The 219,231-nt window shown below is 57.6% G+C and carries 186 protein-coding genes, 1 other RNA gene and 1 pseudogene; 101 read left to right on the forward strand and 87 right to left on the reverse strand.

Annotated elements, in window-relative coordinates; genetic code table 11:
- Nucleotides 1-416 precede the first annotated feature (416 nt).
- On the reverse strand, nt 417-1,010 hold the full coding sequence (locus EQV90_RS08975) for a nitroreductase family protein (protein ID WP_003446766.1): 594 nt from the start codon (nt 1,008-1,010) through the stop codon (nt 417-419).
- A gap of 155 nt (nt 1,011-1,165) precedes the next feature.
- Here EQV90_RS08975 and EQV90_RS08980 point away from each other — a divergent pair, with 155 nt between their 5' ends.
- The 8 genes from EQV90_RS08980 to EQV90_RS09015 all read left to right on the forward strand — a co-directional run bounded on the left by EQV90_RS08980 (nt 1,166) and on the right by EQV90_RS09015 (nt 10,988).
- Nucleotides 1,166-1,615, forward strand: coding sequence for a YcgN family cysteine cluster protein (locus EQV90_RS08980; protein ID WP_003446767.1), 450 nt, complete (start codon nt 1,166-1,168; stop codon nt 1,613-1,615).
- 27 nt (nt 1,616-1,642) lie between these two features.
- Nucleotides 1,643-2,872 (forward strand): hypothetical protein, encoded by a 1,230-nt coding sequence (locus tag EQV90_RS08985; RefSeq protein WP_240878008.1) that lies wholly within the window; start codon nt 1,643-1,645, stop codon nt 2,870-2,872.
- A 196-nt stretch (nt 2,873-3,068) separates the two neighbouring features.
- Complete coding sequence (gene kdpF / locus EQV90_RS08990) at nt 3,069-3,158, forward strand: K(+)-transporting ATPase subunit F (RefSeq protein WP_003446770.1); 90 nt, start codon at nt 3,069-3,071, stop codon at nt 3,156-3,158.
- Nucleotides 3,159-3,166: 8 nt separating this feature from the next.
- A complete protein-coding gene (gene kdpA, locus EQV90_RS08995) occupies nt 3,167-4,861 on the forward strand; it encodes a potassium-transporting ATPase subunit KdpA (protein ID WP_003446772.1) in 1,695 nt (564 codons plus the stop codon).
- Between the two features lie 10 nt (nt 4,862-4,871).
- Nucleotides 4,872-6,944 carry a potassium-transporting ATPase subunit KdpB gene (gene kdpB / locus EQV90_RS09000; protein WP_037001931.1) on the forward strand — a complete coding sequence of 691 codons (2,073 nt, stop codon included), beginning with the start codon at nt 4,872-4,874 and terminating at the stop codon, nt 6,942-6,944.
- 21 nt (nt 6,945-6,965) lie between these two features.
- On the forward strand, nt 6,966-7,517 hold the full coding sequence (gene kdpC, locus EQV90_RS09005; protein WP_003446776.1) for a potassium-transporting ATPase subunit KdpC: 552 nt from the start codon (nt 6,966-6,968) through the stop codon (nt 7,515-7,517).
- 75 nt (nt 7,518-7,592) lie between these two features.
- Complete coding sequence (locus EQV90_RS09010) at nt 7,593-10,259, forward strand: sensor histidine kinase KdpD (RefSeq protein WP_240878009.1); 2,667 nt, start codon at nt 7,593-7,595, stop codon at nt 10,257-10,259.
- A 36-nt stretch (nt 10,260-10,295) separates the two neighbouring features.
- Nucleotides 10,296-10,988: a response regulator gene (locus EQV90_RS09015; protein ID WP_003446780.1), complete on the forward strand. Its 693-nt coding sequence runs from the start codon at nt 10,296-10,298 to the stop codon at nt 10,986-10,988.
- Here the strand turns inward: EQV90_RS09015 and EQV90_RS09020 are convergent, their stop codons facing one another.
- On the reverse strand, nt 10,989-12,017 hold the full coding sequence (locus EQV90_RS09020; protein ID WP_160627072.1) for a patatin-like phospholipase family protein: 1,029 nt from the start codon (nt 12,015-12,017) through the stop codon (nt 10,989-10,991). It abuts the gene before it with no gap.
- A 248-nt stretch (nt 12,018-12,265) separates the two neighbouring features.
- Here EQV90_RS09020 and EQV90_RS09025 point away from each other — a divergent pair, with 248 nt between their 5' ends.
- The 3 genes from EQV90_RS09025 (at nt 12,266) to EQV90_RS09035 (ending at nt 14,230) form a co-directional block, all read left to right on the forward strand.
- Nucleotides 12,266-12,547 carry a hypothetical protein gene (locus EQV90_RS09025; RefSeq protein ID WP_003446784.1) on the forward strand — a complete coding sequence of 94 codons (282 nt, stop codon included), beginning with the start codon at nt 12,266-12,268 and terminating at the stop codon, nt 12,545-12,547.
- 28 nt (nt 12,548-12,575) lie between these two features.
- Nucleotides 12,576-13,340, forward strand: coding sequence for a CHAD domain-containing protein (locus EQV90_RS09030; protein WP_240878010.1), 765 nt, complete (start codon nt 12,576-12,578; stop codon nt 13,338-13,340).
- A gap of 92 nt (nt 13,341-13,432) precedes the next feature.
- The gene (locus tag EQV90_RS09035) at nt 13,433-14,230 is read left to right on the forward strand and encodes a thioesterase family protein (protein WP_240878011.1); all 798 of its coding nucleotides are present in this window, start codon (nt 13,433-13,435) and stop codon (nt 14,228-14,230) included.
- Here the strand turns inward: EQV90_RS09035 and EQV90_RS09040 are convergent, their stop codons facing one another.
- The 3 genes from EQV90_RS09040 to EQV90_RS09050 all read right to left on the reverse strand — a co-directional run bounded on the left by EQV90_RS09040 (nt 14,231) and on the right by EQV90_RS09050 (nt 17,059).
- Nucleotides 14,231-14,497 carry a hypothetical protein gene (locus EQV90_RS09040; protein WP_003446787.1) on the reverse strand — a complete coding sequence of 89 codons (267 nt, stop codon included), beginning with the start codon at nt 14,495-14,497 and terminating at the stop codon, nt 14,231-14,233.
- 118 nt (nt 14,498-14,615) lie between these two features.
- Nucleotides 14,616-16,097: a methyl-accepting chemotaxis protein gene (locus tag EQV90_RS09045; protein ID WP_240878012.1), complete on the reverse strand. Its 1,482-nt coding sequence runs from the start codon at nt 16,095-16,097 to the stop codon at nt 14,616-14,618.
- Nucleotides 16,098-16,258: 161 nt separating this feature from the next.
- Nucleotides 16,259-17,059 (reverse strand): TatD family hydrolase, encoded by an 801-nt coding sequence (locus EQV90_RS09050; RefSeq protein WP_003446789.1) that lies wholly within the window; start codon nt 17,057-17,059, stop codon nt 16,259-16,261.
- Nucleotides 17,060-17,295: 236 nt separating this feature from the next.
- Between EQV90_RS09050 and EQV90_RS09055 the strand changes: the two genes are divergently transcribed.
- The 3 genes from EQV90_RS09055 to EQV90_RS09065 all read left to right on the forward strand — a co-directional run bounded on the left by EQV90_RS09055 (nt 17,296) and on the right by EQV90_RS09065 (nt 19,941).
- Complete coding sequence (locus EQV90_RS09055) at nt 17,296-18,714, forward strand: transglycosylase SLT domain-containing protein (RefSeq protein ID WP_240878013.1); 1,419 nt, start codon at nt 17,296-17,298, stop codon at nt 18,712-18,714.
- 103 nt (nt 18,715-18,817) lie between these two features.
- Nucleotides 18,818-19,252: a DoxX family protein gene (locus tag EQV90_RS09060; RefSeq protein WP_010656997.1), complete on the forward strand. Its 435-nt coding sequence runs from the start codon at nt 18,818-18,820 to the stop codon at nt 19,250-19,252.
- Between the two features lie 380 nt (nt 19,253-19,632).
- Nucleotides 19,633-19,941, forward strand: a complete 309-nt coding sequence (locus tag EQV90_RS09065) for a hypothetical protein (RefSeq protein WP_003446797.1) — start codon at nt 19,633-19,635, stop codon at nt 19,939-19,941.
- Between the two features lie 2 nt (nt 19,942-19,943).
- Here the strand turns inward: EQV90_RS09065 and greB are convergent, their stop codons facing one another.
- From greB to EQV90_RS09080, 3 genes are read right to left on the reverse strand one after another with little or no spacing between them, the layout of a single operon-like run.
- Entirely contained in the window at nt 19,944-20,441 is a 498-nt protein-coding gene (greB, locus tag EQV90_RS09070; RefSeq protein WP_010656996.1) for a transcription elongation factor GreB, read from the reverse strand.
- A gap of 34 nt (nt 20,442-20,475) precedes the next feature.
- The gene (locus EQV90_RS09075) at nt 20,476-22,980 is read right to left on the reverse strand and encodes an ABC transporter permease (RefSeq protein WP_160627078.1); all 2,505 of its coding nucleotides are present in this window, start codon (nt 22,978-22,980) and stop codon (nt 20,476-20,478) included.
- Nucleotides 22,980-23,663, reverse strand: coding sequence for an ABC transporter ATP-binding protein (locus EQV90_RS09080; protein WP_003446806.1), 684 nt, complete (start codon nt 23,661-23,663; stop codon nt 22,980-22,982). The genes EQV90_RS09075 and EQV90_RS09080 overlap by 1 nt, the downstream gene beginning before the upstream one ends.
- Before the next feature lie 10 nt (nt 23,664-23,673).
- Between EQV90_RS09080 and EQV90_RS09085 the strand changes: the two genes are divergently transcribed.
- The 3 genes from EQV90_RS09085 (at nt 23,674) to EQV90_RS09095 (ending at nt 25,756) form a co-directional block, all read left to right on the forward strand.
- Entirely contained in the window at nt 23,674-24,279 is a 606-nt protein-coding gene (locus EQV90_RS09085; protein WP_003446808.1) for an arylesterase, read from the forward strand.
- Between the two features lie 58 nt (nt 24,280-24,337).
- The gene (locus EQV90_RS09090) at nt 24,338-24,631 is read left to right on the forward strand and encodes a hypothetical protein (protein WP_003446817.1); all 294 of its coding nucleotides are present in this window, start codon (nt 24,338-24,340) and stop codon (nt 24,629-24,631) included.
- 96 nt (nt 24,632-24,727) lie between these two features.
- The gene (locus EQV90_RS09095) at nt 24,728-25,756 is read left to right on the forward strand and encodes a L,D-transpeptidase family protein (protein ID WP_127195885.1); all 1,029 of its coding nucleotides are present in this window, start codon (nt 24,728-24,730) and stop codon (nt 25,754-25,756) included.
- 122 nt (nt 25,757-25,878) lie between these two features.
- On the opposite strand, the gene oprI is transcribed toward EQV90_RS09095, so the two are convergent.
- A complete protein-coding gene (gene oprI / locus EQV90_RS09100; protein WP_003172710.1) occupies nt 25,879-26,130 on the reverse strand; it encodes an outer membrane lipoprotei OprI in 252 nt (83 codons plus the stop codon).
- A 406-nt stretch (nt 26,131-26,536) separates the two neighbouring features.
- Between oprI and EQV90_RS09105 the strand changes: the two genes are divergently transcribed.
- Entirely contained in the window at nt 26,537-26,818 is a 282-nt protein-coding gene (locus EQV90_RS09105) for a GNAT family N-acetyltransferase (protein WP_003446831.1), read from the forward strand.
- A gap of 83 nt (nt 26,819-26,901) precedes the next feature.
- Here the strand turns inward: EQV90_RS09105 and EQV90_RS09110 are convergent, their stop codons facing one another.
- The 3 genes from EQV90_RS09110 to EQV90_RS09120 form a co-directional block, all read right to left on the reverse strand.
- On the reverse strand, nt 26,902-28,011 hold the full coding sequence (locus EQV90_RS09110; protein ID WP_003446832.1) for a DUF2817 domain-containing protein: 1,110 nt from the start codon (nt 28,009-28,011) through the stop codon (nt 26,902-26,904).
- A 176-nt stretch (nt 28,012-28,187) separates the two neighbouring features.
- Complete coding sequence (locus tag EQV90_RS09115) at nt 28,188-29,264, reverse strand: 3-deoxy-7-phosphoheptulonate synthase (RefSeq protein ID WP_003446834.1); 1,077 nt, start codon at nt 29,262-29,264, stop codon at nt 28,188-28,190.
- Between the two features lie 131 nt (nt 29,265-29,395).
- Complete coding sequence (locus EQV90_RS09120) at nt 29,396-29,842, reverse strand: PilZ domain-containing protein (RefSeq protein ID WP_029612824.1); 447 nt, start codon at nt 29,840-29,842, stop codon at nt 29,396-29,398.
- Between EQV90_RS09120 and EQV90_RS09125 the strand changes: the two genes are divergently transcribed.
- The 4 genes from EQV90_RS09125 (at nt 29,841) to cysB (ending at nt 32,865) form a co-directional block, all read left to right on the forward strand.
- Nucleotides 29,841-30,227 (forward strand): thioredoxin family protein, encoded by a 387-nt coding sequence (locus EQV90_RS09125; RefSeq protein WP_003446838.1) that lies wholly within the window; start codon nt 29,841-29,843, stop codon nt 30,225-30,227. The two genes, EQV90_RS09120 and EQV90_RS09125, sit on opposite strands and share 2 nt — an antisense overlap.
- A gap of 38 nt (nt 30,228-30,265) precedes the next feature.
- Nucleotides 30,266-31,183 (forward strand): 5'-nucleotidase, encoded by a 918-nt coding sequence (locus EQV90_RS09130; RefSeq protein WP_003446840.1) that lies wholly within the window; start codon nt 30,266-30,268, stop codon nt 31,181-31,183.
- A gap of 95 nt (nt 31,184-31,278) precedes the next feature.
- A complete protein-coding gene (locus EQV90_RS09135) occupies nt 31,279-31,779 on the forward strand; it encodes a universal stress protein (protein ID WP_003446842.1) in 501 nt (166 codons plus the stop codon).
- Between the two features lie 111 nt (nt 31,780-31,890).
- Nucleotides 31,891-32,865 (forward strand): HTH-type transcriptional regulator CysB, encoded by a 975-nt coding sequence (cysB, locus tag EQV90_RS09140; protein ID WP_003446844.1) that lies wholly within the window; start codon nt 31,891-31,893, stop codon nt 32,863-32,865.
- Between the two features lie 51 nt (nt 32,866-32,916).
- Here the strand turns inward: cysB and EQV90_RS09145 are convergent, their stop codons facing one another.
- Together EQV90_RS09145 and EQV90_RS09150 are read right to left on the reverse strand one after the other, a co-directional pair.
- Nucleotides 32,917-34,053 (reverse strand): catalase family protein, encoded by a 1,137-nt coding sequence (locus EQV90_RS09145; protein ID WP_240878014.1) that lies wholly within the window; start codon nt 34,051-34,053, stop codon nt 32,917-32,919.
- A 43-nt stretch (nt 34,054-34,096) separates the two neighbouring features.
- The gene (locus EQV90_RS09150; RefSeq protein WP_240878015.1) at nt 34,097-35,911 is read right to left on the reverse strand and encodes a di-heme-cytochrome C peroxidase; all 1,815 of its coding nucleotides are present in this window, start codon (nt 35,909-35,911) and stop codon (nt 34,097-34,099) included.
- Nucleotides 35,912-36,189: 278 nt separating this feature from the next.
- Here EQV90_RS09150 and EQV90_RS09155 point away from each other — a divergent pair, with 278 nt between their 5' ends.
- The 4 genes and pseudogenes from EQV90_RS09155 to EQV90_RS09170 all read left to right on the forward strand — a co-directional run bounded on the left by EQV90_RS09155 (nt 36,190) and on the right by EQV90_RS09170 (nt 38,497).
- Nucleotides 36,190-36,909, forward strand: coding sequence for an FKBP-type peptidyl-prolyl cis-trans isomerase (locus EQV90_RS09155; RefSeq protein WP_010656991.1), 720 nt, complete (start codon nt 36,190-36,192; stop codon nt 36,907-36,909).
- Nucleotides 36,910-37,324: 415 nt separating this feature from the next.
- A pseudogene (locus EQV90_RS09160) lies at nt 37,325-37,685 on the forward strand (helix-turn-helix domain-containing protein).
- Nucleotides 37,682-38,050 (forward strand): hypothetical protein, encoded by a 369-nt coding sequence (locus tag EQV90_RS09165; RefSeq protein WP_003446852.1) that lies wholly within the window; start codon nt 37,682-37,684, stop codon nt 38,048-38,050. The pseudogene EQV90_RS09160 and the gene EQV90_RS09165 overlap by 4 nt, the downstream one beginning before the upstream one ends.
- Entirely contained in the window at nt 38,051-38,497 is a 447-nt protein-coding gene (locus tag EQV90_RS09170; RefSeq protein ID WP_161718341.1) for an SEL1-like repeat protein, read from the forward strand.
- Between the two features lie 107 nt (nt 38,498-38,604).
- On the opposite strand, the gene EQV90_RS09175 is transcribed toward EQV90_RS09170, so the two are convergent.
- On the reverse strand, nt 38,605-40,686 hold the full coding sequence (locus EQV90_RS09175) for a carboxy terminal-processing peptidase (protein ID WP_177412934.1): 2,082 nt from the start codon (nt 40,684-40,686) through the stop codon (nt 38,605-38,607).
- Between the two features lie 139 nt (nt 40,687-40,825).
- Here EQV90_RS09175 and EQV90_RS09180 point away from each other — a divergent pair, with 139 nt between their 5' ends.
- Nucleotides 40,826-41,788: an NAD(P)H-quinone oxidoreductase gene (locus tag EQV90_RS09180; protein ID WP_161718345.1), complete on the forward strand. Its 963-nt coding sequence runs from the start codon at nt 40,826-40,828 to the stop codon at nt 41,786-41,788.
- A gap of 85 nt (nt 41,789-41,873) precedes the next feature.
- On the opposite strand, the gene EQV90_RS09185 is transcribed toward EQV90_RS09180, so the two are convergent.
- From EQV90_RS09185 to EQV90_RS09210, 6 genes are all read right to left on the reverse strand, one after another.
- Nucleotides 41,874-42,527 (reverse strand): HAD family hydrolase, encoded by a 654-nt coding sequence (locus tag EQV90_RS09185; protein ID WP_003446860.1) that lies wholly within the window; start codon nt 42,525-42,527, stop codon nt 41,874-41,876.
- 34 nt (nt 42,528-42,561) lie between these two features.
- Nucleotides 42,562-43,551 carry an ABC transporter ATP-binding protein gene (locus EQV90_RS09190; protein WP_003446861.1) on the reverse strand — a complete coding sequence of 330 codons (990 nt, stop codon included), beginning with the start codon at nt 43,549-43,551 and terminating at the stop codon, nt 42,562-42,564.
- On the reverse strand, nt 43,548-44,348 hold the full coding sequence (locus EQV90_RS09195) for an ABC transporter permease (RefSeq protein WP_003446863.1): 801 nt from the start codon (nt 44,346-44,348) through the stop codon (nt 43,548-43,550). The genes EQV90_RS09190 and EQV90_RS09195 overlap by 4 nt, the downstream gene beginning before the upstream one ends.
- Nucleotides 44,335-45,171 carry an ABC transporter permease subunit gene (locus EQV90_RS09200; RefSeq protein ID WP_003446872.1) on the reverse strand — a complete coding sequence of 279 codons (837 nt, stop codon included), beginning with the start codon at nt 45,169-45,171 and terminating at the stop codon, nt 44,335-44,337. The genes EQV90_RS09195 and EQV90_RS09200 overlap by 14 nt, the downstream gene beginning before the upstream one ends.
- A complete protein-coding gene (locus EQV90_RS09205; protein WP_010656988.1) occupies nt 45,168-45,983 on the reverse strand; it encodes an alkaline phosphatase family protein in 816 nt (271 codons plus the stop codon). The genes EQV90_RS09200 and EQV90_RS09205 overlap by 4 nt, the downstream gene beginning before the upstream one ends.
- Before the next feature lie 111 nt (nt 45,984-46,094).
- On the reverse strand, nt 46,095-47,162 hold the full coding sequence (locus tag EQV90_RS09210; protein ID WP_003446874.1) for an ABC transporter substrate-binding protein: 1,068 nt from the start codon (nt 47,160-47,162) through the stop codon (nt 46,095-46,097).
- Nucleotides 47,163-47,497: 335 nt separating this feature from the next.
- Between EQV90_RS09210 and EQV90_RS09215 the strand changes: the two genes are divergently transcribed.
- A complete protein-coding gene (locus EQV90_RS09215) occupies nt 47,498-48,217 on the forward strand; it encodes a UTRA domain-containing protein (protein ID WP_240878016.1) in 720 nt (239 codons plus the stop codon).
- A gap of 756 nt (nt 48,218-48,973) precedes the next feature.
- On the opposite strand, the gene EQV90_RS09220 is transcribed toward EQV90_RS09215, so the two are convergent.
- From EQV90_RS09220 to minC, 7 genes are all read right to left on the reverse strand, one after another.
- Complete coding sequence (locus EQV90_RS09220) at nt 48,974-51,133, reverse strand: mechanosensitive ion channel domain-containing protein (RefSeq protein ID WP_003446876.1); 2,160 nt, start codon at nt 51,131-51,133, stop codon at nt 48,974-48,976.
- A gap of 99 nt (nt 51,134-51,232) precedes the next feature.
- The gene (locus EQV90_RS09225) at nt 51,233-51,424 is read right to left on the reverse strand and encodes a hypothetical protein (RefSeq protein WP_003446877.1); all 192 of its coding nucleotides are present in this window, start codon (nt 51,422-51,424) and stop codon (nt 51,233-51,235) included.
- Between the two features lie 237 nt (nt 51,425-51,661).
- Nucleotides 51,662-52,951 (reverse strand): M18 family aminopeptidase, encoded by a 1,290-nt coding sequence (locus EQV90_RS09230; RefSeq protein ID WP_240878017.1) that lies wholly within the window; start codon nt 52,949-52,951, stop codon nt 51,662-51,664.
- Nucleotides 52,952-53,182: 231 nt separating this feature from the next.
- Nucleotides 53,183-53,818, reverse strand: a complete 636-nt coding sequence (locus EQV90_RS09235; RefSeq protein WP_240878018.1) for a pseudouridine synthase — start codon at nt 53,816-53,818, stop codon at nt 53,183-53,185.
- A gap of 90 nt (nt 53,819-53,908) precedes the next feature.
- Complete coding sequence (gene minE, locus EQV90_RS09240; RefSeq protein WP_003446880.1) at nt 53,909-54,163, reverse strand: cell division topological specificity factor MinE; 255 nt, start codon at nt 54,161-54,163, stop codon at nt 53,909-53,911.
- 3 nt (nt 54,164-54,166) lie between these two features.
- Nucleotides 54,167-54,979 carry a septum site-determining protein MinD gene (gene minD, locus EQV90_RS09245; protein WP_003446882.1) on the reverse strand — a complete coding sequence of 271 codons (813 nt, stop codon included), beginning with the start codon at nt 54,977-54,979 and terminating at the stop codon, nt 54,167-54,169.
- Nucleotides 54,980-55,179: 200 nt separating this feature from the next.
- On the reverse strand, nt 55,180-55,917 hold the full coding sequence (gene minC / locus EQV90_RS09250; protein ID WP_003446883.1) for a septum site-determining protein MinC: 738 nt from the start codon (nt 55,915-55,917) through the stop codon (nt 55,180-55,182).
- Between the two features lie 119 nt (nt 55,918-56,036).
- Here minC and EQV90_RS09255 point away from each other — a divergent pair, with 119 nt between their 5' ends.
- Together EQV90_RS09255 and EQV90_RS09260 are read left to right on the forward strand one after the other, a co-directional pair.
- A complete protein-coding gene (locus tag EQV90_RS09255) occupies nt 56,037-56,969 on the forward strand; it encodes a lipid A biosynthesis lauroyl acyltransferase (RefSeq protein ID WP_003446885.1) in 933 nt (310 codons plus the stop codon).
- 27 nt (nt 56,970-56,996) lie between these two features.
- A complete protein-coding gene (locus tag EQV90_RS09260; RefSeq protein WP_010656986.1) occupies nt 56,997-58,142 on the forward strand; it encodes a patatin-like phospholipase family protein in 1,146 nt (381 codons plus the stop codon).
- Between the two features lie 43 nt (nt 58,143-58,185).
- On the opposite strand, the gene EQV90_RS09265 is transcribed toward EQV90_RS09260, so the two are convergent.
- Nucleotides 58,186-58,974, reverse strand: coding sequence for a VacJ family lipoprotein (locus EQV90_RS09265; protein WP_003446888.1), 789 nt, complete (start codon nt 58,972-58,974; stop codon nt 58,186-58,188).
- Nucleotides 58,967-60,265, reverse strand: a complete 1,299-nt coding sequence (locus EQV90_RS09270) for a serine/threonine protein kinase (RefSeq protein ID WP_240878019.1) — start codon at nt 60,263-60,265, stop codon at nt 58,967-58,969. The genes EQV90_RS09265 and EQV90_RS09270 overlap by 8 nt, the downstream gene beginning before the upstream one ends.
- A gap of 230 nt (nt 60,266-60,495) precedes the next feature.
- Here EQV90_RS09270 and EQV90_RS09275 point away from each other — a divergent pair, with 230 nt between their 5' ends.
- Nucleotides 60,496-60,855, forward strand: coding sequence for a hypothetical protein (locus tag EQV90_RS09275; protein WP_003446892.1), 360 nt, complete (start codon nt 60,496-60,498; stop codon nt 60,853-60,855).
- Nucleotides 60,856-60,922: 67 nt separating this feature from the next.
- Here EQV90_RS09275 and EQV90_RS09280 read toward each other — a convergent pair whose 3' ends face one another.
- Nucleotides 60,923-62,470 carry a beta (1-6) glucans synthase gene (locus EQV90_RS09280; RefSeq protein ID WP_240878020.1) on the reverse strand — a complete coding sequence of 516 codons (1,548 nt, stop codon included), beginning with the start codon at nt 62,468-62,470 and terminating at the stop codon, nt 60,923-60,925.
- Nucleotides 62,471-62,763: 293 nt separating this feature from the next.
- On the opposite strand from EQV90_RS09280, the gene EQV90_RS09285 reads away from it, so the two are divergent.
- The 3 genes from EQV90_RS09285 to EQV90_RS09295 all read left to right on the forward strand — a co-directional run bounded on the left by EQV90_RS09285 (nt 62,764) and on the right by EQV90_RS09295 (nt 65,808).
- Entirely contained in the window at nt 62,764-63,618 is an 855-nt protein-coding gene (locus tag EQV90_RS09285) for a glycine betaine ABC transporter substrate-binding protein (RefSeq protein WP_010656983.1), read from the forward strand.
- A 223-nt stretch (nt 63,619-63,841) separates the two neighbouring features.
- Nucleotides 63,842-64,153, forward strand: a complete 312-nt coding sequence (locus EQV90_RS09290; protein WP_003446897.1) for a DUF485 domain-containing protein — start codon at nt 63,842-63,844, stop codon at nt 64,151-64,153.
- Nucleotides 64,150-65,808: a cation acetate symporter gene (locus tag EQV90_RS09295; RefSeq protein WP_003446898.1), complete on the forward strand. Its 1,659-nt coding sequence runs from the start codon at nt 64,150-64,152 to the stop codon at nt 65,806-65,808. The genes EQV90_RS09290 and EQV90_RS09295 overlap by 4 nt, the downstream gene beginning before the upstream one ends.
- A 237-nt stretch (nt 65,809-66,045) precedes the next feature.
- Here the strand turns inward: EQV90_RS09295 and gltA are convergent, their stop codons facing one another.
- Nucleotides 66,046-67,335, reverse strand: coding sequence for a citrate synthase (gene gltA, locus EQV90_RS09300; protein ID WP_003446901.1), 1,290 nt, complete (start codon nt 67,333-67,335; stop codon nt 66,046-66,048).
- A gap of 350 nt (nt 67,336-67,685) precedes the next feature.
- Between gltA and sdhC the strand changes: the two genes are divergently transcribed.
- The 10 genes from sdhC to brnQ all read left to right on the forward strand — a co-directional run bounded on the left by sdhC (nt 67,686) and on the right by brnQ (nt 80,833).
- A complete protein-coding gene (gene sdhC, locus EQV90_RS09305; protein WP_240878021.1) occupies nt 67,686-68,072 on the forward strand; it encodes a succinate dehydrogenase, cytochrome b556 subunit in 387 nt (128 codons plus the stop codon).
- Nucleotides 68,066-68,434 (forward strand): succinate dehydrogenase, hydrophobic membrane anchor protein, encoded by a 369-nt coding sequence (gene sdhD / locus EQV90_RS09310; RefSeq protein WP_003446906.1) that lies wholly within the window; start codon nt 68,066-68,068, stop codon nt 68,432-68,434. The genes sdhC and sdhD overlap by 7 nt, the downstream gene beginning before the upstream one ends.
- A 3-nt stretch (nt 68,435-68,437) precedes the next feature.
- Nucleotides 68,438-70,213: a succinate dehydrogenase flavoprotein subunit gene (gene sdhA, locus EQV90_RS09315; RefSeq protein WP_003446909.1), complete on the forward strand. Its 1,776-nt coding sequence runs from the start codon at nt 68,438-68,440 to the stop codon at nt 70,211-70,213.
- Between the two features lie 11 nt (nt 70,214-70,224).
- Nucleotides 70,225-70,929, forward strand: coding sequence for a succinate dehydrogenase iron-sulfur subunit (locus EQV90_RS09320; RefSeq protein ID WP_003446911.1), 705 nt, complete (start codon nt 70,225-70,227; stop codon nt 70,927-70,929).
- A gap of 260 nt (nt 70,930-71,189) precedes the next feature.
- A complete protein-coding gene (locus EQV90_RS09325; protein ID WP_003446913.1) occupies nt 71,190-74,021 on the forward strand; it encodes a 2-oxoglutarate dehydrogenase E1 component in 2,832 nt (943 codons plus the stop codon).
- Nucleotides 74,022-74,061: 40 nt separating this feature from the next.
- On the forward strand, nt 74,062-75,279 hold the full coding sequence (gene odhB, locus EQV90_RS09330; RefSeq protein WP_003446915.1) for a 2-oxoglutarate dehydrogenase complex dihydrolipoyllysine-residue succinyltransferase: 1,218 nt from the start codon (nt 74,062-74,064) through the stop codon (nt 75,277-75,279).
- 103 nt (nt 75,280-75,382) lie between these two features.
- A complete protein-coding gene (gene lpdA / locus EQV90_RS09335) occupies nt 75,383-76,819 on the forward strand; it encodes a dihydrolipoyl dehydrogenase (protein WP_003446917.1) in 1,437 nt (478 codons plus the stop codon).
- 226 nt (nt 76,820-77,045) lie between these two features.
- Complete coding sequence (sucC, locus tag EQV90_RS09340) at nt 77,046-78,212, forward strand: ADP-forming succinate--CoA ligase subunit beta (RefSeq protein ID WP_003446919.1); 1,167 nt, start codon at nt 77,046-77,048, stop codon at nt 78,210-78,212.
- Complete coding sequence (gene sucD, locus EQV90_RS09345; protein ID WP_003446921.1) at nt 78,212-79,093, forward strand: succinate--CoA ligase subunit alpha; 882 nt, start codon at nt 78,212-78,214, stop codon at nt 79,091-79,093. Before sucC ends, sucD begins: the two co-directional genes overlap by 1 nt.
- A gap of 426 nt (nt 79,094-79,519) precedes the next feature.
- On the forward strand, nt 79,520-80,833 hold the full coding sequence (gene brnQ / locus EQV90_RS09350) for a branched-chain amino acid transport system II carrier protein (RefSeq protein WP_003446924.1): 1,314 nt from the start codon (nt 79,520-79,522) through the stop codon (nt 80,831-80,833).
- A gap of 184 nt (nt 80,834-81,017) precedes the next feature.
- Here the strand turns inward: brnQ and EQV90_RS09355 are convergent, their stop codons facing one another.
- Nucleotides 81,018-81,278, reverse strand: a complete 261-nt coding sequence (locus EQV90_RS09355; protein ID WP_003446926.1) for a hypothetical protein — start codon at nt 81,276-81,278, stop codon at nt 81,018-81,020.
- Between the two features lie 234 nt (nt 81,279-81,512).
- On the opposite strand from EQV90_RS09355, the gene htpG reads away from it, so the two are divergent.
- Both htpG and EQV90_RS09365 read left to right on the forward strand, forming a co-directional pair.
- A complete protein-coding gene (htpG, locus tag EQV90_RS09360) occupies nt 81,513-83,417 on the forward strand; it encodes a molecular chaperone HtpG (protein ID WP_003446928.1) in 1,905 nt (634 codons plus the stop codon).
- A gap of 59 nt (nt 83,418-83,476) precedes the next feature.
- On the forward strand, nt 83,477-84,205 hold the full coding sequence (locus EQV90_RS09365; protein WP_003446930.1) for a dienelactone hydrolase family protein: 729 nt from the start codon (nt 83,477-83,479) through the stop codon (nt 84,203-84,205).
- Between the two features lie 217 nt (nt 84,206-84,422).
- Here EQV90_RS09365 and yegQ read toward each other — a convergent pair whose 3' ends face one another.
- The 9 genes from yegQ to EQV90_RS09410 all read right to left on the reverse strand — a co-directional run bounded on the left by yegQ (nt 84,423) and on the right by EQV90_RS09410 (nt 94,265).
- On the reverse strand, nt 84,423-85,763 hold the full coding sequence (gene yegQ, locus EQV90_RS09370; RefSeq protein ID WP_003446937.1) for a tRNA 5-hydroxyuridine modification protein YegQ: 1,341 nt from the start codon (nt 85,761-85,763) through the stop codon (nt 84,423-84,425).
- A 65-nt stretch (nt 85,764-85,828) separates the two neighbouring features.
- Nucleotides 85,829-86,710 (reverse strand): aldose 1-epimerase, encoded by an 882-nt coding sequence (locus EQV90_RS09375; RefSeq protein ID WP_240878022.1) that lies wholly within the window; start codon nt 86,708-86,710, stop codon nt 85,829-85,831.
- Between the two features lie 22 nt (nt 86,711-86,732).
- Nucleotides 86,733-87,644: a DMT family transporter gene (locus EQV90_RS09380; RefSeq protein WP_003446941.1), complete on the reverse strand. Its 912-nt coding sequence runs from the start codon at nt 87,642-87,644 to the stop codon at nt 86,733-86,735.
- 96 nt (nt 87,645-87,740) lie between these two features.
- Nucleotides 87,741-89,021, reverse strand: coding sequence for a TRAP transporter large permease (locus tag EQV90_RS09385; protein ID WP_240878023.1), 1,281 nt, complete (start codon nt 89,019-89,021; stop codon nt 87,741-87,743).
- The gene (locus EQV90_RS09390; RefSeq protein ID WP_003446944.1) at nt 89,022-89,549 is read right to left on the reverse strand and encodes a TRAP transporter small permease; all 528 of its coding nucleotides are present in this window, start codon (nt 89,547-89,549) and stop codon (nt 89,022-89,024) included. It abuts the gene before it with no gap.
- 61 nt (nt 89,550-89,610) lie between these two features.
- Nucleotides 89,611-90,594 (reverse strand): TRAP transporter substrate-binding protein, encoded by a 984-nt coding sequence (locus EQV90_RS09395; RefSeq protein ID WP_003446953.1) that lies wholly within the window; start codon nt 90,592-90,594, stop codon nt 89,611-89,613.
- A gap of 62 nt (nt 90,595-90,656) precedes the next feature.
- Nucleotides 90,657-91,544, reverse strand: a complete 888-nt coding sequence (locus tag EQV90_RS09400) for an SMP-30/gluconolactonase/LRE family protein (protein WP_003446954.1) — start codon at nt 91,542-91,544, stop codon at nt 90,657-90,659.
- A gap of 41 nt (nt 91,545-91,585) precedes the next feature.
- Nucleotides 91,586-92,413, reverse strand: a complete 828-nt coding sequence (locus EQV90_RS09405; RefSeq protein ID WP_003446957.1) for an NAD(P)-dependent oxidoreductase — start codon at nt 92,411-92,413, stop codon at nt 91,586-91,588.
- A gap of 598 nt (nt 92,414-93,011) precedes the next feature.
- Nucleotides 93,012-94,265: an OprD family porin gene (locus tag EQV90_RS09410; RefSeq protein ID WP_240878024.1), complete on the reverse strand. Its 1,254-nt coding sequence runs from the start codon at nt 94,263-94,265 to the stop codon at nt 93,012-93,014.
- 774 nt (nt 94,266-95,039) lie between these two features.
- Here EQV90_RS09410 and EQV90_RS09415 point away from each other — a divergent pair.
- Nucleotides 95,040-96,122, forward strand: a complete 1,083-nt coding sequence (locus tag EQV90_RS09415) for an AI-2E family transporter (RefSeq protein WP_003446960.1) — start codon at nt 95,040-95,042, stop codon at nt 96,120-96,122.
- Here EQV90_RS09415 and EQV90_RS09420 read toward each other — a convergent pair.
- From EQV90_RS09420 to EQV90_RS09535, 24 genes are all read right to left on the reverse strand, one after another.
- Entirely contained in the window at nt 96,119-98,236 is a 2,118-nt protein-coding gene (locus EQV90_RS09420; RefSeq protein ID WP_240878025.1) for a TonB-dependent receptor, read from the reverse strand. The two genes, EQV90_RS09415 and EQV90_RS09420, sit on opposite strands and share 4 nt — an antisense overlap.
- Nucleotides 98,237-98,840: 604 nt before the next feature.
- On the reverse strand, nt 98,841-100,310 hold the full coding sequence (gene nuoN, locus EQV90_RS09425) for an NADH-quinone oxidoreductase subunit NuoN (protein ID WP_003446964.1): 1,470 nt from the start codon (nt 100,308-100,310) through the stop codon (nt 98,841-98,843).
- Nucleotides 100,311-100,317: 7 nt separating this feature from the next.
- Nucleotides 100,318-101,850 (reverse strand): NADH-quinone oxidoreductase subunit M, encoded by a 1,533-nt coding sequence (gene nuoM / locus EQV90_RS09430; protein WP_003446966.1) that lies wholly within the window; start codon nt 101,848-101,850, stop codon nt 100,318-100,320.
- A 38-nt stretch (nt 101,851-101,888) separates the two neighbouring features.
- Complete coding sequence (nuoL, locus tag EQV90_RS09435) at nt 101,889-103,742, reverse strand: NADH-quinone oxidoreductase subunit L (protein WP_003446968.1); 1,854 nt, start codon at nt 103,740-103,742, stop codon at nt 101,889-101,891.
- The gene (nuoK, locus tag EQV90_RS09440) at nt 103,739-104,047 is read right to left on the reverse strand and encodes an NADH-quinone oxidoreductase subunit NuoK (RefSeq protein ID WP_003446970.1); all 309 of its coding nucleotides are present in this window, start codon (nt 104,045-104,047) and stop codon (nt 103,739-103,741) included. The genes nuoL and nuoK overlap by 4 nt, the downstream gene beginning before the upstream one ends.
- 1 nt (nt 104,048) lies before the next feature.
- Nucleotides 104,049-104,552 (reverse strand): NADH-quinone oxidoreductase subunit J, encoded by a 504-nt coding sequence (nuoJ, locus tag EQV90_RS09445; RefSeq protein WP_003446971.1) that lies wholly within the window; start codon nt 104,550-104,552, stop codon nt 104,049-104,051.
- 9 nt (nt 104,553-104,561) lie between these two features.
- Nucleotides 104,562-105,110, reverse strand: coding sequence for an NADH-quinone oxidoreductase subunit NuoI (gene nuoI, locus EQV90_RS09450; protein WP_003446975.1), 549 nt, complete (start codon nt 105,108-105,110; stop codon nt 104,562-104,564).
- A 12-nt stretch (nt 105,111-105,122) separates the two neighbouring features.
- Nucleotides 105,123-106,130: an NADH-quinone oxidoreductase subunit NuoH gene (gene nuoH, locus EQV90_RS09455; protein ID WP_003446978.1), complete on the reverse strand. Its 1,008-nt coding sequence runs from the start codon at nt 106,128-106,130 to the stop codon at nt 105,123-105,125.
- Nucleotides 106,127-108,841 carry an NADH-quinone oxidoreductase subunit NuoG gene (nuoG, locus tag EQV90_RS09460; RefSeq protein ID WP_240878026.1) on the reverse strand — a complete coding sequence of 905 codons (2,715 nt, stop codon included), beginning with the start codon at nt 108,839-108,841 and terminating at the stop codon, nt 106,127-106,129. Before nuoG ends, nuoH begins: the two co-directional genes overlap by 4 nt.
- A 132-nt stretch (nt 108,842-108,973) precedes the next feature.
- A complete protein-coding gene (gene nuoF, locus EQV90_RS09465; protein WP_003446981.1) occupies nt 108,974-110,329 on the reverse strand; it encodes an NADH-quinone oxidoreductase subunit NuoF in 1,356 nt (451 codons plus the stop codon).
- Nucleotides 110,326-110,823 carry an NADH-quinone oxidoreductase subunit NuoE gene (nuoE, locus tag EQV90_RS09470; protein WP_010656198.1) on the reverse strand — a complete coding sequence of 166 codons (498 nt, stop codon included), beginning with the start codon at nt 110,821-110,823 and terminating at the stop codon, nt 110,326-110,328. Before nuoE ends, nuoF begins: the two co-directional genes overlap by 4 nt.
- A 2-nt stretch (nt 110,824-110,825) precedes the next feature.
- Nucleotides 110,826-112,610 carry an NADH-quinone oxidoreductase subunit C/D gene (gene nuoC / locus EQV90_RS09475; RefSeq protein WP_003446985.1) on the reverse strand — a complete coding sequence of 595 codons (1,785 nt, stop codon included), beginning with the start codon at nt 112,608-112,610 and terminating at the stop codon, nt 110,826-110,828.
- A gap of 73 nt (nt 112,611-112,683) precedes the next feature.
- Nucleotides 112,684-113,358 carry an NADH-quinone oxidoreductase subunit B gene (locus EQV90_RS09480; protein ID WP_003446989.1) on the reverse strand — a complete coding sequence of 225 codons (675 nt, stop codon included), beginning with the start codon at nt 113,356-113,358 and terminating at the stop codon, nt 112,684-112,686.
- Nucleotides 113,359-113,368: 10 nt separating this feature from the next.
- Entirely contained in the window at nt 113,369-113,782 is a 414-nt protein-coding gene (locus tag EQV90_RS09485) for an NADH-quinone oxidoreductase subunit A (RefSeq protein ID WP_003446990.1), read from the reverse strand.
- Between the two features lie 629 nt (nt 113,783-114,411).
- Entirely contained in the window at nt 114,412-115,737 is a 1,326-nt protein-coding gene (gene aceA / locus EQV90_RS09490; protein WP_003446991.1) for an isocitrate lyase, read from the reverse strand.
- A 240-nt stretch (nt 115,738-115,977) separates the two neighbouring features.
- Nucleotides 115,978-116,706 (reverse strand): secretin N-terminal domain-containing protein, encoded by a 729-nt coding sequence (locus EQV90_RS09495; protein ID WP_240878027.1) that lies wholly within the window; start codon nt 116,704-116,706, stop codon nt 115,978-115,980.
- A 195-nt stretch (nt 116,707-116,901) separates the two neighbouring features.
- A complete protein-coding gene (locus EQV90_RS09500; protein WP_003447004.1) occupies nt 116,902-117,324 on the reverse strand; it encodes a GNAT family N-acetyltransferase in 423 nt (140 codons plus the stop codon).
- Entirely contained in the window at nt 117,317-118,483 is a 1,167-nt protein-coding gene (locus EQV90_RS09505) for a cupin domain-containing protein (RefSeq protein ID WP_003447014.1), read from the reverse strand. The genes EQV90_RS09500 and EQV90_RS09505 overlap by 8 nt, the downstream gene beginning before the upstream one ends.
- Before the next feature lie 83 nt (nt 118,484-118,566).
- Nucleotides 118,567-119,937, reverse strand: a complete 1,371-nt coding sequence (gene purB, locus EQV90_RS09510; protein ID WP_003447016.1) for an adenylosuccinate lyase — start codon at nt 119,935-119,937, stop codon at nt 118,567-118,569.
- A gap of 128 nt (nt 119,938-120,065) precedes the next feature.
- Entirely contained in the window at nt 120,066-120,689 is a 624-nt protein-coding gene (gene hflD / locus EQV90_RS09515; protein WP_003447017.1) for a high frequency lysogenization protein HflD, read from the reverse strand.
- Complete coding sequence (gene mnmA, locus EQV90_RS09520) at nt 120,686-121,819, reverse strand: tRNA 2-thiouridine(34) synthase MnmA (RefSeq protein ID WP_003447019.1); 1,134 nt, start codon at nt 121,817-121,819, stop codon at nt 120,686-120,688. Before mnmA ends, hflD begins: the two co-directional genes overlap by 4 nt.
- A gap of 59 nt (nt 121,820-121,878) precedes the next feature.
- A complete protein-coding gene (locus tag EQV90_RS09525) occupies nt 121,879-122,325 on the reverse strand; it encodes an NUDIX hydrolase (protein WP_003447021.1) in 447 nt (148 codons plus the stop codon).
- 195 nt (nt 122,326-122,520) lie between these two features.
- Nucleotides 122,521-124,743 (reverse strand): NADP-dependent isocitrate dehydrogenase, encoded by a 2,223-nt coding sequence (locus EQV90_RS09530; RefSeq protein ID WP_003447023.1) that lies wholly within the window; start codon nt 124,741-124,743, stop codon nt 122,521-122,523.
- Between the two features lie 496 nt (nt 124,744-125,239).
- Complete coding sequence (locus tag EQV90_RS09535; protein WP_003447025.1) at nt 125,240-125,518, reverse strand: cold shock domain-containing protein; 279 nt, start codon at nt 125,516-125,518, stop codon at nt 125,240-125,242.
- A gap of 225 nt (nt 125,519-125,743) precedes the next feature.
- Between EQV90_RS09535 and clpS the strand changes: the two genes are divergently transcribed.
- Together clpS and clpA are read left to right on the forward strand one after the other, a co-directional pair.
- Nucleotides 125,744-126,106 carry an ATP-dependent Clp protease adapter ClpS gene (gene clpS, locus EQV90_RS09540; RefSeq protein WP_003447027.1) on the forward strand — a complete coding sequence of 121 codons (363 nt, stop codon included), beginning with the start codon at nt 125,744-125,746 and terminating at the stop codon, nt 126,104-126,106.
- 29 nt (nt 126,107-126,135) lie between these two features.
- Complete coding sequence (gene clpA, locus EQV90_RS09545) at nt 126,136-128,406, forward strand: ATP-dependent Clp protease ATP-binding subunit ClpA (RefSeq protein WP_240878028.1); 2,271 nt, start codon at nt 126,136-126,138, stop codon at nt 128,404-128,406.
- A 160-nt stretch (nt 128,407-128,566) separates the two neighbouring features.
- On the opposite strand, the gene infA is transcribed toward clpA, so the two are convergent.
- The 3 genes from infA to aat all read right to left on the reverse strand — a co-directional run bounded on the left by infA (nt 128,567) and on the right by aat (nt 130,374).
- Nucleotides 128,567-128,785, reverse strand: a complete 219-nt coding sequence (gene infA / locus EQV90_RS09550) for a translation initiation factor IF-1 (protein ID WP_002553999.1) — start codon at nt 128,783-128,785, stop codon at nt 128,567-128,569.
- Nucleotides 128,786-128,883: 98 nt separating this feature from the next.
- A complete protein-coding gene (locus EQV90_RS09555) occupies nt 128,884-129,591 on the reverse strand; it encodes an arginyltransferase (protein ID WP_003447032.1) in 708 nt (235 codons plus the stop codon).
- Between the two features lie 96 nt (nt 129,592-129,687).
- Nucleotides 129,688-130,374, reverse strand: coding sequence for a leucyl/phenylalanyl-tRNA--protein transferase (gene aat, locus EQV90_RS09560; RefSeq protein WP_003447034.1), 687 nt, complete (start codon nt 130,372-130,374; stop codon nt 129,688-129,690).
- Between the two features lie 372 nt (nt 130,375-130,746).
- On the opposite strand from aat, the gene EQV90_RS09565 reads away from it, so the two are divergent.
- From EQV90_RS09565 to cysG, 6 genes are read left to right on the forward strand one after another with little or no spacing between them, the layout of a single operon-like run.
- Nucleotides 130,747-133,194, forward strand: a complete 2,448-nt coding sequence (locus tag EQV90_RS09565; RefSeq protein ID WP_177412945.1) for a DNA translocase FtsK — start codon at nt 130,747-130,749, stop codon at nt 133,192-133,194.
- Between the two features lie 51 nt (nt 133,195-133,245).
- Nucleotides 133,246-133,869, forward strand: coding sequence for an outer membrane lipoprotein chaperone LolA (gene lolA / locus EQV90_RS09570; protein WP_003447038.1), 624 nt, complete (start codon nt 133,246-133,248; stop codon nt 133,867-133,869).
- Between the two features lie 30 nt (nt 133,870-133,899).
- Nucleotides 133,900-135,225, forward strand: coding sequence for a replication-associated recombination protein A (locus EQV90_RS09575; protein ID WP_010656192.1), 1,326 nt, complete (start codon nt 133,900-133,902; stop codon nt 135,223-135,225).
- On the forward strand, nt 135,222-135,596 hold the full coding sequence (gene crcB, locus EQV90_RS09580) for a fluoride efflux transporter CrcB (RefSeq protein WP_003447042.1): 375 nt from the start codon (nt 135,222-135,224) through the stop codon (nt 135,594-135,596). The genes EQV90_RS09575 and crcB overlap by 4 nt, the downstream gene beginning before the upstream one ends.
- A gap of 16 nt (nt 135,597-135,612) precedes the next feature.
- Nucleotides 135,613-136,893, forward strand: coding sequence for a serine--tRNA ligase (gene serS / locus EQV90_RS09585; RefSeq protein ID WP_003447044.1), 1,281 nt, complete (start codon nt 135,613-135,615; stop codon nt 136,891-136,893).
- Entirely contained in the window at nt 136,894-138,288 is a 1,395-nt protein-coding gene (gene cysG, locus EQV90_RS09590) for a siroheme synthase CysG (RefSeq protein ID WP_003447046.1), read from the forward strand.
- Nucleotides 138,289-138,495: 207 nt separating this feature from the next.
- On the opposite strand, the gene EQV90_RS09595 is transcribed toward cysG, so the two are convergent.
- The 5 genes from EQV90_RS09595 to mnmC form a co-directional block, all read right to left on the reverse strand.
- Nucleotides 138,496-139,683 (reverse strand): osmoprotectant NAGGN system M42 family peptidase, encoded by a 1,188-nt coding sequence (locus EQV90_RS09595; RefSeq protein ID WP_003447048.1) that lies wholly within the window; start codon nt 139,681-139,683, stop codon nt 138,496-138,498.
- Nucleotides 139,684-139,756: 73 nt separating this feature from the next.
- Nucleotides 139,757-141,502, reverse strand: a complete 1,746-nt coding sequence (ngg, locus tag EQV90_RS09600) for an N-acetylglutaminylglutamine synthetase (RefSeq protein ID WP_003447050.1) — start codon at nt 141,500-141,502, stop codon at nt 139,757-139,759.
- Between the two features lie 3 nt (nt 141,503-141,505).
- On the reverse strand, nt 141,506-143,278 hold the full coding sequence (locus EQV90_RS09605) for an N-acetylglutaminylglutamine amidotransferase (protein WP_240878029.1): 1,773 nt from the start codon (nt 143,276-143,278) through the stop codon (nt 141,506-141,508).
- Between the two features lie 736 nt (nt 143,279-144,014).
- Complete coding sequence (locus EQV90_RS09610) at nt 144,015-144,797, reverse strand: response regulator transcription factor (RefSeq protein ID WP_240878030.1); 783 nt, start codon at nt 144,795-144,797, stop codon at nt 144,015-144,017.
- A gap of 279 nt (nt 144,798-145,076) precedes the next feature.
- Nucleotides 145,077-147,053 (reverse strand): bifunctional tRNA (5-methylaminomethyl-2-thiouridine)(34)-methyltransferase MnmD/FAD-dependent 5-carboxymethylaminomethyl-2-thiouridine(34) oxidoreductase MnmC, encoded by a 1,977-nt coding sequence (mnmC, locus tag EQV90_RS09615; protein ID WP_160627111.1) that lies wholly within the window; start codon nt 147,051-147,053, stop codon nt 145,077-145,079.
- A gap of 139 nt (nt 147,054-147,192) precedes the next feature.
- Here mnmC and pap point away from each other — a divergent pair, with 139 nt between their 5' ends.
- A complete protein-coding gene (pap, locus tag EQV90_RS09620; RefSeq protein WP_240878031.1) occupies nt 147,193-148,707 on the forward strand; it encodes a polyphosphate:AMP phosphotransferase in 1,515 nt (504 codons plus the stop codon).
- Between the two features lie 96 nt (nt 148,708-148,803).
- Here pap and EQV90_RS09625 read toward each other — a convergent pair whose 3' ends face one another.
- Nucleotides 148,804-150,195 carry a class II fumarate hydratase gene (locus tag EQV90_RS09625; RefSeq protein ID WP_003447061.1) on the reverse strand — a complete coding sequence of 464 codons (1,392 nt, stop codon included), beginning with the start codon at nt 150,193-150,195 and terminating at the stop codon, nt 148,804-148,806.
- Between the two features lie 194 nt (nt 150,196-150,389).
- Between EQV90_RS09625 and EQV90_RS09630 the strand changes: the two genes are divergently transcribed.
- The 7 genes from EQV90_RS09630 (at nt 150,390) to EQV90_RS09660 (ending at nt 158,135) form a co-directional block, all read left to right on the forward strand.
- On the forward strand, nt 150,390-150,905 hold the full coding sequence (locus EQV90_RS09630) for a DUF2059 domain-containing protein (RefSeq protein WP_003447063.1): 516 nt from the start codon (nt 150,390-150,392) through the stop codon (nt 150,903-150,905).
- 11 nt (nt 150,906-150,916) lie between these two features.
- The gene (locus tag EQV90_RS09635; RefSeq protein ID WP_003447065.1) at nt 150,917-151,213 is read left to right on the forward strand and encodes a BolA family protein; all 297 of its coding nucleotides are present in this window, start codon (nt 150,917-150,919) and stop codon (nt 151,211-151,213) included.
- Between the two features lie 112 nt (nt 151,214-151,325).
- A complete protein-coding gene (locus EQV90_RS09640; protein WP_003447067.1) occupies nt 151,326-152,264 on the forward strand; it encodes a rhodanese-related sulfurtransferase in 939 nt (312 codons plus the stop codon).
- 1 nt (nt 152,265) lies between these two features.
- Nucleotides 152,266-152,901 (forward strand): DsbA family protein, encoded by a 636-nt coding sequence (locus EQV90_RS09645; protein WP_003447069.1) that lies wholly within the window; start codon nt 152,266-152,268, stop codon nt 152,899-152,901.
- Nucleotides 152,894-154,711, forward strand: a complete 1,818-nt coding sequence (locus tag EQV90_RS09650; protein ID WP_240878032.1) for an ABC transporter ATP-binding protein — start codon at nt 152,894-152,896, stop codon at nt 154,709-154,711. The genes EQV90_RS09645 and EQV90_RS09650 overlap by 8 nt, the downstream gene beginning before the upstream one ends.
- Nucleotides 154,712-154,844: 133 nt before the next feature.
- Nucleotides 154,845-157,304, forward strand: coding sequence for an EAL domain-containing protein (locus tag EQV90_RS09655; RefSeq protein ID WP_240878033.1), 2,460 nt, complete (start codon nt 154,845-154,847; stop codon nt 157,302-157,304).
- Nucleotides 157,305-157,349: 45 nt separating this feature from the next.
- Nucleotides 157,350-158,135, forward strand: coding sequence for an iron-containing redox enzyme family protein (locus EQV90_RS09660; RefSeq protein WP_003447075.1), 786 nt, complete (start codon nt 157,350-157,352; stop codon nt 158,133-158,135).
- Between the two features lie 86 nt (nt 158,136-158,221).
- On the opposite strand, the gene EQV90_RS09665 is transcribed toward EQV90_RS09660, so the two are convergent.
- The 4 genes from EQV90_RS09665 to EQV90_RS09680 form a co-directional block, all read right to left on the reverse strand.
- Nucleotides 158,222-158,962: a YciK family oxidoreductase gene (locus EQV90_RS09665; RefSeq protein WP_003447076.1), complete on the reverse strand. Its 741-nt coding sequence runs from the start codon at nt 158,960-158,962 to the stop codon at nt 158,222-158,224.
- A gap of 42 nt (nt 158,963-159,004) precedes the next feature.
- Nucleotides 159,005-159,676: an N-acetylmuramic acid 6-phosphate phosphatase MupP gene (gene mupP, locus EQV90_RS09670; protein ID WP_003447078.1), complete on the reverse strand. Its 672-nt coding sequence runs from the start codon at nt 159,674-159,676 to the stop codon at nt 159,005-159,007.
- A gap of 3 nt (nt 159,677-159,679) precedes the next feature.
- Complete coding sequence (ubiG, locus tag EQV90_RS09675) at nt 159,680-160,378, reverse strand: bifunctional 2-polyprenyl-6-hydroxyphenol methylase/3-demethylubiquinol 3-O-methyltransferase UbiG (RefSeq protein ID WP_003447081.1); 699 nt, start codon at nt 160,376-160,378, stop codon at nt 159,680-159,682.
- Between the two features lie 64 nt (nt 160,379-160,442).
- Nucleotides 160,443-161,774, reverse strand: coding sequence for a TRZ/ATZ family hydrolase (locus EQV90_RS09680; RefSeq protein WP_240878034.1), 1,332 nt, complete (start codon nt 161,772-161,774; stop codon nt 160,443-160,445).
- Nucleotides 161,775-161,882: 108 nt separating this feature from the next.
- On the opposite strand from EQV90_RS09680, the gene mtnA reads away from it, so the two are divergent.
- The 30 genes from mtnA (at nt 161,883) to EQV90_RS09830 (ending at nt 198,289) form a co-directional block, all read left to right on the forward strand.
- A complete protein-coding gene (mtnA, locus tag EQV90_RS09685) occupies nt 161,883-162,959 on the forward strand; it encodes an S-methyl-5-thioribose-1-phosphate isomerase (RefSeq protein ID WP_240878035.1) in 1,077 nt (358 codons plus the stop codon).
- A 402-nt stretch (nt 162,960-163,361) separates the two neighbouring features.
- On the forward strand, nt 163,362-166,025 hold the full coding sequence (gene gyrA, locus EQV90_RS09690) for a DNA gyrase subunit A (protein ID WP_003447086.1): 2,664 nt from the start codon (nt 163,362-163,364) through the stop codon (nt 166,023-166,025).
- Nucleotides 166,026-166,194: 169 nt separating this feature from the next.
- Nucleotides 166,195-167,280 carry a 3-phosphoserine/phosphohydroxythreonine transaminase gene (gene serC / locus EQV90_RS09695; protein ID WP_003447088.1) on the forward strand — a complete coding sequence of 362 codons (1,086 nt, stop codon included), beginning with the start codon at nt 166,195-166,197 and terminating at the stop codon, nt 167,278-167,280.
- The gene (gene pheA, locus EQV90_RS09700) at nt 167,280-168,374 is read left to right on the forward strand and encodes a prephenate dehydratase (RefSeq protein ID WP_003447098.1); all 1,095 of its coding nucleotides are present in this window, start codon (nt 167,280-167,282) and stop codon (nt 168,372-168,374) included. The genes serC and pheA overlap by 1 nt, the downstream gene beginning before the upstream one ends.
- Nucleotides 168,375-168,385: 11 nt before the next feature.
- Nucleotides 168,386-169,498: a histidinol-phosphate transaminase gene (gene hisC, locus EQV90_RS09705; RefSeq protein ID WP_240878036.1), complete on the forward strand. Its 1,113-nt coding sequence runs from the start codon at nt 168,386-168,388 to the stop codon at nt 169,496-169,498.
- A 4-nt stretch (nt 169,499-169,502) separates the two neighbouring features.
- On the forward strand, nt 169,503-171,734 hold the full coding sequence (locus EQV90_RS09710) for a bifunctional prephenate dehydrogenase/3-phosphoshikimate 1-carboxyvinyltransferase (protein ID WP_202210443.1): 2,232 nt from the start codon (nt 169,503-169,505) through the stop codon (nt 171,732-171,734).
- The gene (gene cmk / locus EQV90_RS09715; protein ID WP_003447104.1) at nt 171,734-172,417 is read left to right on the forward strand and encodes a (d)CMP kinase; all 684 of its coding nucleotides are present in this window, start codon (nt 171,734-171,736) and stop codon (nt 172,415-172,417) included. The genes EQV90_RS09710 and cmk overlap by 1 nt, the downstream gene beginning before the upstream one ends.
- Nucleotides 172,418-172,539: 122 nt before the next feature.
- Nucleotides 172,540-174,234, forward strand: coding sequence for a 30S ribosomal protein S1 (gene rpsA, locus EQV90_RS09720; protein WP_003447106.1), 1,695 nt, complete (start codon nt 172,540-172,542; stop codon nt 174,232-174,234).
- A gap of 409 nt (nt 174,235-174,643) precedes the next feature.
- Nucleotides 174,644-174,940 (forward strand): integration host factor subunit beta, encoded by a 297-nt coding sequence (ihfB, locus tag EQV90_RS09725; RefSeq protein WP_003447108.1) that lies wholly within the window; start codon nt 174,644-174,646, stop codon nt 174,938-174,940.
- A gap of 24 nt (nt 174,941-174,964) precedes the next feature.
- Nucleotides 174,965-175,216: a lipopolysaccharide assembly protein LapA domain-containing protein gene (locus tag EQV90_RS09730; protein ID WP_240878037.1), complete on the forward strand. Its 252-nt coding sequence runs from the start codon at nt 174,965-174,967 to the stop codon at nt 175,214-175,216.
- A 311-nt stretch (nt 175,217-175,527) separates the two neighbouring features.
- Nucleotides 175,528-176,805 (forward strand): Wzz/FepE/Etk N-terminal domain-containing protein, encoded by a 1,278-nt coding sequence (locus tag EQV90_RS09735; protein WP_083912808.1) that lies wholly within the window; start codon nt 175,528-175,530, stop codon nt 176,803-176,805.
- A 388-nt stretch (nt 176,806-177,193) separates the two neighbouring features.
- Entirely contained in the window at nt 177,194-178,303 is a 1,110-nt protein-coding gene (locus EQV90_RS09740) for a DegT/DnrJ/EryC1/StrS family aminotransferase (protein WP_003447115.1), read from the forward strand.
- Nucleotides 178,304-178,637: 334 nt separating this feature from the next.
- A complete protein-coding gene (locus EQV90_RS09745) occupies nt 178,638-179,348 on the forward strand; it encodes a transposase (protein WP_240878038.1) in 711 nt (236 codons plus the stop codon).
- 81 nt (nt 179,349-179,429) lie between these two features.
- Nucleotides 179,430-180,932: an oligosaccharide flippase family protein gene (locus EQV90_RS09750; protein WP_029612483.1), complete on the forward strand. Its 1,503-nt coding sequence runs from the start codon at nt 179,430-179,432 to the stop codon at nt 180,930-180,932.
- A 36-nt stretch (nt 180,933-180,968) separates the two neighbouring features.
- Nucleotides 180,969-182,210, forward strand: a complete 1,242-nt coding sequence (locus tag EQV90_RS09755; protein WP_178105453.1) for a hypothetical protein — start codon at nt 180,969-180,971, stop codon at nt 182,208-182,210.
- Nucleotides 182,207-183,175, forward strand: coding sequence for a glycosyltransferase (locus EQV90_RS09760; RefSeq protein ID WP_161718400.1), 969 nt, complete (start codon nt 182,207-182,209; stop codon nt 183,173-183,175). Before EQV90_RS09755 ends, EQV90_RS09760 begins: the two co-directional genes overlap by 4 nt.
- Before the next feature lie 70 nt (nt 183,176-183,245).
- On the forward strand, nt 183,246-183,950 hold the full coding sequence (locus tag EQV90_RS09765; protein ID WP_240878039.1) for an NAD-dependent epimerase/dehydratase family protein: 705 nt from the start codon (nt 183,246-183,248) through the stop codon (nt 183,948-183,950).
- Nucleotides 183,951-183,963: 13 nt separating this feature from the next.
- Nucleotides 183,964-185,100 carry a glycosyltransferase gene (locus tag EQV90_RS09770; RefSeq protein WP_003447121.1) on the forward strand — a complete coding sequence of 379 codons (1,137 nt, stop codon included), beginning with the start codon at nt 183,964-183,966 and terminating at the stop codon, nt 185,098-185,100.
- 48 nt (nt 185,101-185,148) lie between these two features.
- Nucleotides 185,149-186,183 carry a polysaccharide biosynthesis protein gene (locus EQV90_RS09775; protein ID WP_003447122.1) on the forward strand — a complete coding sequence of 345 codons (1,035 nt, stop codon included), beginning with the start codon at nt 185,149-185,151 and terminating at the stop codon, nt 186,181-186,183.
- A gap of 2 nt (nt 186,184-186,185) precedes the next feature.
- Nucleotides 186,186-187,304, forward strand: a complete 1,119-nt coding sequence (locus tag EQV90_RS09780; protein ID WP_240878040.1) for a capsular polysaccharide biosynthesis protein CapF — start codon at nt 186,186-186,188, stop codon at nt 187,302-187,304.
- A 22-nt stretch (nt 187,305-187,326) separates the two neighbouring features.
- Nucleotides 187,327-188,457: a UDP-N-acetylglucosamine 2-epimerase (non-hydrolyzing) gene (gene wecB, locus EQV90_RS09785; protein ID WP_003447124.1), complete on the forward strand. Its 1,131-nt coding sequence runs from the start codon at nt 187,327-187,329 to the stop codon at nt 188,455-188,457.
- A 4-nt stretch (nt 188,458-188,461) separates the two neighbouring features.
- On the forward strand, nt 188,462-189,694 hold the full coding sequence (locus EQV90_RS09790) for a glycosyltransferase family 4 protein (protein ID WP_003447125.1): 1,233 nt from the start codon (nt 188,462-188,464) through the stop codon (nt 189,692-189,694).
- 51 nt (nt 189,695-189,745) lie between these two features.
- Nucleotides 189,746-190,339, forward strand: a complete 594-nt coding sequence (locus tag EQV90_RS09795; RefSeq protein WP_010656174.1) for a sugar transferase — start codon at nt 189,746-189,748, stop codon at nt 190,337-190,339.
- Nucleotides 190,339-190,956 (forward strand): acetyltransferase, encoded by a 618-nt coding sequence (locus EQV90_RS09800; RefSeq protein ID WP_003447127.1) that lies wholly within the window; start codon nt 190,339-190,341, stop codon nt 190,954-190,956. The genes EQV90_RS09795 and EQV90_RS09800 overlap by 1 nt, the downstream gene beginning before the upstream one ends.
- A gap of 990 nt (nt 190,957-191,946) precedes the next feature.
- Nucleotides 191,947-192,474, forward strand: a complete 528-nt coding sequence (gene rfaH, locus EQV90_RS09805; protein WP_165439653.1) for a transcription/translation regulatory transformer protein RfaH — start codon at nt 191,947-191,949, stop codon at nt 192,472-192,474.
- 158 nt (nt 192,475-192,632) lie between these two features.
- Complete coding sequence (gene rfbA, locus EQV90_RS09810; RefSeq protein WP_003447135.1) at nt 192,633-193,526, forward strand: glucose-1-phosphate thymidylyltransferase RfbA; 894 nt, start codon at nt 192,633-192,635, stop codon at nt 193,524-193,526.
- Nucleotides 193,523-194,077 (forward strand): dTDP-4-dehydrorhamnose 3,5-epimerase, encoded by a 555-nt coding sequence (gene rfbC, locus EQV90_RS09815; RefSeq protein ID WP_003447137.1) that lies wholly within the window; start codon nt 193,523-193,525, stop codon nt 194,075-194,077. The genes rfbA and rfbC overlap by 4 nt, the downstream gene beginning before the upstream one ends.
- Before the next feature lie 510 nt (nt 194,078-194,587).
- Entirely contained in the window at nt 194,588-195,766 is a 1,179-nt protein-coding gene (locus tag EQV90_RS09820; protein ID WP_003447140.1) for a DegT/DnrJ/EryC1/StrS aminotransferase family protein, read from the forward strand.
- A gap of 86 nt (nt 195,767-195,852) precedes the next feature.
- Nucleotides 195,853-197,850: a nucleoside-diphosphate sugar epimerase/dehydratase gene (locus EQV90_RS09825; protein WP_010656171.1), complete on the forward strand. Its 1,998-nt coding sequence runs from the start codon at nt 195,853-195,855 to the stop codon at nt 197,848-197,850.
- Between the two features lie 109 nt (nt 197,851-197,959).
- Nucleotides 197,960-198,289, forward strand: coding sequence for a helix-hairpin-helix domain-containing protein (locus EQV90_RS09830; protein WP_003447144.1), 330 nt, complete (start codon nt 197,960-197,962; stop codon nt 198,287-198,289).
- Between the two features lie 57 nt (nt 198,290-198,346).
- Here the strand turns inward: EQV90_RS09830 and EQV90_RS09835 are convergent, their stop codons facing one another.
- Together EQV90_RS09835 and EQV90_RS09840 are read right to left on the reverse strand one after the other, a co-directional pair.
- The gene (locus tag EQV90_RS09835; protein WP_003447146.1) at nt 198,347-198,910 is read right to left on the reverse strand and encodes a TetR/AcrR family transcriptional regulator; all 564 of its coding nucleotides are present in this window, start codon (nt 198,908-198,910) and stop codon (nt 198,347-198,349) included.
- A 135-nt stretch (nt 198,911-199,045) separates the two neighbouring features.
- Entirely contained in the window at nt 199,046-199,213 is a 168-nt protein-coding gene (locus EQV90_RS09840; protein ID WP_003447148.1) for a DUF2897 family protein, read from the reverse strand.
- Nucleotides 199,214-199,432: 219 nt separating this feature from the next.
- Between EQV90_RS09840 and pyrF the strand changes: the two genes are divergently transcribed.
- Complete coding sequence (pyrF, locus tag EQV90_RS09845) at nt 199,433-200,131, forward strand: orotidine-5'-phosphate decarboxylase (RefSeq protein ID WP_003447150.1); 699 nt, start codon at nt 199,433-199,435, stop codon at nt 200,129-200,131.
- Between the two features lie 103 nt (nt 200,132-200,234).
- Here pyrF and EQV90_RS09850 read toward each other — a convergent pair whose 3' ends face one another.
- Nucleotides 200,235-201,239 (reverse strand): NADP-dependent oxidoreductase, encoded by a 1,005-nt coding sequence (locus tag EQV90_RS09850; RefSeq protein WP_240878041.1) that lies wholly within the window; start codon nt 201,237-201,239, stop codon nt 200,235-200,237.
- A gap of 198 nt (nt 201,240-201,437) precedes the next feature.
- On the opposite strand from EQV90_RS09850, the gene EQV90_RS09855 reads away from it, so the two are divergent.
- A complete protein-coding gene (locus EQV90_RS09855; RefSeq protein WP_003447153.1) occupies nt 201,438-202,199 on the forward strand; it encodes an SDR family oxidoreductase in 762 nt (253 codons plus the stop codon).
- 97 nt (nt 202,200-202,296) lie between these two features.
- Here EQV90_RS09855 and EQV90_RS09860 read toward each other — a convergent pair whose 3' ends face one another.
- Nucleotides 202,297-203,487 carry a benzoate/H(+) symporter BenE family transporter gene (locus tag EQV90_RS09860; protein ID WP_003447155.1) on the reverse strand — a complete coding sequence of 397 codons (1,191 nt, stop codon included), beginning with the start codon at nt 203,485-203,487 and terminating at the stop codon, nt 202,297-202,299.
- 229 nt (nt 203,488-203,716) lie between these two features.
- Here EQV90_RS09860 and EQV90_RS09865 point away from each other — a divergent pair, with 229 nt between their 5' ends.
- Nucleotides 203,717-204,484, forward strand: coding sequence for a GntR family transcriptional regulator (locus EQV90_RS09865; RefSeq protein WP_003447157.1), 768 nt, complete (start codon nt 203,717-203,719; stop codon nt 204,482-204,484).
- Nucleotides 204,485-204,571: 87 nt separating this feature from the next.
- Here EQV90_RS09865 and guaD read toward each other — a convergent pair whose 3' ends face one another.
- Genes guaD through xdhA form a run of 4 tightly spaced genes read right to left on the reverse strand, consistent with a single transcriptional unit; the run spans nt 204,572 to nt 210,554 of the window.
- Nucleotides 204,572-205,870: a guanine deaminase gene (guaD, locus tag EQV90_RS09870; RefSeq protein ID WP_010656169.1), complete on the reverse strand. Its 1,299-nt coding sequence runs from the start codon at nt 205,868-205,870 to the stop codon at nt 204,572-204,574.
- Entirely contained in the window at nt 205,867-206,736 is an 870-nt protein-coding gene (gene xdhC / locus EQV90_RS09875) for a xanthine dehydrogenase accessory protein XdhC (RefSeq protein ID WP_003447161.1), read from the reverse strand. Before xdhC ends, guaD begins: the two co-directional genes overlap by 4 nt.
- A complete protein-coding gene (gene xdhB, locus EQV90_RS09880) occupies nt 206,729-209,104 on the reverse strand; it encodes a xanthine dehydrogenase molybdopterin binding subunit (RefSeq protein ID WP_240878042.1) in 2,376 nt (791 codons plus the stop codon). Before xdhB ends, xdhC begins: the two co-directional genes overlap by 8 nt.
- Nucleotides 209,097-210,554: a xanthine dehydrogenase small subunit gene (gene xdhA / locus EQV90_RS09885; RefSeq protein WP_240878043.1), complete on the reverse strand. Its 1,458-nt coding sequence runs from the start codon at nt 210,552-210,554 to the stop codon at nt 209,097-209,099. The genes xdhB and xdhA overlap by 8 nt, the downstream gene beginning before the upstream one ends.
- Nucleotides 210,555-210,778: 224 nt before the next feature.
- On the opposite strand from xdhA, the gene EQV90_RS09890 reads away from it, so the two are divergent.
- The 5 genes from EQV90_RS09890 to ffs all read left to right on the forward strand — a co-directional run bounded on the left by EQV90_RS09890 (nt 210,779) and on the right by ffs (nt 218,835).
- A complete protein-coding gene (locus tag EQV90_RS09890) occupies nt 210,779-211,438 on the forward strand; it encodes a GntR family transcriptional regulator (protein ID WP_003447165.1) in 660 nt (219 codons plus the stop codon).
- Nucleotides 211,439-211,440: 2 nt separating this feature from the next.
- Nucleotides 211,441-214,929 carry a chromosome segregation protein SMC gene (gene smc, locus EQV90_RS09895; protein WP_240878044.1) on the forward strand — a complete coding sequence of 1,163 codons (3,489 nt, stop codon included), beginning with the start codon at nt 211,441-211,443 and terminating at the stop codon, nt 214,927-214,929.
- Nucleotides 214,930-215,185: 256 nt separating this feature from the next.
- Nucleotides 215,186-216,064: a cell division protein ZipA gene (zipA, locus tag EQV90_RS09900; RefSeq protein ID WP_003447169.1), complete on the forward strand. Its 879-nt coding sequence runs from the start codon at nt 215,186-215,188 to the stop codon at nt 216,062-216,064.
- Nucleotides 216,065-216,160: 96 nt separating this feature from the next.
- Nucleotides 216,161-218,518: an NAD-dependent DNA ligase LigA gene (gene ligA, locus EQV90_RS09905; protein ID WP_010656165.1), complete on the forward strand. Its 2,358-nt coding sequence runs from the start codon at nt 216,161-216,163 to the stop codon at nt 218,516-218,518.
- 220 nt (nt 218,519-218,738) lie between these two features.
- An RNA gene (gene ffs, locus EQV90_RS09910) (signal recognition particle sRNA small type) lies at nt 218,739-218,835 on the forward strand.
- The last annotated feature ends 396 nt before the right edge of the window (nt 218,836-219,231 follow it).

Raw genomic sequence — 219,231 nt, forward strand, 5'->3', positions numbered from 1 at the left:
GCCGTTGGCTTGCCAGCGATGCCGGCGACGGAGCTCGGCTGATACAGCGCACCGCTACCATCGCCAGCAAGCTGGCTCCCACAGGGCCCATACACCATTGTGGGAGCTGGCTTGCCAGCGATGCCGGCGACGGGGCTCGTCTGATACAGCGCACCGCTACCATCGCCAGCAAGCTGGCTCCCACAGGGCCCATACACCATTGTGGGAGCTGGGTTGCCAGCGATGCCGGTGACAGGGCTCGCCTGATACAGCGCACCGCGACTATCGCCAGCAAGCTGGCTCCCACAGGGTTGGGGTGTTCCAGGCGGGTGAGGCACTTGTGGGAGCTGGCTTGCCAGCGATGCCGGCGACGGGGCTCGCCTGATACAGCGCACCGCAACCATCGCCAGCAAGCTGGCTCCCGCAGGGTTGGGGCGTTAAAGGCTGAAGTCACCCTCGGCTACCAGCTTGCTCAGCGGCTCACGCTGGCTAGGGACTTCCTTGGCCTGCAGGTAATCCACCAGGCTGGCCTTGTCGCCCAGTTTGCCGATGGCCACCATCGCCTGAATGGCATAGCCCTCAGGGATTTTCAGTTCCTGACGTGCGCGTTCGTAATCCAGGCCGCTCATGCCGTGGGTGTGCCAGCCGCTCAAGTGCGCTTGCAGCGCCAGATGGCCCCAGGCAGCGCCGGTATCGAAGGCGTTGGTCGGAGCCGGCTTTTCTTCTGTAGTACCCGGCGCGGCGAATGTGGTTTTCGACACAATCACCACCAGCGCCGCAGCGTGTTTGGCCCAGCCCTGGTTGAACTCCACCAGCAGGCTCAGGTAACGCTCGAAATCCGGGGTGCCACGCAGGGCGAACAGAAAGCGCCAGGGCTGCGAGTTGTAGGCCGAAGGTGCCCAGCGGGCGGCTTCGAAAAAGCTCAGCAGGGTGGCCTTGTCGATGCTTTCGTCAGTGAAGGCTCGGGGCGACCAGCGTTGGGTGAACTGCTCATGGATCTGGTGTTCGGCAATGCGATTGGAAGCAGGCATTCGATTTTCCTGAGTTGATTTGGCGGGTACAAAGCTACTGTTACGCCTTGAACGTGACAAGTCCAGTGACACCGTCAGTCACCAGCGCTTGGCCCGGGGAGCGCGGGGCACTAGACTGGCGGCCTTTTCCACTCCCTGATGTTGATGTTTGAGCCATGGCCGCAATAGTTGAACCGTTCTGGATCCGCAAAACCCTCGATCAACTCGATCAAGAGGAATGGGAGTCGCTGTGCGACGGATGCGGCCTGTGCTGCTTGCAGAAGCTCGAGGATGAAGACGATAACAGCGTCTACTACACGCGCATTGCCTGCAAATTGCTCGACCTGAAAACCTGTCAATGCACCGATTACGCCAAGCGTCGCGACAGTGTTCCGGACTGCATTCAGTTGTCGCCGGGCAAGGCCGAAGAGTTCAAGTGGTTGCCGCCGACCTGTGGCTACCGCCTTGTCAGTGAACGCAAGGACCTGCCGCTCTGGCACCATCTGGTGTGTGGCGACCCTGACGCGGTGCACCACGAACGCATTTCGCAATCCGGACGCATGCTCGCCGAGGGCAGCGTGCCGGAAGACGACTGGGAAGATCATCTGATTTTTCGCGCCGGTTAAGTGCCGGAGCGGTGCCATGGAGTGTGTATGCCGCTGCGATACCAATGGCCTCTGGGGCTGCTGCTACTGATAGTCAGCAGCCCGCTGTGGGCCGCCAAGAAAGTCGACTTTGACTACCATGTCCGCCTGTTGCCGCAAAGCGATCAGGCTGAGGTGCGCTTGACCCTGGCCGAAGGAACGGCAGTGCGCAGCCTGGATTTCGACCTTGGGCCACCGGGCAGTTACAGCGATTTCAAGGCTGACGGCCAGTGGCAGCTGACCCCCGATGCACATCACAGCCGTGGCCTGTGGCACCCGGCGCCGGGCAAGGCCAACCTGAGCTACCGCGTGCACTTGAACCATCAGCGCAAGAACGGCAGCTTCGACACGCGGATCACCCCGCAGTGGGCGTTGTTTCGCGGCGAAGACCTGGTCCCTGCGGCCAGTCTCGATCAGCAGGACGGCAGCGAACTGGTGTCGCGTCTGGCGTTCGAGTTGCCACCGGGCTGGAAAAGCATCGAAACCCCATGGCCGCGGATCGGCAAAAACCGTTTTCGCATCGACGATGTCTCCCGTGTGTTTGACCGGCCGACCGGCTGGATGCTCGCCGGTACGCTGGGCAGTCGCCGCACCATGCTGGGGGAAACCGAAGTGACTGTCTCCGCGCCCAAGGGGCAGGGCATGCGGCGTATGGATGTGCTGACCCTGCTGACGTTCGTTTGGCCCCAGGTGCAAGCCGTATTCCCGCGTAACCCGGCCAAACTGCTGATCGTCGGTGCGGGCAGTCCGATGTGGAAAGGCAGTGCCGCGGCGCGCAACTCGATTTACCTCTCCAGTACCCTGCCTCTGGTCAATGAAGCAGGGAGCAGTCCGTTGTTGCGCGAACTGGTGCAGCTGTTCAGCGCGATCAATGTCGAGCCGGAGCATGCCTGGATTGGCGAAGGGCTGAGTGAGTATTACGCCATTGAGTTGATGCGCCGTGCCGGTGGCATGAGTGACGAGCGTTACCAGGCTCTGCAGCACCGACTCAATGCTGCCGGCAAAGGCGTGACCCGCCTGCGTGGCCCGGCCAGCCCGGCGATGGTGGCGCGGGCTGTAACGCTGCTGCAGGCGCTGGACCGCGATATCCGTTTGCAAACCCGCAACAAGCGTTCACTGGATGACGTCAGCCAGGCCTTGATGCGTCTGGACAAGGTCAATACCCAGGTGTTTGTCCAGCTGAGCGAAAGCGTGCTGGGCGGGCAGTCCGAGGTGCTGGACACACCGCTGCTGCACTAAAACCCTTACGGGGGCATGCCTCGCTGGCTCTTGAATCTGGCTGCGAAGAGCTCGCGAGGCAAGCTCGCTCCTACAGGTAAGCTCGGTTTTTTACGCCTTCTTTACGCCCCCGCATCCCCCTCGATCTCGATCCTTTACGCCCATGTTGCGCACACTCTTCCTACACGCGGCAATTGCCGTTACGGGGAGATTTGTCATGGGCGTTCTGGATGGGGTGTCGCTGCTGTTGGCAGTGGGGCTGTTCGTTTATCTGCTGGTTGCGCTGTTGCGCGCAGATCGGAACTAGGAGCGGGTATGCACAGTTATGACTATGCGCTGATTCTTGCTTTCTTCGCGTTGGTGCTGCTGCCGGCGCCCTTTCTCGGGCGTTTTTATTATCGGGTGATGGAAGGCCAGCGCACCTGGCTGACTCCGGTATTGGGGCCGGTGGAGAAGGTCTGCTACCGCGTCGCCGGGGTTGACCCGGGCACCGAGCAAAGCTGGCAGAAATACACCCTGGCCCTGCTGGCATTCAACCTGGCGGGTTTTGTGCTGTTGTTCGCCATTTTGTTGCTGCAACAGTATTTACCCCTTAACCCGCAGCAGTTGCCGGGGCAAGAGTGGACCCAGGCATTCAATACCGCTGTGAGTTTTGTCACCAACACCAACTGGCAGAGCTACAGCGGTGAAGCGACCCTCAGTTACTTCAGCCAGATGGCCGGTCTGACCGTGCAGAACTTCGTCAGCGCGGCCACCGGTCTGGCGGTGCTGGTTGCGCTGTGCCGAGGTATCAGCCGCCGCTCGGCGCAAACCCTGGGCAACTTCTGGGTCGACATGACCCGCGCTACGCTCTACGGCCTGTTGCCGCTGTGTCTGGTGCTGGCGCTGTTTCTGGTCTGGCAGGGGGTGCCACAAACCTTCGCCCACTACGTCAATGCGCTGACCCTGCAAGGCGCGGATCAGGTCATTCCTCTGGGCCCGGCGGCCAGCCAGATTGCGATCAAGCAACTGGGTACCAACGGCGGCGGCTTTTTCGGCGTCAACTCGGCGCACCCGTTCGAGAACCCGAGCGCCTGGAGCAACCTGTTCGAGATGGCTTCGATCATCCTGATTCCGGTGGCGCTGGTGTTCACCTTTGGCCATTACGTCAAGGATCTGCGTCAGAGCCGGGCCATCATCGCCTGCATGCTGGCATTGTTCCTGATCGGCGGCGGTACGGCGCTGTACGCCGAATACCAGCCCAACCCGACCTTGAACAGCCCGCTGGTGGAGCAAACCGCGCCGCTGGAAGGCAAGGAAGTGCGCTTCGGCACCACGGGCACCGTGCTCTGGACCGAAACCACCACCGCCGCCTCCAACGGTTCGGTGAACGGTATGCACGACAGCCTCAACCCGCTTGGCGGAATGGTGGCGCTGGTCAACATGATGGTCGGCGAAGTGATCTTCGGCGGCGTCGGTGCCGGGCTCTACGGCATGTTGCTCAACGTGTTGATCGCCGTGTTCCTGGCCGGCCTGATGATTGGCCGCACCCCGGAATACCTCGGTAAAAAACTGCAGGCCAAAGAGGTCCAGTTGCTGGTGGTGACCTTGCTGGTGATGCCGGTGGGGGTGCTGGTGCTGGGGGCTATCGCTGCCGTATTGCCAAGTGCCGTGGCTTCGGTGAGCAACCCCGGGCCCCATGGTTTCAGCCAGATCCTCTATGCCTTCACCTCGGCCAGTGCCAACAACGGTTCGGCATTTGCCGGGCTCAGCGCCAACACGCCGTTCTACAACCTGATGCTGGGCCTGGGCATGTTGATCGGGCGCTTCGGTTACATCCTCCCGGTACTGGCCCTGGCCGGCAGCCTGGCGATGAAGAAAACCGCGCCCATTGGCCAGGACAGTTTCCCCACCCACGGCCCGCTGTTTGTGGCGCTGTTGACTGTGACCATTTTACTGGTGGGCGGCCTGACATTCTTGCCGACCCTGGCCCTTGGCCCAATCGCTGAACAACTGACCCTGGGCTTTTAAGGAGACGATGATGACTATGCCTGCTCCTGTTTCCAAGTTGACTCCTGCGCCTGAAACCAGGGCGCTCGAATCACCCAAAACATCCTTTGCCGATATCTGGCGTCCGGCCTTGCTGCAAGCCTTCGTCAAACTCGATCCGCGTCAGCTCAAGCGCTCACCGGTGATGCTGGTGGTGGAACTGACTGCCATTTTCACCACCGTGCTGTGCTTTATGCCCGAGCCTGCGGTGCCCACCGGGGTGGCGGTGCAGATCGCCCTGTGGCTGTGGTTTACCGTGCTGTTTGCCAACTTTGCCGAAGCCCTGGCCGAGGGTCGCGGTAAAGCCCGCGCCGATAGCCTCAAGGCCGGCAGCGTCGGTTTGAGCGCGCGGCGGCGTACGGCCACGGGCGGTTTTGAAGTGGTACCTGCGACCCGCCTGCGCAAGGGCGATGTGGTGCGCGTCGAAGCCGGGGAGATGATCCCCGGTGACGGTGAGGTGATTGAAGGGATTGCCGCAGTCAACGAAGCGGCCATCACCGGCGAATCGGCACCGGTGATTCGTGAGTCTGGTGGTGACCGCTCGGCGGTGACCGGCAACACCCGGCTGGTGTCGGACTGGCTGCTGGTGCAAATCAGCGCCAACCCCGGCGAGTCGACCCTGGACCGCATGATCGCACTGGTGGAAGGCGCCAAACGCCAGAAAACCCCTAACGAAGTGGCGCTGGATATCCTGCTGATCGGGTTGACCCTGATCTTCCTGATTGTCGTCGTGACCTTGCAGCCGTTCGCCTATTACGCCGGTGGCAGCTTGCCGCTGGTGTTTCTGGTGGCATTGCTGGTGACTCTGATTCCCACCACCATTGGCGGCTTGCTGTCGGCCATCGGGATTGCCGGCATGGACCGGCTGGTGCGGCTCAATGTCATCGCCAAATCCGGGCGTGCGGTGGAAGCTGCGGGCGACGTGCATGTGTTGATGCTGGATAAAACCGGCACCATCACTTTCGGTAACCGTCGCTGCACGGCGTTGTATGCATCCCCCGGCGTGACTGCCAAAGAGCTGGCTGAAGGTGCATTGCTGGCCTCCCTGGCGGACGAAACGGCGGAGGGCAAGTCCATCGTCGAGTTCATTCGCGGCCTGCATAGCTTGCCAGAGCCTGCGGCCTCTGATTTCACCGCCGTGCCCTTTACCGCTGAAACTCGCTTGTCGGGTATCGACTGCAACGGGCGGATTTATCGCAAGGGTGCAGTGGATTCGGTACTGGCCTTTGTCGGCCTCAAACGCAGCGAAGTACTGCCGGCGTTGTCGCGGGAGATCGACAAGATCGCCCAGAGCGGCGGCACCCCGTTGCTGGTGTGCGCCCAGGGCCGGTTGCTGGGTGCAATTCACCTCAAGGACGTGGTCAAGCCCGGGATCCGCGAACGCTTTGCCGAATTGCGCAAGCTGGGGATTCGCACCGTGATGGTCACCGGTGACAACCCGCTGACCGCTGCGGCGATAGCGGCCGAAGCCGGTGTGGATGACGTGCTGGCCGAAGCCACGCCGGAGAAGAAGCTGGCGCGCATTCGCCACGAGCAAAATGACGGGCGGCTGGTGGCCATGTGTGGCGACGGGGCCAACGATGCACCGGCGCTGGCCCAGGCTGACGTCGGCATGGCGATGAACGATGGCACTCAGGCTGCGCGGGAAGCAGCGAACATGGTCGATCTGGACAGCGACCCGACCAAGTTGCTGGATGTGGTGCAAATCGGCAAGGAACTGCTGGTGACCCGTGGCGCCCTGACGACGTTCTCGATTGCCAACGATGTGGCCAAGTACTTCGCGATCCTGCCGGCGCTGTTTGCCACCATCTACCCGCAGCTGGGCGTGCTCAACATCATGGGTCTGAGCAGCCCGCAGAGCGCCATTCTTTCGGCCATCGTGTTTAACGCACTGATCATCGTGGTGCTGATCCCGCTGGCCTTGCGTGGCGTGCGGGTCCAGGCGGCAAGTGCCGCGCATTTGCTGCGCCGCAACTTGCTGATCTATGGCGTGGGCGGGCTGGTGGTGCCCTTTGCAGGCATCAAACTGATCGACATGCTGCTCACGGCGCTGCACCTGGTTTAAGAACTTTTAGAGGACTCAATCATGGCGACTCTTTTACGTCCGGCCCTGAGCCTGATGGTGTTGATGACGGCGATCACCGGGGTGATCTACCCGCTGACCGTTACCGGGATCGCGCAGCTGGCGTTCCCACAACAGGCCAATGGCAGCCTGGTGCGCGACAGTGCGGGCCAGGTCCTGGGTTCGGCGCTGATCGCGCAGGACTTCACAGGGGCTGGCTGGTTCCACCCGCGCCCGTCAGCGGGGGCGTTTGCCACGGTGTCCAGTGCCGCGAGCAACCTGGCGCCGAGCAACCCGGCGCTGGCCACGCGGGTCAAGGACAGTGCTGCGCAGCTGGTGGTAGCCGATCAGGGCCCGGTGCCCCTGGCGCTGCTGACCACCTCGGGCAGTGGCCTGGACCCGCACTTGCCTCCTGAGGCAATACGCTATCAACTGGTGCGTGTGGCTGCGGCGCGTAATTTGCCGGTGCAGACGGTAGAGCAGCTGCTGCAACAACATATCGAGCAGCCGCTGGTGGGGCCGCCGGTGGTGAACGTATTGCTGCTGAACCAGGCGTTGGCTCAGCTTAAAAACTGACTGCACCCCGCAGGAGCGAGTTTGCTCGCGAGCAAGCTCGCTCCTGCGGGGTTTATGTATTCAATAGGTAATTCCATGACAGATTCCGGTCGCGCCGATGCGCTGTTAGCTGATTTGCCACGGGCAGGCCGTGGCCGGCTCAAGGTGTTCCTTGGCGCAGCCCCCGGCGTGGGCAAGACCTACGCCATGCTGCAAGCGGCTCATACCCAGGTCCGTCAGGGCGTAACGGTGCTGGCGGGGGTGGTCGAGACCCATGGCCGGGCCGAAACCCAGGCATTGCTCAACGGGCTGCCTCAGCAACCGATGCTGCGTTCGGAGTATCGCGGCGTGCAGCTCGAAGAAATGGACCTCGACGGTTTGCTGTCGGCCAGACCCGGGCTGGTGCTGGTGGACGAACTGGCCCACAGCAACGCCCCGGGCAGCCGTCATGCCAAGCGCTGGCAGGATGTCCAGGAGCTGCTGGCAGCGGGCATCGATGTGTATACCACGGTCAACGTCCAGCATTTGGAAAGCCTCAATGATCGGGTGCGCGGCATTACCGGGGTACAGGTGCGTGAAACCCTGCCCGACTGGATCATCCAGGAAGCCTACGAACTGCTGTTGATCGACCTGCCGCCGCGGGAGCTGCTGGAGCGTCTGCGCGAGGGCAAGGTGTACGTGCCCGAGCAGGCACGGGCAGCGATCGACGCCTTTTTCTCCCAGACCAACCTCAACGCCCTGCGTGAACTGGCGATGCAGACGGCAGCGGTCTACGTCGACGATGAGCTGGACAAAGGTTATCGCCAGCAGGGGCAATCGGCTCCGGCGCTGCGTGGACGCCTGCTGGTGGGAATTGATGGCGACGTGCATGCCGAACGCCTGGTACGTCACGCCAGCCGCGTCGCAGAGCGCAGGCATCTGCCCTGGAGTCTGGTGCATGTGGACAACGGCACGGTGCGTGACGAGCAGTCACGGCTGCGTCTGCAAAACGCGCAACAGCTGGCTGAGCGCCTGGGGGGCGAAGTGGTGCTGCTGCGCGCCGGTGAAGTGGCCAGGACACTGATCCAGCACGCCAGCGAGCGGCGTGCCAGCCTGTTGCTGGTGGGCCAGTCGCGCCTGACCTGGCGCCGCCGGGTCTTTGGCGGCGGGCTGCCTTCGCGACTGCTGCGCGATGCCCACGGTCTGGAAATCAACGTGCTCGACAATGAGCAGTCGCCCACTGCGGCTTCAAGCCGGGGAGTGCCCACCCTGGTGTGGTTCGATTATGGCCTGGCGCTGGTGGCGACCATCCTGGCCAGTGCCCTGGCCTGGGGCGTTTCCAGTGTGCTGGCGCTGCCCAATATTTCGCTGGTGTTTCTGGCGGCGGTGTTGCTGGTGGCCGTGCGCAGCAGTCTGGGGCCCTCGCTGGCCTGCGCTGCGCTGTCGTTTCTGGCCTATGACTTTCTGTTCATCCCGCCCAACTTCTCGTTCAGCATCCAGCGCGAAGAAGACGTGCTGACCTTGTTGTTCTTTTTGCTCATGGCAGCCCTCACCGGCAATCTGGCGGCCCGGCAACGACGGCAGTTGCAGGCGCTGCGTGAGACTCAGGAGGAAACCACGCAATTGCTCGACCTGTCGCGCAAGCTGACTGCGGCTACCGATCGCCAGGCGGTGATCAATGCCGCGGCCCAGCATTTGAGCAGCTGGAAGGAGCTCGATGTGTGTTTGCTCAAGCGGGACCCCGACGCTGGCTGGCAGGTCGAGACTGGCGGCCCCCTGCAGCTCAGCGAGGCCGAGCGCGCGGCTGCGGATTGGGCCTGGGCCCACGACCAGCCCTCCGGTAAGGGCACCGGCACACTGCCCATGGGGCGTTGGTGGTGGTGGCCATTAAGCGCTGAAGAAGGGCCGCTGGCCTTGCTTGGGGTGTGCCCCAAGGGAAATCTGGCGCTCAGCGGTCAACATCGTCGCCTGTTGATGGCGCTGAGCCAGCCTCTGGCCCAGGCACTGGCCCGGGCCCGTTTGGCCCAGGATCTGGAAGCGGCGCGTTTGCACGGCGAGACCGAGCAGCTGCGCAGTGCCTTGCTGGCCTCCGTGTCCCATGATCTGCGCACGCCCCTGACCACGATGCAGGGCAGTATCGATACCTTGCTGGCACTGGGCGAATCGATACCGGTACAGGATCGACGCGAACTGCTGGAAGCCACCCGCGATGAAGCCGAGCGTCTGGACCGCTACATTCAGAACCTGCTGGACATGACCCGGCTGGGGCACGGCGCGTTGAAGCTGGCCCGTGACTGGGTGTCACCGGCCGATATTGTGGGCAGTGCCCTGAATCGGCTGCGGGCGGTGCTGGCACCGTTGCAGGTAAAGGTAGAGGTGCCGGCGCAACTGCCGTTGCTGCACATCCACGCGGCGTTGATCGAGCAGGCACTGATCAATGTGCTGGAGAACGCTGCACGCTTCTCACCGCCTGCCGGGCAATTGGTGCTGCAAGCGGGTGCCGATGAGCAGGAGCTGTGGTTTGCGGTCAGCGATCAGGGCCCGGGCATCCCGGAGGACGAGCGGGCGAAGATTTTCGACATGTTCTACACCGCCGCCCGTGGCGATCGGGGCGGGCAGGGGACCGGGCTCGGGCTGGCTATCTGTCAGGGCATGGTCGGTGCCCACGGTGGGCGAATTACTGTCGGTGACGGTATTGATGGCAGCGGTACCTGTATCACGCTGTACCTGCCCTTGCCCGAGCAGCCCGCCTTCGATCAGGAAGAGTCCGGCCTTGAACACTGATATTCTTCGGCCATTCCTTTACTGCGATGTGATGCCATGAGCCAGGGCGCGACTATTTTGGTCATCGACGATGAACCGCAGATTCGCAAGTTTTTGCGCATCAGTCTGGTCTCCCAGGGCTACAACGTGCTGGAAGCTGCCACTGGGGCTGATGGCTTGAGCCAGGCGGCGTTAAAGCAGCCGGACATGCTGGTACTGGATCTGGGCCTGCCCGACATGGACGGCCAGCAGGTGCTGCGTGAATTTCGCGAATGGTCGAACGTGCCGGTGCTGGTGCTTTCGGTGCGCGCCAGTGAAGTGCAAAAGGTCCAGGCGCTGGACGCCGGGGCCAATGACTATGTGACCAAGCCTTTCGGTATCCAGGAATTTCTGGCCCGGGTCCGGGCTCTGTTGCGCCAGGCCCCCGCAGGCGAGACGCAAGAAGCGGCGATTGAGCTTGGCCCTCTGGTGGTTGACCTGGCCTATCGCCGGGTGTTGCTTGATGGGGTCGAAGTGGCCCTGACCCGCAAGGAGTACGCGGTGCTGGCGCAGCTGGCACGGCATCCGGGACGGGTGATCACCCAGCAGCAATTGCTCAAGGACATTTGGGGCCCGACCCATATCGAAAACAGTCATTACCTGCGCATCGTGATCGGCCATCTGCGGCAAAAGCTTGCGGATGATCCGACGCATCCGCGATTTATTGCCACTGAAGCGGGCGTCGGTTATCGGCTGCTGACCCGGGTTTGACTAGTGCTCTTCACTTTCGTAGCGGTCCAGCGTGTCTTTGGCGATTTGCCGGCCCAGAGCGATGAGTTCCGGGGCTTTGTAGAACTCAAAGAAGCGGCACACGCGTTTGGGCACATTGATCAGGATATCTGGCGGGTAACCGGCAATCTTGTATTGGGCCAGGGATGTCTGCATCACCTCGAAGCTCTGGTTGATCAAGTCCAGCAGCGAAGCGGGGCCGACGTTGTCGATGATGAACGAGCCGGTGGCTGACTTGGGGGCGCCCTGGTCGCCAGTATGCCGGGCTTTTGGTGCGGCCGATTCGAGCCAGGGATCGGGCACCTGTTCGGTCAGGGGGTTGAGCATTTCCTGTTCCAGGTTCAACAGGTGCTCGGCCTGTCTGGTGCGAAACGGAATGTGCGACCCCAGTGAGCTCATCAAACTGTCGAAGCGGCCCTTGAATGCTGCAGGGCGCTCGATGACGGGCAGTTGATAGTTATTGTGGTGGGTGGAGTTCAGGTTGACGGCGATGATCAGGTCGCAATGGCTGGAGACCACCGGCACTATGGGTAAAGGGTTGAGCAGGCCACCGTCGACCAGCATGCGGTTGCCCTGCATCACCGGGGTGAACAGGCTGGGAATTGCCGCCGAAGCCCGCATGGCCTGGTGCAGGCAGCCCTCCTGAAACCAGATTTCCTGCTGGTGGGTGAGGTCGGTAGCGACTGCGGTGTAAGGGATGCGCAAGTCTTCGATGTTGATCTCGCCAACGATATTGCGGATCTGGCCGAAGACTTTTTCGCCGCGGATCGCTCCCAGCCGGAAGCTGACATCGACCAGGCGCAATACATCCAGGTAGTCCAGGCTTTGAATCCAGTCGCGATACTGGTCAAGTTTACCGGCGGCGTAGATGCCGCCCACGACCGCGCCCATCGAGCAGCCTGCAACGCAGGCAATGTCGTAACCGCGACGCTCAAGTTCTTCAATGACGCCGATATGGGCATAACCCCGGGCACCCCCGGAGCCTAATACCAGTGCAATACGTTTTTTCATGAACCGAACCTTCATCTGACAGGTGTCCACAATGCCTTTTTGTGCCCTGTAGTGACAGCTGTGGCATAAATCGGCGCCGGCCAGCTAGGATGTAAGGGCAATCGCTCGCCGTTACACGGACGCGCTTTTCAGTCGGCGTGGGCCGATTGAAAAGCCTGTCGCAGCAACAGTCACACACCGGTCAAGGCACTTTTACGGCGCTTGCCCGTCTGAGTTTGCACTGAACATTAATTTTTGAGGGAAACATTATGAAAGCTTGGCTTTGTGTACCGTTGATTGCATTGGCTCTGGCGGGTTGTGCGGGCAATAAAGCGGCTTATCGAGACAGTTGCGCTACCCAGCTGGACGCTGCCTGGCATGAGCTGGATCTGGCCAAGGCGGAAGGTTTTGCAGGGACTGTCAGTTATTCCAAAGCCTTGTCGTTACTGACCGGGGCGAAAACCCAGCAACAATTCGAAGCCTTTGAAGGCTGCACCACAAAAGCCGAAAAAGCGCGTTTCTATATTCGTGAATCCCGCGCAGGACGTTGAGCCGTTGCGGTGAAGGGGGAGGGTAAGGATGTCTCAATTGGTAGACCGGATAATCGGCAAAATTGTGCGCCTGGAGGTCAGGTTGCTGGCCTGCCAGGCGCGTTTGCAGGCTGACACCGATCCCGAGGCACTGCACGATTTGCGTACTACGGTACGTCGTTTGCGCAGCCTGTTGCGCCCGTTGCGCGGTTTGCCGGGCGTGGTGCAACTGGAAATGTCCGCCTCCCAGGTAGGTCTCCTGACGACGCCGCTGCGCGATCTTGAAGTGCTGGCTGCACACTTGCAGCAGCAAGGCTATCGGGCGCAGGCAGAGCGGCGTCTGGAGCAGCTGTCAGGCAGTTATGCGGCGGTGGCCGACAGTGCCCAACTGGCACAGTTGCTGATGATCCTCGATGTCTTCCCGCGCTTTATCCGCGCGGCTCAGCGTGAAGGGTTGCTGCAAGGCCTGCGCAAGCGGATCGGGACGGTTCTGGATAAACAGTGGCGGACTCTGGAAAAGGCCCTGAATGATCCGGGGCATGACCGGCATCGGGTGCGGCTGCTGATCAAGCGCGTGCGTTACGCCGCCGAAGCCTATCCACAGCTGGATCGCTTGCCGGTGCTGGTACTGGCCCGGTTGAAGGAGGCGCAAAAGGCCCTGGGGGAATGGCATGACGCCTGGCAGTGGCTGGTTCAGGCCGAGCAGCAGCCCGACCTGCAGCCTTGTGTGGAGCAATGGCAGGCCGCGCTGGCTCGCGGCGAGAAGCGCGCAGACCGGGCACTGGTCAAATTGAGCGCAGCCAGTTTTCGCTAGGCCCTTTCGGCTGGCTATTTGGCGGATACAACGCTGTGCAGTGGCGGATGGATGAGTAGTATCGCTGCATATTTTTCTGTATCGAGGTGCTCATGCAGTTTTGTGAATTGGTCGAAGCGGTTCGCTGCAATCCACTGGACGTCACCATTACCCCGGACTGGGGTCAGGGGCGTGCCAGCTTCGGCGGCCTGATGGTTGCCTTGCAGTACGAAGCCATGCGCGCGCAGGTCCCCGCCGGGCGTGCCTTGCGTTCGCTGGCGGTGACCTTTGTGGGCCCTGCCGAGCCGGATGTGTCGATCAGTTTTGAAGTCGAAGTACTGCGTCAAGGCAAGGCGGTCAGCCAGGTCCTGGGGCGGGCGGTGCAGAATGGTCAGGTCGTGACCCTGGTGCAAGGCAGTTTTGGTGCCCCGCGCGAGTCGGTCATCAACCTCGAAGGAGTGCCCGCGCCGCAGATCAAGGCGCCTGAAGACAGCCCGTTACTGCCCTATATCAAGGGCGTGACCCCGGAGTTCATGCGGCACATGTCCATGGCCTGGGCCGTGGGTGCGCTGCCTTTCACCGGGCGTGGCACACGGGAGATGGGTGGTTGGGTGCGTTTTGCCGGTGATATCAAGGACGAGCTGCTGACTGAAACCCATTTGCTGGCCCTGGTCGATACCTGGCCACCTGCATTGCTGCCGTTATTGAACAAACCTACAGCGGGCAGCACGCTGACCTGGACCATCGAGTTTGTGCAGCCCCTGCCGCAAGTCAGCACGCTTGAATGGTGTCAGTACCTGGCAGTGATTGAGCATGCCCGTGACGGCTACGGTCATGTGGCGGCCAATCTGTGGGCGCCCAATGGCGAACTGGTTGCGATCAGCCGCCAGACGGTAGCGGTGTTCGGTTAGTCAAAATGTCTGGCTGCGTTGCGCATTCCCGGCCCTGGCTTCGAGCTTGCGCCCCTGGTGTTGCAACGCCATGCCTGCGAACAAGGCCAGCAACCCGATGCTGGCACTCACGGCGTTTTCACTGAATACGCCGGATACCAGCAACAGAAAAGCCAGCACCATCATGGGTATTGCGATCAGGTTGAGTGCCTGATGCGCGGTGCTTTGATGGCTCTGCGGGTTGGAGCGCCATTGCCAGGCCGGCAGGTTGGGGTGACGTTTGCCCATGATTGCTCTCCTTGTTTTATTCAGAGGTTCAGCCTTGGCTGAACCCTATGAACAAAGCATAAGCCCGGGTTACGGGCGGGGCGAATCAACTGTGGCTATTGGCCCGATAGGGTCTTTTCTATAGTTTCAACTGCCCGATGGCCCGGTTCAGCTCACCTGCCAGAGTCGCCAGCTGATTGCTGGTGGTGGCGGAATCTACGGTTTGCTGCACGGTGTTTTCGGTAACGTCGCGGATGCTGACCACGGCCCGATTCATTTCTTCTGCGACCTGGCTCTGTTGCTCCGCGGCAACGGCGATCTGGGTGTTGCTTTCGCGCATTTGCGCCACTGCGCGGGTGATCTCGGCCAGGGCTGCCCCGGCTTCCTGGGCTTGCTGTACACAGTCATCGGCCTTGAATGAGCTTTCCTGCATAAAGTCCACCGCGTCCCGGGTGCCTGCCTGCAGGGCCGATACCATTGCGGTGATTTCGTCAGTGGAGGTCTGGACGCGCTTGGCCAGATGTCGCACTTCATCGGCGACCACTGCAAACCCCCGGCCCATTTCTCCGGCGCGGGCAGCTTCAATTGCGGCGTTTAGCGCCAACAGGTTGGTTTGTTCGGCAATGCTGTGAATCACCCCGACCACACTGTTGATTTTCTGGCTGTCCTGGGCGAGTTGCTGAATCATCTCGGCGGTTGTTTGCACCCCGGTGGACAGGCTGGCGATGGATTGCTGCACGCGACTGACCACCTGCTGCCCGCTACCGGCCAGGTCATCGGCGGTTTGAGACAGGTCGCGGGTAGCGCCGGCGTGCTGCGCGATGTGGAAAACGGTGGCTGACATCTGGTTGATTGCAGTGGCCGCCTGATCGGTTTCGCTCTGCTGGCCGAGCATGCCCTGGCGTACCTCATCCATGCTGCTGGCCAGGCGCTCGGCGCCGGCGTCCAGTTGCGCGGCAGTGTCGGCGACGGTATGCACCACGCGCTGGTAGCCGGCCTGCATGGCATTAAAGGCGCTGGCCATTTGCCCGACTTCATCGGTACAGGCCAGGGGTACGCGGGCAGACAAGTCGCCCGTTTGCTCGACATGCAGCATCACATCCTTGAGGGTATTGAGCTGGCTGAGCAAAAAGCGGATCAGCAATTGCGAGGCGCCGAGCATCGCCAGCATCAGAATCAGCACAGCCCCTGCATAGTTGGGCAGGCGCTCCATGAATACCTGCGCCAGGCTGGGGGCATAGGCCAGCACCGCGATTTTCTGGTTGTCGCCGCGGGTCACCACCTCGGCGCCCAGCAACGGATTTTGCCCGAACAGTGGCATGGCATTGATAGAAACCCAGCCATTGCCATTGTTCAGTTGCCCGAGTGAGCGCGGATCAAGATTGGGGGCCTTATCGGTTGGTAACAGCAAGACATGACTGGCTACAGGCAGCGCCTGACCGGCGGGCCATGCAGCCAGCAGATGGGCCTGGGCCCGGGCGCTGGCCTGAGCAGCTTCACCGCGCGATTGCTGCTCAAGCTGTACGGCGTATAGCACCAGCAGCAACGTAGTGATGAAAGCCACCGCATTGACGGCCCAGAATTTGTATTTGAGCGAGATGTTGCTAAGCCAGGTACCCATGGAAGGTCTTCTCTGATTTTGCGGAAACAATATTGGCAAGGTGCCATCATTGTGCCGCTACCCGAGGAAGACCTGCTGATATGGGTCAAGGATACTGTTGTTTTGTTGTTGATCCAACTGCCCGTATGGGAGGCTGCAAGCTACAGGTTTGAGGCTTGCTGCTAACCCGGCAATCCAAAAAACGCCCGCGCGCATGCCGTCGTATGTTCGGCCAGGTCCTGTTCGCTCTCTTCCCGATGCACCGCCACTTCCCGCAGAACTTCTGTTAAATAAGCCGGTTCATTACGACCATTTTTCGGTTTTGGTCGCAAGGTCCGCGGCAACAAGTACGGCGCATCGCTTTCAAGCATCAGGCGACCCCGGGGAATATCCCGCACCAATGGGTGTAAATGGGTACCGCGGCGCTCGTCGCAAATCCAGCCCGTGATACCGATGTGCAAGTCCAGGTCCAGGTAGCTGAACAGCGCCTTCTTTTCTCCGGTAAAGCAGTGCACCACGGCAGCGGGCAAGTGGTCGCGATAGTTGCGCAGGATTTCCAGCAGACGCTGACTGGCATCACGTTCGTGCAGGAACACCGGTAACTGCAGCTCTACCGCCAGCGCCAGATGTTCTTCCAGCACTTTCTCCTGTTGCGGGCGCGGTGAGAAATCGCGGTTGAAGTCCAGCCCGCACTCACCCACGGCACGCACGTTGGGGTCTTTGAGCAGGGCCAGTAAACGCTGGGCACTGTCGCTGTTCCAGTCACTGGCCGAGTGCGGGTGAATCCCCGCCGTGGCGAACAGTCGCTGACCGCTCTGGTCAAGCTCGCGGCACAGTTGCAAGGCCAGTTCACTGCCTTCAATGCTGGTGCCCGTGAGGATCAGTTGCGCCACGCCAGCCGCGTAGGCACGGTCTAAAACCGCCTGGTGTTTGCCGTCGAAGCTAGGGTTGGTCAGGTTGACGCCGATATCGATGAGTTGCATGGTGCTACCTCAGGCCACAGGCCGAGAAGCATATCAGAGCTGTAGATTTATAAGAAAAACCAAGAACTACAGACAGTTATGGTTGTCTTTGAATGCCGCAACAACGCAATGCCCGGTTTTCTACAGGACGCATTGACTGTATTGCGCGCTGTTCCCAGCGCTTAAATCCCCCAAGAGGGGCACCGGTTGTCGGGTAATCCGACACGGCGCCGGGCTGTATTCTTTCCGGAGAACGGATGACAAGACCAACACTATTGATTGCGCTGTGCCTGATGCTGCTGCCACTACCGGTACTGGCGCGCCTGGCCGGACCTTTACAGGTCGGGCAGCCCAGTCAGGTCCGCGATCTGGCGCAAATCCGCAGCAGTCAGGTGTTACGGGTGCTGGTCAACCAAAGCCGCAATAGCTCGGGAGAGGTGCAAGGCCAGGCGATCGGTGTTGAATATCATCGGTTGCACGCATTCGAGCGCTACCTCAATGGCCACGCCCGCGATGGCCAGGAAATCACCCTCAAAATCATCCCCAAAGCCAAGGATCAACTGCTGGGCGCCTTGTCCCGTGGTGAAGGTGATCTGGTAGCCCCGGGCGAGTTGCTCGACTTTAAAGCCAACCATGCCATCAGCCCCAGCGACCCGATCGTCGATGACGTGCCTTTGCTGCTGGTGGGGGTCAAGGGTGAGCGCAGGTTCAGCCGTTTCGAACAGCTGTCAGGCCGGACTGTGACATTGACCACCGGCAGCGCAGCCGGAGCGGCGGTCAACATGATCAATCAGAAGCTGGCCCTGCGAAAACTGCCGGCGGTAAAAATCGAATGGGTGGACCCCAGCCTGGCCGTCGAAGATGTGCTGGAGATGGTTCAGGCCGGTATTTTTCATCTGACCATTGTTGAGCGACCTATTGCCGAACGCTGGGCGACCTTGATGCCCAAGCTGCGTTTTGACCGCAAGGTACTGGTCAGCGAGCCTGCTGCCATGCGCTGGTATGTGCGCCGTGATGCATCGATGTTGCGTGCCAGCATTGACCGCTTTGTGCTGAGCTACAAGGCCCCGTCCGATCAGGACGTAGCCTTCGAGCGGGTGTACCGACGCTTGTATCGGGTGCATTACCCGTTGGCCCGGGCCGATCGCCAGAAGCTTGAAAAGCTGCGGCCGATTCTGCAAAAGCATGCGCGCCAGCAGGGGATGGACTGGTTGAACCTGGCGGCGCTGGCGTTCAAGGAGTCAACCCTTGACCCTGATGCCCGGGGCTCTGGCGGGGCTACGGGGTTGCTGCAAATTACCCCTTCGGCTGCCCAGAGAGTGGGGGTCAGCAACATTCAGAATGTAGATAACAATGTGCAAGCAGGGGCCAAGTACCTGGCGATGATCCGCCGCAAGTTCTTTGCCAGCCCCAAGCTCAATGAGCGTGAGCGCATGGCTTTTGTGCTGGCGGCCTACAACATAGGCCCGGAACGGGTGCAGGGTATGCGGGCCGAGGCCAGGCGGCGTGGTTTGAACCCTGATCAATGGTTCTTCCAGGTCGAGCGGATTGCCATGGAGCAGGTTGGAATGGGTGCGGTCAGCTATGTTAATAGTGTGAATAAATACTATTTGGCCTTCGACCGGGAGCGTGACTCGCTGGAGCCAGTAAAGCCTGAGCTGGTCTCCCGGAAATGATCGGATAATTTGATTGTTATGTCGGGTTTATTCGACTTTTAACATGATGAAAACTGATTAGTATGGCGAGCATTCCCCACCTGATGATCTAAAGGACTACAGCATGAGCAAATTGATCCAAACCGTTTTGGGTACCCGTGCAGGCTATGGCCTGACAGTGTTGCGGGTTTTCGTGGGCATTATTTTTGCTGCCCATGGCTCACAAAAACTCTTCGGCTGGTTCGGTGGTGGTGGACTTGCCGGTACTGCGCAATGGATGGAAAGTATTGGCCTGACGCCGGGCACCTTGATGGCACTGCTGTCTGGCGGCACCGAGTTTTTTGGCGGCCTGGCCCTGATTGTCGGTTTGCTGGCCCGTCCGGCTGCCCTGGGCCTGTCATTCACCTTGCTGGTGGCGATTTTCTCGGTGCATATCCATAACGGTTTGTTCATGGCCAACAATGGTTATGAGTTTGCCCTGGCGCTGTTGGGCGGTACGGTGGCCGTGCTGCTGGAAGGCGCGGGCAAGTTGTCCATCGATGGTGCTATCGCCAAATAAAGTGCAACGTTCACTAAAAGGCCCGCCGCAAGCGCAATGCTGTTCACTTGAACCACTGCTGTCTCAACTGTAGGAGCGAGCTTGTCTCGCGATGTTCTCGAGAACATCGCGAGACAAGGTTGCTCCGGCAAGGCAGGGTTTACTTGTGTGAACAGCATTGCGCCGCAAGCGGGCCTTTTTCGTTGTACAGGATTGTTGACAGCTACAAGCCGGTTTATCTAGGATGTTTTCTTGCGCCGATTTAAACAGCTACTTGCGGGGCGCCAGAGGGTTGCAAGACCTTCTAAGAGGCTTGAAGCAGGCCTCGAAATACCGCTAAAGCGCTGGTTCGGTGTTGCCTCTCACCTGCCACGCAGAACCTTGAGGCGGAGAACCGAAACATGAGTCAGACGCGTCCCCTTGTACGTCTTGAGCCGATCACGGCCAATCTGAACCTGCGCAATCCAAAAATCCTTCTGAGCGGTAAACATCAGCCTACGCTGCTGCGTTATCTGGACGGCTGGCCGCGTCGCAAAGGCCGGGCTTCGGCGTTTCTGATTCAGTTTGTCGAAGAAGGTGACAGCCTGGCACGCTTTGCCAGCAACAGCTTCGATCTGGCAGTGATTCAATCCCCCAGTGCCGAGAACGCCGAGCTGGTGATTGGCAACCTTACCCGTGTGTCGCGTCAGGGCCTGATCACTCTGCGCTGAACTCAGGGATATTCAATCGCCACGATGTACACCCACTGTTCACCGGTGGGTGTTTGCACCTGTACTTCAGCATCCAGCGATTTTCCGATCAGCGCCCGGGCCAGGGGCGAGTCGATACTGATCAGGCCCTGTTTGAGGTCCAGCTCGTCGGGGCCGACGATGCGGTAGCGCGACTGCTTTGCGTCTTCATCTTCAATCGTGACCCATGCCCCGAAGTAAACCTTGTTCGGGTCACTGGGCTTTTCGCTGACGACCTTGAGGCTTTCCAGACGCTTGGTCAGAAAGCGCACGCGACTGTCGATTTCGCGCAGCATTTTTTTGCCGTAAGTGTATTCGGCGTTTTCCGAACGATCGCCCTGGGCCGCAGCCTCGCTGACCGACTGTGTGACTTGCGGTCTGCGCACGTGCCACAACTCGTGCAGCTCGGCACGCATTCGCGCTTCACCTTCGGGGGTGATCAGCGCGGTGCCGGCAGGGCGGGGAGGGCGATAGCGGCTCATGGGCATCCGTTGGCATATGAAAAACGCGAGTCTATCAGCCCTCGCGCAACACGGTTAGCGGGCTGGCATTAAGTGCCCGGCGGGTGCCAAACACCCCGGCACCACCGACCATCAATGCCCCTAGTACAGGCAGCAGCAGCAACCACGGGTGTGGATGCCAGGGCAGGTCGAAGGCGAAGCGATACAGCACCAGGCTCACCAGCTCGGTGCCCAGGGCGGCCAGTAAACCGCTGGTAGCACCCAGCAGGCCGAACTCTATGCGCCGGGTTTTGATCAACAGTTGCCGTTCTGCCCCCAGGGCCCGCAGCAAGGCGCCTTGGCGGATACGCTCGTCCAGGGTGGACTGCAAACCGGAGAACAGCACTGCCATACCGGCAGCCAGGACAAACAGCAGCACGTATTCCACGGCGATGGTGACTTGCGCAAGGATGCTGCGCAGCTGCGCCAGCAGGGCTTCGATAGGCAGAATGGTCACGGCCGGAAAGCTGCGCGACAGATCGATGATTTCCCGGTCATGGCCCGGGGCCAGATAAAAGCTGGTGAGATAGGTGGCGGGCAAGTCCTGCAAGGTGCCCGGCTGGAAGATCATGAAGAAGTTCGGCTGGAAATTGTCCCAGTTGATGCTGCGCAAACTGCTGACCTGGGCCTCGCGATTGACCCCGGCAACGGTAAAGACCAGGTGATCGCCCAGTTTGAGTTTCAGGCTTTCGGCTACTTTTGCCTCCACTGACACACCGGGTACATCGCCCCCCGGCTGAGCTGTCCACCATGTGCCCGCAGTCAGCTGGTTGCCGGCAGGCAGGTCGGCGGCCCAGGTCAGGCTCAGGTCGCGCTGGATCGCTTTGTCGCCAGGGGAGTCTTTGCTGACGAGTTCCTGCACGGGCTCGCCATTGATACTGATCAAGCGTCCGGGCACCACCGGGTACAGTGGCGCCGCCTGCGCTTGCAGTTCGTGCAGGCGCTTGCTGAACGCGTCTTTATCCGCTGGCAGGATGTTCAGGGCGAAGTAGTTGGGGGCATCTTTGGGCAACTGGTTTTGCCAGGTGTCGAGCAGCTCGCCACGCAGCAGGGCAATCAACGCCATCGACAGCAGAATCAGGCCAAAGGCCAGGGCCTGGCCGGCAGCGGCCAGTGGATGGCGCAGTAACTGGCCCAGCCCCAGACGCCACGGCAACGAGGCCCCGGCCAGCAGGCGGCGAAGGCTTTGCAGGCCCAGCAGCAATAGACCGCCGAGCACCAGCGCGGCAATTATGCCACCGCCGAGCAGGGCAAACGTCAGCACCAGATCGAGGCTCATGCGCCACATGATCAGCCCGAGTGCCAGCAAGGCGGCGCCGTAAACCGTCCAGGTACTGGCCGGGATCGGCAATATGTCACGGCGCAATACCCGTAACGGCGGGACGCGTCCCAGCGCAGCCAGTGGCGGCAAGGCGAAACCGGCCAGTGCTACCAGCCCGGTACCCATCCCGGCAATAGCCGGCATCAGGCCGCCGGCCGGCACATCGGCAGGCAATAAATCATGCAACAGTGCAAACAAACCAAGCTGCGCCACCCAGCCGAGCAGAGCCCCCGCAAGGCTGGCCAGCAAGCCGAGTACCGTTAGTTGCAGGGTAAACAGCCAGAGGGTTTCGCGCCGGGACAGGCCCAGACAGCGCAGCAGGGCGCTGGCATCAAAACGGCGATTGGCAAAGCGGGTTGCAGACAACGCCACTGCGACGCCAGAGAGCAGCACCGCCACCAGACTGGCCATATTCAGATAGCGTTCGGCCTTGCCGAGCGCGCCGCCAATCTGCTGGTTGCCATCACGCCCGTCCAGCAGGCGCTGGTTGGCGTCGAGGCCGGGTTTGATGACCTGGCGATAGGATTCAAGAGCCGGGGCGTCACCGCGCCACAGTTCGCGAAAGCTGACCCGGCTGCCGGGCTGTACGATACCGGTGGCGGCGAGGTCGTCCAGGTTGATCAGTACCCGTGGGGTGAGGCTGTAGAAGTTGCCGGCGCGGTCTGGCTCGTAGGTCAGGACGCGGGTGATACGCACAGTTTTGGAGCCGACATCGATGGGGTCGCCGACTTTCAGGTCCAGGGCCGTCAGCAGTCTGGCTTCTGCCCAGGCTTCCCCGGGCGCGGGGCCACCGCCGGGTTGTTCCTCGGCGTAGGGTTGCGCTGCGCTTTTCAGCTCGCCCCGCAAGGGGTAAGCACTGTCAGCCGCCTTGATGCTGGACAGCTGAATGCCGTTGTCAGTGGCGATGACACTGGAAAACTCCACGACCCGGGCGTGTTGCAGGCCCAACTCCCTGCCCACCCTGATTTGCTCTTCACGTGCCGGTGAGCTGCCATCGAGCACCAGGTCGGCGCCCAGAAACTCGGTGGCACGCAGTAACATCGCGCCATTGAGGCGGGCACCGAAATAGCCGATGGCCGTGCTGGCGGCGACGGCGACCAGCAGCGCAAAAAACAGCACGCGTAACTCCCCGGCGCGGGCATCGCGCAGGAGCTGGCGCACAGCGAGGCTGAACAGGCGCAACAGCGGCAAGCGTGCCATCAAGGCTCCAGGGGGCCGACCAAATGGCCGGCTTCAAGACGGATCAGGCGCCGGCAACGATGGGCCAGGCGTTCATCGTGGGTCACCAGCACCAGGGTGGTGCCACGCTCCTTGTTCAATTCGAAGAGCAGCTCGGTAATGCGCTCACCGGTGTGACTGTCCAGATTGCCGGTGGGCTCGTCGGCAAACAGTACGTCCGGGTTGGCGGCAAATGCCCGGGCTATGGCTACCCGTTGCTGTTCGCCACCGGAAAGCTGGCGCGGCGAATGGCTCAGGCGTTGCCCCAGGCCGACCCGTTCCAGCAGGTGGCGGGCGTGCTCGCGAGCATCTCTACGGCCCTCGAGCTCCAGCGGCAACATGACGTTCTCCAGCGCATTGAGGCTGTCGAGCAACTGGAATGACTGGAACACAAACCCGACGTGTTCGGCTCTGACGCGTGCGCGCTGATCTTCGTCCAGACTGCTGAGGGCACGTCCGGCCAGAATCACTTCGCCCTGGCTTGGCAGGTCGAGGCCGGCCAGCAGGCCCAGGAGGGTGGATTTTCCGGAGCCCGATGCGCCCACGATCGCCAGACTGTCGCCCTTGTTCAGCTCAAGGCTCAAAGGGTGCAGGATGGTTAGTTCGCCTTCCGCGCTGGGGACCACTTTGCTAAGGTTCTGCGCGGTGAGAATACTTTCGCCCATGGAGAATCCAATGCGTGTGTGGTTTTTAAGTGCTGCCCTGGCCCTGATGTGTATGGCACAGAATGCAGCGGCAGGAACAATCTTGATTGTTGGCGATAGTATCAGCGCGGCTTTCGGCCTGGATACCCGTCTGGGGTGGGTGTCGTTGCTGGAGCAGCGGCTCAGGCAGCAAGGCTACGATGACCAGGTGATCAATGCCTCGGTCAGCGGTGACACCAGTGCAGGAGGGCTCGCGCGGCTGCCGGCACTGCTTGCAGAGCATAAACCCGATGTGGTGATTGTCGAATTGGGCGGTAATGATGGCCTGCGCGGCCAGTTACCGGCGCAATTGAAACAAAATCTTGCCGGCATGATTGATCAGTCCCTGGAGGCGGGGGCCAAAGTGCTGCTGTTGGGCATGCAGCTGCCGCCTAATTATGGTGCGCGTTATACAACGGCGTTTGCCCGGGTCTACAGCGAGTTGGGGGAGGAGAAAAAGGTCGAGCTGTTGCCTTTTTTCCTCGAGGGTATCGGTGGTCATCCTGAGCTGATGCAGGCCGATGGCATACATCCTGCGGTCGGAGCGCAGGGCCGTTTGCTGGATAATGTGTGGCCGGTGCTAAAACCGCTGCTTTGATGCTTTTCTAGTTGCAGTGTTTCGGCTAAGGTGGCGCCCCCCCGATTTGGAGCCCCTGATGTCGCGTCCTGCCTGGTCTTTATATGCCTATCAACTGATCGAGCCCGATGAGCAGCTCGATTTGTTCGCCTGCCAGGAGGTACGGGTGCATCTGGTGACGCGCCAACTGGAGCTGGGAGGCACCATTGACCGCACGTTATGCGGCTCGTTGCTGCCTGCGCAGCCACGTTGGTCAGATGTCACGCGCAAGGTCTTCCAGGACCACCGGCTGTGCCCGTTGTGCCGGGCAATCATCGAGTCGCAACGCCGCGGCACCGAGCCGATCTGGCCTGAATTGCGCTTTGAACTATGATCTAACTTGTCTGGCACCTGAACCGGCCCACGATCACCGTGGGCGCGGTGTACACTCCCTTTTTTATCCCCGTTGATTATGCGAAGGATGTTCCGGATGTTGTCGCGCCTACCTGCAGTCACCCGCTACCTGTCAGTTGCCGCATTGTGTGTTGCGGGTCCCGTTTCTGCGCTTGAATTCCCGCTGCCACCGCCGGGTGAAGATGTGGTGGGTGAGGTGCAGGTGATCAAGGGCAAGTACGAGGACTCCTTTGCCGATCTGGGCAACCAGTACGAACTTGGGTACTCGGAAATGATCGCGGCCAACCCGGGGGTGGACGCCTGGTTGCCGGTCAAAAAGAATCCGGATGGCACGCTTGTCGATACCAATATCGTGTTGCCGACCCAGTTCATCCTGCCGCCGGGCAAGCGTGAAGGGATTGTGATCAACCTGGCAGAGTACCGGCTGTACTACTTCCCCAAGGACCAGAACAAGGTTTACACCTTTCCGCTGGGGATCGGTCGCGAAGGTTGGGGTTCGCCTCTGGGGTTCACCAAGGTCACTGCCAAGACGCCTAACCCGACCTGGACGCCGCCGGCTTCGATCAAGGCCGAACACGCCAGGAACGGCGACCCGCTGCCCAACGTGGTGCCTGCAGGGCCGGATAACCCGCTGGGGCCCTTCAAGTTCACGCTCGGCATGCCGGGTTACCTGATCCACGGCTCGAACGCAAAGTTTGGCATTGGCACGGGTACCAGCCATGGCTGTTTCCGCATGCTTAACAAGAACGTGCTGGAAATGGCGCAAATGGTGCCGGTGGGAACCCCGGTCAGAATCATCAACGAACCCTACAAGCTGGGTTTGAGCGGTGGCAAGGTCTACCTTGAGGTTCATGAGCCGCTGAATGTCAAAGATGGCTCTCTGGTGGCCGTCAGCGACAAGTCGCATTTGACCCCTGAAGACTTGCAGAACAAGTACGCGGGGTTTATCAACTTTTTGCTCAAGCACAAAGACCTGGAGAACAGCATTCAGATCGACAAGGACAAAGCCTTCCCTGTTGTGGGTGCCGAGACCGGTATCCCGGAAGAAATAGGCGTTGCTAATTCAGCTGAGCCAGTTGGCCAGTCGCTGGATTACGTGCAGTAAATTCACGTTAAAAAAAACCGCCACGGTTAATGCCCTGGCGGTTTTTTATTGCCCGCTTAGTTGCGGGCAATAAAAAAGCCGACCCATAAATGGGTCGGCTTGATAATAACCCCGAAGGATTATTACTTGCGGCTTGCTTTTTCAAGCATGCGCAGAGCACGTTCGTTAGCTTCATCAGCAGTCTGCTGTGCTTTTTGAGCAGCAGCCAGAGCTTCGTCAGCTTTACGGTATGCTTCGTCAGCACGAGCCTGGGAGCGAGCTGCTGCGTCTTCAGTTGCAGTCAGGCGGGCTTCAGTTTCTTTAGATACGCTGCTGCAACCGGTAGCCAGAACTGCGGCCAATGCCAGAGCAGAGAATTTCAGAACGTTGTTCATCGTGTTCCCCTTCAAGGACTTTCTATTTGAAGCTGCTCCTTCAAAGCGAGGAAACAGCCGGCGTACATACTACCCATTACTTGTAGTAAGTAAACTGACCTAGCGCAAGAACCAAAAAAAATATTTGGCAATCAATGCGGATGGACTAGCTTTAACAGATTGTGCTTGAAAAACAGCCAGTTTAAAGCCCTGGCCGCGGATCGAGCCCGCCGCTTGATGGCGTGACTTTAAGTTCGGTTGTGCGTCATAGGCTTAACTTTCAGAAAAATGTTAAGGGTGCTGGCAAGTTATCGGGCTGGCCACAGGTTTGGTGTCCATAGCGTACCCCTGATGGCGAAGTGGTTCCCTCGGCACAAAAACAACAGTAATGTAGAGGTCACGGTTCAAGACCCGCTAAGGAGCAATGATGAGCGAGGCGTTGTCTATCCACCATGACCAGGCAGGTCACCAGTTTGAGACCACTGTCGACGGTCATCGTGCTTACCTGACCTACATGGATCTGGGCAAGCAGACTCTGGATATCTATCGCACCTTTGTACCCAATGCCTTGCGTGGCCGGGGTATTGCGGCAGCATTGACGGAGCAGGCGCTCGATTACGCCGAAAAGATGGGATACGAAGTGATTCCCTCTTGCTCTTATGTAGAGCGTTATATGGAACGTCACAAGCGTGCCCAGGCGAAAACCTGAAACCAGACTCACAAAAACGCCGGGCCAACAGCCCGGCGTTTTTTTGTGGGCCGCAAAACCCTGATCGAACCCCGGCGGCCTCCTCAGTCCGCCATCTTGATCAATGCCCCCAGCGCCCGCTCCCAGATCTGGCGCGTGCGTACCCACACCAGTTCTTGCCAGTCGCTGTCGGCCGGACAGAACTGTTCAAGCAATTGCAGCTTGATCTGACGCGCCTGCGGGCTGTCCAGGTCGCCGTGCAGATGCAGCCACTGGTCATCGCGCAGAACACTGTGAACCTGCTCGCCAGGATAGGTGCCGCATTCAATTACAAAGGGCATCAGGCGCACTCGGGGCAGGGCGTCGATGATTGCTTGCGAGGCATATCCGGTGGCCGTCGCGGCAACCCCGGTAGCGCTTTGGCTGTCGGCGCCGGTGATCAGGGTGAATAACCATGGACCAAACAGCTGCCGGGCATCGGCAAGCGCCGGATAGGCAGCCTGGGCGATGGTCAGCAGCATTGGATGACCATAATCACCCGCGCCGGTATGCAGGTCGAAGCACATGGCGACGCTGGCGCTGGCAAGGTGCTCGCGCAAAATTTCGTGCAGCGTCCGGTTAGACCAACTGGCATTGTTGCCGCCATAAAACAGTCCGTCGGGATGGCGGTACTGGCCAGCCTCGACAATCGACATCACGGCCGGCCAGCCCTCACCCTGCACCCGCTCATTGAGCCGGGCGTCGGCCTGTTCCCGGTGCGGGCCGCGTAATTGATCGCAGGTGTAGATGGCATGCAGCGCCTCATACGCCTGGTTGTCCGGCGGTGCCTGGCTGAAATCCAGAAAATTGCGGTTCAGGTCGATATTGTCTTCATTGACCCGGCGTATCCACGCGGTGCCCCACGGGTTGATCAGGTGAATCATCAACACCGCCACGTCGTCAGGCAGGGTTTGCGGGTTGAATGTCTGCAGCCACCGGCTTTGGCAATCCGAGCCATAAAAGCCTTCGACCCCATGGGTGCCGCTCAGGGCGATCAACAGGTGTTTTGCCTGGGGGTTGCCGATCAGTGCGACATCGGTGCCCAGGGCTTCGCCAAACGGACCGCACAGGGGGTGAGGATAGTGGTACAGGCGTGCGCCTGCCGCAGTGGCGGCGGCCAAAAACTGTTCACGTTGGCGGGTAAAGCTGCGGTGTGACGGGAAACCTGTGCTCATGCTGCTCTCCTGTCTATGAACGCGCCGTGGCATTCAGGCGTCCGCAAAGAAATGGGGGCAGGCGGTGGCCGGGGTGAAGCAAGCAGATGGCTGGTGCCGGCGAGTGCCGGCTCCGGTGTTACGCGTCCATCCCTTGGCGGGGTGAGCAGGCCCGCCCCGCCAAGAGATGTTATCGATCAGCCGCGAGTACGCTTGGGCAGTACATCCTTGAGCTTGGCGTGCATGCTGCGCAAGGTAGTTTCAGTGCTGGCCCAGTCGATGCAGGCATCGGTAATGGATACACCGTACTGCAAGTCTTCGAGGTTTTTAGGAATGGCCTGGCAGCCCCAGTTCAGATTGCTTTCGACCATCAGGCCGATAATCGACTGGTTGCCTTCGACGATCTGGTTGGCCACGTTGTCCATCACCAGCGGTTGCAGGGCCGGGTCCTTGTTGGAGTTGGCGTGGCTGCAGTCGACCATGATGTTCGGGGTGATTTTTGCCTTGTTCAGTGCTTGTTCGCACAAGGCCACGCTGACCGAATCATAGTTCGGCTTGCCGTTGCCGCCGCGCAAGACGACGTGCCCGTAAGCGTTGCCCTTGGTGGTAACGATCGACACGCCACCTTCCTGGTTGATACCCAGGAAGCGGTGGGGGCTGGAAACCGACTGCAGTGCGTTGATTGCAACTGTCAGGCCGCCATCGGTGCCGTTCTTGAAGCCCACGGCCGAGGACAGGCCGGAAGCCATTTCGCGGTGAGTCTGCGACTCGGTGGTACGCGCGCCGATGGCTGACCAGCTGATGAGGTCCTGCAGGTACTGCGGTGAAATCGGATCAAGGGCTTCGGTTGCGGTTGGCAGGCCCATTTCGGCCAGGTCCAGCAGCAATTTGCGACCGATATGCAGGCCGTCTTCGATCTTGAACGAGTCATCCAGATACGGGTCGTTGATCAGGCCTTTCCAGCCGACCGTTGTCCGTGGTTTTTCGAAATAGACGCGCATCACCAGATACAGGGTGTCGCTGACTTCTGCGGCCAGCACCTTGAGGCGCTCGGCATACTCGTGGGCAGCCTTGATATCGTGAATCGAGCAAGGCCCGATGACAACAAACAGTCGATGGTCTGTGCCATCCAGGATGTTGCGAATTACCTCACGCCCTTTGGTCACAGTCTGCAGCGCCGTTGCACGCAAAGGCATCTCGCGCTTGAGCTGTTCAGGTGTGATCAGGGTTTCGTTGGAGGCAACGTTTAGGTCGTCAATCGGTAAATCAGCCATCGTGTTACTCGTCAGGTCACGGGTGCCGGCCGCCAGCGATCCCCGAGCGGCGGAGCACAGCATGATTGAGCGCACCGGGGAGCCGAACCTTAACGCGTTATCCGCTTATTCGACAATGGGCATCCGCAGCTTTAATCCTGTGCTGTGCGGGCAAGCGCGCGATCGAGTGTGGCCTGGGAGAACTCCACGGCGTGCCGGCTGACCCACTCCAGGGCCAGGGTCTCGATATTTTCAAGGGGCAGGCTCTGTGGATGCTGGAGGCGGTAATAGTGCTCGATCTGGCACACCTGTTCGCCCATGCGCGCACCAAACAGTGTCTGCTCATCGGTAAAAACGACGCCGACCCGATAACCTGCAGGCTGTTTCTCGCACCAGGCTATATAGCCCGGGTAGCGTGCGGTTTCACCGAGGGTAGGCATGCACATGTCTACGGCCGTGCCCCGGCGCCAGCCTCTGTCGCTATTGCATGACACGCCGCCGAGGCTGATAGAGTGCAGCTTCTGGCGTGAAAGAGAAGGTTGTTCGCGGGGTGTTATCTCAACAGGAACATCATCCGGGTGAGGTAAGAAACGACCCATGTATGCACACTCCCAGTGCCAGCACTTTGATATTGTTTTCGTGAGTATAGTGATTGAAATGGAACTGACTGACTTTGATGCGGATCAGCGTCTACTGGCGCTGCCCGGGACCTCGCTGGTGGTGTTTACCGGCGCCGGATGCTCGGCGTGTCGCACGGCGCGCAAAATGTTGCCCGAGATGCAGTTACCCATCGATCGACTGTGCTGGATTGACGCAGGTGACAATGGCGGTCTGGTCCAGCGGTACGGGATTTTTCATCTGCCGAGCCTGTTCGTTGTGTGTGACGGGGCGTTTTATGGTGAATTGAAATCGCGTTTGAGCGAGGGTGAGCTGGCGCACCACATTCGCCTGGCTTTGCTGCTTGAGCCTGACGAGCTACCTTGAATCGGTGTTTCAAGCCGGACTGAACCTGTGGAGGCGACATGAGCAAAGGCTTAAAGGGCAAGCTGGTGCTGGCCATATCTTCCAGGGCGCTGTTCGATCTGAGCGTTAGCCACCAGGTGTATCTGGCGCAAGGCATCGAGGCTTACCGTCAGTATCAGATCGAGCATGAAGATGAGGTGCTGGAGCCGGGCGATGCATTCGCGCTGGTCAAAAAACTCCTCAGTTTTAACGCCAGCCTCGGCCATGAGCGGGTCGAGGTGGTACTGGTGTCGCGCAACAGTGCAGACACCGGGCTGCGGGTATTCAATTCTATCCAGCACTATGGCCTGGGTATCTCCCGGGCGGCATTTTCCGGTGGCCGCAACCCCCATGCGTATCTCAGTGCGTTTGGTTGTGACCTGTTTCTGTCGACCCATGCCCAGGATGTGCGCAGCGCGCTGGACGCCGGCTTTGCGGCGGCAACGATCCTTTCCGGAGGCGCGCGACGTGCCGAGAGCAACGAATTGCGTATCGCCTTCGACGGTGATGCAGTTTTGTTTTCCGATGAATCCGAACGGGTTTTCCAGTCCGGGGGCCTTGAGGCGTTTCAATCCCTGGAGCGTGAAGCGGCTCGCAGCCCGTTGCGTGGCGGACCGTTCAAGGGCTTCCTGGAGGCCTTGAACCTGTTGCAGCGCGAGTTCCCTGACGATACCTGTCCGATCCGTACCGCGCTGGTGACTGCGCGCTCGGCGCCCGCCCACGAGCGGGTGATCCGTACATTGCGCGATTGGGACATTCGTCTGGACGAATCCCTGTTTCTCGGTGGTCTGGATAAATCCGCGTTTCTCGAGGCCTTCGCTGCCGATGTGTTTTTTGATGATCAGGCGGGTCATTGTGAAAGGGCGCGTCAAGTTGTCGCCACCGGCCATGTACCCCACGGCATAAGCAATGAGTCCAGGGACCTGGCCCCTGAGTAGGGGCAAGGTGTAAGTCATCGTGTGCCTCATCGTACTTGTCCGGGCGCTGCTAAGCTGACTCCATCTCGGCCCATTCAGGCAGTCGGGGAGGTCGCATGATTCGCTCGATACTGTATGCCACGGACCTCGGAATTTACGCTCCGGTTGTAATGCAGCATGCATTGGGGCTGGCCCACAGCTTCAATGCCGATTTGTATGTGGTGCATGTGGTTGAGCCCATGGGGCTGTTTGCCGAGTCGGTATTGCAAAGCTATCTCGATGAACAGGCTCTGAACGCACTGCACCAGCAGGGTATCAGCACCATGCTTGGCAATATTGAACACCGGATAGTTGATAGCTTGCGTGACGAATTGGCCGAGAGGCAGCAGGAGCTGGCCTTGATTCGCTCGGTCAAGGTGATTCAGGGGGAGCCTTCGCAAGTCATTCTGGAACAGTCGCAAATGCTTGCAGTGGATCTGCTGATTCTCGGCAGTCATGGCCAGCCATCGGGGGACATTACCCATCTAGGGCGCACAGCTGCCCGGGTTGTCGAGTTGGCGCAGATGCCGGTGTATCTGGTACCGCTGTTGCAGCGTCGCCGTCCCACAGACGGGTGAAGGTGTAGAGCAGAAAATTGATAAAAAAGTTCTAGATTTATTGTTCTTACCTTCCATATAGTTATATATCGCCGCCGATACCCTGGCGCCTATTTGCTTTGAGGGATGCATATGAAGCTTCAACAATTGCGCTACATCTGGGAAGTGGCGCACCACGACCTCAACGTTTCGGCCACCGCGCAGAGCCTTTACACCTCACAGCCGGGTATCAGCAAACAGATCCGCTTGCTTGAAGACGAGTTGGGCGTGGAGGTGTTTGCCCGCAGTGGTAAACACCTGACCCGCGTGACGCCTGCTGGTGAGCGCATCATCACCACCGCCGGCGAGATTTTGCGCAAGGTCGAAAGCATCAAGCAAATTGCCCAGGAATTTTCCAACGAGAAAAAAGGCACCCTGTCGATTGCCACAACCCACACTCAGGCGCGCTATGCATTGCCGCCGGTGATCAGCAATTTCATCAAGCAGTACCCGGATGTTGCCCTGCATATGCATCAGGGTTCGCCAATGCAAATTGCCGAGATGGCCGCCGACGGTACCGTCGACTTTGCAATTGCCACTGAGGCCCTGGAACTGTTCGGCGATCTGGTGATGATGCCTTGCTATCGCTGGAACCGCTGCGTAGTGGTGCCTCAGGGTCACCCGCTGGCCAAGTTGCCAAAGCTGACACTCGAAGCCCTGGCTGAATACCCGATCGTGACCTACGTATTTGGCTTCACCGGTCGTTCCAAACTCGACGAAGCATTCAGCCATCGCGGTTTGACTCCGAAAGTGGTGTTTACCGCCGCGGATGCTGACGTGATCAAAACCTACGTGCGTCTGGGCCTGGGTGTAGGCATCGTGGCCAAAATGGCCGTGGATGCCAATCTCGACAAGGATCTGGTGGTACTGGATGCCAGCGAACTGTTTGAGTCCAGCATCACCAAAATCGGCTTCCGCCGTGGTACGTTCCTGCGCGGTTTCATGTGCGACTTTATTGAAAAATTCGCGCCGCACCTGACCCGCGAAGTGATGGCCAAAGCCATCCAGTGCCACAACAAACAGGAACTGGAAGACCTGTTTGAAGGCGTTGAACTGCCGGTGCACTAAGACTGGCTGTAGCCGCTGCCCTGGCAGCGGCTACAGGCCCCCCCCCCGATTTTATTGCTCTGCGTTGCGCGTGTGCCGGTACTGGCTCACGGCGTCATAGACCGCCTTGCGCAGGCGGTTGATGCCGCCAATCGGCCGATGTTCTTCAATGCCATGCCAGGGGCTGAAGGACAGGTTGTCACAGGCCAGATTCTGCGCTGGCGTGTCGAAGTCCTGGGCAGGCACCTTGATCCTGGCCACCGTTTCGAAAGGTGCGTCTGACTCTTTCCATTCAATGCTGGTGTCTTCGATCGGCATGAAGCGGTTGGCATTCTGGCGCTGGATTTGCAGCACGAAACACGCCGGCACCCGGTCTGTGGACAACTGCTGGCTCAAGGCATTGCGCAGGAAGTTGGGCAGCTTCTGATTTTGCTCCGCCAGGGTGTAGGCCGGGCAGCTGTCAGGATCAGGTGCCACGCGGTATTTGGCATTGGCGCTGCCGAACTTGTAAGGCGAAACCGAAAAGTAGGTTGTTTGCGTCGGGCTGGCCGGGGCAGGCGCCAGGGTGGCCAGCGCGATAAACAAGTGACGGACTTGCCAGCTGCGCGGGTCCCATGAAGGGAAGAATGCCATAGCCTTCTGACCATCGGCCTGGGCAGCTATGTTCTGACGATACTCGGCGACGTCGCTGACGAAGAAATTGGCATGGTTAAACATCACAAAGTCTTGTTCGGCCCGACCCTGCTGGCCGGGTAATAACTGAGCCCCCGGAACGTCCTGCAACTTGATCGCCATGCCCCGCCCATCGCGGATGCTGTCGAATTGCGGGTAAGCGTTGCCGTTGGACAGACGCATTACGGCTTGCCAGGTATGACCCGGGGTGGCAAATACCCCTTGGCGCAATGCCGGCTCCAGGTCATCCAGTACCTGTACTTGCGCCTTGACGCAGCCATGGGCCTTGGCGTGGGCATCACGCAAATACCGGGTGTTCTCGCGGTGCTGGTCGACGATCTTGATCGCCGTGCGGATGGTGTCCTGAGTCATCGCCGCTTCACCAGCCGGGATCTGCTCCTGGGCCGCCACCGGGCCACGGTGCTGCCAGGCAAACCAGGCGGTGGCCAATGCCCAGCCGAGCAGTCCCAGGGTTATTACAATCAGCAGCAGCTTGCCCAGCCAGGAGCCGAGGCGAAGCCAGAGTGCGGTCAACATGCAGATATCCTTTTAGCAAAATCCTGGGGGCGTTGAAGGCCCTTCATTCGTTGGGTAACTGTTGTTCGAGCGGGCCACCGAGTACTTTCAGGTACTCCAGCAATGCCCAGCGCTCATGGGGTTGCAGCAGGCGGCCGATCACCCCGTTACCACGGGGGCCGGCGCGGAACTCGTGACCGCTGTTGTGGTTGCCACTGATGCGGGTATCGAGCACAAATCCGCCGTCAAAGGCTTCCGTGCGATAGCCCAGGTGGCGGGGGTCGTACTCGAAACTGCCGCGATAGAAGGTTTCGGCGCGCTCTGACTGTGGCGAAAGCAACTGATACACCGTAGGCACCGAGCCATTGTGCAGGAACGGCGCCGTGGCCCAGATCCCGTCCAGCGGCCGTGCCTTGTAGGCGCGCAGTTCCATCACCCCGATCGGCAGGCCAAAGCCATTCAGACGGTCCTGTTCCTGCGGGCCGATGCCGGCCTCTTGGTAGGCATGTTTTTCAACAAAGGCGGTGACATAGGCCAGGCCTTTGGCCACCGACAGTTTGCCCAGGTCCAGCGGCGCATCGCTCTTGGGATACAGGTCCACATTCATGCTGGCCAGCTCGGCCGGGTCCCATTGCAGGGCGCGCAGGTCGTAACGATTGTCGGCGATGTTGTTGGCGGTATTGGGGTCGGTACCTATCACTTCTACAGGCAGCATTTTCAGTTGCTTGACCAGCCGGCCGTTCTCTTCAACTACGGCAGGCACATGGCAGCCGGCGCAATTTTCAGTGAACAGCGCACGCCCTTTGGCCGCCAGGGGGCGATCAATGGCGCCGAACAGTTCTTCGGGCCAGACCGGGGGCTTGAGCCTTTGCAGGGTTTGTTCGATCAGGTGCAAGTCTTGAACCCGCACACTCGATGGATAACGCGCATCGCCCTGCAGGGGTTGGCCGTGGTCATCAAAGAAGTTCAGGGTCGCGCCGACCCCCAGCGCTTCGCCGATATTACGTGCCATCGGTTGCTTGGCCGAGCCGTTCCACTGTACCCAGTCGAACGTCCACATGTCCCACAGGTGCGGGTAGTCCACTGGGGCGTTGGCCACCCGGTAGTTGTCGGGTGAAATCGCATCGCCGAAGCTGGCATTGGCAATCCGGCCGAAGGCATCGGTACGGCCCGGCCCCTCCAGGGTTGGATAGAGTCCGCGATGGGTGTCATTCCAGGCCACGGCCAGGAAGTTATCCAGCGACACCTTGAAGTCTTTGCGCAGTTGTTGGTGCTGCGCTGGGTACTGATCGCCCAGAACCTTGCGGGCGAAGCGCTCGAATTTCCATGGGTTGTAGTAGGTGGCTGCGAGGCTGGCGACCAGCGCCTGGCCGAAGCTGCCGCCACGCAGGGTCGGAACGCTGGAGGGCAATACGTGTTGTGCGGGGGCACCATCGATGCGCAGGGCCTGGCCTTTGAAGCGCAGTTCACCGGTATGGCAGGCGGCGCAGGTGATATCCAGATATTGCACCTTGCTGCCCGGGTTTTGATGGCGGGTGAAACCCACTGGCAAGTTGCCGGGATTGGCGGCACTGGCTTGCTGTTGGGGATCGATCAAAAATCCGAAGCGGGCCAGATATTCGGGCGCGGCGAACGATTGTTTGGAAAAGGGCAGTTCAAGGGCGCTGAACCAGTCGTAATGCAGGCCTTTAACTTGCGTGCCCTGGGGCGTGTAGTAATAGGCTTGCCGGTCAGCCGGGCTCCATTGATCGAGGAAGTGCAGCTGCTGCGGGGCTTGGTAGGCAGGTAGTTTCGGGTTGGCGATGAAGTAAAGCACCAGGCCCAGACACAGCGCCAGTGCCACGAACAGCACTAGCAGAACACGGTAAAACAAACGCACAGTAACGCTCCTTGTAAAATTTTTCACAGTCTTATGCCTGAGCTGCTGTCTGGCAGCAAGCAGCCATGTAATCTCATGCCTATGATATGAGCGAGGTTTACAGCTTCTCTGATATGTAAGTAAAAGATACGGGAAATATGAATTGTGCCCGGACAGAGCTCAGGCCGTGAACTTATCCACGATTAGGCCCTCTCATGCCGGTAGCCATTGGTCGCGGCCGCCTGATAAGCTCGCGGCTTTACTCGATTGCCCATTTGGCGCATGAACAAGGAAAAAGCATGAAACAGCATAGGTTGGCGGCAGCTGTGGCCCTGGTAAGCCTGGTACTGGCGGGTTGTGATTCGCAGACCAGCGTAGAGCTGAAAACCCCGGCGCAAAAAGCCTCTTACGGCATCGGCCTGAACATGGGCAAAAGCCTGGCTCAAGAAGGCATGGACGATCTGGATTCCAAGGCAGTAGCCCTGGGTATCGAAGACGCCGTCGGCAAGAAAGATCAAAAGCTTAAAGATGACGAACTGATCGAAGCGTTTGCAGCCCTGCAAAAACGTGCGGAAGAACGTCTGACCAAAATGAGTGAAGAAGCCTCTACTGCAGGCAAAAAATTCCTGGAAGAAAATGGCAAGAAAGCCGGTGTTGTAACTACCGCTTCGGGCCTGCAATACGAAGTGATCAAAAAAGCCGACGGCCCACAGCCTAAAGCTACCGACGTAGTGACTGTTCACTACGAAGGCAAGCTGATCGACGGCAAGGTTTTCGACAGCTCGGTTGAGCGTGGCAGCCCGATTGATCTGCCAGTGAGTGGCGTGATTCCGGGTTGGGTTGAAGGTCTGCAACTGATGCATGTTGGCGAGAAGTACAAGCTGTACATTCCTAGCGAGCTGGCTTACGGCGCGCAAAGCCCGAGCCCGGCGATCCCGGCCAACTCGGTGCTGGTATTCGATCTGGAACTGCTGGGTATCAAAGACCCTGCAAAGCCTGAGCAAAACGCAGCCCAGTAATCTGCTTTTGCCCGCACAACGCCCCGTCTCGACGGGGCGTTGTCGTTTCTGCAGTGCCATTGGCGATCCATGCCGGCCTGATCAGACAGCGACAAAATGTCCCAGATGCTTGCTGGCTAGTGGTTGCTGACCGCCAAGTCAATGAATTTATGGGATTTTTTATGTGTGTAAAAAATGCCCGATCTGAGCGCAGCCCTTATAGAACGTGGCTTTCAGCCGTGAAAATCAGCTCTGTTCACAAGGTTATCCACAATTTGTGTGGATAACATTTGCCGGCTATCCCCAGGTTTGCGCCTGTCTTGCATGAATTCGCTCCTCCAGATCAAAAACCCCAGAGACCTTGGCGGCTGTTAGGATTAAGCTTCTAAGGAAAGTTCCGACTCGATTTACAAAGAAGTCTGACGGGGTTTGGTAAATGGATGTCCAAGTAATCAAGCTTAATGGCGAACCTGAATACGCAGTCCTGCCATGGGCAAGCTATCAGGCGCTACTCAAAGCCGCAGGTCTCGATGATCAGGCGGCCCCCCCCTACGGCACTACAAACACCTGAGACCGAATCACAGCCACCTGAACCCGATCAGGTGTTGCCCGGGCTCGATCAGTTGCGTGGTCTTCGCGAGAGCAAGGGCCTGGCCCTTGAAGTCCTGGCCCGCACTGTAGGCATTAGCCCTTCCTATCTGGTAATGATTGAAACCGGTGAGCGTCTGCCTGATCTCGCCATTCGTCGCAGCTTGGCCTGGGAGATGGGTGTTCCGGGCTGGAGGGAAACATCATGAATGTACGCATCAGTCGTCAACACTGGGATGGGTTACTGGCTGAGCTTGATAAAGCACGTCAACAACGCCACTTGCTGACTTACCGTGCATTGCTGGAGCGTTTGCAGTTACCGAGCCCGGCGATGTTGACGCTGACTGCCGCCCTTGAACATCTGGCGGCAATGGATGCCAAGGCTGATCAGCCGTTACGCAGTTCACTGGTGATCAGCCAGGGTGCCAGTCGTTTGCCCCGCACCGGTTTTTTTGAGTGCGTGGAGCGCCTGGGTCGCTTTGCCGGGCCGCCGGATGGTGTTGCTGCCGCGTCGTGGCACGCGTCTGAAGTGGTTCGAGTGTTTGAATACACTTACGAACATGAGGAGGCCTGAGTGCTAGGTCGGCTCAAGGCACGTCTGGGCTACGGGGTTGCCCGCAAGTTGTTCCACCAGTCCTGGTGTGTGCGTCAGCCGCGCATCTGGGGCTGGATGGAGGGGCAGTTTGCACGGATGTCCAACCTGGGGGATACCGGGGCTCAAAGCTTCTATGGCCATATCCTGGCTTTTCGCGGCCAGGGGCTGGGGGCTCGAGAGGAGGGCGTGCGCTTGTTGCGCCTGGCGGCTCAGGGCGGTGATGCCAAGGCGGCGTACCAGCTAGGGGTGTTCAGCCTGGCGGGTACCACCGCTAACCGCCCGGATGCATCAGAAGCGGCGCGCTGGTGGGCGATGGCGGCCAAGGCCGGGCATCCACTGGCCACCCTTAAACTGGCTGAGTTGTATCAGCGGGGTGGGCCTGGTTTATTGCCTGATCCGCAACTGGCCAGGCACTACCAGCCTTAGGGTATATTTTTGCCAATAAAAAGGGCGGGCCGTGTTATGCGGTCCGCCCTTTTTACATCGTTGTCCCCGCCCTGCAGGAGCGCGCTCCTGCAGCTGTGTGGCGGGTTTTATTTCTTGGCTACCTGCGAGCTGAGCTTGAGGTAGTCCAGCAGAATCCGCCCGGTCTCACTCAGGTAGGCGTCGTCTTCCGGTTTGGTCTTTTCAGGTTCAACCGGCAATGCATCTTCGTCTTCTTTCTTCATTTCCTTGAGTGGCGCTTCGCCTTTGGCCTTGCGACGGGCGTTCTCCATCACCAGCTGCTTGGCATCGATATCGGCGTGCTGGGCACGACGTTCGGCTTCGTTCAGGCTGACGGTTTTCTCGGCCATCAATTTATCGGCCAGGGCCAGCTTGTCGCGAATGAAGATGAACTCGGCATCTTTGGCCACCCGTGCATCGTGCTCGGCTTTGAGCTGATCAATGTAGGGTTTGAACGGGTCAACAGCCGGCTTGATGGCAGGACGAATGGTGTCCCACGGCATCGCTTCAGGCAGAGCGCTTTCGCCAATTTCCTTGGTGTCGATTATCGACGGGAAGGCCACGTCAGGCAGTACCCCCTGATGCTGGGTGCTCTGGCCGGAAACCCGGTAGAACTTGGCCAGGGTCAGTTTCAGCTCGCCATGGTTCAGCGGCTGGATGGTTTGCACCGTCCCTTTGCCGAACGTTTGACCGCCGATAATCAGCGCACGATGGTAGTCCTGCATGGCACCGGCGAAAATCTCCGAGGCCGAAGCCGACAGGCGATTGACCAGCAACGCCATCGGGCCTTTGTAGAAGGCGCCCGGATTTTCGTCTTCAAGGACGTCCACCTTGCCGTCGGCATTACGCACCAGCACCGTTGGCCCTTTGTCGATAAACAGGCTGGTCAGCTCGGTAGCTTCCTGCAGCGAACCACCGCCGTTGTTGCGCAGGTCGATGATCACGCCATCGACTTTTTCTTTCTGCAACTCGGTCAGCAGTTTTTTAACGTCGCGGGTGGTGCTCTTGTAGTTCGGGTCGCCCGCACGGAAGGCTTTGAAGTCCAGGTAGAAGGCTGGAATTTCAATGACCCCCAGCTTGTAGTTCTTGCCATCCTGCTTGAGGTTCAGGATCGACTTTTTCGCCGCCTGCTCTTCAAGTTTCACCGCTTCGCGGGTAATGGACACAATCTTGCTGGTCTGGTCATTTGGCGCGTTGCTCGCCGGAATCACTTCCAGGCGGACCACGGAGCCTTTAGGGCCACGAATCAGTTTGACCACTTCGTCCAGGCGCCAGCCAATGACATCGACCATCTCTTTATCGCCTTGGGCGACACCGATGATCTTGTCGGCCGGAGCCACCTGCTTGGTTTTGTCGGCAGGGCCCGCGGGCACCAGACGCACGATTTTCACCTGGTCGTTATCGCTCTGCAACACGGCGCCAATGCCTTCCAGCGACAGGCTCATGTTGATGTCGAAGTTTTCCGCGTTATCCGGTGACAGATAGTTGGTGTGCGGATCGTAAGACATGGCGAAGGTGTTGATGTAGGCCTGGAAGATGTCTTCACTGCGGGTCTGATCCAGGCGCGACAGCTGGTTCTTGTAGCGCTTGGTCAGCAGTTCCTGAATTTTCGCAGGCTCTTTGCCGGCGATCTTCAGGCGCAGGACTTCGTCCTTGATGCGTTTGCGCCACAGGTCATCGAGCTCGGCTTCGGTCTTGAGCCATGGAGCGTCCTTGCGGTCGATCTGCAAGGTTTCCTTGGCGTTGAAGTCGAACGAATCAACACCCTTGTTCAGCTCGGCAAGTGCGAAGTCCAGACGCGATTTAACACGATCCAGGTAGCGCTTGTAGATGATGAAGCCGGGGTTCAGGTCGCCGCTTTTGAGGAAGTCGTCAAACTGGAATTTCCATTTGTCGAACTCGGTAATATCGCTGGCCAGGAAGTAACTGCGTGAAGGGTCGAGCAGCTTCAGATAGCTGTCATAGATAATCGCGGAACGCGCATCATCCAGAGGCGGCTTGCTGTAATGATGGCGTTTGAGCAGCTCAACGACGTTAAGACTGGCAATTACCTCATCACGATCGGGCTGAAGGTTATCCCAACTGTTAGCGGCGAACGTATTGGCCGAAAACGGCAATACGCCCAGGCCAATGAATAGGGCAAGTGCGGTGCTAGGGAATAAATGCTTCATGCTGATTCGACGCGGGGGCAATTGATAACGCATATTAGGCCGTCTTTGAAGTCGCCGGTTCCGTTAAGGACCGGCCGCATAATGCAAGAAGCCCGGTGCAACAGCGCCGGGCTCAGTCCAGACTCACTATGGAGGCACTGTGAAAGCATTGCAAGGCGTTGAAGGTCAAGTGAAGTGGGTTGAAGAGCCAAGCCCCACCTGTGATGTAGGGCAAATTCGGATTCGCGTGGCGGCAGCGGGCCTCAATCGGGCCGACTTGCTGCAAAGCGCGGGGATGTATCCGCCGCCGCCTGGCGCCAGTCAGTTTCTGGGCCTTGAGTGTTCGGGGGTGGTCAGTGAAGTTGGCCCCGGTTCTTCGTGGCAAGTCGGTGACCGGGTTTGTGCCCTGTTGGCCGGCGGCGGCATGGCCCAGGAAGTGGTCGTGGATGCCCGTCACGCCCTGCCGGTGCCTGATGGATTGTCACTGGCGCAGGCGGCAGCATTGCCTGAGGTGTACAGCACTGCGTGGCTGAACCTGTTTCAACTGGCGGGTCTCAAGCCGGGAGAGAAAGTGTTATTGCACGCCGGTGCGAGTGGTGTTGGTTCAGCGGCCATTCAGCTGTGCAAGGCGTTTGGCAGCCCGTGCTGGGTGAGCGTCGGTTCCGCTGAGCGACTGGCCTACTGCGAGGCGCTGGGAGCCCAGGGCGGTGTGCTTCGGGCCGATGGGCTTGAGGGGTTGAAAGCCTTTGGGCCGTTCGATGTGGTACTGGACCCGGTGGGTGCCAACTACGCCGAATCCAACCTCAAACTGCTGGCCCTGGACGGACGCTGGGTGCTGATCGGTTTGATGGGCGGTCGCAAGGCCGAGCTGGATCTGGCCCTGGTGCTGGGCAAACGCATCCAGTTGCTGGGTTCGACCCTGCGCACTCGAGACGATCAGTTCAAGGCTGACTTGCTCAGCGATCTGAACCAGCAGGTATGGCCATTGTTTAGCGAAGGTCGTCTAAGCCCGCAATTGGCCAGGGCTTACCCGATGGAAGAGGCCCAGCAGGCGTATGCCGAATTGGCCAGCAATCAGGTATCGGGCAAGCTGGTGGTGGTCATAGACCCGAGTCTGATCTAAACCGCCTTTTCTTCTCTGCAGGAGCGAGCTGCTCAAAACGCCCACGAAGAGCCCGTGGGCACGCTCGCTCCTGCAGGAGGGAGGGTTATTTCCAGTGATGGACCGGCCACCCGGCCTCTTCTGCATGTGCTCGTAGCACCGGGTCGGGGTTGACCGCGTGCGGGTGATCGACCTTGAGCAACAGCGGCAAGTCGTTGCGTGAATCGGAGTAGAAGCTCGCGCCTTCGAGGTTTTCTTCTTCGGCGTCCAGCCATTCAAGCAAGCGGGTGATCTTGCCTTCGCGGTAAGTCAGGGTGCCCAGGGTTTTGCCCGTATAGATGCCACCCTTTACTTCAAGCTCGATCCCGAGCACTTCATCGATTCCCAGCCGCTCGGCAATGGGTTTGACCAGGTGTGTGCCCGAGGCCGAGATCACCAGAATCCGGTCACCGGCCTTGCGATGTGCAGCAATGGTTTTAGTTGCGTCGCTGAAGATGATCGGCTCGATGTAGTCCTCAACCCAGGGCCCGACCAAGTGCGCGACTTCTTCGGGAGTGCGACCTATCAACGGCTCCAGGCTAAAGTCCATGAAGTCCTCCATCGCCAGTTTGCCCTGGCCATAGGCCTCCATCAGTTGGTTGTTGCGCTGCATGAACGACTGCGGATCGACCCAGCCCAGGCGGCCCATCTGCTCGCTCCACAAGGTGGCGCAGTCGCCGTGAATCAGGGTTTCGTCCAGATCAAAAATTGCCAGGGCCATCAGCGCAACTCTCTCTTCAAAGTGTTTAAAGGCATCAGGCTACCTCACAAAGGGTGCTGCTATCGATGGACAATGCCACGCGCTGACCATCCGGATACAGATCTGCGGGAGAGCGGTTGAGCACGTCAACGATCAATTCCACGCCGCGGACCTCTACGCGATAGCGAATCACATTGCCCAACAGGCTGTGGTTGCGGATAAGGGTGTCTGCCTCGCCTTGCAGGCTCAGGCCCAGGGTTTCCGGGCGTATGGCGATGCGGCTGTTGACCGGACGCTGCAGCAGGCGGCTGGCAGTGTCGGCGTCCAGCAGGTTGTAGTTGCCGATAAACCCGGCGGCGAATACATCCACCGGCGCGGCGTACAGGGTTTGCGCATTGCCGCTCTGCACAATGCGCCCCTGGTTCATCAAAAAGATGCGGTCACTCATGACCAGCGCTTCTTCCTGGTCGTGGGTGACGAAAATGGTGGTCAGCCCCAGCTCGCGCTGAATGTTGCGGATCTGCTCACGCAGGTGCTTGCGAATACGAGCGTCCAGCGCCGACAGCGGCTCATCCAGCAGCAACAGGCGAGGGCGGGTGACCAGCGAGCGGGCCAGGGCCACACGCTGGCACTGGCCGCCTGACAGCTGATGGGGATAGCGCTTGGCGAAGTCATTGAGCTCCACCAGTTGCAACACCTCGGCCACGCGTTTGTGGCTGTCATCGGGTTTGACTTTTTGCATGCGCAAGCCAAACGCCACGTTTTGCTCGACGGTCATGTTGGGGAACAGGGCATAACTCTGGAACACCATGCCGATCCCGCGCTTTTGCGGGCTCAGCGGCACAATGTCCTCGCCATCGAGGAGGATCCGGCCGCCGTCCACCGGGGTAAGCCCGGCGATGCAGCGCAGCAGCGTGGACTTGCCGCAGCCCGAGGGGCCGAGCAGGGTGACGAACTCGCCTTTGGCGATGCTGCAATTGATATCGCTGAAGACCGGGGTGCCGGAATAGGATTTCTGCAGGTGTTCAACGCTGACGAAGCTCATTGGCTTTTGTCCTTGTTCAGGAAGGTGGCAACCCAGGTCAGCACCAGTACAAAGAGGAAGTAGGAGATCACCAGCGCACTGGTGAAGTGACCACTGCTGTTACGCATGTTGTTCAAGAACACCTGCAGGGTTTCGTAGCGGGTGCCCACCAGAATATTGGCAAACACAAACTCGCCGAACAGGAACGAGAACGACAGCAGCAGGGCCACCATCAGGCCTTTACGCAAGTTGGGCAGAACCACCAGGAAGGCGGCCTGCCAGGTGCTGGCGCCGAGCAGTTGGGCGGCATCCATCAGGTCACGCAGATTAATCGCCTGCAGGTTGTTGGTGATTGCCCGGTACATGAACGGCAGCGCCACGGTGAAGTAGCAGCCAATCAGAATCCACGGCGTACCGACCATGGCGAGCGGGCCCGAGCCATAGAGTTGCAGCAGGCCCACCGATGACACCACCGGTGGTACGGCGAAGGGCAGCAGGATCAGGATGTTCATCAGCGCGTCGAGTTTGGGGAAGTGGTAATGCACCACAAACAGCAACGGCAAAATCAGGATCACCGACAGCACCAGCGCTGCCACGCAGACCAGCAGTGACTGGCCGAAGGCCGCCAGAAAACGCGGATCGCCCCATAGCTGGTTGTACCACTTGAAGGTGAAACCGCTGGGCAATACGGTCGCCGACCAACTGCTGGCGATGGAGTAAATCAGGGTGCCGGCCAGCGGCAGGATCAGAATGAGCAGCAGCACATACACCACGCTGCGGTGGTAAAGGCTGGCCGGGGCGGATTCAGCGCGCGACATGGTAGCTCCTCTTTAACAGCCACTGATGCACCAGGGTTACCAGAGTCATCAACCCCACCAGAATCACCGCCAGGGCGCTGGCCATGTTGGGATCAAGGCTGATGTCGCCCGAGACCATTGCCGCAATCCGGATTGGCAATACGTTGAAGTTGCCGGTGGTCAGGGCGTAGACCGTGGCATAGGCGCCAAGGGCGTTGGCCAGCAGAATGACAAAGGTGCCGAGCAGGGCCGGAGTCAGTACCGGCAGGCCGATATGCCGCCAGAATTGCCAGCTGCTGGCGCCCAGCAATGAAGCCGATTCGCGCCAGTCTTCGCGCAGGGCATCAAACGCCGGATACAGCAGCAATACGCCGAGGGGGATCTGGAAATAGGTGTACAGAATGATCAGGCCGGTTTTGGAATAGAGGTTGAAATCCTCGATGATCCCCGCCTGTTTGAGCATGATCGTTATGCTGCCGTTGAAGCCCAGCAAAATGATGAATGCGAAAGCCAGCGGCACCCCTGAAAAGTTGCTGGTCATGTTGGCGAATGCGTTGACGAAGTTGCGCAGCCGCGAGTCCACCTTGCGCAGCGAGTAACTGCCCAGAACGGCGATCACGATGCCGAACAGGCTGGACCAGAAACTGATTTCCAGACTGTGCTGGATGGCTTGCAAGTAGAACTTCGAGTTGAAAATCTTGTTGAAGTTGGCCAGGCCCCAGCCGCTGTCCTGCGATTGCACGCTGTGAATCAGTACCCACAGCAGCGGAGCGATTTGAAATACGAAAAAAAATACTGCGAAGGGTACCAAGCACAACAGCGCCAGCCATTTACCCCGGCTCATGCTGTGGGCCTCAGCAAGTCGCGGCAGACCGGTTTGTCATGGGTAACCCCCAGCAGTTCGCAGATGGTGCCGCACAGCTCTGTCTGCCCGGGCGTGACATCCGGGTTCAGGCTGAACGCCTCGCCGAGCACGAACAGCGGTACCTCCCGCTCTTCGGGCAAGATGCCGTTGTGCGAGCGGTCGTTGTTCATGCCATGGTCGGCGGTGACCAGTACCTGATAGCCGGCCTCAAGCCAGCCTTGCAGGTAGTCGGCCAGAATGATGTCGGCCGAGCGGGCACTGTTGCGGTATTGCGGGGTGTCGAGACCGTGCTTGTGCCCGGCGTCGTCGATATTCATGGGGTGGACCAGCAGAAAATTCGGTGAACACTCAAGACGCAGGCTTTCAGCGTCGGCGAACAGGTGGGAGTCGGGGTAATGGTCGCTCCAGTAGAAATGCCCGTGCTGGATCGGCAAATCGGCGCCCCGGGTATGACGGTCGCGCGCGATCACGAAGGGCGAGCGGTTATACAGTTCACTGACCCAGTGATAGGCCGCCGCTGCGGTGGTCAGTCCACCTTCACGGGCGTAATGGAACACGCTGCGTTGACTGGACAGGCGCGACACATTGTTGTGCACGATGCCGCTTGCAATGGGTGGCACCCCGGTGAGGATGCACTCATAGAGCGGCCGCGACAGAGCAGGCAGTTCGCAGGTGAGTTTATAAAGGGCGGCGCGTCCTGCCCCGACATAGGCCTGTAAATGCCCCATGGCCAGGCGGGCGACCTCATAGTTCAGGCCGTCGAGTACAACCAGGATGACGTTGTGTTTCATGTACGACGACTCCACAAAACCTGTAGGAGCGAGCTTGCTCGCGAGCTTTACGTTGTTGCGTTGAAAGAGCTCGTGAGCAAGCTCGCTCCTGCACAGATCAAAGCTGCAGGGTTACTGCATATTGATAATGACTTCTTCCTGCCACTGCTGTGGCAGCGCCTTGGAGGTTTTTTCCCATGCGGCGGGGTCTTTGATCGGAGTCACGGTTTTGTACTGCTCGTTAGGCAGCAACTTGGCCTGGACCTCAGCCGGCAGCTTCAGGTGCTCGGCGCGAATCGGCCGTGCATTGCCCCGCGCCAGATTGGTCTGGCCGGCATCGCTGAAAATGAATTCCCGGGTCAGCTTGGCGGCATTCGGATGCTTGGCGTACTTGTTGATGATGGTGGTGTAGCCGGAAATCACCGAGCCATCAGAAGGGATCAGCACAATGTAGTCATCCGGCTTGACCATCTTGTCGCGGTAGCTCAGACCGTTGAAATCCCAGACCACGCCCACTTCCACTTCGCCTTTCTCCATGGTGGCGATGGTCGGGTTGGCCAGCGACAGGCGACCTTGCTTGGCAATGTCGGCAAACATCAGCAAGGCAGGCTGAATGTTTTTTTCATCCCCGCCGTTGGCCAGGGCTGCAGCCAGTACACCGTTTGCCGCCTGGGCTGCGGTGCTGACGTCACCGATGGAGACTTTGTATTTGCCGGTCTTCAGGTCGGACCACTTGGTGGGGGCTTCGGAGCCATGCAGCAGTTTTTTGTTGATGATGAACGCGATGGTGCCGGTATACGCCAGGGCCCAGTTGCCGTCCTTGTCCTTGGCCCACTCGGGGATCTGCTCCCAGGTAGTCGGCTTGTACGGCTGGGTCACGCCCTTGGCCACGGCAATGGGGCCGAAGGCAGCGCCGACGTCACCGATATCGGCGCTGGCATTGTCTTTTTCAGCATCGAACTTGGCCACTTCCTGGGCCGAACTCATGTCGGTGTCGATATGCTTGAGGCCATACAGCTTGTTCAGGTCAGCCCAAGTGCCTTTCCAGTTGGCCCAGTCATCGGGCATGCCGACACTGTTGACTGCCCCTTCGGCCCTGGCAGCGGCTTCGAGGGTTTTCAAGTCCACATCGCCAGCCATGGCCGAAGTGCATAGGGCGATGCTGGTGCCTAACAGTGATGCCAGGAAAAACTGTTTCATCCGAAGCTCCTTGGGCGTTTTCAACGCTGGGTTTTATTGCTCTTTTGCGGTGGGTTGGTCTAGGTCAGCAATACCTGAGCCAAGTTAAGGGGCAGTCATGACACTTTGATGTCGGCATTGATTGTGCAACTCGATTTAATGACCCTTCCTGAGGCACCGGCTTAGCGTAGACCATGGCTAAAGCCCCGGATGGTATGGCCTTGGCGGATAAACTGAAGGTGAGTGTCATCCAACAGTCATCTGCACTGCCTAGGCTGCTAGCTTCAAGAGTTGATGGTTTCGCAGGCCAAGCCTGCCCACATTTGGTGCTGGACTAGTCCAGATAGGTAACATTGATGCGAGAGGGTGCACCCAAAGCGGTGACAGCGATCGGCCGCGCGCTGCAAGAGCAAATTGAACACGGCCTGCTGGCGTGTGGCAGCCAGCTGCCGGCGGAGCGCAAACTCAGTGATTTGTTTGCCACCACCCGGGTCACCGTGCGCGAGGCGTTGTTACAGCTCGAATCCCAGGGCCTGGTCTATCGTGAGGAACGGCGTGGCTGGTTTGTGTCGCCGCCGCGCCTGGCCTACAACCTTATGCAGCGCAGTCACTTTCACGCCATGGTCAGTGCCCAGGGCAGGGTGCCGACCACCGAGGTGATTTCGGCGCGTTTGCAGCCGGCTTCTGCTGCGGTGTGTGAGCGCCTGCAACTGCCGGCGCTGTCCAGCGTGATCCGCATATGTCGGGGGCGGCGGATTGATGGTCGCCAGGTGTTGTATGTAGAGCACTACCTGAACCCGCAATACTTCCCGCAGATCCTGGCGTATGACCTCACGCAGTCGATCACCGAGCTGTATGCCCGGCATTACGACTTGCATTACGGTCGGGTGCGATTTGAGATAGTGCCCACCGCATTGCCACTGGAAGCTGCGGCCACGCTCAAAGTATCTGCGGGCAGTCCGGGCCTGAGAATTGCCCGGATCAATTACGACCAGCACGAGCGTCTGATCGACTGCGATCTGGAGTACTGGCGACATGATGCAATTCATATCGGAGTGGACGTCGCCGAACGTTGAACCCCGAATGAGCTTGCCTCGCGATGGCAACCGCTGAATCCCATCGCTGGCAAGCCAGCTTCCACAGGATCTGCAAGCGACACCCCGCACTCTGTAGGAGCGAGCTTGTCTCGCGATGGCAACCGCTGAATCCCATCGCTGGCAAGCCAGCTCCCACAGGATCTGCAAGCGACGCCCCGCACTCTGCAGGAGCGAGCTTGCCTCGCGATGGCATTCGCTGGATTCCATCGCTGGCAAGCCAGCTCCCACAGGATCTGCAAGCGACGCCCCGCACTCTGCAGGAGCGAGCTTGCCTCGCGATGGCATTCGCTGGATTTCATCGCTGGCAAGCCAGCTCCCACAGGAGCTACAAGCGACACCCCGCACTCTGCAGGAGCGAGCTTGCCTTGCGATGGCAACCGCTGAATCCCATCGCTGGCAAGCCTGCTCCCACAGGCGTCTGCAAGCGACGCCCCGCACTCTGCAGGAGCGAGCTTGCCTCGCGATGGCATTCGCTGGATTCCATCGCTGGCAAGCCAGCTCCCACAGGAGCTACAAGCGACACCCCGCACTCTGCAGGAGCGAGCTTGCCTTGCGATGGCATCTGCTGAATCCCATCGCTGGCAAGCCAGCTCCCACAGGATCTGCAAGCGACGCCCCGCACTCTGTAGGAGCGAGCTTGTCTCGCGATGGCATTCGCTGGATTTCATCGCTGGCAAGCCAGCTCCCACAGGATCTGCAAGCGAGCGTCGACCGGTTACCGGGTTGGTGTATGGATCAATCCTTCTGCAATATGCCGCTGCCGGCCGTCACCACCTGTACGCTCAGGCGCGGTGTGGCCAGGTCCAGTCCGGCTTCGTCCAGATGGCGTTTGAGTGACAGGTTGAACGCCCGCGACACTTCCCATTGCTTGATCGGCGCAGTCTTGAAGCGGGCGCGCAAAATCGCGCTGCCCGATTCAAAACTTTCAACCCCCTGAATCTCAAGCGGCGACCAGATGTTGCGGCGCTGCAGCGGATCGGTGCGCATCTTTTGACCGACCTCGCGCATCAGCTTGATCGCATCGTCGATTTCCATGTTGTAGGGGATCGCCACACGGAAGATCGCGTAGCCGAATTCACGGGAGTAGTTCTTGATGCTTTTGATTTCGCTGAACGGAATGGTGTGCACGATGCCGTCGATGTCCCGCAGGCGCACGGTACGGATCGTCAGGCCTTCAACCGTACCCAGATGCCCGCCGACATCCACGTAATCGTCGATGGCCAGCGAGTCCTCGATGATGATGAACAGACCGGTAATCAGGTCGGCTACCAGTGACTGTGCACCGAAACCAATGGCCAGACCGATCACACCCGCACCAGCCAGCAGGGGGGTGACGTTCATGCCCATGTTGGCCAGGGCGACGATCAGGGCAATGATGGCAATTGTCGCAAACAGAACGTTGCGGATCAGCGGCATCATGGTTTGCGCACGCGCATTGGCCAGGCCTTTGCGTGAGCGGGTCAGGGCATGGTGGATCGCGGTGTCGGAGAGAATCCAGATCAGCCAGGCAAACAGTAACGTGCCGGCAAGGCCGAACAGTTTGACGCTGATCTCATGTCCTTCACCTTCGGTAAAGCTGATCAGTGACAAACCCCACACCCGCAGTCCCAGCTCGATGAAGACCAGCCACACCACCAGATGCGCCAGGGTGTAGATGAAGCTTTTCAGGCGCTCGGAATACAGTGCGTGGCGTTTGTGCCCGCGCTGGGGCCTTTGCGAATGCCGTCGTACCAGCCCGTTGATGACCATGCACAACACCACCAGCACCGTGCAGATCAGTGACTGGCGCAGTGCGGTACTGGTATCGCCTGCTGACAGAAAGGTCGCGAACAGAGAAATGCCCACCAGGATCAGCGCCGCGATATACCAGTAAGTACCGAGTATCTCGATGCTGTCGCTCAAGGCGCGCCGGGTCAGGCGCCGGGACAATGGCTGATTGCGGATCAAGTGGGCAATGGGCCGGCGGAAACGGATGATGAACAAACCGGTGGACAGTGCCGCCATCACATTGGCAAAGGTGGCGGCCGTGTGGGCCAGGTGCACGCCGAGGGTGGCCACCAGTCGCGGGTCGCTCAGGGCTTCGCCAAAGGCCGCGAAGCTGCCGATCCACCACAGCGGGCGAAAGGCCTGATGCCGCAGAATATGCAAGGCGCGATGGCGGTGCGGTCCGTCCAGCAGCGAGAAGGCGATGACGCAAATGGCCGAGAAGCAGGTGCCGATCACCAGTGCGTAGGCCAGCACCATGGCCAGGTCTTTACCCAGCGAAGACGGCAGGGCGTAACTGCCGTAAACCGTGATCACCAGCGCCACCAGCCACGGCCCCAGTTTGCGCAGGGCAAAGCGCAGCATGTCCACAGCCTTGGGATGTTGCGGCAGTTCTTCGCTCAGGCCAAAACGCAGGCGTACGCGGTGGCTGACCCAGATCAGCAGGGCTGCCAGCAAGCTCCAGACCATGATGATCAAGGCGAAGGCAAAAATGATCGGCAGCCACTGACTTGCCGGCAGCATCAAGGCCACCAGTTCGTCCTTGGCCAGGCCAATTTCCCTGGACCAGCGAGAGGTGGGGCTGTCTGCGCCCGAGAACTGTTTTTCAAGGTCTGAAAGGGTGCTGCCGATCAGGCCCAGAACGCCGATTTCAGCTTCGGGCTGGGCTTTTTTTGTGGCGTCGCGCAGTTTTTTCAGGTCAGTCAGCAACTTGCTGCGCTGCTGGTCGTTTTCGAGATTTTTGATCACCTCGTCCAGCGACTGGCCCAGCGGCTCGGTCGGTTGCGCCTGGGTTTTATCTGAACTGCCGAGCAGGCTGGTGATGCCGGCGGCCTGGGCCGAAGACATGGGCAGCAGGGTCAGCAAGCAGACAAGCAGGCAATAGGGCAGGGCTAAAAGACGAAGAAACACTGGGCGATCAACCTCGAGGGGTGCGGATTTGCCGAGTGTACGCTAGGGCCCGCAATCATTCATTTGTATAAATCAGTGATCGCGGATCTAGGGTAAAAGTCAGAGCGAGGATTCGTTGAGCTTGGCCACAATCTTGAAGATGATAGTGCCGAAAATCAGCAGCATGCCGCACCAGATCATCAATACGCCGACGCCGCTGGGCCGGTCACGGAGGGTGAAGCCAATGGTCAGCAACAGCATGCCGCAGACAATTGGAATCATCATGGAGTGAAACGCGGACAGCTCAATCATGGGTAATGACCTGAAGGAATTAATGCCCATGAGTCTAGGTCGCTTTCCCGGAAAGTGCGGTGACATATATCAAAAATGAATCAACTGCCCCAGGGTGCATGATGCTCACATCATGCACCCTGCCTTTGTAGGCGCGAGCTTGTCTGGCGATGATGGTTTACGAGAATACGTGCTTACAGGTTAAACACGTCGCTCTCGAGATCATCGCCAGACAAGCCCGCTCCTGCGGGGCAGTTCTTATGGCAGTTGGTTACTGGCGTAAAACGCGCTCAACACTTTGACCAGGTGTGCCAGGTCATGGCTGCCCGCCAGTTCGCGAATGGAGTGCATGGCGAATGTCGGCAGGCCGATGTCCACGGTGCGAACACCCAAATGGCTAGCGGTAATCGGGCCAATGGTCGAGCCGCAGCCCATGTCGCTGCGCACTACGAAACTTTGTACCGGCACTTCTTCGGCCATGCACAGATGACGGAAGAACCCGGCTGTCTCGCTGTTGGTGGCGTAGCGCTGGTTGCTGTTGACCTTGATCACCGGTCCGGCATTCAGTTTCGGGCCGTGGTTGGCGTCGTGTTTGTCGGCGTAGTTCGGGTGCACGCCGTGGGCGTTGTCAGCCGAAACCAGCAGCGATTTCTGAATGGTGCGTACGTACTCGTCACCTTCAGGCAGCAGGCGCTGGAGGATTTGTTCCAGCATCGGACCGTCGGCACCGCAGGCCGAACACGAGCCGACTTCTTCGTGGTCGTTGGCCACAAACAGGCAGCTTTCTTCGGTTTCGGTGTTGAGCAGGGCTTGCAGGCCTGCGTAGCACGACAGCAGGTTGTCCAGGCGTGCACCGGCAATGAAATCGCCGTTGAGGCCGATGACCGCAGCACTTTGGGTGTCGTAGAAACTCAGCTCGTAATCCAGCACCACGTCAGCGTTCAGGCCGTGCTCGCGGGACAGTTGATCAGTGAGCAGGGCGCGGAAGTCTGCGCGCTCATCCCCTGCAACCTGGGCCAGAATCGGCGGCAGTTCGGTCTGCGGGTTGATCGCCCAGCCTTCGTTGGCGGTGCGATTAAGATGGATGGCCAGGTTGGGGATGGTGGCGATAGGCGCGCGGAAGTCGATCAGCTGGCTTTCGACCTTGCCATCGCGGCGGAAGGTGACGCGCCCGGCCAACGACAGGTCGCGGTCGAACCAGGGGGCCAGCAAGGCACCGCCGTAGACTTCGACGCCCAGTTGCCAGAAGCCCTGGCGCTGTAATTCCGGTTGTGGCTTGACCCGCAGGCACGGGCTGTCTGTGTGTGCACCCACCATGCGGATGCCACCTTGCAGGGGCGAGTGGCGACCCAGCTTGAAAGCAACAATGGAAGAGTCATTGCGGGTGACGTAATAGCGACCGTTGGCTTCGGTGAACCAGGTTTCGCGTTCGTCGAGGCGCTGATAACCGGCGGCCTCCAGACGCTGAACAAGACTGGCAGTGGCATGGAACGGGGTAGGGGAGGCCTTCAGAAAGTCGATCAGGCCTTGGTTCAACTCTTCGCGCATAAGTTACTCCAGACAGCAAGGCCGCGAGTTTAGCGCATTGATCAGAAGATTTGTTGCTGTGTAAAAACCTGCGCGGGGCTCTTTGGGCGCAGGCCTGGGTGTGATGGCGTTACCTTGTTTTCAGGCAGGACGCGCCGCCTGAATCGCTGGCAAGCCAGCTCCCGCAATGAGTTGCTTTTGGTAGGCCGACACCACCTGTGGGAGCCGGCTTGCCGGCGATTGCATCATCGGTCAGAAAGGTGCCGGGCACTCAAAGCGCAGGCGCTCGCCCGTTTGCGGGTGGGTGAAGCTAAGCATGCTGGCGTGCAGACACAGGCGCGGCCAGGCTGCCAGCGCCTGGGGGTGGGCGTACAGGCCGTCGCCCAGCAACGGGTGGCCGATAGACAGCATATGCACGCGCAACTGGTGCGAGCGACCGGTGATCGGCGTCAGTTCAACCCGGCAGTAGTCGCCGCATCGCTCCAGCACTTTCCAGAAAGTCAGGGCGTTTTTGCCGAACTCGTGGTCGACCACATGCCGGGGTTTGGTCGGCGGGTCGTAACGCAATGGCAAGTCAATGCTGCCGCTGTCCAGTTCGGGCTGACCCCAGGCCAGCGCGGTGTAGACTTTTTCGGTTTCGCGGTCGTGAAACTGTCGCGACAACTCGCGATGGGTATCGGCATCACGGGCCAGCAAAATGATCCCCGAGGTTTCCCAGTCCAGGCGATGGACGATGCGCGCCTCGGGATAGCCGTTCTCTTGCAGGCGGGTGATCAGACAGTCTTTGTTGTCTTCAGCCCGGCCTGGCACGGAGAGAAGTAGGGTCGGCTTGTTGACGACCAGAACGCCAGCGTCCTGATGGATAATGTGGATGTTCGACAACGGCATTAAAACAGCCTCTTAACAAACGCCAACGGCGACCTGGATGTTTCCCTTTGCAGAGAAACTTCCAGGTCGCCGTGGTTTCAGCCGGATTGATTAACGATCTGGCAGCGTGATGTTGAGTTCCAGAATCGAGCAGCTGCCCTGGTTTTCCAGCGCAACCTGTACTTGATCGGACTCGATATTGACGTACTTGCGGATTACTTCCACCAGCTCTTTTTGCAGAGCCGGCAAGTAGTCCGGGGTGCTGCGTTGGCCGCGTTCGTGCGCCACGATGATCTGTAGACGCTCTTTCGCGACCGACGCGGTACTTACCTTTTTGTTGGCACGAAAGAAGTCAAAAATATTCATTGCTTAGTTGCCTCCAAACAGGCGCTCGAAGAATCCCTTCTTCTGTGCATCGAGGAACCGATGCTCCACGGTTTTGCCCAGCAAGCGATCAACTGCGTCGCCGTAGGCCTGTCCGGCGTCACTCTGATCATCGAGGATCACGGGCACGCCCTGGTTGGATGCCTTGAGTACTGCCTGGGATTCGGGAATGACACCGAGCAGGGTCACGGCCAGAATTTCTTTGACGTCTTCAACGCCGAGCATTTCGCCTTTGCTTACACGCTCAGGGTTGTAGCGGGTCAGCAGCAGGTGTTCCTTGATCGGCTCTTCGCCCAGTTCGGCGCGGCGCGACTTGCTCGCCAGAAGGCCCAGCATGCGGTCGGAGTCACGCACCGAGGATACTTCCGGGTTAGTCACGACAATCGCTTCATCGGCGAAGTACATGGCCAGGTGAGCACCGGTTTCGATACCTGCAGGTGAGTCGCAGACCACGTACTCGAAGGTCTCTTTAAGTTCCATAAGAACTTTTTCGACGCCTTCCTTGGTCAGGGCATCCTTGTCGCGTGTCTGGCTGGCAGCCAGCACGTACAGGTTTTCCAGACGCTTGTCTTTGATCAGGGCCTGTTGCAGGTTGGCTTCGCCGTTGACTACGTTAACGAAGTCATACACCACGCGGCGCTCACAACCCATGATCAGGTCGAGGTTACGCAGGCCGACGTCGAAGTCGACGATCACTGTTTTGTGGCCGCGCAGAGCGAGGCCGGTACCGATAGCGGCGCTGGTGGTGGTCTTACCCACACCACCCTTGCCGGATGTAACCACTAGAATCTTGGCCAAGGTGTTTCACCCCTAAGGAAAAAGGACTTTTTAGCCCCTGAATAACATCTCTGTACACGACGGCAGGTGAGCAGCCCTGGTGGGTCATCTTTGCGGGTCAGGCTTACACAGCATAAGCACTGCCTGAGTATTGATTTCCTACAAGGTTGAGTCTGAGTTCCTACGCTTTGGAGATGCTTGGAAAATGGCGAGAGTATCCGTTAAAGACGGGTGATGTTCAACATGTCACTTGACAGACTGATTTGCACCCCTGAACCCCACAAGGGGTCGCGACGCAAATCTTCCGAAACCTTGTACTTGCCGGCAATGGACACCAGCTCGGCGCTCAGTTGCTGGCAAAAAATCCGTGCCTTGGTGTTGCCTTTATGTCCGGCCAGCGCACGACCGCGCATTGGCCCGTAAACATGGATGTTGCCATCGGCCATAAGTTCCGCACCGGGGCTGACTGAGGCGATGACTACCAGGTCACAGCCTTCTGCATAAACGGTCTGGCCGCCGCGTACCGGGCTGGTGATGATCTTGGTCGGCTTGATCACGGGTTCAGGCGGTTTTTCGGGTTTCTTCGGCTCTACGACTTCGACCGGGTCGATCGGTCGCTCACGGGCGCCTGAAGGCGGCAAGACCGGCAGGTCGATGGCGATGGCTGCGGCAATGTCTTCGATGCGGCTGGCCCGAATGGCCAGGGTGCGCAGGCCATGCTGGCGACACACGCGCATCAGCCCGGGCAAATCGATCGCGCCTTCACCGGCTGGCAGTTTGTCCAGGGCCAGCACCAGTGGGGTGTTGCTGAAAAAATTCGGCGCTTGAGCCACTTTGGCTGCCAGTTGGCGATCAAGGGCTTCAAGGTTGTTTTTGGCCAGTTCCAGCACCGTAATGGCGAGCATACTGCCCTTTAGCTGGAACACAGGGGCTTGGTCTAGCGATTCGGTTGGGCTCATGGTCTGTTTAACGCGGCTTGTAACTTAAAGTGCTGAGACTTATAACGAGATCGCCCGCGGGCCGCAAGCGGGGTCGAACGATGTAGAATGGTCGGCCATGTGTCTGTCCGGAATCATTAATGGATCGCCCGCAATTTCGTGCTGCTTTTTTTCATCCGCGTTTCTGGCTGCTGTGGCTGGGTTTAGGCGTGCTGTGGCTGGTGGTGCAACTGCCCTATAAAGCGCAGTTGTGCATCGGCCGGGTGCTGGGTGCCCTGATGTATCGGGTAGCCGGTGAGCGTCGGCGCATTGCCGCGCGTAACCTTGAGCTGTGTTTCCCTGAGAAATCTGCCGCCGAGCGCGAGCAGTTGCTCAAAGACAATTTTGCCTCGACCGGTATCGCTTTCTTTGAAATGGCCATGAGCTGGTGGTGGTCCAGGCCGCGCCTGGCCAGGCTGGCCCATATTGAAGGGCTGGAGCACCTCAAGCAGGCGCAACGGGATGGCAAAGGCGTTATTTTAATGGCGTTCCACTTCACCACACTGGAAATCGGTGCCGCCTTGCTCGGCCAGCAACACACCATTGATGGCATGTACCGCGAACACAAAAACCCGCTCTTCGATTTTATCCAGCGCCGCGGGCGTGAGCGACATAACCTCGACTCGCTGGCAGTGGAGCGCGACGATGTGCGCGGCATGCTCAAGCTGCTGCGCTCAGGAAGGGCTATCTGGTACGCACCTGACCAGGACTATGGCGCCAAGCAAAGTATCTTTGTGCCGCTGTTCGGGATTCAGGCCGCAACTGTGACCGCTACCAGCAAGTTCGCCAAATTGGGCAAAGCGCAGGTTGTGCCCTTTACTCAGCAGAGACTGGCGGATGGCAGTGGTTATAAATTGGTGATTCATCCGCCCCTGAGCAATTTCCCCGGAGAAAGCGATGAGGCTGATTGCCTGCGAATCAATCAATGGGTCGAGCGCGCGATACGCGAATGTCCGGAACAATACCTGTGGGCCCATAGACGCTTCAAAACCCGTCCGCCGGGCGAGCCCAAGCTCTACGACAAGCGCCGTTGAGCCTGTCTGCTGCAAGGGCGAGCTGCCTTGAGGCCGCTGGCTCCGGTTACGGGCCTGATCCTGTCCGGAGGCGGTGCGCGGGCGGCTTATCAGGTTGGCGTACTGGCAGCGATTGCCGAGTTGCTGCCTGCCGGTTGCGCTAATCCGTTCCCGGTCATTGTCGGTACTTCGGCCGGGGCAATAAATGCGGTCAGTCTGGCGAGCGGGGCGCTGGACTTTGCCAGGGCGGTCGAGCACTTGACTGAGTTCTGGCAGGGCTTCGAGAGCCATCTGGTGTTGCGCAGCGACTGGCCGGGGGTGATCCACCAGGCTGCACGCTTTCTGAGTCACAGCCTGCTCGGGCTGGGCTCCCATGTTCCCGTGGCCTTGCTCAACAGTTCACCCTTGCGCAGTTTGCTTGCCGATAAAATCAATTTCCCCGGGATTGATCAGGCAATTGCCGAGCAGCAGTTGCGGGCTGTGGCGGTGACGGCGTTTGGTTATACCTCGGGTCAGGCGGTGACCTTCTATCAAGGGCAGGTGGCAATCGATGGCTGGTTGCGCCACCGGCGTATTGGTTTGCCTACGGCATTGACGGTGGATCATCTGCTGGCCAGCTCCGCCATCCCGCTATTGTTTGCCCCGGTCAAGGTCGGGCAGGAGTACTTCGGTGACGGCGCGGTGCGTCAATCTGCGCCCATCAGTCCCGCCCTGCACCTGGGGGCCAGTCGTGTACTGGTGGTGGGGGTGAGCGGCAATCCGCGCGGGCCTGACCCGCAAGTCGACCAGCAACTCTACTCCAACGCTCAGCAACCCACGCTGGCGCAGATTGGCGGGCACATGCTCAACAGTACCTTCATTGACAGCCTCGAGAGTGATATTGAACTGCTTGAGCGCATGAACCACTTCGCCCGCCTGTTGCCGCATCAGTCAGACAATCTGGGGCTGGCGCCGGTAGAGGTGCTGATCATCGCCCCGAGTCAGCCGATCGACGAAATAGCGGCCCGCCACCGGCATGAACTGCCGTCGGCGTTGCGCATGTTTTTGCGCGGTCCGGGCGCCACCCAAACCAGCGGCGCAGGGGTGCTGAGCTACTTGCTGTTTGAGTCAGGCTATTGTCGGGAATTGATTGAGCTTGGGCGGCGTGATGCGATGGCCAAGCGCGAAGCGCTATGCCGATTTTTGCGGGTTTAACCTCAGGGCAGGGCTGCACTGGCATGCAGCCCTGTGAACCTGATTATTCAGCGATCTGCAGTTTGCGGGCTTCGGTATAGATGTAGCGCAACTTGTCGTACTCAAACGGCGAGTCGAACTGCCCATAGCGGAAGCTGGTGTTGTAGCGCTTGTCGACAGCGCCCAGTACCCAGATTTCCGGATGCCGGGTGCTTTCGTGAGGCACGTTGAGGAAGTTGATTTCCTGATTCACGCCGTAGTCAACCACCAGGCCCGTGGTGTCACGCAGGTTTGAAGGGCCGAGGATTGGCAGCATCAAGTAAGCACCACCGGGTACACCATAAAAGCCCAGGGTTTGCCCGAAGTCTTCGCTTTGGCGTGGCAGGCCCATGGCAGTTGCCGGGTCCCACAAGCCGCCCACGCCCAGCGTGGTGTTCAGCAGCAAGCGTCCTGTGGTCTCCAGGGAGCGATGTCCCTTGAGTTGCAGCAGGCTGTTGAACAGGTTGGGTACATCACCCAGGTTGTTGAAAAAGTTGCTCACCCCGGTACGCAGGAAACTCGGGGTGACATAGCGGTAACCATCAACCACTGGCAGGAAGACCCATTGGTCGAAGCGGTAGTTGAAGTGGTAAATCCGGCGGTTGATGGACTCCAGCGGGTCATACACGCTCAGGGCGTTCATGGTCGCGCGTTCAAATTCACGCTGATCAAGACCGGGATTGAACTGCAGCATCTTCAACGGCTGGGTAAAGCCGTCGATGTCCTGAGTGCGTTCGGTCTGGGTCTTGCCGTTGTCTGCCTGGGCATAGCCGGCGCTGAGCAGGGCGGCGAGAAGCAAAATATGTTTAGCCACGGAAGAACTCCAGCATAGCGTCAGCGTTGACACGGTAGTTGAGGTTGCCGCAATGGCCACCATACGGGTAGACCGTCAGGCGATTGCCGAAGGTTTTACGCAAAAATCCAAGATCGCCAGGCCCCAGGATGATGTCGTCAGCGTTATGCATGACGGAGATCTTCGGGCTGTTTTGCAGATAATCCTTGAGCGCGTACAGACTGACCTGATCGATCAGTTGCAACAGGCTGCCGCCGTCAGTCCTGGCGCGCCACATCGGGATCACCTGCTCTGTGAGATAGCAGTCGAAGTCGCATTGCAGCGAGCGCTTGAGGAACGGTGTGAGGCTGGTGCCTTCGGTGATCGGATAGTTCGGCGGGGTAATCAGTCCGCGGCGGTTGATCAGGTCCGAGGTGAACACGATGTCGGCCGATGCGAAGCGGAACATAGTGCCGATCAGCATTGCCATCTGTTCGTTGGTCAGGCGTTCCTTGGAGTTCTGCAGGTCGTAGACCAGGGCGGCATTTATATCGACATAGCCTTTTTGCTGGAAGTAGCGGGTCAGTTTGTTCAGCAGCAATTCATAGAAAGTGGTGCTGTTGTTGATGCCTTTAACCTCGGTCTGCACCAGCTTGTCGAGGTTGCTGATGGAGGTGTAGTGATTGACCGGCGGGTTAAGCAGCAACACTTTTTTGAAGTTGAAGGTTTTTCGGGTCTCATCCAGATGGCTGACGAACGCTGCATCCAGCGCTCCCAGGCTGTAGCCGGCCAGGTAGTAGTCGGTGACCGGGACGTTAGCCTGCTGCGCACGCACGGCCTGCATTACCCGGTACAAATCTTCGGCATCGTACTGGCTGATGCCCGGGGTGGCATAGCGTGAGGCGGCGCTCATAAAGTCATAGCTGGTCGGCGATGACAGTTGCACCACATGGTAGCCGGCCTTGTAGAAGAGCTTTTTCAGGAACTCGTTGAGGCTGCTGTCATAGGGCGCGCCGGTGCCTGCAATCAGAAACATCAGCGGGGCCGGATGATCCTGTTTGGCCATGCGGTAGGAGAGCTTTTTTACTGCCCAGAAGTTGGCGGGCAAGGTGAACTCGCGTTCAGGGCGCAGCTTGAGGCTGTAATCCGACTGGTTGATATCGTCATCGTCCGGAAGCAGCGGACGCATTTCCGGAGGTGTAGTCGCAATTGTGGCTTCGAATGGGTTGGTCAGGGGGTAGCCATAGGTGGCGGGGTCAACATCGACCGCCTGTGCGGACGCACTCAATAAAAGGCCGCAGAGCAAGGCGGCGAAAGGCAGAGAACGAAGCATGGAGACTATCCCTAAGAAGGTGCGCAGAAGATTCGCAGGCTATGACCACAGGGCTACCGTCAAAGTGCCATGGAGCAGCACGATTAAATCCCCGATTCCGTTTAGAGCAGGCAAAAAGCTAGCAGACGATACACGTTGAATGACTTTAGTGAACAGATATCTGATTGCAAGGCTTGCATACAGAAGAGGGGAGATTAAGCTGGGCGCCGTTTTGCCTCTTGGAGTTTTTTATGCGTGCTCGTATGCCGTTGATCTTGCTGCTTCCCGTCCTGGCTCTTTGGCTGGCTGCCAGTTATGGCCTGCGCTATGGCTTTATGGAAGACTCGCAATGGGTCGGGACCTGTGTTGCAGAGGCGGCGCGCTGGGAGTGCCAGTTGCGGGCGAATATGGGTTGGCTGATTCATTTCCGGGTGCTGGGCTGGGTAGCTGTGGCCACCTCGGTGATCGCATTTTTTGTTCGCGGGCGGGTTGGCAGTGCGCTGGCAGTTTTGGCCTTGCTGTTCGGGTTTCCTGCGCTGGCGCTGTATAACGCCAGCCTGGCGGTGTTCGCCGTGGTGATCGCGGGGTTGCGCCTGGTCAGGGCGCGCTAGGCGCCTGAACCGTCGCGGGCAAGCACACTTTGTAGAAGCTTGCCTGCCCGCGATCCGTTGCAGATTTTCAGCGAATCCTGAGACTGCGCCACAGCGCCGCTACCATCAGTACGCAGACCAGTGCCCAGCCCCAGGCCTGTTGATTATCAAGCCCTTCGCGATATAGCTGTATCGGTATCCCGGCGCCAATGATAAATGCCAGCAGGCCCAGCTCCCGGCGCGGGCCCCGTACCGGACGCAACAGGTAAACCAGTGCAGGCAGCAGCAGTGCAGCACTCGGGAAGCTGCGATAGCGCGGTTCGAAAACCAGCCCCAGCATCATCACGGCTCCGGCGAAGCCCGCGGCGGCAAGCCACCATCCGGCCCGGCGTTCCAGCACATTGAACAGGCGCTCGCGCCAGCCATCCTTTTGACCCAGGGCCAAAGCGCCATGGGTCAATACGATGAGATTCAAGCCGAGCAGAATGCCTGCCCATAGCCATTCTCCGGCGTAACGGCTGGTGACCGAAGCCAGTTCGGCCCATGCCACGACGCTGCAACCCGCAATAGCGCCCAGGGCCGGCAGCAGCAGGGCAGAGCGAGTGCTGCGAGCCCGCCCGCCAACCACCAGGGTGCTTAAGAACAGTGCCACACCAAGTCCCAGCCAGACGGGCCAGTGCGGAAGGTTGGACACAGGTCCGGCCAGAATGCCCTTGTCCTGGCGATCGGCATCAAACAAGCCCCAGTAGCCGCCGACAGCGCCTTCGCTGCCACGCTTCCAGGGCTGGTCGAAGGCTTCGATAAGGTTGTACTTCCAGCCATTCTGTTCCGCTTGATTGACGAAGCCACGGATGAACTTGGCCTCGTTGACCCGGCTCGGCAGGGCGGTCTCACGCTGGCGTCCTTCGCTTGGCCAGCCGGTTTCGCCAATCAGGATATCTTTGGGCGCGAACTTGTTGCCGAACACCTGGCGAATCTGCGCCACATGCTTCACTGCCTGGTCGATGCCCGCAGGGTCATCTTCCCAATAAGGCAGTAGATGGATAGTCAGGAAGTCCACGGCCGGGGCAATTTCCGGATGTTGCAGCCAGAACTCCCAGACATCGGCGTAGGTAACGGGTTGCTTGATCTGGCTTTTGACCTGATTGATCAGCTTGACCAGTTGTGGCGCGGTGACTTCTTTGCGCAGCAAGGCTTCGTTGCCGACGATCACAGACGTGACCACGTCCGGGTTGGCATTGGCCGAGACAATCAGTGCCTTCACTTCTTCGGCGGTCGCTTGCGCATTGCTGCTCACCCACGCCCCCATCATCAGCTTCAAGCCGTGCTTGCGTGCCAGTTCGGGCAGTTGTTCAAGGCCTGTCTGGGAGTAGGTGCGAAGGCATTCGAAGCGGGTGGCCAGCAATGCCAGATCCGCGTCCATCCGCTCAACCCGTGGCACGAAGGGCTGGTCGAACGGCGACTGATCCTTGTCAAACGGGGTGTAAGACGCACATTGCAGTTTGTGGGTCGGGGTGGCGGCATCGGGCAAGATCACCGGTTGGCCAAGGCCGTACCAGAAACCGGCAATGGCAAACACGCCCAGTACACAGGCGAACAGATAAGGCAGGACGGGGGAGCGGGCAGTCGCGGACATGGTCAGGCCGTATGGGAGCAAAGCCGCGCATCTTACCTGCAATTGGAGGGCGTAGCGCGCCCGGTAAAGTTTGGACATGTAACCCTTGATGGCATCCCGCTATTCAATGGGGGTTCCTGTTGCCGCAGTGCGGTCGATGTCGTTAGCGGGTGCCTGGGGGTCGTCGTCAGAGCAGGCCGGCGAACGGGCGGGGTTGATTATCGAGGGGCATATTGGGTCGGGGTGCAGGGCGGGCCCTGAAATAGTTGATGTGGCCCGGCACTCGTCGGGCCCTGCACTGCGGGGAATCACTAATGAAGATGCGACGAATTTTGAGCGCGGGAGCTGCCTTGGTGCTGGCGATGAGTGCGGGGCTGGCGAACGCCCAGAGCAAGCCGACGCTCAATATTGGCTATGTTGACGGCTGGTCCGACAGCGTGGCGACCACCCATGTAGCGGCTGAAGTGATCAAGCAGAAGCTGGGCTATGACGTGAAGCTGATGCCGGTCGCCACCGGGATCATGTGGCAGGGCGTAGCGACGGGCAAGCTGGATGCCATGTTGTCGGCCTGGTTGCCGGTTACCCACGGCGAGTACTGGGCCAAGAACAAGGACAAGGTTGTCGATTACGGGCCTAATTTTAAAGACGCAAAAATTGGTCTGATCGTGCCTGAGTATGTGGCAGCCAAGTCCATTGCCGACCTCAAGGACGATGCCGGTTATAAAAAGAAAATCGTCGGCATTGATGCAGGATCCGGCGTCATGCTCAAAACCGATGAGGCGATCAAGGACTACGGGCTGGACTATAAACTGCAGGCCAGTTCCGGGGCGGCCATGACCTCGGAGCTGGGTCGCGCTTACGCTAAAAACGAGCCGATCGTCGTCACTGGCTGGGTACCGCACTGGATGTTTGCCAAGTGGAAACTGCGCTTCCTGGATGATCCGAAAGGTGTGTATGGCGCTGCGGAAACGGTCAACAGCATCGGCAGCAAAGAGCTGGACAAGAAAGCCCCTGAAGTTGCGGCCTTTTTGAAAAAATTTGCCTGGAACTCCAAAGACGAGATTGGCGAGGTAATGCTGGCCATTCAGGAGGGCGCAAAACCTGAAGCAGCGGCAAAAGAGTGGGTCGCCAAGCACCCTGAGCGAGTTGCCGAATGGACCGCTAAATAAACACGAGGTGTCTAGCTCGCAGCACACAAGACCGTTTGGTGTTTACACCAAGCGGTTTTTGCATATCCGGGGTTCGGCGCGGTTGCACATCGTCCTTGCAGACTAGAGAAACCGGGGCCTTGAGCGAATCTGGCGCTCTACTACTAAAGTCGTCTGGAATTGAATTTGAAGCCCCCTAATAGTGAAAACGTTCCATCTCATCTGTGCTGCGAGGACAAAAATAATGAACGACAGCATTTACCTCTCTATTCAAAACAGTCCGCTCTTCAAGGAGCTGGTTAGAAAAAGAGAACGCTTCGCCTGGATACTCTCGGCAATCATGCTCGGGTTGTACGCCATCTTTATCCTGTTGATTGCTTATGGGTCACACATCATGGGGGCCAAACTAAGCCCCGGTTCGTCCATCACCTGGGGGATACCTATCGGTGTGGGGCTGATTGTTTCGGCTTTTATTCTGACTGGCATCTATGTGCACCGGGCCAATGGCGAATTTGATGACCTGAACAATGCAATTCTCAAGGAGGCGGGGCAATGATCGGGCGTCTACTGGCAACACTGGGCGTTGCTGCCCTGGCCCCTGGCGTCTGGGCAGCCGAAGCCTTGACCGGGGAAGTTCAAAAACAGCCGCTGAACATTTCGGCGATCATTATGTTTGTCCTGTTTGTCGGGGCAACGCTATGCATTACTTATTGGGCTTCCAAGCGCAATAAATCGGCAGCGGACTATTATGCTGCCGGTGGCAAAATCACCGGTTTCCAGAACGGCCTGGCGATTGCAGGCGACTATATGTCTGCCGCCTCCTTTCTGGGTATTTCCGCGCTGGTTTACACCTCTGGCTACGACGGTCTGATCTATTCCATCGGCTTCCTTGTGGGTTGGCCAATCATTCTGTTCCTGATTGCGGAGCGTCTGCGTAACCTGGGCAAATACACCTTTGCCGATGTGGCCTCCTATCGATTGGGTCAGGCCCAGATTCGCTCACTGTCGGCCTGTGGCTCGCTGGTGGTGGTGGCGTTTTATCTGATTGCGCAAATGGTGGGGGCGGGCAAGCTGATTCAGTTGCTGTTCGGTCTGGACTACCACGTTGCGGTGATTCTGGTTGGCATCCTGATGTGCCTGTACGTGTTGTTCGGCGGCATGCTGGCGACCACCTGGGTACAGATCATCAAGGCAGTTCTGCTGTTGTCGGGTGCAACGTTCATGGCCGTAATGGTGATGAAGCACGTTAACTTTGACTTCAACTCGCTGTTTGCCGAAGCCGTCAAGGTTCACCCTAAAGGCGAGGCGATCATGAGCCCCGGTGGCTTGGTGACGGATCCGATTTCGGCATTCTCCCTCGGGCTGGCGCTGATGTTCGGTACTGCAGGTCTGCCCCATATCCTGATGCGCTTCTTCACCGTCAGTGATGCAAAGGAAGCCCGTAAAAGCGTGCTCTACGCGACCGGTTTTATCGGCTACTTCTATATCCTGACGTTCATTATCGGCTTCGGCGCGATTCTGCTGGTGAGCACCAACCCTGCCTTCAAGGACGCGGCCGGTGCCTTGCTGGGCGGCAACAACATGGCGGCCGTGCATCTGGCCGATGCAGTGGGCGGCAGTATCTTCCTGGGCTTTATCTCGGCAGTGGCCTTTGCCACCATCCTGGCCGTGGTTGCGGGCTTGACCCTGGCAGGTGCTTCGGCGGTGTCCCATGACCTGTATGCCAGTGTGATCAAGAAAGGCAAAGCCAACGACAAGGATGAAATCCGCGTTTCGAAAATCACTACCGTAATCCTCGGCGTGCTGGCGATTGGCTTGGGTATTTTGTTCGAAAGCCAGAACATCGCGTTCATGGTGGGCCTGGCATTCTCCATCGCTGCCAGTTGTAACTTCCCGGTACTGCTGCTTTCCATGTACTGGAAAAACCTGACCACCCGCGGTGCAATGATTGGCGGCTGGATGGGGCTGGTCAGTGCTGTTGGCCTGATGATTCTGGGTCCGACCATTTGGGTGCAGATCCTGCATCATGAAAAAGCCATCTTCCCTTACGAGTACCCGGCGCTGTTCTCGATGATCATCGCGTTCGCGGGTATCTGGTTCTTCTCCATCACCGACAAGTCCAAGGCGGCAGAGAAAGAGCGTGCACTGTTCTTCCCGCAATTTGTACGGTCTCAGACCGGTCTGGGGGCGAGCGGGGCGGTGGATCATTGATCCGCTATAAACGGCAGATGTAAAAAATCCCCCTGTCGCAAGACCGGGGGATTTTTGTTTGTGTCGCTGTTCGGTGATGCGTAGGCGAGGGCTGTTGGTCGGCGCTTCAAGAGCTCGCGAGCAAGCTCGCTCCTGCAGGCAGGCAGTTACATTCGGCCCAAACTAATACGGCCCCTGCTCTTATCAAGAGGCAGGGGCCGTATTGGCTGCAATCAGGACGCTATCGTGGGACAGGCCTTACTTGCGGTCTTCCAGCTTGGTGAGGTCACGCTGCTCGTAGCCGGTGTACAGCTGGCGCGGGCGGCCAATCTTGTACGGGCTGGAGAGCATTTCTTTCCAGTGCGAGATCCAGCCAACTGTACGCGACAGGGCGAAGATCACGGTGAACATGCTGGTTGGAATGCCGATCGCCTTGAGGATGATCCCCGAGTAGAAGTCGACGTTCGGGTACAGCGAGCGTTCGATGAAGTACGGGTCGGTCAGGGCGATCTCTTCCAAGCGCATGGCCAGTTCGAGTTGCGGATCGTTCTTGATGCCCAGCTCTTTGAGTACTTCGTCGCAGGTCTTTTTCATGACCGTGGCGCGCGGGTCGCGGTTTTTGTAAACCCGGTGACCGAAGCCCATCAGTTTGAACGGATCGTTCTTGTCCTTGGCCTTGGCGATGAATTTGTCGATGTTGGACACATCGCCAATTTCGTCGAGCATGGTCAGCACGGCTTCGTTGGCGCCGCCGTGGGCAGGGCCCCACAGTGCAGCGATACCGGCAGCGATACAGGCGAACGGGTTGGCACCCGAAGAACCTGCCAGGCGTACGGTGGAGGTCGAAGCATTCTGTTCGTGGTCAGCGTGCAGGATAAAGATCTTATCCATTGCCTTGGCCAGTACCGGGCTGATCGGTTTGATCTCGCACGGCGTGTTGAACATCATGTGCAGGAAGTTTTCGGCGTAGGTCAGGTCGTTACGCGGGTACATCATGGGTTGACCCATGGAGTACTTGTAAACCATCGCTGCCAGGGTAGGCATCTTGGCAACCAGACGGATCGCGGAGATTTCGCGATGCTGCGGGTTATTGATGTCCAGGGAGTCGTGGTAGAAGGCCGAGAGGGCGCCGACTACACCGCACATGACCGCCATCGGGTGGGCGTCACGACGGAAGCCGTTGAAGAAGGTCTTCAACTGCTCGTGAACCATGGTGTGGTTCTTCACGGTGCTGACAAATTGAGCTTTCTGCTCTGCGGTCGGCAGTTCGCCGTTCAGCAGCAGGTAAGCGGTTTCAAGATAGTCAGAGTGTTCGGCCAGCTGTTCAATCGGGTAGCCGCGGTGCAGCAGGATACCGTTGTCACCATCAATATAGGTGATCTTCGACTCGCAAGATGCGGTCGACATAAAGCCAGGGTCAAATGTGAACCGGCCCGTGGCCGTAAGGCCTCGCACATCGATTACATCGGGACCCACGGTGCCAGTTAAAATGGGCAGCTCGACGGGGGCTGCGCCCTCGATGATCAACTGCGCTTTTTTGTCAGCCATGTGGCCTCCTATTTATGCTTGAAATCATCAGACAGACCCCCCACGCAGGGCCCGCACCACTATAGTGAGATAAATTCGAATGTCAATTTGCCTAAAGTCTTGCTGTACAAGGCTTTGAACCGCGATTTTTAGCGAATATCCCTGCCGTTTACGCCTTTTATGCCCGAAGCGCAATGCGCTATTAGGGGAAGGTGATTGCGTTGTCATTAGTGACCTAACTGTCTATACTCGGCAGCCGACCGCCAGGGGCTTTTGGGCCTGTTTAGATGGGGGTCGTCACTCCCGGGTGGTGGGTACCTGACCAGTGCACATCCCAACAAACTTGCCCTGATTGTTAGGGGCTCTTCAGTGTGAAAAAAGCCGTGAATAGCCAACGACCTGTAAACCTAGACCTAAGGACCATCAAACTCCCCATCACCGGCGTTACGTCATTTCTGCACCGTGTATCGGGCATCATTCTTTTTTTCGGCCTGGGCTTCATGCTTTATGCATTGAGCAAATCCCTGGGTTCCGAAGAAGGTTTTGCCGAGGTGAAGGCATGCTTGACCAGCCCGCTGGCCAAATTCGTTGCGTGGGGCCTGCTCTCTGCCTTGCTGTATCACCTGGTTGCCGGTGTGCGCCACTTGATCATGGACATGGGCATCGGTGAGACGCTTGAAGGCGGCCGACTGGGCTCGAAAATCGTAATCGTCATTTCTGTAGTGATGATTGTTCTGGCGGGAGTTTGGATATGGTAACCAGCGTTACGAACCTGTCGCGTTCGGGCCTCTATGACTGGATGGCACAGCGTGTGTCTGCGGTTGTTCTAGCGGCTTATTTCATCTTCCTGATCGGATACCTCGTTGCGAACCCTGGCATTGGCTACGCCCAATGGCATGAGCTGTTCGCAAGCAACTGGATGCGTATCTTCAGCCTGCTGGCCCTTGTTGCACTGGGCGCACACGCCTGGGTAGGCATGTGGACCATCGCGACCGACTACCTGACGCCAATGGCACTGGGCAAGTCCGCGACAGCAGTACGTTTCCTCTTCCAGGCAGTCTGCGGCGTTGCAATGTTCGCTTACTTCGTCTGGGGTGTGCAGATTCTTTGGGGTATCTGATTCATGGCTAACACAGTTAATACACTCTCGTTCGACGCCATTATCATTGGCGGCGGCGGTGCAGGCATGCGCGCAGCTCTGCAGCTGGCGCAAGGCGGTCACAAGACTGCCGTAATCACCAAGGTTTTCCCGACTCGTTCCCACACCGTATCGGCACAGGGTGGCATTACCTGCGCGATCGCGTCTGCGGATCCAAACGATGACTGGCGCTGGCACATGTACGATACCGTCAAGGGCTCCGACTATATCGGTGACCAGGACGCTATCGAGTACATGTGTTCCGTAGGCCCGGAAGCCGTTTTCGAGCTGGAACACATGGGTCTGCCGTTCTCCCGTACCGAACAGGGCCGTATCTATCAGCGTCCTTTCGGCGGTCAGTCCAAGGACTTCGGTAAAGGCGGCCAGGCTGCCCGTACCTGCGCTGCAGCCGACCGTACCGGTCACGCGCTGTTGCACACCCTGTACCAGGCCAACCTGAAGGCCGGCACTGTATTCCTTAACGAATACTACGGTGTCGATCTGGTCAAGAACGAAGATGGTGCCTTTGTAGGCATGATCGTGATCTGCATCGAAACTGGTGAAACCTCTTACGTCCGCGCTAACGCGACCGTATTGGCCACTGGTGGTGCAGGCCGTATCTACTCCTCTACTACCAACGCCCTGATCAACACCGGTGACGGTATCGGCATGGCGCTGCGTGCAGGCGTACCGGTACAGGACATCGAAATGTGGCAGTTCCACCCGACCGGCATTGCCGGCGCCGGTGTACTGGTTACAGAAGGTTGCCGTGGTGAAGGTGGATACCTGATCAACAAGCACGGTGAGCGTTTCATGGAGCGTTATGCTCCGAACGCCAAAGACCTTGCAGGTCGTGACGTTGTAGCACGCTCGATGGTTAAGGAAATCATCGCGGGCAACGGTTGCGGTCCGGATGGCGACCACGTAATGCTGAAACTCGATCACCTGGGTGAAGAAGTTCTGCACAGCCGTCTGCCAGGCATCATGGAGCTGTCCAAGACCTTCGCCCACGTCGATCCTGCCGTAGCGCCGATCCCGGTAGTTCCTACCTGCCACTATATGATGGGCGGCGTTGCCACCAACATTCATGGTCAGGCTATTACCCAGGACGCTGAAGGCGTCGACCAGATCATCCCTGGCCTGTTTGCAGTGGGTGAAGTGGCTTGCGTATCGGTTCACGGTGCCAACCGTCTGGGCGGCAACTCGTTGCTCGACCTGGTGGTGTTCGGTCGTGCTGCCGGCCTGTTCCTGGAGCAGACCCTGAAAGAAGGCGTTGATTACGCCCGTCCGCGTCAGTCCGACATCGATGCTGCCCTGGCACGTCTGGATGGCCTGAACTCGCGTACCGACGGCGAAGACGTCGCTACCCTGCGTAAAGAACTGCAAAGCTGCATGCAGAACTACTTCGGTGTATTCCGTACTGGCGAATACATGCAGAAGGGTATTGCCCAGCTGGCTGATCTGCGCGCGCGTATTGCCAACGTGAAAATCAACGATAAGAGCCAGGCGTTCAACACTGCTCGTATCGAAGCCCTTGAGCTGCAAAACCTGCTCGAAGTGGCTGAAGCGACTGCAATCGCTGCTGAAGTTCGTAAAGAGTCGCGCGGTGCTCACGCCCGTGAAGATTTCGAAGATCGTGACGACGTTAACTGGCTGTGCCACACCCTGTACTTCCCGGGTGAAAAGCGCGTAGCCAAACGTGCGGTGAACTTCTCGCCGAAAACCGTTCCGACCTTTGAACCTATGATTCGGACTTACTAAGGGTGGCCGATATGTTGAAAGTCAGTGTTTATCGCTACAACCCGGATCAAGACGCCGCGCCGTTCATGCAGGAATTCCAGGTCAATACCAACGGTAAAGACCTGATGGTGCTGGACGTGCTGGCCTTGATCAAAGAGCAGGACGAAGGTTTTTCCTATCGTCGCTCGTGCCGTGAGGGCGTTTGCGGCTCCGACGGCATGAACATCAACGGCAAAAACGCACTGGCTTGCGTTACGCCGCTGTCTGCTGTCGTAAAAGGTAACAAGTTGATCGTTCGTCCTCTGCCAGGTTTGCCGGTTATCCGTGACCTGGTCGTCGATATGAGCATCTTCTACAAGCAATACGAGAAGGTGAAGCCGTTCCTGCAGAACGATACTCCGGCCCCGGCCATTGAGCGTCTGCAGTCTCCGGAAGAGCGCGAGAAACTCGACGGTCTGTACGAGTGCATCCTGTGCGCTTGCTGCTCGACTTCGTGCCCGTCCTTCTGGTGGAACCCGGACAAGTTCCTGGGCCCTGCTGCACTGCTGCAAGCCTACCGTTTCCTGGCTGACAGCCGTGACACCAAGACCAGCGAGCGTCTGGCTTCACTGGATGACCCGTTCAGCGTATTCCGCTGCCGCGGGATCATGAACTGCGTAAACGTGTGTCCGAAGGGCCTGAACCCGACTAAGGCCATTGGTCACGTGCGTAGCATGCTGCTGCAGAGCGGCGTGTGATTCAAAGCTGTACTGCAGGATCGCTGTAACCGTAGATGCTACGGCGCAGGCTTCAACCGGCGCCGTAGTTTTAACCTGAGCAACAGCTCAAAAAGCTGCGGCTCTTATTTTGAAGAAATGAGACCAGCAGGGGCATCCGGGCTGGTACCCGGACTATCAGCGTGATCCTAAGTGGCTTGTTTTAGTCGCTGTATTCGGACTTTCTCAAGCGTGCTCTGGTGTTCTCGTCGATGGTGTCCCCTAACCGAGGGTGACCAAGCATGCAAGAAAGCGTGATGCAGCGCATGTGGAACAGCGGCTATCTTTCAGGTGGTAACGCTGCCTATGTGGAAGAGCTCTATGAGCTCTACCTGCACGACCCTAACGCTGTGCCAGAAGAATGGCGCACCTACTTTCAGACGTTGCCCAATGACGGCAACTCTGCCAACGATGTTTCGCACTCTACAATCCGCGACCATTTCGTGCTGCTGGCAAAGAACCAGCGCCGCGCCCAACCGGTTTCTGCCGGGAGCGTGAGCAGTGAGCATGAGAAGAAGCAAGTTGAAGTGCTGCGATTGATCCAGGCCTATCGGATGCGCGGCCACCAGGCAGCCCAGCTTGATCCGCTGGGGCTGTGGCAGCGTCCTGCACCTGCAGACCTGTCGATCAATCATTACGGCTTGACCAATGCCGATCTTGATACGACCTTCCGTGCCGGCGACCTGTATATCGGCAAAGAGGAAGCGAGCCTACGCGAAATTCTCGAAGCTTTGCAGCAGACATATTGCCGCACCATTGGCGCCGAGTTCACGCACATCGTCGATTCCGAGCAGCGCCACTGGTTTGAACAGCGCCTCGAAAGCGTACGTGGCCGTCCAACCTACTCGGCAGAGATCAAGGGCCATTTGCTTGAGCGCGTGACTGCTGCTGAAGGCCTGGAAAAGTACCTGGGCACCAAGTACCCGGGCACCAAGCGTTTTGGCCTGGAAGGCGGCGAGAGCCTGATTCCTTTGCTGGACGAGCTGATCCAGCGTTCGGGCAACTACGGCACCAAAGAAATCGTTATCGGCATGGCCCACCGTGGCCGTCTGAACGTTCTGGTCAACACCTTCGGTAAAAACCCGCGCGACCTGTTCGACGAGTTTGAAGGCAAGAAGAAAATCGAGCTGGGTTCCGGTGACGTTAAATACCACCAGGGCTTCTCCTCCAACGTCATGACCTCCGGTGGCGAAGTCCACCTGGCGATGGCGTTCAACCCTTCCCACCTGGAAATCGTTTCTCCAGTGGTTGAAGGTTCGGTACGTGCACGCCAGGATCGTCGTAACGACAAGACCGGCGAAAAAGTGCTGCCGATTTCCATCCACGGTGATGCTGCATTCGCAGGTCAGGGCGTGGTCATGGAAACCTTCCAGATGTCGCAGACCCGCGGCTTCAAGACTGGCGGTACGGTTCACCTGGTGATCAACAACCAGGTTGGCTTCACCATCAGCAACCCTGAAGACTCGCGCTCTACCGAGTACTGCACTGACGTCGCGAAAATGATTCAGGCGCCGATCCTCCATGTAAATGGTGATGATCCGGAAGCCGTATTGTTCGTGACCCAGCTGGCAATCGACTACCGCATGCAGTTCAAGCGTGACGTCGTGATCGACCTGTTCTGCTACCGCCGTCGCGGTCACAACGAGGCCGACGAGCCAAACGGCACTCAGCCGTTGATGTATCAGCAGATCGCCAAGCAGCGCACTACCCGTGAACTGTATGCCGAGCGTCTGACTCAGGAAAACGTGGTTGACGCAGAGCGCGTTCAGTCCAAGATCGACGAATATCGCAACGCGCTGGACAACGGTCTGCATGTTGTGAAAAGTCTGGTCAAAGAGCCGAACAAAGAGCTGTTCGTTGACTGGCGTCCGTACCTGGGCCACGCCTGGACTGCGCGTCACGACACGCGTTTTGATCTGAAAACCCTGCAAGAACTGTCGGCCAAGCTGCTGGAAATTCCAGAAGGCTTCGTGGTTCAGCGTCAGGTGTCGAAGATCTACGAAGATCGTCAAAAAATGCAAGCCGGCGGCCTGCCGATCAACTGGGGTTATGCCGAAACCATGGCATACGCGACCCTGGCGTTCGAAGGTCACCCGATTCGCATGACCGGTCAGGACATCGGCCGCGGTACGTTCTCGCACCGTCACGCCGTGTTGCACAACCAGAAAGATGCTGGCACCTACATCCCGCTGCAGCACCTGTACCAGGGTCAGCCACGTTTTGACCTGTACGACTCGTTGCTGTCTGAAGAGGCTGTACTGGCGTTCGAATACGGTTATTCGACCACCACGCCGGATGCTCTGGTTATCTGGGAAGCCCAGTTCGGCGATTTCGCCAACGGCGCCCAGGTTGTAATTGACCAGTTCATCACCAGCGGTGAGCACAAGTGGGGCCGTCTGTGCGGTCTGACCATGTTGCTGCCACACGGTTACGAAGGTCAGGGCCCGGAGCACTCCTCCGCACGTCTTGAGCGTTACCTGCAATTGTGTGCCGAGCACAACATTCAGGTGTGCGTACCAACGACTCCAGCGCAGATTTACCACCTGCTGCGCCGTCAGGTTATCCGTCCGCTGCGCAAGCCGCTGATCGTCCTGACACCCAAGTCGTTGCTGCGTCACAAATTGGCAGTCTCGACCCTGGAAGATCTGGCCGAAGGTTCGTTCCAGACCGTTATTCCGGAGATCGATGCACAGGATCCGGCGAAAGTCGGTCGCATCGTGCTGTGTAGCGGCAAGGTCTACTACGACCTGTTGGAAAAACGCCGTGCCGAAGGTCGTGATGACATCGCCATCGTGCGTCTTGAGCAGCTGTACCCGTTCCCTGAGGACGACTTGATTGAAGTCCTGGCTCCGTACAAAAACGCCAAACACATTGTCTGGTGTCAGGAAGAGCCGATGAACCAGGGTGCCTGGTACTGCAGCCAGCATCACATGCGCCGCATCATTGGCGGTCACGATAAATCTCTCGTACTTGAGTACGCGGGCCGTGACGCTTCTGCTGCACCTGCTTGTGGTTATGCATCGATGCACGCCGAGCAACAGGCAAAACTGTTGCAAGACGCGTTTACTGTTTAACGCCTTCGCGCACTGAAACCGAATTTAAGGAACCACGAACATGGCTATCGAGATTAAAGCCCCTACTTTTCCGGAATCGGTTGCCGATGGCACCGTTGCCACCTGGCACAAACAACCAGGCGACGCTGTAAAGCGCGACGACCTGATTGTTGACATCGAAACTGACAAGGTTGTGCTGGAAGTACTGGCTACAGCTGACGGCGTTCTGGGCGCCATCGTCAAGAACGAAGGCGACACCGTTCTGTCCGACGAAGTCCTGGGCTCCATCGTTGAAGGCGGCGCTGCTGCTGCCGCGCCAGCCGCTGCTGCTGCACCTGCCGCTCAGGCTGCTGCTCCTGCCGGCGAAGGCGAAGATGATCCTGTCGCAGCTCCGGCTGCTCGCAAGATCGCTGAAGAAAACGGCATCAACATCGCTTCCGTTGCCGGTACTGGCAAAGGCGGTCGTGTGACCAAGGAAGACGTGGTAGCTGCTGTTGCTGCCAAGAAGGCCGCTCCGGCTGCTGCTCCGGCCAAAGCCGCTGCTGCACCGGCTGCTCCTGTTCTGGCTGCGGGCGACCGTGTCGAGAAGCGTGTTCCGATGACCCGCGTTCGCGCTACCGTGGCCAAGCGCCTGGTAGAAGCGCAATCGAACATGGCGATGCTGACTACTTTCAACGAAGTGGACATGACTGAAGTCATGGCACTGCGTTCGAAGTACAAGGACCTGTTCGAGAAGTCCCACAACGGCGTACGCCTGGGCTTCATGTCGTTCTTCGTGAAAGCAACCACCGAAGCGCTGAAACGCTTCCCGGCTGTTAACGCTTCGATCGACGGCTCCGACATCGTTTACCACGGCTACGCCGACATCGGTGTTGCTGTTTCCAGCGACCGTGGTCTGGTGGTACCGGTTCTGCGTAACGCCGAACTGATGAGCCTGGCCGAAATCGAAGGCGGCATCGCCGCTTACGGTAAAAAAGCCCGTGACGGCAAGCTGTCGATGGACGAAATGACCGGTGGTACTTTCACCATCACCAACGGTGGTACTTTCGGTTCGATGATGTCGACCCCGATCGTTAACCCGCCGCAAGCCGCAATCCTGGGCATGCACAACATCCTTCAGCGTCCAATGGCAATCAACGGTCAGGTTGTAATCCGCCCGATGATGTATTTGGCTCTGTCCTACGATCACCGCTTGATCGATGGCAAAGAAGCTGTAAGTTTCCTGGTAGCAATCAAAAACCTGCTGGAAGATCCAGCGCGTCTGCTGCTGGATATCTAAATAGCAGCGGCAAGCTGCAAGCGCCAAGCCTCAAGCTTAATAGCTGACGGGCTTCAAACTTGCAGCTTGCGGCTTGTAGCTTGTTGCTAAAAGGGAACCTTTTATGACACAGAAATTTGACGTTGTAGTGATTGGTGCGGGCCCCGGCGGCTACGTTGCCGCCATCAAGGCCGCGCAACTGGGTCTTTCGACTGCTTGCATCGAAAAGTACACCGACAAGGAAGGCAAACTGGCACTGGGCGGTACTTGCCTGAACGTCGGTTGCATTCCATCCAAGGCGCTGCTGGACAGCACCTGGAAGTATCACGAAGCCAAGGATGCTTTTGCCATCCACGGCATCACCACCGGTGAAGTGAAGATGGACGTTGCAGCGATGATCGGCCGCAAGGCCAACATCGTTAAAGGTCTGACTTCCGGCGTTGCTACCTTGTTCAAGGCCAACGGTGTGACTTCCCTGCAAGGCCACGGCAAACTGCTGGCCGGCAAGAAAGTTGAACTGACCAAGCCGGACGGCAGCGTTGAAATCATCGAAGCCGAGAACGTGATTCTGGCTTCGGGTTCGCGTCCGATCGACATTCCGCCGGCACCGGTAGACAACAACATCATCGTTGATTCCACCGGCGCACTGGAATTCCAGTCCGTACCCAAGCGTCTTGGCGTTATCGGCGCTGGCGTAATCGGTCTGGAGCTGGGTTCGGTATGGTCCCGTCTGGGCGCTCAGGTAACTGTTCTGGAAGCCCTGGACACGTTCCTGATGGCTGCCGACGCTGCCGTGTCCAAAGAAGCCTACAAAACCCTGACCAAACAAGGTCTGGACATCAAGCTGGGCGCTCGCGTTACCGGTTCCAAGGTTAACGGCGAAGAAGTCGTTGTGACCTACACCGACGCCAACGGCGAACAGACCATCACCTTCGACAAGCTGATCGTAGCCGTTGGTCGCCGTCCGGTGACCACCGAGTTGCTGGCAGCTGACAGCGGTGTGACCATTGACGAGCGCGGTTTCGTGTTTGTTGACGATCATTGCGCCACCAGCGTTCCGGGCGTATTCGCCATCGGTGACGTGGTTCGCGGCATGATGCTGGCACACAAGGCTTCTGAAGAAGGCATCATGGTTGTCGAGCGCATCAAGGGTCACAAGACCGAGATGAACTACGACCTGATTCCATCGGTTATTTACACTCACCCGGAGATCGCGTGGGTCGGTAAAACCGAACAGGCCTTGAAAGCTGAAGGCGTTGAAGTTAACGTCGGCACCTTCCCGTTCGCAGCCAGTGGCCGTGCCATGGCAGCAAACGACACCGGTGGCTTTGTCAAAGTCATTGCTGATGCCAAAACTGACCGCGTACTGGGCGTCCACGTGATTGGCCCGAGCGCTGCAGAACTGGTTCAGCAGGGCGCGATCGGTATGGAATTCGGCACCAGCGCCGAGGACCTGGGCATGATGGTTTTCTCCCATCCGACCCTGTCCGAAGCGTTGCACGAAGCAGCACTGGCAGTGAATGGCGGCGCCATCCACATTGCCAACCGCAAAAAACGTTAATACCAGACAATAAGAAACCACGGCGGTTTGCCCGTCGTGAGCCTTGCACGCAAGCCTCACCGCGGAACTTCCGCCGGACGCAGTCTTATGTCGCTTGAGCCAGATCCGACCTCGCCCACGCGGGAGTCGGGCTGGTCCGGGCAGCACAAGCAGCAGTCACAGGTGGTGCGGCACTAATCCAAGTGCAGCGCCGAATGCGCAGTACCTAACGAAGACGGTAAAAAGCATGAATCTTCACGAGTATCAGGGTAAGCAGCTGTTCGCTGAATACGGCCTGCCAGTATCCAAGGGTTATGCAGTAGATACCCCGGAAGCAGCCGCAGAAGCTTGCGATAAAATCGGCGGGACTGAATGGGTTGTCAAAGCCCAGGTTCACGCAGGTGGTCGCGGTAAAGCGGGCGGCGTTAAGCTGGTTCGCAGCAAAGAAGACGCTAAAGCATTCGCACAACAGTGGTTGGGCAAGCGTCTGGTGACTTACCAGACTGATGCCAATGGTCAGCCGGTCACCAAGATCCTGGTTGAATCGTGCACTGATATCGCTAAAGAGCTGTACCTGGGCGCTGTCGTTGACCGTTCGAGCCGCCGCATCGTGTTCATGGCTTCCACCGAAGGTGGCGTGGACATCGAGAAAATCGCTCACGACACTCCAGAAAAAATTCTGAAAGCTACTATCGATCCACTGGTTGGCGCACAGCCATTCCAGGGTCGCGAGTTGGCATTCCAGTTGGGTCTGGAAGGCAAGCAAGTTGCTCAGTTCGCCAAGATCTTCGTAGGTCTGGCCAAGCTGTTCAAGGATCACGATCTGGCCCTGCTGGAAGTGAACCCGCTGGTAATCAAGACTGACGGCGATCTGCACTGCCTCGATGCGAAAATCAACATCGACGCCAACGCCATGTATCGTCAGCCTAAGCTGAAAACTTTCCACGATCCGTCGCAAGACGATCCGCGCGAAGCGCACGCTGCCAAGTTCGAACTGAACTACGTGGCACTGGAAGGCAACATCGGTTGCATGGTCAACGGTGCTGGCCTGGCCATGGGTACCATGGACATCGTCAACCTGCATGGCGGCAAGCCAGCCAACTTCCTTGACGTTGGTGGCGGCGCAACCAAAGAACGCGTAACTGAAGCGTTCAAGATCATCCTGTCCGACAGCAATGTCGCTGCAGTACTGGTCAACATCTTCGGCGGCATCGTTCGTTGCGACATGATTGCCGAAGGCATCATCGGTGCAGTGAAAGAAGTCGGCGTGAAAATCCCGGTGGTTGTTCGCCTTGAAGGCAACAACGCTGAACTGGGCGCTAAAGTACTGGCAGAAAGCGGCTTGAACATCATCGCTGCTACCAGCTTGACCGACGCTGCTCAACAAGTTGTTAAAGCTGCGGAGGGCAAGTAATGAGCGTCCTGATCAATAAAGACACCAAAGTTATCTGCCAGGGTATTACCGGTTCGCAAGGTAGCTTCCACACCCAGCAAGCCATCGAATACGGCACCAAGATGGTTGGTGGCGTAACTCCTGGTAAAGGCGGCACCGAGCACCTGGGTCTGCCAGTGTTCAACACCGTGAAAGAAGCTGTAGCAGCCACTGGCGCAACCGCCAGCGTGATCTACGTTCCGGCTCCTTTCTGCAAGGACTCCATCCTTGAAGCAGCGTTCGGCGGCATCAAGCTGATCGTTTGCATCACTGAAGGCATTCCTACCCTGGACATGCTTGACGCTAAAGTTAAGTGCGACGAACTGGGCGTAGTCCTGATCGGCCCTAACTGCCCTGGCGTTATCACTCCAGGCGAATGCAAGATCGGCATCATGCCAGGTCACATTCACTTGCCAGGCAAAGTAGGCATCGTGTCGCGTTCCGGCACCCTGACTTACGAAGCTGTCAAGCAAACTACTGACGCCGGTTTCGGTCAGTCGACTTGCGTTGGTATCGGTGGTGACCCGATCCCGGGCTCCAACTTCATCGACATCCTGAAGTTGTTCCAGGAAGACCCGAAGACCGAAGCGATCGTAATGATCGGTGAGATCGGCGGTTCGGCTGAAGAAGAAGCGGCTGCCTACATCAAGGCACACGTGACCAAGCCGGTTGTTTCCTACATCGCTGGTGTGACTGCCCCTGCTGGCAAGCGCATGGGCCATGCTGGCGCAATCATCTCTGGCGGCAAGGGTACTGCAGACGAGAAGTTTGCTGCTCTGGAAGACGCAGGCGTTAAAACCGTGCGTTCGCTGGCAGACATCGGCAAGGCTCTGTCCGAGCTGACTGGCTGGGCAATCAAGTAAGCCTCGCGCTTAACTGATAGTTACACCAGACAAAGGCCACCTTCGGGTGGCCTTTGTGCGTTTGGGGAATTAAACAGCGAGTGGTGCTGCAAGCTGGCTTGATGCCGGGTGCGCGCGAGCAAACTTGCTCCAATAGTTATAATAACTTTAGGAGAAATCCTATTTACGAATAAGAAAATCACATCAAAACGTTTTTCGATGTCATTTAAGCGACAACTGCGTTCGTTCATCGGACAGTGCGCCCTGTAACAGTGCGCGCCATGGAAAAAATCGGTAACCTTGCCGCCAACTCTGCATTTCTGCGTATGCATCCCAAAAGGAAGCCGCGCGCTAGACGGGTCGGCCTTATTCAGGCTGACAGCATTTCCCACATCCGCACGGGAAATTCCCCTCTAAATTCCGATTCAGTAGTGTGGTATTTCCGTAATGAAAGTTTTGAAAGGCCAGGACATTCTGGCACTTGGGTTTATGACATTTGCCCTGTTTGTCGGGGCTGGCAATATCATTTTTCCACCTATCGTTGGCCTGCAGTCCGGACCTCACGTCTGGATGGCTGCACTGGGTTTCCTGATTACTGCTGTCGGCCTGCCGGTGGTTACCGTCATTGCGCTGGCTAAAGTCGGCGGCGGCATGGATGCACTGAGCAGCCCGATCGGCAAACTGGCTGGCGGCATACTTGCAGCTGTTTGCTACCTGGCTGTCGGTCCGCTGTTCGCCACCCCGCGTACAGCCACCGTATCCTTTGAGGTCGGCCTGGCCCCTTTGACCGGTGAAAGCCCGCTGGCGCTGTTTTTGTACAGCTCGGTGTACTTCCTGATCGTGTTCTTCGTGTCGTTGTATCCGGGCCGCTTGCTGGATACCGTTGGCCGCTTCCTGGCGCCGCTGAAAATCATTGCCCTGGCGATCCTCGGCATTGCAGCCTTTGCCTTGCCTGCCGGTGATATTGGCGTTGCGACCCCGGAATACGTGGCAGCACCGTTCTCCCAGGGCTTTATCAATGGCTACCTGACCATGGATACCCTCGGCGCACTGGTGTTCGGCATCGTGATCGTCAACGCAATCCGTTCCCGCGGTGTCGAATCGCCAAAACTGATTACCCGGTACGCAATCATTGCCGGCCTGATCGCCGGTGTCGGTCTGGCGCTGGTATACGTCAGCCTGTTCCGTCTGGGTGCGGGCAGCCATGAAGTGGCCGCCGGTGCAACCAACGGTGCAGCCGTACTGCACGCCTATGTTCAGCACACCTTCGGTTCGCTGGGCAGTGGTTTCCTGGCCGTATTGATTGCCCTGGCGTGCCTGGTTACTGCCGTTGGCCTGACCTGCGCCTGCGCGGAATACTTCAGCAAGATACTGCCGCTGTCCTACAAGACACTGGTGGTTATCCTCGCCGTATTCTCGCTGTTCGTCTCCAACCTTGGTCTGACCAAGTTGATCGCCTTCTCGATCCCGCTGCTGACGGCAATCTACCCGCCATGCATCGTCCTTGTGGCCTTGAGCTTCTGCAAAGGCTTGTGGCATGCGCAGGCACGGATTGTTGGCCCGGTGATGCTGGTGTCGTTTATCTTCGGCACTATCGATGCGCTGAAAGGCGCAGGTCTGGGTGAGTGGATTCCTGCCCAGCTGGCCAACATGCCATTCAGCAATCAGGGGCTGGCGTGGTTGGTGCCGAGCCTGGTGATCTTGCTGGCTGCAGTGATTTGCGACCGTATGCTGGGTAAGCGTCAAGAAGCTATCGCGTAATGACCGGGCACGCCAAAAGCGCGCTTTGAGTCAATCAAAAAGCCCTGCATCCAATGGATGCAGGGCTTTTTTTATGGTCGAACTTTTAAACCCTGAGTTGAACATTGCCGGTTTGATTTGTTGATCTCCAGATGCAACAAAGCCTGCACTAGGCAGGCTTTGTGGTGCCGCTCACAAAAGCAGATTACTTGCTTTCTGGAGTTGCTACAGGTGCAGCCGGAGCAGCTTCTTTAGCAGCCGCTTCATTGGACTCGGCCTGAGCTTTAGCCGCTTCAGCGTTCTCTTTGGCTGCATCGTTCACTTTGTCTTGGGCTTCGTTCATTTTTTCCTGGGATTGCTCGGTGTGCTGAGCCGCCTCTTGGGCTTTATCTTCGGATTTCTTGTCGCAGGCCGCGAGACCGAGGGTGGCAGCCAGCATCAAAGCAACAGCGAAAGTATTACGCATGGGGTGTTTCTCCTTATGAGTAGATCTACTGGGCGTTTGAGCACGTGCTGTGCGCTTAAGTTCCATGGCGGTTCATATATATAAACGACGGCTTAAACACAGCCTGCGCGCGGTAAAAGCGAGGCATTGAGAGTACAGGCCTTGAAATTTAAACCTTAGCCCCCAACTTTCATGACATCCCGCCGCCAACCCTCTCGGGCGTGGCTCATGCCATCTAATCGGAGTTTGATAACAATGAGCGTGGAAACTCAAAAAGAAACCCTGGGCTTCCAGACCGAGGTCAAGCAACTGCTACACCTCATGATCCATTCGCTGTACTCCAACAAGGAAATTTTCCTTCGCGAATTGATCTCGAACGCCTCTGATGCTGTCGACAAATTACGTTTTGAAGCGCTTTCCAAGCCTGAACTGCTGGAAGGCGGTACTGATCTGAAAATCCGTGTCAGCTTCGACAAGGACGCTAATACCGTCACTCTCGAAGACAACGGTATTGGCATGAACCGCGATGACGTGATCACCCATCTGGGTACGATCGCCAAGTCCGGCACCGCCGATTTCATGAAAAACCTGTCGGGCGACCAGAAAAAAGATTCGCATCTGATCGGTCAATTCGGTGTGGGCTTCTATTCGGCCTTTATCGTGGCTGACAAGGTCGATGTCTTCAGCCGCCGTGCCGGCACTCCTGCAAGCGAAGGCGTGCATTGGTCCTCCAAAGGCGAGGGCGAGTTTGAAGTAGCAACCGTCGAGAAAGCCGATCGCGGTACCAAAATCGTGCTGCACCTGAAGAAAGGCGAAGAAGAGTTCGCTGACGGCTGGCGCCTGCGCAACATCATCAAAAAGTATTCCGACCATATCGCCCTGCCAATCGAGCTGCCTAAAGAGCAGACCGTCGCAGAAGGCGAAGAAGCACCGGCACTGGAATGGGAAACCGTCAACCGCGCCAGCGCTCTGTGGACCCGTCCTCGTACTGAAGTCAAGGACGAGGAATACCAGGAGTTCTACAAGCACATTGCCCACGACTACGAGAACCCGCTGGCCTGGAGCCACAACAAGGTTGAAGGCAAGCTGGAATACAGCTCGCTGCTCTACGTGCCGGCCCGTGCTCCGTTCGACCTGTATCAGCGTGAAGCCCCGAAAGGCCTGAAGCTGTACGTACAGCGTGTGTTCGTGATGGATCAGGCAGAGTCGTTCCTGCCGTTGTACCTGCGCTTCATCAAAGGTGTGATCGATTCCAATGACCTGTCGCTGAACGTGTCGCGGGAAATCCTGCAGAAAGACCCGATCATCGACTCCATGAAATCGGCGCTTACCAAGCGTGTGCTCGACATGCTGGAAAAACTGGCGAAGAACGAGCCTGAGAAATATCAGGGCTTCTGGAAAAACTTTGGCCAGGTGATGAAAGAAGGCCCGGCTGAAGATTCCGCCAACAAGGAAAAAATCGCCGGTCTGTTGCGCTTTGCTTCGACTCACGGTGACGACGGCGAACAGAATGTTGCTCTGGCCGACTACCTGGCCCGTGCCAAAGAAGGTCAGGACAAGATTTACTACCTGACCGGCGACACTTACGCCCAGGTCAAAAACAGCCCGCACCTTGAAGTCTTCCGCAAGAAAGGCATCGAAGTGCTGCTGTTGACCGATCGTATCGACGAGTGGCTGATGAGCTACCTCAGCGATTTCGACGGCAAGAGCTTTGTCGACGTGGCACGCGGTGATCTGGATCTGGGCAACCTGGACTCGGAAGAGGACAAGAAAGCCGCAGAAGAAGTTGCCAAGTCCAAAGAAGGCCTGGTTGAGCGCATCAAGGCAGCGCTGGGCGAAAGCGTCAGCGAAGTGCGGGTATCGCACCGTCTGACTGATTCACCTGCCATTCTGGCCATCGGTGAGCAGGACCTGGGCATGCAAATGCGCCAGATCCTGGAAGCCAGCGGGCAGAAAGTGCCGGAATCGAAGCCGATCTTCGAGTTCAACCCGGCTCACCCGCTGATCGAGAAACTCGATGCGGAGCCGAGCGAAGAGCGTTTTGGCGACCTGTCGCACATCCTCTTCGATCAGGCAGCCCTGGCGGCCGGTGACAGTTTGAAAGACCCGGCAGCTTATGTCCGTCGTCTAAACAAACTGTTAGTAGAGTTGTCGGTGTAACTGAGCTATAAAAAACCCGCTTCGGCGGGTTTTTTTTGTTTCGAATTCAGGAGTTTTTAATGAAATCTATTTCGGTCAGTTCCGTTGCCTATCAAATCGACGGCCTGCCATACGAAGGCCGCCTGGCCTTTGACCCGAGTCGAGAAGACCCGCTGCCGGGGTTGTTGATGGCACCGAACTGGATGGGCATCAGCGAGGGCGCCGAAGAGATCGCCAAGTCGGTGGCAGAGCAGGGCTATGTGGTGTTGATCGCCGACCTCTACGGCCAGGCTACACGCCCCGCCAATGGCGACGAGGCGGGCGCGGCGATGATGCCGCTCAAGAACGACCGCGCCTTGTTGCGCAAGCGCATGTGGGCAGCCTATGACGTGCTGAAAAACCAGGGCCTGGCAGTGGTCGACAGCAGCAAGCTGGCGACCTTTGGCTTCTGTTTCGGTGGTTGCTGCTCGCTGGAACTGGCGCGCAGTGGTGCGCCGTTGAAAGCGGCCGTATCTTTTCACGGGACCCTGGATACGCCCAACCCTATCGATGCCAGAAGCATTACCGGATCAGTGCTGGTCCTGCATGGCGCTTCCGACCCGCTGGTACCCCGGGAACAACTGCCGGCTTTCGAAGCCGAGATGAACGCTGCCGGCATCGACTGGCAATTGACCAGCTATGGCGGCGCCGTGCACTCCTTTACTGATCCCCATGCCAACGTGCCGGGCAAAATGATGTACGACGCCAAAACCGCGCACCGGGCGTTCACCGCCATGCACAACCTGCTGGATGATGTGTTCAGGGACTGACACCACACTGTGGGAGCCAGCTTGCTGGCGATGGTTTCGGTTCAATCCTGCAGATACAGCCAGTTGCCTGCATCGCTGGCAAGCCAGCTCCCACAATGGTGTATGGGCCCTGTGGGAGCCAGCTTGCTGGCGATGGTTTCGGCTCAATCCTGCAGATACAGCCGGTTGCCTGCATCGCTGGCAAGCCAGCCCCCTCAAGTTTGTAAGTCAGGTGGGGCTATGCCGTGCGCTCTATGGTTTCGCTTACGGTCAAATCCCGCATCAACAACCCGTAGTTCAAATCCACCTGCTCCGGAATCGGCAGGTATACGGTGTGGCCGTCACCCGGTGCCACTTGAATCGGCAACCCGGCGCTGTTGTGCAGATGGTCAAGATCGAAGTGATAGTTGCCCCGGGGCGTCATCAACTCCAGATGATCACCCAAAGCGAAGCGGTTTTTGACTTTTACTTCTGCCAGCCCGTTGCGCCGCTCGCCCGTGAGCTCGCCCACAAACTGTTGGCGATGGGACAGCGAGCTGCCATGCAGGTAGTTCTGATACTCGTCGTGCACATGGCGGCGCAAAAAGCCCTCGGTGTAACCACGTTGCGCCAGTGACTCCAGATCGGTCATCAGGCTGTGGTCAAATTCACGACCGGCCACCGCATCATCAATTGCCTTGCGATACACCTGGGTCGCCCGCGCGCAGTAGAAATGCGATTTGGTACGGCCTTCGATCTTCAGCGAGTGCACCCCCATCGCGGTCAGGCGCGCAACGTGTTGCACCGCACGCAAGTCCTTGGAGTTCATGATGTAGGTGCCGTGTTCATCCTCGAACGCCGACATCGGTTCGTCCGGGCGACTGGCTTCGTGCAGGACGAACACTTCATCGCTGGGGGCTCCCACGCCCAGGGTTGGCTCAACGATGTTGACCACATTGCCCAGCTCGTTTTCCGTTGCCGGCTTTGCCTCGTACTTCCAGCGACAGGCATTGGTGCAACTGCCCTGGTTGGCATCACGCTTGTTCATGTAGCCCGACAGCAGGCAACGGCCGGAGTAGGCCATGCACAGCGCGCCATGCACGAAAATTTCCAGTTCCATGGCGGGTACTTTCTGGCGGATTTCCTCGATTTCTTCCAGCGACAGTTCCCGCGACAGAATGATCCGGCTCAAACCCTGCTGGTGCCAGAATTCGACACTGGCCCAGTTCACGGTATTGGCTTGTACCGACAAATGAATCGGCATGTGCGGGAAGTGTTTGCGCACCAGCATGATCAAGCCCGGATCGGACATGATCAGCGCATCCGGGCCCATGGCAATCACCGGCTCCAGGTCTTTGAGGAAGGTGCGCAGCTTGGCATTGTGCGGGGCGATGTTGACCACCACGTAAAAGCGCTTGCCCTGAGCCTGGGCTTCGGCGATACCGATGGCCAGATTGTCGTGGTCGAATTCGTTGTTGCGCACCCGCAGGCTATAACGTGGCTGACCGGCATACACCGCGTCGGCGCCATAGGCGAAGGCGTAGCGCATGTTTTTCAGGGTGCCGGCAGGGGCAAGGAGTTCGGGCGGTGCAAGTGGCATGGTCAGGTCATTCGCAAAAGGGCGCGATGGTAGACCAGGCCGAATGCCGCACTATTGATCTGGGTCTACAAAACGCCTCGGAGCGGCCGGTAACCCAGGCTCAAAGCCAGCCCCGCCGATTGCCCCTTGTGCAATAAATGCAAGCCCGGGCGACCTGGCAGGTGATGGGCATTGACCGGGTGGCTGACCGGCTCGAAGCAGAAAAAATCCTCTCCGGCAGGGCAGTACACCAGGCAGTACGGGGCACCCGTGGCCCGGCACTCAAGCTCGTAGCCCAAATCCGGCTGGCTGATCAGCCCATGGCCATCCCAGCCGGTAAAACAGTTGTCGAGTCTTGTCTCGGGCAGGCTGGCGAGCTGGTTGAAATCCCGTTCGGTCGTCAAGGGCGCAAGGTGTGTGGGCAGCCCGTCGGTATCGCACAGCCAGATCTGTGCAGTGTGGGCCTGTAAGCGGGTGCGGGGAGTGCGGGGGAAATAGGGATGCAGCCCCAGGCCATGCCAGGCGGCACGTTCGTCCTGATGGGTAACGCTCAGTTCGATGCGCAATTGACCTTCACTCAGGCGGTAACGCAGCTGCGCATGGTAGGCGAAGGGCACAGTGCTATCGAGTTGCAGGCAGGCATGCTGCGCGGTGTGCTCAATCACGCTCCAGGGTTGTTGCCAGCCACTGCCATGGATGGGCAGGGCTGAGGTGGGGCTGTTGGGCTGCAGCACAAACCAGTGCTGCGGGCCGTCAAAACCGCCACCGCCGATGCGGTTCGACCAGGGCACCAGTGGATAGCACGCTAGGCGTCCCGGCAAACCGCTGTTCAATGCCGTGTCGGCACTGGGGCGCAACAGCGGCTGGCCGCTGGCGATGACACTCCAGTTGACAATGCTGGCACCGATCATCGGCGCCAGTGTCAGCCTGGTCAGGCCGTCTTCCAGGATCAACGTCTCGGGCCGCATGGCCGCTACCTCCACTGAGCAATCACGCGGCACGCCGCCACGTCAGCATTACAATACCGGCGACCACGATCAGGCCACCGATCACCTGACTGCTGCTGAGCAACTGGTCCAGAATCAGCCAGCCAAACAGCAGGCTGGCCACCGGTTCAACGTTCATGACCGGGGCATTACGCGCCATGTCCAGGCGGGTCAGGCAAATAAACAGCAGGCAGAACCCTAGCCCATAAAGAGCCACCAGGCAGGCAAGGGCGGTCCAGCCGGTTGACGAGCCGGGCAGTGAAACGCCTCCCGGCAATACACCGCTGACCCCGGCGACTGCCGCGACGCTGAATACAATCAGCATCGTCAGCATGCTGCGCACCGTGCCGCGCACGCTCGACAGCTTGTGGTCAGTGATCCACAGCGCGCAGGCAAAGACAGAAGCTGCGGCGAACCCGAAGGCAATGCCTTCCAGCCATTGTGCTTCGGTTGTGCCTTGATTCGACAGGCGCTCGGGGACGTCCAGGGCAAACGCCAGCCCGAACATGATCACGCCCATCAATACCGCTGCCCGCCGGGTCGGGGCCGAGCCGCCCAGGGCCCAGGTCAGCAGCACCAGCAGGATCGGCGCCACGTTGGCGATCAGCAATGCCAGGGCCACGGGGATGCGGGCCACGGCGGAATAGATAAAGAAGCTTTGCGCCGCGATCAGCACCCCCAGCAGCACTTGCCAGCGCCAGTGGGCGGGGGTTAACCGGGGGCGTTCACGTTGCCACAGCACCAGGCCGGTCAGTACCAGCAGGGTCACGCCGGCGCGGCACAGAATCGCCAGCAGCAGGCCGGTGTCATGGTCAAAGGCGATCCGCGCGGCGATGTGATTACCGGCAAATGCACAGGCCAGCAACACCAGCAGCAACACCGCGACATGACGGGGAAACAAAGCAGGAGCAGACATGAGTAACCAGCCTCCTTGGCTGGAAATAAAGCTGAAAACCCGTAGGAACGAGCTTTTAAACCGCTCGCGAGCAAGCTCGCTCCTACAGAGGGGGGGTTACAGCACCACGCTTGGCAGCCACAGCGAGATGGCCGGAACGTAGGTCACCAGCATCAGCACCAGCAGCAGGGCCGCATAGAACGGCAGCAGGGCTTTGACGGTGTTTTCGATCGTGACCTTGCCCACGGCGGCACCGACGAACAGGACCGCACCCACCGGCGGGGTAATCAGCCCGATCCCCAGATTGACCAGCATGATCATGCCGAAGTGCACCGGGTCTACACCGATCCCGATAATCACCGGCAGCAGGATCGGGGTCAGGATCAGAATCAGCGGCGCCATGTCCATCACCGTGCCCAACAGCAGCAACATGACGTTGATGCACATCAGGATCACGTAGCGGTTATCCGACAGCGTCAGGAACGCTGTGGTGATCTTCATCGGGATCTCCATCAGCGTCAGGATATAGCCGAAGCTGGCAGCAAAACCGATCAGGATCATCACGATGGAAATAGTGCGCACCGCCCGGTGCATCAGCTTGGGCAGGTCGCGCCATTTGTAGTCGCGATAAATGAACATGGTGACGAAGAACGACCAGAGCACGGCGATGGCCGCGGACTCGGTGGCGGTGAAAATACCCGACAGAATGCCGCCGAGGATGATGACCATGGCCATCAGGCCCCAGAGCGCATCGCCGGCGATTTTCAGCGCCTGGCGCAGCGGAATCACTTCACCCTTGGGGTAGTTGCGCTTGCGCGCAAAGATCATGCACAGCCCCATCATCACGGCACTAAGCAGCAGCCCCGGAAAGATCCCGGCCATGAACAGCGAGGCGATCGACACCGTGCCACCCGCAGCCAGCGAGTACAGCACCGAGTTGTGGCTCGGCGGTGTAAGCAAAGCCTGGACCGAACCGCTGACGGTGACCGCCGTGGAGAACTCCCGGGGATAACCGGCACGTTCCATTTCCGGGATCAGCACTGAGCCCACCGAGGCGGTGTCGGCCACCGAAGAGCCGGAAATCGCCCCGAAGAAGGTCGAGGCCACGATATTGACCAGTGACAGGCCACCGCGTACGAAACCTACCAGCACCCCGGCAAACGCCACCAGCCTGCGGGACATGCCGCCCTCGGCCATGATCGCACCCGCCAGAACGAAGAACGGAATCGCCAGCAGGGAGAATTTGTTCACGCCGCCGGCAACCTGAATCATCAGCGCGTCGAACGGAATATCGATCCACCATGCGCCAATCAACGCCGAAAGGCCCAGGGCGTACGCCACCGGCATACCGAGAAGGATCTGCGCAATAAAACTGCCCAACAATACCAAAGCATCCATTTAGACGGCCTCTTCGCTGGCTTCTACGATGTCGAACCGCACCGCGCGGCGATGGCTCTGGTCACCCAGAAAGAGTTTTTCCAGGACAAAAACCAGGGTCACCAGCCCGCCAATGGGAATCGGCAAATAGGAAATCCCGACCCGCAAGGACGGCATCTCGCCGAGGAATTGATTCCAGGTGGTGGCGCACAGTTTGAAGCCCTTGACGGCCATGAACAGGCAGACCACCACCATCAGCAGCTGCACCAGCAAGGCGGCCTGTTTGCGCACCATTGGCGGCATCCGTTCGACCGCCATCGACACCGCCATGTGCGCGCCGGCACGGTAACTGGCGGCCGCGCCAAAGAAGGTAAAAACCACCATCAACAAGATGGCGACGGGCTCTGGCCAGCTGGAGCCCGAGCCCAGTACATAGCGGGCAAAAATGCCCCAGGGAATGATCAGGGTCATGGTCAGCACCGATAAACCGGCGATCCCGATACAGACCCGATACAGCATGTCGTTCAAGCGCAGTACGGTATTTTTCATGGGGCTCACCACTGCGGCGGTGACGGGGCGGGGCCCGTCACCGCGGCATAATCGGACAGGCTTATTGGACCGCTTCAATACGCGAGATCAGGTCTTTGTAGTCCGCCCCGTATTTGTCACGAACAGGCTGAGTGGCGTCGTAAAAGGCTTTTTTCTGTTCCGGGGTCAGGGTGATGAACTCCACCCCGGAAGCCTTGAGTTTTGCTTCAGCGTCAGAAGACTTTTTGTCCCACAGAACGCGCTCTTCCATCTGTGCTTCACGGGCTACCTTCTGCACCAGTGCCTGTTGCTCCGGGCTGAGCTTGAGCCAGGTGGTTTTGGCAATCACGATCGGCTCGGGCAGGATCAGGTGATCAGTCCAGGTGAAGTACTTGGCGTTCTGGTAGTGGTTGTGCTCGAGGAAGGTCGGCGTATTGTTTTCTGCACCGTCGATCACCCCGGTCTGCAGGGCGCTGAAGATCTCGCCCGTGGCCATGGCGATGCCGTTGCCGCCCATGTCGTTGATGGTGTCGATAAATACCGGGTTGCCCTGGACCCGGATTTTCATGCCCTTGAGGTCTGCGATCTGACGTACAGGCTTCTTGGTGTAGAGGTTGCGGGTGCCGCCATCCATCCACGCCAGGGCGACCATGTTGAAGTCGGAGTTGGTGATCTTGTCGAGCATCTCCTGGCCGATTTCACCGTCGATGATTTTGCGCATGTGTGCCTGGTCGCGGAACACGAAGGGCAGGTTGAACGCATTGGTCTCGGGGACCACCGGCCCGAGGATGCCGAGGCTGACCCGGGTCATTTGCACCGCGCCGGACTGCAACTGCTCGACCACTTCTTTCTCGGAGCCCAGCACGCCGCCGGCAAACATCTTGAAGCTGATATCGCCGTTACTTTGATCCTGCAGCTTCTTGCCCATGTCCTGTTCGGCCACTACCGGTGGATAGCCAGCCGGGTGAACTTCGGCGAATTTGATTTTGATTTCGGCCTGGGCAGCGCCCGAAAGGCAGAAAGCCAGCGGTAGAGCAGCAATAAGCAAGGTGCGTTTGAAATCCATGGGTCACTCCAAATATTGTTTTTTTTATATCAAGGTGTCGGATCAGCAATGTCGGTAAACAGTCAGTTGTTGAAGGCGGGTTCCACCAGCCCCTTGATCCCCGGCCTGAGGGCGAACACGCCGCCCGCCAGGGGTTGATCGCTGATATCGCCTGCCGGACGAATCGAGGTGACGAACAGGGTGTCCATGTCTGCACCTCCGAAGGCGCACATCGCAGGCTTCTTCACCGGTACGGCAAGGGAGCGGTCGAGTTTGCCTGCAGGGGTAAAACGGTGGATCAGGCCGGCATCATTGCCGCAGATCCAGTAGCAGCCATCGGCATCGACGGCAGCGCCATCAGGGCGTCCCGGATGCTCCAGCATGTCTACGAACAGGCGACGGTTGTACGGCGTTGCGCTGTCGATGGCGTAATCGAAGGCCCAGATTTTTTGCACCTTGGGGTGTGAGTCCGAGAGGTACATGGTTTTGCCGTCGGGGCTGAAAGCCAGGCCATTGGGGACGATAAAACCGTCCAGCTGAGCCGTTAGCGGTTCTGTCTGACCTGCGCTGTAGCGATACATCGCCCCGCACTGCGCGCCTGCGGCCATGTCCAGCAGCATGGTCCCGGCCCAGAAGCGGCCCTGGCGGTCACAGCGGCCATCGTTAAAGCGCATGCCGGGTTGAGCATGGTCAACGCCTGCCAGCAGGCGGGTGTCGAGACCGCCGTCGGCCCGGGGCTTGAGGCTGAACAGCCCGCTTTGCATACCGGCGATCCAGCTGCCGTCGCTGCTGCGGGCGATGCAGGCAAGCATTTGCGGGGCATCCCAGCTCTGGCTGCGACCGTCGATCAGGCTCCAGCGGTGCAAGCGTGCGGCGGGAATATCTACCCAATACAGCGCCTGTTCTGCTGCGCTCCAGACCGGGCTTTCGCCCGTGGCATTGCGTGCATCGAGAATGAGTTCGGCGGTCATGGGGCTACCCCTGTCGGTCGTGTTCTTGTCAGCGGCTGTGTTCAGTCGTCGCCGAAGGGGCCGGCTGCGACGAAGGCTCCGCCCTGGTAAATCATGCTCGGGTCATTGGCCGCCGGCATTGGCTGGGCTTCAACCTTGGCGCGGAACACCTCTGAACTGTCCTTGGGGGCAAAGCCCAGATGGGCCGCGTAGCGGTTGTCCCACCACAGGTTCGGATTGTTTGACGCGCCGTAGACCACCGTGTGCCCGACGTCCGGTGTGTAAAGTGCGCGTTCGAGCAATTGGGTCAGATCGGCAAAACTCAGCCAGGTGCTGAGCATCCGGCGGTTCTGCGGTTCGGGGAAGGACGAGCCGATGCGGATGCTGACGGTTTCGATGCCATAGCGATCGAAGTAGAAGGTGGCCATGTCTTCGCCATAGGACTTGGACAGACCGTAATAACCATCGGGGCGGCGCGGGGAGCGGGCATCGAGGGTCTGGTCCTGTTTGTAAAAACCGATCACATGGTTGGAGCTGGCGAAAATCACCCGTTTGACGCCATGGCGTCGAGCCGCTTCATAGATATGGAACACCCCGGAGATGTTCGGCCCGAGGATTTCTTCGAACGGGCGCTCAACCGAGACTCCACCGAAATGCAGGATGGCATCTACGCCTTCAACCAGTTGCTGAACGGCGTTTTTGTCGGTGAGGTCGCAGGGGTGTATTTCCTCGCTGCTGTCGACAGCGGGAGCCATAGGCGCAATATCAGAGAGTCGTAAAACCCTGGCGTAGGGCTTTATGCTTTCACGCAGTACCTTCCCCAGGCCGCCGGCCGCGCCGGTGAGAAGAAGGCGATTGAAGGGATTTTGGACAGTGTGCGAGGTTGCCATCAAGAGACCCTTTTTTATTATTGATGTCATCTGTTGTCGTATGACATGGTCGGGATTATTCGCAGTCCTTTAGGGTGTTGTCAATGCACCGAGGGTCAAAACATAGTGTGCGCTATCATTTTGTCATCATGACGGCGAGCGTATGGGTGTGGGAGCGGGCAGCAACGATGGGCGTGGGAGCTGGCTTGCCAGCGATTAAGACGCTGCGGTTTGTCAGCGACAGCCCGGTGCGCCCACCGCAGACGAGCCCGCTCCCAGAGGGGAGCGGGCAGCAACGATGGGCGTGGGAGCTGGCTTGCCAGCGATTAAGACGCTGCGGTTTGTCAGCGACAGCCCGGTGCGCCCCCGCAGACGAGCCCGCTCCCAGAGGGGGGCGGGCAGCAACGATGGGCGTGGGAGCTGGCTTGCCAGCGATTAGACGCTGCGGTTTGTCAGCGACAGCCCGGTGCGCCCCCCGCAGACGAGCCCGCTCCCAGAGGGGGAGCGGGCAGCAAGGATGCGCTAGGTGTGGGAGCTGGCTTGCCAGCGATTCAGACGCTGCGGTTTGTCAGCGACAGCCCGGTGCGCCCCCCGCAGACAAACCCGCTCCCACAGAGGGTTACAGCAGCGACAACGGATAGCTGATGAAGATGCGGTTTTCATCATATTCGTTAGTGCTGTAGTCACGACGCATGGTCGAGTTGCGCCAGCGCATGTTCAGGTCTTTGAAGGTACCGGTCTGGATGGTGTAGGCCAGTTCCGATTCGCGACCCCATTCCTTGCCGTCAGTGATGGCGCCGGTGTGGATGTTATCGCCGCTCAGGTAGCGGTTCATCATCGTCAGGCCGGGTACGCCGAACACTGCGAAGTCAAGGTCGTGACGCAGCTGCCAGGAACGCTCCTTGGCAAGGTCGTAGCTGGAGTTGTAGCTGTCGTTGGCCAGGGTGCCGCCGCTGGTGCCGTTGACGCGCATCCAGCCATCATCGCCGCTGACTTTCTGCAGGCCGACATACAAGGTGTTGCCTTTGTATTTGGCCGAAAGCAGGGCGTATGCGGTTCTGTTGTTCAGGTCGCCGGCCAGTTTGTTTCCGTCGTCCTTGCCCCAGAAATAGCCGAGGTTGGCGCCCAGGGTCACATCACCAACAGGCTGGGTGTGCAGGACGTTAAGGAATTGCTGCTGGTAAATATCTTCCAGCTGCGCGTACCACAGGCCGACCTGGGTGTGCTTGTCGTTGAAGCTGTAATCGCCACCGGCAAAGTTGAAACGGTCGGACGTGAACGCGCCTTTTCCGTTAAGCGACATCTCTTCCATGCTCGCATCGTTACGCGGGCTGTTGCCCCGGAACTGGCCGCCATAGAGGTTGAGGCCGGCGATCTCTTTGGAGGTGATCTGGCCGCCACGGAAGGTTTGTGGCAGTGAGCGTCCGTCGTCCGAGCGCAAGATCGGCAGTACCGGCATCCACTCACCGATTTTCAGTTCGGTGTTGGAGATCCTGGCCTTGGCTGCAACACCCAGACGGCCGAAGTTGTCGGCCGGTTCGCCATCGCCATGGGTCGGCAGCAACTGTGTGCCGACCGTGCCTTTACCGCCATCGAGCTTCTGCGAGTACAGACCCAGGACATCAATCCCGAAACCGACGGTACCCTGGGTAAACCCGGACTTGACGTCGAGAATGAAGTTTTGCGTCCACTCTTCAGCCTTGCTCTGCGGATAGTCCGGGTTGGTGAAATTGCGGTTGATGTAGGCATTACGCAAGGTAAGGGTGGCCTTGGTGTCTTCCACAAAGCCTTCAGCCAGGCCGGTCAGCGGTAAAGCCAGGCTCATGCTGCCAAGACCGAACAAGACCAGTGACCGAGTGTTTTGATGTTTCATTATTGTTACGCTCCCATTTTTTGGCATAGCACTTCCCGTGACCGTCAGAAGAGCGGTCAGCGATTCAAAGGACGTGCGTGGTGCCCTGAAGTCAGGGCGGCGACTCAAGTCGCTGAAGCGAGAGAGTCTTTTGCTTGCGCACTAGGCGTCAGCAAATTCTGCAGGTGATCGTTGCGTGGAGGATCGTGCTGGAAACACGACCGGCATGCGGCCAGCGCGGATTAACGGCGCGCCATGGCGGGGAGCGGACACGAAGGGGCTCATACGAAAGATTCCTTGATTATTTTTATTTTTGTTATCTGTTGTCGTACAACATTCATCGGATTATTTACAGCTTGGGTCAGATTTGTCAATGCAGGTTCAGCCAAACAATTAAAGTAAAAATGTGATCGGTGCAGCAGCCCGGGACCCTCGGCTCGGCAGGTGAGCCTGAAACCCGACCGGGCATGATACAGACCTGATTCCAATGCAGCCGAGAAATATGCGCCCATGCTGGCCAACCACTGTGAACGGCTAGCCCTGCAGGCTTTTTTTCATCAGTCTTACTCCCGGCCCCTGGCCTACCGTCCGCTCGCTGGCCCTCGACGCCCATGGCAAACCCTTGGGTGCCGCCTTGCTGGATATGGCGCTTGAAACCTTGCAGGAGCGAGCAAGCTCACGCCTGCAGACATGGGACATGCCGTCTTTATCCCGTAATGTGCCTGCGCGCCTGTATATTTGCCGTCTAAACTGCGCCTACCCAATGCGCTTGCGGCCCACTGACACGGATGGCACATGAACGAAACCAGTCTTCAACGTAAAACCCTGCTCTTGCTGCTGGCTTTGGTCACCATCGCGTTCATCTGGATTCTGCTGCCGTTCTATGGCGCGATTTTCTGGGCCGTTGCCCTGGGCATTCTGTTCGCTCCATTGCAGCGCAAGATGGTGCTCAAGTTGAAAGGGCGCCGAAACCTCGCGACCTTCTCCACCCTGGGGGTGTGCACGCTGATCGCGATTTTGCCGGTGATCGTTACCACCGTGCTGCTCGTGCAAGAAGTAGCCATGCTTTACAAGGATGTCGAGAGCGGAAAGATCAATGTCGCCAGCTATGTCATGCAGATCAAGGACGTCCTGCCGCCGACGGTCCAGGACTGGCTGGACCGGTTCGGGGTCGGCAACATTGACGGCCTGAGTGAGAAAATTGCCAAAGGCGCTCTGGAGGGCAGTCAGTTCTTTGCGACCCAGGTGTTCAGTTTCGGGCAGAGCACCTTCGAGCTGGTGGTGAGTTTTTTCATCATGCTCTACCTGCTGTATTTCTTTATCCGTGACGGGCAGCAAATGGTGCGCTTGATCCGTAATACGGTGCCGATGGCCGAGCAGCACAAGCGTTTGTTGCAGCTCAAGTTGCGCCGTGTGGTCAGGGCCTCGGTCAAGGGCAACCTGGCAGTGGCCGTGACCCAGGGGGCCCTGGGCGGGTTGATTTTCTGGCTGCTGGGGATCCATAGCTCGCTGTTCTGGGCCGTGCTGATGATGTTCCTGTCGCTGCTGCCAGCGGTGGGCGCAGGCATTGTCTGGGCACCGGTGGCGGTGTACTTCCTGGCTTCGGGGATGATTTGGGAAGGGGTGGTGCTGGCGTTGTACGGGGTGTTTGTGATCGGGATGGTGGATAACGTGCTGCGTCCGATCATGGTGGGCAAAGACACCAAAATGCCGGACTTCCTGATTCTGATTTCGACCCTGGGCGGCATGGCGATCTTCGGCCTCAATGGCTTTGTGATCGGGCCATTGATTGCCGCCCTGTTCTTGTCCAGCTGGGGCCTGTTCAGTGGTACCCGGCGCAAAGTGCGACTGCCTGCCGATATCCCTCGCAACGATTAGCGAAAACTCCAGGAAACCCCGACGTAGGCGCCCCTGCCTTCGCCGGGAGTGGAGCGCGCGGCATCCAGCCCTTTGTCGTCATACCCCGGAGTCACAGTGGCGGCATAGCGTTCGCCGGTCAGGTTGCGCAGGTCGAGCCAGGTTTGCCAGTCCTGTTTGGGTGAGGCATAGCCCAGGGTCGCTCCCCAGAGCATGTAGGACGATGCGTAATATGAGTTGGCGTAATCCACCGCCATGCGTGAGGCAACCTGGGTGTTCAGCCCTGTATAGAACCCCTGCGGGTGGTCGTAGCGTATTTCAGCCTGATAGTAATGTTGCGGAATGCCCGGTAGCCGGTTGGTGCCAAACCGCGGGTCATCGCGAAAATGGAAGTCGCTGAAGGTGTAAGCCTGACGCAGCGAGACTTTACCCACCGCCTGGCGCTCCCACAGCAGGCTGTGGAGTCCGGCTTCGAAGCCCTGGTGCACCGTGGGGCTGGCGTTGGCTTCGCCGACAATGGCCACCTGTCCTGCGGTCGCGGCCCGGGTTTCGACACTCAGCAATTCATGGCGGATTGCCGAGTAGTACCAGGCCAGATCCCATTGTCCGATCAAGGAATCGCCCCGGGTACCCAGCTCAAGGGTGGTGGCTGTCTGGTTGTCCAGCGCTACCGGCGTACTTTGCTGACCGGTAGCCGGGCCGCTGCCAGCCGGGAATCGGTAGGGCGAGCCCCAGATCATCGACCAGGGGTGAGGTGGTTCTACTGAGCGGCTGAGGTTGGCATACACCTGCAGATCGGGGTTGAACTCGTAGCGCAGGCCGACCCGGGGCGCGTAATCCCAATCGTGCTGGCTGACCTTGCCGCCGCTGTCGGGGTAGCTGACGTCACTTTCGCGGCGGGTATAGATCAGTGCCATGCCGGTGGTCAGCCACAGGTCAGGGACCAGTTCCAGATCATTGCTGGCGTGCAGCACCGTGTCTGAGCCCTGGTAACTGAAATCGCGAATTTTTGTTCCGGGCGCGTAACCGGCGGTATTGCCAATCGGCAGGCGCACGTATTCCGAGGCGCCGCTGTTGGGCAGGTGTTTGGTGTTGCGCAAGCCCAGGGTGGTGTTGCTTTCGAGTCCGAACAAGGTGTCGCGGCGCTTGTAGTTGAGGGTGCCGCTGATATCGCTGTAGGCGACTTTCAGCCGGTTCGGACCTTCGTGCAGATCCATCGGGTAGTCGTGATAGACCAGTCCCACCTCCAGCTGCGAGTCGTCATCCAGGTACATCGTGGTTTTGTTGCCCAGCCAAGTGCTGCCGGGCTGTGGGCGGGTGTAATCACCGTTCACATAAACCGGGTTGGCCGAGCGTGGATGATGCTTGATCTGGTCCTTGGTAACGCGGCCGGCCAGTTGGTTGTCGGTCTCGCGATAGCGCAGGTAAAAGCGGGTTTCGAGCTGCGGGCTGAAGCGATAACCGATGTTGGCCGCTATGCCTTTACTGCTGCCGCGGGTGTGATCCTGATAACCATCGGTGTCGGAGTCGGTCAGTGCCACGTAGTAATCGAGATCCCCCAGTACTTGTCCGGAACTGATCTGGCGTTTCTGATAACCATAACTGCCGGTTTCATAGCGGACTTGCAGGGGGGCGGCGTCATGGCCGGTGCGGGTCACGTAATTGATCGAGCCGCCGAGGGCCAGTGCGCCGTTCTCAAAGCCGTTGGCGCCACGCAGCACTTCAGCCCGGCTCAGCCACAAGGGCTCGAACAGCTCGTATGGGGTGCCGCCGGGGCCGGTCAATGGCAGGCCGTCGAACATCACGTACAGACCCGAACCATGGGCCCCTGGGGCGCGATTGATGCCGGAGCCGCGAACGGAGACCTTGGCCCCGTCATTACCGGAAGATTGCGCGTAGATACCGGGTTGATAGGCCAGCACATCGGTGTTGCTGGCGGTGCGGCCATTTTCGACGCGGTTCAGGTCGATCAGGTTGCTGGCCCCGGGTACGTCATGCAGTCGGGCCTGGGCCAGTTCCAGTTCACTGCTTTCATCGCCGCGGACCTGAACCTCGCCCAACTCCAGTGACTCGGCGCAGACGGGTGTAGCGCAGACGAGCGCCAGGGGCAGCAATGAGTAAAGGGCGGATCGCATGAACAGGAATCTCGGTCGATGGGCGGGCGGCGCGCCAGCCTATACAAGCCGAGAATGACTCGCAACTTTCATGGGGCATCAATGGCGTGCGGGTTGAAAAGCTCGCGAGCAAGCTCGCTCCTACGGAGGGCAGGTGATTGCGGGTATCGGGAACAGGAACTGTTGGTGGCGGGTTGAAAAGCTCGCGAGCAAGCTCGCTCCTACGGAGGGCGGGTGATTGCGGGTATCGGGAACAGGAACTGTTGGTGGCGGTTTGAAAAGCTCGCGAGCAAGCTCGCTCCTACGGAGGGCGGGTGATTGCGGGTATCGGGAACAAGAGCTGTTGGTGGCGGTTTGAAAAGCTCGCGAGCAAGCTCGCTCCTACGGAGGGCGGGTGATTGCGGGTATCGGGAACAGGAACTGTTGGTGGCGGTTTGAAAAGCTCGCGAGCAAGCTCGCTCCTACGGAGGGGGGTGATTGCGGGTATCGGGAACAGGAGCTGTTGGCGGCGGTTTGAAAAGCTCGCGAGCAAGCTCGCTCCTACAGGGGAGGGTATTTGAGCGGGCAAAAAAATGCCCCGTAAAAGCCGGGCTTCTACGGGGCATGGGGTGCAACGTTTCAAGGCTTAGCCAACAAGGCTCAGCGTTGCGTGTTGCACCAGTTCAAGCATTGGCTGCGGGTATACACCCAGGATGAATACCAGTGCCGAAATAGCCAGCAGCATGACGCCACCCGCCTTTTGCTCCCAGTTCAGCGGAGCATCGTGACGATGCAGTTTTGGCTCGACCAGGTACAGGGTCACCATCACGCGCAGGTAGTAGAACACGCCGATGGCACTGCCCAGCACCAGGGACCCGACCAGCCACCATTGGTGGGCTTCAACGCCGGTAGCAACGATGTAGAACTTGCCGATAAAGCCGGCAGTCAGCGGGATACCCGCCAGCGACAGCATCATCACGGTCATGACCGCAGTCAGGTACGGACGACGCCAGAACAGGCCGCGGTACTCGTACAGCGCGTCAGCATCACGACCCTTGTACGGCGAGGACATCAGGGTAATCACACCGAATGCACCCAAGCTGGTCAGCACGTAGGTGATCAGGTATACGCCGATGGCTTCCATCGCCATGCCTTTGCTCGCCACCAGGGCGATCAGCAGATAGCCGAAGTGGGCGATGGACGAGTAACCCAGCAGACGCTTGAGGTTGTTCTGGGTCAGGGCCAGCAGGTTACCGAACAGGATCGAAGCAATCGCGATCACGGTCAGTACATCGCTCATCACCCCGGTAGTTGCCGACGGGGTGATCTGGAACAAACGCACCATCACTGCAAACACGGCCACTTTGGAAGCGGTAGCCAGGAAAGCGGCGACCGGAGCCGGAGCACCTTCGTAGACGTCCGGAGTCCAGAGATGGAAAGGCACCAGCGACAGTTTGAACGCCAGGCCGACCAGCATCATGCCCAGACCCAGCTGGGCCAGCGGTGCAGGTACGCCGGAAGCTGCCAGGGCGTGACCGATACCGCTGAAGCTCAGGCTGCCGGCTTCGGCGTAGAGCAAGGCCATACCGAACAACAGGAACGCAGAACCGGCCGCCGACAGCACCATGTATTTGATGCCGGCTTCCAGTGAACGCTTGTTGAAGAAGGCATACGCCACCAGGCCGTACACCGGTACCGATAGCAGCTCCAGACCGATAAACAAGCCGGCCAGGTGTTGCGCGCTGACCAGAACAATGCCGCCGGTAGCGGCCAGCAGCATCAGCAGGTACAGCTCTTCGCGGTTGCCCGGATAGCCGGTGCCGCCTTCGCCCAGATAAGCATGGGCGAGGGTGACGCAGGCCAGGGTGGCGACCAGAATCAGCCCGATGTAGAGATAGGCAAAGTTGTCCATCATCAACAGCGGGGTAACAGCCAGCGGAGCCACTTTCAACGCAGGGAAGATCGACAGCAAGGCCAGGTTAAGACCGGCCACCGAAAGCAGGAAGGTCTGTGAATGGTTGCGCCGCCATGCGATTGCCAGCATCACCACTACAACGGTGAGACTGGTAATCAGCAGCGGCGCAAGCGCGATAAAGTGTTGGATCGTGAATTCCATAGCGCTCTTACCGGGCCGAAGCGAGTTGAGTGAAGGCGGTGCCGATCCACTGCTGCACGCCATGCATGGTCGCAGCCGAGGTATCGAGGAACGGTTGTGGGTATACGCCGATGAACACCAGCAATACCGCCAGACCGAGCACCATGATCAGTTCACGTGCATCCATGCCGGCCAGTACTGCATCCGACTTGGAAGGGCCGAAATAGGCGCGGTGAATCATGATCAGCGAGTAGACCGAACCAAACACCAGACCGGTTGTGGCAATGGCCGTGATCCATGGGAAGCTGGCGAACGAGCCAATCAGGATCAGGAATTCGCCGACGAAGTTACCGGTACCCGGCAGGCCCAGCGACGCCGCAGCGAAGAACAGGCTGATGGCCGGCAGGTAGGCGATCTTGGACCACAAGCCGCCCATTTCCCGCATGTCGCGAGTGTGCAGACGCTCGTACAGTTGACCGCTGAGGATAAACAGCGCGGCTGCCGAAACACCGTGGGCCAGCATCTGGATGACGGCACCTTGCAGTGCCAGCTGGCTGCCGGAGTAGATCCCGATCAGTACGAAGCCCATGTGCGAAACACTGGAGAACGCGATCAGACGCTTGATGTCGGTTTGTGCGAAGGCCAGGAACGCGCCGTAGAAAATCCCGATCAGACCCAGGGCCATGGCAATCGGCGCAAACTCGGCCGAAGCATTCGGGAACAGCGGCAGGGCGAATCGCAGCAGACCATAGGCAGCGGTCTTCAGCAGGATACCGGCCAGGTCCACAGAACCGGCAGTCGGTGCCTGGGCGTGAGCGTCAGGCAACCAGGAGTGGAACGGTACGACTGGCAGTTTCACGGCAAACGCAATGAAGAAGCCAAGCATCAGGATGTACTCGGTAGTGAGTGACATCTTGGTTTTCAGCAACTCGGCGTAGCTGAAGGTAATCACGCCGGTGTTGTTGAAGTTGACCAGCACCAGACCCAGGATCGCCACCAGCATGATCAGGCCGGAAGCCTGAGTGAAGATGAAGAACTTGGTGGCGGCGTAGATACGGGTTTTCTTGCCGTCCGAAGAACTGTGACCCCAGAGCGCGATGAGGAAGTACATCGGCACCAGCATCATTTCCCAGAAGAAGAAGAACATGAACAGGTCGATGGCGAGGAACACGCCAACCACACCGCCCAGGATCCACATCAGGTTCAGGTGGAAGAAGCCCACATGACGCTGAATCTCTTTCCAGGAGCACAGAACGGACAGCACGCCGAGCAAGCCGGTGAGCAGGATCATCAGCAGCGACAGGCCGTCCAGCGCCAGGTGCACGCTGATACCGAAGCGTGCGATCCAGATGTGCTGGAACTCCAGGGCCCAGGTCGGATCGGCGCCGGGCGCCGGTGCAAATGAATAGTTACCCTGGGACCACAGCCAAAGGCCGAGTGCAAGCTCAAGGGACATGGTCAGCAACGCAATCCAGCGTGGCAGGGTAGGGCCGAAGCGCTCACCCAGCCAGCACAGCAGGCCGCCGATAAAGGGGATCAGGATTAGCCAAGGCAGAATCATGACGGGCTCAATTCCTTTCGCAATGTCGAAGGTTCATATCAGACCGCTACCAAAACGATGGCGCCCATGACCAGTACAGCACCGGCGGCCATAGAAGCAGCGTACCAACGCAGTTGTCCGGTTTCGCTACGGCTCAGGGCGTTATGCCCGGCTTTGGCCATCTTCGGGATCAAACCAATGGTCTGGTCCAGAGGATCTTTGCGCAGCAAGCGGCAGATCAACAGGTAAGGTTTGACGAACAGTTTGTCGTACAGCCAGTCGAAGCCCCACGCGGCGAACCACCAGGCCGTGAGGAAGCGGCCAATGGCGCTGTTGGCAACGTAGGTGACGAAGCGGCGCTTGCCCAGGTACAGCAAGCCGGCCAGCAGGATACCGGCCAGGGCGATGGCGCCCGAAGCGATTTCCAGGCTGTGCTTGGCTTCGCCGCCGGCATGGCCGACGCTTTGTGGCAGAACACCGGCCAGTGGCGGAGTGATCATGGCGCCGATGAAGGTCGACAGTACGATCAGTACCCCCAGCGGCAGCCAGTAGGAAACGCCATGCCCCGGGTGGGCTTCAGTCTTGGCTTCACCGTGGAACGTGATGAAGATCAGGCGGAAGGTGTACAGCGAGGTCATGAACGCGCCGACCAGGCCGGCATACAGCAGTTCGTTGTTGCCGCTGGCGAAGGCCTCCCAAAGAATTTCGTCCTTGGAGTAGAAGCCGGCCGTCAGCAGTGGCAAGGCAGAGAGTGCCGCGCCGCCGACGATGAAGCTGGCGTAGGCCAGTGGCAGTTTTTTCCACAGGCCGCCCATCTTGAAGATGTTCTGCTCGTGGTGGCAGGCAACGATCACCGCACCGGAAGCAAGGAACAGCAGGGCCTTGAAGAAGGCGTGGGTCATCAGGTGGAAGATCGCACCGTCCCATGCACCAACGCCCAGCGCCAGGAACATGTAGCCGATCTGGCTCATGGTCGAGTAGGCGAGGATACGTTTGATGTCGGTTTGTACCAGTGCGGCGAAACCGGCCAGTACCAGGGTCACGCCGCCGACGATACCCACCAGGTGCAGGATGTCCGGAGCGAGGGTGAACAGACCGTGGGTACGGGCAATCAGGTAAACGCCCGCGGTTACCATGGTTGCGGCGTGGATCAGTGCCGAAACCGGGGTAGGACCGGCCATCGCATCTGCCAGCCAGGTTTGCAGTGGCAGTTGTGCCGATTTGCCGACCGCGCCGCCCAGCAGCATCAGGGTCGCCAATACGATCCAGAAGTCACCGGCCTGGAACTTCAGCGGCGCTTGAACCAGCAGCTCCTGAATGTTCAGCGTGCCCAGTTGCTGGAACAGGATGAACAGGCCGATGGCCATGAACACGTCGCCGATACGGGTCACGATAAAGGCTTTGAGTGCGGCATTACCGTTGTTGCGGTTGCTGTAGTAGAAACCGATCAACAGGTACGAGCACAGGCCCACACCTTCCCAGCCGAAGTACAGGAACAACAGGTTATCGCCCAGGATCAGGAACAGCATGCTGGCGATAAACAGGTTGGTGTACGCGAAGAAGCGCGAGTAGCCCTCTTCACCGCGCATGTACCAGGAGGCGAACAGGTGGATCAGGAAGCCGACGCCGACCACCACGCCGAGCATGGTCACCGACAGGCCGTCCAGGTAGAGGGCGAAGTTGGGCTTGAAGCCTTCCACCGACATCCACTGCCACAGCACTTGTGTGTAGTGACCGCCTTCAGGCGGTGCAACGTTGAATTGCCAGATCACATAGGCAGCCACGATGGCCGAGAGGCCAATGGAGCCGACGCCGATCAGGGCCGAGAGGTTTTCGCTGAAGCGTCCACGGGAGAAGGACAGCAGCAAAAAGCCGATCAGGGGGAATACGAAAGTCAGAAAGAGAAGGTTCATCCGCGCATCTCACTGGCAGCATCGATATCAAGCGTGTGGAAACGGCGATACAGCTGCAGCAGGATCGCCAGGCCAATGCTGGCCTCGGCTGCTGCAAGGGTGATCACCAGGATGAACATCACTTGTCCATCCGGCTGCGCCCAGCGTGCACCGGCAACGATGAACGCCAGTGCAGCGGCGTTCATCATGATTTCCAGACTCATCAATACGAAGAGAATGTTGCGACGTACCATCAGGCCGACCAGACCGAGGCAGAACAGGACACCGGCAACGGCCAGACCATGTTCGAGAGGTATTCCTGGCATGTTATTGCTCCTTCGCCTCGTTACGGCCCAAGTGGAACGCCGTCACTGCTGCTGCAAGCAACAGAAACGAGGCGAGTTCGACTACCAGCAGATACGGGCCGAACAGGCTGATGCCCACGGCTTTTGCATCGATGGTGGTTTGACCGATTGCAGCACCGCTCTGATGGGCGAACAGCACGTACAGCAGTTCGGCCAGCAGCAGGGCGGACAAAATGGTCGGTCCGATCCAGATATTGGGCTTGAGCCAGATGCGTTCCTGCTGAACCGAGGCCGGGCCCTGGTTGAGCATCATCACCACAAACACGAACAGCACCATGATGGCGCCGGCGTAGGCGATCACTTCCAGCACACCGGCAAACGGTGCGCCAAGGCTGAAGAACGTCATCGCCACGGCAATCAGCGAAATAATCAGGTAGAGCAGGGCATGCACGGGGTTGGTGTTGGTGATCACACGTAACGTGGACACTACAGCGATACCCGATGCGAAATAGAAAGCGAATTCCATCGTTCTTCCTTAAGGCAGCAAGCTCTTCACGTTGATCGGCTCGGCTTCGTTCTGGGCAGCGCCTTTCGGCTTGCCCTCAACGGCCATACCCGCAACACGATAGAAGTTGTAATCAGGGTTCTTGCCGGGGCCGGAGATCAGCAGATCTTCTTTCTCGTACACCAGGTCCTGACGTTTGAACTCGGCCATCTCAAAATCCGGAGTCAGCTGGATTGCGGTGGTCGGGCAGGCTTCCTCACACAGGCCGCAAAAAATGCAGCGTGAGAAGTTGATGCGGAAAAACTCCGGGTACCAACGGCCATCTTCGGTTTCGGCTTTTTGCAGCGAAATGCAGCCCACCGGGCACGCTACGGCGCACAGGTTGCAGGCTACACAGCGCTCTTCGCCGTCCGGGTCGCGGGTCAGGACGATCCGCCCGCGATAACGCGGTGGCAGATAGACCGCTTCTTCCGGGTATTGCAGCGTGTCACGCTTGCGGAAGGCATGGCCAAACACCATCACCAGGCTGCGAAGCTGGGTGTAGGTGCCATGCACGATGTCAAACAGATACTTGAACATGGGTCTCTATCCTCACTGAACCGCGCCGGCGGGCGTGTTCAACAACACGACTGCGGCGGTTACCAGCAAATTGATCAGGGTCAGCGGCAGGCAGAACTTCCAGCTGAAATCCATCACCTGGTCATACCGTGGGCGCGGAATGGAAGCGCGCAGCAGGATGAAGATCATGATGAAAAACGCGGTCTTCAGGGCGAACCAGATAAACGGAATCTGCGGCAGGATGCCGAAAGGCCCGTGCCAGCCACCGAAGAACAAAGTCACCAGCAACGCCGAGATCAACACGATCCCGATGTACTCACCAACGAAGAACATGCCCCATTTCATGCCGGCATATTCAATGTGGTAACCATCGGCCAGTTCCTGCTCGGCTTCGGGCTGGTCGAAGGGGTGACGGTGAGTCACGGCGACGCCAGCGATGAAGAAGGTCAGGAAACCGAAGATCTGCGGAATGATGAACCACATGTTCTGCGCTTGATATTCAACGATGTCGCGCATGTTGAACGAGCCAACCTGGACCACGATGCCCATCAGCGCCAGGCCCATGAACACTTCGTAGGACACGGTCTGGGCCGAGGCGCGCAAGGCGCCCAGCAAGGCGAACTTGTTGTTGCTGGACCAGCCGGCGAACAACACCGCGTACACCGACAGACCGGCCATGGCGAAGAAGAACAGGATGCCGATGTTCAGGTCCGCCACGCCCCAGGTCGGGGTGATCGGGATGATCGCAAAGGCGACCAGCAAGGCGCTCATGGCTACCACCGGTGCCAGGGTGAAAATCACCTTGTCGGCAAACGGCGGGGTCCAGTCTTCCTTGAAGAACATCTTGATCATGTCGGCGGCAATCTGAAACGCGCCGAACGGGCCAACCCGGTTCGGACCGTAACGGTCCTGCCAGAGGGCGAGCAAACGACGCTCGACCCAGCTCAACAGCGCGCCGCAGACCACCACGGCAAGCAGGATGACCACTGCTTTGAGTACCGAGATAATTACGTCGATCACTTCAGGCGTAAACCAGGTCATTGGGCTGCCTCCTGCAAACCGTCAACGGTAAGACCAAAGATCGCAGGCGGGATGCCGGCAAGACCTGCAGGCAATGCCACCAGACCTGAACCCAGCTCTTCATTGATCCGCAGCGGCAGACGCAGGGTCACACCGGCAACGTTCAGGCTGAGCAGAGCGCCGTCATTGACACCCAGACGATCGGCTTCGGCCTTGGCCAGCGCGATGTAAGCCGCCGGAATGCGTTCTTGAACCGGCGCGGCCTTGGAAGAGTTCTCTTCGCTGCCCAGCAGGTGGAAGAACGGCACTACTTGCCAGGTGCCGCGTGCCGGGTTGAATGCGCCCGGAATGCCGGCGAACCAGTTCAGCGAATCACCCTTGCTTTCGATCAGGCGGGTGCCCGGGTCGCCAGCACGGATATGACCACCCACTTCGTCCTGGAACTTGTTCCACGCTTGTGGCGAGTTCCAGCCCGGCGACCAGGCGAACGGCACCTGTTGGCGCGGTTCGACGGAGCCCGAGTAACCTTCCATCGAGAAGGCAAACGCGGTGTCCGGGTCTTGTGGGGTGCGAGGCTCATGCACGCTGATATTGGCGCGCATGGCGGTACGGCCGCTGTAACGCAGCGGTTCGCGGGCCAGTTTCATACCTTTGATACGGAACGCAGCAGAAGGTGCGGCATCAACGATGCGCGCCAACTCTGGAGTGCTCGCAGCAGTGGCCTGAGTCACGTGGTCCAGCAGGGTCCAGTCAACCGGCTTGTTCAGCAGGGTGCTGCGCAGGGCGTGCAACCAGCGCCAGCCTTCGTGAACCAGAATGCTGGCGTCCAGGTAAGTCGGGTCGAACACCTGGAAGAAGCGCTGGGCACGGCCTTCCTGGCTGACCAGCGTACCGTCGCCTTCAGCGAAGCTGGCGGCTGGCAGAACCAGGTCGGCACGGTCGGTGGTCGCGGTCTTTTGATGATCGGCAACGATCAGCACTTTGGCCGCATCCAGCGCAGCATTGACCTTGACTGCATCAACCCGGGTGAACAGGTCGTTTTCCAGCACTACGATGGCGTCGGCTTTACCGTCAGTAACTGCTTGCAGGGCCGCGTCCAGCGATTCGCCACCGAGCATGGCCAGGCCAAGGCTGTTGGCTTCCGGAACGATCAGGCTGATGGAACCGGCCTTTTCCCGCAGGTGCAAGGCTTTGGCGATGTTGCCTGCGGCTTCGATCAGGGCTTTGCAGCCCAGGGAAGTACCGGCAATGATCAGTGGGCGTTTGGCTGCCAGCAGGGTGTTGGCGATGCGTTGTGCCAGCTCCAGGGCTTCTGCATCCAGACCGGCGACGGCAGGCGCGCTGGCGTCGATGGCATGGGCCACGGCGAAACCGATACGGGCCAGGTCATCCGGTGCTGCGTGTACGCATTCTTCGGCAACGTCGTCGAGCTTGGTTTCAGCCAGGCTGGCGATGAACAACGGGTACAGGGCGTGTTGGCCGATGTTTTTGACTGCAGCATCGAGCCATGGCTGTACGCGCATGCCATCGGCCATTTCTTCGGCCTTGCCCTTGACCGATTGACGCAGCGACAGCGCCATACGGGCGGCGGTCTGGGTCAGGTCTTCGCCAAGGACGAAAATGGCGTCGTGATCTTCGATCTCGCGCATGTTCGGCACTGGCAGCGGGCTGTCTTTCAGAACTTGCAGCACCAGACGGATGCGCTCCAGCTCACCGGCTTCGATGCCCGAGTAGAAGTGCTCGGCGCCGACCAGTTCGCGCAACGCGTAGTTGCTTTCGAGGCTGGCACGTGGCGAACCGATACCGACGATGTTGCGACCGCGCAGCAGGTCGGCAGCCTTGTCCAGTGCCGCGTCGAGGCTCAGTTTGCTGCCATCGGCCAGCAATGGCTGGCGCGGGCGGTCTGTGCGGTTGACGTAGCCATAGCCGAAACGGCCACGGTCACACAGGAAGTACTGGTTGACCGAACCGTTGAAGCGGTTTTCGATGCGGCGCAATTCGCCATAACGCTCACCCGGGCTGATGTTGCAGCCGCTGGAGCAACCGTGGCAGATGCTGGGTGAAAACTGCATGTCCCACTTGCGGTTGTAGCGCTCGGAGTGGGTTTTGTCAGTGAACACGCCGGTCGGGCAGACTTCGGTGAGGTTGCCCGAGAATTCGCTTTCGAGCACGCCGTCTTCAACGCGACCGAAGTACACGTTGTCGTGGGCGCCGAATACGCCGAGGTCGGTGCCGCCGGCGTAGTCTTTATAGAAGCGCACGCAGCGATAGCAGGCGATGCAGCGGTTCATTTCGTGGGAAATGAACGGGCCCAGTTGCTGGTTCTGGTGAGTACGCTTGGTGAAGCGATAACGGCGCTCGTTGTGGCCGGTCATCACGGTCATGTCTTGCAGATGACAGTGACCGCCTTCTTCGCACACAGGGCAGTCGTGCGGGTGGTTGGTCATCAGCCATTCAACAACGCTGGCGCGAAACACTTTCGCCTCTTCGTCGTCGATGGAGATCCAGCTACCGTCGGTGGCCGGGGTCATGCATGACATGACGATACGACCACGCTTGTCGTTCTCGTCGGTGTACTGCTTGACGGCGCATTGGCGGCAAGCGCCAACACTGCCCAGGGCAGGGTGCCAGCAGAAATACGGGATATCGAGGCCTAGCGACAGACACGCCTGTAACAGGTTGTCTGCCCCATCGACTTCGAGATCTTTGCCGTCTACGTGGATAGTGGCCATGGTTCAAAGGTCTTCGTTGGCCCGGTGTCAGCGGGCGTGGCTAATGGAATCTTGTTATGCGTTCGAAGCAACTCAGCCTTACGGCGTTATCGAACGATCAGAGAGCGGCACGGACCGCTCTCCTTCAGAGCGTTACGCGCCGATAACAATCGGGCGTGCCAGAGGCGGAACTCCGGGTTTTGCTTGCGCAATACCGGCTTCGAACTCTGGACGGAAGTACTTGATCGCGCTGCCCAATGGCTCCACGGCACCCGGTGCGTGAGCACAGAACGTCTTGCCAGGGCCGAGGAAGCCGACCAGACCCAGCAGGGTCTCGATATCGCCGGGCTGACCTTCACCGTTCTCGATGGCCATCAGCAGCTTGACGCTCCATGGCAGGCCATCACGGCACGGGGTGCAGAAACCGCAGGATTCGCGAGAGAAGAACTGTTCCATGTTGCGCAGCAGGGACACCATGTTGACGCTGTCGTCGACGGCCATGGCCAGACCGGTACCCATACGGGTGCCGACCTTGGCGATGCCACCGGCGTACATTTGTGCGTCCAGGTGCTCCGGCAGCAGGAAGCCGGTACCGGCACCGCCCGGCTGCCAGCACTTGAGCTTGAAGCCGTCGCGCATGCCGCCGGCATAGTCTTCGAACAGCTCGCGGGCGGTCACGCCAAACGGCAGTTCCCACAGGCCGGGGTTCTTGACCTTGCCGGAGAAGCCCATGAGCTTGGTGCCCATGTCTTCGCTGCCTTCGCGGGCAATGGATTTGTACCAGTCAACGCCGTTGCCGATGATGGCTGGCACGTTGCACAGGGTTTCAACGTTGTTCACGCAAGTCGGCTTGCCCCATACGCCCACGGCTGCCGGGAACGGCGGCTTGGAGCGCGGGTTGGCGCGACGGCCTTCGAGGGAGTTGATCAGTGCGGTTTCTTCACCGCAGATGTAACGCCCGGCGCCGGTGTGAACGAACAGTTCGAAGTCAAACCCCGAGCCCAGGATGTTCTTGCCCAGCAGGCCCGCAGCCTTGGCTTCTTCGACCGCACGGTTGAGGTGCTTGGCGGCGGTGGTGTATTCGCCACGCAGGAAGATATAGCCACGGTAGGTTTTCAGTGCGCGGGCACTGATCAGCATGCCTTCGATCAGCAGATGGGGCAGTTGCTCCATCAGCATGCGGTCTTTCCAGGTGTTGGGTTCCATCTCATCGGCGTTACACAGCAGGTAACGGATGTTCATGGATTCGTCTTTGGGCATCAGCCCCCACTTCACCCCGGTAGGGAAGCCGGCGCCGCCTCGACCCTTGAGGCCGGCGTCTTTAACGGTCTGGACGATGTCGTCCGTGGCCATGTCGGCGAATGCCTTGCGGGCTGCAGCGTAACCGTCCTTGGCCTGGTACTCGTCAAGCCATACCGGCTCGCCGTCGTCACGCAGACGCCAGGTCAGAGGATGGGTTTCCGGCGACCGCGCGATACGGTTGGCAGGGCCGAAAGAAGTCAGGGTCATGGGTAGCCCTCCAACAACGTGGCGACGCCAGCAGGCTGTACGTCACCGAATGTGTCGTCGTCGATCATCAACGCCGGCGCCTTGTCGCAGTTACCCAGGCAGCACACTGGCAGCAGCGTGAAGCGGCCGTCTGCAGTGGTCTGGCCCAGGCCGATGCCCAGCTTGCTCTGGATTTCGCTGACTACGGATTCGTGGCCACCGATGTAGCAGACCATGCTGTCGCATACGCGAATGATGTGACGGCCCACTGGCTGACGGAAGATCTGGCTGTAGAACGTGGCCACGCCTTCAACGTCGCTGGCGGGGATGCCGAGCATTTCACCGATGGCGTAAAGCGCGCCATCGGGCACCCAGCCGCGTTCCTTCTGAACGATCTTCAGGGCTTCGATCGACGCTGCGCGCGGATCTTCGTAGTGATGCAGCTCGTGCTCGATGGCCGAGCGCTCGGTTTCGCTCAGGGCGAAACGGTCTGTCTGGATAAGCGTGCTGTTCATGCTTAGCGGTCCACGTCGGCCATAACGAAATCGATACTACCCAGGTACGCAATCAAGTCCGCGACCATTTCGCCTTTGATCACCGAAGGGATCTGCTGCAGGTGCGGGAAGCTTGGGGTGCGAATCCGGGTGCGGTAGCTCATGGTGCCGCCATCGCTCGTCAGGTAATAACTGTTGATGCCCTTGGTCGCTTCGATCATCTGGAAGGATTCGTTGGCCGGCATTACCGGGCCCCACGAAACTTGCAGGAAGTGCGTGATCAAGGTCTCGATGTGCTGCAGCGTGCGCTCTTTAGGCGGCGGCGTGGTCAGCGGGTGATCCGCCTTGTACGGCCCGGCCGGCATGTTGCGCATGCACTGCTCGATGATTTTCAGGCTCTGGCGCATTTCTTCGACGCGCACGATGCAGCGGTCGTAGGCATCGCCGTTGGCCGCCAGCGGGACTTCAAACTCGAAGTTCTCGTAGCCGGAATACGGACGCGCCTTGCGCAGGTCGAAATCGCAACCGGTCGAACGCAGGCCGGCACCGGTGACGCCCCATTCCAGGGCCTCTTTGGTGTTGTAGGCGGCGACGCCGATCGTACGGCCACGCAGGATGCTGTTGTCCAGAGCGGCTTTCTGGTACTCGTCCAGACGCTTGGGCATCCAGTCGATGAATTCCTTGACCAGGCGTTCCCAGCCGTTCGGCAGGTCGTGGGCAACACCGCCGATGCGGTACCAGGCCGGGTGCAGACGGAAGCCGGTGATGGCTTCGATCACCTTGTATGCGCGCTGACGGTCGGTAAACGTGAAGAACACCGGGGTCATTGCGCCCACGTCCTGGATGTATGTCCCCAGGAACAGCAGGTGGCTGGTGATACGGAAGAACTCGGCCATCATGATGCGGATGGTGTCTACCCGATCCGGTACCTTGATGCCCGCCAGCTTCTCGACCGACAGCACGTACGGCAGGTTGTTCATCACGCCGCCGAGGTAGTCGATACGGTCGGTGTACGGGATGAAGCTGTGCCAGGACTGGCGCTCGGCCATTTTTTCGGCACCACGGTGGTGGTAGCCGACGTCTGGCACGCAGTCGACGATCTCTTCACCGTCCAGCTGCAGAATGATGCGGAAGGCACCGTGAGCAGAAGGGTGGTTGGGGCCGAGGTTGAGGAACATGTAGTCCTCGTTTTCCCCGGAACGCTTCATGCCCCAGTCTTCGGGTTTGAAACGGGCGGCTTCTTCTTCCAGCTGAACCTTGGCCAGGGTCAGGCTGTACGGATCGAACTCAGTGGCCCGGGCCGGGAAGTCCTTGCGCAGCGGGTGACCTTCCCAGGTCGGCGGCATCATGATGCGCGACAGGTGCGGGTGCCCTTTGAAGTCGATACCGAACATGTCCCAGACTTCACGCTCGTACCAGTTGGCGTTCGGCCAGATACCGGTGATGGTCGGCACGCTCAGGTCACTTTCGGACAGCGCCACCTTGATCATGACGTCGCTGTTACGTTCAAGCGACATCAGGTGATAGAAGACGGTGAAGTCGGCACCCGATGGCAGGCCCTGACGCTTGGTGCGCAGACGTTCGTCCACACCATGCAAGTCGTAGAGCATGACGTAAGGTTTTGGCAGGTTACGCAGGAAGGTCAGTACTTCAACCAGTTTTGCGCGGGTAACCCAAAGCACCGGCATGCCGGTGCGCGTGGCCTGGGCAGTGAATGCCTCGGGGCCAAAACGGGTGTTCAGTTCGACAACCACATCTTGGTCGTCAGCCTTATAAGGCGGGATGTACAGAGCGGAGCCTGTAGTCATGGTTTTTTTATCGCTTTCGGTCAACGTAAAGAATGAAGCCAGTGTCTCGTTCTATTAAAGAAGCAGAGCTGGATCAGACTTCGTCGGGGCTGCGCAGGTTGGTCACCTGAATACGCTGTTCACGGCGCTGTTCCTTTTGTGACGGCATCTCGGCGCGATAAACGCCTTGTTCGCCGACAACCCAGGAAAGTGGGCGACGCTCCTGGCCAATCGACTCTTGCAAGAGCATCAAGCCCTGCAGAAAAGCCTCTGGGCGGGGTGGGCAGCCAGGCACGTAAACGTCCACGGGCAGGAACTTGTCGACCCCTTGAACCACGGAGTAAATGTCGTACATGCCACCGGAGTTGGCGCAAGAACCCATGGAAATAACCCATTTAGGCTCAAGCATTTGCTCATAGAGACGCTGAATGATCGGCGCCATCTTGATGAAGCAGGTACCGGCAATAACCATGAAATCCGCCTGGCGCGGCGATGCCCGGATAACTTCGGCGCCAAAGCGCGCGATGTCGTGGGGCGCCGTGAAGGCGGTGGTCATCTCCACGTAGCAGCAGGACAGACCGAAGTTGTACGGCCACAGGGAGTTCTTACGTCCCCAATTGACCGTATTGTTCAGTACGTCCTCAAGCTTGCCCATGAAGATGTTTTTGTGGACTTGATCTTCTAACGGATCGGAAACGGTTTCCCGTTTGCCGATCGGGTACTGCTCGTTAGGAGCATCCGGGTCGATCCTGGTGAGTTCGTATTGCATCGCCAAAGCCTCATTGTTTCAGCTTGGCCTGCCGCTTACGACGAGCTTCCGGTGCCCAATCAAGAGCACCCACCCGAAATAGGTAGACAAGGCCTGCCAACAGAATTGCTATGAAAACGAGAGCTTCGACGAATCCGGTCCAGCCGCTTTCGCGAACAGACACAGACCAGGCAAAGAGAAAAAGGGCTTCGATATCGAAGATCACGAACAGCATCGCGACCAGATAGAATTTGGCTGAGAGCCGCAAGCGGGCGCCACCGGTAGGTAGCATGCCCGACTCGAACGGTTCGTTTTTGCTGCGACCCCAGGCTTTTGACCCGAGGAGGCTGGAGACGCCGAGCATGAAGGCACAAAGGCCGACAACACCGAGAAGGAAAATGGCAAAGCCCCAGTTGTGGGCTATGAGTCCTGTCGCTTCGGGCATGCTGGTAATCCTTAACAGAGAGCAAAGGTCTCTGAGCTTAAAAAAGAAATAAAGCAGTGACGATATGTCGCAGCGCTATTGATGGCCGGGATTTTATGGCTAAACACCCGGCAAGTAAATTTTCTAAGATGAATTAATTCAATCCTTTAGTGGTAGAGACATCCATAAAGACTGTCCAGGCCACGTTGTACGGGCATTGCAGCGTGTTTTGGTGATTATGTTTGGTGGGGCAACCAATCAACAAAAGCAACTCTAAATGATAATTAATATCGTTTAAGCGCTTGTCTGTCAGGACTCCGCTGCGGGGGTGTGTGGAAGTTGGCTTATATATGTACCGGATGCAAGTTCCGGACTTGGCTTTTTACCCGATTCTTGTTTCCGGGTATGGACCTGGATCAGTTTTTAGTCGATTCAAAAGGTGACGCTGCATGGGCTCGGTGCAGGTGCTGGCTTGCCAGTGACGCTGTCGTGCCGCAAGGAGGCATCGAGGCTGTCGCCGGCCAGCCAGCTTCTGCTGATCAATGGTCAGCAAAAAAAAGCCCCGAACCAGTCGGGGCGTCATGTTCAAGGCATTGCGTGTTTTTCTCGGCAGGTCAGGCAATGTCCCTGTTTCGTTTTTCGGCTGGCAATCAGTGGAACTGTTCTTCTTCAGTAGACCCGGTGAGGGCGGTTACTGAGGACGAGCCGCCTTGAATCACGGTGGTCATGTCGTCGAAGTAGCCAGTGCCCACTTCCTGCTGGTGCGCCACAAAGGTGTAGCCTTTGGCGGCGTCAGCGAACTCCTGCTCCTGCAGCTTCACGTAGGCGGTCATGTCGTTGCGGGCATAGTCGTGTGCCAGGTTGAACATGCTGTGCCACATGTTGTGGATGCCTGCCAGGGTGATGAACTGGTGCTTGTAGCCCATGGCTGACAGTTCGCGCTGGAACTTGGCGATGGTCGCGTCGTCCAGGTTCTTCTTCCAGTTGAAGGACGGCGAGCAGTTGTACGACAGCAGCTGGTCCGGATATTCCTTTTTGATCGCTTCGGCAAAGCGACGGGCTTCGTCCAGATCCGGTTTGGCAGTCTCGCACCAGATCAGATCGGCATACGGTGCGTAAGCCAGACCGCGGGCGATAGCCTGGTCCAGGCCGGCACGTACTTTGTAGAAGCCTTCCTTGGTCCGCTCGCCGGTGACGAATGGCTGGTCGTACGGGTCGCAGTCAGAGGTCAGCAGATCTGCTGCGTTGGCGTCGGTGCGGGCCAGGATGATGGTCGGTGTGCCGGCAACGTCTGCAGCCAGACGGGCTGCGGTCAGTTTTTGCACGGCTTCCTGGGTAGGCACCAGAACCTTGCCGCCCATGTGTCCGCATTTTTTAACCGAAGCCAGCTGGTCTTCGAAGTGAACGCCGGCGGCGCCTGCTTCGATCATGCTCTTCATCAGTTCGTAAGCGTTCAGCACGCCGCCGAAACCGGCTTCGGCGTCAGCCACGATCGGTGCGAAGTAGTCGATGTAACCCTGGTCGCCCGGGTTTTTGCCGGCTTTCCACTGGATCTGGTCGGCGCGACGGAATGAGTTGTTGATGCGCTTGACCACGGTTGGGACCGAGTCCACCGGGTACAGCGACTGATCGGGGTACATGGATTCAGCAGAGTTGTTGTCTGCTGCCACTTGCCAGCCCGACAGGTAGATAGCCTGGATGCCGGCCTTGACCTGTTGTACTGCCTGGCCCCCGGTCAGGGCGCCCATGCAGTTGACGAAATCTTTCTCGGGACGGAAGGACGGGTGTGCGCCCTGTGTCACCAGTTTCCACAGCTTGTCAGCGCCCATTTTTGCGAAGGTGTGCTCGGGTTGAACCGAGCCGCGCAGGCGGACCACGTCAGCAGCGGAGTAATCGCGAGTCACGCCTTTCCAGCGTGGATTTTCGGCCCAGTCTTTTTCAAGGGCTGCAATTTGCTGTTCGCGTGTCAGTGCCATGGAGATAAACCTCGTCGCATAGGTCTGGGTTGAAAAGTAGTTGCTCCACCAGGCACACAACAATGTTGTTAAGCGTGAATGGCTACTCGCTACAGACTCAGAGCCATTTGGGGGCCTCTGATTAGCGGGAGCGGGGCCATCATGCCTCTGCATTTTTACGTCGTCAAATGTTTTGTAGTGCTTTTTTCAAGGCACTACATAATTGCCGAAAAAACGACTTGCCGGTCAGTTTCGGGCCTTTTAGTCGAGAGCGTCTACTTTGACCCGCAAGGTCATGTCATCCGTTCCCAGGGTAGAGTAGGTGCGGGTTCCAGCCTGCTGGCCGGCCATATTCCGGCTATTGCTGCCGGCGAGGGTGATCCACTGACCCAGCGGGCCGCTGACTTGTGTGTCGGTATTTTGAATGTTCACTACATCCGGCTGTTCCTGGCTCATGCGGTCGCGGTTGGCGTTGATCGCCAGGTGTACCGTTTCACCTGTGACAGTGGCGGTCACGTAGAAACCCCGGGTGACATCCCGGTATTCGGTTTGCGTCAGCAGTCGTCCATACGCGTCTGTCTGCGTGCTGGTGAGTGGCACGCTCTGGCCGCTCTGGATAAACGCAGGCACGCCTTCGGTGGTCTGGATCTGCTGGGTGCCGCCATTGCGACTGGCCGTGCTGATTACCCGTGTTGAGCTGCTGGCGTCAGGCAGGTTGTTGTCGCTGGTATCCACGGTGATCAGCAGGCGCCTGGCTGGCTTGTCGAGTTGCGCAAGCAGGTCTTCGAGGTTTTTGATTTTTGAGGCAGAGGCCTCGACGATCAATTGATTGCCGTAGGCGCTGACTTTGCCGTTTTTACCGATAAAGTTCTGTGCGATGGGCAGCAGGTCGGTGCTGGTGCGGTTCTGCAGGGTGATGACCTGGGTATCGGCCAGGGCGCTGATGCTGCACAACAGTGCCAGGCTGGCGATGATGGCGCGTAGGGACATATCCGTTATCTCCGCAATGCTGAAAAGGCATGGAGCGAGTGTGCCAGATAGCAAAACGCCCTGCGATCCGAAGATGGCAGGGCGTTTGGCTGGATCTTTTGCGGGAGCCGGCTTGCCGGCGATTGGGATGGCCCGTTCCATGGCTCGGAACCAGGCGCTGCTATCGCGGGCAAGCCCGCCCCCACAGGGCGAGCATCAGCCCGCGCGCACCATATCAACGTGGGGAATACCTGCTTCCAGGAACTCCTCGCTGACGATCTTGAAGCCCAGTCGCTCGTAGAACGGCGTGGCGTGCACCTGGGCACTGAGCATTTGTTGCTTCAGGCCGCGCTTTTCAGCTTCGTTGATGGTTGCCTGCATCAGCGCATCACCGACTTTCAGACCGCGCCAGTCCTTGAGCACTGAAACCCGGCCGATATGGCCGTCAGGCAAGAGCCTGGCGGTACCAATCGGAAAGTCGCCTTCATAGGCCAGAAAATGCACTGCGTCGGCATCGTCTGCGTCCCACTCCAGCTCGGGCGGTACATGTTGTTCGGCAATAAACACCGCTTCACGAATGCGTCGAAGTTCGGCGTTGTCCTTTTGCCAGTTGGCGACACGTACGTGAATCTTATTCATCGGCGAACCCCAGGCTTCCTTGTTTAACCAGCTCGCAGAGCAGGTTGCGTCCGTCTTCATCGGCCAGCCATGGGCCGAGGTTGTCACTGTGCAGTGCATCGGCGGCACAGATCATTTTCAGCAGTTCGCGCAGCTTGCCCGGCAGCAGGCGGCTTTGACCGCTGGCGAACAGCAGCAGGTCTTCATCGACTTCGGACCAGGCCAGGCGGGCGCTCGGGTTGCGGATCAGGACCGCGCCCTGTTCCAGGCTGCCCAGCAGGTCTTCTTCTTCGAGCTCCGGCCCGGTAACGAGTTCCGGATAGCGCGGTTCGGTCATGAACTGGCCGAACCAGGTCAACAGCATGCGCTCATCGCTCATGTGCTCGGCCAGCAAGCCCTTCAGGCGATCCAGTGCGTCGTGCTGGATCTGGTGCGGATCGCTGACCGGCTGCGCGTCGGCATCGGTATAGCGTTCTTCGTCCGGCAGGTACTGGCTGAGGAAGTCGGTGAAGTGGGTCAGCACTTCAGCTGCGCTTGGGGCGCGGAAACCTACCGAATAGGTCAGGCAGTCATCCACGGCCACGCCGCAATGGGCCAGGCGCGGAGGCAGGTACAGCATGTCGCCCGGCTCCAGGGTCCACTCGTCGGTGGCCTGGAAATCGGCCAGGATGCGCAGGTCGGCGTGTTCCAGCAGTTTGCTTTCGGAATCGCACATCTGGCCGATCTGCCAGTGGCGCTTGCCGTGGCCTTGCAGCAAGAACACGTCGTAGTTGTCGAAATGCGGACCAACGCTGCCACCCGGGGCGGCATAGCTGATCATCACGTCGTCGATACGCCAGCTTGGCAGGAAGCGGAAGTTTTCCAGCAGTTCGCCGACTTCAGGCACGAACTGATCGACCGCCTGCACCAGCAAGGTCCACTCACGTTCTGGCAGTTTGCCGAACTCGTCCTCGGCGAACGGGCCGCGGCGCAATTCCCATGGGCGCTCGCCGTGTTCGATGACCAGGCGTGATTCGACTTCTTCTTCAAGTGCCAGGCCGGCCAGTTCGTCGGCGTCGATCGGGCTTTCGAAGTCAGGTATGGCCTGGCGGATCAGCAAGGGTTTCTTCTGCCAGTAGTCGCGCAGGAATTCCCGCGCAGTGATGCCGCCCAGAAGTTGAAGAGGAATATCAGGATTCATGTGTAACCTATTGAAAAATTGCGCTTTGTAATCGGGAATAAAAACGCCCGGCACGGCCGGGCGTTAGTAGGTCGTTGCAGCGGTCAGATGCGCTTGGCCTGTTCTATCGCGTTGCCAATGTAGTTGGCTGGCGTCAGCAGTTTCAGCTCGGCTTTGGCTGCTTGCGGCATTTCAAGGCCGTCGATGAAGGTTTGCAGTGCTTCTGGGCTGATGCCCTTGCCGCGGGTCAGCTCTTTGAGCTTCTCGTACGGGTTTTCAATGTTGTAGCGGCGCATTACGGTCTGGATCGGCTCGGCCAGGACTTCCCAGCAGGCGTCCAGGTCAGCAGCGATTTTCTGAGCGTTAAGCTCAAGCTTGCTGATGCCTTTGAGGCTGGCTTCGTACGCGATCACGCTGTGAGCAAAGCCCACGCCGAGGTTGCGCAGTACGGTGGAGTCGGTCAGGTCGCGCTGCCAGCGGGAAATTGGCAATTTGCTGGCCAGGTGCTGGAACAGCGCGTTGGCGATACCCAGGTTGCCTTCGGAGTTTTCGAAGTCGATCGGGTTGACCTTGTGCGGCATGGTCGAGGAACCGATTTCGCCGGCGATGGTGCGCTGCTTGAAGTAGCCCAGGGAGATGTAGCCCCAGATATCGCGATCGAAGTCGATCAGGATGGTGTTGAAGCGAGCGATGGCGTCGAACAGCTCGGCGATGTAGTCGTGCGGCTCGATCTGCGTGGTGTACGGGTTGAAGCCCAGGCCCAGTTCGTCTTCGATGAAGGCGCGGGCATTGGCTTCCCAGTCGATCTGCGGGTAGGCCGACAGGTGGGCGTTGTAGTTGCCCACGGCGCCGTTGATTTTGCCCAGCAGCGGGACTGCGGCCACCTGGGCGATTTGACGCTCCAGACGGTAAACCACGTTGGCCAACTCTTTGCCCAGAGTGGTCGGCGAAGCCGGTTGGCCGTGGGTGCGCGACAGCATCGGCACGTCGGCGAACTTGATTGCCAGTTCGCGGATGGCTTCTGCGGTCTGGCGCATCAGCGGCAGCATCACGTCATCACGACCTTCGCGCAGCATCAGTGCGTGGGACAGGTTGTTGATGTCCTCGCTGGTGCAGGCAAAGTGGATGAATTCACTGACGTTGGCCAGCTCTGGCAGCTTGGCAGCCTGTTCCTTGAGCAGGTACTCAATGGCTTTGACGTCGTGGTTGGTGGTGCGCTCGATCTCTTTGACGCGCTCGGCGTGTTCCAGAGAGAAGTTTTCGGCCAGTTCATTCAGAACGGCGTTGGCTTCGGCGGAGAACGCCGGGACTTCAGGGATGGCGGCGTGAGCAGCCAGGCGCTGGAGCCAGCGGACTTCAACCAGAACGCGAGCACGGATCAAGCCGTATTCGCTGAAAATTGGGCGCAGGGCCTGGGTTTTGCCGGCGTAGCGGCCGTCAACAGGGGAAACCGCAGTGAGCGAAGAAAGCTGCATGGGGTGTTCTCGGACAGTCGGGCAACGAAATGGGGCGCGTATCATACATGAAAAAAACGGCCGGTCCGTTGCCAACTGACCGGCGTCATACGCATATCGACGTTACAAAGTGTGCCTGCTGGCGTGTTTCAGTTTCCGCGCAGCATCGGGTAAAGCTCTTTGAGCAGCTTGCGACGGCTGATTACCAGCTGCCAGCGATGGCCACCCAATTGACGCCAAAGCCGCGCTGAACGGATACCGGCCAGCAGCAGGGCGCGAATTTTTGCGGCGTTGTTCGGTTGTTGCAGATTGCGCATGTCACCGTGCACCTGAATGCGCTGGCGCAGCGTGCTCAGGGTGTCCTGGTACAGCGCGCCACAGGCGGCCACCACGTTTTCGTGGGCCGGGCCGAAGTGTTCGACCTGTGACTGGATCTGCGGCAGACGTTTGCCGATCAGTTCCAGCATGTCTTCACGCTTGGCCAGTTGTCGCTCCAGGCCGAGCATCGACAGGGCATAGCGCAAGGGCTCGCGCTGCAGTGTGTTGGGGTCGCGTTCAAGGGCGCCGATCAGGGCCCGGTAGCCTTCACGCAGATTGATGTCGTCACCACCGTAGACTTCGAGCGTGTCCTTGGGGTCGCGAATCAACAGGCTGCCAAGCATGCAGCTCAAGTCAGCTTCGCTGACCTGGCCGGTTTTGGCGATTTTGTCCACCAGTACTGCAGCGAGGAACACACCGCCCAAGGCTATCAGTTGCTCCTGAGTGGGGTTCATGCGCGGCTGTCCTTGCTGGTCCAGGGTTCGGCAACTTCAATTACGCCACCGCCCAGGCACACTTCGCCGTCGTAAAACACCACGGACTGGCCGGGGGTGACGGCGCGTTGCGGATCATCGAAGGTGGCGCGATAGCCGGTAGCGGTCTTTTCCAGCGTGCAAGGCTGGTCGCTCTGGCGATAGCGGACCTTGGCGGTCAGGCGCAACGGGCTGCTCAGGTCGATCGGGTTGACCCAGTAAATTTCGGAGGCGAGCAGGGCGCGGGAAAACAGCCACGGGTGATCGTTGCCCTGGCCGACGATCAGCTCGTTATGCTCAAGGTCTTTGATCAGCACGTACCACGGCTCGTCACTGGCGTCTTTGAGGCCGCCGATGCCCAGGCCCTGGCGCTGGCCGATGGTGTGGTACATCAGGCCGTGGTGGCGGCCTATGACTTCACCTTCGGTATTTTTGATCTCGCCCGGTTGTGCCGGCAGGTATTGCTTGAGGAAGTCGCTGAAGCGGCGCTCGCCGATAAAGCAGATCCCGGTGGAGTCCTTTTTCTTCGCGGTGGCCAGATCGTGCTTTTCAGCAATCTTGCGCACCTCGGGCTTTTCCAGTTCGCCGACCGGGAACAGGGTCTTGGCGATTTGTTCGCCGCCGACGGCATGCAGGAAATAGCTCTGGTCCTTGTTCGGGTCCAGGCCCTTGAGCAGCTCGGTGCGGCCGTCAATATCGCGACGGCGCACATAGTGGCCGGTAGCGATCAGATCGGCACCCAGCATCACGGCGTAGTCGAGGAACGCCTTGAACTTGATTTCACGGTTGCACAGGATGTCCGGGTTCGGCGTGCGTCCTGCCTTGTATTCGGCCAGGAAGTGCTCGAACACGTTGTCCCAGTACTCGGCGGCAAAGTTGGCGGTGTGCAGCTTGATGCCGATTTTGTCGCACACGGCCTGGGCGTCTGCCAGGTCATCCATGGCGGTGCAGTAATCCGTTCCGTCGTCTTCCTCCCAGTTCTTCATGAACAGGCCTTCCACCTGGTAGCCCTGCTCCATGAGCAGAACGGCGGAAACGGAAGAATCGACACCGCCGGACATGCCGACGATGACGCGCTGTTTTTCGGGGGCGACTAAGGCTGGATCACGCATAAGGTTTCAATGAGTGTCTTGAAAAAGGACGCGATTCTAGCAGGCCCGAGCGCTCAAGGCTAAACCGAAGGGCGGATTAACGTCAGGTCGAACAGTTTACCGTCCAGATAATCGTCGATGCACTGCAGACTCAGCTCGCTGCGCCAGCGATGGCGTTGCTCTATCAGCTCGTCGCGGGTCATCCATAGCGGGCCGATGATGCCGGTATCCAGCTGGTAGTCGGGGTGGTGTTTAACCGCTTTGCCGGCAAAGCACACGCGCTGGTAGGTCACGCCATTGCTGGGGGCGGTGTACAAATAAATGCCGATCACGCCGGTAAGTTCGACGTCGTAGCCGGTTTCTTCGAGGGTTTCGCGGATTGCAGCGTCGATCAGGCTTTCGTTCGGATCAAGATGGCCTGCGGGTTGGTTGAGCACGGCGCGTTCGCCTTTGAGCTCTTCGACCATCAGAAAACGGCCATTGTCTTCAACGACAGTGGCGACGGTGATGTGGGGTTTCCATTCCATGTGTAGGCCCTATGGGGTGCGGGGAGGGGCAGGATATATCCTGTGGGAGCTTGCAAGCCAGCGATCAGCTGGTGCGGCAGGTCAGATGCTGTGTGGTGAGCGTCGCCGCCAAGCCAGCTGCCATGGGGTTTGTATTGGCCCAAAAACACAAACCCCGGCGTCGTGGGCCGGGGTTTGTGTTGTTGCCTGTTGCCCTTACGCGGAAGCGATGATCGCGTTCAGCGTGGCGCTAGGGCGCATTACTTTGCTCACCTTGTCGGCGTCGGCGTGGTAGTAGCCACCGATGTCGACCGGCTTGCCCTGTACGGCGTTAAGTTCGGCAACAATTTTTGCCTCGTTCTCGGCCAGGGCTTTTGCCACAGGGGCGAACTGCGCTTGCAGTTCTTTGTCTTCAGTCTGGGCGGCCAGGGCTTGAGCCCAGTACAACGCCAGGTAGAAGTGGCTACCGCGGTTGTCGATATTGCCGACTTTGCGCGATGGCGACTTGTTGTTGTCGAGGAACTGGCCGGTGGCCTGATCGAGGGTCTTGGCCAACACCAACGCTTTCGGGTTGTTGTAGGTTGTGCCCAGGTGCTCCAGGGAGGCAGCCAGTGCAAGGAACTCACCCAGCGAGTCCCAACGCAGGAAGTTTTCTTCCAGCAATTGTTGCACGTGCTTGGGAGCCGAACCGCCTGCGCCGGTTTCAAACAGACCGCCGCCATTCATCAGCGGTACGATCGAGAGCATTTTGGCGCTGGTGCCCAGTTCCATGATCGGGAACAGGTCGGTCAGGTAGTCGCGCAGTACGTTGCCGGTCACCGAAATGGTGTCCAGACCCGCACGGGTGCGTTCCAGGGTGAACTTCATGGCATCTACCGGCGCCATGATGCGAATGTCCAGGCCGCTGGTGTCGTGATCCTTCAGGTAGGTTTCAACCTTTTTGATCATTTCGGCGTCGTGGCTACGCTTTGGATCGAGCCAGAACACGGCCGGAGTGTTGCTGGCACGAGCACGGTTCACGGCCAGTTTCACCCAGTCACGGATCGGCGCGTCTTTGGCCTGGCACATGCGCCAGATATCGCCTTCTTCAACCTTTTGTTCCATCAGCACGTTGCCGTTGCTGTCGGTTACCCGAACTACACCAGGGGTCTTGATCTGGAAGGTTTTGTCGTGGGAGCCGTACTCTTCGGCTTTTTGCGCCATCAGGCCAACGTTTGGCACGCTGCCCATGGTGGTCGGATCGAAGGCGCCGTGCTTCTGGCAGTCTTCGATGGTCGCCTGGTAGATGGTGGCGTAGCAGCGATCCGGGATCACGGCTTTGGTGTCTTGCAGCTGGCCTTCGGTGTTCCACATTTTGCCGGAATCACGAATCATGGCCGGCATCGAGGCGTCAACGATGACGTCGCTCGGTACGTGCAGGTTGGTGATGCCTTTGTCGGAGTTCACCATCGCCAGCGCAGGGCGATCAGCGTACACCGCCTGGATATCAGCTTCGATTTCAGCTTGCTTCTCGGCCGGCAGGGCCTTGATGCGAGCGTACAGGTCGCCGATGCCGTTGTTCAGGTTGAAGCCGATTTCTTTCAGGGTGTCAGCGTGTTTATCCAGCGCATCTTTATAGAACTCAGCCACGATCTGACCAAACATGATCGGGTCGGAGACCTTCATCATGGTGGCTTTCAAGTGAACCGAGAACAGTACGCCTTTTTTCTTGGCATCTTCGATTTCGGCCGCGATGAACTCGCGCAATGCCTTTTTGCTCATTACGGAGCAATCGATGATCTCGCCGGCCTGAACCGCGGTTTTCTCTTTCAGGACGGTGGTGGTGCCGTCTTGAGCGATCAATTCGATTTTAACGCTGCCCGGGGCTTCGATCAGGGCAGACTTTTCGCTGCCATAGAAGTCGCCTTCGCTCATGTGAGCGACGTGGGATTTGGAGTCGGTACTCCATGCGCCCATTTTATGCGGGTGCTTGCGGGCATAGTTCTTGACCGACAGTGGTGCGCGGCGGTCGGAGTTGCCTTCGCGCAGTACCGGGTTTACGGCGCTGCCCATGACTTTGCTGTAACGCGCTTTGATTTCTTTTTCAGCGTCAGTAGTCACGGTCTCCGGGTAATCCGGAATGTCAAAGCCCTGCGCTTGCAGTTCTTTGATCGCGGCCTGCAATTGCGGGACCGAGGCGCTGATGTTAGGCAGCTTGATGATGTTGGCTTCAGGTGTAACGGCCAGGGCGCCCAGTTCGGCGAGGTGGTCTGCTACAGCCTTGGCACCCAATTGCTCGGGGAAGCTGGCAAGGATACGGCCTGCCAGAGAGATGTCGCGCGTCTCAACGGCGATATCAGCGCTAGCGGTAAAGGCTTCGATGATAGGCAGCAGTGAATAGGTGGCGAGCGCCGGAGCTTCGTCGGTGAAGGTATAGATGATCTTCGAACGGTTGGGCATTTCGGATTAACTCTCTTCTTTGCTGAGCGTGCTCAGATACTCGAGATGCGCAGGGTAGGCGCTTTCGTTCACAGTGAACAATGAGCCGAAAGTCGAGGTTCTTCGCGGTGATGTGAATGCATCAGTAGAGCGTCAAGCGGTCGAGCCGGGGTAACGACTCAGCCTTTCTAGGCCTGAAAGACTCATTCCAGTAGGTGTATCTGAGTGACTCCGTGGTCACCGGCGCAGTATACATAGGTCACTAATGTTCCTGCGAGGGCTGCGCAATATCGGAGATCATCCATTGGTCTAAGAATGGATTGTACGATGTGCCGGTAGCTGGTGCCTGGTCCTTTGTTTCCGGGCTTGTCCGGACAATGTCACGCCGAGGGTATTAATGTGGAACATCGGTTTTGCGCGCTGATTTAACCTGATTGTGCCCGGCCATAAAAAAAACCGGCCGGTTCGGGTAGGCGAACAGGCCGGTTTTTTATGTGGCAGGTTGTGTGCTGGCGGGTCAGGCCGGAAGGCTGCTGGCCTCTGGTTCGGTCACTGGCGAAAGCGCAATGGCTTTGGCGTCGGTAATCGCCACGGCATGCAGACCTTTAGGGCCTTGGGTAATTTCGAAGCTTACGGGTTGGCCGGCCTTGAGTGTCTTGTAGCCGTCCATCTGAATGGCGGAAAAGTGGGCAAAAAAGTCGATTTCGTTACCGTCGTCATCTTTGCCTTCCTTGGCCTCTGTGTTGATAAAGCCGAAGCCTTTGGCATTGTTGAACCACTTGACCTTGCCTTGCATACTCATATCCCTCTGCTGCAAACGACTCCATCACTGGAGTATCATCCAGTTCTCTCGCACATGAACCACTAAATATGGTTGACTGCGCGGACCTTTATTCCCCACTGTGGGTTGCATTGGTTGTAACACCGTTTTACCGATAGTCAAGGTCACGCGGCGGCGCTGTTGAAATTTGACACGTTTGCCTCCATCACTGTAATCGATCAACGACGAACCTTTCTTTCCATGCATGCAATCAGCCAGACTCGACTAACATTCAATCAGGATCAGCCCGATTTTGATGGCGAAGACTCCGCTGGCTTGGCTGTGCAAGAGGCTAAGCCTGCGCTCCAGGCGCCGCCGATGTACAAGGTGGTTTTGTTTAACGATGACTACACACCCATGGATTTCGTTGTAGAAATACTTGAGGTGTTCTTTAACTTGAATCGCGAATTGGCGACCAAGGTCATGCTGGCCGTCCATACAGAAGGACGGGCTGTGTGCGGCATCTATACCCGCGACATTGCCGAGACCAAGGCGGCGCAGGTAAACCAGTACGCACGCGAAAGTCAGCATCCGCTACTCTGTGAAATCGAGAAGGACGGTTAACGCCGACCACTTGGGTATGAGGTGAAGCCATGTTAAATCGCGAGCTCGAAGTCACCCTCAATCTGGCCTTCAAGGAAGCCCGCTCCAAACGTCATGAATTCATGACGGTTGAGCACCTCCTTCTTGCGCTTTTGGATAATGAGGCGGCCGCAACCGTTCTACGCGCCTGTGGCGCAAACCTCGACAAACTCAAGCATGACCTGCAAGAGTTTATTGATTCCACGACTCCCCTTATCCCTGCCCACGATGAAGATCGCGAAACCCAGCCAACCCTGGGCTTCCAGCGCGTCTTGCAGCGTGCCGTATTCCATGTACAAAGCTCTGGCAAACGTGAGGTCACGGGTGCCAATGTACTGGTTGCGATTTTTAGCGAACAAGAAAGCCAGGCAGTGTTTCTGCTCAAGCAGCAGAGCGTTGCGCGTATTGATGTGGTCAACTTCATTGCCCATGGCATTTCCAAGGTCCCGGGGCAGGGCGATCACTCCGACGGCGAAAATGACATGCAGGACGAAGAGGGTGGCGAATCGTCGTCCTCAAGCAATCCGCTGGACGCCTATGCCAGTAATTTGAATGAGCTGGCTCGCCAGGGTCGTATCGATCCTCTGGTGGGGCGCGAAATGGAAGTTGAGCGTGTCGCCCAGATCCTGGCGCGTCGTCGCAAAAACAACCCATTGCTGGTCGGTGAGGCCGGCGTGGGTAAAACCGCAATTGCCGAAGGTTTGGCCAAGCGTATCGTCGACAATCAAGTGCCGGACTTGCTGGCTAACAGCATCGTCTACTCCCTTGATCTCGGCGCCTTGCTGGCTGGTACCAAGTACCGTGGTGATTTCGAGAAGCGTTTCCAGGCGTTGCTCGGCGAACTGAAAAAGCGTCCGCATGCGATTTTGTTTATCGACGAAATCCACACCATCATTGGTGCGGGCGCGGCCTCTGGTGGCGTTATGGACGCCTCCAATCTGCTTAAGCCGCTACTGTCCTCGGGTGATATCCGCTGTATCGGTTCGACGACGTTCCAGGAGTTTCGCGGCATCTTCGAAAAAGACCGGGCACTGGCGCGGCGCTTCCAGAAAGTCGATGTGTCCGAGCCTTCGGTTGAAGACACCATCGGTATCCTGCGTGGCCTCAAGGGCCGTTTCGAGCAGCATCACGGTATCGAATACAGTGATGAGGCCTTGCGCGCGGCGGCTGAGCTGGCTTCGCGCTACATCAACGATCGGCACATGCCGGACAAGGCGATTGATGTGATCGACGAGGCAGGGGCATATCAGCGCCTGCAGCCGGTGGAGAAGCGTGTAAAGCGCATCGAAGTGGAGCAGGTCGAAGATATTGTTGCGAAAATCGCCCGTATTCCTCCTAAGCACGTATCCAGTTCAGACAAGGAACTGCTGCGTAACCTGGAGCGGGATCTGAGAATGACCGTATTCGGTCAGGAAGCCGCTATTGATTCGTTGTCGACGGCGATCAAGCTGTCCCGTGCCGGCCTCAAGTCCCCTGACAAGCCTGTCGGCTCGTTCCTGTTCGCAGGTCCGACCGGGGTTGGTAAAACCGAAGCTGCCCGCCAGCTGGCCAAGGCTTTGGGGATCGAACTGGTACGTTTCGACATGTCCGAGTATATGGAGCGTCACACCGTGTCGCGCCTGATCGGTGCGCCTCCAGGGTATGTCGGTTTCGATCAGGGCGGCTTGCTGACGGAAGCCATCACCAAGCAGCCGCATTGCGTGCTGCTGCTCGATGAGATCGAGAAGGCTCACCCTGAGGTCTTTAACCTGCTGCTGCAGGTCATGGACCACGGTACGCTGACCGATAACAACGGGCGCAAGGCCGACTTCCGCAACGTGATCGTGATCATGACCACCAATGCGGGCGCCGAGACGGCTTCGCGGGCTTCCATCGGGTTCACGATTCAGGATCATGCTTCCGATGCAATGGAAGCGATCAAGAAGAGCTTTACTCCGGAGTTCCGTAACCGTCTGGACACCATTATTCAATTTGGTCGCCTCGGTCATGAGGTTATCAAGCATGTGGTGGACAAGTTCCTCACCGAGTTGCAGGCGCAGCTGGATGACAAGCACGTGCAACTGGTGGTGTCGGACGAGGCTCGTGGCTGGTTGGCTGCAGGGGGCTACGATGCGTTGATGGGTGCGCGCCCTATGGCGCGTTTGATCCAGGACAAGATCAAGCGTCCGCTGGCTGAAGAGATTCTCTTTGGTGAACTGGCCGATCATGGCGGTGTGGTACATATCGACCTGAAAGACGGCGAGCTGACCTTTGAGTTTGAAACTGCGGTAGAAATGGCTTGATGTGACATTGCTGCAAAAAAAAAGCGCCGAAAGGCGCTTTTTTTATGGGTGGACTGTTTATGGAGGCTGCGGCGCGAGGCCAGCTCGCTCCGGCAGGGGGGGGGCAAATCGCGGACACACAAAAACGCCCGGCAGAACCGGGCGTTTTGTATTGACTTGATTAACGAGCGCGGTAAGTGATGCGCCCTTTGCTCAAGTCATAGGGCGTCAGCTCGACGCGCACTTTGTCGCCGGTAAGAATACGAATGTAGTTCTTGCGCATCTTGCCGGAAATATGCGCGGTTACGACGTGCCCATTTTCCAACTCCACACGAAACATGGTGTTGGGCAGGGTGTCGACGACAGTGCCTTCCATTTCGAAGCTGTCTTCTTTCGACATGCAGTAAAGCCCTCGGTGTCCAATGAATGGCCCGGTGCAACTGCGCCAGGCAAAAGCGGCGTGCATTGTGCCCGAAAAATGGGGTTTAAGCCAAGGGTTCAGTTAACAGTGCTCCATCGCTGATTTATCAGCAGCTCTATCGGCCGATATTCCGTCTTGTAATTCATCTTTTTGCAGTTCTTGATCCAGTACCCCAAATACAGTGCATCCAGCCCCAGGCGCCTGGCTTCGGCGATCTGCCAGAGAATCCCGTATCGCCCCAGACTGCGGCGCTCTTCGGCAGGTTCGTAGAAGGTATAGACCGCCGATAAACCGTTGGGCAGTACGTCGGTCACGGCGACCGCCAACAGGCGTCCATCAAGGCGGAATTCGTAGAATGTAGAGAACGGCAGGTCGCGTACCAAAAAAGTCGAAAACTGGTCGCGGCTCGGTGGATACATGTCGCCATCGGCATGCCGCTGCTCGATATAGCGCTGATACAGACCAAAGTTCTCTTCGCTGAAGCCGGGTTTTACCGCTTGCACCTGCAGGTCGGCATTACGCTTGAAAATACGTTTTTGCTGGCGGTTGGGCATAAAGCGCGCGACAGGAATCCGCGCCGGGGTGCACGCATCGCACTTCAGGCAATGGGGACGATAGAGGTGATCACCACTGCGCCGGAAACCCATTTCGGACAAGTCGGCATAGACCTGCACATCCATCGGCTGGCTGGGGTCGAGGAACAGCGTGGTGGCTTGTTCATCGGGCAGGTAGCTGCAAACGTGAGGTTGAGTGGCATAAAACTTCAAACGCGCCAGCTCGGTCATGATGGGCCCTCGGGAAATCTTTTGAATTAAGTGTAAGCCAGTGCGCAAAACTCGCCTATAAAACCCTGCCTGCAATAACTGCAGCCAGCGACGAGGCTACAGAGGTGTGGCCCACGCCGCGGTTGAGGGTTGGTCCAGATGCTGGCGCAGGTAGTCGGCAAACTGTTGGCGCGGGATTGAGCGTGCACCCAGGCTTTCCAGATGATTGGTCGGCATTTGGCAATCAATCAGCACGAAACCCCAGGCCTGGAGTTGCCTGACCAGTGTGGCAAAGCCGAATTTTGAAGCGTTATCGGCCCGGCTGAACATGGACTCGCCAAAAAATAGCTGGCCCATTGCCAGGCCGTACAGGCCACCGACCAGTGTGCCGTTATCCCAGACCTCCACCGAATGGGCGTGCCCGCGGGCGTGAAGTTCGGTGTAGGCGTTTTGCATGTCGTCGGTGATCCAGGTGCCATCCGCGTAGCTGCGGGGTGCGGCGCAGGCCTGGATGACACTTGCGAAGTCACGATCAAAGCTCACCTGGTAGCGTTGCTGGCGCAAGAGTTTCCCCAGGCTGCGGGATACATGCAGTTCCTCGGGGAACAGCACTGTGCGCGGATCGGGCGACCACCAGAGAATGGGCTGGCCTTCGGAAAACCACGGAAAGCAGCCATGGCGGTAGGCCTGGATCAGGCGGTCGGCTGATAGATCGCCGCCCGCGGCCAAAAGCCCGTTGGGCTCGCGCATGGCTTTGGTAAGCGGCGGGAATGTCAGGGTGTCGCGTTTTAACCAGGTCAGCATGGCAATCCGTCTTGCGGGAGAAGGGGAGGGCGGTTGCAACTCTGTCGCGCAAATGCGGTCTCAGTCGATCTGCCAGTTAAATGTAAGCTCTGTTTTGACGGTGGTATAAGTCTTTGTCACAAAAGGTAATACATGCTCAAATTGGCGCTTCTCAGCCAGTCGCGCGCCGATTTTGCCCGCGCCTTGAGGCCACGTGGCATCAGCGGCTTAAACCCGTACAATGGCCCGCCTGTTTGAGCTGATCTAGACTGCACGGATGTCACTGCAGACTACTGCGGGTAATAGTACAAGGCTGTGTACAGCGCTGGTCAGTTTCATGTCGGAACTTGTCACCTGCTCAATATGGGCAGTACTTTGCAGTCAATTTAGTCAATTAATAGTTGGGCGCGCCAAAGGCGCAGGAAAAGACCCGTTTTGAAGAAATCCACAGCAGCAGCACCCAAAGCCGTTCCTCTCTGGCGTCAGCAATTGCACTACCGGCTCAAGGAAGGTGCATTGATCGCTATTGGCGCCCTATGCCTGTTCATGATCATGGCCTTGCTGACCTACGGCAAGGACGATCCCGGCTGGAGCCATAACAGCCGCGTAGTCGATGTGCAGAACTTCGGCGGACCTGCTGGCTCCTACAGCGCTGACATCCTGTTTATGGTGCTCGGTTACTTTGCCTACATCTTTCCGTTGCTGCTGGCGATCAAGGCCTGGCAGATCTTCCGTGAGCGGCATCAGCCCTGGCAGTGGAGCGGCCTGTTGTTCTCGTGGCGCCTGGTAGGTCTGATATTTCTGGTGCTATCGGGCGCAGCCCTGGCCCATATCCACTTCCATTCGGCCGCAGGTTTGCCGGCTGGCGCGGGCGGTGCACTGGGCGAAAGCCTGGGTGATCTGGCCAAGAACGCACTGAACATCCAGGGCAGTACCTTGCTGCTGATTGCGTTGTTCCTGTTCGGGCTGACGGTGTTCACCGACCTGTCATGGTTCAAGGTCATGGACGTCACCGGTAAAATCACCCTCGATCTGTTTGAGCTGATCCAGGGCGCAGCCAATCGCTGGTGGTCGGACCGCAACGAGCGCAAACAGCTTGTTGCCCAGTTGCGTGAAGTCGACACCCGGGTCAGTGAAGTGGTCGCCCCAAGCGTGTCCGACAAGCGTGAACAGGCCAAGGCCAAGGAGCGCCTGATCGAGCGCGAACAGGCATTGACCAAGCACATGTCCGAGCGTGAAAAACACGTGCCGGCCGTCATCGCTCCGGCGCCGGCCAAAGTGCCCGAGCCGAGCAAGCGGGTCCAAAAAGAGAAGCAGGCACCGTTGTTTGTAGACAGCGCGGTTGAAGGCACCTTGCCGCCGATCTCTATTCTTGACCCGGCCGAGAAGAAACAACTCAATTACTCCCCTGAGTCCCTGGCGGCTGTAGGCCATCTGCTTGAAATCAAACTCAAGGAATTCGGGGTCGAAGTGTCGGTGGATTCGATCCACCCGGGCCCGGTGATCACCCGTTACGAAATTCAACCGGCGGCCGGGGTCAAGGTCAGCCGCATTGCCAACCTGGCCAAGGACCTGGCGCGCTCGCTGGCGGTGACCAGCGTACGGGTGGTTGAAGTCATTCCGGGCAAAACCACCGTGGGTATCGAAATCCCTAACGAAGACCGCCAGATCGTGCGGTTCTCTGAAGTGCTGTCGACCCCCGAGTTTGATGACGCCAAGTCTCCAGTCACCCTGGCGTTGGGCCACGATATTGGTGGCAAACCGGTGATTACCGACCTGGCCAAGATGCCGCACTTGCTGGTGGCCGGTACCACCGGTTCCGGTAAGTCCGTAGGCGTGAACGCCATGATTTTGTCGATTTTGTTCAAGTCGGGCCCGGAAGACGCCAAGCTGATCATGATCGACCCGAAAATGCTTGAACTGTCGATCTATGAAGGCATTCCGCATTTGCTGTGCCCTGTGGTCACGGACATGAAAGATGCGGCTAACGCCCTGCGCTGGAGCGTTGCCGAGATGGAGCGGCGCTACAAGTTGATGGCCAAGATGGGGGTGCGAAACCTCGCGGGCTTCAACCAGAAGATCAAGGATGCCGAGGCTGCCGGCGAGCCGCTGACCGATCCGCTGTACAAGCGCGAAAGCATCCATGACGAAGCGCCGCTGCTGGTCAAGTTGCCCACCATCGTGGTGGTGGTCGACGAATTTGCCGACATGATGATGATCGTCGGTAAGAAGGTCGAAGAACTGATTGCCCGTATCGCCCAGAAAGCGCGGGCTGCGGGTATTCACCTGATCCTCGCCACCCAGCGTCCGTCGGTGGATGTGATCACCGGTCTGATCAAGGCCAACATTCCGACCCGTATGGCGTTCCAGGTGTCGAGCAAGATCGACTCGCGCACCATTATCGACCAGGGTGGTGCCGAACAACTGCTGGGCCATGGCGACATGCTCTACATGCCGCCCGGCACCAGCCTGCCGATTCGTGTGCACGGCGCGTTCGTTTCGGACGAAGAAGTGCACCGTGTGGTTGAAGCCTGGAAGCTGCGTGGCAGCCCTGATTACAACGATGACATCCTGGCCGGCGTTGAAGAGCCGGGTAGCGGCTTTGATGGCGGCAGCAGTGAGGGCAGTGACGACGCTGAAACCGATGCCTTGTATGACGAGGCGGTTCAGTTTGTACTCGAAAGCCGTCGTGCCTCGATCTCTGCAGTGCAGCGCAAGCTGAAAATTGGATATAACCGGGCCGCTCGCATGATCGAGTCCATGGAAATGGCCGGGGTTGTCACGTCAATGAATACCAATGGCTCGCGTGAAGTGCTGGCGCCGGCCCCAATGCGCGACTGATTTGCCTGCGGGCATTCGCGAGCAGCGTTCAACTAATCAATGAGGATTTCCATGCGTTTTGTCAGCATGCTTTTGCTGCCGGTATTGGCCTTTACTGCATTTTCGGCCAGTGCTGCCCAGCCTGATGTTCAGAGTTTGACCAACCTTCTGGAAAAGTCGAAAACCCTGACCGCCCGTTTTTCGCAGATGACCCTCGATGGCAGCGGCACGCAGTTGCAGGAGACCGCAGGTGAAATGGCGCTGCAACGCCCGGGCCTGTTCTACTGGCATACCGATGCGCCTCAAGAACAGACCATGATTTCCGATGGTCAGAAAGTGACCCTGTGGGACCCGGACCTGGAGCAGGTGACGATCAAGAAGCTTGATCAGCGTCTGACCCAGACCCCGGCCTTGCTGCTCTCGGGCGATGTGTCGAAAATCAGCGAAAGCTTTGATATTTCCTCCAGGCAAGCCGGAGAAGTCATCGACTTCGTGCTCAAGCCGAAGACCAAAGACACGTTGTTCGACTCGCTGAGCCTGTCCTTCCGCAAGGGCGTGATCAACAACATGCGCCTGGTCGACAGCGTGGGTCAGCGTACCGACATCCTGTTCAACGGTGTCAAGGCCAACGAACCGATCCCGGCCTCCAAATTCAAGTTCGATATCCCGAAAGGGGCTGATGTCATCCAGGAGTAATCCCGGACCAAGAGGTTTCAAACGCTGCCCATGGATTTGTTTCGTAGTGCTCCCATCGCTCAACCCCTGGCTGCCCGCCTGCGTGCAGCCAATCTGGATGAGTACGTCGGTCAGGAACACCTGCTGGCGCGCGGCAAGCCCCTGCGCGAAGCGCTGGAGCAGGGGGCACTGCATTCGATGATTTTCTGGGGGCCGCCGGGGGTGGGTAAAACCACCCTGGCGCGCTTGCTGGCGGAAGTGTCCGATGCGCATTTTGAAACGGTTTCGGCAGTACTGGCGGGGGTAAAGGAAATTCGCCAGGCGGTTGAGATCGCCAGGCAGCAAGCCGGCCAGTACGGGCGGCGGACCATCCTGTTTGTCGACGAAGTACATCGCTTCAACAAGTCGCAGCAGGATGCGTTTTTACCTTATGTCGAAGATGGCACCTTGATCTTCATTGGCGCCACCACAGAAAACCCCTCCTTTGAATTGAACAACGCACTGCTGTCGCGGGCGCGTGTATACGTACTCAAAAGTCTCGATGAAGCGGCCATGCTCAAGCTGGTGCAGCGCGCATTGACTGAAGACAAGGGTCTGGGCAAGCGTGGTCTGACCCTCAGTGATGAAGGCTTCCAGACATTGCTGCGGGCCGCCGATGGCGATGGCCGACGCTTGCTCAACCTGCTTGAAAACGCTTCGGACCTGGCTGAAGACAACAGCGAAATCGGCATCGATTTGCTGCACAGCCTGCTGGGCGACACTCAGCGTCGTTTCGACAAGGGCGGCGAGGCGTTTTACGACCAGATCTCGGCATTGCATAAATCGGTACGCGGCTCTAACCCGGATGCCTCGCTGTACTGGTTTGCGCGAATGATCGATGGCGGCTGCGATCCGCTGTACATCGCCCGACGCGTGGTGCGCATGGCCAGTGAAGATATCGGTAATGCCGACCCGCGAGCCTTGAGCCTGTGTCTGGCGGCCTGGGACGTGCAAGAACGTCTGGGGAGTCCGGAAGGCGAACTGGCAGTGGCCCAGGCCATCACTTATCTGGCCTGTGCGCCCAAGAGCAACGCGGTGTACATGGCCTTCAAGGCCGCACGGCGTGCCGTTGCCGAAGACGGTTCCCGTGAAGTGCCGCTGCATTTGCGCAACGCGCCGACCAAGTTGATGAAACAACTGGGCTATGGCGACGAGTACCGTTATGCCCATGACGAGCCGGACGCCTATGCCGCCGGCGAAGATTACTTTCCGGACGAGCTGGAGCCATTGCAGCTTTATCAGCCGGTACCCCGCGGGCTGGAGCTTAAAATCGGCGAAAAGCTCAGGCACCTGGCAGCGCTTGATCAGGCGAGCCCGATACGGCGGAGAAAACCTTGATTCCACTGATTGTTGCCGTCTCTGTGGGCGGTATTGCGGGAACCTTGTTGCGTTTCGCCACGGGTAACTGGATTAATGCCAATTGGCCCAGGCACTTCTATACCGCGACATTGGCCGTTAATATCGTGGGCTGCCTGCTGATTGGCGTCCTGTACGGACTTTTTTTGATACGCCCCGAAGTGCCGATTGAAGTCCGAGCCGGACTGATGGTGGGTTTTCTGGGCGGTTTGACCACATTTTCATCCTTTTCACTGGACACGGTGCGCCTGCTTGAAAGCGGGCAAGTGCCACTGGCACTGGGCTATGCGGCCCTCAGCGTGTTCGGCGGGCTGCTCGCCACCTGGGCTGGCCTGTCCTTGACCAAACTTTGATAAACGAGAAACCGACATGCTCGATTCCAAACTGTTACGTACCAACCTGCAGGACGTAGCGGATCGCCTGGCATCCCGTGGCTACAAGCTGGACGTGGCGCGCATCGACGCGCTGGAAGCCAAGCGTAAAGAAGTCCAGACCCTGACCGAGAAGCTTCAGGCAGAGCGCAATGCCATTTCCAAAAGCATTGGCCAGGCCAAGGCTCGCGGTGAAGATATCGCGCCACTGATGGCCAGTGTTGAAACCATGGGCAGCGATCTGGCCAGTGGCAAGGTCGAGCTGGACGCCATCCAGACCGAGCTGGACTCGATCCTGCTGAGCCTGCCGAACCTGCCGGACGCCTCCGTGCCGGTCGGTGCCGATGAAGACGACAATGTCGAAATCCGCCGCTGGGGAACGCCGACTGCCTTCGATTTTGAAATCAAGGACCACGTCGCCCTTGGCGAGCAGTACGGCTGGCTGGATTTCGAAACCGCCGCCAAATTGTCCGGTGCCCGCTTTGCCTTGCTGCGCGGGCCTATCGCTCGCCTGCACCGCGCACTGGCGCAGTTCATGATCAACCTGCACACCGGCGAGCACGGCTACGAAGAGGCTTACACGCCTTATCTGGTCCAGGCCCCGGCGCTGCAAGGCACTGGCCAGCTGCCCAAGTTCGAAGAAGAGCTGTTCAAGATCAGCCGCGAAGGCGAAGCCGATTTTTATCTGATCCCGACCGCTGAAGTGACCTTGACCAACATCGTTGCCGGCGAAATCGTCGAGCACAAATCCCTGCCGATCAAGTTTGTGGCGCACACCCCGTGCTTCCGCAGCGAGGCCGGGGCTTCGGGTCGTGATACCCGCGGCATGATCCGTCAGCACCAGTTCGACAAGGTTGAAATGGTCCAGATCGTTGAGCCTTCGACCTCGATGGACGCGCTGGAAGGTCTGGTTGGCAACGCTGAAAAAGTGCTGCAACTGCTGGAACTGCCATACCGCACGCTGGCGCTGTGCACCGGCGACATGGGCTTCAGCGCAATTAAAACCTACGATCTGGAAGTGTGGATCCCGAGCCAGGACAAGTACCGCGAAATTTCGTCGTGCTCCAACTGTGGCGATTTCCAGGCCCGCCGTATGCAAGCGCGTTTCCGTAATCCGGAAACCGGCAAGCCGGAACTGGTCCACACCCTCAACGGTTCGGGTCTGGCTGTAGGCCGCACCCTGGTAGCGGTGCTGGAAAACTACCAGCAGGCAGACGGCTCGATCCGTGTGCCAGAAGTGCTCAAGCCCTACATGGGCGGCATCGAGGTCATCGGCTAAATGGAGTTTCTGCCGCTGTTTCATAACCTGCGTGGCAGCCGTGTACTGGTGGTCGGCGGCGGGGAGATTGCCCTGCGCAAATCCCGGCTGCTGGCCGATGCCGGTGCGCTACTGCGGGTTGTCGCACCCGCCATCGAGCCCCAGTTGTGCGAATTGATTAACAGCAGCGGCGGCGAACAGGTGTTGCGTGGCTATGTTGAGGCGGACCTTGAAGGGTGTGTCCTGATCATTGCCGCAACCGACGATGAGCCGCTCAATGCGCAAGTTTCCGCTGATGCCCACCGCCGCTGTGTGCCGGTCAATGTGGTGGATGCACCTGCCTTGTGCAGCGTGATCTTCCCCGCCATTGTCGACCGCTCCCCGCTGGTGATTGCCGTTTCCAGTGGTGGCGACGCGCCGGTGCTAGCGCGCTTGATTCGCGCCAAGATTGAAACCTGGATTCCCTCGACCTACGGTCAACTGGCCGGCCTTGCAGCGCGTTTTCGCACCCAGGTCAAAGGCTTGTTTCCTGATGTGCAGCAGCGTCGCGGGTTCTGGGAAGATGTTTTCCAGGGCCCGATTGCTGACCGGCAACTGGCCGGGCAGGGCGCTGAAGCAGAGCGTTTGCTGCTGGCCAAGATCAATGGCGAAGCGGCCATCACTACCGGTGAGGTTTACCTGGTGGGTGCCGGCCCGGGCGATCCGGACCTGCTGACCTTTCGCGCGTTGCGTCTGATGCAGCAAGCAGATGTGGTGCTCTACGACCGATTGGTAGCTCCTGCGATTCTTGAACTGTGCCGTCGCGATGCCGAGCGTATTTATGTCGGCAAGCGCCGCGCCGATCACGCGGTGCCGCAAGACCAGATCAACCGCCAATTGGTGGATCTGGCCAGACAGGGCAAGCGTGTGGTCCGGCTCAAGGGTGGCGATCCGTTCATCTTTGGTCGTGGTGGTGAAGAGATCGAAGAGCTGGCGGCCCATGGCATTGCGTTCCAGGTGGTACCGGGTATCACGGCAGCCAGCGGTTGTTCAGCCTATGCCGGCATCCCCCTGACCCATCGCGACTACGCGCAGTCCGTGCGTTTTGTGACGGGGCACCTGAAGGACGGCACCAGCAATTTGCCCTGGAGTGACCTGGTCGCTCCGGCGCAAACACTGGTGTTCTACATGGGGCTGGTCGGTTTGCCGATCATCTGCGAACAGCTGATCGCCCATGGCCGTTCCCCAGACACTCCGGCTGCGCTGATCCAGCAAGGCACCACGGCCAATCAGCGGGTGTTTACCGGCACGCTCAGTGACTTGCCCAAGCTGGTGGCCGATCACGAAGTCCATGCACCTACCCTGGTGATTGTGGGCGAAGTGGTATTGCTGCGTAAGAAGCTTGCATGGTTCGAAGGCGCACAGTCTCAGGTATAAACGCCAATTTCCTGTAGGAGCGAGCTTTTGCGCGTGTTAACGAACAGCTCGCGAGCAAGCTCGCTCCTACGGTGACTTGCGTTTGGCGCCGGTTATCTCCACCGCTTTGTGTATGTGCATCAGAAGCTGGCATGGTTTGAAAGCTGTAGGAGCGAGCTGTCCAGCGCTGTCACATACAGCTCGCTCCTGCAGGGGATCTGCGTTTATTCAGCTGCGGTTATCTCCCACCAGACTCTCTACCGACGGCACCCGGGTATCGCTTTCCATTTGCGCGTCATGCTCGATCTGGTGGCTGAAGCGATCCAGTGAACCCTGGGCAGGCTGCGCGTCACTGGCAAATACCGGCGGGCTCAGGATGTAAGCACCGAGCAATCGGCTCAACGCCGCCAGGCTGTCGATATGGGTTCGCTCATAACCGTGGGTCGCGTCACAACCGAATGCCAGCAAGGCGCAACGGATGTCATGCCCGGCGGTCACCGCCGAATGCGCATCGCTGAAGTAGTAACGGAACATATCGCGGCGTACCGGCAGCTCGTTTTCGGCGGCCAGGCCCAGCAAGTGCCGCGACAAGTGATAGTCGTACGGCCCCCCCGAATCCTGCATCGCCACACTCACGGCGTGCTCGCTGGAATGCTGACCCGGTGCCACCGGGGCAATATCAATCCCGACGAATTCGCTTACATCCCATGGCAAAGCAGCAGCCGCACCGCTACCGGTTTCTTCGGTGATGGTGAACAGTGGATGGCAGTCAATCAACGGTTGTACACCGCTGTCGACAATGGCCTTCAAGGCCGCGAGCAAGGCCGCTACACCCGCCTTGTCGTCCAGATGCCGGGCACTGATATGCCCGCTTTCGGTGAATTCCGGCAGCGGGTCAAACGCGACATAGTCGCCAATATTCACCCCCAGTGAGTCGCAGTCTGCGCGAGTCGCGCAGTAGGCATCCAGGCGTAACTCAATGTGGTCCCAACTGATAGGCAATTCATCCACCCCGGTGTTGAATGCATGCCCTGAAGCCATCAGAGGCAGGACACTGCCGCGAATCACTCCGTTGTCGGTAAACAGACTGACACGGCTGCCCTCGGCAAAGCGGCTGGACCAGCAACCCACTGGCGCCAGGATCAACCGTCCGTTGTCCTTGATCGCCCGTACGCTGGCGCCGATGGTGTCCAGATGCGCCGAAACGGCGCGATCCGGGCTGTTTTTCTGACCTTTGAGGGTCGCGCGCAACGTGCCGCGACGGGTCAGTTCAAAAGGAATGCCCAGCTCATCCAGGCGTTCGGCCACATAGCGCACGATGGTGTCGGTAAAACCGGTGGGGCTGGGAATGGCGAGCATTTCCAGGAGTACCCGTTGCAGGTAGTCGAGATCGGGTTCAGGGATGGTGCGATTCATAATGACTCCTGAGGTGAGGCCCGCCGCATCGCTGCGATGCGGCGGGTTCCGGGTGACGTTCAGCGACGGTACTTCAGGGTGCCGGCTGACTGTGCGGGAACAACAAATCGATGAAGCGTTCGGCGGTGGGTTGTGGCTCGTGATTGGCAAGACCGGCCCGTTCGTTGGCTTCGATAAACACGTACTCGGGCTGATCGGCAGCCACCACCATCAAGTCCAGCCCGACCACCGGAATATCCAGCGCCCGTGCTGCACGGACTGCAGCGTCGGCCAGCACCGGGTGCAGAATGTCGGTCACGTCTTCAAGGCAGCCACCGGTGTGCAGGTTGGCCGTTCGGCGCACGTTCACTATCTGGCCAGTTGGCACAATACTGTCGTACTCGAAGCCCGCCGCCTGTACTGCGCGCAGGGTTTCGCCATCCAGCGGGATACGGCTTTCACCCTGGGTTGCGGCCTGGCGCCGTCGGCTTTGCGCTTCGATCAACTGGTCAACGCGGTGCAGGCCGTCACCAATAACCTGAGCAGGTCGGCGGATGGCGGCGGCGACCACTTCAAAGCCGATCACCACAATGCGCAGATCGAGGCCTTCGTGGAAGCTTTCGAGCAAGACCCGGCTATCAAACCCGCGGGCCGTTTCAATGGCCTGCTGCACCTGTTCGATGGTTTCCAGATCCACCGCCACCCCATTGCCCTGTTCGCCATCCACAGGTTTGACCACCACCCGCGAGTGCTGCTCGAGAAACGCCAGATTGTCATCGGCATCGCTCGCCAGTTGCTGGCTCGGCACGTTCAGTCCCGTTTGGCTCAATACCTTGTGGGTCAGGCATTTGTCCTGACACAGGCTCATGCTGATAGCGCTGGTCAAATCACTGAGTGATTCGCGGCAACGAATCCGTCGGCCGCCGTGGCTGAGGGTGAAAAGCCCGGCGCCAGCGTCATCGATCTGGACATCGATCCCGCGTTTGTAGGCCTCTTCAACCAGGATCCGCGCGTAAGGGTTGAGGCCGGCTTCGGGCCCCGGCCCCAGAAACAGCGGTTGGTTGATGCCGTTTTTGCGTTTGATGGTGAAGGTCGACAGGTTGCGAAAGCCCAGCTTGCTGTAGAGGCTCTTGGCCTGGGCGTTGTCGTGCAGCACGGACAAGTCGAGATAGCTCAGACCCCGGCTCATGAAGTGCTCGATCAAATGGCGCACCAGCACTTCACCCACTCCGGGACGAGAGCACTGTGGATCGACTGCCAGGCACCACAGGCTGCTGCCGTTTTCAGGGTCATGAAACGCCGTGTGGTGGTTCAAGCCCATCACACTGCCAATCACCGTGCCCGTGGCTTCATCTTCGGCGATCCAGTACACCGGCCCGCCCTGGTGGCGTGCGGTCAGCAGCTGCGGGTCGATGGGCAGCATATTGCGCGCCTGATACAGCGTATTGACCGCATTCCAGTCAGCCTCACTTTGCACCCGGCGGATGCGGAACCCGCGGAACACCCTTGTGGCCGGGCGGTAGTCGGTAAACCACAGGCGCAAGGTGTCCGAGGGGTCGAGAAACAGCTGCTGCGGTGATTGCGCCAACACTTGCTGGGGCGCTGCAACGTAGAGCGCGATATCACGTTCGCCGGTTTGCTCGTTCAGCAACTCGTTGGCCAGGCTGGCAGGATCAGGGAAGGTATGCCCGATCAGCAGTCGCCCCCAGCCGCAATGGATGGCCATGGGCTCTGCGCCCGGTTCACTGCCATCTTCGGCAAAACGGGCCTGCAGGCGTTCATAAGACGGCGCCTGGCCGCGTAACAAACGCTGGCTGTAGGCCGTAGCGAGGGGTTTCATTGATTAGATTCCTTGTTCGCTCAACCACAGGTTCAAAGCAGCCAGTTGCCACAGCTTGGAACCATTGAGGGGTGTCAGTTGACCTTGCGGGTTGGTCAGTAGCTGATCGAGCATGGCGGGTTGAAACAGCCCTCGATCCTGGCTCGGGTCCAGCAGCAGGTCGCGTACCCAATCAAGGGTATTGCCTTGCAGATGCTTGAGACCAGGCACCGGAAAGTAACCTTTTTTGCGGTCGATCACTTCACTGGGGATAACCAGTCGTGCGGCTTCCTTGAGCACCTGCTTGCCGCCATCGGGCAACTTGAAGCGTGCGGGAATTCGCGCCGAAAGTTCGGCCAGCCGGTAGTCGAGAAATGGCGTGCGGGCTTCAAGGCCCCAGGCCATGGTCATGTTGTCGACCCGTTTAACCGGGTCATCCACCAGCATCACCGTGCTGTCCAGGCGCAAGGCCTTGTCCACTCCGGCATTCGCCCCCGGCTGGGCGAAATGCTCGCGTACATAGTCGCCGGCCGCGTCATTGGCCGTCAGCCAGCGGGGCTGCACTGTGGCTTTGTATTCGTCATAACTGCGGTCGAAGAAGGCTTCACGGTAAGCGGCGTATGGATCGCTGGCGCCGTCGACTTGCGGGTACCAGTGATAACCGGCGAACAGCTCGTCAGCACCCTGACCGCTCTGCACCACCTTGCAATGTTTGGCCACTTCACGAGACAGCAAATAAAAGGCGATGCAGTCGTGGCTGACCATCGGCTCGCTCATGGCGCGGAAGGCCGCCGGCAGTTGCTCGATGATTTCATGTTCGCCAATGCGCAGTTGGTGATGGCGGGTGCCGTAATGCCTGGCGATCAAGTCCGAGTACTGGAATTCGTCCCCGCCTTCGCCGCCTGCGTCCTCAAAGCCGATGGAAAAAGTCGACAGGTCCTGTACGCCAACATCCCGCAGCAAGCCCACCAGCAAACTGGAGTCGACGCCGCCCGAGAGCAGCACGCCAACATCCACGGCAGCGCGCTGGCGAATGGCTACGGCCTCGCGGGTGCTGTCCAGAACGCGGTCGCGCCAGTCTTCCAGGGTCAGATTTTGTTCATCGGCGTGGGGCCCGTAGGGCAGGGTCCACCAGGTTTTTTGCTCGGTCTGCCCATTGGCCTCGATCCGCATCCAGGTGGCCGGCGGCAGTTTTTCGATACCGGCAATCAGGGTACGCGGTGCAGGCACCACGGCATGGAAATTCAGGTAGTGATTGAGTGCGACCGGGTCGAGCATCGGGCTGATATCACCGCCCTTGAGCAGTGCCGGCAGAGTCGAGGCAAAGCGCAGGCGTTCGCCGGTCAGCGACAAGTACAGCGGCTTTACGCCCAGGCGGTCGCGGGCTATGAATAGCGACTGGCTGTCACGCTCCCAGATGGCAAAGGCAAACATGCCATTGAGCTTGGGCAGTAAGGCTTCGCCCCAGGCGTGATAGCCCTTGAGCAGCACTTCGGTATCACCGTCGGAGTAAAACCCGTAGCCGAGGCTTTCGAGCTCGGCCCGCAGTTCGGGGAAGTTATAAATGGCGCCGTTGAACGCCAGGGACAAACCCAGTTGGCTGTCGACCATCGGCTGCGCCGAGCCGTCTGACAGGTCCATGATTTTCAGCCTGCGGTGGCCGAGGGCTATCGGTCCCTGACTGTGAAAACCCCAGGCGTCGGGCCCACGGGGTGCCAGGTGATGGGTGATGCGTTCGATGGCTGCCAGGTCGGCAGGTTGATGATCAAAACGTAACTCTCCAGCTAATCCGCACATGTTGCTTTAACCCTTTCAAAGCCGGGCCTGTCGCGCTACTGCTGCTGTTCAAGCAGGATTTTTCTACGCTTTCGCAGCATGTCAGGCGTCTCAACTTCTCTCCGTTGATCGGGAGAGGTGATCCACCAGGCATCGGTTGCAAGCAGTATCGGAACGCTATGCCCTGGCATTGCAAAATGCTGGTAACCAGTAGCGTTCAGGCCCTGTTTCGGATCGGACATAGCGCTCTGACCTGTCTCCCGATCCTTCCGGCGCAAAAGCGCAGTCAGAGCGCGCCGCCGTAAGTAGTCTGGGTTTTTCGAGTGCCTGCATGCCGTGATCGTTCAATAAAACTTTACCGGCGGTGCTGGTTTTGTCCTTTGCCGGGCTTGGGCTAAAGGCCGAAATGCATGGATATGTTTCGCTGCGGCGCAGCAAAAAAACACCAAAAGCAGGCATGGGTGCGCCTGTTGTATTGGTTCGGCGGCAAGCCGTATCAAGGGTTTGATGATGGGCGCTGACAGACAGGCCGGGCGGCTTTACTGAAGCCTGATCGTGGATCGCCGGGCACTGAAGCCGGGGCTGTTCACAGGCAATTGAAGTGTCACTGGAGTAAAAACCCCGGGCAGGCATTGCGCGAACCGGACATTTCAAGCGGCAGGGGGCGACTATGAAATGCTGATGGCAACACAGGCGTTCGGGCAAAAAAATGCCGGATTTATCTTTTAGAGGGGGCGCTATCTCGCTCTGGCATGGCTCAGTAGGCTGGCGCTCGCGGGTTGGATCTGGAGTTGCCCGGGGTAAGGGCCAGCGCCAATTGTGTCCGGTTACTTATATCAGTCAGGCGCAACACTTGTGATACATAGAGTTTTACAGTGTTTTCTGTAATACCCATTTCACAGGCAATCTGAAAGTTTGTCTGGCCCGTACTGACCAGTTTTGCAACTTCCAGCTGGCGCGGTGACAGTTGATCGAAGACGTTCGGTGCTACCTCGGCGCAGAAGTTAGCCCTGTCTGCAATCAGGTTTGTAGCGGCACTGGCCTGCTGCGCCTTGCCGATATCCTTGGACAGGTCGTTGATCGAATCGATCAGGCTATACAGCTTCTGACTCAGGTGCCCAAGGTCCTGGTTACCTGCTTGCCGATCGTCAAGGGCTTTCTCCCGACGCTTGAGGCCTGCCAGCAGCTCGTGAAGATCCACCGGCTTCTGGTAGTAATCAGAGAAGCCTTCACGCAAGGCCCGGATTACGTCTTGTTTGTCGCCATGGCCGGTCAGCATGATTGCCTCAAAGGCGCGGGTCTTGCCTGCCACCAGCCTCAAGGCCTGGACCAGTTCGACACCATCGTATTCGGGCATCAGTAAATCGCACAGCACCAGGCTGATCGAGGGGTCGTCGTGGAACAGTTGAATGGCCTGGCGACTGGAATGACAGGGCACACAGGTGTAGCCACTGCCTTCCAGAAACTCGCAGAGCTCATCAACAATGAAGAGGTCGTCGTCGACTACAAGTATTTTTTTTTGAGGCGAAAAATAAGACACACGCTACTCCATGTTTGGCGAGTTAAAGTTTTGCCGGACATGGATTGTAGAGCAGTTGGTCAGACGGAATCTGGCTGATCAGAGCCCAGATGTTCCAGAAGTTGCAGGCCAGTTCTCAACAATGAAAATTTCAGACCCGATTTTTGTGCACTGGGCAGGCAAATCGTCGCGCCAGCCTTGTCAGGGCTGGCAGACGTTCAGGTCGGGCTGATCAGCTAGGTATGCGGCGCAAGAAAAAACCTGGCGGCAGCATTCGGGTCGCTGCCGGATTGCCGCCGGCTACAGCCTTTTGACCAATGCCCGCACCGCGAAGCGGGCCGGGTGGCAGGCCTCGGCGATACTGCGGGGAACGGGCATGGGTTCGTGGTTGATCCAGGCGGCAAGCATTTCCCCGGACAAGGGTGCTGTGATCAGGCCCCGGGAACCGTGGCCGCTATTCACATACAGGCCCTCCAGCCAGGGGCAGGGGGCATCCGGAACCTGACGGGCGTCTTTGCTTAATGCGCCATATGCCAGGGCAAATGCCTGCGGTTCAACCAGTGGGCCCACGATCGGCAAGTAGTCCGGGCTGGTGCAGCGAAAGGCGGCCCAGCCTTGCAGCGATTGGGGGTCCAGTTGCTCGCCCAGTCGCGTTGCCAGATCGGGTGAAATTTCTTCCAGCAGATCCAGATTGCCCTGATGGCCCTCGGGGGTAGTGGTCAAATCTTCGTTATGGAAATCGAAACTGGCCCCCAGGGTATGTTCGCCGAGCCGGCCAGGGGCCACATAACCCTCGGCGCAGACCACGGTCTTGAGCACGCTGCTGGCAGGGGTTTGGGCGAGTTGGGTGATTTGCCCGCGTATCCGTTTGAGCGGCAGTGCGCTGCTGGCGGGGAAACGCTTGACCTCTGCTGCACCGGCCAGCACCACCACCGGTGCGCAGGCCAGCACCTTGTCATCCTGGCAGGCCTGCCACTGGCCCTCGACTCTGTGCAGTTGCAATACGTCATGGTGGGTCAGCACCTGGACATTGGGGTGCAGGGCCTGGAACCGGCACAGCGCGGGAGGGTGGACCCAGCCACCTTCGGGGTAGAACAGACCGCCGTGGGCCAGTTCAATCCCGGCCAGTGCCTGTGCCTGGGGCTGGCCGAGCAAATGCACCAGTGCCGGGGGGAAGGCTGCAGCCAGTTGCGCCTGGCGCTCGGCTTCCTTGGCACTGAAGCCCAGTTGCAGCACGCCGCAGTCATCCCAGTCGCGTCCGCGCTGCAGGTTTTCCAGCAAGCGACGGGTGTAACCGAAACCACTGACAATCATTTGTGACAGCGTCGTTCCGTGGGCTGAAAGCTTGAGATAGAGCACCCCCTGCGGATTGCCAGATGCCTCTTTGGCCAGTCGCTCGTGGCGCTCCAGCAAGCACACCTGCCATCCACGGCGGGCCAGGCTGTTGGCAGTGGCGCACCCCGACAGACCACCGCCAATCACCAGCGCTTTACGTTCACCGCCGACCCGGGGCGGGCGGGCGTACCAGGGTTTGATGCCGCTGCTCGGCAACGGATGCTCAGGCAAACCGGCGAAGGTTCCCCGCAGGATCTCCCATTTATGGCCGATGCCGGGTGTTCGACGCATCTTGAATCCAGCTTCGTTCAACGCCCGGCGGACCCAGCCGGTGCTGGTGAAGGTACTGATGGTCGAGTCTGGTGCTGCCAGGCGAGCCAGTTGCGCGAACAGCTCCGGGGTCCACATCTGCGGATTTTTTGCCGGCGCAAAGCCGTCGAGAAACCATGCATCAATGCGCGCATCCAGTTGCGGCAGTTGTTCCAGCACATCGCCAATCAGCAGCGTGAGGGTGACCCGGCCATTGGCCAGGGTCAGGGTCTGGAACCCGGGGTGAATCGCATAATAGGCGGCCAGCAATTGTTCGCTGTAGGTGGCGAGCTCTGGCCATAGGGCGAGGGCTCGCTGCAAATCCTCACGGGTCAGGGGGTATTTTTCGACGCTAATAAAGTGCAGGCGTGCATCAGCGTGTGCGACCTGATCAAACAACTGCCAGGCACACAGAAAATTCAGGCCCGTGCCGAAGCCGGTTTCGCCGATAACCAGTTGCTCATTGGCGGGCAGGGCAGAGAAACGCTGCTGCAAGGCGTTCTGTTCAATAAAGACATAACGGGTTTCTTCGAGACCGGACTTGTCCGAAAAATACACGTCATCAAACACCCGTGAATGGGGGCGGCCTTGGTCATCCCAGTCAATCTGGGCATTGGGCATTTCAGTAGTCATGTGCGGCTCGGCAACGGCAAGGCGGCCATTCTAGCTGATCAGCAACAGCGGCACTGACCCATGACAAAGTTATGCGGTTTGTTCCGGCGCAGGCATGAGCAATCCGCTAGTCTTGTGACACTTGTCCAGGGAGCTTTCCATGTTCGAATCCGCTGAAATCGGTCACTTTATCGATAAAGAAACCTACGATCAGGAAGTTCCCGCCTTGCGTGAGGCCTTGCTGGAGGCCCAGTACGAATTGCAGCAGCTGAAAAACTGCGCAGTCATCGTATTGATCAATGGCATTGAAGGTGCAGGGAAGGGCGAGACGGTCAAACTGCTGAACGAGTGGATGGACCCGCGACTGATCGAGGTGCGGACCTTTGACCGTCAGAGCGACGAAGAGCTGGCACACCCGCCGGCATGGCGTTACTGGCGACAATTGCCGGCCAAGGGGCGCATGGGGGTGTTCTTTGGCAACTGGTACAGCCAGATGCTCCAGGGCAGGGTCCATGGCGTGTTCAAGAATGCAGTCCTCGACCAGGCAATCAATGGCGCCGAGCGCCTGGAGAAAATGCTCGCCGATGAAGGCGCATTGATCTTCAAGTTCTGGTTTCACCTGTCCAAGAAGCAGATGAAAGCCCGTTTGAGTGCCCTCAAGGACGACCCGCTGCACAGCTGGCGCATCAGTCCGCTGGACTGGCAGCAGTCGCAAACCTATGACAAGTTCGTGCGCTATGGCGAGCGGGTCATTCGCCGTACCAGCCGTGACTATGCACCGTGGAACATCGTAGAGGGCGTCGATCCCAATTACCGCAGTCTGACCGTCGGCAAAATCCTGCTGGAGGGCATGCAAGCGGTACTCAATGCGCCCAAGTCCAGAGTGCGGACCAGCAATATTCCCCCGCTGCCCGAGCTCATTGACGGGCTGAGCCTGCTGGACTGCCTGGACCTGACCCGGCGGCTTGATAAAGATGATTACCAGGAGCAGCTGATTACCGAGCAGGCACGTCTGTCGGGGTTGATGCGCGACAATCGCATGCGCCGCCATGCATTGATTACGGTGTTTGAGGGCAATGATGCGGCGGGCAAGGGCGGCTCGATCCGGCGGGTGGCGGCGGCACTGGACCCGCGCCAGTACAATATCGTGCCGATTGCAGCCCCCTCCGAGGACGAGCGGGCGCAACCTTACCTCTGGCGGTTCTGGCGCCAGATTCCGGCGCGCAGCAAGTTCACGGTTTTTGACCGTTCATGGTATGGGCGGGTACTGGTGGAACGGGTTGAAGGCTTTTGTACCCAGGCGGACTGGATGCGTGCTTACGGCGAAATCAACGATTTTGAAGAGCAACTGCACGCTGCCGGGGTGATCGTGGTCAAGTTCTGGCTGGCCATCGATAAACAAACCCAGCTGGAACGTTTTGAGGCCCGCGAACAGATCCCGTTCAAGCGCTTCAAAATTACCGAAGAGGATTGGCGCAACCGCGAAAAATGGGACCTGTATCGCAATGCCGTGTGTGACATGGTCGATCGTACCAGCACCGAGATTGCGCCCTGGACCCTGGTGGAGGCCAACGACAAGCGCTGGGCGCGGGTCAAGGTGCTGCGCACCATCAATGATGCGCTTGAAGCCGCTTTTGACAAGCAGGACAAGCGCAACAAGAAGCATAAAAAATAGGCGCGGGCTTGCCCGTGATGGTTGTCGGCGCCGGGTGCATTGAGCAAGCAATGCACCCTCGTCAATCAACTACAGGGCAGGGCGAGCCCCGCCGGCTCAGTGCTTGCCGGAACCCAGCATGTTTTCCGGCCGTACCCATTGATCGAACTCGGCATCGGTAAGGTAGCCCAGATCCAGGGCGGCTTCGCGCAGGGTCAGGTTTTCTGCGTAGGCCTTTTTCGCAATTTCGGCAGACTTGTCATAACCGATATGCGGGTTCAGGGCTGTCACCAGCATCAGGCCGCGCTCCAGGTGTTCAGCCATTTTGCCGGCATCGGCTTCAAGGCCGGTGACGCAATGTTTCTGGAAGTTGCTGCAGCCGTCCGCCAGTAACTGGATGGATTGCAGCAGGTTGTGAATGATCACCGGCTTGTACACGTTCAATTGCAGGTGGCCCTGGCTGGCGGCAAAGCCGATGGTTACATCATTGCCCATGACCTGGCATGCCAGCATCGACAGTGCCTCGCACTGGGTCGGATTGACCTTGCCCGGCATGATCGAGCTGCCTGGTTCATTGGCCGGCAGTTTGATTTCGGCTATGCCTGCCCGCGGCCCCGAGCCCAGCAAGCGGAAGTCGTTGGCCAGTTTCATCAAGGTCACGGCCAGGGTTTTAAGTGCGCCGGACAGGTTGGTCAGAGGCTCATGCCCGGCCAGCGCGGCAAATTTATTGGGCGCAGTTACAAACGGCAAGCCGGACAAGGCGGCCAGTTCTGCGGCAATGGCTTCACCAAAGCCGTGGGGCGCGTTGAGGCCGGTGCCCACAGCCGTACCGCCCTGGGCCAGCTCGTACACGGCTGGCAATGCAGCGAGAATGGCGCCCTGGGCGTAATCGAGTTGCGCGATGTAGGCCGATACTTCCTGGCCGAACGTGATCGGGGTGGCATCCATCATGTGGGTGCGGCCGGTTTTCACCAGTTTCATATGCCGTGCCGACAATTCGGCCAGGCCGCCGGACAACTCATTGATGGCCGGTAACAGATGCTCGTGGACTGCTTTGGCCACGGCAATATGCATCGCGGTCGGGAAGCAGTCGTTCGAACTTTGTGAACGATTGACATGGTCGTTCGGGTGAACCGGAGACTTGCCGCCCCGGCCTGTGCCCGCCAGTTCGTTGGCTCGGCCGGCAATCACTTCGTTGGCGTTCATGTTGCTTTGCGTGCCGCTGCCGGTTTGCCACACCACCAGAGGGAATTGATCGTCGTATTCGCCGTCCAGCACTTCGTCGGCGGCCTGCTCGATCAGGCGGGCAATGTCGGCAGGCAAGTCGCCATTGCGATCATTTACCCGCGCCGCTGCCTTCTTGATCAACACCAATGCATGCAGCACGGCCAGCGGCATTCTCTCGTTGCCGATGGCAAAGTTGATCAGCGAGCGCTGGGTCTGAGCACCCCAGTAGGCCTCATCCGGAACGTTCACTTCACCCAGGCTGTCGGTTTCGATACGGCTCATCGGGTTCTCTCTCCATAGGGGTTGATCAGTGAGCTTAGGCGGTGAATTGCCCCATAGGTTCAAACTTTGGTTTTAGAGGCTTTGATCTGATTGTTGAATACCTCTGATCAGGCCCGGGGTTGAGTGCCGGAGTTTTTTAGGCGCAGAATGGGCGCCCTTGGGGTTCGTCCTCGCTTGCTAGAAAAGGAAACTCGATGACCCGTCTTCGCGCCATCTGTACTGCGGTAGCTCTGGTTTGCGCCAGTGGCCAGGTTTTCGCCGATACCGCCAGTCACGCTGCCACTGCTGAAACATTCCTCAAGCTGGCACATGCCGACAAGCTGGGTACCCCGGTGTACATGCAAGTGCAGCAAATGTTCGCCCAACGTTTTGAGCAGACCAAGGCACCGGCTTCCAAGAAAGCCCTGCTGGAAACCTACCAGGCCAAAGCCAACACCGCTCTGGACCAGGCTATTGGCTGGGACAAACTGAAGCCTGACATGGTCAAGCTTTACACCACCAACTTCAGCGAATCCGAACTCAAGGATCTGGTTGCTTTCTATCAATCGCCCCTGGGCAAGAAAGTACTGGAAAAAATGCCGCAGCTGACTCAGCAATCGGCACAAATGACTCAGGCCAAGCTGGAAAGCGCGGTGCCTGTGGTCAACAAACTGCTGGAAGACATGACTGTCCAGCTGGAGCCAAAAGCGGCCCCGGCCAAGAAGAAGTAAGCGGAGCCTGAATGAGCATGCAACATCGTATCGAAGCGGCGCTGGGCGCCTTGCAGCCCGAGCACCTGAACGTGCTGGATGAAAGCCATATGCACAGTCGTGGGTTGCAGACCCACTTCAAGGCGGTGGTGGTCAGCGAGCAGTTTTCCGGGCTCAACAGTGTCAAGCGTCACCAAAAGGTCTACGCCACCCTGGGTGACCTGATGGGCGAGTTCCATGCGCTGGCTTTGCATACCTATACGCCTGATGAATGGGCGAAAATCGGTACAGCCCCGGCCTCGCCGACCTGTGCCGGCGGTGGGCACTAAGTGGCTTGTTAAGCCTGCTTTTTGCTAGAATCCGCAACGCGCCGCTCAGTCGGCGCGTTTTTTTTGCATCCGGTTCACCCTTTACGAGGGTAGCCACCTGGAGATATATGCGATGACTGCGCCGATTGTGGTAGCTGCACTGTACAAATTCGTCACCCTGGAAGATTACGTCGAGCTGCGTGAGCCTTTGCTCAAGGCCATGGTCGACAACGGGGTCAAGGGCACTTTGCTGATTGCCGAAGAAGGTATCAACGGTACTGTTTCCGGTAGTCGTGAAGGCATTGACGGGCTGATGGCCTGGCTCAGGTCCGATCCGCGCATGGTGGATATTGACCACAAAGAATCCTACTGCGATGACCAGCCGTTCTACCGGACCAAGGTCAAGCTCAAGAAAGAAATCGTCACCCTCGGTGTTGAAGGCGTAGACCCGAACAAAAAAGTCGGAACCTATGTCGACCCCGAGAACTGGAACGCGCTGATCAGCGATCCGGAGGTGTTGCTGATCGATACCCGGAATGATTACGAAGTATCGATTGGTACATTTGAAGGCGCGATCGACCCGAAAACCACCAGTTTTCGCGAATTTCCTGACTACATCAAAGCCAATTTCGACCCGGCCAAACACAAGAAAGTCGCGATGTTCTGCACCGGCGGCATTCGTTGTGAAAAGGCTTCGAGCTACATGCTCAGCCAGGGCTTCGACGAGGTTTATCACCTCAAGGGCGGGATTTTGAAGTACCTCGAAGAGGTGCCGCTGGAAGAAACCAAGTGGCAGGGCGACTGCTTCGTGTTTGATAACCGGGTCACCGTGCGTCACGACCTGAGTGAAGGTGAATACGATCAGTGTCATGCCTGCCGCACGCCGATCAGCATCGCTGACCGTGAATCCGAGCATTATCAGCCGGGTATCAGCTGCCCGCATTGCTGGGACAAACTGAGCGAAAAAACCCGCCGCAGCGCCATTGACCGGCAAAAACAGATTGACCTGGCCAAGGCCCGCAATCAGCCGCATCCGATTGGCCACAACTACCGTAAACCGGCCGAGGCCTGATATGTCCGCGCGCCTGCTCTATGTGATGGACCCGATGTGTTCGTGGTGCTGGGGTTTTGCCCCCATCGTTGAGGCTCTGGTTGAGCAGGCGCAGGCTGCGGGGGTGGATTTGCACCTGGTGGTCGGAGGCTTGCGCACCGGCAGCGGCGCGGCCCTGGAGCCTGCAACTCGACGCTATATCCTTGAGCACTGGCAGGCGGTGACCGATGCCACCGGGCAGCCGTTCACGATCGAAGGTGCCTTGCCCGATGGTTTTGTCTACGACTGTGAGCCTGCATGCCGGGCCATTGTGGCGGCGCGCAGTCTGGCGCCCGATTGCGCGTGGCGGTTGCTGAAACTGATTCAGCAGGCTTTTTATGTGCAAGGTCGTGATGTGACCCAGGCCAGTGTGCTGGCTGAACTGGCGCAGACGGCGGGGTTGCCGCGTATCGAGTTCGCTGCCGCGTTCGACAGCGCCGAGCAGCACACAGCCACCGCTGCCGACTTTACCTGGGTCCAGGATCTGGGGATCGCCGGATTCCCCACCCTGCTTGCTGAACGTGACGGTCAGCTGGCATTGCTGACCAATGGTTATCAGGCTCTGGAGCCTGTCTCCGACCTGCTGGGCCGTTGGCTTGAACGCGCCAAGCGTGCTTGATTCCGGCCCGGCAACGCCGGCGCCCGAGACCACAGATCGCCTGAGCTGGAAGGAAATCCGTGGTCTGGCCCTGCGCCATAAAAAAGCCCTGTGGCTCGCCAATGGCGTGGCGGTCCTGACCACGCTGTGCAGCGTGCCGATTCCATTGTTGTTGCCGTTGCTGGTTGATGAAGTGCTGCTGGGCAACGGTGATGCAGCGCTCAAAGTCATGAACCACTGGCTGCCAGCCGCCTGGCAAAGTGCGCCGGGTTACATAGGCCTGATGCTTTTCGTGACGCTGCTGCTGCGCTGCGGTGCCTTGCTGTTTAACGTGCTGCAGGCCCGGCTGTTTTCCCGTCTGTCCAAAGACATAGTGTTTCGCATCCGGTTGCGCCTGATCGAGCGTCTGAAGCGCATCTCGCTGGCCGAGTATGAAAGTCTGGGCAGCGGTACGGTGACCACGCATCTGGTCACCGACCTGGACACCCTCGACAAGTTCGTCGGCGAAACCTTGAGCCGGTTTCTGATTGCGATGCTGACCTTGGTCGGCACGTCAGCGATTTTGTTGTGGATGCACTGGCAGCTGGCCCTTTTGATTTTACTGTTCAACCCGTTGGTGATTTACGCCACCGTGCAGTTGGGCAAACGCGTCAAACACCTCAAAAAGCTGGAGAACGACAGCACTGCGCGTTTTACCCAGGCGCTCACTGAAACCCTGGATGCCATTCAGGAAGTCCGTGCCGGCAATCGTCAGGGCTATTTCCTCGGTCGCTTGGGGAATCGGGCCCGGGAAGTGCGCGATTTTGCCACGTCATCCCAATGGAAAAGTGATGCCTCGAACCGGGCCAGTGGCCTGTTGTTCCAGTTCGGCATCGATATTTTCCGTGCCGCGGCAATGCTGACGGTGCTGTTTTCGGATCTGTCCATCGGCCAGATGCTCGCGGTGTTCAGCTACCTGTGGTTCATGATCGGGCCTGTCGAGCAGCTGCTCAACTTGCAGTACGCTTTCTACGCCGCAAGCGGTGCCATGACCCGGATCAACCAGTTGCTGGCGCGGCGCGACGAGCCGCAGTACCGCGGTGGCGTTGATCCGTTTTCAGGGCGTCAGACCGTTGATATCGAAGTGCGCGACCTGAGCTTCAGCTACGGCGACGAGAAGATTCTCGATCGATTGAATCTGACCATCGCCGCGGGTGAGAAGGTGGCCATTGTGGGCACCAGCGGCGGCGGTAAAAGCACTTTGGTGCAATTGCTGCTGGGGCTCTACACGCCGCAGTCGGGCAGTATCCATTTCGCCGGTGCGAGCCAGGCCGAGATCGGCCTGGAAACCATCCGTGAACATGTGGCCGTGGTGCTGCAGCACCCGGCGCTGTTCAACGACAGCGTGCGGGCCAACCTGACCATGGGCCGCGAGCGTACGGATGAGGCGTGCTGGCGTGCTCTGGAAATCGCCCAGCTGGACGGCATCGTACGCCAGCTGCCCCAGGGGCTGGACAGCATAGTCGGGCGCTCCGGGGTGCGGTTGTCCGGAGGTCAGCGTCAACGTATGGCGATTGCGCGAATGGTGCTGGCCGAACCCAGGGTAGTGATCCTCGATGAGGCTACCAGCGCACTGGATGCCGCCACCGAATACAACCTGCATCACGCTTTGGAAAAATTTTTGAGTGGGCGCACGACTTTAATCATTGCCCACCGTTTATCTGCGGTAAAACAGGCAGACCGCGTGCTTGTGTTTGATGGCGGACGTATTGCGCAAGATGGTGATCACCAGCAGCTACTTGCAGAGGGAGGGCTCTACGCCAGGCTGTACGGGCAATTGCAGCAGAGCTGACGGCGAGGGCACCGGACTTTTCAAGTGTGGCTGGCGCCAGTGATCCTCATACGGGTCATAAACTAGCCTAGGCTCAACTTGCTTGAGGGATTTTCTCCGGTTTTCTTCTGCCAGCCTGTGATAAAGGGAACTCATGAAGCACAAGCGTCCCCTCGGTACCCCACGCCTTTTGGGAATCGTCTGGCCCTTTATTGCGGTCGTGCTGTTTCAGGCGCTATTGGGTTGTCTCAGTCTTTATATGCTCTCAGCGGTGCGGGGCTATGTCGCAGGCGAAAGTCTGTGGTCCAAAGGACAGAAAGACGCCATTTACTACCTCCATCTGTATGCCGACAACCGCGATCCGGCGGTTTTCGAGAAGTATCTGCAAGCGATCAAGGTGCCCCAGGGCGGACACCGGCTGCGCATGGCACTGGATCAGTCACCTCCAGACCTTGCCGAGGCGCGCGAGGGCATTCTGCAAGGGGGTAATAGCCCTGAGGATGTCTCGAGCATTATCTGGTTTTATCGTTATTTCCATGATTTCAGCTATACGCGCACAGCCATTGAGAAGTGGAGTGTGGGTGATCAATACCTGATAAAACTGGATGATCTGGCGCAGGAAATTCACCGCAGTCTCAATGCCAATCAAGCCAGCGCCGCTGACGTAGCAGGCTGGCAGTCCGCTATCTCGCGGATCAATGAAAGTGTCGCCCCGCCGGCCAAAGCCTTTAGTGATGCACTGGGTGAGGGCTCGCGATTTATTCTGAAATTGTTGGTCATCATCAATTTCGCGACGGCGCTGGGGCTGATTCTTTTGGCTTTACTGCGCACCCACAAAGTGTTGAGCCAGAGCCGGGAGTTTGCCGAAGCCCTGCAGGTTGAAAAAGAGCGGGCGCAAATCACCCTTGAATCTATTGGTGACGGGGTAATAAGTACGGATGTAAGCGGTTCCATCACTTATATGAATCCGGCCGCGGAACAGTTGACGCTCTGGAAGTCCGGGCAGGCGCAAGGCGTACCCTTGGCCGCATTGTTCAAGTTGCTCGACGAAAATGTCCTTGATGATGGTTTCAAACTGATAGACCGCATTCTCGGCGGCCAGTTGGGTAATACCAGTGAACATTCAAAACTGATTCAGCGCACGGACGGCAGTACGGTTTCCGTGGCACTGGTGGGGGCGCCAATCCTGCATGCCGGCAAGGTGAGCGGTGCGGTGCTGGTGCTGCATGACATGACCCGTGAGCGCCAATACATTGCCAACTTGTCCTGGCAGGCGACCCACGATGCACTCACCGGCCTGGCCAATCGTCGCGAGTTTGAATATCGGCTGGAGCTGGTGTTGCAGAATCTGGCGCGACAGCAAGGCCGGCACGCATTGATGTTTCTTGATCTGGACCAGTTCAAGCTGGTCAACGACACCTGTGGCCACGCTGCGGGTGACGAGTTGTTGCGGCATATTTGTGCATTGCTGCATTCGGGTTTGCGTGAGGGCGATACGCTGGCGCGTCTTGGGGGAGATGAGTTCGGTATCCTGCTGGAAAATTGCCCGGCCGATGCCGCTGAAAAAATTGCCGAGGGTTTGCGCCAGACCGTACAAAGGCTGCACTTCGCGTGGAAGGGACGCCCGTTCCTGAACACCATCAGTATCGGTCTGGTGCATATCCAGCAAGCCCCGGTGACCCTGGAAGCCTCAATGCGTGCGGCGGACATGGCTTGCTACATGGCCAAGGAAAAGGGGCGTAACCGGGTTCAGGTCTACCATGCGGATGATTCAGAGTTGTCACTGCGCTTTGGTGAAATGGCATGGGTACAGCGCTTGCACGTGGCGCTGGAAGAAAACCTGTTTTGCCTTTATGCGCAAGAGATCGCTCCATTGGGGCGGGCCCCGGAAGGCGGCGGGCACATTGAAATCCTGTTGCGCCTGAGCGATGGCAGTGGCGGCCTGATCTTGCCTGACAGTTTTATTCCGGCTGCCGAGCGTTATGGTCTGATGGCTTCGATTGACCGTTGGGTTGTGGAAAACGTATTCAAGATTATTTCTCGGTGCTCGGCGCCGCGGGCAGAACATTCAATGGCGATGTGTGCCATTAACCTCTCGGGGTCGACCATAGGCGATGATGAGTTCCTGGCTTTTTTGCTCGAGCAATTTGAATGTTATGGCGTGGCACCCGAGCTGATCTTTTTTGAAATTACCGAAACCAGTGCAATTGCCAACTTGGGCAGTGCCATCCGCTTCATAAATGAACTTAAAGGGCTGGGCTGTCACTTTTCCCTGGATGACTTTTGCGCCGGGATGTCTTCGTTCGCCTACTTGAAACATTTGCCTGTGGACTATTTGAAAATAGACGGCAGTTTCGTCAGGGATATGCTGGATGACCCCATTAATCGGGCAATGGTTGAGGTGATCAATCATATAGGGCACGTTATGGGTAAGCGGACAATTGCCGAGTTTGTTGAAAGTCCTCAGATTGAACAGGCATTGATTGAGATCGGGGTCGACTATGCTCAGGGATATATAGTTGAGCGCCCACAATTGTTTACCTGTGACAGCTTGTGGACTCGACCTGTACGCCCCAAAGCCCTGGCTTTGAAGTTGCCGGGCACTTTGCGTTGATGAGGTGTCCGATTTTGTAAATCACCTCTGAGAAGGAACTTGATTGTGATGGATGCATTTGTACGTACCGGGCCTCTTATGGAAGCGACCAGCTATCCCAAGTGGGCTCAAAAGCTGATCCGCGACTGTAGCGAGAGCAAGCGCCGTGTCGTCGAGCATGAGGTTTATGCACGCATGCGTGATAACACGCTGAGCCCGACAATCATGCGGTTGTACCTCATTGGCGGATGGCCGGTGGTAGAACAGTTTTCGTTGTACATGGGGCATAACCTGGGGAAAACCCGTTATGGGCGTCATCCCGGGGAAGACATGGCCCGCCGTTGGCTGATTCGCAACATTCGGGTCGAACTGAACCACGCCGATTACTGGGTCAACTGGGCCAATGCCCATGGCGTCAGCCTTGCTGACATGAATGCCCAGGACATACCGTTCGAGTTTCAGGCGCTGAACGACTGGTGCTGGCATACCTGCACTGCGGATTCGCTGGCGGTATCCATGGCCGCGACCAACTATGCCATTGAAGGCGCCGTGGGCGAGTGGGCTGCCGTGGTGTGTTCACAAAACGTTTATGAGGAGTCGCTGCCGGCAGAAGGGCGCAAGCGCGCCATGAAATGGCTGAAGATGCACGCTCAGTACGATGATGAGCACCCTTGGGAAGCGCTGGAGATTATTTGCACCCTGGCGGGGATGAATCCCAGTGAAGCGTTGCAAACCGAGCTGCGTAAAGCCGTTTGCAAGAGCTATGACTACAAGTATCTGTTTTTGCAAAGCTGTCTGCAGTATGAAAAAAAGCCGGTGGTGCGCAAGCGTCCGGAATTGGTTGAGGGCTGATCCCGGGGGATTGACTTGCCCGGGTCTATAAAAAAACCGCAGCTGGCATTCATTCGCCAGCTGCGGTTTTTTTGTTGGCCGATTCGTTATTGCGCGTCGAATGCCTGGCCGTTTACGCCGGTGCTGTCCGGCCCCATCAGGTACAGGTAAACCGGCATGATGGCTTGTGGTTCCGGGTTGTTCAGCGGGTTCTCACCCGGGTATGCCAGGGCCCGCATGCTGGTGCGGGTCGCGCCCGGGTTGATGCTGTTGGAGCGTACGGCTGCCACGCCATCGACTTCGTCGGCCAGGGTTTGCATCAAGCCTTCGGTGGCAAATTTCGAAACCCCATAAGCCCCCCAATAGGCGCGGCCTTTGCGGCCTACGCTGCTGGAGGTGAAAATAACCGATGCGTCCTGGGACAATTTGAGCAGTGGCAGCAGGGTGCTGGTGAGCATAAACATGGCGTTTACGTTTACCTGCATAACCCGCATGAAGTTTTCGCCCGAGAGTTGTTCCAGGGGCGTGCGCGGTCCAATGATCGAGGCGTTGTGCAGCAGGCCGTCAAGGTGGCCGAACTCGTTTTCGATCATGGCGGCCAGCTCATCGTATTGATGGGGCTGGGCGGTTTCGAGATTGAAAGGAATGACTGCGGGTTGCGGGTGGCCAGCAGCTTCTATTTCGTCGTACACCTGGCTCAGATTGGACTCGGTTTTACCCAGCAGCAGCACGGTAGCCCCGTGCGCGGCATAGGTTTTGGCTGCTGCAGCGCCGATACCGCGGCCGGCACCGGTCACCAGAATCACCCGGCCCTGAAGCAGGTCGGGGCGAGCGGAATAATCAAACATAAAAAACCTCAACAGAAATCAAAGATCGTTCTGCGCCCGCTGTCAGCAACTGCACATCGCGTTATCCAGTACTTTGCGCAGTTCGCTCGGGTGGTCGACCACTACGTCGGCGCCCCAGTGGTCGGGGTTGTCGTCGGGGTGAATGTAGCCAAAGCGTACGGCGGCGGTCTTGGTACCGGCATCGCGGCCGGATTCGATGTCGCGAAGGTCATCGCCGACAAACAGAACGCTGGCCGGGTCAAGGTTGAGCATCTTGCAGGCGAGAATCATTGGCTCGGGGTCGGGTTTGCTGCGGCTCACGTGGTCCGGGCAGATCAGTACCGCAGAGCGTTCCGCCAGGCCCAGCCGCTCCATGATTGGTTGGGCAAAGCGCACGGGCTTGTTGGTCACGACGCCCCAGACCAGGTGGGCCTGTTCAATGTCGGCCAGCAGTTGTTCCATGCCATCGAACAGCTTGGTGTGTACCGCACAGTCCTGTTGATAGCGCTCGAGGAATTCAAGGCGCAGTTCCTCGAACCCCGGAGCTTCAGGGTCCATGCTGAAGGTCACTGCGACCATGGCCCGAGCCCCGCCGGAGATCTCGTCGCGAATCAGCTTGTCGTCAATGGGCGCTAGCCCGCGATCGGCGCGCATGGCCTGGCAGATGGCGATAAAGTCCGGCGCGGTATCGAGCAGGGTGCCGTCCATGTCAAAAAGAACTGCTCTTAAACGCATGGGTCACTCCTCGCGAAGGGTCTGGATCATGTAGTTGACGTCGACATCGGCGCCCAGCTTGTAGTGCTTGGTCAGCGGGTTGTAGGTCAGGCCGGTGATGTCCTTGACGCTCAGGCCGGCCTGGCGGCTCCAGGCACCCAGTTCGGAAGGGCGGATGAATTTCTTGAAGTCGTGGGTCCCGCGCGGGATCAGCTTCATGATGTATTCAGCGCCGATAATTGCGAACAGATAGGCTTTCGGGTTGCGGTTGATGGTGGAGAAGAACACTTGGCCACCCGGCTTGACCATGCGGTAGCAGGCGCGGATTACGGATGCCGGGTCTGGAACGTGCTCGAGCATTTCAAGGCAGGTAACGACGTCGAACTGCCCGGGCATTTCGTTGGCCAGTTCTTCAGCCGTGATCTGGCGGTATTCAACATTCACGCCCGATTCAAGCTGATGCAGTTGTGCCACTGCCAGCGGGGCTTCGCCCATGTCTATGCCGGTTACGGTTGCGCCGCGCTGGGCCATGGACTCACTGAGAATGCCGCCGCCGCAGCCGACGTCGAGCACTTTTTTCCCGGCCAGCTGCACGCGTTCGTCAATCCAGTTCAGGCGCAGCGGGTTGATGTCGTGCAGGGGTTTGAACTCGCTTTCACGATCCCACCAGCGATGGGCAAGCGCTTCGAATTTAGCGATCTCGGCGTGGTCGACGTTGCTCATGGGTAAATCCTCTAAAGCTGAAAAATCCTGGTATTACTTCAGGCACAGGCCTGAAGGTCTTGAATCAATGGGGTTGGCTGCTGATGCGCTGGCCCCAGGCCTTGGCGGTTGCGCAGAGCTGTTGCTCGTCCATTCGGGTCAGTTTGCCATCATCGAGCAAGTGTTTGCCCCCGACCCACAGGTGTTTTGCACAGTCGCGGCCAGTGGCGTAGATCAGTTGCGAGACAGGGTCGTAAACCGGTTGCTGGGCCAGCCCGCTCAGATCGAAAGCTACCAGGTCGGCAGCTTTGCCAGACTCGATCGAACCGATGTCATTATCCAGGCCCAGTGCCCGGGCTCCGTTGAGCGTTGCCATGCGCAAGGCGCGATGGGCGTCCAGTGCGGTGGCCGAGCCTGCCACGGCTTTGGCCAGCAGTGCGGCGGTGCGGGTTTCGCCCAGCAGGTCCAGATCATTATTGCTGGCAGCACCGTCGGTGCCAACCGCGACATTGACCCCTGCCAGCCACAAACGCTCGACCGGGCAGAAGCCGCTGGCCAGTTTGAGGTTGGATTCGGGGCAATGAATCACGCTGGCGTTGCTTTCTACCAGCATTGCCAGGTCGGCATCGCTGATCTGGGTCATGTGCACGGCCTGAAAGCGTGGCCCCAGCAAGCCCAGTCGGGCCAGGCGGGCTATCGGGCGTTCGGCATGTTGCTCGACGGCCTGTTGCACTTCGAAAGCGGTTTCGTGGACGTGCATCTGGATTGCAGCATCCAGTTCATCGGCCATTACCCGGACTTTTTCCAGGTTCTCGTCCCCCACGGTATAGGGGGCGTGCGGTCCGAAGGCGATTTTGATCCGCGGATGGTGCTTCAGGTCGCCAAACAGCTCGACGGCCTGGCGCAATGCTTCATCGGCCGAGCTTGCGCCGGGAATCGGAAAGTCGAGAACCGGAATGGCGATTTGGGCACGAATGCCACTGTTATGCACGCGCTCGCAGGCGGTCCGGGGATAAAAGTACATATCGCTGAAACAGCTGATGCCGCCCTTGAGTTGCTCGGCAATGGCCAGATCGGTGCCGTCGCGCACGAAGTCTTCATCCACCCATTTGGTCTCGGCGGGCCAGATATGCTGTTCCAGCCACGTCATCAATGGCAGGTCATCGGCCATGCCGCGGAACAGGGTCATGGCCGCGTGGCCGTGGGCATTGACCAGACCGGGGGTGAGCAACATGTCAGGCAGCTCACGGGTTTCGCGGGCGGTATGTTTCAAGGCTTCGAGGCGCGGGCCGATGAACACGATGCGCCCGTCCGCGATGCCCACCCCATGGTCCTTGAGTACCACCCCGGCTGGCTCTACGGGCACCAGCCAGGTGGGCAGCAGCAACAGGTCGAGGGACAGGGGCAGGGTGGGCATCGAAAACGGCTTCCAGTGCGATATTAAAAGGAGGCGAAGTATACCCGAGCGTCTTAAAGGTGGGCTCGCTATAATCGGCGGCTTTGTATCTGTGTGATAGGGGTAGGCATGCGCGATCGACTGTTGGCGGCAGAAAAGGTAAAGGCCATCGATTGGCGGGGTGAGGCCCTGTACCTGCTGGATCAGCGCAGTTTGCCTTTTGATGAGAGCTGGCTGGCCCATACCAGTGCCGAAGCAGTGGCCCAGGCTATTGGCGCCATGGTGGTGCGTGGTGCACCGGCGATCGGCATCGCAGCTGCGTATGGCGTAGTGCTTGCGGCGCGTGTACGCAAGGCTGCGGGTGGCGATTGGGTCGGGGCACTGGAAGAGGACTTCGCGCTGCTGGCGGACGCCCGGCCCACCGCAGTGAATTTGTCCTGGGCACTCAATCGCATGCGTGATCGTTTGAATCGTGCCAAAGCCAGGGCCGATGTTCTGCACATACTTGAGGCCGAGGCTGTGGCGATTCATGAAAGTGATCGCGAGGCCAATCTGACCATGGCGCAGTTGGGCGTCGATGTGATTCGCCGTCATCAGGGCAACGCTCAGACCGTACTGACCCATTGCAACACCGGTGCCCTGGCCACGGGCGGTTTTGGTACCGCGCTGGGCGTGATTCGGGCTGCCTGGCTGGAAGGCATGATCGAGCAGGTCTACGCCGACGAAACCCGGCCCTGGTTGCAGGGCTCGCGACTGACTGCCTGGGAGTTGGCGAATGAGGGCATCCCGGTGGTGCTCAATGCTGACTCGGCTGCGGCACACATCATGAAAACCAAGGGCGTGACCTGGGTGATAGTCGGCGCTGACCGGATCACTGCCAATGGCGATGTGGCAAACAAGATTGGCACTTACCAGCTGGCGGTAAATGCCATGCATCACGGTGTGCGCTTTATGGTGGTGGCGCCAAGTTCAACCATCGATATGGAGCTGGCCAGTGGTGACGACATCCCTATCGAGGAGCGTGACGCCAGTGAGTTGCTGGAGGTGGGCGGCCACTGTGTCGGTGCGCCTGTGCAGACATTCAATCCGGTATTTGATGTGACACCGGCCGATCTGATCGATGTGATTGTTACCGAGAAGGGCATCGTCGAGCGTCCGGATGCGGCAAAAATGGCGCAACTGATGTGTCGCAAGCGATTGCATTGATAAATTGCACCTGCAGGTGTTGGCGAAGGTTGCGCCGGGTTGCAAGGCCGCGCTGTTGTTGAAGGTCCTGCGTACCGGATTGCAGCCTGCGTTTGCAGCTGCAGAATCTGCTCCGCTTACCCCTTGAATCGCTTCCAGAGCCTCTCTGGGCACGCTCAGGCCCACAACCTGTCCAATTACTACGCTCCATGCGCATCTGGGGGATAGGTGCGTAGCGGCGTTTGTGATAACATTCGGCGGTTTCCAGGGTAGTCCGCAAGGGTTGCCCTTACTGCGCAAATCCGTGGCATAACTCGTTGATTTGTCGTAAGTCGCTGCATGGCACTTGGTCAGCAGCGGCGAGCTTCGTTCGTCCCGAATGGATGTGGCGAAGTTTCACCCGAAAAAGGAATCAGGCTTCTCATGGGCGAACTGGCCAAAGAAATCCTCCCGGTCAATATCGAAGACGAGCTGAAACAGTCCTATCTCGACTACGCGATGAGCGTAATTGTCGGGCGGGCACTGCCTGATGCACGCGATGGCTTGAAGCCCGTGCACCGGCGTGTGTTGTTTGCGATGAGCGAACTGAACAACGACTGGAACAAACCGTACAAGAAATCTGCCCGTGTGGTCGGTGACGTAATCGGTAAGTATCACCCGCATGGTGATACCGCGGTTTACGACACCATCGTTCGAATGGCTCAGCCATTCTCTCTGCGCTACCTGCTGGTAGACGGTCAGGGCAACTTCGGTTCGGTCGACGGCGACAACGCTGCGGCCATGCGATACACCGAAGTGCGCATGACCAAGTTGGCCCACGAACTGCTGGCTGACTTGCACAAAGAGACCGTGGACTGGGTGCCGAACTACGACGGCACGGAAATGATCCCGGCCGTCATGCCGACCCGTATTCCCAACTTGTTGGTCAACGGCTCCAGCGGTATCGCTGTGGGCATGGCCACCAATATCCCGCCGCACAACCTCGGTGAAGTGATCGACGGTTGCCTGGCGCTGATCGACAACCCGGAACTGAGCATCGATGAACTGATGCAGTTCATTCCGGGCCCGGACTTCCCGACCGCAGCAATCATCAACGGTCGCGCCGGCATCATCGAAGCCTATCGCACCGGTCGTGGCCGCATTTACATGCGTGCCCGCTCGATGATTGAAGACATCGACAAGGTCGGTGGCCGTCAGCAGATCGTGATCACCGAGCTCCCGTACCAGTTGAACAAGGCGCGCTTGATCGAGAAGATCGCCGAGCTGGTTAAAGAGAAGAAGCTCGAAGGCATCACCGAACTGCGTGACGAGTCCGACAAAGACGGTATGCGTGTTGTAATCGAACTGCGTCGCGGTGAAGTGCCGGAGGTTATTCTCAATAACCTGTATGCCCAGACCCAGTTGCAAGCGGTGTTCGGTATCAACATCGTTGCGCTGATCGACGGACGCCCGCGGATCCTCAACCTTAAGGATCTGCTGGAAGCCTTCGTTCGTCACCGTCGTGAAGTGGTTACCCGTCGTACTGTTTTCGAACTGCGCAAAGCCCGTGAGCGTGGCCACATCCTTGAAGGTCAGGCGGTTGCCCTGTCCAACATCGACCCGGTCATTGCATTGATCAAGGCTTCGCCAACTCCGTCTGAAGCCAAGGAAGCGCTGATCAGCACGCCTTGGGAGTCCAGTGCGGTAGTGGCGATGGTCGAGCGTGCCGGTGCGGATTCGTGCCGCCCTGACAACCTGGATCCGCAATACGGCCTGCGTGAAGGCAAGTACTTCCTGTCGCCAGAGCAGGCGCAAGCCATTCTTGAGCTGCGCTTGCACCGTCTGACCGGTCTTGAGCACGAGAAGCTGCTGGCCGAGTACCAGGAAATCCTCAACCAGATCGGTGAGCTGATCCGCATCCTCAATAGCGCCGTGCGCTTGATGGAAGTGATCCGCGAGGAGCTGGAAGTCATTCGTGCGGAATACGGCGACGTTCGTCGTACCGAAATTCTGGATCACCGTCTCGACCTGACCCTCGGTGACATGATCCCGGAAGAAGAGCGTGTGGTGACCATTTCCCACGGTGGCTACGCCAAGACTCAGCCATTGGCTGCGTACCAGGCTCAGCGTCGCGGCGGTAAAGGTAAATCGGCTACTGGCGTCAAGGATGAGGACTACATCGCTCACCTGCTGGTTGCCAACAGTCACACCACGCTCTTGCTGTTCTCCAGCAAAGGCAAGGTGTACTGGCTCAAAACCTACGAAATCCCTGAAGCATCCCGTGCTGCGCGTGGTCGTCCGCTGGTTAACCTGCTGCCGTTGGGTGAGGGTGAATACATCACCACCATGCTGCCGGTGGAGGATTACACCGAGGGGCACTTCATCTTTATGGCAACCGCTAACGGTACCGTGAAGAAGACCCCGCTCGAATCCTTCAGCCGTCAACGCAGCGTGGGCTTGATTGCGCTGGAGCTGGACGAAGGTGACGTACTGATCAGTGCCGCGATTACCGATGGTGAGCGCGAAGTCATGCTGTTCTCCGATGGCGGCAAGGTGACTCGCTTTAAAGAGTCCGACGTGCGTGCCATGGGTCGTACGGCCCGCGGTGTTCGCGGCATGCGTCTGCCAGAAGGTCAGAAGCTGATTTCGATGCTGATTCCTGAAGAAGGCAGCCAGATCCTCACCGCTTCGGCGCGTGGTTATGGCAAGCGGACTGCGATCAGCGAGTTCCCTGAGTACAAGCGTGGCGGTCAGGGCGTTATCGCCATGGTCAGTAACGACCGTAACGGCCGTCTGGTCGGTGCCGTTCAGGTGCTTGATGGCGAAGAGATCATGCTGATCTCCGATCAGGGCACCCTGGTGCGTACCCGTGTCGATGAAGTGTCGAGCCTGGGTCGCAATACCCAGGGCGTCACCTTGATCAAGCTGGCCAGCGATGAAACGCTGGTCGGGCTGGAGCGGGTTCAGGAGCCGTCGGAAGTCGAAGGTGAAGAGCTTGAAGGTGAGGTTGATGGTGGTGTTGAGCTCGATGATGAGGTCATCCACGATGGCGTCGACGACGAGCAGCCGCTAGAGGCTGGCGCTGACGAAGAAGAGCCGCAGGAATAAGCGGGTACACAGGGGGCGGATGAAGATTCGCCCCCTTGTTGTATGTGTGGAGGCGATATTGCTCGCGATGAGTGACTGTTGCACCGCAGTCGCCTGCAAGCCCTCACATTGAACAATGTGTCGATAATTGATTTATTGCGTGACCCACCAAATCAGAGTGAGAGTGGATGTGAGCAAACGAGCCTATAACTTCTGCGCAGGTCCTGCTGCGCTGCCTGAAGCTGTCCTGTTGCGTGCCCAGTCCGAGTTGCTCGACTGGCATGGCAAGGGCCTCTCGGTCATGGAAATGAGCCATCGCAGCGATGAGTTCGTGTCCATTGCGACCAAGGCTGAGCAGGATCTGCGTGACCTGCTGTCTATTCCCTCGAACTACAAAGTCCTGTTTCTGCAGGGTGGCGCAAGCCAGCAATTTGCCCAGATCCCGCTGAATCTGCTGCCGGAAAATGGCAAGGCGGATTACATCGATACCGGTATCTGGTCGCAAAAAGCCATTGAGGAAGGTTCGCGCTTTGGCCACATCAATGTGGCTGCCAGCGCCAAGCCTTACGATTACTTCGCGATTCCCGGTCAGAATGAATGGAACCTGTCGAAAGACGCGGCCTACGTTCATTACGCGCCCAATGAAACCATTGGCGGCCTGGAATTCGACTGGATTCCGCAAACGGGCGATGTGCCGCTGGTTGCCGACATGTCTTCTGACATTTTGTCGCGTCCGGTCGATATTTCCCGCTTCGGCATGATCTACGCCGGCGCCCAGAAAAACATCGGTCCGAGCGGTATTGTGGTCAACATCATTCGTGAAGACCTGCTGGGCCGGGCGCGCTCGATCTGCCCGACGATGCTCGACTACAAGGTCGCGGCAGACAACGGCTCGATGTACAACACGCCTCCGACGCTGGCCTGGTATCTGTCCGGCCTGGTGTTCGAGTGGCTCAAAGAGCAGGGTGGTGTAGAGGCCATCGGCAAGCTTAACGAAGTCAAAAAACGTACTCTGTATGACTTCATTGACGCCAGCGGCCTGTACAGCAACCCGATCAACAAGACCGACCGCTCGTGGATGAACGTGCCGTTCCGTCTGGCTGACGATCGTCTCGACAAGCCGTTCCTGGTGGGTGCTGAAGCGCGCGGGTTGTTGAACCTCAAAGGGCATCGCTCGGTGGGTGGCATGCGGGCTTCGATTTATAACGCTGTGGACATTACTGCGGTTAACGCGCTGGTGGCTTACATGGCAGAGTTTGAGAAGGAACACGGCTAATGTCCGAGCAAGAGCTTAAGGCGCTGCGCGTGCGCATCGACAGCCTGGACGAAAAGGTTCTGGAGCTGATCAGCGAGCGTGCCCGCTGCGCCCAGGAAGTGGCGCGGGTAAAAATGGCAAGCCTGGCTGAAGGCGAAGTGCCGGTATTTTATCGGCCCGAGCGTGAGGCTCAGGTGCTCAAGCGGGTAATGGAGCGCAACAAAGGTCCGTTGGGTAACGAAGAGATGGCGCGTCTGTTTCGCGAAATCATGTCTTCGTGCCTGGCGCTGGAGCAGCCACTGAAAGTGGCTTACCTCGGGCCGGAAGGTACCTTCACCCAGGCTGCAGCAATGAAGCACTTCGGGCACGCGGTCATCAGCAAGCCGATGGCGGCGATCGACGAGGTGTTTCGTGAAGTGGCGGCAGGCGCCGTCAACTTTGGCGTGGTGCCGGTGGAGAACTCCACTGAAGGTGCTGTGAACCACACGCTGGACAGTTTTCTCGAGCACGACATGGTTATCTGTGGCGAAGTTGAGCTGCGGATCCACCATCACCTGCTGGTCGGTGAAAACACCAAGACCGACAGCATCAGCCGTATTTACTCCCATGCCCAGTCGCTGGCCCAGTGCCGTAAGTGGCTGGATGCGCATTATCCGAACGTCGAGCGGGTTGCTGTGTCGAGCAATGCCGAGGCGGCCAAGCGGGTCAAGGGTGAGTGGAATTCGGCAGCGATAGCCGGCGATATGGCTGCAGGCCTCTATGGTTTGACCCGACTGGCGGAAAAAATTGAGGATCGCCCTGACAACTCGACGCGATTCTTGATGATCGGCAGTCAGGAAGTGCCGCCGACCGGCGATGATAAAACATCGATTATCGTATCAATGAGCAACCGTCCGGGCGCCCTGCATGAATTGCTGGTGCCGTTCCATGAGAACGGGATCGATCTGACACGTATCGAGACGCGTCCTTCGCGTAGCGGTAAATGGACCTATGTATTCTTCATCGATTTTGCTGGCCATCACCGTGACCCTTTGGTCAAAAGTGTTCTGGAGCAAATCAGTCAAGAAGCAGTGGCGCTTAAAGTGCTGGGTTCCTACCCGAAAGCGGTTCTCTGAGGCGGTCATACATGAGCGGTGATTTTCTCGCCCTGGCGCAGCCGGGCGTACAACAACTTTCGCCTTACGTCCCGGGCAAGCCTGTGGATGAGCTGGCGCGTGAGCTGGAGATTGATCCGGCCACCATCGTCAAGCTGGCGAGCAATGAAAATCCTATGGGGGCAAGTCCGAAGGCGCTGGAAGCGATTCGCAATGAACTGGCGGAGCTGACCCGCTATCCGGATGGTAACGGTTTTGCCCTCAAGAGCTTGCTGGCTGAGCGTTGCGGTGTGCAACTCGATCAGGTGACCCTGGGCAACGGCTCCAACGATATTCTGGAGCTGGTGGCCCGGGCCTATCTGGCGCCGGGCCTGAATGCCGTGTTCAGCGAGCATGCCTTCGCGGTGTATCCGATTGTGACCCAGGCGGTGGGTGCACAGGCGCGAGTAGTGCCGGCCAAGGACTGGGGGCATGACCTGCCTGCCATGCTTGAGGCGATTGACAGTGATACCCGGGTGGTTTTCATCGCCAATCCGAATAACCCTACCGGGACCTGGTTTGGTGTTGATGCACTGAACGAGTTTTTGCAGGACGTCCCCGGGCGGGTTCTGGTGGTGCTGGATGAGGCCTATATCGAATATGCGGAAGGCGGCGAGCTGCCGGACGGTCTGGAGTTTCTCTCGGCCTATCCTAATCTGCTGGTCTCTCGTACGTTTTCCAAGGCTTATGGTCTGGCTGCCTTGCGGGTTGGTTATAGCCTGTCGACAACGGTTGTGGCGGATGTGCTGAATCGGGTTCGTCAGCCCTTCAATGTCAACAGTCTGGCGCTGGCTGCGGCCTGTGCTGCGCTGCAGGATGCTGACTATCTGGCTGAAAGCCGCCGTCTTAACGAGGCGGGCATGCAGCAGTTGCTGGACGGTTTTCGTGAGCTGGGTCTGGGCTGGATTCCATCCCGCGGTAATTTCATTGCGGTGGATCTCGGTCAAGTGGCCGCCCCGGTTTATCAGGGGCTGTTGCGTGAAGGTGTGATTGTGCGTCCGGTGGCCAATTACGGTATGCCGAACCACCTGCGCATCACTATTGGTCTGCCGGCGGAAAATACCCGTCTGCTTGAGGCGCTGGCCAAGGTTCTTGCTTGTGGTTGATGTAATGTCCTTGAAATCTGTAAAGCCTGTTGTGGGTCGGCTGGTGGTTGTCGGGCTCGGCCTGATTGGTGGCTCCTTTGCTAAAGGCATGCGCGAGAGCGGGTTGTGCGCTGAGGTGGTCGGAGTCGATCTGGACCCTGCGTCGCGCGCCCTGGCTGTAGAGCTGGGTGTGGTTGATCGCTGCGAAGCTGATCTGGCAGTCGCCTGCTGTGGTGCTGATGTCATCCAGCTGGCAGTGCCGATTCTGGCCATGGAGAAAGTGCTCGGGTTGCTGGCGGGCATGGATCTGGGGTCGGCCGTTCTGACTGATGTGGGGAGTGCCAAGGGCAATGTCGTGCGTGCTGCGACCCAGGCCTTTGGCGGCATGCCGCCACGCTTTGTTCCCGGGCACCCGATTGCCGGATCCGAGCAAAGTGGTGTCGAAGCCTCCAATGCGGTTCTGTTTGAGCGGCACAAGGTTATTTTGACCCCGGTGGCCGAAACCGACTCCGGGGCGCTGGCCCTGGTGGACACAATGTGGCGCGCTCTGGGGGCGGACGTCGAGCATATGCAGGTCGAACGCCATGACGAGGTGCTGGCTGCAACCAGTCATTTACCGCATCTGTTGGCATTCGGGCTGGTGGACTCTCTTGCCAAGCGCAATGAGAATCTGGATATCTTTCGTTACGCAGCGGGAGGTTTTCGCGATTTCACAAGAATCGCAGGAAGCGACCCGGTAATGTGGCATGACATTTTTCTCGCGAACCGCGAGGCGGTGTTACGTACATTGGATACATTCCGCAGTGATCTCGACGCCTTGCGCGATGCGGTCGATGCGGGAGATGGGCATCAATTGCTGGGCGTCTTTACCCGCGCCCGGGTTGCTCGCGAGCATTTCAGTAAAATCCTGGCCCGCCGGGCATATGTGGACCCTATGAATTCAAATGATCTGATTTTCCTGGCTGAGCCAGGTGGCAAGGTAACTGGCAAGATTCGCGTACCTGGTGACAAGTCCATTTCTCACCGTTCAATCATGCTTGGTTCTTTGGCTGAAGGTACAACCGAAGTCGAAGGTTTCCTTGAGGGCGAAGACGCTCTGGCAACCTTGCAGGCATTCCGTGACATGGGTGTGGTGATTGAAGGCCCGCATCATGGGCGCGTGACTATCCATGGTGTGGGGCTGCATGGCTTGAAAGCTCCGCCAGGCCCGATTTACCTGGGTAATTCCGGAACCTCGATGCGTCTGTTGTCGGGTTTGCTGGCTGCGCAGAGCTTTGATACGACCTTGACCGGCGATGCTTCGCTGACCAAGCGCCCGATGAATCGTGTGGCTAATCCGCTGCGCGAAATGGGGGCGGTGATTGAGACTGCTGCCGAAGGTCGTCCGCCGATGACTATTCGCGGCGGTCACGCGCTTAAAGGGATGGATTACACCCTGCCGATGGCCAGTGCCCAGGTCAAATCCTGCCTGCTGCTGGCGGGTTTGTATGCTGAAGGCAAGACCTCGGTCACTGAGCCGGCGCCAACCCGTGATCATACCGAGCGCATGCTGCGTGGCTTCGGCTACCCGGTCAGTGTCGAGGGTGCCACGGCTTCTGTTGAATCAGGCCACAAGCTCACGGCTACCCACATTGAAGTACCTGGCGATATTTCATCCTCGGCGTTCTTTTTGGTGGCCGCCTCGATTGCCGAAGATTCCGATCTGGTGCTCGAGCATGTCGGCATCAACCCGACCCGCACCGGCGTTATCGACATCCTGCGTTTGATGGGGGCGGATATCACCCTCGAGAACCAGCGCGAAGTGGGTGGCGAACCTGTAGCTGATTTGCGTGTGCGCGCAGCCAGGCTTAAAGGTATCGAGATTCCTGAAGAGCTGGTACCGCTGGCGATTGATGAATTCCCGGTACTGTTCGTGGCGGCGGCAGTGGCCGAAGGTCGCACGATCCTGCGCGGCGCTGAAGAACTGCGGGTCAAGGAGTCTGACCGGATTCAAGTCATGGCTGACGGCTTGCTGGCGCTGGGCGTGAAGTGTGAGCCAACTGCGGACGGTATCATTATCGATGGTGGCTCCATTGGTGGCGGGGAAGTTCATGGTCACGGTGACCACCGCATTGCGATGGCATTCAGCATCGCTTCTCTGCGGGCAACGGCTCCCATCCGTATTCACGACTGTGCCAATGTCGCGACTTCGTTCCCTAACTTCCTAGCCTTGTGCAAGCAGGTAGGCATTCGCGTAGCGCAAGAGGTGCAGTCGTGATGGTCCCGCCGGTTATCACTATCGACGGCCCAAGCGGTTCCGGCAAAGGCACCGTGGCTGGCAAGCTGGCCAAGAGCCTGGGCTGGAATCTGCTGGATTCCGGTGCCCTGTATCGTTTGCTGGCATTCGCTGCGAGCAATCATGGCGTTGCTCTGGATAACGAAGCCTTGCTCGAGAAACTTGCTGCGCATCTTGATGTGCAGTTCGTCGGAGCGACGGACGGCAAGCATGCGCGCATTATTCTGGAAGGTGATGACGTTACTCACGCGATTCGCAGTGAGACCGTTGCTGCCGGGGCTTCCAGAATTGCCGCCTTGCCGGCTGTTCGTGAGGCTTTGCTGCAGCGTCAGCGGGCATTTCAGGAACTTCCCGGTCTGGTTGCCGATGGTCGCGACATGGGAACTGTGGTGTTTCCGGACGCGCCGTTGAAGATATTTCTGACGGCTAGCGCGGAGGAACGTGCCCGTCGCCGTTACTTGCAGTTGAAGGCCAAGGGCGATGATGTTAGTCTCTCGGGTCTGCTAGATGAGATTCGTGCCCGCGATGAGCGTGATACGCAGCGTGCAATAGCCCCGCTTAAACCGGCGGCTGATGCAATACAGCTGGACTCCACGGAGTTGTCGATCGAGCAGGTGCTTGAAAGAATCATGAGTGAAATCGCCCTGCGCGATATCACTGGATGACCAAGAAAGCGTGCAGGAGACCAGAAATAGTCCTGCATGCCTTCTTTTATATGAACGTAACCCACATTGTCTGGAATGTGGCAGATGGGCGTATCCTTCGCCCTTGATCAACAGGAATTAAAATGAGCGAAAGCTTTGCAGAACTCTTTGAAGAAAGCCTAAAAACCCTGAATCTTCAGGCTGGCTCTATCATCACCGCTATCATCGTTGATATCGATTACCAAGCTGGTTGGGTAACCGTTCACGCTGGTTTGAAGTCTGAAGGCCTCATCCCGCTGGAACAGTTCCACAACGACGCTGGCGAACTGAACATCAACATCGGTGATGAAGTTCACGTTGCGCTGGACGCGGTCGAAGACGGCTTTGGCGAAACCAAGCTGTCCCGTGAAAAAGCCAAGCGCGCTGAATGCTGGATCGTTCTGGAAGCAGCCTTCGCAGCAGAAGAAGTTGTCAAGGGCGTTATCAACGGTAAGGTTAAAGGCGGCTTCACTGTCGACGTTAACGGCATCCGTGCGTTCCTGCCAGGTTCTCTGGTTGACGTTCGTCCAGTGCGCGATACTACGCACCTGGAAGGCAAAGAGCTGGAATTCAAGGTCATCAAGCTGGACCAGAAGCGCAACAACGTTGTTGTTTCGCGTCGTAGCGTGCTTGAAGCAGAGAACTCGGCCGAGCGTGAAGCTCTGCTGGAATCCTTGCAGGAAGGTCAGCAAGTTAAAGGTATCGTTAAAAACCTCACGGATTACGGCGCATTCGTCGATCTGGGCGGTGTTGACGGCCTGTTGCACATCACTGACATGGCCTGGAAGCGCATCAAGCATCCTTCCGAAATCGTCAACGTTGGCGACGAGATCGATGTCAAGGTTCTGAAGTACGATCGCGAACGCAATCGTGTTTCCCTGGGCCTGAAGCAGCTGGGCGAAGATCCATGGGTTGCTATCAAAGCCCGTTACCCAGAAGGCACTCGTGTTACCGCTCGTGTTACCAACCTGACCGACTACGGCTGCTTCGCTGAGCTGGAAGAAGGCGTTGAAGGTCTGGTACACGTTTCCGAAATGGACTGGACCAACAAAAACATCCACCCTTCGAAAGTCGTACAAGTCGGCGACGAAGTGGAAGTTATGGTTCTGGACATCGACGAAGAGCGTCGTCGTATCTCCCTGGGCATCAAGCAGTGCAAATCTAACCCATGGGAAGATTTCTCTGGCCAGTTCAACAAGGGCGATAAAATCTCCGGCACCATCAAGTCGATCACCGATTTCGGTATCTTCATTGGTCTGGACGGCGGCATCGACGGCCTGGTTCACCTGTCCGACATCTCCTGGAACGAAGTTGGCGAAGAAGCCGTACGTCGTTTCAAGAAGGGCGACGAGCTTGACACCGTTATCCTGTCTGTTGATCCAGAGCGTGAGCGCATCTCCCTGGGTATCAAGCAGCTGGAAAGCGATCCGTTCTCCGAGTACGTACAAGAGAACGACAAAGGCGCAATCGTTAAGGGCATCGTGAAAGAAGTTGACGCTAAAGGCGCCATCATCACTTTGGCTCCGGATATCGAAGCAACTCTGAAAGCCTCCGAAATCAGCCGTGACCGCATCGAAGATGCACGTAACGTTCTGAAAGAAGGCGAAGAAGTAGAAGCCAAGATCATCAGCGTTGATCGCAAAAGCCGCGTAATCCAATTGTCCATCAAGTCGAAAGACGTTGAAGACGAGAAGGAAGCAATTCAGAGCCTGCGCGACAAGCCAGCTACCTCTGAGCCTGCTGCTGGTCCGACCACTCTTGGCGACCTGCTGCGTGCACAAATGGAAAAACAGAACTAAGTTCTGATTTACCATAGAAAAAGGGCGACTTAGGTCGCCCTTTTTTGTGCCTGAAATTTGAGCTGGCCAGGATTGGCTCGCCAGCTCAACCCCGGCCCCGGGGGGTGGCCTGATACAGGCCTTATGGGGTAGCGCTATACGAGACGTATATGATTGATGGAATTCCTGAGCCGCAGGCTTGCAGCGTCGTCTGCAGCTGTCAGCGATCGCCAGAGCGAGGCTAAAGAGCCTGCGGCAGTGGTTATAAGTTCAAGGTGGCGGTCGCATGCCTGTTTTTCTGCTCTGCTGGCTGTTTGGCATCTATCTGATGCCTTTAAAGATAAGTCAATCCCTGGGCTGTTCAAACCCTTTCGATCATGCTAAAACCTTTGAAGCGCTGATCTAGCTGCTTGAAAAAGAAGGGAAAAATATGACGAAGTCGGAGTTGATCGAACGAATTGTCACCCATCAAGGGCTGCTTTCATCCAAGGATGTAGAGTTGGCTATCAAGACTATGCTTGAACAAATGTCACAGTGTCTGGCGACCGGGGATCGAATTGAGATCCGTGGCTTTGGCAGCTTCTCGCTGCATTATCGCGCGCCGCGTGTAGGCCGTAACCCAAAGACCGGCCAGTCTGTCAGCCTCGATGGCAAGTTTGTTCCTCATTTCAAGCCGGGCAAAGAGCTCCGGGATCGAGTTAATGAGGATGAGGAAGACGATATTTAATCCTTAAGGACCTAGGAGTTACTGATGCGTGACTTTAAACGTGCAGTGTTGGGGGTGTTCGCCCTGGCTGTTATTTTCGGGACTGTAATATTTATCCTCGAAAACCAGCAGCCTACCTCATTGATGTTTTTGGGGTGGCGTTCGCCTGAGTTGCCAGCATCGCTATTTTTTATCGGCGCCTTACTGCTTGGCATGCTCTTCGGCCCGGTATTGGGGGTTGTGGTCTATAAGCGAAAATCTGCGAAACTAAAACGCAGCCTGCTGGCCCATTCGTAGGCCTTTTTACATATTGAGTGTGTCTTAGCGCAGACAATGCGGCCGGGAGAGGGCTGCAGCGCAGGTTGAGAGCTCAAATGTAAATGGCACACTACAAAATTCATGTCGCGCCCCATAGATTTATTACACTTTGTCAGGCTTGTATAGTTTCGAGATACTGGCAAAATGCTTCAGATTCTCGATGTACAGTTATTTTTATGCTTCTTCAGGTGTGCATGAAGCTAAGGCCTGATGTTAGAAAGTTATATAAGCGCGTATGAAAATCGCTGCATAACGAGCCCGCAGTTTCTTTTAGAAGGCAGGTCTTGGTTGTGAGTAGTCTCTCCCGTATCCCGAATGCTCCTTCGTCCAATGAAGTGGATTTACTCCCTTTGTTTTTGATGGTCTGGCAGCAGAAAAAAATCATTCTTGCTACGGCTGCTCTCTTTGGTCTGGTTGCTTTGGGCTATGCCTATTTAAGTACGCCTGAATATCAGGTGAGTAGCGTTCTGCGCCCGGCAGCCATCAACGAGCTGGATGCACTCAATCGATCGGGTGTATACACCCTGCCTCCCAATGAGGCTCTGTTGAAAGTAGGGTCGTCGCTGGAGTCATACGATAATCGACTGGGTTTTTTCCGGAGCAATCAAGAGCTATTCACTCAATTCAAGCGTCCGGGGCGCACCCTTGAGCAAAGCTTCGAAGATTTCAATCGCAACTCGCTAAAGCTGATTTTTCCTGATTCTAAAAAAGCGGATTCCCAGAACGCTGCGATTAGCATGGAGTTGACATATCCCGGGGGAGTGGACGGGGTAAAGATCCTCAATGGCTTTGTCGATTACGCCATTGATGCAGAGCGTAAGCAAATTGCCGCTGACCTCAAGGTTATCGTCAATAACCGTTTGACCGAGCTAAAAGGCAAGCTGGACGCAGCCCGCTCCAGCTATGAGATAGACAAGGAGGCGCGCATCGCCGCCTTGAACGAAGCCGACAGCATAAAGCGTGCGCAATTGCAGGATGAGCTCAAGGCGTTGCGTCAGCAACTCAAGGTTGTGCGCACTGATCGTATGGCGCAACTGAGTGAGGCTATTGGCATCGCGAGGGCCTTGAATATTCAAAAGCCTACCACGCCCTCGGCGTTGGGTGATTCGGCTGGCACTCGCGGATCCAGTAGTATGCGAACCGAAATCAGCAATCAGCAAATCCCCTTGTATTTTATGGGTACAGAAGCGCTTGAAGCAGAACGGACCGTTCTGCAGCAGCGCAAAACTGACGATTTCACCGAGGGGCGCGTAGCCCAGATTGCCCGAGAGCTGCAACTGTTGCAAAGCAACCGTGAAGTTGAAGCACTTAAGCAGCGTCAAAATGAAGACCTGTTCTTAAGTGGTGTAGAGCCGTTGCGCGCTGAAATTGTGCGTTTGGGGAATTTGAGTAACCTCGATAGCAGCAACATGAAGTTGGTCTCAATCGATCGCAAAGCCCTGGAGCCAATGCAGCCAGTCAAACCCAGGAAGGCTTTGCTCATACTGTTGGGTTTGTTGCTGGGTGGCATGCTTGGCGTGTTGATTGTTTTGGTCAGGTACTTTGTGGCTACGCGTCAGCAGGGGTGACCCTGAAGGGTTCGCTCCGTTAGCGGACACATAAGGCAATGGGAAAGTCCTGCAAAACGATCAGCACTAATGCAGTTTTTGGTAGATGATTATCAGGGCGGTTTTATGGGGTATTTACCGATATTTGTGGCCATGAGAAAGCAAGCCGCTGGCTACTTAAAGTGGCTTCAGAAGTGTTGCGTTTGGTCTCTTAAAGCGCGATTAGTTTTGTTCAGGTGCTTACATCAATGTCAGCCTGTGCGATGATTAAATTTTACGTTGCAAATGTATTTATGCCCTTTTGGCGGGGCTTGCCCTAGGCAAGGCCACACTGGTGCTTTCGGTAGTGAAATCAGCCCTGTAAAAATCATCACGGAACGCATCCGTTATTGTTTGTCGAGGAATCGAAATGAGTCAAAAGCCGGTATTCGTCACACAGCCTTATCTTCCTCCTCTGGAAGAGTTCCTTCCCTATCTTGAAGAAATCTGGTCTAACAAGATTCTGACAAACTGCGGTCCGATGCATCAAGAGTTGGAGCGGCAGCTGTGCGAGTACCTGGGTGTTGAGCACATTGCGTTGTTTAATAATGGCACCATTGCTCTTTTGACGGCCCTGCAATCTTTGCGTGTGGCTGGAGAGGTAATTACAACGCCTTATTCCTTTGTGGCAACGGCACACTCGCTGTTGTGGAATGGCATCAAGCCTGTATTTGTTGATATTGATCCAACCACATTGAATATGGATCCTGCCAAGATTGAGGCTGCAATCACTCCGCAAACCACCGCGATCATGCCTGTGCACTGCTATGGTCATCCCTGCAATGTAGACGCCATTCAGAAAATCGCAGATGCCTATAACATCAAAGTTATTTATGATGCCGCGCATGCATTTGGTGTTAAGGATGCGGGGGGGAGCATCCTGCGTCACGGAGACTTAAGTGTGCTGAGCTTTCATGCCACAAAGGTGTTCAACACTTTTGAGGGGGGCGCCATCGTTTGCCCTGATGCAAAAACAAAACAACGTATCGATCATTTGAAAAACTTTGGTTTTGTTGATGAGGTGACCGTTGTTGCTCCAGGAATCAACGGCAAAATGAGTGAGGTGAACGCCGCATTTGGCTTGCTTCAGTTGAAGTACATAGACACTGTTATTGCTGAGCGTGGCGACATCGATAAATGTTACCGGCGTGAGCTTGAGGGCGTTCGTGGCATTACAGTAATTGAAGAGTCAGGCCAAAAATCTGCAAACTTCTCATACTTCCCAATTCTTGTAGGGCCGGAATACCCCCTGACTCGCGATGAGCTGTATCAGAAGCTTAAAGATAACAACTTTTTTTCCCGCCGTTATTTCTACCCGCTGATAAGTGAGTTTCCGATGTATCGCGGGATGCTCTCAGCCAGCCCTAAAAATCTCCCTGTGGCAACTGCGATGGCTCTGAAAGTATTGTGCCTGCCCATTTATGCTGGCATCACGGAAGAACAACAGATGGAGATTATTTCGGTAATCAAGGACATCTAGAATCTTAAGTGCTCACCAATAAATTAGGTTATTGTGTTATCTCGCGTCGATGCTCTGATGATTTTGTCTCACGTGAAGCACGGGCCCTTACAGTTGTCTGAGGAGCATATCCTCAAGCTGAGAGGGATCGTTCACAAAGGGAAAAAATTGGCGCGGTTGGGGTCTGGCTGAAACCCTGTGACGACATGCCTGCGTGGGCTCGGTAAAAGTGGTGGCCGAAGGCCGGGGGGTAACCTGAACCGGCTATGAACGTTGTCAATAATGGTTCGGCAAAGGTTTTTTGGGGCTGTTTGATGTGCACCGCTAAGGTGCTCCTGGCAAGCTGGCGGACTATATGACGACCATTGATGAGTGGGCGAAAACAAGCCCTTTGAGCGCCAGTGAGGTGCATCACCGCCTAGTTGAAGAAATCGACATTGCGGTGCGCTTGAATCCCGAGAAAGCGCTCTTAAACATCTCGAGATCGCCCGCAAACGTAGCCGTTACAGCCATTGAAAACCGTGACCCACAGGCTTTCGCCAGGAGCGGTGAAGAGCTTGAGCAACTGATTTGGAAGGCCCAAGAAGGAGAAATTGAATTGGTTTACATGGATGAGACGGACTTCTCTTTGTCATCGTCGGTGCGCAGCGTCTGGATTTGGCGCGGCAAGCCCCGCAACCCTCTGCTAAAGAAAGCAGGCCGTCTCAACGTCATGGCGGCAATACTGAGTTCTGGTGGGTTTTACTTGTTGTGGGCTTGGGGAGCGATGGCATCGCTAGCTTTTGCTGGCTTGTTGAGTCAGTTGAAAATGCGCACATCCATGTCTCCAGTCGTGGTGCTGGACAACGCCTTAACGCATGCGGCGAGAGCGGTGTCGGAGCGGTTCCAGCTTCTTGAGTTCAAAAGGCTGTCCCATGACTTCTTGCCTCATTATTTCCCAGAGCTAAATCGGGTCAAGATACGCTGGGGCAAGATAACGTATGCATGGCTGACTATTCGAAAACATACACGGACAGAGCCACAAAGCTCGCTTGATTGTATCCAGTTCGGATTTAGCAAAGATTAGAAGCTGACTTTTTGATGACCGCTTAAGCGCTCAGCTAAGGTTTGCAACGAATAATATTATCTTATGCGGAAGGTTGCTGGGTTGAGCTTAAAATTAAATATTCTCGCGGGTTATGCTAGCCAGATTTACGTGACCTTGGTCGGCATCGCGATTCTGCCTCTCTATATAAAATATATGGGGGCGGAAGCGTATGGGCTGGTCGGCTTTTTCACGATGTTACAGGCTTGGTTTACTCTGCTGGATATGGGCTTGACGCCCACCATCAGCCGCGAAACTGCCCGGTTCAAGGCTGGTGCTATCAGTTCTTTGGCATACCGCCAGCTATTTCGTGCGCTGAGCAGTATCTTTTTTGGTATCGCTCTTGTCGGCGGTGGGGTGCTGATGTTGTTGTCAGCACATATAGCGGATAGCTGGTTGAAGGTTCAGACCCTGTCTCAATTTGAGGTGCAGACAGCTCTGCAAATCATGGCTGTAAGTGTCGCTATGCGCTGGCTCGGCGGGCTGTACAGAGGCGTGATTACTGGGGCAGAACATATTGTCTGGCTAAGTGCATACAGTGTGGTTTTAGCCACACTGCGTTTCGTAATTGTGTTGCCCGTCATGTGGTATTTTGGTTACACACCTCTGGTGTTTTTCACTTATCAGCTAGCGGTCGCGCTGCTTGATACGTTAGGCATGTGGCTTAAGACGCTGACGCTGCTACCTCCGTTGGATAAAGGCGTGGAGGCGATCGGGTGGTCACTTGGGCCTGTAAAGCCGGTATTGAAATTTTCCATTGCCATTGCCTTTACATCATCTGTTTGGATACTTGTAACCCAGACAGATAAATTAATCTTATCAAGTATTCTACCCTTGTCCGATTACGGGCATTTCACAATGGCTGTATTGGTCGCTAGCGGCATTATGGTTGTGAGTGGTCCGATAAGTGGTGCGATCATGCCCCGTATGGCCAGGCTTTACACCGAAGGGAAACTCGATGAGCTGGTGCTGGTTTACCGCAATGCTACTCAGTTGGTGAGTATTCTTGCGGGTACGGCTGCGATAACCTTGGTCTTCTGTGCGGAGCCCTTATTGGCCGCATGGACCGGTGACGCCGTTCTCGCAAAACAGATAGCACCGATCCTGAAGCTCTATGCCGTCGGTAACGGTTTAATGGCGGTAGGTGCATTTCCCTATTACCTTCAATACGCCATCGGCAACCTCAAATACCATTTAATTGGAGCTGCCGGGATGGTGGTGGTATTGATCCCTAGTGTTATCGTTGCCGCGAATATGTATGGTGGTTTAGGAGCTGGTTTTGTATGGCTTTTGATGAACCTGTTATTTTTGCTCGGTTGGGTTGCTTATGTTCATTATAAAATGATGCCGGGAATGCACGTTGGTTGGTTGTGGGGCGACATTGTGAAAGTGGTTGCGCCAGGTGTGGCAGTGGCTTTGTTGGTGAGTCAAGTTGGATTTGACACTAGCGGATTGCTCAACGGACTTCTCTATAGCCTGTTTTTAGGCGGCGCTGTCTTGTGCGCAATTATGGTGTTTTCCTATTACGTTTTTCCTCTGACCTTGCTCAAGAAAGTAAGGGGCTGACCAATGGTTTTTTTACCTTTTTTTATAGTGCTGATAATGTTTCTGGTCTACCAAGTAAAAAATAGATTTTACTTTGGTGTGGTGAGTTACTTACTAAGCATCTATCTGGCATCTTTTTTTTGCTCTATTGTTCTCAGTGAGGCCTTCGACTATTCCAAGAGCTTTAATCTGGATACGGAGGCGGTGCTCTATTTTTCTGCACTTGTTTTTGTTCTTTTGTCGGGGTTTACAATCTTCAAGGATGCTGAGGTTGAATGTATTTCGCTTGATAATTTCAGGGCGCTGAAGATTATCGAGTGGATAATGATTCCATTGTCGCTTTTCGCTCTGCTATTTTTTGCGATGAGCGCCGCTATCGCGTTGGCTGGAGACGTTGAGTCAAACCGTAATATGATCGCCGCTGGCGGCGTTTCATATGTTGAGCAATACGGAGTGATCAATACAATTTGTTCATTGATCGCGAACCTGTTCCTGCTGAATATGTTATTTGCGTTTTTGAACCTTTCTGAAGGCTATCCTGGGAGCAGGCTGAAAGCGTTTGTGCACTTGTTCTGCAGTACCGTATATATATTTTATATATTGTCTTATGTCGGGCGTGACGGTTTTGTGTACTGGGCAATGTCGCTGGGTTTTTTTCTGTTGTTTTTTCGAGGGTTTATGCCCAAGAGAAACATACTGCTGCTAGTAGTGTGTGCGGCAAGCCTGGCTGTTCCGGCACTGTTGGTATTTATTAAAATTACGATGTCACGCTTTGGTGGAGAGGGTTCCTCCGAAGTGCTGGGAGCGCTGCTCGACTATGCGGGGCAGCAGGTCTTTCACTTCAGTGAGCACTATCTGGTCGATGCACCACCGTTAGGTGGCAAGATGGATTTTGCACCGGTCAGCGTACTGAAAGCAGCGTTATTTGGTGAGGTTTATGAGCCCTTTGATCGTGAGGCATGGTTTGCCATTTATTTGGACAAGGGCGTCACTCCCTGGGTGTTCACGACAGTAATCGGCTCTTTCCTGCACGATTTTGGCCGCATTGGTTGTGTTGTAGCGATTGTGCTTATATTTTTGCTGGTTCGGACATTGCTTTACCGTGCCAAGGTCAGTGGCATTTTCAAATTGTCTGAACTCATTATGTTTATTTTGATGTTTCAGATTGTTTCGTGGGGTGTGTTTTACTATCGGCAATATTCAGCATTCTTTTATATTGTTGCGATGCTGCTTTTATTCTTGTTTTTCAAACTTTCGGGTGGGACGAGGACCTTGTTGATATTTAAGGTGGCGAAATGAGTATGGCATCCAAGCCTGTCGTTAGCGTTGTATGTGTTGTTTATAATCAAGAACAATACATTTCGCAGGCGATTGAGTCGTTTTTGTGTCAGGAGACCAATTTTTGTTATGAGATTGTTATTCATGACGATGCCTCGACCGACCGTACATCTGATGTGATCAACCGGTACTGCGAACAATACCCGGGCAGAATAAAGTATGTAAGGCAGCCCAAAAACGTCTATTCCCAAGGGGCGCGAATTTTTGATACCGCCATCGCCTTTTCCTCGGGGGAGTTTGTTGCTCTCTGTGAGGGTGATGACTTTTGGACGGACCCGAAAAAGTTGCAGCTTCAATATGATTACCTGGTGGCCAACCCTGACATGGGCGCAGTGTTCGGTGATGCAAATGTTTATTACCAGGCATCGGGAGTGACCCTGTTTGCCCACGACCGCTCCCGTGGGGTAGTGCCGCCGGCAGGATGGGTCAAGGAGTCGCTGCTGAGAGCAAATCCCTACAAAACATGTACAGTCATGTTGCGACGCGAAGCCGTGCAGGGCTATGCGGTTCACGCTAGCAGGCTTCAGGCTAAAATGGATGACTATGTGGCGTGGCTCCATATTGCCGGACATTACAGGATAGGCTATTTGCCAGAAGTATTGGGCACCTACCGGGTACTCGAACAGAGTGCTTCGCATTTTTCAGAAGGAAAGGGCAAGCTCAGATTCGAGAGAAGCGCTTATAAAGTATCGACTTATTTTTGTGATCGATACGGAAGTGCTCTGCCCAGAAACGTGTTGAGGTCCGGCTACTCCTTTAATATGTTCATGTATTTTTGCAGGGCTAGAAAGTTCAAGGCGGCTCTGGGCTATGTCTATTGTTCAGCGGAGTTCTTCCGGTTACTTTGGGCTGGGGTATACCGTGCCGTATGGAGAAAAGCCAAACGGCTACGCGGTGGCGTAGACCGTAGCAGAGTGACGCAGTGATGCACGCGGTGTCGAAGGTGGCGTTCGGTAACGGCATATATTTAGATTGCCAAACTTCGTGGGGTGGCATGTGAAAAAAGTGATAGGTGGTGGCCTTCTTGCGAAGAGCTTTTCTGGCCTTGGTTTCTCTGCCGATTGCCTTATTCTTGCTTCTGGGGTTTCCAATTCAGCGGAGCAACGGGCGTCCGAGTTCCGCCGCGAGTTTGAGCTTGTGCGGAATCAGATTGAAGATAATCCAATGTTGCCTGTAGTTTATTTCTCTACCTGCAGCGTTTATCAGAAAAAGCAGACACCCTACACGCGTCATAAACTGGAAATGGAAGAGTACGTCTCGAAGCATGCGGATTCGTTTTATATTTACCGATTACCGCAGGTGGTAGGTGTCGTAAAAAATCTTACGCTGATCAGTTATTTGGTGAATGCGGTTCTTGATGGTGAAACGGTTACCGTTCAGAAGTATGCAAAAAGAAATCTCCTGGATATCAAGGACGTTGTAAGGCTTTCTCACTATCTTATTGAAAATAAGATAGGGTGTAACACTATTCAAAACCTGGCGTCGATTGCGGCTGTTCCAATTGCAGATATTTTGTCTGAGGTCTCGAGCATTCTGGGTGTAAGTGCGCGCTCAAATGTGGTTGAACTGGGTGAGAGCTATGATGTTTCTGTTGATTTCATCATCGAGCAATTTGGCAAGGCTGACCCAGTTTTGAGTGACAACTACTGGACACAAGTGCTGCGCAGCTACGTACCACTGCTTTCAAAGGGAACTGATTGATGGGATATCCTCTATGACAAATCCAAGCGCCCCCAAGATTCTGATCAATTGCTCCAACTTGCACGTTGGGGGGGCGGTTGCAGTGGCATCGTCATTTATTGATTGTCTCAGCCGATTTGAGGACGTTCGCGCAGACATATCGTTGCTGATTTCTTCGCTGGTCCTGAAAAATCTTAATTCATTGGGGACCGATACCTCGATTTTCAAGAGTGTGATAGTGCTGGATTGCTACGGAATTAAATCGCTGTGGCAGGGCGTCGATAAACACTTTATCGGCCAGGATGTTGTATTTACTGTGTTCGGCCCGTCCTATTTTTTGTTTAAACGTACCCATCACTTATTTGGATTTGCTCAGCCGTCTATTATTTATCCGAATAATTCGATGACTGAGCGAATGGGCTTGATACCGCGCCTAAAGCTAAAGGCAAAGTTCAAGCTGCAGGAGTTGTTTTTTTCGCGAGCTGATCAGTTTGTCGTAGAGCTTGAGCATGTGAAAGTGGGGCTTGAGAAGTTGTACTTCTTTCAGGGTAAGCCGATCGATGTTGTATATAGTACTGTGGACTCGGTATTCAGTCAGCCTGAGCGCTGGCAGCCGGTGGCCATTCCCGATACGACGTCTATCAAGCTTGGTATCATCTCGCGCAACTACCCGCACAAGAATCTGGCTTGCCTGCCGATGTTGAAACAGGTACTGCGCGAGCGCCATTCTCTTGCTGTTGATTTTTTTGTAACGTTCCCCGAGCAGGAGTGGAAGCAATGTACGCCATTTTTCAGGGCGAATATCGTCAACGTAGGTCCCTTGACTCTCACTCAGTGTCCAAGTTTCTACACCGCGATGGACGGAGTTATTTTTCCGAGCCTGCTGGAGTGCTTTTCTGCTGTGCCGATCGAAACCATGATGATGAAACGGCCGCTTTTTGCTTCTGATCTGCCCTTTATCAGGGACTGTTGCCATGAGCATGCACACTATTTTGATCCGCTGAACGTTGATGCCATGGCTGACGTAATCGCTGACTATTACTCAGCTTTGCCAGCAGCACACGAAAAACCGCTTGCAGATGCTTACGACTTTGTCCAAGGCTACCCGGGGCCGAATCAGCGGGCCCAAGCGTATCTTGATCTTGTGCTCAAAGCTGCAGCGCAGCGTTAACAACATTAATACCTATTTTGATATTTTTACCGAATTCGGGGGATGTATATGTTTAAAGATAAAACTCTTTTGATTACCGGTGGGACCGGCTCGTTCGGGAACGCTGTTCTCAAGCGCTTTCTCGATGGTGATATCGGCGAAATTCGTATCTTCAGCCGGGACGAGAAAAAGCAAGACGACATGCGCAAGCGTTATGCAAGTTCGAAGCTGAAGTTTTACATTGGTGATGTCAGAGACTATCAAAGTGTCCTTAACGCCACGCGTGGTGTTGACTTCATTTATCATGCCGCCGCTCTCAAGCAGGTTCCATCCTGTGAGTTTCACCCGATGGAAGCTGTCAAAACCAACGTTATCGGCACCGATAACGTTCTTGAAGCTGCTATCCAGAACCAGGTCAGCCGGGTCGTGTGCCTTAGCACCGACAAAGCGGTTTACCCGATCAATGCCATGGGTATTTCCAAGGCAATGATGGAAAAGGTGATGGTTGCCAAGTCGCGCAACGTCGATGAGAAAAAAACCGTCATCTGCGGGACGCGCTACGGCAACGTGATGGCGTCCCGTGGCTCGGTTATTCCGTTGTTTATCGAGCAGATCCGTGCCGGTAAGTCGCTGTCGATTACCGATCCGAACATGACACGCTTCATGATGACGCTTGCTGACGCCGTGGATCTGGTTCTCTATGCATTTGAGCATGGCAACAACGGTGATCTGTTCGTGCAAAAAGCACCCGCTGCGACGGTTGAGACACTCGCCCATGCATTGACGGATCTTCTGGGCAAGCCAGACCATCCGGTGCAGATCATCGGTACTCGTCACGGCGAAAAGTTGTACGAAGCGCTGTTGAGTCGCGAAGAAATGGCCTGCGCCGAAGATCGCGGTGATTACTTCCGTGTACCGCCAGACCTGCGTGATCTCAACTACAGCAAGTTTGTTGAAGAGGGCGAAGAAAAGATCTCCCGCACCGAAGACTATAACTCGCACAATACTCAGCGCCTGGATATTGAGGGTATGCAGAAGTTGCTGTTGAAGCTTGACTTCATGCGCGCCATCCAGCGCGGCGAGCATGCTACGCCCGAGGAGTGATCATGAAAGTTCTTATCACAGGTGCGAACGGGTTCGTCGGTAAAAATTTGACCGTCCATTTAGGCGAACGCAAGGACGTCGAGGTTTTTCGTTTTTCCCGGGAAAATGACCCCCTGGAGCTGGCTCCACTGGTAGCACAGGTTGATTTTGTATTTCACCTGGCAGGTGTGAACCGTCCGCAGGATCCAGAAGAGTTCAAAACCGGGAATGCTGATCTGACCCGTGAGTTGGCAGAGGCGATTGCCGCCAGTGGTCGCAAGATCCCTCTGATCTATACCTCGTCGATCCAGGCAGCCCAGGATAATGCCTATGGTTCAAGCAAGCGTGCTGCCGAAGAGGCATTGAACAAGCTCGCTGCCGAGCACGGCTCGCCTGTGTACCTGTTCCGTTTGCCTAATGTCTTTGGTAAATGGGCGCGTCCGAACTATAACTCTGCGGTCGCCACTTTTTGCCATAACATCGCCCGTGGGCTTCCTGTACAGATCAACGATCCCGGCGCAAGTATTACGCTTGTCTATATCGATGATGTAATCAGGAGCTTTATTTCGGTGATGGACGGGCTGGTCGTGCCGGCGCCATTCAACGAAGTGGTGCCGCAGTATCAGATTACGGTCGGAGAACTTTCGCAGCAGTTGCAAGCTTTCCGCGACAGTCGTGGCACTTTGATCACCGAGCGTGTGGGAACGGGCCTGACTCGTGCTCTGTACTCTACCTACCTCAGCTACCTGCCTCCGGAAAGCTTTACCTATGAGGTGCCTAAATATGGTGATCCTCGTGGTGAGTTTGTGGAAATGCTCAAAACCCCTGATGCCGGGCAGTTTTCATTTTTTACCGCCCATCCGGGTGTCACGCGGGGCGGGCACTATCACCATTCCAAGACTGAAAAGTTCCTGGTCATCCGTGGTGAAGCCTGCTTCAGATTCAGGCATATCGTTTCCGGCGAGTTTTATGAGCTGTTCACCGACGGCGTGAAACCGGTCATTGTTGAAACGGTACCTGGATGGACGCACGACATCACGAATGTGGGTGAAGGCGAAATGATAGTCATGCTTTGGGCAAATGAAGTTTTTGACCGGGAGCATCCTGATACTTACGCCTTGGCGGTCGGTACGCAGGCTTGAGCGGAAGAGGCGGAGAATGAACATGAAGCAGATGAAAGTTGTAACTGTTGTAGGTACTCGACCGGAGATTATCCGTCTGTCGCGCGTGATGGCGGCCTTGGACGAGCATTGTGAGCATATTCTGGTCCACACGGGCCAGAACTATGACTACGAACTCAATCAGATTTTTTTTGATGATCTTGGTATTCGTAAACCGGATTTCTTCCTCAATGCAGCAGGTGCCAGCGGTGCGGAAACGATCGGTAATGTGATCATTGCAGTCGATCGGGTACTGGCAGAAGTGAACCCTGAGGCACTCTTGGTGCTTGGGGACACTAACAGCTGCATGGCTGTTATTCCTGCCAAACGTCGCAAGATTCCTACGTTCCATATGGAAGCCGGTAATCGTTGTTTTGATATGCGCGTTCCGGAAGAGATCAACCGCCGCATTGTTGACCACACCGCGGATATCAACCTGACGTATAGCACCATTGCGCGTGATTACCTGTTGCGTGAAGGTTTGCCGCCAGACATGGTCATCAAGACCGGTAGCCCGATGTTTGAAGTACTTCAATACTATCGTCCGGGTATTGAAGCGTCTGATGTCCTTGAGCGCCTGGGTCTTGAAGCTGGCAAGTTTTTTGTGGTCAGCGCACACCGTGAAGAGAATATCGATTCCGATAAGAACTTCCTGAAGTTGGTGGATGTGTTGAACGAGGTCGCCGCACATTTCGGGTACCCGGTAATCGTTTCAACCCACCCTCGCACGCAAAAACGCGTTGACGCGCTGGGCATCACATTTCATGAAAATGTGCGTTTGCTCAAGCCGTTGGGCTTCAAGGATTACAACAAACTGCAACTGGAGTCCAAGGCAGCACTGTCTGACAGCGGTACCATCAATGAAGAATCGTCGATTCTCAACTTCCCGGCCCTGAACCTGCGCGAAGCCCATGAGCGTCCAGAGGGTATGGAAGAGGCGGCGGTGATGATGGTTGGCCTGGAAGTGGAGCGCGTAATGCAGGGCCTGCAGTTGCTCGACAGCCAGGAGCGCGGGACTGACCGTACGTTGCGTCTTGTCGCAGATTACAGCATGCCAAACGTTGCCGCTAAAGTGGTTCGAATCATTCACAGCTATCGTGATTATGTGATGCGTGTAGTCTGGAAAAGGTATTAATTAAATGGCAGTCCGTGTTTTGCTTTTGACTCAGTGGTTCGATCCAGAACCCACATTCAAGGGATTGGTTTTTGCACGAGAGCTGGTGAAGCAGGGATTTGACGTCGAGGTGGTTACCGGATTTCCCAACTATCCAGGCGGCAAGATTTATCCTGGCTTCAAGATGCGCTTGATTCAGAAAGAAGTAATTGATGGAGTCAAGGTTACACGGCTGCCTTTATACCCAAGTCATGGTCAAAGTGGTTTGGGCAGGGTCGCGAACTATATAAGCTTTGCGGCCACAAGTTTATTCTACGGTTTGTTTGGTGCAAAACGTCCGGATGTGATCTACGCCTATCATCCGCCGTTGACGGTGGGTATTGCCGCCGTGTTCATCAGGTTTTTTCGCCGTGTGCCAGTGGTCTATGACATTCAGGACATGTGGCCTGATACGTTGCGGGCAACGGGGATGTTTTCAAACGAAAAGGCATTGAATGTCGTTTCAAAAGTATGTGATTGGGTCTATCGCCATGTTGATCAAGTCGTGGTCCTGTCGCCGGGCTTCAAGCGTCTGCTGATCGAGCGTGATGTGCCCGAAAAGAAAATCGAGGTTATTTATAACTGGTGCGCCGAAGATCAGATTACGGCAAGCACCCACCAGGTTCCGGACGGTTTTCCCGACGCATCGCGCTTTCGTGTGCTTTTTGCCGGGAATATGGGGAAAGCCCAGGCACTCGATTCGGTGCTCGATGCGGCCAAAATTTTGCAGTTGCGCGACAAGGCCATGGTTTTCGTATTTCTGGGTGGCGGTGTCGAAGTCAAGCGCCTGGAGCAAAGGGTGAGCGATGAGGGGTTGAATAATGTGGTGTTCCTGCCGGCGGTTTCCATGGCGCAGGTCGGCAACTACCTGAGCAGCGCGGATGCGTTGCTGGTCCACCTTAAAAAAGACCCATTGTTTACTATCACCATTCCCTCCAAGACGCAGGCGTACATGGCAGTGGGCAAGCCGTTGCTGATGGGTGTGGATGGTGATGCGGCGGACCTGGTCAACCAAAGCGGATGTGGCCATATTGCACAATCACAAGATCCTGATTCATTGGTTGATGCGGTTGATAAACTCATGAACGCCACACCCGCCGAGCGCGCTGCGATGTCCGAGAACGGACGTGATTTCTATCGCGCCAATTTGTCCTTGCGCAAGGGTGTCGAAAGTTTTGCAGTGATCTTCAAGCGACTGGCCGGGAAGCGTGGTCAGTGACAGCCTTGGAAGTTAAAGTGTCAATATCAGGACAGAGTGCGGGATTGCCAGATGCTTAAGCGGTTATTTGATGTAGTTGCGTCGTTTTTCGGGCTGTTATTGCTTTCGCCCGTCATTGCTGTTGTCGCCTGGCAAGTCCGTCGGAAGCTGGGCACACCTGTACTTTTTCGTCAGGTACGTCCGGGGTTACATGGCAAACCCTTTGAGATGATCAAGTTCCGCACCATGAAAGACGCGTGCGACGCGCATGGCAACCCACTCCCTGACTCTGAACGCATGACAGCATTTGGCTCGTTCCTGCGTTCCAGCAGTCTGGATGAGCTTCCAGGCTTGTGGAATGTTTTAAAAGGCGAGATGAGCTTGGTTGGGCCGCGTCCGTTATTAATGGAATACCTGCCGCTTTACAACGCGCAACAGTACCGCCGGCACGAAGTTCGTCCTGGTGTAACCGGCTGGGCACAAGTCAACGGACGTAATGCGTTGAGCTGGGAAGATAAGTTTAAACTCGATGTATGGTACGTAGACAACCGGAGTATCTGGCTGGATGTGAAGATTGTCTTCCTGACGCTGAAAAAAGTGCTCATCCGAGAGGGGATCAGTGCCGATGGTGAAGTAACCATGTCGAAGTTTACGGGGGGGCAATAATGAAGCGCTTAGCCATTGTCGGCGCCGGGGGCCATGGCAAGGTCGTTGCTGATACGGCGGAGTGTTGTGGCTGGGAAGTTGTCGAGTTCTTTGAAGACAACTGGTCTGGTCGAGAGACGAACGGCGCCTGGCGTATTGCAGGTGATACTTCGACTTTGTTGAACCATGCCCGTGATTACGATGGTGTCGTTGTGGCCATCGGAAACAATGCGGTACGCCTCGCCAAGCTCAAGGAGCTGGCGGGGGCAGGGGCGCAGTTGGTTTCGTTGATCCACCCCGACGCAACAATCAGCCGTTATGCTGCGATAGGTACGGGGTCGGTGGTTTTCGCAGGCGTAGTGGTGAATGCCGGTGCGCAAGTCGGATCAGGTGCGATTCTTAATACGGGATGCAGTATTGATCACGACTGCGTACTTGGTGATGCTGTACATGTCAGTCCGGGCGCCAGACTTGCTGGCACTGTCCAGGTTGGCAGCATGAGCTGGATCGGTATCGGCGCCTGTGTCAGACAGTCCACACAGATCGGTTCTCATGTGATTGTGGGTGCAGGTGCGGCGGTAGTCAGTGATGTAGCTGATTCGCAGACAGTCGTTGGCGTACCGGCCAGGCCACGTTAAGCGGGCATGCGGTGTGTTGACCATGGGTGGCCATAAATAATTGCGGCGGACGAACCGGCGAATAATACGCCCCTTACTTTCTTCATCGAAATTAAGGGGTAATGTGTTGCGCTGACACTCTCTTGTTTTTCCCCCTGGCCGTCTTTTACTACTGAAGAAACCGACGCGAAACGCGATGTCATCGTTCAAAAAGGGCAATTATTTGATCGGCAAAGACTGCCAATAATTTTGAAATAATTTACTGCCTGGTCTGGCACCGAATATGCAACTGTGTTGCAAACAGCAATGTTATTCTCGATTTGGCACTGTTGGTGTCGGATCGTGATGGTTGAACTTCATCGGAAACAAATCGGATAACGCCGGCTCCTGGTCATTTACACGAATGAGGCCGCAATACCTGCCATTCAAGCAGCAGATCAGAACAGCAGATCACAATCGTTGGGCGAATGGTGAGCGGATCTGGCAGATCCCGGCCAGCGAGTGATTGTTTTTTTGCGTATGAAATGCGCGCCAGTGGTCGTACTGTCATTTACTTGAAGGCCAGACAGGTATCCCCAAAGGCCTAATGTACCTTTTGGCTGTCTGCCCGCTTAAGGCATCCCGGGTACAGGAGATACAAAAGCAAGGTCCGCAACGCGGTGATGTTGAATTGAGAGGTGAGAACTGTATCATCCGCGCAGGGTTCTAAATTTTGGCGATCATTGAGCCTGTGCACATCCACAGAATTCACATGAATGCGTTTCAGGTAGGGGTCTATAGCCTGAGCAGATAGGGTTGGTGCTTGACTAGATGGTGGCATAACGAGCATCGGCAAAGGAACTGTTGACGCTGTGTCAAATTCATCACTCATTCGTCGACGTTCCGATGCAGTCGGGGTGAACCCGCAGCGGTGATTCTATTGGGCCGCTATGGAAAAGAAACAAGCCAGATGCGAGGCACTGGCGATTGCACCATACAATGGTAAACGGAAGACCCATTAATGAAATGCCCATGTCCATAACAAGCCCCGCAGCAGCCTGCGTGGCCATTACATCCAAGCCAGGCGACTGGTACTTGGTGCAGTGCAAACCCAGACAAGACGAGCGGGCTGAAGAAAACCTTCAGCGCCAGGGTTATGACTGCTCGCGCCCATCCTGCCGGCGCGAAACCCTCGTACGTGGTCAATTGCAATCCACTCGAGAGTCCTTATTCCCAGGCTATCTGTTTATACACATGCCCCAGGGCGCTAACTGGGCACCCTTGCGTTCCACGCGGGGCGTAGCTCGCATAGTGGCTTTTGGTGGCCGGCCTCTGGCCGTTAGCCATGATCTTATTATTCAACTGCAAGAACGCGCCAACACGCACGCTATCGCCGCGTACAGCCCAGGCGACAAAGTTGCCATTCTTGATCAGGGCTTCGCAGGTATTGAGTCCATATTCATGACCATGGACGGAGAAGAAAGAGTCATTCTGCTTATCAATTTGATGAATCGTCAGCAACAGATCAGTTTGCCAGTGACCAGTATTGGCAATCGCTAAGTAAAACTCAGGCTATGGCCTGAGTAATGAGAAACCCCGTTTTCAGGAAATCGACGTTGAATCCTGGGGCGGTAGCGTGTTTTTCAAAATAAAATTCAAACGATCACCTGTTGGCATCAAAGGTGGTTTAGCCGAATAGTTAAGGAAGAGCCAGAAACATGACCACCATTAAGCGTAAAGGCATCATTCTCGCTGGCGGCTCAGGTACACGCCTGCACCCGTTGACTTTAGGCGTCTCCAAACAGATGTTGCCTATCTATGACAAGCCGATGATTTTCTACCCTCTATCGGTCTTGATGTTGGCGGGCATGCGAGAAATCCTGATTATCTCTACCCCGGAAGACCTGCCTTGCTTTAAAAAATTGCTGGGTGATGGCAGCCAATACGGCATTGAACTCAGCTACGCTGAACAGCCGAGTCCCGATGGATTAGCGCAGGCTTTTATCATCGGCGAGGAGTTCATCGGTGAAGATCCAGTCTGCCTGATCCTTGGCGACAACATTTTTTATGGTCAATATTTTTCCGACAATCTGCGTTCGGCCATGTCCCGCACGACAGGCGCAACGGTCTTCGGCTACCACGTCTCCGATCCTGAGCGTTTTGGTGTTGTTGAATTCGACGCTGCCGGTTGCGCGATCAGTATTGAAGAAAAGCCAGCAATACCAAAATCCAAATATGCTGTTACGGGCTTGTATTTTTACGATAATCGCGTCGTCGAAATCGCAAAAAAAATAAAACCCTCTTCACGGGGCGAGCTTGAAATTACAGACGTCAATCGAGCGTATTTAGAGACTCAAAGCTTAACTGTTGAACTGCTGGGGCGTGGTTTTGCCTGGCTAGATACAGGAACGCATGAGTCTTTGCTAGAAGCGAGCCACTTCGTGCATACGATTGAACACCGACAGGGATTGAAAGTCGCTTGTTTGGAAGAGATAGCGTTCAATAAAGGATGGATCACGCCAGAAAAACTAGAGGCCCAAGGACGAAAACTTGAAAAGACAGGTTATGGCCAATATCTGTTGAGACTCTTTTTTGAAAGTAATCAGAAATGAAAATAACCCGCGCTGAAATCCCCGATGTTCTCATTATAGAGCCTGTTATTTATAAAGACTCACGTGGTTGGTTTATGGAGACTTTTAACCATAAGCAATTTGCAGAAAGTTTACAGTCCTTAAATATACCCAGCCCTGAGTCATTTGTTCAAGATAATCACTCATGCTCTTCCAAGGGCGTCTTGAGAGGGCTCCACTACCAAGAGTCACCGCATGCGCAAGGAAAACTGGTGAGGGTCGTGAAGGGATCCGTATATGACGTGGTTGTGGACATCCGAAAAGACTCACCCAGTTATTTGCAATGGTTCGGGATTGAGCTGAGTTGCACTAACAATCTTATGCTGTGGATTCCTGAAGGCTTTGCTCATGGTTTCGTTGCCTTGGAAGAAGATACACATTTTTTGTATAAGACAACTGACTATTATCATAAAGAATCTGAGCGCTCAATTTTATGGAGTGACCCTGCATTGGGCATTCGCTGGCCTGAGTTGGGGGGGTACAAAATCAGCGAAAAAGATGCTGAGGCTTTGCCGTTTGACGCTGCACATTGATACTCGGGAGCGGAGAGTCTGTTCTGGTATGAGTCTCCCGTGGTGAACACCGCCACGGCATGGCTTCTATAGGCAGTGCAAGAATGTAAAGCTGTGGAGAGTGCGGTATACGCAGCTATAAACGGTTTAGTGCACCGCGACTGTTGGCACAGGTGTTGTGGCTTTTGCTGGGGGGCAAGTCCGGCGCGGCGACTGGTTGTGGTTTTATCCTGAGTCCCGCCTGCAGTATCGATCACGATTGTTTTTTGGACGAGTGTGTTCAGGTTAGTCCCGGCGCGAGGCTTGCCGGGACAGTACGTGTTCTCCGCTTGCGCTGGATCGGTATTGGTGCGAGCGTAAACCAGTCTATAAATATCGGCTGTAATATCAATATCGATGCTGGTACCGCGTTTTTGAATCACTTGACGAAATAAGAGCCGTTGCAGTTATTCCTGCTAGCGGCTTGGGGAGATGAATGCACTCCCGGTATGCACAGACTGCTTTTTAACTTTTATTCGTGGGTACTGAATTGTGTTGAATACACCTTTTTCTCCTTGGCCTTCCTTCACCGTAGAAGAGGCTGACGCTGTCCGCGATGTCATATTATCCAATAAGGTCAACTACTGGACCGGTCAAGAAACGCGGACTTTTGAAAAAGAGTTTGCGGCCTGGTCAGGTACTGAATATGCAATTGCCCTTGCCAACGGCACTGTAGCCCTTGACCTGGCATTAAAAGCGCTCGGGATCGGAGCGGGTGATGAGGTGATAGTTACCTCTCGTACGTTCCTGGCTTCGGTTTCAAGCATCGTCAATGCGGGTGCGGTACCCGTTTTCGCAGATGTCGACCTGGATTCGCAAAATTTTACGGCTGAAACCATCCGTGCAGTTTTGACTCCGCGTACCAAAGCGCTGATCTGCGTTCATTTAGCCGGCTGGCCATGTGATATGGATCCGATCATGGCGTTGGCCAATGAGCATGGGCTAAAGGTGATTGAAGATTGTGCCCAGGCCCACGGTGCTCATTACAAAGGCAGGCCGGTCGGTTCTATCGGCCATGTAGGTGCCTGGTCATTCTGTCAGGATAAAATCATGACCACCGGCGGCGAAGGTGGAATGGTCACCACTAATGATCGACAACTGTGGGCTGATATGTGGGCTTACAAAGACCACGGCAAGAGTTGGGAAGCTGTTTATGAGCGAGACCATGCCCCTGGCTTCCGTTGGCTGCATGAAAGTTTTGGTACGAACTGGCGTATGCTCGAAGTACAAGCCGTTATTGGACGTATTCAATTGCGTCGCATGCAGGACTGGCAAGCGTCTCGCCTGAGCAATGCCATGCGTATTTGGGATGCGGCTCGGCAATTGCCAGCACTGCGGGTTCCTGTACTACCTGCCGATGACGTGCATGCTGCGTACAAATGCTACGTGTTTGTGCGTCCTCAAGACTTGAAGGCTGGCTGGTCCCGGGATCGCATTCTGAATGAAATGGTCTCTCGCGGCGTGCCGGCTTTTTCCGGTTCATGTTCCGAGGTTTACCTTGAGAAGGCTTTTGACAATACGGGCTGGCGGCCTGAGCAACGCCTTGCCAATGCGAAGGAGCTGGGTGAGACGAGCATGATGTTTTTGGTGCATCCAACACTCACAGAACAGGAAATCAGTTTGACCTGTAAGGTATTGAGTGAAGTTGTTGAGGAAGCATCACTGGTGTGAGATATAACCTTGCGATGGGTAGCCAGGAGCATTGAGCAGTAGAGTGTTGATGGTTTTTTTTGTGCAGCATAGGTGTTCAAGGGTTTATGGATAAAATTCGAACGTACTTACTCAACCTGTCACGGCGGCAAAAACGCGTTATTCAAGTGGCCACAGATGTGATTCTTGTCTGGATTGCCCTGTGGCTGGCTTTTGTCGTGCGGCTAGGTATCGAGGAAGCGCTTTTTCCATTCGAGATGCACCTTTCTCTTTTCGCTTTTGCGCCCCTGATAGCCATTCCTCTATTTGTCCGGTTCGGTATGTACCGCGCCGTGATGCGCTATTTCGGCAACGATGCCCTGATAGCGATTGTCAAAGCAGTAAGTCTGTCATCGCTGGTTCTGGCTGTAGTGATGTATTGGTACAGCAATCCCGAAAACCTTGTGCCGCGCTCGATAGTTTTCAACTACTGGTGGCTGAGCCTGATCATGCTTGGCGGTTTGCGTCTGGCCATGCGGCAGTACTTCCTGGGTGACTGGTTCTCTGCTGCTCAGCACGTTCCCTTTACCAGCCGGGACGACGGCTTGCCCCGTGTTGCCATTTACGGTGCCGGCGCTGCGGGTAATCAGCTGGTCGCGGCCCTGCGCATGGGCAGAATCATGCGCCCTGTAGCTTTCATCGATGATGATGAAAGCATCTCTGATCGTGTTATCTCCGGTTTGCAGGTGTTCAAGCCTGAAAACATGCAGCAGATGATTGATCGGACAGGTGCACAAGAACTCTTGTTGGCAATCCCTTCTTCGTCCCGCGGTCGCCGTCGGGAAATTCTGGGTCTGCTTGAAGGCTTCCCGCTTCATGTGCGCAGCGTTCCAGGTTTCATGGATCTGGCCAGCGGCCGGGTCAAGGTCGACGATATCCAGGAAGTGGATATTGCCGATTTGCTGGGGCGTGATGCGGTACCTGCCCAGGGGGAGTTGCTGGAACACTGCATTAAAGGTCAGTGCGTACTGGTGACGGGGGCGGGCGGCTCCATTGGTTCAGAGCTGTGTCGGCAGATCCTGGCACTTCGACCAACGACGTTGCTGCTGTTTGAACACAGCGAATTCAATCTTTACAGCATTTGTTCCGAACTTGAGCAACGGGTTACTCGTGAGTCACTGTCGGTGAGGGTATTACCGATTCTGGGCTCGGTGCGTAATGCGCACAAACTGCTGGAGGTCATGAAGACCTGGGGTGTCGATACTGTGTATCACGCTGCCGCGTACAAGCATGTCCCAATGGTTGAGCACAACATTGCTGAAGGCGTACTGAATAACGTTATTGGCACGCTCAATACGGCCCAGGCTGCTTTACAGTCCGGGGTTGCGAACTTTGTGCTGATTTCTACTGACAAGGCTGTACGTCCGACCAATGTGATGGGCAGCACCAAGCGCCTGGCCGAGATGACGCTTCAGGCGCTCAGTCGGGAAGTGGCGCCTGTACTGTTTGGCGATGCAGCTAATGTTTCGCGGGTTAATAAAACCCGCTTCACCATGGTTCGCTTTGGCAATGTACTGGGCTCTTCGGGATCGGTCATTCCGCTGTTTCACAAACAGATCAAAGCCGGCGGGCCACTGACTGTGACTCATCCCAAAATTACCCGCTACTTCATGACTATCCCGGAGGCCGCACAGCTGGTGATTCAAGCCGGTTCCATGGGGCAGGGCGGTGATGTGTTTGTGCTCGATATGGGCGAGCCTGTGCGCATTGTCGAGCTGGCCGAAAAAATGATTCACCTTTCCGGCCTCAGTGTTCGCTCAGAGAAGAATCTGCATGGCGACATCGAAATCGAATTCACGGGCCTGCGCCCGGGCGAAAAGCTTTACGAAGAGTTGCTGATTGGTGACAACGTAGTAGCGACCCGGCACCCGATGATCATGAGTGCCAATGAAGACATGTTGCCCTGGGATGAACTCAAGCAGCGGCTGAGACAATTGCTTGAAGCGGTGGATCAGGACGACTATCCGCTGGTACGGCAACTATTGCGCGATACGGTCAGTGGTTATGCCCCCGAGGGCGAAATTGTCGACTGGATCCATCAACAACGTCGCTCAGAGTTGTTATGACTACATACTCTGCAACGCAGTGATTTTTGACACTCCGCTTCCATCACCTACGTTTGGAGTACAGCTCAGGAAAGCTGTTTCTACTTAACGATGTAAAGGAGTGTCACTTATGCGTATTAGCTTTCTGTCTTCGATGTTTTTGGCCCTGATGGTGGGTATTTCCGGCGTAGCTCATGCTGCGCCCCAGGCGGAGGTACCCAAGCCGACTGTAAGTGCCCACGCTGAGCCAGAAGCACAGCTGGTAACGGTCAACCTCAACACTGCAGATGAGGCGACACTCCAGCGTGAACTCTCTGGTGTAGGGGCCGCCAAAGCCAGGGCCATAGTGGCTTACCGTGAGGCCAACGGGAACTTCGCCTCGGCAGATGAACTGCTGGAAGTGACCGGGATAGGCAAGGCCATTTATGACAGGAATCGCGATAAGGTCGCGGTGAACTAAGCCAGCCGGTGGAAAGTAAAAAGGCCAGTCATTGACTGGCCTTTTTGCGTCTGGTGTTCAAGCCTGCTGATCTGATTGCTTCAATGCATTACGCGTTACTGCAAGAATCTTCTCTCTGAGTGCATCGCTTTGGGCTCCGCGAGACAGGACCAGAGCCCCAACCAGTGTTGCAAGTATCACGATGCTCCGGTCTTGAGCATCCGGCTCCTCAAGGGCGCCCTCAATCTGTTCAAGTCGGGCGTTGATTACGTAGTCCGTGGTGGAGCTGGGAAGCCCTTGTTGGGCCATTTCAGCGGACATGGTTGGTAGCGGGCAGCCTTCATGGGGAGAAGTGACGTGCCATTGGGACAAGTAAGTGTCGATGAATGCATTGAGTGGCTGCGGCTGGCTGAATAGTTGTTCGCAGATGGTGTCCACTTCATCAGCCGCATGCTGCAGGGCTTTTTCTACCAGTTCGTTTTTCGACGAAAAGTGGGCATAAAAGCCACCGTGGGTGAGGCCCAGGGATTTCATGAGGGGTTGTAGCCCCGTGGCGCCAATCCCGTCTCGCCGGAAGAGCCCGGATGCTTCTTTGATGATGCGTTTGTGGGTTTGGGCTTTATGACCTGGGGAGTACCGCATGGCTGCTGTCTCTTATGCAATCAAGCATCATAGCCTTGGGCTCCAGGGAGATGTACAGGTGTTTCATTCCAGGGCATGTAGATATTTGTAGTCGACAACCCAGCCCATGGGCTGGGTAAACATAGTCAGACTGTCTCAGCGGTCCTTCGACTCTTTCTCATCCATCTCGGCGTTACGTTCGGCTACACGTTTACGCTGTTCATCGGTCAGTTCAACTTTGTTGGCGGTTTCACGTAAAGTCATCAGCGCGCCAACGATGGCGCCGATAGCTACGATCAGAATTAACCAGGCATACCAGGGCATAGTGTTCTCCTTGTTGAGTGAACCGCTGTGCAAAGCGGGTTGCAGTCTGTCCTTTTGAGTCTGTGACTACGCAGTGGTTTCATTGTAGGCCGGTTAATCCGCTGCGGGTCTTATAACTCTTTAGATGACTAAAATTGTGAAATTGCGATCATCGGGTGCCGGTAAGCGGCTGGTTCCGCTACAATGCGCGCCGATTTCGACCAGCCTGAGAACCCGCTAATGTCCGACTGCCAGACTCCTATTATCGTCGCCCTGGATTTCCCAACGCGTGACGCCGCACTGAAACTGGCTGATCAGTTGGACCCGAAGCTGTGCCGGGTGAAAGTGGGCAAAGAGCTGTTTACCAGCTGTGCTGCGGAAATTGTCGGCACTTTGCGTGACAAGGGTTTTGAGGTGTTTCTGGATCTCAAATTCCACGATATTCCCAATACCACAGCAATGGCGGTTAAAGCTGCCGCCGAAATGGGCGTGTGGATGGTGAACGTTCACTGCTCGGGCGGGATGCGGATGATGGCCGCGTGCCGTGAAGTGCTCGACAAGCGTACCGGCCCGCAACCGCTGCTGATTGGTGTGACAGTGCTGACCAGCATGGAGCGCGAAGACCTGGCCGGGATTGGCCTGGACATCGAGCCTCAAGAGCAGGTACTGCGGCTGGCTGCCTTGGCCCAGAAGGCCGGTATGGATGGCCTGGTCTGCTCGGCACTGGAAGCGCAAGCGCTCAAGGCTGCGCATCCAGCGCTAAAACTGGTGACCCCGGGGATTCGTCCTGCCGGCAGCGCCCAGGATGATCAGCGCCGTATTCTGACCCCGCGCCAGGCGCTGGATGCAGGCTCTGACTATCTGGTAATCGGCCGCCCGATCAGCCAGGCTGCGGACCCGGCCAAAGCTCTGGCTGCGGTGGTCGCCGAGCTGGCCTGACTGCGCGCTAATTAATACTGATTCTGTAACAACGGCTTGCCTGCGATGCTCTCGCGGTCAGGCCGTTGCCACTTCAGGGGGGGCACAATGATCAAGTGCCGGGTCAGACCTTCAAGATCAACTTGCCGAAGTTTTCCCCGCTGAACAGTTTCATCAGGGTTTCGGGAAATGTTTCCAGCCCTTCAACAATATGCTCCTTGCTTTTGAGTTGGCCTTTGGCCAGCCATCCGGCCATTTCTTGCCCTGCTGCTGCATAGCGGTCGGCATAGTCCATCACCACAAACCCTTCCATGCGTGCGCGATTCACCAGTAGCGACAGATAATTGGCCGGCCCTTTTACGGCTTCCTTGTTGTTGTACTGGCTGATGGCGCCACAAATCACTACGCGGGCTTTAAAGTTCAGGCGGCTAAGTACTGCATCGAGAATATCGCCGCCGACGTTGTCGAAAAACACATCGACCCCTTTAGGGCATTCGCGCTTAAGACCTGCGATGACGTCTTCGCTCTTGTAGTCGATAGCCCCGTCAAAGCCCAGCTCTTCAATCAGTAACTCGCATTTCTGTTTGCCCCCGGCAATACCCACCACGCGGCAGCCTTTGAGTTTGGCGATTTGCCCGGCAATGCTGCCGACCGCACCGGCGGCGCCGGAAATCACGACGGTGTCACCCGCTTTAGGTGCGCCGACTTCGAGTAAGGCGAAATAGGCGGTCATCCCGGTCATCCCCAGTGCTGATAAATACACTGGCAAAGGTGCGAGTTTCGGATCGACTTTGTAGAAGCCCCGGGGTTCGCCCACGAAGTAGTCCTGCACCCCCAGCGCACCGTTCACATAGTCACCGACTGCAAAACCGGGATGTTCGGAGGCAATCACCTGACCGACACCCAGGGCGCGCATCACTTCGCCCAAACCGACCGGCGGAATATAGGATTTGCCTTCGTTCATCCAGCCGCGCATGGCCGGGTCGAGCGACAGGTATTGATTCTTGACCACTATCTGGCCTGCGCCCGGCTTGGCCACAGGCACTTGCTGAAAGCTGAAGGTGTCCCGTGTTGCGGCGCCGACGGGGCGTTTGGCAAGAAGAAACTGGCGGTTGGTCTCGGCGGTCATGGTCTGCACTCAGCTAAAAGACAAAGACTGTTGATAGCCCTTCTTGCCTGGCCCAGCAAGTGAATCTCGGCTCACGAATGCTTTTTCATCACCTTGAGTGATTGTGGTGGGCAGGGATTTATCATTTCGATAAATAAGGGGCTGATCTGTGTGCGTGCCTACACTCTGCACAGCTTTTCCCCTTCGAGGACAAAAATAATGAGCATGAGCTTTTCCGGGCAGGTGGTGGTTGTCACGGGGGCAGGGGCCGGTATTGGCCGGGCAACCGCGCTGGCCTTTGCCGCAGAGGGTTTGAAAGTCGTAGTGGCCGATCTGAATGTTGCCAGCGGTGAAGGCACGGTTGAGCTCATCAGGGCTGCGGGCGGCACATCCGTGTTCGTACCCTGCAATGTGACCCTCGAAGCCGAGGTAAAACACTTGATGGCGCAGACCATCAGCACTTACGGCCGCCTGGACTATGCCTTCAATAATGCCGGGATCGAGATTGAACAGGGGCGTCTGGCAGAGGGTACACAGGATGAGTTTGACGCGATCATGGGGGTTAACGTCAAAGGTGTCTGGTTGTGCATGAAGTATCAGTTGCCGCTGCTGCTGGCCCAGGGCGGCGGTGCAATCGTCAATACCGCGTCGGTGGCGGGGCTGGGGGCGGCCCCGAAGATGAGTATTTATTCGGCATCCAAGCATGCAGTGATTGGTTTGACCAAGTCAGCGGCCATTGAATATGCAAAGAAGGGGGTTCGGGTGAACGCGGTATGCCCGGCGGTTATTGATACCGACATGTTTCGCCGTGCCTATGAGGCAGATCCGAAAAAGGCTGAGTATGCAGCGGCAATTCATCCCGTGGGGCGTATAGGCACAGTGCAAGAGGTGGCCAGTGCGGTGCTGTATTTATGCTCTGACGGTGCAGCCTTTACCACGGGCCACGCCCTGGCCGTGGACGGCGGAGCGTTGGCGATTTGAGCGAGCGCCAACCAATTGTGCAGGAGTCGGGCTTGCTTGCGAGCTCCTTACCTCAGCATCGCCAGCGAGCCCGGCTCCTATAGAGTTGCATTGCCGGTCAGCGCGCTTTCCAGTTCAGGATGATCAAGGTCAACACGCCCGCGACAATTCCCCAGAAGGCCGAGCCAATCGAGAACAGGGTCATTCCGGACGCTGTGACCATAAAGGTGATGAGTGCGGCTTCGCGTTCTTTCGATTCAGCCATGGCGATGGTCAGGCCATTGCTGATGGAGCCGAACAGGGCCAGTGCTGCAATCGACAGTACCAATTCTTTGGGGAAGGCTGCGAACAGTGCCGCCAGCGTTGCACCAAAGGTCCCGGCAATACCGTAGAAAATGCCGCACCACATTGCCGCCGTGTAGCGTTTTTTAGGGTCTTCGTGGGCATGGGGGCCAGTGCATATGGCGGCACTGATCGCGGCCAGGTTAATCCCGTGGGAACCGAAGGGTGCGAGCAGCAGCGAGGCGACACCGGTGGTGGTGATCAGCGGCGAAGCGGGGACGTTGTAACCATCGGCCCGCAGCACGGCGATGCCCGGCATGTTCTGGGAGGTCATGGCCACCACAAATAGCGGGATACCGATACTGATGGTCGCGGCTATCGAGAACGAGGGTGTAGTCCATACCGGGACCGCGACTTCCAGGGCGAAACCGCTGAAATCCAGGAGTCCAAGCAAGCCCGAGATCAAGGTGCCGATCATCAGGGCCGCGAGCACGGCATAGCGCGGCAACAGGCGCTTGACGATCAGGTAAGTGACCAACATCCCGACCACCAGCCCGGTGCGATGTTGTGCCGCGACGAAGATCTCGCTACCGATCTTGAACAGGATGCCCGCCAGTAAAGCCGCTGCCAGTGACCCGGGGATACGTTTGACCAGGCGCTCGAAGCTGCCGGTCATGCCGCAGATAATGACCAGCAGTGCACAGGTGATATAGGCGCCGATAGCCTCGCCATAGCTGACGCCACCGAGGCTGGTGATCAGCAGCGCGGCCCCGGGCGTAGACCAGGCGATGGTAATGGGGGTGCGGTAACGCAATGACAATCCTATGCTGCAAACAGCCATGCCAATTGACAAGGCCCATATCCACGAGGAAATCTGTCCGCTGCTCAGACCTGCTGCCTGGCCGGCCTGAAACATCAGCACCAGGGAACTGGTGTAGCCGGTCATCATTGCGATAAAGCCTGCGACCACGGCTGAAGGCGAGGTGTCGGACAGCGGATGTAACCGCGGCAGAGGGGCGTCGGACATGGTGCGCAATTCCTTGTTCTTGAAGAGAGTTCTGACAGCACGCAAGCCTAAACGCAAAGCTAACCTGTCATTGCGATACAGCCGGGATCGCAAATGACCGTACAGTCGTACTGGCACTCTGGCTTGTGTACAATGCGCCCTGATTTTATGCATTAATTCTTTGCCAGCGACGCCCGTTACCGTACTGAGGTAACGTCTAATTCGCCGCCGCTTTCCCACACGAGTGCCCATGAACGAACAGTTGCAGCCTCTCAAGAAACAATCCCGCGCAGGCAAGGCCGGCCGCAGTGGAACCCAGGACGATATCGTCTACGCGCATATTTTCGAGGCGATTCTCGAACAGCGTCTGGCGCCTGGAACCAAGCTGAGTGAAGAAGCGCTGGGTGAAATCTTTGGGGTGAGCCGTACCATCATTCGTCGTGCCTTGTCGCGTCTGGCCCACGAAGGGGTCGTATTGCTGCGGCCAAACCGTGGTGCGGTGGTGGCCAGCCCCAGTATTGAGGAAGCGCGTCAGGTGTTTTTTGCCCGGCGGCTGGTAGAAAAGGCCATCACCGAACTGGCTGTGGTGCATGCCTGTGCCGAGGACCTGGCGCAGTTGCGCAAAATGGTGGAAGACGAGCGTGACAGCTTTTCGCGGGGCGATCGCGGGGCCGGGATCCGCTTGTCAGGCGAGTTTCACCTGAAACTGGCAGAGGCTGCCAAAAATGCGCCCCTGATCAGCTTCCAGCGCAGCCTGGTGTCGCAAACGTCACTGATTATTGCCCAATACGAGAGCGGCAACCGCTCGCACTGCTCCTACGACGAGCACATGCAATTGATCGATGCGATTGAAGCGCGTGATGCCGCGCTGGCTGTAGACCTGATGATGCACCACATGGATCACATCGACAGCAAACTCAACCTTGACGAAGAGAGCGCCTCGGACGATTTGCATGCGGTGTTCTCGCACTTGCTGCAAACCAAGGGCAAAAGCCCCCGGCCTGCAGCCAAGCTGTAAACCCGCCATCGATTCCTGAAGGAGCGAGCCTGCTCGCGATGTCATCGCCGGCAAGCCGGCTCCCACAAGGTAGCGGTGTATTCAGGTTTAGCGCTGATGCACCAGATTGCCCGCTGCATAGGTCTGTTGCACGGTGCGGTCATCGCCCAGGGTCATCAATACAAACAATGTTTCGGCAATGTTTTTCGACTGCTTGAGGCGATAGCTCATCAACGGTGTGGCGTTGTAGTCCAGGACCACAAAGTCCGCATCGCTGCCCGCTTGCAGGTTGCCGATACGGTCTTCCAGACGCAGGGCCCGCGCGCCGCCCAGGGTGGCCAGATACAACGACTTGAACGGATCGAGGCGTGCACCCTGCAGTTGCATGACCTTGTAGGCTTCGTTCAGGGTGTTGAGCAGCGAGAAACTAGTGCCTGCACCCACATCCGTGCCCAGCCCGACATTGAGTTTATGCTTCTCTGCCATCGGCAAGTTGAACAGGCCGCTGCCAAGGAACAGGTTGGACGTCGGGCAGAAAGCCACTGCCGAGCCGGTTTCCGCCAGTCGGGCGCATTCCTCGTCACACAAATGCACGCCATGGGCAAATACCGAGCGCTCTCCCAGCAGTTGGTAGTGGTCGTACACGTCCAGATAGCCTTTACGCTCCGGGAACAGCGACTTTACCCACTCAATTTCTTGAAGGTTCTCGCTGATATGGGTGTGCAGATACAGATCCGGGTATTCACCCAACAACTTGCCCGCCAGGGTTAATTGCTCTGGCGTACTGGTCGGCGCGAAGCGTGGGGTCACCGCGTAATGCAGGCGGCCCTTGCCGTGCCAGCGCTCGATCAGCGCCTTGCTTTCGCTGTAGCCGGTTTCGGCGGTGTCGGTCAGATACTCCGGCGCGTTACGGTCCATCATCACTTTGCCGGCAATCAAACGCAGGTCCAGACCCTGGGCGGCTTCGAACAGGGCATCCACTGATTGCGGATGCACGCTGCCAAATACCAGGGCCGTGGTGGTGCCGTTGCGCAGCAGTTCCTTGAGGAAAATGCCGGCCACTTCGTCGGCATGGGCTTTATCGGCAAACTGGTTTTCGCACGGGAAAGTGTAGGTGTTGAGCCAGTCGAGCAACTGCTCGCCGTAGGCACCGATCATCCCGGTTTGCGGGAAGTGAATATGGGTGTCGATAAAACCGGGCGTGATCAGCGCATCGGTGTATTCCGTGATCTCGGTATCGGCGGTCAGTGTCGCAAGCAGCTCGCTGGCTGCTCCGACGGCTTTGATCAGGCCGTTGTCGACCACCAGCAGGCCATCTTCGAAATACTCATAGGAGGCTTCGATGCCGACTTCGGCGGGGTCGGCAATGCTGTGCAGGATGGCGGCGCGATAGGCTTTACAGGTCATGACAATTCTCGGTGCGTGGCATGGCTGCGTCGTGAAGACGGCAGCAATTGTTTAATGGGTTCAGATGACGCGGTGTTGCCACTGGCCGTGTGCTGGCCAAAGTGGGCGTTATAGGTGGCGATGATTTCGCCGGCGATGGATATGGCGATTTCCACAGGCAGTTTGCCTTTGACTTCGCTCAAGCCCATCGGGCAGCGCAAGCGCTGCAAATGTTGCGGGCTGAAACCGCGGTCGCGCAGGCGATGCTCGAACTTCACGCGCTTGGTTTGGGAACCAATCAAACCGAAGTAGGTAAAGTCGTTACGTTTGAGCAAGGCGGCGCTGAGTTCCAGGTCCAGGGCGTGATTATGCGTCATGACGATGCAGTAGCAACCTGTTGGCAGCGCATCCACCTCGTCGACGGGTTCATCGGTGACGATTTTTCGCACGCCTGCAGGTATTTGCGTCGGGAATTCCTGTTCCCGCGAGTCGATCCAGCGCACCCGGCACGGCAGGCCGGCAAGCAGCGGCACCAGTGCACGCGCCACATGGCCGGCGCCAAAGACGGCGATCTGGGCCTGCACCTGGCCCATGGGCTCGAACAGCAACAGGGTTACGCCGCCACAACATTGGCCCAGGCTGGCGCCCAGGCTGAACCGCTGCAGATGGGTGTCGTGCTTGCCGCTGTCGAGCATCTGGCGGGCAATCTCCATCGCCTTGTATTCCAGATGACCGCCGCCGATGGTGTCGAAGGTCTGCGCGGCACTGATTACCATCTTCGAGCCGGCATTGCGCGGGGTCGAGCCTTGCTCCTCGATAATGGTCACCAGGACGCAAGGTTCGCCTTGTTGCTGCAGGTCGGCCAGGGCGCTGATCCAGTTATTCATACGGTTTCCCCCGGGCTGCTTTACGCATTTGCTCACACCCCCACAACACCCGCTCCGGCGTTGCCGGCGCGTCGATCTCGGGTTGCAGGCGATAATCGGCGAGGCTGGCGACTGCATCCTTGATCGCACACCAGGCGGCGATGCCGAGCATGAACGGTGGCTCGCCTACGGCCTTGGAGTGGAACACCGTGTCTTCCGGGTTCTTGCGGTTCTCCACCAGGGTTACCCTCAGGTCCAGGGGCATGTCCGCCACGGCCGGAATCTTGTAGCTGGCCGGGCCGCTGGTCATGAGTTTGCCTTTGGCATTCCACACCAGTTCTTCCATGGTCAGCCAGCCGGCGCCCTGGATGTAGCCACCTTCGACCTGGCCAATATCAATGGCCGGGTTCAGGGAGGCGCCCACGTCGTGGAGGATGTCTGTGCGCAACATCTTGTATTCGCCGGTCAGGGTGTCGACTATGACTTCGGCGCAGGCGGCGCCAAAGGCAAAGTAGTAAAACGGCCTTCCGCGTGCCTGGTTGCGGTCATAAAAGATCTTTGGTGTTTTGTAGTAGCCGGTGCTCGACAGTGAGACCTGGCCGAAATATGCCTGCTGGATCAGGGTTTCAAAGCTGATGATCTGCTCGCCAACGCGGACCTGGCCATTGTGAAACATCACATCCTGCGGCTCGACCTGATACTTGCCGGCTGCAAACTCGATCAGCCGTTGCTTGATGATTTCAGCAGCGTTTTGCGCGGCCTTGCCATTCAGGTCGGCACCGCTGGAGGCGGCAGTCGGCGAGGTGTTTGGCACCTTGTCAGTGTTGGTCGCGGTGATTTGCACGCGACTGATCTCCACTTGAAACACCTCGGCCACCACCTGGGCCACCTTGATGTTCAAGCCCTGACCCATCTCGGTACCACCGTGGTTGAGGTGGATGCTGCCGTCAGTGTAGATATGGATCAGTGCCCCGGCCTGGTTGAGAAAACTGGCGGTAAAGGAAATACCGAATTTAACCGGGGTCAGTGCCAGGCCTTTTTTCAGCACCGGACTGCTGGCGTTAAACGCCTTGATCGCTTCGCGTCGCTCGTAATACTGGCTGCTTGCCTCGAGATCTGCGGTCATTTCCTCCAGCAGGTTGTGCTCCACGGTCTGGTAATAGTGGGTCACGTTGCGTTCAGTCTTGCCGTAGTAGTTGGCCTTGCGCACGGCCAGCGGATCGAGGGCCAGGTGGCGGGCGATACGGTCCATGACCTCTTCGATGGCAACCATTCCTTGGGGCCCGCCAAAACCGCGATAGGCGGTGTTTGAAGCGGTGTTGGTTTTGCAGCGATGGCCATTGATCGTTGCGTCGCCCAGGTAATAGGCGTTGTCGGCATGGAACATGGCGCGGTCGACGATGGAATTGGACAGGTCCGGCGAGCACCCGCAGTTACCGGCCAGGTCCAGCTGAATGCCTTGCAGTTGGCCCTTGGCATCGAAGCCGACGTCGTATTCGATATAGAACGGATGACGCTTGCCGGTCATCAGCATGTCTTCGACCCGTGGCAAACGCATTTTGCTCGGCTGGCCGGTCAGGCGCGCGACTACCGCGCACAGGCAGGCGGGGCTGGCCGCCTGGGTCTCCTTGCCGCCAAAGCCTCCGCCCATGCGCCGCATGTCGACGACGATTTTGTTCATCGAAACATCAAGGACTTCGGCGACCAGTTTCTGTACTTCGGTCGGATTTTGCGTCGAGCAGTAAACAATCATGCCGCCATCTTCGGTAGGCATTACCGAGGAGATCTGGGTTTCGAGATAAAAGTGTTCTTGCCCGCCGATATGCAGGCTGCCCTGCAAGCGGTGAGTGGCCCGGGCCAGTGCACCGCTCGAGTCGCCGCGTTGATGGGTGTGGCTTTCGAGCACGAAGTGCTTGTTGCGCAGGGCCTGCACCACATCGAGCACCGGCTCCAGGTCTTCATACTCGATAATCGCCGCCATTGCGGCCTTGCGGGCGGTATCCAGGTCCTTTGCGGCCACTACCAGTACCGGCTGGCCAACAAATTCCACCTTGTCGATGGCCAGCAGCGGGTCGCCGGGCAGCAGCGGACCAATGTCCTTGAGGCCGGGAATATCCTCATGGGTGATTGCCAGACGCACTCCGTCAAAGCCATAGCAGGGCGCTGTATCGACGCGAATGATTCTGGCGTGAGCCCGGTCGGACAAGCGCGCGTAAAGATGTAGCTGATTGGGAAACTCAAGTCGGTCATCGATGTACTGTGCTTCACCCGAAACGTGCTTCTCGGCACTGTCATGTTTGACACTGCGGCCAACGCCGGTCTTCAGGTCTTGCCGGAAGAGGGCGGTCAACTCGGCCTGGGTTGGCTCAATCTTGTGATGATTAGACATATGCTGTTACCCGCGTCTCAAGGTGTGGCGTTTGCTGCTCGATGAAAAATTTACGCAGCAGGTTTTGCGCGCTCAGCAGGCGGTATTCCTTGCTGGCGCGAAAGTCGGACAGCGGGGTGAAGTCTTCAGCCAGTGCCGCACAGGCCCGCTCAAGGGTCGACGGGTTCCAGGGGGCGCCGAGCAGGGCATCTTCACAGGCTTTGGCCCGTTTGGAGATGGCAGCCATCCTGCCATAGGCGACCCGTGCCTCAACCACCAGGCCGTTGTCGATATGCAGGTTGAAGGCCGCGCACACGGCACTGATGTCGTCATCCAGGCGCTTGGATACTTTATAGGCGCGAAAGGTATGACTCTGGCTGGCGCGAGGGATGACAATTTTCTCGATAAACTCGCCTTCCTGACGAGCCGTCACCCGGTAGTCGATGAAGTAATCCTCAATCGCCAGGGTGCGCCGGGCTTCCCCTTTGCACAGCACCAACTGTGCACCGAGAGCGATCAGTAGTGGAGGCGTGTCACCAATGGGCGAGGCGTTGCCAATATTGCCGCCAAGGGTGCCCTGATTGCGGATTTGCAAGGACGCGAAGCGTTGCAGCAGTTCGCCGAAGTCCGGGTATTCAGCCTTGAGCGTGCTGTAGGCGTCAGTCAGTGAAACGGCAGCCCCGATTTCAAGGCGGTCCTCAAAGCGTTCGATCAGTTTCATTTCGGCCACGTTGCCGACATAGATCATGACCGGTAACGGGCGATGAAACTGGGTGACTTCCAGGGCCAGATCGGTCCCTCCGGCCAGCAGGCGGGCCTGGGGGTGCGACTCATATAGCTGAGCCAGATCGCTGATGGTCAAGGGCAGCAGGCAGCGTTTGTCGCCGCTGTTCAGTTCTGCGGTCTGGGTCGGGGCAATGGCTTCGAGTTGAGCGATGGTCTGGCTCTGTTGCGCATCGAACTGATCGCCCCGCTCTGCGTTGCAGGCCTGCTCGGCGGCGGCCAGGATGGGGCGGTAACCGGTACAGCGACACAGGTTGCCGGCCAGCGCTTCGTGCGCCTGATGACCATCATGGAGGCCGGTGCTGTTCTTTTGCAGGGCGAACAGCGACATCACGAAGCCCGGGGTGCAGAAACCGCACTGTGAACCATGGCAGTCGACCATTGCCCGTTGCACGCTGTGCAGCTGGCCCTGGTGTTTGAGGTCTTCAACGCTGATCAGTTGCTTACCGTGCAAGGTCGAAACAAAGGTCAGGCACGAATTGATACTGCGATAGCGCAGGCTCCGGGTGCCTGTATCGTCGCTATGCAACTCACCCACCACCACAGTGCAGGCACCGCAGTCGCCGCTGGCGCACCCTTCCTTGGTGCCGGGTTTGTGCAGGTGCTCGCGCAAGTATTCAAGCACGGTCATGTTCGGGTCCAGCGCATGCTCGCAGCGCAGCGTCTGGTTGAGTAGGAACTGGATCACGGAAGGCCTCGCAAAATCATTATTGTTATAGAGCGGGATGGACTGAATCTAGCTAAAGCTGACTCTCAGGTCAAGAAATTAGGCTCGACTGTCCCGGTGATTTAAATAACGGGAATTTATTTGCTTATTTCGTGCCAAATTCAGGGTTTGCGGCACTCCGCTAGCACCGGGCAAGTGAGTTACACTGCGCCGCTTGTACTGATCGAAGATTTTGAAGGTAAAACATGACGTTCAAGGCGCCGGATAGCCTCGCCGAGCAAATCGCTCACCACCTCGCCGAACGCATCATTCGGGGCGAGCTCAAGCCTGGGGAGCGCATTCAAGAGCAGAAAGTGACTCTGGCACTTAACGTCAGTCGCGGTTCTGTGCGCGAAGCGTTGCTGATTCTCGAGCGCCGGCACCTGATCGCCATCCTCCCGCGGCGCGGCGCCCATGTCACCGAGCTCACTGCGCACAAAGTGCAGAGCCTGTGCACGCTGATGAGCGAGATGTACATTCTGCTGGGCAACGCCGTGGCCCGCCGCTGGGCGGTACAGGCTGATCTGGGGCCTTTCCTGCAGATTCAGCAGCGTCTGGTCGCCAGCTACGAGCGTCAGGACATCAGTGCATTTGTCGAAGACAGTTTCAATGTGATGCGTGCGGCGTTTCCGTTTGCCGACAACCCGTATTTGCAGGAAACCGTTGAAAACCTGCATCCGGCCATGAGCCGTGCCTATTACCTGGCGCTGGATCAGCGCAAGGCTGAAATGAGCGAATACCTGGAACTCTTCGCGCAGTTGCTCGAAGCCGTAGTGGCGCGTGATTTGCCGCAGATTCGCGAGGTTCTGAGCCGCTATGCCCAGCGCAGTTGTGACCTGGTGCTGTCTGCCTTGACGGTTGCCTGAGCGTGCGCCTCACTTGCATCAAACTCGCGGGCTTCAAGTCCTTCGTCGATCCGACAACCGTTAACTTCCCGAGCAATATGGCGGCCGTTGTAGGCCCTAACGGCTGCGGCAAGTCGAACATCATCGACGCCGTGCGCTGGGTGATGGGTGAAAGCTCGGCTAAAAACCTGCGCGGCGAGTCGATGACGGATGTCATCTTCAACGGTTCCACCACACGCAAGCCGGTGAGTCAGGCCAGCATCGAACTGGTGTTCGATAACTCCGACGGCACGCTGCTGGGCGAATACGCGGCCTACGCCGAGATTTCCATCCGTCGTAAAGTGACCCGCGACAGTCAGACCACCTATTACCTCAACGGTACCAAGTGCCGTCGGCGTGATATCACCGATATTTTCCTGGGAACCGGTCTCGGGCCGCGCAGTTATTCGATTATCGAGCAGGGCATGATCTCGAAACTGATCGAGTCCAAGCCTGAGGATCTGCGTAACTTTATCGAAGAGGCGGCAGGCATCTCCAAATACAAGGAGCGTCGCCGCGAGACTGAAAACCGTATTCGCCGTACCCACGAAAACCTCGCCCGCCTGACCGACCTGCGTGAAGAGTTGGGGCGTCAGCTTGAGCGCTTGCATCGCCAGGCCCAGGCAGCCGAGAAATATCAGGAATACAAGGCCCAAGAGCGTCAGCTCAAGGCTCAGCTGTCAGCTTTGCGCTGGCAGGCACTGAACGAGCAAGTGGGCCAGCGCGAAGCGGTTATTGGCAACCAGGAAGTCAGTTTCGAAGCCCTGGTGGCCGAGCAGCGCAATGCCGATGCCAGCATCGAACGCTTGCGTGACGGGCACCATGATCTGTCAGAACGCTTTAATTTGGTGCAAGGACGCTTCTATTCGGTCGGCGGTGATATTGCCCGGGTCGAGCAAAGCATTCAGCACGGTCAGCAGCGTTTGCGTCAGTTGCAGGATGACCTGCGCGAAGCCGAGCGTTCCCGTCTCGAAACCGAGGCCCATCTGGGGCATGACCGGACGATGTTGGCGACGCTGGGTGAAGAGCTTGAAATGCTCGCACCAGAGCAGGAACTGACCAGCGCTGCGGCCGAAGAAGCGGCAGCCGCGCTGGAAGAATCCGAACACACCATGCATGGCTGGCAAGAGCAGTGGGATGATTTCAACCAGCGCTCGGCAGAGCCCCAGCGTCAGTCCGAAGTCTTGCAGGCGCGTATCCAGCAGCTGGAAACCAGCATGGAGCGCGTGGCCGAACGTCAGCGCCGGTTGGCAGAAGAGCGCGCCTTGCTGGCGGCCGATCCTGAAGATGCGGCGATTCTCGAGCTGAGTGAGCAACTGGCAACCAGCGAGCTGACCCAGGAAGAACTGCAAGCCAGTGAAGAGCTGCTGGTCGAGCGGCTGGAGCAGGTGCGGCACGATTTGCAGCAGGCGACACACAATCAGCAGCAGGCACAGGGTGAGCTGCAGCGGCTCAACGGTCGCCTGGCCTCCCTTGAGGCCTTGCAGCAGGCAGCTCTGGACCCGGGCACCGGTGCAGCGCAGTGGTTGCAAGACCAGCAGCTCGCCGATCGCCCACGTCTGGCCGAAGGCCTGCGCGTTGAAGCCGGCTGGGAGCTGGCGGTCGAGACGGTTCTTGGCGCCGACTTGCAGGCCGTGCTGGTGGATGACTTTGCGCAACTGGACCTGGCCGGTTTTGCCCAGGGCGACCTGCGCCTGTTCAGTGCCGGTACCCAGGGCGGTCGTTTGGCCGGCAGTTTGCTGGACAAGGTCGAGGCCGACTTCGATCTCTCGCCATGGCTGGGTCAGGTCAGGGCGGTGGAAACCCTGGAGCAGGCGCTGGCCATGCGCGTGCAATTGGCCGATGGCCAGAGCCTGATCAGCCGGGACGGGTATTGGGTAGGGCGCAACTTTTTGCGGGTTCGGCGTGCCAGCGAAGCGCAAAGCGGCGTGTTGGCCCGGGGGCAGGAAATTCAGCATTTGGGTGCTGAGCGCGAAGAGCGTGAAGCCGCACTGGCCAGCCTTGAAGAACAGCTACAGCGTTTGCGCGAGCAACAGTTGACCCAGGAAGACTCCCGCGAGCAGGTGCGTCGCCGTCTGCAGGACGAAGCTCGTCAGCAAGGTGAGATCAAGGCCCTGCTATCTGCCAGCAAAGCCAAGGTCGAGCAATTGACCTTGCGCCGGCGTCGCCTGGATGAAGAGCTGGTCGAGCTGGGAGAGCAGCGAGCCCTGGAGCATGAGCAGGTTGGCGAGTCCCGCCTGCAGCTCCAGGATGCACTGGATGCCATGGCCACCGACACTGAGCGGCGTGAGCTGCTGTTGGCCCAGCGCGACAGTCTGCGCGAGCGCCTGGACCGGGTGCGCCAGGAAGCGCGTCAGCACAAGGATCACGCTCACCAGCTGGCGGTGCGCCTAGGCTCGCTCAAGGCGCAGCACGACTCAACGCGCCAGGCCCTTGAGCGGCTGGAGTTGCAGTCCGAGCGTCTGGCGGAAAAGCGTGAACAGCTCAGTCTTAATCTGGAGGAGGGCGAGGCCCCCCTCGAAGAGTTGCGCCTCAAGCTTGAAGAGTTGCTCGACAAGTGCCTGACCGTGGATCAGGAGCTCAAAATTGCCCAGACCGCCCTTGAGGATGCTGACCGTGAATTGCGCGACGCTGAAAAACGCCGCAATCAGGCCGAGCAGCAATCGCAGCTGATTCGCGGGCAGCTTGAGCAGCAGCGCATGGAGTGGCAGGCGCTGACAGTGCGTCGAACCACGTTGCAGGATCAGTTGCTGGCCGATGGCTATGACCTGCACGGGGTGCTTGCAACCCTGAATGCCGAGGTCAATGAGCAGCAGGCTGAAGAAGAGCTGGAACGTATTGCAGCGCGGATTCAACGTCTGGGGGCCATCAACCTCGCGGCCATCGATGAGTACCAGCAGCAGTCCGAGCGCAAACGTTATCTGGATGCCCAGGATGCCGACCTGGTCGAGGCGCTGGATACCCTGGAAAACGTTATTCGCAAGATCGACAAAGAGACGCGCAGTCGCTTCAAAGACACCTTTGATCAGATAAATGGTGGATTACAGGCACTTTTCCCAAAAGTTTTCGGTGGTGGCAGCGCTTATTTGGAACTGACGGGCGAAGATTTACTCGATACAGGGGTAACTATCATGGCGCGTCCACCGGGCAAGAAGAACAGCACCATTCATTTGCTGTCCGGTGGCGAGAAAGCATTGACTGCCCTGGCACTGGTTTTTGCCATTTTCAAACTCAATCCTGCGCCGTTTTGCATGCTTGATGAAGTTGACGCACCGCTTGATGACGCTAACGTGGGCCGCTATGCCCGCCTGGTAAAAGAGATGTCACAGACCGTGCAATTCATTTACATCACCCACAACAAAATCGCCATGGAAATGGCCGATCAGTTGATGGGGGTGACAATGCATGAGCCCGGCTGCTCTCGTCTGGTGGCGGTTGATGTCGAGGAGGCAATGGCAATGGTCGATGCTTGAGCTATAAGCATGTAGGGGGATTTTTCTTCTCGAAAGAGAATTCCTGAATATTTGTCTGGCATGACTGATGGGTCGTGGGCTATATGGGCATTAGCCCAATGCGACAGACGGTGTAAAGTTATCTTTGGTCGTGTTAATTTAGCGTCTAATTTTTTGTACGTGGGTAAAACGCCATTCAGAACATAGAGTTGGCGCCACGTTTTAAAGGGCTTTAGGCTCTTCTTCATAGAATCATTTTTTAGGGGCACGGGATTACATGGAAATCGGTCTGCGCGAGTGGCTGATAGTCATCGGCATAGTGGTCATCGCCGGTATTCTTTTTGATGGCTGGCGCCGTATGCGCGGTGGCAAGGGCAAACTCAAGTTTCGCCTTGACCGCAGCTTTTCCAACGTCCCTGACGAGGAGACCAGCGCCGAGCTGCTGGGTCCTTCGCGAGTCCTGGACACGCCGGCCCATAAAGAGCCCCAGCTTGACGAGCACGACCTGCCATCGGTCAGCATGTCGCCACGGGACAAGGGTTCCAAGCGCAGCAAGCGTGGCGGGGAGCCGAGCCAGGGTGACCTGAACCTCAATCTGGATCTGGAAGACGGTCCGAGCATCAGCGCCCGCGATGATGACTTCGCCCAGGAAGCCAAACCACGTGGGCGTTCAGCGCCAAGTGTGGCGGCGGTTGAAGCGAAGGAGCCAGCAGCACAACAGGCCGCTGAAGAAGTGCTGGTCATCAGTGTGATCAGTCGCGATCCTGCCGGCTTCAAAGGGCCTGCATTGCTGCAGAACATCCTTGAAAGCGGTTTGCGCTTTGGTGAGATGGATATTTTCCACCGCCACGAAAGCATGGCCGGTAATGGCGAAGTGTTGTTCTCCATGGCCAACGCCGTGAAACCGGGCGTGTTTGATCTGGATGATATTGACCTGTTCAGCACCCCTGCCGTGAGCTTCTTTCTCGGCTTGCCGGGCCCGCGTCATCCCAAGCAGGCATTCGATGTGATGGTTGCCGCTGCACGCAAGTTGTCCCAGGAGCTCAACGGTGAGCTTAAAGATGACCAGCGCAGTGTTTTGACGGCTCAGACCATCGAGCATTACCGTCAGCGCATCGTCGAGTTCGAGCGTCGTGCCCTGACCCAGAAACGCTAAACAGGTGGGGGCAGGCATGCTTGCTCCCGCAGAAACGCAAAATGATTAACGCAAGAGCAGCCTCGGCTGCTCTTTTGCTTTGTGAGAGAACACCCCATGACCGCCGCCAATACCCGAATTCTAGAGCTGCGCGCTGAACTGGATCAGCACAACTATCGCTATCACGTACTCGACGAGCCCAGCATTCCGGACGCCGAGTACGATCGTCTGTTTCGCGAGCTCAAAGCGCTGGAGACCGAGCATCCGGAGCTGATCACCCCGGACTCGCCGACCCAGCGAGTCGGCAGCGCGGCGTTGTCGGCTTTTACTCAAGTGCGCCACGAAGTGCCGATGCTGAGTCTTGGCAACGCCTTTGATGAAACAGACATGCGTGAATTCGACCGGCGCGTCAGCGAAGGTCTGGATTTGCCGGCGGGCGATCTGTTTGGCGGCGGCGCCGAAGTTGAATACAGCTGTGAGCCCAAGCTCGATGGTCTGGCGGTCAGCTTGCTGTATCGGGACGGCAATCTGGTGCGCGGAGCTACTCGCGGAGACGGCACCACGGGCGAAGACATCAGTGTCAACGTGCGCACGGTACGCAATATCCCGCTCAAGCTGCATGGCAGCGGTTGGCCCGCAGTCCTGGAGGTGCGGGGCGAGGTCTTCATGTCCAAGGCCGGCTTTGACCGTCTTAACGAGACCCAGCTAGCCGCAGGCGGCAAAACCTTTGCCAACCCGCGTAACGCCGCAGCAGGCAGTTTGCGGCAGCTGGACTCGAAAATTACCGCCAGTCGTCCTTTGGAGTTTTGCTGCTACGGCCTTGGTCAGGTGTCTGAGGAGTTTTCAGACACCCATATCGGCAATCTCAAGCAGTTGCAGCAATGGGGCATGCCGATCAGTCATGAATTGAAACTGGCCCGGGGCATTGGCGAATGCCTGGACTACTACCGTGATATTGGCGAGCGCCGCGCGTCCCTGCCTTATGAAATCGATGGTGTGGTGTTCAAGGTCAATAGCCTGGCATCGCAGCGTGAGCTGGGCTTTCGTGCCCGCGAGCCGCGCTGGGCTATTGCTCACAAGTTCCCGGCGATGGAAGAGCTGACCGAGCTGCTGGATGTGGAGTTTCAGGTCGGTCGTACCGGTGCGGTCACGCCGGTGGCGCGTTTAAAGCCGGTCAAGGTGGCGGGGGTCACGGTCTCCAATGCCACGCTGCACAACATGGATGAAGTGGCGCGTCTGGGGCTGATGATTGGTGACACGGTGATTATTCGCCGTGCCGGTGATGTGATTCCGCAGGTGGTGCAAGTGGTGCTGGAGCGGCGTCCTGAAAACGCTCGCCCGGTGCAGATCCCGGAGAGCTGTCCAGTGTGCGGTTCCCACGTAGAGCGCACGCAACTGATCAAGCGCAGCAAGGGTCGCGAAACCATCAGTGAAGGGGCGGTGTACCGCTGTGTCGGGCGACTGGCCTGCGGGGCCCAGCTCAAACAGGCGATCATTCACTTTGTTTCGCGTCGGGCCATGGATATTGAAGGCCTGGGCGAAAAAAGCGTCGAGCAGTTGGTGGATGAGGGGTTGGTGAGTTCGCCGGCCGATCTGTACACCCTGACCTTCGAAAAAATTGTCGATCTTGAAGGGTTTGCCGAGCTGTCGAGCAAGAATTTGCTGCAGGCAATAGCGGACAGCAAGCGTCCGGCATTGGCGCGTTTTATATACGCTCTGGGAATTCCCGATGTAGGAGAGGAGACGGCCAAAGTACTGGCGCGCTCATTGGCCTCTCTGGAGCGTGTACAGCGTGCTTTGCCGCAAGTACTCACCTACTTGCCGGATGTCGGGCTGGAAGTGGCCCACGAGATTCACAGCTTCTTCGGTGATGCCCATAACCAGCAGGTGATAGCGCAATTGCTTGAGCGTGGACTGGAATTGCAGGACCAGGGGGATCTGGGGGCCGAGTTCGCGGCCAGTGCCACCTTGGGCGGGTTGATCGACAAGCTGCATATCCCCTCGGTGGGACCGGGTGGTGCGCAAAAGCTGGCCGAAAAGTTTGTAACCCTTGAGGGGGTAATCAACGCTGACTGGCTCGATATGCGTCAGGCGCTGCCTGAGAAACAGGCCAAAGCGGTGCGCGAATTTTTCGACAACCCAGAAAATGCCCGGGCGGCTCTGGCTGTCGAGGCGCAGTTGCGCGACTTCGGCATGCACTGGCAGAGCGAGAAAAAGACCGTGGAAGGTTTGCCGCTGGCCGGGCAGACCTGGGTGCTGACCGGCTCGCTGGAGTTGATGAGTCGCGACGTCGCCAAAGACAAACTCGAAAGCCTGGGAGCCAAGGTTTCGGGTTCGGTCTCCGGCAAGACCCATTGCGTGGTAGCGGGCCCCGGCGCGGGCTCGAAACTGGTCAAGGCCAATGAGCTGGGGCTCAAGGTGCTGGATGAGGAAGCCTTTGTGGCGTTCCTGGGTGAGCAGGGCATCCAGATCTAGAGTGGTAGCCCCCTGCAGGAGCGAGCTTGCTCGCGAGCTCTTCGCGGCCTTGTTGAAAGCTCGCTCCTGCAGAGTCTGCTGCCCGGTCCCCGCCCTGTATGGCCCAATCCAAGTGCTTGAGCCCGCTCATTTTTTTATTCTTGCCGCAGCGGTTGTAAGTTTTCCTCAGACAGGTACAATGGCGCCGTTCGCTGCTAAGCGGATGTTGTTATGGTGACCCTATCGGTCCCTCCGCAACGATTACCCGTTAACCTGGTCAGATCCGGAAGGAAGCAGCCACAGCGGGAACATTGTGTGCCGGGGTGTGGCTGGTGGGGTTGCCTCCATTCTCTAAGTCCTTGATTCTACAAGGATTTATCAGTAAAAAATCTCGATGTGTGACAGCGTTTAGGTACATCCGAATGGATCACCTTGCGTTGTATCTTATCGTGTGCCTTTCATGTCCACCATCAAAAATCTCCATCGTGTCCTTAACAGGCTCAATTTCGTGTCGTCACAGAGGTAGTCGTTTCTGTGGTCAGCATCAGCACCTTCGAATAATGTACTTGCACAGAGATAAGGTTTTTGTAATCTGCTATCGATAGGCTGAATCGCCCCTAGTTTCGTAGACACCTCCAAGCCTTAAAATGAGGCCCATTAGGAGGTGCCATGAGCAACCAGCGATATCCCGAAGAATTCAAAATCCAGGCGGTCAAACAAGTGACCGAAAAGAA

The sequence above is a fragment of the Pseudomonas sp. TMW22089 genome (assembly GCF_022496645.1).
GTDB lineage: Bacteria > Pseudomonadota > Gammaproteobacteria > Pseudomonadales > Pseudomonadaceae > Aquipseudomonas > Aquipseudomonas paraversuta.

What these genes read in the sequence shown, in the direction of transcription:
- EQV90_RS08975 (WP_003446766.1), bottom strand. Translation starts at nt 1,010, where the DNA reads ATGCCTGCTTCCAATCGCATTGCCGAACACCAGATCCATGAGCAGTTC.
- EQV90_RS08980 (WP_003446767.1), top strand. Translation starts at nt 1,166, where the DNA reads ATGGCCGCAATAGTTGAACCGTTCTGGATCCGCAAAACCCTCGATCAA.
- EQV90_RS08985 (WP_240878008.1), top strand. Translation starts at nt 1,643, where the DNA reads ATGCCGCTGCGATACCAATGGCCTCTGGGGCTGCTGCTACTGATAGTC.
- kdpF (WP_003446770.1), top strand. Translation starts at nt 3,069, where the DNA reads ATGGGCGTTCTGGATGGGGTGTCGCTGCTGTTGGCAGTGGGGCTGTTC.
- kdpA (WP_003446772.1), top strand. Translation starts at nt 3,167, where the DNA reads ATGCACAGTTATGACTATGCGCTGATTCTTGCTTTCTTCGCGTTGGTG.
- kdpB (WP_037001931.1), top strand. Translation starts at nt 4,872, where the DNA reads ATGACTATGCCTGCTCCTGTTTCCAAGTTGACTCCTGCGCCTGAAACC.
- kdpC (WP_003446776.1), top strand. Translation starts at nt 6,966, where the DNA reads ATGGCGACTCTTTTACGTCCGGCCCTGAGCCTGATGGTGTTGATGACG.
- EQV90_RS09010 (WP_240878009.1), top strand. Translation starts at nt 7,593, where the DNA reads ATGACAGATTCCGGTCGCGCCGATGCGCTGTTAGCTGATTTGCCACGG.
- EQV90_RS09015 (WP_003446780.1), top strand. Translation starts at nt 10,296, where the DNA reads ATGAGCCAGGGCGCGACTATTTTGGTCATCGACGATGAACCGCAGATT.
- EQV90_RS09020 (WP_160627072.1), bottom strand. Translation starts at nt 12,017, where the DNA reads ATGAAAAAACGTATTGCACTGGTATTAGGCTCCGGGGGTGCCCGGGGT.
- EQV90_RS09025 (WP_003446784.1), top strand. Translation starts at nt 12,266, where the DNA reads ATGAAAGCTTGGCTTTGTGTACCGTTGATTGCATTGGCTCTGGCGGGT.
- EQV90_RS09030 (WP_240878010.1), top strand. Translation starts at nt 12,576, where the DNA reads ATGTCTCAATTGGTAGACCGGATAATCGGCAAAATTGTGCGCCTGGAG.
- EQV90_RS09035 (WP_240878011.1), top strand. Translation starts at nt 13,433, where the DNA reads ATGCAGTTTTGTGAATTGGTCGAAGCGGTTCGCTGCAATCCACTGGAC.
- EQV90_RS09040 (WP_003446787.1), bottom strand. Translation starts at nt 14,497, where the DNA reads ATGGGCAAACGTCACCCCAACCTGCCGGCCTGGCAATGGCGCTCCAAC.
- EQV90_RS09045 (WP_240878012.1), bottom strand. Translation starts at nt 16,097, where the DNA reads ATGGGTACCTGGCTTAGCAACATCTCGCTCAAATACAAATTCTGGGCC.
- EQV90_RS09050 (WP_003446789.1), bottom strand. Translation starts at nt 17,059, where the DNA reads ATGCAACTCATCGATATCGGCGTCAACCTGACCAACCCTAGCTTCGAC.
- EQV90_RS09055 (WP_240878013.1), top strand. Translation starts at nt 17,296, where the DNA reads ATGACAAGACCAACACTATTGATTGCGCTGTGCCTGATGCTGCTGCCA.
- EQV90_RS09060 (WP_010656997.1), top strand. Translation starts at nt 18,818, where the DNA reads ATGAGCAAATTGATCCAAACCGTTTTGGGTACCCGTGCAGGCTATGGC.
- EQV90_RS09065 (WP_003446797.1), top strand. Translation starts at nt 19,633, where the DNA reads ATGAGTCAGACGCGTCCCCTTGTACGTCTTGAGCCGATCACGGCCAAT.
- greB (WP_010656996.1), bottom strand. Translation starts at nt 20,441, where the DNA reads ATGAGCCGCTATCGCCCTCCCCGCCCTGCCGGCACCGCGCTGATCACC.
- EQV90_RS09075 (WP_160627078.1), bottom strand. Translation starts at nt 22,980, where the DNA reads ATGGCACGCTTGCCGCTGTTGCGCCTGTTCAGCCTCGCTGTGCGCCAG.
- EQV90_RS09080 (WP_003446806.1), bottom strand. Translation starts at nt 23,663, where the DNA reads ATGGGCGAAAGTATTCTCACCGCGCAGAACCTTAGCAAAGTGGTCCCC.
- EQV90_RS09085 (WP_003446808.1), top strand. Translation starts at nt 23,674, where the DNA reads ATGCGTGTGTGGTTTTTAAGTGCTGCCCTGGCCCTGATGTGTATGGCA.
- EQV90_RS09090 (WP_003446817.1), top strand. Translation starts at nt 24,338, where the DNA reads ATGTCGCGTCCTGCCTGGTCTTTATATGCCTATCAACTGATCGAGCCC.
- EQV90_RS09095 (WP_127195885.1), top strand. Translation starts at nt 24,728, where the DNA reads ATGTTGTCGCGCCTACCTGCAGTCACCCGCTACCTGTCAGTTGCCGCA.
- oprI (WP_003172710.1), bottom strand. Translation starts at nt 26,130, where the DNA reads ATGAACAACGTTCTGAAATTCTCTGCTCTGGCATTGGCCGCAGTTCTG.
- EQV90_RS09105 (WP_003446831.1), top strand. Translation starts at nt 26,537, where the DNA reads ATGAGCGAGGCGTTGTCTATCCACCATGACCAGGCAGGTCACCAGTTT.
- EQV90_RS09110 (WP_003446832.1), bottom strand. Translation starts at nt 28,011, where the DNA reads ATGAGCACAGGTTTCCCGTCACACCGCAGCTTTACCCGCCAACGTGAA.
- EQV90_RS09115 (WP_003446834.1), bottom strand. Translation starts at nt 29,264, where the DNA reads ATGGCTGATTTACCGATTGACGACCTAAACGTTGCCTCCAACGAAACC.
- EQV90_RS09125 (WP_003446838.1), top strand. Translation starts at nt 29,841, where the DNA reads ATGTATGCACACTCCCAGTGCCAGCACTTTGATATTGTTTTCGTGAGT.
- EQV90_RS09120 (WP_029612824.1), bottom strand. Translation starts at nt 29,842, where the DNA reads ATGGGTCGTTTCTTACCTCACCCGGATGATGTTCCTGTTGAGATAACA.
- EQV90_RS09130 (WP_003446840.1), top strand. Translation starts at nt 30,266, where the DNA reads ATGAGCAAAGGCTTAAAGGGCAAGCTGGTGCTGGCCATATCTTCCAGG.
- EQV90_RS09135 (WP_003446842.1), top strand. Translation starts at nt 31,279, where the DNA reads ATGATTCGCTCGATACTGTATGCCACGGACCTCGGAATTTACGCTCCG.
- cysB (WP_003446844.1), top strand. Translation starts at nt 31,891, where the DNA reads ATGAAGCTTCAACAATTGCGCTACATCTGGGAAGTGGCGCACCACGAC.
- EQV90_RS09145 (WP_240878014.1), bottom strand. Translation starts at nt 34,053, where the DNA reads ATGTTGACCGCACTCTGGCTTCGCCTCGGCTCCTGGCTGGGCAAGCTG.
- EQV90_RS09155 (WP_010656991.1), top strand. Translation starts at nt 36,190, where the DNA reads ATGAAACAGCATAGGTTGGCGGCAGCTGTGGCCCTGGTAAGCCTGGTA.
- EQV90_RS09165 (WP_003446852.1), top strand. Translation starts at nt 37,682, where the DNA reads ATGAATGTACGCATCAGTCGTCAACACTGGGATGGGTTACTGGCTGAG.
- EQV90_RS09175 (WP_177412934.1), bottom strand. Translation starts at nt 40,686, where the DNA reads ATGAAGCATTTATTCCCTAGCACCGCACTTGCCCTATTCATTGGCCTG.
- EQV90_RS09185 (WP_003446860.1), bottom strand. Translation starts at nt 42,527, where the DNA reads ATGGCCCTGGCAATTTTTGATCTGGACGAAACCCTGATTCACGGCGAC.
- EQV90_RS09190 (WP_003446861.1), bottom strand. Translation starts at nt 43,551, where the DNA reads ATGAGCTTCGTCAGCGTTGAACACCTGCAGAAATCCTATTCCGGCACC.
- EQV90_RS09195 (WP_003446863.1), bottom strand. Translation starts at nt 44,348, where the DNA reads ATGTCGCGCGCTGAATCCGCCCCGGCCAGCCTTTACCACCGCAGCGTG.
- EQV90_RS09200 (WP_003446872.1), bottom strand. Translation starts at nt 45,171, where the DNA reads ATGAGCCGGGGTAAATGGCTGGCGCTGTTGTGCTTGGTACCCTTCGCA.
- EQV90_RS09205 (WP_010656988.1), bottom strand. Translation starts at nt 45,983, where the DNA reads ATGAAACACAACGTCATCCTGGTTGTACTCGACGGCCTGAACTATGAG.
- EQV90_RS09210 (WP_003446874.1), bottom strand. Translation starts at nt 47,162, where the DNA reads ATGAAACAGTTTTTCCTGGCATCACTGTTAGGCACCAGCATCGCCCTA.
- EQV90_RS09215 (WP_240878016.1), top strand. Translation starts at nt 47,498, where the DNA reads ATGCGAGAGGGTGCACCCAAAGCGGTGACAGCGATCGGCCGCGCGCTG.
- EQV90_RS09225 (WP_003446877.1), bottom strand. Translation starts at nt 51,424, where the DNA reads ATGATTGAGCTGTCCGCGTTTCACTCCATGATGATTCCAATTGTCTGC.
- EQV90_RS09230 (WP_240878017.1), bottom strand. Translation starts at nt 52,951, where the DNA reads ATGCGCGAAGAGTTGAACCAAGGCCTGATCGACTTTCTGAAGGCCTCC.
- EQV90_RS09235 (WP_240878018.1), bottom strand. Translation starts at nt 53,818, where the DNA reads ATGCCGTTGTCGAACATCCACATTATCCATCAGGACGCTGGCGTTCTG.
- minE (WP_003446880.1), bottom strand. Translation starts at nt 54,163, where the DNA reads ATGAATATTTTTGACTTCTTTCGTGCCAACAAAAAGGTAAGTACCGCG.
- minC (WP_003446883.1), bottom strand. Translation starts at nt 55,917, where the DNA reads ATGAGCCCAACCGAATCGCTAGACCAAGCCCCTGTGTTCCAGCTAAAG.
- EQV90_RS09255 (WP_003446885.1), top strand. Translation starts at nt 56,037, where the DNA reads ATGGATCGCCCGCAATTTCGTGCTGCTTTTTTTCATCCGCGTTTCTGG.
- EQV90_RS09270 (WP_240878019.1), bottom strand. Translation starts at nt 60,265, where the DNA reads ATGCTTCGTTCTCTGCCTTTCGCCGCCTTGCTCTGCGGCCTTTTATTG.
- EQV90_RS09275 (WP_003446892.1), top strand. Translation starts at nt 60,496, where the DNA reads ATGCGTGCTCGTATGCCGTTGATCTTGCTGCTTCCCGTCCTGGCTCTT.
- EQV90_RS09280 (WP_240878020.1), bottom strand. Translation starts at nt 62,470, where the DNA reads ATGTCCGCGACTGCCCGCTCCCCCGTCCTGCCTTATCTGTTCGCCTGT.
- EQV90_RS09285 (WP_010656983.1), top strand. Translation starts at nt 62,764, where the DNA reads ATGAAGATGCGACGAATTTTGAGCGCGGGAGCTGCCTTGGTGCTGGCG.
- EQV90_RS09290 (WP_003446897.1), top strand. Translation starts at nt 63,842, where the DNA reads ATGAACGACAGCATTTACCTCTCTATTCAAAACAGTCCGCTCTTCAAG.
- EQV90_RS09295 (WP_003446898.1), top strand. Translation starts at nt 64,150, where the DNA reads ATGATCGGGCGTCTACTGGCAACACTGGGCGTTGCTGCCCTGGCCCCT.
- gltA (WP_003446901.1), bottom strand. Translation starts at nt 67,335, where the DNA reads ATGGCTGACAAAAAAGCGCAGTTGATCATCGAGGGCGCAGCCCCCGTC.
- sdhD (WP_003446906.1), top strand. Translation starts at nt 68,066, where the DNA reads ATGGTAACCAGCGTTACGAACCTGTCGCGTTCGGGCCTCTATGACTGG.
- sdhA (WP_003446909.1), top strand. Translation starts at nt 68,438, where the DNA reads ATGGCTAACACAGTTAATACACTCTCGTTCGACGCCATTATCATTGGC.
- EQV90_RS09320 (WP_003446911.1), top strand. Translation starts at nt 70,225, where the DNA reads ATGTTGAAAGTCAGTGTTTATCGCTACAACCCGGATCAAGACGCCGCG.
- EQV90_RS09325 (WP_003446913.1), top strand. Translation starts at nt 71,190, where the DNA reads ATGCAAGAAAGCGTGATGCAGCGCATGTGGAACAGCGGCTATCTTTCA.
- odhB (WP_003446915.1), top strand. Translation starts at nt 74,062, where the DNA reads ATGGCTATCGAGATTAAAGCCCCTACTTTTCCGGAATCGGTTGCCGAT.
- lpdA (WP_003446917.1), top strand. Translation starts at nt 75,383, where the DNA reads ATGACACAGAAATTTGACGTTGTAGTGATTGGTGCGGGCCCCGGCGGC.
- sucC (WP_003446919.1), top strand. Translation starts at nt 77,046, where the DNA reads ATGAATCTTCACGAGTATCAGGGTAAGCAGCTGTTCGCTGAATACGGC.
- sucD (WP_003446921.1), top strand. Translation starts at nt 78,212, where the DNA reads ATGAGCGTCCTGATCAATAAAGACACCAAAGTTATCTGCCAGGGTATT.
- brnQ (WP_003446924.1), top strand. Translation starts at nt 79,520, where the DNA reads ATGAAAGTTTTGAAAGGCCAGGACATTCTGGCACTTGGGTTTATGACA.
- EQV90_RS09355 (WP_003446926.1), bottom strand. Translation starts at nt 81,278, where the DNA reads ATGCGTAATACTTTCGCTGTTGCTTTGATGCTGGCTGCCACCCTCGGT.
- htpG (WP_003446928.1), top strand. Translation starts at nt 81,513, where the DNA reads ATGAGCGTGGAAACTCAAAAAGAAACCCTGGGCTTCCAGACCGAGGTC.
- EQV90_RS09365 (WP_003446930.1), top strand. Translation starts at nt 83,477, where the DNA reads ATGAAATCTATTTCGGTCAGTTCCGTTGCCTATCAAATCGACGGCCTG.
- yegQ (WP_003446937.1), bottom strand. Translation starts at nt 85,763, where the DNA reads ATGCCACTTGCACCGCCCGAACTCCTTGCCCCTGCCGGCACCCTGAAA.
- EQV90_RS09375 (WP_240878022.1), bottom strand. Translation starts at nt 86,710, where the DNA reads ATGCGGCCCGAGACGTTGATCCTGGAAGACGGCCTGACCAGGCTGACA.
- EQV90_RS09380 (WP_003446941.1), bottom strand. Translation starts at nt 87,644, where the DNA reads ATGTCTGCTCCTGCTTTGTTTCCCCGTCATGTCGCGGTGTTGCTGCTG.
- EQV90_RS09385 (WP_240878023.1), bottom strand. Translation starts at nt 89,021, where the DNA reads ATGGATGCTTTGGTATTGTTGGGCAGTTTTATTGCGCAGATCCTTCTC.
- EQV90_RS09390 (WP_003446944.1), bottom strand. Translation starts at nt 89,549, where the DNA reads ATGAAAAATACCGTACTGCGCTTGAACGACATGCTGTATCGGGTCTGT.
- EQV90_RS09395 (WP_003446953.1), bottom strand. Translation starts at nt 90,594, where the DNA reads ATGGATTTCAAACGCACCTTGCTTATTGCTGCTCTACCGCTGGCTTTC.
- EQV90_RS09400 (WP_003446954.1), bottom strand. Translation starts at nt 91,544, where the DNA reads ATGACCGCCGAACTCATTCTCGATGCACGCAATGCCACGGGCGAAAGC.
- EQV90_RS09405 (WP_003446957.1), bottom strand. Translation starts at nt 92,413, where the DNA reads ATGGCAACCTCGCACACTGTCCAAAATCCCTTCAATCGCCTTCTTCTC.
- EQV90_RS09410 (WP_240878024.1), bottom strand. Translation starts at nt 94,265, where the DNA reads ATGAAACATCAAAACACTCGGTCACTGGTCTTGTTCGGTCTTGGCAGC.
- EQV90_RS09415 (WP_003446960.1), top strand. Translation starts at nt 95,040, where the DNA reads ATGAACGAAACCAGTCTTCAACGTAAAACCCTGCTCTTGCTGCTGGCT.
- EQV90_RS09420 (WP_240878025.1), bottom strand. Translation starts at nt 98,236, where the DNA reads ATGCGATCCGCCCTTTACTCATTGCTGCCCCTGGCGCTCGTCTGCGCT.
- nuoN (WP_003446964.1), bottom strand. Translation starts at nt 100,310, where the DNA reads ATGGAATTCACGATCCAACACTTTATCGCGCTTGCGCCGCTGCTGATT.
- nuoM (WP_003446966.1), bottom strand. Translation starts at nt 101,850, where the DNA reads ATGATTCTGCCTTGGCTAATCCTGATCCCCTTTATCGGCGGCCTGCTG.
- nuoL (WP_003446968.1), bottom strand. Translation starts at nt 103,742, where the DNA reads ATGAACCTTCTCTTTCTGACTTTCGTATTCCCCCTGATCGGCTTTTTG.
- nuoK (WP_003446970.1), bottom strand. Translation starts at nt 104,047, where the DNA reads ATGCCAGGAATACCTCTCGAACATGGTCTGGCCGTTGCCGGTGTCCTG.
- nuoJ (WP_003446971.1), bottom strand. Translation starts at nt 104,552, where the DNA reads ATGGAATTCGCTTTCTATTTCGCATCGGGTATCGCTGTAGTGTCCACG.
- nuoI (WP_003446975.1), bottom strand. Translation starts at nt 105,110, where the DNA reads ATGTTCAAGTATCTGTTTGACATCGTGCATGGCACCTACACCCAGCTT.
- nuoH (WP_003446978.1), bottom strand. Translation starts at nt 106,130, where the DNA reads ATGACCTGGTTTACGCCTGAAGTGATCGACGTAATTATCTCGGTACTC.
- nuoG (WP_240878026.1), bottom strand. Translation starts at nt 108,841, where the DNA reads ATGGCCACTATCCACGTAGACGGCAAAGATCTCGAAGTCGATGGGGCA.
- nuoF (WP_003446981.1), bottom strand. Translation starts at nt 110,329, where the DNA reads ATGACCCTGACTTCTTTCGGCCCTGCCAACCGTATCGCGCGGTCGCCG.
- nuoE (WP_010656198.1), bottom strand. Translation starts at nt 110,823, where the DNA reads ATGAACAGCACGCTTATCCAGACAGACCGTTTCGCCCTGAGCGAAACC.
- nuoC (WP_003446985.1), bottom strand. Translation starts at nt 112,610, where the DNA reads ATGACTACAGGCTCCGCTCTGTACATCCCGCCTTATAAGGCTGACGAC.
- EQV90_RS09480 (WP_003446989.1), bottom strand. Translation starts at nt 113,358, where the DNA reads ATGCAATACGAACTCACCAGGATCGACCCGGATGCTCCTAACGAGCAG.
- EQV90_RS09485 (WP_003446990.1), bottom strand. Translation starts at nt 113,782, where the DNA reads ATGCCCGAAGCGACAGGACTCATAGCCCACAACTGGGGCTTTGCCATT.
- aceA (WP_003446991.1), bottom strand. Translation starts at nt 115,737, where the DNA reads ATGGCACTGACACGCGAACAGCAAATTGCAGCCCTTGAAAAAGACTGG.
- EQV90_RS09495 (WP_240878027.1), bottom strand. Translation starts at nt 116,706, where the DNA reads ATGTCCCTACGCGCCATCATCGCCAGCCTGGCACTGTTGTGCAGCATC.
- EQV90_RS09500 (WP_003447004.1), bottom strand. Translation starts at nt 117,324, where the DNA reads ATGAATAAGATTCACGTACGTGTCGCCAACTGGCAAAAGGACAACGCC.
- EQV90_RS09505 (WP_003447014.1), bottom strand. Translation starts at nt 118,483, where the DNA reads ATGAATCCTGATATTCCTCTTCAACTTCTGGGCGGCATCACTGCGCGG.
- purB (WP_003447016.1), bottom strand. Translation starts at nt 119,937, where the DNA reads ATGCAGCTTTCTTCGCTCACTGCGGTTTCCCCTGTTGACGGCCGCTAC.
- hflD (WP_003447017.1), bottom strand. Translation starts at nt 120,689, where the DNA reads ATGAACCCCACTCAGGAGCAACTGATAGCCTTGGGCGGTGTGTTCCTC.
- mnmA (WP_003447019.1), bottom strand. Translation starts at nt 121,819, where the DNA reads ATGCGTGATCCAGCCTTAGTCGCCCCCGAAAAACAGCGCGTCATCGTC.
- EQV90_RS09525 (WP_003447021.1), bottom strand. Translation starts at nt 122,325, where the DNA reads ATGGAATGGAAACCCCACATCACCGTCGCCACTGTCGTTGAAGACAAT.
- EQV90_RS09530 (WP_003447023.1), bottom strand. Translation starts at nt 124,743, where the DNA reads ATGCCCAACCGTTCGAAGATCATCTATACCTTCACCGACGAAGCTCCG.
- EQV90_RS09535 (WP_003447025.1), bottom strand. Translation starts at nt 125,518, where the DNA reads ATGCAAGGCAAGGTCAAGTGGTTCAACAATGCCAAAGGCTTCGGCTTT.
- clpS (WP_003447027.1), top strand. Translation starts at nt 125,744, where the DNA reads ATGCATGCAATCAGCCAGACTCGACTAACATTCAATCAGGATCAGCCC.
- clpA (WP_240878028.1), top strand. Translation starts at nt 126,136, where the DNA reads ATGTTAAATCGCGAGCTCGAAGTCACCCTCAATCTGGCCTTCAAGGAA.
- infA (WP_002553999.1), bottom strand. Translation starts at nt 128,785, where the DNA reads ATGTCGAAAGAAGACAGCTTCGAAATGGAAGGCACTGTCGTCGACACC.
- EQV90_RS09555 (WP_003447032.1), bottom strand. Translation starts at nt 129,591, where the DNA reads ATGACCGAGCTGGCGCGTTTGAAGTTTTATGCCACTCAACCTCACGTT.
- aat (WP_003447034.1), bottom strand. Translation starts at nt 130,374, where the DNA reads ATGCTGACCTGGTTAAAACGCGACACCCTGACATTCCCGCCGCTTACC.
- lolA (WP_003447038.1), top strand. Translation starts at nt 133,246, where the DNA reads ATGCGTTTTGTCAGCATGCTTTTGCTGCCGGTATTGGCCTTTACTGCA.
- EQV90_RS09575 (WP_010656192.1), top strand. Translation starts at nt 133,900, where the DNA reads ATGGATTTGTTTCGTAGTGCTCCCATCGCTCAACCCCTGGCTGCCCGC.
- serS (WP_003447044.1), top strand. Translation starts at nt 135,613, where the DNA reads ATGCTCGATTCCAAACTGTTACGTACCAACCTGCAGGACGTAGCGGAT.
- cysG (WP_003447046.1), top strand. Translation starts at nt 136,894, where the DNA reads ATGGAGTTTCTGCCGCTGTTTCATAACCTGCGTGGCAGCCGTGTACTG.
- EQV90_RS09595 (WP_003447048.1), bottom strand. Translation starts at nt 139,683, where the DNA reads ATGAATCGCACCATCCCTGAACCCGATCTCGACTACCTGCAACGGGTA.
- ngg (WP_003447050.1), bottom strand. Translation starts at nt 141,502, where the DNA reads ATGAAACCCCTCGCTACGGCCTACAGCCAGCGTTTGTTACGCGGCCAG.
- EQV90_RS09605 (WP_240878029.1), bottom strand. Translation starts at nt 143,278, where the DNA reads ATGTGCGGATTAGCTGGAGAGTTACGTTTTGATCATCAACCTGCCGAC.
- mnmC (WP_160627111.1), bottom strand. Translation starts at nt 147,053, where the DNA reads ATGACTACTGAAATGCCCAATGCCCAGATTGACTGGGATGACCAAGGC.
- pap (WP_240878031.1), top strand. Translation starts at nt 147,193, where the DNA reads ATGTTCGAATCCGCTGAAATCGGTCACTTTATCGATAAAGAAACCTAC.
- EQV90_RS09625 (WP_003447061.1), bottom strand. Translation starts at nt 150,195, where the DNA reads ATGAGCCGTATCGAAACCGACAGCCTGGGTGAAGTGAACGTTCCGGAT.
- EQV90_RS09630 (WP_003447063.1), top strand. Translation starts at nt 150,390, where the DNA reads ATGACCCGTCTTCGCGCCATCTGTACTGCGGTAGCTCTGGTTTGCGCC.
- EQV90_RS09635 (WP_003447065.1), top strand. Translation starts at nt 150,917, where the DNA reads ATGAGCATGCAACATCGTATCGAAGCGGCGCTGGGCGCCTTGCAGCCC.
- EQV90_RS09640 (WP_003447067.1), top strand. Translation starts at nt 151,326, where the DNA reads ATGACTGCGCCGATTGTGGTAGCTGCACTGTACAAATTCGTCACCCTG.
- EQV90_RS09645 (WP_003447069.1), top strand. Translation starts at nt 152,266, where the DNA reads ATGTCCGCGCGCCTGCTCTATGTGATGGACCCGATGTGTTCGTGGTGC.
- EQV90_RS09655 (WP_240878033.1), top strand. Translation starts at nt 154,845, where the DNA reads ATGAAGCACAAGCGTCCCCTCGGTACCCCACGCCTTTTGGGAATCGTC.
- EQV90_RS09665 (WP_003447076.1), bottom strand. Translation starts at nt 158,962, where the DNA reads ATGTTTGATTATTCCGCTCGCCCCGACCTGCTTCAGGGCCGGGTGATT.
- mupP (WP_003447078.1), bottom strand. Translation starts at nt 159,676, where the DNA reads ATGCGTTTAAGAGCAGTTCTTTTTGACATGGACGGCACCCTGCTCGAT.
- ubiG (WP_003447081.1), bottom strand. Translation starts at nt 160,378, where the DNA reads ATGAGCAACGTCGACCACGCCGAGATCGCTAAATTCGAAGCGCTTGCC.
- EQV90_RS09680 (WP_240878034.1), bottom strand. Translation starts at nt 161,774, where the DNA reads ATGCCCACCCTGCCCCTGTCCCTCGACCTGTTGCTGCTGCCCACCTGG.
- mtnA (WP_240878035.1), top strand. Translation starts at nt 161,883, where the DNA reads ATGCGCGATCGACTGTTGGCGGCAGAAAAGGTAAAGGCCATCGATTGG.
- gyrA (WP_003447086.1), top strand. Translation starts at nt 163,362, where the DNA reads ATGGGCGAACTGGCCAAAGAAATCCTCCCGGTCAATATCGAAGACGAG.
- pheA (WP_003447098.1), top strand. Translation starts at nt 167,280, where the DNA reads ATGTCCGAGCAAGAGCTTAAGGCGCTGCGCGTGCGCATCGACAGCCTG.
- hisC (WP_240878036.1), top strand. Translation starts at nt 168,386, where the DNA reads ATGAGCGGTGATTTTCTCGCCCTGGCGCAGCCGGGCGTACAACAACTT.
- EQV90_RS09710 (WP_202210443.1), top strand. Translation starts at nt 169,503, where the DNA reads ATGTCCTTGAAATCTGTAAAGCCTGTTGTGGGTCGGCTGGTGGTTGTC.
- cmk (WP_003447104.1), top strand. Translation starts at nt 171,734, where the DNA reads ATGGTCCCGCCGGTTATCACTATCGACGGCCCAAGCGGTTCCGGCAAA.
- rpsA (WP_003447106.1), top strand. Translation starts at nt 172,540, where the DNA reads ATGAGCGAAAGCTTTGCAGAACTCTTTGAAGAAAGCCTAAAAACCCTG.
- ihfB (WP_003447108.1), top strand. Translation starts at nt 174,644, where the DNA reads ATGACGAAGTCGGAGTTGATCGAACGAATTGTCACCCATCAAGGGCTG.
- EQV90_RS09730 (WP_240878037.1), top strand. Translation starts at nt 174,965, where the DNA reads ATGCGTGACTTTAAACGTGCAGTGTTGGGGGTGTTCGCCCTGGCTGTT.
- EQV90_RS09740 (WP_003447115.1), top strand. Translation starts at nt 177,194, where the DNA reads ATGAGTCAAAAGCCGGTATTCGTCACACAGCCTTATCTTCCTCCTCTG.
- EQV90_RS09745 (WP_240878038.1), top strand. Translation starts at nt 178,638, where the DNA reads ATGACGACCATTGATGAGTGGGCGAAAACAAGCCCTTTGAGCGCCAGT.
- EQV90_RS09755 (WP_178105453.1), top strand. Translation starts at nt 180,969, where the DNA reads ATGTTTCTGGTCTACCAAGTAAAAAATAGATTTTACTTTGGTGTGGTG.
- EQV90_RS09760 (WP_161718400.1), top strand. Translation starts at nt 182,207, where the DNA reads ATGAGTATGGCATCCAAGCCTGTCGTTAGCGTTGTATGTGTTGTTTAT.
- EQV90_RS09770 (WP_003447121.1), top strand. Translation starts at nt 183,964, where the DNA reads ATGACAAATCCAAGCGCCCCCAAGATTCTGATCAATTGCTCCAACTTG.
- EQV90_RS09775 (WP_003447122.1), top strand. Translation starts at nt 185,149, where the DNA reads ATGTTTAAAGATAAAACTCTTTTGATTACCGGTGGGACCGGCTCGTTC.
- EQV90_RS09780 (WP_240878040.1), top strand. Translation starts at nt 186,186, where the DNA reads ATGAAAGTTCTTATCACAGGTGCGAACGGGTTCGTCGGTAAAAATTTG.
- wecB (WP_003447124.1), top strand. Translation starts at nt 187,327, where the DNA reads ATGAAGCAGATGAAAGTTGTAACTGTTGTAGGTACTCGACCGGAGATT.
- EQV90_RS09790 (WP_003447125.1), top strand. Translation starts at nt 188,462, where the DNA reads ATGGCAGTCCGTGTTTTGCTTTTGACTCAGTGGTTCGATCCAGAACCC.
- EQV90_RS09795 (WP_010656174.1), top strand. Translation starts at nt 189,746, where the DNA reads ATGCTTAAGCGGTTATTTGATGTAGTTGCGTCGTTTTTCGGGCTGTTA.
- EQV90_RS09800 (WP_003447127.1), top strand. Translation starts at nt 190,339, where the DNA reads ATGAAGCGCTTAGCCATTGTCGGCGCCGGGGGCCATGGCAAGGTCGTT.
- rfaH (WP_165439653.1), top strand. Translation starts at nt 191,947, where the DNA reads ATGTCCATAACAAGCCCCGCAGCAGCCTGCGTGGCCATTACATCCAAG.
- rfbA (WP_003447135.1), top strand. Translation starts at nt 192,633, where the DNA reads ATGACCACCATTAAGCGTAAAGGCATCATTCTCGCTGGCGGCTCAGGT.
- rfbC (WP_003447137.1), top strand. Translation starts at nt 193,523, where the DNA reads ATGAAAATAACCCGCGCTGAAATCCCCGATGTTCTCATTATAGAGCCT.
- EQV90_RS09825 (WP_010656171.1), top strand. Translation starts at nt 195,853, where the DNA reads ATGGATAAAATTCGAACGTACTTACTCAACCTGTCACGGCGGCAAAAA.
- EQV90_RS09830 (WP_003447144.1), top strand. Translation starts at nt 197,960, where the DNA reads ATGCGTATTAGCTTTCTGTCTTCGATGTTTTTGGCCCTGATGGTGGGT.
- EQV90_RS09835 (WP_003447146.1), bottom strand. Translation starts at nt 198,910, where the DNA reads ATGCGGTACTCCCCAGGTCATAAAGCCCAAACCCACAAACGCATCATC.
- EQV90_RS09840 (WP_003447148.1), bottom strand. Translation starts at nt 199,213, where the DNA reads ATGCCCTGGTATGCCTGGTTAATTCTGATCGTAGCTATCGGCGCCATC.
- pyrF (WP_003447150.1), top strand. Translation starts at nt 199,433, where the DNA reads ATGTCCGACTGCCAGACTCCTATTATCGTCGCCCTGGATTTCCCAACG.
- EQV90_RS09850 (WP_240878041.1), bottom strand. Translation starts at nt 201,239, where the DNA reads ATGACCGCCGAGACCAACCGCCAGTTTCTTCTTGCCAAACGCCCCGTC.
- EQV90_RS09855 (WP_003447153.1), top strand. Translation starts at nt 201,438, where the DNA reads ATGAGCATGAGCTTTTCCGGGCAGGTGGTGGTTGTCACGGGGGCAGGG.
- EQV90_RS09860 (WP_003447155.1), bottom strand. Translation starts at nt 203,487, where the DNA reads ATGTCCGACGCCCCTCTGCCGCGGTTACATCCGCTGTCCGACACCTCG.
- EQV90_RS09865 (WP_003447157.1), top strand. Translation starts at nt 203,717, where the DNA reads ATGAACGAACAGTTGCAGCCTCTCAAGAAACAATCCCGCGCAGGCAAG.
- guaD (WP_010656169.1), bottom strand. Translation starts at nt 205,870, where the DNA reads ATGACCTGTAAAGCCTATCGCGCCGCCATCCTGCACAGCATTGCCGAC.
- xdhC (WP_003447161.1), bottom strand. Translation starts at nt 206,736, where the DNA reads ATGAATAACTGGATCAGCGCCCTGGCCGACCTGCAGCAACAAGGCGAA.
- xdhB (WP_240878042.1), bottom strand. Translation starts at nt 209,104, where the DNA reads ATGTCTAATCATCACAAGATTGAGCCAACCCAGGCCGAGTTGACCGCC.
- EQV90_RS09890 (WP_003447165.1), top strand. Translation starts at nt 210,779, where the DNA reads ATGACGTTCAAGGCGCCGGATAGCCTCGCCGAGCAAATCGCTCACCAC.
- zipA (WP_003447169.1), top strand. Translation starts at nt 215,186, where the DNA reads ATGGAAATCGGTCTGCGCGAGTGGCTGATAGTCATCGGCATAGTGGTC.
- ligA (WP_010656165.1), top strand. Translation starts at nt 216,161, where the DNA reads ATGACCGCCGCCAATACCCGAATTCTAGAGCTGCGCGCTGAACTGGAT.